Annotated in this window: 202 protein-coding genes, 1 tRNA gene, 1 other RNA gene, 1 pseudogene and 1 riboswitch (1 of these 206 cut by a window edge); of the genes and pseudogenes, 126 read left to right on the top strand and 79 right to left on the bottom strand. The window is 67.5% G+C overall.

The genetic code is table 11. The features are described 5' to 3' along the window. Window positions 1-445 carry the 5' portion of a hypothetical protein gene (locus KIP89_RS07130; RefSeq protein WP_213754715.1) on the bottom strand. It extends 143 nt beyond the left edge of the window, so 445 of the gene's 588 nt are visible here — the first part of the coding sequence; it begins with the start codon at window positions 443-445; its stop codon lies off the left edge, out of view. A gap of 455 nt (window positions 446-900) precedes the next feature. Between KIP89_RS07130 and KIP89_RS07125 the strand changes: the two genes are divergently transcribed. The 4 genes from KIP89_RS07125 to KIP89_RS07110 all read left to right on the top strand — a co-directional run bounded on the left by KIP89_RS07125 (window position 901) and on the right by KIP89_RS07110 (window position 6,976). Beyond that, on the top strand, window positions 901-2,253 hold the full coding sequence (locus KIP89_RS07125) for a site-specific DNA-methyltransferase (RefSeq protein ID WP_213755416.1): 1,353 nt from the start codon (window positions 901-903) through the stop codon (window positions 2,251-2,253). After that, entirely contained in the window at window positions 2,246-3,259 is a 1,014-nt protein-coding gene (locus KIP89_RS07120) for a DUF5681 domain-containing protein (protein ID WP_213754714.1), read from the top strand. Before KIP89_RS07125 ends, KIP89_RS07120 begins: the two co-directional genes overlap by 8 nt. A gap of 278 nt (window positions 3,260-3,537) precedes the next feature. Beyond that, window positions 3,538-3,828: a hypothetical protein gene (locus KIP89_RS07115; protein WP_213754713.1), complete on the top strand. Its 291-nt coding sequence runs from the start codon at window positions 3,538-3,540 to the stop codon at window positions 3,826-3,828. 286 nt (window positions 3,829-4,114) lie between these two features. Continuing rightward, window positions 4,115-6,976, top strand: coding sequence for a type I restriction enzyme HsdR N-terminal domain-containing protein (locus tag KIP89_RS07110; protein ID WP_213754712.1), 2,862 nt, complete (start codon window positions 4,115-4,117; stop codon window positions 6,974-6,976). Between the two features lie 131 nt (window positions 6,977-7,107). Here KIP89_RS07110 and eruA read toward each other — a convergent pair whose 3' ends face one another. From eruA to KIP89_RS19745, 4 genes and pseudogenes are all read right to left on the bottom strand, one after another. Then, window positions 7,108-11,139, bottom strand: coding sequence for an NACHT domain-containing antiphage protein EruA (gene eruA, locus KIP89_RS07105; protein WP_213754711.1), 4,032 nt, complete (start codon window positions 11,137-11,139; stop codon window positions 7,108-7,110). Between the two features lie 463 nt (window positions 11,140-11,602). Beyond that, complete coding sequence (locus tag KIP89_RS07100; protein ID WP_213754710.1) at window positions 11,603-14,362, bottom strand: NACHT domain-containing protein; 2,760 nt, start codon at window positions 14,360-14,362, stop codon at window positions 11,603-11,605. Further along, window positions 14,359-15,567: an SIR2 family protein gene (locus tag KIP89_RS07095; RefSeq protein WP_213754709.1), complete on the bottom strand. Its 1,209-nt coding sequence runs from the start codon at window positions 15,565-15,567 to the stop codon at window positions 14,359-14,361. Before KIP89_RS07095 ends, KIP89_RS07100 begins: the two co-directional genes overlap by 4 nt. Window positions 15,568-15,829: 262 nt before the next feature. Beyond that, window positions 15,830-16,033, bottom strand: a pseudogene (locus KIP89_RS19745) (site-specific integrase); the annotation flags it as partial. Between the two features lie 143 nt (window positions 16,034-16,176). On the opposite strand from KIP89_RS19745, the gene KIP89_RS07090 reads away from it, so the two are divergent. Genes KIP89_RS07090 through KIP89_RS07080 form a run of 3 tightly spaced genes read left to right on the top strand, consistent with a single transcriptional unit; the run spans window position 16,177 to window position 21,795 of the window. Continuing rightward, window positions 16,177-17,031: an ImuA family protein gene (locus KIP89_RS07090; protein ID WP_213754708.1), complete on the top strand. Its 855-nt coding sequence runs from the start codon at window positions 16,177-16,179 to the stop codon at window positions 17,029-17,031. Beyond that, window positions 17,003-18,475 carry a Y-family DNA polymerase gene (locus KIP89_RS07085; RefSeq protein WP_250152257.1) on the top strand — a complete coding sequence of 491 codons (1,473 nt, stop codon included), beginning with the start codon at window positions 17,003-17,005 and terminating at the stop codon, window positions 18,473-18,475. The genes KIP89_RS07090 and KIP89_RS07085 overlap by 29 nt, the downstream gene beginning before the upstream one ends. Continuing rightward, window positions 18,472-21,795 (top strand): error-prone DNA polymerase, encoded by a 3,324-nt coding sequence (locus tag KIP89_RS07080; protein WP_213754707.1) that lies wholly within the window; start codon window positions 18,472-18,474, stop codon window positions 21,793-21,795. Before KIP89_RS07085 ends, KIP89_RS07080 begins: the two co-directional genes overlap by 4 nt. Before the next feature lie 362 nt (window positions 21,796-22,157). On the opposite strand, the gene KIP89_RS07075 is transcribed toward KIP89_RS07080, so the two are convergent. After that, the gene (locus tag KIP89_RS07075) at window positions 22,158-22,769 is read right to left on the bottom strand and encodes an IMPACT family protein (RefSeq protein WP_213754706.1); all 612 of its coding nucleotides are present in this window, start codon (window positions 22,767-22,769) and stop codon (window positions 22,158-22,160) included. Window positions 22,770-22,870: 101 nt separating this feature from the next. After that, window positions 22,871-23,788: a LysR family transcriptional regulator gene (locus KIP89_RS07070; RefSeq protein ID WP_213754705.1), complete on the bottom strand. Its 918-nt coding sequence runs from the start codon at window positions 23,786-23,788 to the stop codon at window positions 22,871-22,873. 300 nt (window positions 23,789-24,088) lie between these two features. Here KIP89_RS07070 and KIP89_RS07065 point away from each other — a divergent pair, with 300 nt between their 5' ends. The 4 genes from KIP89_RS07065 (at window position 24,089) to KIP89_RS07050 (ending at window position 26,984) form a co-directional block, all read left to right on the top strand. Beyond that, entirely contained in the window at window positions 24,089-24,637 is a 549-nt protein-coding gene (locus KIP89_RS07065) for a hypothetical protein (protein ID WP_213754704.1), read from the top strand. A gap of 8 nt (window positions 24,638-24,645) precedes the next feature. After that, window positions 24,646-25,620 carry an NAD(P)H-quinone oxidoreductase gene (locus KIP89_RS07060; protein WP_369807067.1) on the top strand — a complete coding sequence of 325 codons (975 nt, stop codon included), beginning with the start codon at window positions 24,646-24,648 and terminating at the stop codon, window positions 25,618-25,620. Window positions 25,621-26,035: 415 nt separating this feature from the next. Next, window positions 26,036-26,449 carry a DUF3489 domain-containing protein gene (locus KIP89_RS07055; protein WP_250152256.1) on the top strand — a complete coding sequence of 138 codons (414 nt, stop codon included), beginning with the start codon at window positions 26,036-26,038 and terminating at the stop codon, window positions 26,447-26,449. A 298-nt stretch (window positions 26,450-26,747) separates the two neighbouring features. Further along, entirely contained in the window at window positions 26,748-26,984 is a 237-nt protein-coding gene (locus tag KIP89_RS07050; RefSeq protein WP_213754702.1) for an RNA-binding protein, read from the top strand. Here KIP89_RS07050 and KIP89_RS07045 read toward each other — a convergent pair. Then, the gene (locus tag KIP89_RS07045; protein WP_213754701.1) at window positions 26,981-28,015 is read right to left on the bottom strand and encodes a P63C domain-containing protein; all 1,035 of its coding nucleotides are present in this window, start codon (window positions 28,013-28,015) and stop codon (window positions 26,981-26,983) included. The two genes, KIP89_RS07050 and KIP89_RS07045, sit on opposite strands and share 4 nt — an antisense overlap. Before the next feature lie 123 nt (window positions 28,016-28,138). On the opposite strand from KIP89_RS07045, the gene KIP89_RS07040 reads away from it, so the two are divergent. After that, a complete protein-coding gene (locus tag KIP89_RS07040) occupies window positions 28,139-29,017 on the top strand; it encodes a DDE-type integrase/transposase/recombinase (protein WP_213755413.1) in 879 nt (292 codons plus the stop codon). A gap of 5 nt (window positions 29,018-29,022) precedes the next feature. Here the strand turns inward: KIP89_RS07040 and KIP89_RS07035 are convergent, their stop codons facing one another. Then, on the bottom strand, window positions 29,023-29,247 hold the full coding sequence (locus KIP89_RS07035) for a hypothetical protein (protein ID WP_213754700.1): 225 nt from the start codon (window positions 29,245-29,247) through the stop codon (window positions 29,023-29,025). Here KIP89_RS07035 and KIP89_RS07030 point away from each other — a divergent pair. From KIP89_RS07030 to KIP89_RS07020, 3 genes are read left to right on the top strand one after another with little or no spacing between them, the layout of a single operon-like run. Then, entirely contained in the window at window positions 29,246-29,974 is a 729-nt protein-coding gene (locus tag KIP89_RS07030; protein WP_213754699.1) for a hypothetical protein, read from the top strand. The genes KIP89_RS07035 and KIP89_RS07030 overlap by 2 nt on opposite strands. Window positions 29,975-30,015: 41 nt before the next feature. Next, window positions 30,016-30,426, top strand: a complete 411-nt coding sequence (locus KIP89_RS07025) for a DUF2924 domain-containing protein (protein WP_213754698.1) — start codon at window positions 30,016-30,018, stop codon at window positions 30,424-30,426. Further along, window positions 30,423-32,117, top strand: coding sequence for a recombinase family protein (locus tag KIP89_RS07020; RefSeq protein WP_213754697.1), 1,695 nt, complete (start codon window positions 30,423-30,425; stop codon window positions 32,115-32,117). Before KIP89_RS07025 ends, KIP89_RS07020 begins: the two co-directional genes overlap by 4 nt. A 177-nt stretch (window positions 32,118-32,294) precedes the next feature. Here the strand turns inward: KIP89_RS07020 and KIP89_RS07015 are convergent. Continuing rightward, window positions 32,295-32,384: transfer RNA gene (locus tag KIP89_RS07015), tRNA-Ser, on the bottom strand. A gap of 392 nt (window positions 32,385-32,776) precedes the next feature. Then, window positions 32,777-33,124, bottom strand: a complete 348-nt coding sequence (locus KIP89_RS07010; protein WP_250152255.1) for a hypothetical protein — start codon at window positions 33,122-33,124, stop codon at window positions 32,777-32,779. A gap of 620 nt (window positions 33,125-33,744) precedes the next feature. On the opposite strand from KIP89_RS07010, the gene KIP89_RS07005 reads away from it, so the two are divergent. The 6 genes from KIP89_RS07005 (at window position 33,745) to KIP89_RS06980 (ending at window position 46,836) form a co-directional block, all read left to right on the top strand. Further along, window positions 33,745-34,956, top strand: a complete 1,212-nt coding sequence (locus tag KIP89_RS07005) for an efflux RND transporter periplasmic adaptor subunit (RefSeq protein ID WP_213754695.1) — start codon at window positions 33,745-33,747, stop codon at window positions 34,954-34,956. A 51-nt stretch (window positions 34,957-35,007) separates the two neighbouring features. After that, the gene (locus tag KIP89_RS07000) at window positions 35,008-38,196 is read left to right on the top strand and encodes an efflux RND transporter permease subunit (protein ID WP_213754694.1); all 3,189 of its coding nucleotides are present in this window, start codon (window positions 35,008-35,010) and stop codon (window positions 38,194-38,196) included. Window positions 38,197-38,460: 264 nt separating this feature from the next. Continuing rightward, window positions 38,461-41,772: a transglutaminase family protein gene (locus KIP89_RS06995; RefSeq protein ID WP_213754693.1), complete on the top strand. Its 3,312-nt coding sequence runs from the start codon at window positions 38,461-38,463 to the stop codon at window positions 41,770-41,772. A 111-nt stretch (window positions 41,773-41,883) separates the two neighbouring features. After that, the gene (locus tag KIP89_RS06990) at window positions 41,884-44,391 is read left to right on the top strand and encodes a circularly permuted type 2 ATP-grasp protein (RefSeq protein WP_213754692.1); all 2,508 of its coding nucleotides are present in this window, start codon (window positions 41,884-41,886) and stop codon (window positions 44,389-44,391) included. A 10-nt stretch (window positions 44,392-44,401) separates the two neighbouring features. Continuing rightward, window positions 44,402-45,322, top strand: coding sequence for a transglutaminase family protein (locus tag KIP89_RS06985; RefSeq protein WP_213754691.1), 921 nt, complete (start codon window positions 44,402-44,404; stop codon window positions 45,320-45,322). 137 nt (window positions 45,323-45,459) lie between these two features. Beyond that, window positions 45,460-46,836 (top strand): AmpG family muropeptide MFS transporter, encoded by a 1,377-nt coding sequence (locus tag KIP89_RS06980; protein ID WP_213754690.1) that lies wholly within the window; start codon window positions 45,460-45,462, stop codon window positions 46,834-46,836. Here the strand turns inward: KIP89_RS06980 and recR are convergent. Further along, on the bottom strand, window positions 46,833-47,438 hold the full coding sequence (gene recR, locus KIP89_RS06975; protein ID WP_213754689.1) for a recombination mediator RecR: 606 nt from the start codon (window positions 47,436-47,438) through the stop codon (window positions 46,833-46,835). The genes KIP89_RS06980 and recR overlap by 4 nt on opposite strands. 241 nt (window positions 47,439-47,679) lie before the next feature. Between recR and KIP89_RS06970 the strand changes: the two genes are divergently transcribed. Continuing rightward, the gene (locus KIP89_RS06970; protein WP_213754688.1) at window positions 47,680-49,122 is read left to right on the top strand and encodes a sodium:proton antiporter; all 1,443 of its coding nucleotides are present in this window, start codon (window positions 47,680-47,682) and stop codon (window positions 49,120-49,122) included. 16 nt (window positions 49,123-49,138) lie between these two features. Here the strand turns inward: KIP89_RS06970 and KIP89_RS06965 are convergent, their stop codons facing one another. The 3 genes from KIP89_RS06965 to KIP89_RS06955 all read right to left on the bottom strand — a co-directional run bounded on the left by KIP89_RS06965 (window position 49,139) and on the right by KIP89_RS06955 (window position 52,178). Beyond that, the gene (locus KIP89_RS06965; RefSeq protein WP_213754687.1) at window positions 49,139-49,651 is read right to left on the bottom strand and encodes a DUF3016 domain-containing protein; all 513 of its coding nucleotides are present in this window, start codon (window positions 49,649-49,651) and stop codon (window positions 49,139-49,141) included. Between the two features lie 37 nt (window positions 49,652-49,688). After that, a complete protein-coding gene (locus KIP89_RS06960) occupies window positions 49,689-51,287 on the bottom strand; it encodes a phosphoenolpyruvate carboxykinase (ATP) (protein WP_213754686.1) in 1,599 nt (532 codons plus the stop codon). A gap of 141 nt (window positions 51,288-51,428) precedes the next feature. After that, complete coding sequence (locus KIP89_RS06955) at window positions 51,429-52,178, bottom strand: HugZ family pyridoxamine 5'-phosphate oxidase (protein WP_213754685.1); 750 nt, start codon at window positions 52,176-52,178, stop codon at window positions 51,429-51,431. 178 nt (window positions 52,179-52,356) lie between these two features. Here KIP89_RS06955 and KIP89_RS06950 point away from each other — a divergent pair, with 178 nt between their 5' ends. From KIP89_RS06950 to ahcY, 6 genes are all read left to right on the top strand, one after another. After that, a complete protein-coding gene (locus KIP89_RS06950; protein ID WP_213754684.1) occupies window positions 52,357-53,055 on the top strand; it encodes a response regulator transcription factor in 699 nt (232 codons plus the stop codon). Window positions 53,056-53,062: 7 nt separating this feature from the next. Then, window positions 53,063-54,937: a sensor histidine kinase gene (locus KIP89_RS06945; protein WP_369807066.1), complete on the top strand. Its 1,875-nt coding sequence runs from the start codon at window positions 53,063-53,065 to the stop codon at window positions 54,935-54,937. Further along, entirely contained in the window at window positions 54,937-55,389 is a 453-nt protein-coding gene (locus KIP89_RS06940) for an HPr kinase/phosphorylase (protein WP_213754683.1), read from the top strand. Before KIP89_RS06945 ends, KIP89_RS06940 begins: the two co-directional genes overlap by 1 nt. A gap of 165 nt (window positions 55,390-55,554) precedes the next feature. Next, on the top strand, window positions 55,555-55,956 hold the full coding sequence (locus KIP89_RS06935; protein ID WP_213754682.1) for a PTS sugar transporter subunit IIA: 402 nt from the start codon (window positions 55,555-55,557) through the stop codon (window positions 55,954-55,956). Next, window positions 55,953-56,240 carry an HPr family phosphocarrier protein gene (locus KIP89_RS06930; protein WP_213754681.1) on the top strand — a complete coding sequence of 96 codons (288 nt, stop codon included), beginning with the start codon at window positions 55,953-55,955 and terminating at the stop codon, window positions 56,238-56,240. The genes KIP89_RS06935 and KIP89_RS06930 overlap by 4 nt, the downstream gene beginning before the upstream one ends. A 237-nt stretch (window positions 56,241-56,477) precedes the next feature. Beyond that, the gene (gene ahcY, locus KIP89_RS06925; RefSeq protein ID WP_213754680.1) at window positions 56,478-57,884 is read left to right on the top strand and encodes an adenosylhomocysteinase; all 1,407 of its coding nucleotides are present in this window, start codon (window positions 56,478-56,480) and stop codon (window positions 57,882-57,884) included. A gap of 54 nt (window positions 57,885-57,938) precedes the next feature. Here ahcY and KIP89_RS06920 read toward each other — a convergent pair whose 3' ends face one another. Further along, the gene (locus tag KIP89_RS06920; RefSeq protein WP_213754679.1) at window positions 57,939-58,427 is read right to left on the bottom strand and encodes a GNAT family N-acetyltransferase; all 489 of its coding nucleotides are present in this window, start codon (window positions 58,425-58,427) and stop codon (window positions 57,939-57,941) included. Between the two features lie 164 nt (window positions 58,428-58,591). On the opposite strand from KIP89_RS06920, the gene KIP89_RS06915 reads away from it, so the two are divergent. Further along, complete coding sequence (locus tag KIP89_RS06915; protein WP_213754678.1) at window positions 58,592-58,900, top strand: hypothetical protein; 309 nt, start codon at window positions 58,592-58,594, stop codon at window positions 58,898-58,900. 19 nt (window positions 58,901-58,919) lie between these two features. On the opposite strand, the gene KIP89_RS06910 is transcribed toward KIP89_RS06915, so the two are convergent. Beyond that, on the bottom strand, window positions 58,920-59,693 hold the full coding sequence (locus KIP89_RS06910; protein ID WP_213754677.1) for a ferredoxin--NADP reductase: 774 nt from the start codon (window positions 59,691-59,693) through the stop codon (window positions 58,920-58,922). 191 nt (window positions 59,694-59,884) lie between these two features. Here KIP89_RS06910 and KIP89_RS06905 point away from each other — a divergent pair, with 191 nt between their 5' ends. Then, complete coding sequence (locus tag KIP89_RS06905; protein WP_213754676.1) at window positions 59,885-60,310, top strand: VOC family protein; 426 nt, start codon at window positions 59,885-59,887, stop codon at window positions 60,308-60,310. Window positions 60,311-60,319: 9 nt separating this feature from the next. Here the strand turns inward: KIP89_RS06905 and KIP89_RS06900 are convergent, their stop codons facing one another. Together KIP89_RS06900 and KIP89_RS06895 are read right to left on the bottom strand one after the other, a co-directional pair. Next, entirely contained in the window at window positions 60,320-61,765 is a 1,446-nt protein-coding gene (locus KIP89_RS06900) for a sensor domain-containing diguanylate cyclase (RefSeq protein ID WP_213755411.1), read from the bottom strand. A 215-nt stretch (window positions 61,766-61,980) separates the two neighbouring features. Further along, window positions 61,981-63,267 carry an Hsp70 family protein gene (locus KIP89_RS06895; RefSeq protein ID WP_213754675.1) on the bottom strand — a complete coding sequence of 429 codons (1,287 nt, stop codon included), beginning with the start codon at window positions 63,265-63,267 and terminating at the stop codon, window positions 61,981-61,983. A 324-nt stretch (window positions 63,268-63,591) separates the two neighbouring features. On the opposite strand from KIP89_RS06895, the gene KIP89_RS06890 reads away from it, so the two are divergent. Further along, complete coding sequence (locus tag KIP89_RS06890; RefSeq protein WP_213754674.1) at window positions 63,592-64,254, top strand: exopolysaccharide biosynthesis protein; 663 nt, start codon at window positions 63,592-63,594, stop codon at window positions 64,252-64,254. Window positions 64,255-64,257: 3 nt separating this feature from the next. On the opposite strand, the gene KIP89_RS06885 is transcribed toward KIP89_RS06890, so the two are convergent. Continuing rightward, entirely contained in the window at window positions 64,258-64,470 is a 213-nt protein-coding gene (locus KIP89_RS06885; protein ID WP_213754673.1) for a hypothetical protein, read from the bottom strand. A gap of 241 nt (window positions 64,471-64,711) precedes the next feature. Between KIP89_RS06885 and KIP89_RS06880 the strand changes: the two genes are divergently transcribed. After that, window positions 64,712-65,149, top strand: a complete 438-nt coding sequence (locus KIP89_RS06880) for a DUF983 domain-containing protein (RefSeq protein ID WP_213754672.1) — start codon at window positions 64,712-64,714, stop codon at window positions 65,147-65,149. A gap of 3 nt (window positions 65,150-65,152) precedes the next feature. On the opposite strand, the gene KIP89_RS06875 is transcribed toward KIP89_RS06880, so the two are convergent. Next, complete coding sequence (locus tag KIP89_RS06875) at window positions 65,153-65,968, bottom strand: ChbG/HpnK family deacetylase (protein ID WP_250152254.1); 816 nt, start codon at window positions 65,966-65,968, stop codon at window positions 65,153-65,155. A 199-nt stretch (window positions 65,969-66,167) separates the two neighbouring features. Between KIP89_RS06875 and KIP89_RS06870 the strand changes: the two genes are divergently transcribed. The 4 genes from KIP89_RS06870 to KIP89_RS06855 all read left to right on the top strand — a co-directional run bounded on the left by KIP89_RS06870 (window position 66,168) and on the right by KIP89_RS06855 (window position 69,836). Continuing rightward, window positions 66,168-67,205 carry a glycosyltransferase family 2 protein gene (locus KIP89_RS06870; RefSeq protein WP_250152253.1) on the top strand — a complete coding sequence of 346 codons (1,038 nt, stop codon included), beginning with the start codon at window positions 66,168-66,170 and terminating at the stop codon, window positions 67,203-67,205. Continuing rightward, window positions 67,202-68,989: a glycosyltransferase family 39 protein gene (locus KIP89_RS06865; protein ID WP_213754669.1), complete on the top strand. Its 1,788-nt coding sequence runs from the start codon at window positions 67,202-67,204 to the stop codon at window positions 68,987-68,989. The genes KIP89_RS06870 and KIP89_RS06865 overlap by 4 nt, the downstream gene beginning before the upstream one ends. Then, on the top strand, window positions 68,986-69,414 hold the full coding sequence (locus KIP89_RS06860; protein WP_213754668.1) for a GtrA family protein: 429 nt from the start codon (window positions 68,986-68,988) through the stop codon (window positions 69,412-69,414). Before KIP89_RS06865 ends, KIP89_RS06860 begins: the two co-directional genes overlap by 4 nt. 140 nt (window positions 69,415-69,554) lie before the next feature. Continuing rightward, a complete protein-coding gene (locus tag KIP89_RS06855) occupies window positions 69,555-69,836 on the top strand; it encodes a hypothetical protein (RefSeq protein ID WP_213754667.1) in 282 nt (93 codons plus the stop codon). Between the two features lie 36 nt (window positions 69,837-69,872). Here the strand turns inward: KIP89_RS06855 and KIP89_RS06850 are convergent, their stop codons facing one another. Further along, window positions 69,873-71,207, bottom strand: coding sequence for an NAD(P)H-dependent oxidoreductase (locus KIP89_RS06850; RefSeq protein WP_213754666.1), 1,335 nt, complete (start codon window positions 71,205-71,207; stop codon window positions 69,873-69,875). Between the two features lie 109 nt (window positions 71,208-71,316). Then, window positions 71,317-72,339 carry a sugar-binding transcriptional regulator gene (locus KIP89_RS06845; RefSeq protein WP_213754665.1) on the bottom strand — a complete coding sequence of 341 codons (1,023 nt, stop codon included), beginning with the start codon at window positions 72,337-72,339 and terminating at the stop codon, window positions 71,317-71,319. Between the two features lie 178 nt (window positions 72,340-72,517). On the opposite strand from KIP89_RS06845, the gene KIP89_RS06840 reads away from it, so the two are divergent. Next, window positions 72,518-72,964, top strand: coding sequence for a MarR family winged helix-turn-helix transcriptional regulator (locus tag KIP89_RS06840; RefSeq protein ID WP_213754664.1), 447 nt, complete (start codon window positions 72,518-72,520; stop codon window positions 72,962-72,964). Here the strand turns inward: KIP89_RS06840 and KIP89_RS06835 are convergent. Further along, the gene (locus KIP89_RS06835; RefSeq protein ID WP_213754663.1) at window positions 72,954-73,904 is read right to left on the bottom strand and encodes a LysR family transcriptional regulator; all 951 of its coding nucleotides are present in this window, start codon (window positions 73,902-73,904) and stop codon (window positions 72,954-72,956) included. The genes KIP89_RS06840 and KIP89_RS06835 overlap by 11 nt on opposite strands. 185 nt (window positions 73,905-74,089) lie before the next feature. Between KIP89_RS06835 and KIP89_RS06830 the strand changes: the two genes are divergently transcribed. From KIP89_RS06830 to moaB, 4 genes are all read left to right on the top strand, one after another. Beyond that, complete coding sequence (locus KIP89_RS06830) at window positions 74,090-75,022, top strand: ring-cleaving dioxygenase (protein ID WP_213754662.1); 933 nt, start codon at window positions 74,090-74,092, stop codon at window positions 75,020-75,022. Window positions 75,023-75,085: 63 nt separating this feature from the next. Next, entirely contained in the window at window positions 75,086-75,748 is a 663-nt protein-coding gene (locus tag KIP89_RS06825; RefSeq protein ID WP_213754661.1) for an alpha/beta hydrolase, read from the top strand. A 109-nt stretch (window positions 75,749-75,857) separates the two neighbouring features. Next, window positions 75,858-76,751 carry a KPN_02809 family neutral zinc metallopeptidase gene (gene ypfJ, locus KIP89_RS06820; protein ID WP_213754660.1) on the top strand — a complete coding sequence of 298 codons (894 nt, stop codon included), beginning with the start codon at window positions 75,858-75,860 and terminating at the stop codon, window positions 76,749-76,751. An 8-nt stretch (window positions 76,752-76,759) separates the two neighbouring features. Continuing rightward, window positions 76,760-77,335 (top strand): molybdenum cofactor biosynthesis protein B, encoded by a 576-nt coding sequence (gene moaB, locus KIP89_RS06815; protein WP_213754659.1) that lies wholly within the window; start codon window positions 76,760-76,762, stop codon window positions 77,333-77,335. 3 nt (window positions 77,336-77,338) lie between these two features. Here moaB and KIP89_RS06810 read toward each other — a convergent pair whose 3' ends face one another. Continuing rightward, complete coding sequence (locus KIP89_RS06810) at window positions 77,339-77,923, bottom strand: glycosyltransferase family protein (RefSeq protein ID WP_213754658.1); 585 nt, start codon at window positions 77,921-77,923, stop codon at window positions 77,339-77,341. 325 nt (window positions 77,924-78,248) lie between these two features. Between KIP89_RS06810 and KIP89_RS06805 the strand changes: the two genes are divergently transcribed. Both KIP89_RS06805 and KIP89_RS06800 read left to right on the top strand, forming a co-directional pair. Then, complete coding sequence (locus KIP89_RS06805) at window positions 78,249-79,499, top strand: PA0069 family radical SAM protein (protein ID WP_369807065.1); 1,251 nt, start codon at window positions 78,249-78,251, stop codon at window positions 79,497-79,499. After that, a complete protein-coding gene (locus KIP89_RS06800) occupies window positions 79,496-79,981 on the top strand; it encodes a VOC family protein (RefSeq protein ID WP_369807064.1) in 486 nt (161 codons plus the stop codon). The genes KIP89_RS06805 and KIP89_RS06800 overlap by 4 nt, the downstream gene beginning before the upstream one ends. 83 nt (window positions 79,982-80,064) lie before the next feature. Here the strand turns inward: KIP89_RS06800 and KIP89_RS06795 are convergent, their stop codons facing one another. Further along, window positions 80,065-80,748, bottom strand: coding sequence for a DsbA family protein (locus tag KIP89_RS06795; RefSeq protein ID WP_213754657.1), 684 nt, complete (start codon window positions 80,746-80,748; stop codon window positions 80,065-80,067). A gap of 102 nt (window positions 80,749-80,850) precedes the next feature. After that, a complete protein-coding gene (locus KIP89_RS06790; protein WP_213754656.1) occupies window positions 80,851-81,414 on the bottom strand; it encodes a DUF721 domain-containing protein in 564 nt (187 codons plus the stop codon). A 98-nt stretch (window positions 81,415-81,512) separates the two neighbouring features. Between KIP89_RS06790 and mutY the strand changes: the two genes are divergently transcribed. Further along, window positions 81,513-82,601 carry an A/G-specific adenine glycosylase gene (gene mutY / locus KIP89_RS06785; protein ID WP_213754655.1) on the top strand — a complete coding sequence of 363 codons (1,089 nt, stop codon included), beginning with the start codon at window positions 81,513-81,515 and terminating at the stop codon, window positions 82,599-82,601. 82 nt (window positions 82,602-82,683) lie between these two features. Then, window positions 82,684-82,872, top strand: coding sequence for a CsbD family protein (locus KIP89_RS06780; RefSeq protein WP_213754654.1), 189 nt, complete (start codon window positions 82,684-82,686; stop codon window positions 82,870-82,872). 52 nt (window positions 82,873-82,924) lie between these two features. Here the strand turns inward: KIP89_RS06780 and KIP89_RS06775 are convergent, their stop codons facing one another. Together KIP89_RS06775 and KIP89_RS06770 are read right to left on the bottom strand one after the other, a co-directional pair. Next, window positions 82,925-83,530, bottom strand: a complete 606-nt coding sequence (locus KIP89_RS06775; protein WP_213754653.1) for a glutathione S-transferase family protein — start codon at window positions 83,528-83,530, stop codon at window positions 82,925-82,927. A 5-nt stretch (window positions 83,531-83,535) separates the two neighbouring features. Further along, a complete protein-coding gene (locus KIP89_RS06770; protein WP_213754652.1) occupies window positions 83,536-84,723 on the bottom strand; it encodes a site-specific DNA-methyltransferase in 1,188 nt (395 codons plus the stop codon). Window positions 84,724-84,868: 145 nt separating this feature from the next. Between KIP89_RS06770 and KIP89_RS06765 the strand changes: the two genes are divergently transcribed. Next, window positions 84,869-85,927: an FUSC family protein gene (locus KIP89_RS06765; protein WP_369807063.1), complete on the top strand. Its 1,059-nt coding sequence runs from the start codon at window positions 84,869-84,871 to the stop codon at window positions 85,925-85,927. Between the two features lie 19 nt (window positions 85,928-85,946). Here the strand turns inward: KIP89_RS06765 and KIP89_RS06760 are convergent, their stop codons facing one another. The 3 genes from KIP89_RS06760 to KIP89_RS06750 form a co-directional block, all read right to left on the bottom strand. After that, the gene (locus KIP89_RS06760) at window positions 85,947-86,591 is read right to left on the bottom strand and encodes a methyltransferase family protein (RefSeq protein ID WP_213754651.1); all 645 of its coding nucleotides are present in this window, start codon (window positions 86,589-86,591) and stop codon (window positions 85,947-85,949) included. Between the two features lie 93 nt (window positions 86,592-86,684). Further along, on the bottom strand, window positions 86,685-87,680 hold the full coding sequence (locus tag KIP89_RS06755; RefSeq protein WP_213754650.1) for a DMT family transporter: 996 nt from the start codon (window positions 87,678-87,680) through the stop codon (window positions 86,685-86,687). Window positions 87,681-87,811: 131 nt separating this feature from the next. Further along, window positions 87,812-88,363, bottom strand: coding sequence for an Lrp/AsnC family transcriptional regulator (locus KIP89_RS06750; RefSeq protein WP_213754649.1), 552 nt, complete (start codon window positions 88,361-88,363; stop codon window positions 87,812-87,814). 299 nt (window positions 88,364-88,662) lie between these two features. Between KIP89_RS06750 and KIP89_RS06745 the strand changes: the two genes are divergently transcribed. From KIP89_RS06745 to KIP89_RS06720, 6 genes are all read left to right on the top strand, one after another. Continuing rightward, on the top strand, window positions 88,663-92,115 hold the full coding sequence (locus KIP89_RS06745) for a chromosome segregation SMC family protein (RefSeq protein WP_213754648.1): 3,453 nt from the start codon (window positions 88,663-88,665) through the stop codon (window positions 92,113-92,115). Between the two features lie 275 nt (window positions 92,116-92,390). Continuing rightward, complete coding sequence (locus tag KIP89_RS06740; protein ID WP_213754647.1) at window positions 92,391-92,774, top strand: AtpZ/AtpI family protein; 384 nt, start codon at window positions 92,391-92,393, stop codon at window positions 92,772-92,774. Window positions 92,775-92,914: 140 nt separating this feature from the next. Further along, a complete protein-coding gene (locus tag KIP89_RS06735) occupies window positions 92,915-93,664 on the top strand; it encodes a F0F1 ATP synthase subunit A (RefSeq protein ID WP_213755407.1) in 750 nt (249 codons plus the stop codon). A gap of 66 nt (window positions 93,665-93,730) precedes the next feature. Then, window positions 93,731-93,958 (top strand): F0F1 ATP synthase subunit C, encoded by a 228-nt coding sequence (locus KIP89_RS06730; protein ID WP_013169186.1) that lies wholly within the window; start codon window positions 93,731-93,733, stop codon window positions 93,956-93,958. A 66-nt stretch (window positions 93,959-94,024) separates the two neighbouring features. After that, a complete protein-coding gene (locus tag KIP89_RS06725) occupies window positions 94,025-94,642 on the top strand; it encodes a F0F1 ATP synthase subunit B (protein WP_213754646.1) in 618 nt (205 codons plus the stop codon). A gap of 10 nt (window positions 94,643-94,652) precedes the next feature. After that, on the top strand, window positions 94,653-95,135 hold the full coding sequence (locus tag KIP89_RS06720; protein WP_213754645.1) for a F0F1 ATP synthase subunit B family protein: 483 nt from the start codon (window positions 94,653-94,655) through the stop codon (window positions 95,133-95,135). A gap of 346 nt (window positions 95,136-95,481) precedes the next feature. On the opposite strand, the gene KIP89_RS06715 is transcribed toward KIP89_RS06720, so the two are convergent. Beyond that, window positions 95,482-96,777 carry a cell wall hydrolase gene (locus tag KIP89_RS06715; RefSeq protein WP_213754644.1) on the bottom strand — a complete coding sequence of 432 codons (1,296 nt, stop codon included), beginning with the start codon at window positions 96,775-96,777 and terminating at the stop codon, window positions 95,482-95,484. A gap of 163 nt (window positions 96,778-96,940) precedes the next feature. Then, complete coding sequence (locus KIP89_RS06710; RefSeq protein WP_213754643.1) at window positions 96,941-97,942, bottom strand: L-threonylcarbamoyladenylate synthase; 1,002 nt, start codon at window positions 97,940-97,942, stop codon at window positions 96,941-96,943. Window positions 97,943-98,220: 278 nt separating this feature from the next. Here KIP89_RS06710 and KIP89_RS06705 point away from each other — a divergent pair, with 278 nt between their 5' ends. The 3 genes from KIP89_RS06705 to KIP89_RS06695 all read left to right on the top strand — a co-directional run bounded on the left by KIP89_RS06705 (window position 98,221) and on the right by KIP89_RS06695 (window position 99,974). Then, window positions 98,221-99,150 carry a histone deacetylase family protein gene (locus tag KIP89_RS06705; protein WP_213754642.1) on the top strand — a complete coding sequence of 310 codons (930 nt, stop codon included), beginning with the start codon at window positions 98,221-98,223 and terminating at the stop codon, window positions 99,148-99,150. A 98-nt stretch (window positions 99,151-99,248) separates the two neighbouring features. Next, window positions 99,249-99,509, top strand: coding sequence for an exodeoxyribonuclease VII small subunit (locus KIP89_RS06700; protein ID WP_213754641.1), 261 nt, complete (start codon window positions 99,249-99,251; stop codon window positions 99,507-99,509). Between the two features lie 24 nt (window positions 99,510-99,533). Next, window positions 99,534-99,974 carry a DUF1284 domain-containing protein gene (locus tag KIP89_RS06695; protein ID WP_213754640.1) on the top strand — a complete coding sequence of 147 codons (441 nt, stop codon included), beginning with the start codon at window positions 99,534-99,536 and terminating at the stop codon, window positions 99,972-99,974. Here the strand turns inward: KIP89_RS06695 and KIP89_RS06690 are convergent. The 3 genes from KIP89_RS06690 to KIP89_RS06680 are packed head-to-tail and all read right to left on the bottom strand — an operon-like array spanning window position 99,971 to window position 102,100. Then, window positions 99,971-100,222, bottom strand: coding sequence for a DUF1272 domain-containing protein (locus KIP89_RS06690; protein ID WP_213754639.1), 252 nt, complete (start codon window positions 100,220-100,222; stop codon window positions 99,971-99,973). The genes KIP89_RS06695 and KIP89_RS06690 overlap by 4 nt on opposite strands. A 13-nt stretch (window positions 100,223-100,235) precedes the next feature. Continuing rightward, window positions 100,236-100,823 (bottom strand): protein-S-isoprenylcysteine O-methyltransferase, encoded by a 588-nt coding sequence (locus tag KIP89_RS06685; RefSeq protein ID WP_213754638.1) that lies wholly within the window; start codon window positions 100,821-100,823, stop codon window positions 100,236-100,238. 14 nt (window positions 100,824-100,837) lie between these two features. Then, a complete protein-coding gene (locus KIP89_RS06680) occupies window positions 100,838-102,100 on the bottom strand; it encodes a hypothetical protein (RefSeq protein ID WP_213754637.1) in 1,263 nt (420 codons plus the stop codon). 212 nt (window positions 102,101-102,312) lie between these two features. Here KIP89_RS06680 and dxs point away from each other — a divergent pair, with 212 nt between their 5' ends. Genes dxs through KIP89_RS06665 form a run of 3 tightly spaced genes read left to right on the top strand, consistent with a single transcriptional unit; the run spans window position 102,313 to window position 106,340 of the window. Then, window positions 102,313-104,253, top strand: coding sequence for a 1-deoxy-D-xylulose-5-phosphate synthase (dxs, locus tag KIP89_RS06675; protein WP_213754636.1), 1,941 nt, complete (start codon window positions 102,313-102,315; stop codon window positions 104,251-104,253). A 6-nt stretch (window positions 104,254-104,259) separates the two neighbouring features. Then, window positions 104,260-105,021, top strand: coding sequence for a TlyA family RNA methyltransferase (locus KIP89_RS06670; RefSeq protein WP_213754635.1), 762 nt, complete (start codon window positions 104,260-104,262; stop codon window positions 105,019-105,021). Between the two features lie 2 nt (window positions 105,022-105,023). After that, window positions 105,024-106,340 carry a class I SAM-dependent RNA methyltransferase gene (locus tag KIP89_RS06665; protein WP_213754634.1) on the top strand — a complete coding sequence of 439 codons (1,317 nt, stop codon included), beginning with the start codon at window positions 105,024-105,026 and terminating at the stop codon, window positions 106,338-106,340. Here the strand turns inward: KIP89_RS06665 and KIP89_RS06660 are convergent. From KIP89_RS06660 to aroC, 3 genes are all read right to left on the bottom strand, one after another. Further along, on the bottom strand, window positions 106,337-107,140 hold the full coding sequence (locus KIP89_RS06660) for a DUF1194 domain-containing protein (RefSeq protein ID WP_213754633.1): 804 nt from the start codon (window positions 107,138-107,140) through the stop codon (window positions 106,337-106,339). The two genes, KIP89_RS06665 and KIP89_RS06660, sit on opposite strands and share 4 nt — an antisense overlap. A 135-nt stretch (window positions 107,141-107,275) precedes the next feature. Next, window positions 107,276-108,583: a 3,4-dihydroxy-2-butanone-4-phosphate synthase gene (gene ribB, locus KIP89_RS06655; RefSeq protein ID WP_213754632.1), complete on the bottom strand. Its 1,308-nt coding sequence runs from the start codon at window positions 108,581-108,583 to the stop codon at window positions 107,276-107,278. 90 nt (window positions 108,584-108,673) lie between these two features. After that, entirely contained in the window at window positions 108,674-109,786 is a 1,113-nt protein-coding gene (aroC, locus tag KIP89_RS06650; protein ID WP_213754631.1) for a chorismate synthase, read from the bottom strand. Window positions 109,787-109,950: 164 nt separating this feature from the next. Between aroC and KIP89_RS06645 the strand changes: the two genes are divergently transcribed. Beyond that, the gene (locus tag KIP89_RS06645; protein ID WP_213754630.1) at window positions 109,951-111,270 is read left to right on the top strand and encodes a hemolysin family protein; all 1,320 of its coding nucleotides are present in this window, start codon (window positions 109,951-109,953) and stop codon (window positions 111,268-111,270) included. Between the two features lie 5 nt (window positions 111,271-111,275). On the opposite strand, the gene KIP89_RS06640 is transcribed toward KIP89_RS06645, so the two are convergent. From KIP89_RS06640 to KIP89_RS06625, 4 genes are all read right to left on the bottom strand, one after another. After that, window positions 111,276-111,500: a hypothetical protein gene (locus tag KIP89_RS06640; protein ID WP_213754629.1), complete on the bottom strand. Its 225-nt coding sequence runs from the start codon at window positions 111,498-111,500 to the stop codon at window positions 111,276-111,278. 201 nt (window positions 111,501-111,701) lie between these two features. Then, window positions 111,702-114,176 carry an ATP-dependent helicase HrpB gene (gene hrpB, locus KIP89_RS06635; protein WP_213754628.1) on the bottom strand — a complete coding sequence of 825 codons (2,475 nt, stop codon included), beginning with the start codon at window positions 114,174-114,176 and terminating at the stop codon, window positions 111,702-111,704. A 198-nt stretch (window positions 114,177-114,374) separates the two neighbouring features. Beyond that, window positions 114,375-115,721 carry an omega-aminotransferase AptA gene (gene aptA / locus KIP89_RS06630; protein ID WP_213754627.1) on the bottom strand — a complete coding sequence of 449 codons (1,347 nt, stop codon included), beginning with the start codon at window positions 115,719-115,721 and terminating at the stop codon, window positions 114,375-114,377. Between the two features lie 45 nt (window positions 115,722-115,766). Continuing rightward, window positions 115,767-115,916 carry a hypothetical protein gene (locus KIP89_RS06625; protein WP_213754626.1) on the bottom strand — a complete coding sequence of 50 codons (150 nt, stop codon included), beginning with the start codon at window positions 115,914-115,916 and terminating at the stop codon, window positions 115,767-115,769. 69 nt (window positions 115,917-115,985) lie between these two features. Between KIP89_RS06625 and KIP89_RS06620 the strand changes: the two genes are divergently transcribed. The 5 genes from KIP89_RS06620 (at window position 115,986) to KIP89_RS06600 (ending at window position 123,742) form a co-directional block, all read left to right on the top strand. Next, a complete protein-coding gene (locus KIP89_RS06620; RefSeq protein WP_250152251.1) occupies window positions 115,986-117,923 on the top strand; it encodes a tetratricopeptide repeat protein in 1,938 nt (645 codons plus the stop codon). Window positions 117,924-118,013: 90 nt separating this feature from the next. After that, window positions 118,014-119,129 (top strand): TIGR03364 family FAD-dependent oxidoreductase, encoded by a 1,116-nt coding sequence (locus tag KIP89_RS06615; RefSeq protein ID WP_213754625.1) that lies wholly within the window; start codon window positions 118,014-118,016, stop codon window positions 119,127-119,129. A 31-nt stretch (window positions 119,130-119,160) separates the two neighbouring features. After that, window positions 119,161-119,958 (top strand): phosphonoacetaldehyde hydrolase, encoded by a 798-nt coding sequence (phnX, locus tag KIP89_RS06610; RefSeq protein WP_213754624.1) that lies wholly within the window; start codon window positions 119,161-119,163, stop codon window positions 119,956-119,958. Between the two features lie 81 nt (window positions 119,959-120,039). After that, the gene (gene hisS / locus KIP89_RS06605; protein WP_213754623.1) at window positions 120,040-121,539 is read left to right on the top strand and encodes a histidine--tRNA ligase; all 1,500 of its coding nucleotides are present in this window, start codon (window positions 120,040-120,042) and stop codon (window positions 121,537-121,539) included. Between the two features lie 1,549 nt (window positions 121,540-123,088). After that, window positions 123,089-123,742: an invasion associated locus B family protein gene (locus tag KIP89_RS06600; protein ID WP_213754622.1), complete on the top strand. Its 654-nt coding sequence runs from the start codon at window positions 123,089-123,091 to the stop codon at window positions 123,740-123,742. Between the two features lie 182 nt (window positions 123,743-123,924). Here the strand turns inward: KIP89_RS06600 and katG are convergent, their stop codons facing one another. After that, window positions 123,925-126,099, bottom strand: a complete 2,175-nt coding sequence (gene katG, locus KIP89_RS06595) for a catalase/peroxidase HPI (RefSeq protein WP_213754621.1) — start codon at window positions 126,097-126,099, stop codon at window positions 123,925-123,927. Window positions 126,100-126,232: 133 nt separating this feature from the next. Between katG and KIP89_RS06590 the strand changes: the two genes are divergently transcribed. From KIP89_RS06590 to hisG, 3 genes are all read left to right on the top strand, one after another. Then, window positions 126,233-127,141, top strand: coding sequence for a hydrogen peroxide-inducible genes activator (locus KIP89_RS06590; RefSeq protein WP_213754620.1), 909 nt, complete (start codon window positions 126,233-126,235; stop codon window positions 127,139-127,141). Window positions 127,142-127,263: 122 nt separating this feature from the next. Further along, on the top strand, window positions 127,264-128,382 hold the full coding sequence (locus KIP89_RS06585; protein WP_213754619.1) for an ATP phosphoribosyltransferase regulatory subunit: 1,119 nt from the start codon (window positions 127,264-127,266) through the stop codon (window positions 128,380-128,382). Next, window positions 128,379-129,365, top strand: coding sequence for an ATP phosphoribosyltransferase (gene hisG / locus KIP89_RS06580; RefSeq protein WP_250152250.1), 987 nt, complete (start codon window positions 128,379-128,381; stop codon window positions 129,363-129,365). Before KIP89_RS06585 ends, hisG begins: the two co-directional genes overlap by 4 nt. A gap of 414 nt (window positions 129,366-129,779) precedes the next feature. On the opposite strand, the gene cysG is transcribed toward hisG, so the two are convergent. The 5 genes from cysG to KIP89_RS06555 form a co-directional block, all read right to left on the bottom strand. Next, window positions 129,780-131,279, bottom strand: a complete 1,500-nt coding sequence (cysG, locus tag KIP89_RS06575; protein ID WP_250152249.1) for a siroheme synthase CysG — start codon at window positions 131,277-131,279, stop codon at window positions 129,780-129,782. 92 nt (window positions 131,280-131,371) lie between these two features. Continuing rightward, entirely contained in the window at window positions 131,372-131,869 is a 498-nt protein-coding gene (locus KIP89_RS06570) for a TIGR00645 family protein (protein WP_213754618.1), read from the bottom strand. 135 nt (window positions 131,870-132,004) lie between these two features. Beyond that, entirely contained in the window at window positions 132,005-132,721 is a 717-nt protein-coding gene (locus KIP89_RS06565) for a hypothetical protein (RefSeq protein WP_369807062.1), read from the bottom strand. A gap of 142 nt (window positions 132,722-132,863) precedes the next feature. Next, complete coding sequence (gene msrA / locus KIP89_RS06560; protein ID WP_213754617.1) at window positions 132,864-133,517, bottom strand: peptide-methionine (S)-S-oxide reductase MsrA; 654 nt, start codon at window positions 133,515-133,517, stop codon at window positions 132,864-132,866. A gap of 83 nt (window positions 133,518-133,600) precedes the next feature. Then, a complete protein-coding gene (locus KIP89_RS06555) occupies window positions 133,601-133,909 on the bottom strand; it encodes a hypothetical protein (RefSeq protein ID WP_369807061.1) in 309 nt (102 codons plus the stop codon). Between the two features lie 388 nt (window positions 133,910-134,297). Here KIP89_RS06555 and ccoN point away from each other — a divergent pair, with 388 nt between their 5' ends. From ccoN to KIP89_RS06455, 20 genes are all read left to right on the top strand, one after another. Next, window positions 134,298-135,974, top strand: a complete 1,677-nt coding sequence (gene ccoN, locus KIP89_RS06550; protein ID WP_213754616.1) for a cytochrome-c oxidase, cbb3-type subunit I — start codon at window positions 134,298-134,300, stop codon at window positions 135,972-135,974. A 10-nt stretch (window positions 135,975-135,984) separates the two neighbouring features. Beyond that, the gene (gene ccoO / locus KIP89_RS06545) at window positions 135,985-136,746 is read left to right on the top strand and encodes a cytochrome-c oxidase, cbb3-type subunit II (protein ID WP_213754615.1); all 762 of its coding nucleotides are present in this window, start codon (window positions 135,985-135,987) and stop codon (window positions 136,744-136,746) included. Window positions 136,747-136,756: 10 nt separating this feature from the next. Further along, window positions 136,757-136,912, top strand: a complete 156-nt coding sequence (locus tag KIP89_RS06540) for a cbb3-type cytochrome c oxidase subunit 3 (RefSeq protein WP_213754614.1) — start codon at window positions 136,757-136,759, stop codon at window positions 136,910-136,912. Between the two features lie 4 nt (window positions 136,913-136,916). Continuing rightward, a complete protein-coding gene (gene ccoP, locus KIP89_RS06535) occupies window positions 136,917-137,801 on the top strand; it encodes a cytochrome-c oxidase, cbb3-type subunit III (protein WP_213754613.1) in 885 nt (294 codons plus the stop codon). 244 nt (window positions 137,802-138,045) lie between these two features. Beyond that, the gene (ccoG, locus tag KIP89_RS06530) at window positions 138,046-139,506 is read left to right on the top strand and encodes a cytochrome c oxidase accessory protein CcoG (protein ID WP_213755401.1); all 1,461 of its coding nucleotides are present in this window, start codon (window positions 138,046-138,048) and stop codon (window positions 139,504-139,506) included. Window positions 139,507-139,517: 11 nt separating this feature from the next. Next, window positions 139,518-140,018: a FixH family protein gene (locus KIP89_RS06525; RefSeq protein WP_213754612.1), complete on the top strand. Its 501-nt coding sequence runs from the start codon at window positions 139,518-139,520 to the stop codon at window positions 140,016-140,018. A gap of 23 nt (window positions 140,019-140,041) precedes the next feature. After that, complete coding sequence (locus tag KIP89_RS06520; protein ID WP_213754611.1) at window positions 140,042-142,348, top strand: heavy metal translocating P-type ATPase; 2,307 nt, start codon at window positions 140,042-140,044, stop codon at window positions 142,346-142,348. Then, entirely contained in the window at window positions 142,345-142,527 is a 183-nt protein-coding gene (gene ccoS, locus KIP89_RS06515; RefSeq protein WP_213754610.1) for a cbb3-type cytochrome oxidase assembly protein CcoS, read from the top strand. Before KIP89_RS06520 ends, ccoS begins: the two co-directional genes overlap by 4 nt. Next, complete coding sequence (locus KIP89_RS06510; protein ID WP_213754609.1) at window positions 142,524-143,699, top strand: MFS transporter; 1,176 nt, start codon at window positions 142,524-142,526, stop codon at window positions 143,697-143,699. Before ccoS ends, KIP89_RS06510 begins: the two co-directional genes overlap by 4 nt. 222 nt (window positions 143,700-143,921) lie before the next feature. Beyond that, window positions 143,922-147,350 (top strand): acyl-[ACP]--phospholipid O-acyltransferase, encoded by a 3,429-nt coding sequence (locus tag KIP89_RS06505; RefSeq protein WP_213754608.1) that lies wholly within the window; start codon window positions 143,922-143,924, stop codon window positions 147,348-147,350. Continuing rightward, window positions 147,347-147,973, top strand: a complete 627-nt coding sequence (locus KIP89_RS06500; RefSeq protein WP_369807060.1) for a TetR/AcrR family transcriptional regulator — start codon at window positions 147,347-147,349, stop codon at window positions 147,971-147,973. The genes KIP89_RS06505 and KIP89_RS06500 overlap by 4 nt, the downstream gene beginning before the upstream one ends. 267 nt (window positions 147,974-148,240) lie before the next feature. After that, window positions 148,241-149,398, top strand: a complete 1,158-nt coding sequence (locus tag KIP89_RS06495; protein ID WP_213754607.1) for a transporter substrate-binding domain-containing protein — start codon at window positions 148,241-148,243, stop codon at window positions 149,396-149,398. After that, the gene (locus tag KIP89_RS06490; protein ID WP_213755399.1) at window positions 149,398-150,057 is read left to right on the top strand and encodes an ANTAR domain-containing response regulator; all 660 of its coding nucleotides are present in this window, start codon (window positions 149,398-149,400) and stop codon (window positions 150,055-150,057) included. Before KIP89_RS06495 ends, KIP89_RS06490 begins: the two co-directional genes overlap by 1 nt. 21 nt (window positions 150,058-150,078) lie before the next feature. Next, window positions 150,079-151,317: an urea ABC transporter substrate-binding protein gene (locus tag KIP89_RS06485; protein ID WP_213754606.1), complete on the top strand. Its 1,239-nt coding sequence runs from the start codon at window positions 150,079-150,081 to the stop codon at window positions 151,315-151,317. 131 nt (window positions 151,318-151,448) lie between these two features. After that, window positions 151,449-152,321, top strand: a complete 873-nt coding sequence (locus KIP89_RS06480; protein WP_213754605.1) for an ABC transporter permease subunit — start codon at window positions 151,449-151,451, stop codon at window positions 152,319-152,321. 17 nt (window positions 152,322-152,338) lie between these two features. Then, complete coding sequence (locus KIP89_RS06475) at window positions 152,339-153,397, top strand: branched-chain amino acid ABC transporter permease (RefSeq protein ID WP_213754604.1); 1,059 nt, start codon at window positions 152,339-152,341, stop codon at window positions 153,395-153,397. Then, a complete protein-coding gene (locus tag KIP89_RS06470; protein ID WP_213754603.1) occupies window positions 153,397-154,143 on the top strand; it encodes an ABC transporter ATP-binding protein in 747 nt (248 codons plus the stop codon). The genes KIP89_RS06475 and KIP89_RS06470 overlap by 1 nt, the downstream gene beginning before the upstream one ends. Further along, complete coding sequence (locus tag KIP89_RS06465; RefSeq protein WP_213754602.1) at window positions 154,136-154,849, top strand: ABC transporter ATP-binding protein; 714 nt, start codon at window positions 154,136-154,138, stop codon at window positions 154,847-154,849. Before KIP89_RS06470 ends, KIP89_RS06465 begins: the two co-directional genes overlap by 8 nt. A 40-nt stretch (window positions 154,850-154,889) precedes the next feature. Further along, window positions 154,890-155,879, top strand: coding sequence for an acetamidase/formamidase family protein (locus KIP89_RS06460; protein WP_213754601.1), 990 nt, complete (start codon window positions 154,890-154,892; stop codon window positions 155,877-155,879). Window positions 155,880-156,062: 183 nt separating this feature from the next. Further along, window positions 156,063-157,799: a nitrilase-related carbon-nitrogen hydrolase gene (locus KIP89_RS06455; RefSeq protein ID WP_213754600.1), complete on the top strand. Its 1,737-nt coding sequence runs from the start codon at window positions 156,063-156,065 to the stop codon at window positions 157,797-157,799. Between the two features lie 161 nt (window positions 157,800-157,960). Here the strand turns inward: KIP89_RS06455 and KIP89_RS06450 are convergent, their stop codons facing one another. From KIP89_RS06450 to ffs, 4 genes are all read right to left on the bottom strand, one after another. Continuing rightward, window positions 157,961-158,281 (bottom strand): YbaB/EbfC family nucleoid-associated protein, encoded by a 321-nt coding sequence (locus tag KIP89_RS06450; RefSeq protein WP_213754599.1) that lies wholly within the window; start codon window positions 158,279-158,281, stop codon window positions 157,961-157,963. Window positions 158,282-158,293: 12 nt separating this feature from the next. Next, complete coding sequence (locus KIP89_RS06445) at window positions 158,294-160,261, bottom strand: DNA polymerase III subunit gamma/tau (protein WP_213754598.1); 1,968 nt, start codon at window positions 160,259-160,261, stop codon at window positions 158,294-158,296. Window positions 160,262-160,368: 107 nt separating this feature from the next. Continuing rightward, the gene (locus KIP89_RS06440) at window positions 160,369-160,584 is read right to left on the bottom strand and encodes a hypothetical protein (RefSeq protein WP_213754597.1); all 216 of its coding nucleotides are present in this window, start codon (window positions 160,582-160,584) and stop codon (window positions 160,369-160,371) included. Between the two features lie 26 nt (window positions 160,585-160,610). Continuing rightward, an RNA gene (ffs, locus tag KIP89_RS06435) (signal recognition particle sRNA small type) lies at window positions 160,611-160,709 on the bottom strand. Between the two features lie 160 nt (window positions 160,710-160,869). Between ffs and KIP89_RS06430 the strand changes: the two genes are divergently transcribed. Continuing rightward, complete coding sequence (locus KIP89_RS06430) at window positions 160,870-161,370, top strand: GNAT family N-acetyltransferase (protein ID WP_213754596.1); 501 nt, start codon at window positions 160,870-160,872, stop codon at window positions 161,368-161,370. A gap of 19 nt (window positions 161,371-161,389) precedes the next feature. On the opposite strand, the gene pip is transcribed toward KIP89_RS06430, so the two are convergent. After that, on the bottom strand, window positions 161,390-162,343 hold the full coding sequence (pip, locus tag KIP89_RS06425) for a prolyl aminopeptidase (RefSeq protein ID WP_213754595.1): 954 nt from the start codon (window positions 162,341-162,343) through the stop codon (window positions 161,390-161,392). A 202-nt stretch (window positions 162,344-162,545) separates the two neighbouring features. On the opposite strand from pip, the gene KIP89_RS06420 reads away from it, so the two are divergent. After that, entirely contained in the window at window positions 162,546-162,968 is a 423-nt protein-coding gene (locus tag KIP89_RS06420; protein WP_213754594.1) for an HIT domain-containing protein, read from the top strand. After that, window positions 162,968-163,927, top strand: a complete 960-nt coding sequence (gene nudC, locus KIP89_RS06415; RefSeq protein ID WP_213754593.1) for an NAD(+) diphosphatase — start codon at window positions 162,968-162,970, stop codon at window positions 163,925-163,927. Before KIP89_RS06420 ends, nudC begins: the two co-directional genes overlap by 1 nt. Before the next feature lie 21 nt (window positions 163,928-163,948). Here the strand turns inward: nudC and KIP89_RS06410 are convergent, their stop codons facing one another. Then, window positions 163,949-165,067 carry a 2'-deoxycytidine 5'-triphosphate deaminase gene (locus tag KIP89_RS06410; protein WP_213754592.1) on the bottom strand — a complete coding sequence of 373 codons (1,119 nt, stop codon included), beginning with the start codon at window positions 165,065-165,067 and terminating at the stop codon, window positions 163,949-163,951. A 103-nt stretch (window positions 165,068-165,170) separates the two neighbouring features. Further along, a riboswitch (SAM riboswitch) is annotated at window positions 165,171-165,251 on the top strand. 51 nt (window positions 165,252-165,302) lie between these two features. Here KIP89_RS06410 and KIP89_RS06405 point away from each other — a divergent pair. The 4 genes from KIP89_RS06405 (at window position 165,303) to argE (ending at window position 169,815) form a co-directional block, all read left to right on the top strand. Continuing rightward, a complete protein-coding gene (locus KIP89_RS06405; protein WP_213754591.1) occupies window positions 165,303-166,511 on the top strand; it encodes an O-succinylhomoserine sulfhydrylase in 1,209 nt (402 codons plus the stop codon). 130 nt (window positions 166,512-166,641) lie between these two features. Continuing rightward, window positions 166,642-167,034: a Co2+/Mg2+ efflux facilitator ApaG/CorD gene (apaG, locus tag KIP89_RS06400; protein WP_213754590.1), complete on the top strand. Its 393-nt coding sequence runs from the start codon at window positions 166,642-166,644 to the stop codon at window positions 167,032-167,034. 107 nt (window positions 167,035-167,141) lie between these two features. Next, complete coding sequence (locus tag KIP89_RS06395; protein WP_213754589.1) at window positions 167,142-168,593, top strand: TrkH family potassium uptake protein; 1,452 nt, start codon at window positions 167,142-167,144, stop codon at window positions 168,591-168,593. 58 nt (window positions 168,594-168,651) lie between these two features. Next, on the top strand, window positions 168,652-169,815 hold the full coding sequence (gene argE / locus KIP89_RS06390; protein ID WP_213754588.1) for an acetylornithine deacetylase: 1,164 nt from the start codon (window positions 168,652-168,654) through the stop codon (window positions 169,813-169,815). A gap of 458 nt (window positions 169,816-170,273) precedes the next feature. Here the strand turns inward: argE and KIP89_RS06385 are convergent, their stop codons facing one another. The 3 genes from KIP89_RS06385 to KIP89_RS06375 form a co-directional block, all read right to left on the bottom strand. Then, window positions 170,274-171,299 (bottom strand): Hsp33 family molecular chaperone, encoded by a 1,026-nt coding sequence (locus KIP89_RS06385; protein WP_213754587.1) that lies wholly within the window; start codon window positions 171,297-171,299, stop codon window positions 170,274-170,276. 172 nt (window positions 171,300-171,471) lie between these two features. After that, window positions 171,472-172,419, bottom strand: coding sequence for an ornithine carbamoyltransferase (gene argF / locus KIP89_RS06380; RefSeq protein ID WP_213754586.1), 948 nt, complete (start codon window positions 172,417-172,419; stop codon window positions 171,472-171,474). After that, entirely contained in the window at window positions 172,416-173,648 is a 1,233-nt protein-coding gene (locus KIP89_RS06375) for an aspartate aminotransferase family protein (RefSeq protein ID WP_213754585.1), read from the bottom strand. Before KIP89_RS06375 ends, argF begins: the two co-directional genes overlap by 4 nt. Window positions 173,649-174,280: 632 nt before the next feature. Here KIP89_RS06375 and KIP89_RS06370 point away from each other — a divergent pair. Beyond that, a complete protein-coding gene (locus KIP89_RS06370) occupies window positions 174,281-174,784 on the top strand; it encodes a GcrA family cell cycle regulator (RefSeq protein ID WP_213754584.1) in 504 nt (167 codons plus the stop codon). Between the two features lie 125 nt (window positions 174,785-174,909). After that, complete coding sequence (locus KIP89_RS06365) at window positions 174,910-175,668, top strand: M48 family metallopeptidase (RefSeq protein ID WP_213754583.1); 759 nt, start codon at window positions 174,910-174,912, stop codon at window positions 175,666-175,668. Between the two features lie 19 nt (window positions 175,669-175,687). Here KIP89_RS06365 and KIP89_RS06360 read toward each other — a convergent pair whose 3' ends face one another. Continuing rightward, window positions 175,688-177,847: a transglycosylase domain-containing protein gene (locus tag KIP89_RS06360; RefSeq protein WP_213754582.1), complete on the bottom strand. Its 2,160-nt coding sequence runs from the start codon at window positions 177,845-177,847 to the stop codon at window positions 175,688-175,690. 282 nt (window positions 177,848-178,129) lie between these two features. On the opposite strand from KIP89_RS06360, the gene KIP89_RS06355 reads away from it, so the two are divergent. Continuing rightward, the gene (locus KIP89_RS06355; RefSeq protein ID WP_213754581.1) at window positions 178,130-179,560 is read left to right on the top strand and encodes an FkbM family methyltransferase; all 1,431 of its coding nucleotides are present in this window, start codon (window positions 178,130-178,132) and stop codon (window positions 179,558-179,560) included. Window positions 179,561-179,579: 19 nt separating this feature from the next. Here KIP89_RS06355 and KIP89_RS06350 read toward each other — a convergent pair whose 3' ends face one another. From KIP89_RS06350 to KIP89_RS06325, 6 genes are all read right to left on the bottom strand, one after another. Further along, window positions 179,580-180,485, bottom strand: coding sequence for an AEC family transporter (locus KIP89_RS06350; RefSeq protein WP_213754580.1), 906 nt, complete (start codon window positions 180,483-180,485; stop codon window positions 179,580-179,582). Window positions 180,486-180,550: 65 nt separating this feature from the next. Continuing rightward, entirely contained in the window at window positions 180,551-183,346 is a 2,796-nt protein-coding gene (locus tag KIP89_RS06345) for a [protein-PII] uridylyltransferase (protein WP_213754579.1), read from the bottom strand. Window positions 183,347-183,563: 217 nt separating this feature from the next. Further along, on the bottom strand, window positions 183,564-184,136 hold the full coding sequence (locus KIP89_RS06340; protein WP_213754578.1) for a PRC-barrel domain-containing protein: 573 nt from the start codon (window positions 184,134-184,136) through the stop codon (window positions 183,564-183,566). A gap of 151 nt (window positions 184,137-184,287) precedes the next feature. After that, window positions 184,288-184,749 carry a hypothetical protein gene (locus KIP89_RS06335; protein WP_213754577.1) on the bottom strand — a complete coding sequence of 154 codons (462 nt, stop codon included), beginning with the start codon at window positions 184,747-184,749 and terminating at the stop codon, window positions 184,288-184,290. 252 nt (window positions 184,750-185,001) lie between these two features. Further along, window positions 185,002-186,321, bottom strand: coding sequence for a sensor histidine kinase (locus KIP89_RS06330; protein ID WP_213754576.1), 1,320 nt, complete (start codon window positions 186,319-186,321; stop codon window positions 185,002-185,004). Between the two features lie 12 nt (window positions 186,322-186,333). Beyond that, on the bottom strand, window positions 186,334-187,137 hold the full coding sequence (locus KIP89_RS06325; RefSeq protein WP_213754575.1) for a response regulator: 804 nt from the start codon (window positions 187,135-187,137) through the stop codon (window positions 186,334-186,336). A gap of 203 nt (window positions 187,138-187,340) precedes the next feature. Between KIP89_RS06325 and KIP89_RS06320 the strand changes: the two genes are divergently transcribed. Both KIP89_RS06320 and KIP89_RS06315 read left to right on the top strand, forming a co-directional pair. After that, the gene (locus KIP89_RS06320; RefSeq protein WP_213754574.1) at window positions 187,341-187,583 is read left to right on the top strand and encodes a NepR family anti-sigma factor; all 243 of its coding nucleotides are present in this window, start codon (window positions 187,341-187,343) and stop codon (window positions 187,581-187,583) included. Continuing rightward, window positions 187,580-188,134, top strand: coding sequence for a sigma-70 family RNA polymerase sigma factor (locus KIP89_RS06315; RefSeq protein WP_369807059.1), 555 nt, complete (start codon window positions 187,580-187,582; stop codon window positions 188,132-188,134). The genes KIP89_RS06320 and KIP89_RS06315 overlap by 4 nt, the downstream gene beginning before the upstream one ends. 162 nt (window positions 188,135-188,296) lie before the next feature. Here the strand turns inward: KIP89_RS06315 and KIP89_RS06310 are convergent, their stop codons facing one another. From KIP89_RS06310 to KIP89_RS06300, 3 genes are all read right to left on the bottom strand, one after another. Further along, window positions 188,297-188,473, bottom strand: coding sequence for a DUF1328 domain-containing protein (locus KIP89_RS06310; RefSeq protein ID WP_213754573.1), 177 nt, complete (start codon window positions 188,471-188,473; stop codon window positions 188,297-188,299). A gap of 110 nt (window positions 188,474-188,583) precedes the next feature. Continuing rightward, window positions 188,584-189,483, bottom strand: coding sequence for a LysR family transcriptional regulator (locus KIP89_RS06305; protein WP_213754572.1), 900 nt, complete (start codon window positions 189,481-189,483; stop codon window positions 188,584-188,586). 391 nt (window positions 189,484-189,874) lie between these two features. After that, window positions 189,875-191,068 (bottom strand): DNA recombination protein RmuC, encoded by a 1,194-nt coding sequence (locus tag KIP89_RS06300; RefSeq protein WP_213754571.1) that lies wholly within the window; start codon window positions 191,066-191,068, stop codon window positions 189,875-189,877. Between the two features lie 108 nt (window positions 191,069-191,176). Here KIP89_RS06300 and def point away from each other — a divergent pair, with 108 nt between their 5' ends. From def to KIP89_RS06285, 3 genes are read left to right on the top strand one after another with little or no spacing between them, the layout of a single operon-like run. Further along, window positions 191,177-191,719 (top strand): peptide deformylase, encoded by a 543-nt coding sequence (def, locus tag KIP89_RS06295; RefSeq protein ID WP_213754570.1) that lies wholly within the window; start codon window positions 191,177-191,179, stop codon window positions 191,717-191,719. 46 nt (window positions 191,720-191,765) lie between these two features. Continuing rightward, a complete protein-coding gene (gene fmt / locus KIP89_RS06290) occupies window positions 191,766-192,683 on the top strand; it encodes a methionyl-tRNA formyltransferase (RefSeq protein WP_213754569.1) in 918 nt (305 codons plus the stop codon). Then, complete coding sequence (locus tag KIP89_RS06285; protein ID WP_213754568.1) at window positions 192,680-193,135, top strand: GNAT family N-acetyltransferase; 456 nt, start codon at window positions 192,680-192,682, stop codon at window positions 193,133-193,135. The genes fmt and KIP89_RS06285 overlap by 4 nt, the downstream gene beginning before the upstream one ends. Window positions 193,136-193,180: 45 nt before the next feature. Here KIP89_RS06285 and KIP89_RS06280 read toward each other — a convergent pair whose 3' ends face one another. Continuing rightward, complete coding sequence (locus tag KIP89_RS06280; protein WP_213754567.1) at window positions 193,181-193,816, bottom strand: peroxiredoxin; 636 nt, start codon at window positions 193,814-193,816, stop codon at window positions 193,181-193,183. Between the two features lie 215 nt (window positions 193,817-194,031). Here KIP89_RS06280 and KIP89_RS06275 point away from each other — a divergent pair, with 215 nt between their 5' ends. Further along, complete coding sequence (locus tag KIP89_RS06275) at window positions 194,032-194,292, top strand: YMGG-like glycine zipper-containing protein (protein ID WP_213754566.1); 261 nt, start codon at window positions 194,032-194,034, stop codon at window positions 194,290-194,292. A gap of 66 nt (window positions 194,293-194,358) precedes the next feature. On the opposite strand, the gene KIP89_RS06270 is transcribed toward KIP89_RS06275, so the two are convergent. Then, the gene (locus KIP89_RS06270; RefSeq protein ID WP_213754565.1) at window positions 194,359-194,985 is read right to left on the bottom strand and encodes a S24 family peptidase; all 627 of its coding nucleotides are present in this window, start codon (window positions 194,983-194,985) and stop codon (window positions 194,359-194,361) included. A 144-nt stretch (window positions 194,986-195,129) separates the two neighbouring features. On the opposite strand from KIP89_RS06270, the gene KIP89_RS06265 reads away from it, so the two are divergent. Beyond that, window positions 195,130-195,489: a DUF952 domain-containing protein gene (locus KIP89_RS06265; protein ID WP_213754564.1), complete on the top strand. Its 360-nt coding sequence runs from the start codon at window positions 195,130-195,132 to the stop codon at window positions 195,487-195,489. Next, window positions 195,490-196,569 carry a quinone-dependent dihydroorotate dehydrogenase gene (locus KIP89_RS06260; protein ID WP_369807111.1) on the top strand — a complete coding sequence of 360 codons (1,080 nt, stop codon included), beginning with the start codon at window positions 195,490-195,492 and terminating at the stop codon, window positions 196,567-196,569. Between the two features lie 20 nt (window positions 196,570-196,589). Here KIP89_RS06260 and KIP89_RS06255 read toward each other — a convergent pair whose 3' ends face one another. Beyond that, window positions 196,590-197,111, bottom strand: coding sequence for a c-type cytochrome, methanol metabolism-related (locus tag KIP89_RS06255; RefSeq protein ID WP_213754562.1), 522 nt, complete (start codon window positions 197,109-197,111; stop codon window positions 196,590-196,592). 81 nt (window positions 197,112-197,192) lie between these two features. Beyond that, a complete protein-coding gene (locus KIP89_RS06250) occupies window positions 197,193-197,462 on the bottom strand; it encodes a DUF6460 domain-containing protein (RefSeq protein WP_213754561.1) in 270 nt (89 codons plus the stop codon). 178 nt (window positions 197,463-197,640) lie between these two features. Here KIP89_RS06250 and KIP89_RS06245 point away from each other — a divergent pair, with 178 nt between their 5' ends. Continuing rightward, window positions 197,641-199,194, top strand: coding sequence for a methyltransferase domain-containing protein (locus KIP89_RS06245; RefSeq protein WP_213754560.1), 1,554 nt, complete (start codon window positions 197,641-197,643; stop codon window positions 199,192-199,194). On the opposite strand, the gene KIP89_RS06240 is transcribed toward KIP89_RS06245, so the two are convergent. Then, complete coding sequence (locus KIP89_RS06240) at window positions 199,172-200,944, bottom strand: cisplatin damage response ATP-dependent DNA ligase (protein ID WP_213754559.1); 1,773 nt, start codon at window positions 200,942-200,944, stop codon at window positions 199,172-199,174. The two genes, KIP89_RS06245 and KIP89_RS06240, sit on opposite strands and share 23 nt — an antisense overlap. Continuing rightward, on the bottom strand, window positions 200,941-202,005 hold the full coding sequence (locus KIP89_RS06235; RefSeq protein ID WP_213754558.1) for a ligase-associated DNA damage response exonuclease: 1,065 nt from the start codon (window positions 202,003-202,005) through the stop codon (window positions 200,941-200,943). The genes KIP89_RS06240 and KIP89_RS06235 overlap by 4 nt, the downstream gene beginning before the upstream one ends. A 59-nt stretch (window positions 202,006-202,064) precedes the next feature. On the opposite strand from KIP89_RS06235, the gene KIP89_RS06230 reads away from it, so the two are divergent. The 5 genes from KIP89_RS06230 to pdeM all read left to right on the top strand — a co-directional run bounded on the left by KIP89_RS06230 (window position 202,065) and on the right by pdeM (window position 207,690). After that, the gene (locus KIP89_RS06230; RefSeq protein WP_213754557.1) at window positions 202,065-203,021 is read left to right on the top strand and encodes a methyltransferase domain-containing protein; all 957 of its coding nucleotides are present in this window, start codon (window positions 202,065-202,067) and stop codon (window positions 203,019-203,021) included. A 235-nt stretch (window positions 203,022-203,256) separates the two neighbouring features. After that, a complete protein-coding gene (locus KIP89_RS06225) occupies window positions 203,257-203,790 on the top strand; it encodes a DUF4339 domain-containing protein (RefSeq protein WP_250152247.1) in 534 nt (177 codons plus the stop codon). Then, on the top strand, window positions 203,787-204,254 hold the full coding sequence (locus KIP89_RS06220) for a hypothetical protein (protein ID WP_213754555.1): 468 nt from the start codon (window positions 203,787-203,789) through the stop codon (window positions 204,252-204,254). The genes KIP89_RS06225 and KIP89_RS06220 overlap by 4 nt, the downstream gene beginning before the upstream one ends. 216 nt (window positions 204,255-204,470) lie before the next feature. After that, a complete protein-coding gene (locus KIP89_RS06215) occupies window positions 204,471-206,999 on the top strand; it encodes a ligase-associated DNA damage response DEXH box helicase (RefSeq protein ID WP_213754554.1) in 2,529 nt (842 codons plus the stop codon). After that, window positions 206,974-207,690, top strand: a complete 717-nt coding sequence (gene pdeM, locus KIP89_RS06210) for a ligase-associated DNA damage response endonuclease PdeM (protein ID WP_213754553.1) — start codon at window positions 206,974-206,976, stop codon at window positions 207,688-207,690. The genes KIP89_RS06215 and pdeM overlap by 26 nt, the downstream gene beginning before the upstream one ends. 33 nt (window positions 207,691-207,723) lie before the next feature. On the opposite strand, the gene KIP89_RS06205 is transcribed toward pdeM, so the two are convergent. Continuing rightward, entirely contained in the window at window positions 207,724-211,035 is a 3,312-nt protein-coding gene (locus tag KIP89_RS06205) for a tetratricopeptide repeat protein (protein ID WP_213754552.1), read from the bottom strand. A 511-nt stretch (window positions 211,036-211,546) separates the two neighbouring features. Here KIP89_RS06205 and KIP89_RS06200 point away from each other — a divergent pair. The 3 genes from KIP89_RS06200 (at window position 211,547) to KIP89_RS06190 (ending at window position 213,380) form a co-directional block, all read left to right on the top strand. Further along, entirely contained in the window at window positions 211,547-211,981 is a 435-nt protein-coding gene (locus KIP89_RS06200) for a MerR family transcriptional regulator (RefSeq protein WP_213754551.1), read from the top strand. Window positions 211,982-212,166: 185 nt separating this feature from the next. Beyond that, complete coding sequence (locus KIP89_RS06195) at window positions 212,167-212,781, top strand: 2-hydroxychromene-2-carboxylate isomerase (RefSeq protein ID WP_213754550.1); 615 nt, start codon at window positions 212,167-212,169, stop codon at window positions 212,779-212,781. 38 nt (window positions 212,782-212,819) lie between these two features. Further along, a complete protein-coding gene (locus KIP89_RS06190; protein ID WP_250152246.1) occupies window positions 212,820-213,380 on the top strand; it encodes a hypothetical protein in 561 nt (186 codons plus the stop codon). A 25-nt stretch (window positions 213,381-213,405) separates the two neighbouring features. On the opposite strand, the gene KIP89_RS06185 is transcribed toward KIP89_RS06190, so the two are convergent. Then, complete coding sequence (locus tag KIP89_RS06185; protein WP_213754549.1) at window positions 213,406-214,398, bottom strand: alpha/beta hydrolase; 993 nt, start codon at window positions 214,396-214,398, stop codon at window positions 213,406-213,408. 118 nt (window positions 214,399-214,516) lie between these two features. On the opposite strand from KIP89_RS06185, the gene KIP89_RS06180 reads away from it, so the two are divergent. The 3 genes from KIP89_RS06180 to KIP89_RS06170 all read left to right on the top strand — a co-directional run bounded on the left by KIP89_RS06180 (window position 214,517) and on the right by KIP89_RS06170 (window position 216,164). After that, on the top strand, window positions 214,517-214,981 hold the full coding sequence (locus tag KIP89_RS06180; RefSeq protein WP_213754548.1) for a secondary thiamine-phosphate synthase enzyme YjbQ: 465 nt from the start codon (window positions 214,517-214,519) through the stop codon (window positions 214,979-214,981). A 128-nt stretch (window positions 214,982-215,109) separates the two neighbouring features. Beyond that, window positions 215,110-215,772 (top strand): response regulator transcription factor, encoded by a 663-nt coding sequence (locus KIP89_RS06175; protein WP_213754547.1) that lies wholly within the window; start codon window positions 215,110-215,112, stop codon window positions 215,770-215,772. 44 nt (window positions 215,773-215,816) lie between these two features. Further along, entirely contained in the window at window positions 215,817-216,164 is a 348-nt protein-coding gene (locus KIP89_RS06170; RefSeq protein ID WP_213754546.1) for a DUF3088 domain-containing protein, read from the top strand. Between the two features lie 15 nt (window positions 216,165-216,179). Here the strand turns inward: KIP89_RS06170 and KIP89_RS06165 are convergent, their stop codons facing one another. Continuing rightward, window positions 216,180-219,731, bottom strand: a complete 3,552-nt coding sequence (locus KIP89_RS06165) for a PAS domain-containing hybrid sensor histidine kinase/response regulator (protein WP_213754545.1) — start codon at window positions 219,729-219,731, stop codon at window positions 216,180-216,182. A gap of 231 nt (window positions 219,732-219,962) precedes the next feature. Here KIP89_RS06165 and KIP89_RS06160 point away from each other — a divergent pair, with 231 nt between their 5' ends. Both KIP89_RS06160 and KIP89_RS06155 read left to right on the top strand, forming a co-directional pair. Then, complete coding sequence (locus KIP89_RS06160; RefSeq protein ID WP_213754544.1) at window positions 219,963-220,145, top strand: hypothetical protein; 183 nt, start codon at window positions 219,963-219,965, stop codon at window positions 220,143-220,145. Between the two features lie 173 nt (window positions 220,146-220,318). Next, the gene (locus tag KIP89_RS06155; RefSeq protein WP_213754543.1) at window positions 220,319-220,690 is read left to right on the top strand and encodes a hypothetical protein; all 372 of its coding nucleotides are present in this window, start codon (window positions 220,319-220,321) and stop codon (window positions 220,688-220,690) included. Between the two features lie 148 nt (window positions 220,691-220,838). Here the strand turns inward: KIP89_RS06155 and KIP89_RS20110 are convergent, their stop codons facing one another. Then, window positions 220,839-220,994: an HNH endonuclease gene (locus KIP89_RS20110; protein ID WP_369807110.1), complete on the bottom strand. Its 156-nt coding sequence runs from the start codon at window positions 220,992-220,994 to the stop codon at window positions 220,839-220,841. 372 nt (window positions 220,995-221,366) lie between these two features. Between KIP89_RS20110 and mscL the strand changes: the two genes are divergently transcribed. The 7 genes from mscL to KIP89_RS06115 form a co-directional block, all read left to right on the top strand. Further along, a complete protein-coding gene (mscL, locus tag KIP89_RS06145; protein ID WP_213755396.1) occupies window positions 221,367-221,786 on the top strand; it encodes a large conductance mechanosensitive channel protein MscL in 420 nt (139 codons plus the stop codon). A gap of 324 nt (window positions 221,787-222,110) precedes the next feature. After that, window positions 222,111-223,067 (top strand): heme-dependent oxidative N-demethylase family protein, encoded by a 957-nt coding sequence (locus tag KIP89_RS06140; RefSeq protein WP_213754541.1) that lies wholly within the window; start codon window positions 222,111-222,113, stop codon window positions 223,065-223,067. A gap of 92 nt (window positions 223,068-223,159) precedes the next feature. Further along, entirely contained in the window at window positions 223,160-223,657 is a 498-nt protein-coding gene (locus KIP89_RS06135; protein WP_213754540.1) for a DUF6790 family protein, read from the top strand. 95 nt (window positions 223,658-223,752) lie between these two features. Continuing rightward, on the top strand, window positions 223,753-225,111 hold the full coding sequence (locus KIP89_RS06130; protein WP_369807109.1) for an ABC1 kinase family protein: 1,359 nt from the start codon (window positions 223,753-223,755) through the stop codon (window positions 225,109-225,111). Between the two features lie 82 nt (window positions 225,112-225,193). Continuing rightward, on the top strand, window positions 225,194-225,487 hold the full coding sequence (locus KIP89_RS06125) for an aa3-type cytochrome c oxidase subunit IV (RefSeq protein WP_213754538.1): 294 nt from the start codon (window positions 225,194-225,196) through the stop codon (window positions 225,485-225,487). A gap of 8 nt (window positions 225,488-225,495) precedes the next feature. Continuing rightward, on the top strand, window positions 225,496-226,653 hold the full coding sequence (locus KIP89_RS06120; protein ID WP_213754537.1) for a Re/Si-specific NAD(P)(+) transhydrogenase subunit alpha: 1,158 nt from the start codon (window positions 225,496-225,498) through the stop codon (window positions 226,651-226,653). 358 nt (window positions 226,654-227,011) lie between these two features. Then, the coding region (locus tag KIP89_RS06115) for a proton-translocating transhydrogenase family protein (RefSeq protein ID WP_213754536.1) at window positions 227,012-227,299 on the top strand (288 nt) is incomplete at its 3' end.

Here is a 227,299-nt window from a genome sequence, read left to right as displayed (position 1 = left end):
CCCCTTTAAAATTAAAGGCATCCACGAAGATCATCAGTTCGATGAAGTCTTCGGATGCGGCTCCCGCCGCGACAGCCACCGTCTGGTCGACTTCCATCGCGTCATCTGTGTCCTTAGGGATAAGACGCCAGTGGGATGGCAGAAATGGGAAATCCGAGCGGGGGTAGGCGGCGATAATGAGACTTAAATCCATGGTCTCGAAATAGTCGGCCTCATCCTCGTCGACGACTTTTCGCAGGAACGGAAGGAGCGCGCACGGCTCTCCGTTTAGGGCAGAAACCCACCCCAGCGGGTGCCCGACCCTGAATGCCTCTCGCTTCAATATATCGGTGTTGAGCACGGATTGGCCGTTCCACTGGAGACTGATCTCGTAGTGGATGTCTCCCCCATCAATGGCGGCATATATCACCTGGAGCGTGAGGCCTTCGACGTTAAGGGTCGCCATAGCATTGCTTCCGACGCTTCGTGGATAACGCGTAGGGCTAGCAATGCTCGATTTCCTGTTGAAGTCGATATCCGAAACTCTGGAGGTAAAAAGGTATTGGGCTGGCGACTCGTTTTCCGTGTGATGCGATTCCATGCGACCCGCATTTGGGAGCAGACCCGTTGGCGAAGCTGGGAGCAGGCATCACGCGTTCGTGATCGCTGCCGAAGGCGACGATTTGGAAGCCTGTTTGGTCCTAAGAGCTTTGAAGAGGTCTGTAAGAGGCCTTTAAGAGCCCTTTAAGAACTGGCGGAATTTGAAACCCGTTTTCGAAGGCTTTTTTCAGCCCTGTCATGGGTTTGCGGGCACTTGCAATCACCTCGCGTTCCCTCACTGTTCTCTTCGATTTCCCTTGGCACGATCGAAGCAGCAGCGCTGGAGCGACGTTTGTGAACACTTCTGCACCCACCATTGAGATGAGACCCATCGGGGCTTTGCGTCCCTACCCGGGCAATGCTCGTACCCATTCCAAGAAGCAAATCGCTCAGATTGCCGAGAGCATTCGGCGCTTCGGGTTCACCAATCCCGTGCTGGTCGGCGACGATGATGAGATCATTGCCGGACATGGACGCGTGCTTGCCGCCAGGCAGATTGGGCTTGGGACCGTACCGGTGGTGCGACTGTCGCATTTGTCCGCCGAGGAGCGCCGGGCCTACGTGCTGGCAGACAATAAACTCGCGCTGAATGCCGGGTGGGACGAGGAGATCCTCGCCATCGAACTGCAGGCGCTGATCGACCTTGAGTTCGACGTCACCGTCACCGGCTTCTCCCTGGCTGAGGTGGATTTCACACTCGACCGTGCGCGTGAATCCGCAACCGGTACTCCGGACGCGGCTGATGAAGTGCCGCCTGTAACGTCAGCGGCGGTTACAAGAACCGGTGATCTATGGTCCTTGGGCCGCCATCGTCTCCTGTGTGGCGACGCCCAGTCGCGACAGGATGTCGAGCGGCTCGTCGATGGTGCGAAGATCGACCTGATCTTCACCGATCCACCTTACAACGTCCCGATCGATGGTCACGTGAGTGGGCTCGGCACCGTGCGTCATCGCGAATTCGCTTTCGCGTCGGGAGAGATGACGGCGCCTGAGTTCACCGCTTTCCTGACGACGACGCTGGGGAATGCCGCCGCAGTGGCCAAGGATGGGGCAATCGCCTTCGTCTGCATGGATTGGCGCCACATGCGCGAGATGCTGAATGCCAGCGAGGTCGCTTTCTCGGAACTGAAGAATCTCTGCGTCTGGAACAAGACCAATGGCGGCATGGGCACCTTCTACCGTTCCAAGCACGAGCTGATCTTCGTCTTCAAGGTGGGTGGTCGTCCTCACACCAATAGCTTCGGGCTTGGGGAAACGGGCCGCTACCGCACCAATGTTTGGGATTATGCGGGCATCAGCAGTCTCGGCGGAAACAGGGCTGAGGAACTGGCGATGCACCCGACCGTGAAGCCAGTCGCACTCATCGCAGATGCAATACGAGACTGCTCGCGCCGTGGCGAAACGGTGCTCGATATCTTCGCCGGCTCCGGCTCGACGCTCATGGCCGCCGAGACTTGCGGCCGCTTTGCCCGTGTCCTGGAGTATGATCCAGCCTATTGCGACACCATAATCGCTCGCTGGGAAGCATTCACCGGGAAGAGAGCAACGCTTGAGGCTGACGGCCGTACCTTTGAGGAGGTGACCCTCCAGCGCCAATCGGCTGGCGCGCGTTTGGAAGGGGAAATGCCAAAGCGCCCTGTCCGGTCTTCGAGCCGGAGGTCCCATCATGGCTGACAGAGATGAGAGCGGGAAGAAAGCGAAGACCCTTTCCAACGAGGCCGTCGGCCGCATGAAGGCGGACGTCGCTTACGGAGTAGGTTATGGCAAGCCGCCTGAGCATAGCCGTTTCCAGAAGGGCACATCCGGCAATCCTAGCGGAGGTCCTCGCGCCAAGAGCACGGATCTTTCACCGGCGGATCTGCCGACCTATCGCGCAATCCTTGAAGGCATGCAGCGCACCGTCCGGATTCGCGAAGGCGATACGGTCAGTGAGATTTCAACGCCTCAGGCCTTGGTTCGGGCGCTTAATGCATCGGCCCTCAAAGGCGATCCACGCTCTCTACGCCTCGCGCTCCAGCTGGCGCAGGCGACCGAACGACAGGAGGCGATCTATCTCCGCGAAAAAATAGAATTGGCGAAAAATTATAAAGAGATGACGTCTAGCGCCATGCACACAGCGCTCGCCGCCGGCAAAGAGCCGCCGTTCTTCCTGCCGCATCCCGACGATGTGGTAATCGACGAACGCGTCGGTTTTCGTGTCGTTGGCCCCGTCGATGAGAATGAGCAGAAGAAGCTTGAGGAGCACCTACGTTTCCGCGATGTGCTCATCATGCAGGATGAACTTGATCGTCGGCTCGCGCCGACGGTTGGCCACCCCTCCGGCCAACCAGGCGGCGCCTTGCTCTTCGCCATCGCATTAGATCAGCTTGTGCCGAAGCGCTTCAGGCTTAGCGACACCGAATTTACCAATCGGATGCTGCGCTACGAGACATGCGCAAAACGCGCACTGCTCAAGGAGCTTTATCGCGCCTGGCAATCCCTTGGCTACAATCTGCCACGCGGATACCGATTCCATAACGTCGAGCGGGCCAGAGAGATCCTTGGCTTCGGGATCGATCTGGCAATGGCTTTCAACGATGGTCGGATCGACGTCGATAAAGTCAGTCGGGCTGAGCCTGACGGAGCGCTGGAGCACTTCGTCGACCATTGGATCGATCGGATTAATGCCGCGCCGCGATAGGGCTGATGGTACACACTTTTTATCTGTCCACAAAGACGTTGGGCAGACCCGAGCTTTGGATGGCCGCCTTCAATTTCTCTACCCGCAAGGCCTTGCATCGACTCGTGGCCGCCGAGGATACGCGCAGAGGTTAACCGCCGGGAGCGGTACCACCATTGGCTTCTTCTCCGGCGCACTTCAGACGGCAAGGCCTTCTACCAGCCTGTGCCGAGGGGCGAGCACCAGGGGATCATCTATCTGTTCCCCTTCGGTAGCCGTCGATTCGCAAGATGGAGTATATGATCCGGGACTTCGACTTCTTCCGCACCCACAGACCCGAGAGCATCCTGCGCCAGCACTGCGGACTGCCGTTGTTCGGTCCGCACGAGCGGAACACTGCCATTACGGACATCGATTGTATCATCAGCCTTTATCCGGACTTCCAGACCGACCGCTGCCCGACCCCTGAATACATGTTCCCCGGCGTGGCGGAGGATCCGTTCTACCGGAAACTGCTGGAATTGAAGTGGGACCGACCCGAAGTCCTGCGCAACGTCGTGAAGTATCGCTGGGCGCTTAACGGCGCCTAATGGGGAGAAGCAGAAGTTCGCTGCGACGACGACGAATGGCCGGTTCGGGGCCGGTGGCAGACTGTCCGCTATTAGGGACTTCAAACGAGAAGCGGACATTTCGTCGATGAATGACCGAGGCCGCAACGGACGCTAAGCTGCCTTTGGCAACGTCTGGTTTCAATCAGGTTGACCAACCCGAATTGTACGATCGAGATGGGTGGGGGCGGTCGGACTGTTTCCACCTAGACGCGCCGCCAAAGAGTTTGTTCAACTTAGTCGAGCGCACACATGTTGCGGAGGAAGCTTGTCAGAGGTAGTCGACGAATTCTGGACAACGGTTGCGCGTCGATCCGCCACGAATGAGGCGACCGTCGAAACGTGGTTCGTGTTGCCGTTCCTTGAAGCGCTCGGACACGATAGGCTCAACATTCTTGCCAAGGTGCCGGTTCTCTTTCAGCAAGGGCGCCAGCGCCGCCCTGGTCGGAAACCAGAGGCGGACTTCGTCGTCTACGCTGAGAGACCCTTCAGCCGTGCAACCTCTCTCATTGTAGTTGAGAGCAAACATCCCACCGAACCTCTTGATGGGGGCAAGGAGCAAGGAGAGTCTTACGCACTCCATCTTCGTGCACCCGTTCTACTCTTGACCAACGGTCATCATCTCGAAGTGTGGCAGCTTCAGCCAACGTCCGAGAGCGCGCGCGTACTGGCATGCGACATTACAGACCTTCCTCAGCACCGCGGTGCGATAGAGGGAATCCTGTCAATTGAAGCGCTCCGGGATCATTGTAGAGGCTTGGCGTACAAGCAGTTTGATCTACTGGCTCGCGACCTCAGTGCCTACGAGCAGGCGGCGCATCAACGCGCAAGGCCATCGGCGACCAGTGCTGTCCCCCGACGCCTGCGCGAACGAGATACCCTGTACGAATGGAACAGTCGTGAGTTGCTGGACCTCCCGGGGCGCGGCGCGCTGATAACCGCTGCCTCCGGGTTCGGAAAGACGCTACTCGCTCGATCGCTCATGTATGACTCGATCGAGCGACGGTGGGAGGGATCTACGGAAGTTCTACCGATCGATGTATTCCTTCCAGATCTCACCCAATCGGGGCATGAACTCGAAGCATTCCTTGCTGAACGGGTGGCCGCGCAAAAACCCGGGTTCTCGGTCGCCAGGCTGAGAGATATCGCACGAGATGCAGGGTTACTGCTAATTGCCGATGGCTTCGAACGAATCGAGTCTGCGAGGCGATCTTGGGTAGAGGGGCAACTGCGCACGTTCTTGACGGACTATCCTCACACGCGGATTTTCGTCATGTCGCGCGCACAGGCGGCGCCGACGGAGTTGAACCTCACTACGCTGGAACTCCAGGGCTTCCTGCCAGACGAATTGCGCGATCTAGCCGAGCTGCATTCTCAGGCCAATCCTGATGCGCGCTTCGCCTTCAGCGGTGCTCCGGACTTTGTCTATCGCTTAGGCGAAGTTCCTCTGCTCGCAGACCAAGTACTAAAGTATTATACGTCGAATCATTCTTACCCAAGCAATCTCTCGACACTCTTTGAAGGATGGCTCGGACGCATCTTTGCTGTCTCAGGCACGATCGACCGGGCACTTTATCGGAAATTGCTTGAAAGAATCGCTGTCGAAACAGAGGCTCGACCTCTTGACGTTGGTCGGGCCTGCGAACTCTTTACCCATCGGGCCGATCCTGAAAACACGCTACAGCGCTTAGCCGAACACGACGCGATAACGGTACGCGGCACCACCATCGAACTGCAGCATGGAGCGTTGGCGGATTATCTACGGGCAGCACATTTTTGGACTATCAACCCGTCACCGGATCGAGCCCGCTTGGACGCCCTCATGTTCGATCCGTCATCCCAGTTCGCGTTTCTTCTCGTGTCAACCGCCCCAACGGAAGATGCGAGAAGCGCGGCGTGGAAAGCGATAGCTCAGAAGGACATGCGGTTAGCCATCCGAAGTCTACGCTTCGCGGGCTTCGACAACCCGTTCACAGGCGAGATCACTGAAGCAGATGGGCTGCGGTTGGCGCGTGATCTTCAAAGTACGGTCGAGACGTTGGTTAGCTCTCATTTCGACCCTATAAGCGGGCCGTTGCGAGAAGAAATCGCTGGTCAGCCGGTTGAGAAGTTGGGCGTCGTTGCCAATATCGGAGAAGACGATATAGCCTATGTCTTCTTCGATGCGACAGATGCCGATGAACCGGTGGCACTCGTCGGCGCCAACCAGTTGGAACGCGCACCCCGAATGTACGGTCATGCGCTTCGTCGGATGGGTTTCGGCCCGGAGGCGGGGCGCGTTCTCGCCGTCGGATGCGTCAAGCAGGCGATCGATAAGCTAATTAAGCACCGCAGTTTTTTGGGTGGGCGCGTCTGGACTGAGGAACGCGCGTTCGGGCGCCTCCGGCATCTCGTCCGTCGATATGATATCCCGCTGGAGCCGACCGAGTTTGGCCAAGCACTCAAGCACATCGAGCCGCACGCTGGCGAGTGGGTGAGTGGTAGCAACTTCTCTCGCGAACAGTGCTTCGCGATCGACGAACTCCTCGCAGACCTACGCTGGTTGCGCGACCAAGGTATCGACCGGCTGGACCGATGGTGGGAAGACCTTGACCAACTGAACCTACGAGAGCCTAGCGACCAACAGCGCTTTGTTGGAACGCTCGACGCCTACTACCGCCGCAGGCAATTGGCCTATAACGAAATTGTGGAACGCAGTTTGCCTGCTCTACGACCATACCTGCGGACGCTCCGTCTCATGCCTTTGCGTTTGGATATTGTCGCCGAGTTCCATACCCGACGGGGCTACGAGAATGTTACGCTAAACAAATTGCGCTGGCCCGTTCGGACCTATGACGACGCGGGCGCGGACGTGACGTTCGCTGACGAGGGCCCCAATCACCACAGCGAAGAATTCATTCAGCGATATGCAAAGCAGACGGACCAGCTATTGGCAAAGTTTGGACGAGCCTTTCCTGATCGCGTGGTGCAGTGGAGTGGAGGCGGTGTACCTGACTTCAAAGGACGGGACACCACGTTCGGCAAGCTTCCTGACGAGAGCGCGGTCGTGTCTGGAGCAATGGCGTGGTTGCAGGACGACCTGAAGTATATGTTCTCCGAAGTGCCGACCGGGCGTTGGAAAATCGGGTAGGCTCGGGTCCGGACGACTGATCGACGCCTCGAAAAACGAACTGGTCAGGCGGTAACGTGATTGAGAACGCGTGAAGCAAACAATCACGACGTCAGCCGTGCATATTCCGCAATATGCATCAGAGCGCCACGTCAAGATTTTCCAGCGGTGAGATCGAATATCACCACATCAATCAGCGCGCGGCGCGCCTCGGGGATACGAGCGGTCAGCATCGAGCACATCTCCTCTGCAGTCGCAGGCGCGGGAAGCCCGTCGGGATGAACCTTCAGCCGCCGGCCACTCGCTGATGGCACATCGCCGAACCACAACACGCAGTAAATGCCGCGCTGTTCGGAGCGCCAGTCGGCAAGATATTGGACGTCGAGCTGACTGGCCGCAGCGTCCCACACATCGGGGTGCCACTGGCCTTTGACCTCGACTGGCAATTGCATCGCCCCATGAGCGAAAGCGAGATCTGCCCGCTTAGTCATCGGCATGTCAGCCTCAGTGATACGCTGTATACCGTAGCGCGCGAGTTCGGGACCGATCATCGCCGCCAACTTATCGCGGCAGCGATTCTCATTTCGAGGAATGCCGGCATCAGTCCAAAAATCGAAGACCAAGTCCAGATCGTCGCCAATGAGCTTGCGCCGAGCAACGTCCATCTCTTCGAGCACCAGCGCCTTCAGATCTTCGATATTGCCCGGCGCCCCGTCTTCAAGCAGCGTGGCGAGGTCGCCTGGCGCGACCGGCGAAAAATCCTCTTCGGCACGCTTCTGCCGCTGTTCGGCCGCCATATGGCGGATTAGCTTGGTGTAGCTGTCACTGGGTCCCGCAATAAGGCGCTGGAGCGCTGCGCTCGCCTCGACGCTAGTGTCGTTGGCTAGCCGATTGATCAACGACCGCAGGAAGTCGGTCGCGTCATAATCGTTTGTGCTGCCCGATCCGCTGCCCACTAACACAGCATAAGGCCATTGCTCGCGAAACTCGGCGAGGATCCATTCGGCTTGCGCGACCGTTAGCGGTAGCGTCCCGCCGCGGCGCTCGAACTGCAGCCGGTCGCGCAGAAACCAGAGGAATTCGGGATGGCGTGCGCCGATCCCGCTGAGATCGGGCAATACTGCCTCGAACCGGACCAGCACGTCGATCGCCAGCCATGAGAGCATATGTTCGAAATTGCGGAACACCGTTGTGGCGCGCTCTTCGGCCACATCACGCAGCGCGTCGAGCGCGCCGCTATAGGTGAGGCAATCGATCAAGTCCGACTCGACGGATTGGGGAACATTGGTGAACTCGGTCAGCCAGTGGGCCCCGAGCGCAGCGCCAGTCGTCCGCCATTCCGGATCATGCACGAGCTTATAAAGACCGGCGATATTCTCTTTGCCCGCCGCCAGCGCAGGCTTGATCCAGAGACTTGCAAAGGTTTGCCGGGTCTCTGGAGTCGGAATGACCTCCGCCTCCAGGACCGCCCGTACCGCCTGCTCTTCGTCATTGACATTCCAGCCATGATCGTCGTGGCTGAGTAACAAAGCGGCCAGCTTGAGCGGTTCGGACAAGTCGGTCACGCTTTTGCCGCTTCGCACCCGCTCATAAAGCCCGGCCATCATCGGATAGCTGTAGTGATAGACCGTACCTCGCGCAAAACCGTCGGCGAATTCGGCCGCGGTCGGCAGATCGGTGCGGTGCAGGACGGCCTCGAACCCAACCAGTGCGTCATCGCGCAGGGCCGGTCCGATCCACTCCGCCAACCGCTCGCGCGGTGGGGACTCCCTCGACAAGCCGGAGACAAGGGCGAAATAAGCTTGTGCGGGCTGGACGATCGCCTCGATATTGCCCGCGCGCAGCTTATCGCGGACCTCCTCGAAATGGCGCAGCCTCTTCTGGAAAGAGACCTTTCGCTTGTGTGAGCGCTCGGCCGCTCTCTTTTCCTGCTGGGCCTGCCAGTCCGGCTTCTCGGGGTTTGCAAGCTTGCTCAAGAAACCTGCGAGTTCGGTGTCTCCGGGACGGAACGTTTCCGCTGCGGCGCGCACATCGGGATCCAGCCCATCAGATCGCCAACCGATGCTCACCAAATCCTTCCAGTCCTGGCAAAGCACCGGGTCTTCGGTGTCGCCTTCAGCCAGGCGATGGAATGCGGAAATTAGATCACCGGCCTTTGTCGATAAGGGGACCAGCCGACGCTGCAGATAAATCTCGGTGACCCACAGGCTGTCCTTCCGTCGATCACTCACGAGGACATGCGCCTGGATCGCACGCCGCAATGTGTCGTGCTCCGTCAGACGCTGTGCTAGCTTTTGGCTGGTGTCACGGTGGCTAAGGTGTGCCTGCTCTATGATCCAGAGCCAACGCCACACGGCCGGTGCTTGGGTCGGATCGACTCCGCCTTCGTCGATCGTACGAGTGAGCAAGCGGGCAACGATGTCGTTTACATCGCCATCCTGATCCCAATCGTCTACGCAAAGAAGTTGGGCATAATCAACAATCAGATCGAGCACGCCGGTTCGGCGTTCCAACGGGATCGCGTCAAGGAGCCGATCATAGAGCCGCACGGTATGGATTCGTCGCTCCTTGCTGCGGGGCAGCGGGCAACTGGTTAGCCCCATCTCAGCGAACAGGGTCGCAACCAGCAGCGCGTCCGAAACGTCGGCACGGATATGCTCGATCAACTGCCGCGCGAGGCGCGGCGCGTCGTCACCGCCTTGATCGGTCAGGGCCGCGATAGTTTTTTGCCACCAAGTGCGATCACGATGCGGCAATAAGGCGTCCGCTGCGTCATCGCGCTCGCGAAAGAAGCGTTCCGGCGACAGCACGATATCCTCAAGCGTATCGGCCAGCTCGGCAGCAAGCGACGTAGCCTGCAGACCTTCAATGAGCAACGAACGGAGATGCTCATTGCTGTCTGCCGATGCGATGACCGCCTTGATCTTGGGCTTGAGCGCGGGGATCATAAGTCCCGCGGCGGTCTTGCTGTCCCAATCGGCCGCGCGGAAATAAGGATCTTTGTCGGCGAGGACGCAGAGCGCCTCTAACAGGCGATCCGCAAGATGAGTGGTCAGGGCGGCAGTTTCGCCGTAACGCAGTACGCCATAAGGGTCATTGACGATGACCCGCTCAGCCATTGCCGGGCTATGATAAGCAAGCCATGCATGCAGGCCCCGCAAGCTCGCCGGTACGCCGCCGCTACCTTGCAGTTGCGCAAGAACGCGCCGCTGTGTCCGTGACGTTGTGGCCTGTCGCGCCAACCAGCGAGCGCCAAGAAATTCGGCGACGACGCGATGAAGTGGCTTGGCACGCAACGGGCCGACGCTGTGGAATAGCTTGGAGGAAAAGACTGCCCTCGCAGCGCCTGCGGTGGGCAGGTTCTCCAAGTCGGCAAGCCGCAGATCACCTTGCTGGACCTGCGCCGCCCCCGCCACGCTGGCGGCTTCAGCTCCCGCGAACAAGAGGCCAGCGGCTATCGCGCCGGCCGCATCGAGCGCTTGGTTTTCCGTGAGCTGCGCCAACCCTTCCTCCTGCCGATCGGGATCGTGCTCCGGCCAGATCAGGGTGCAGACGCGCTCGAATAATGCCGCTCGCGTCTCGGGCAATTGTGGGTCGCTCTCGGCCACCCGTCCCATCAGCCCGAGCGTCAATGGGTTGCTATATAACTCTTCTAGGCTGTGACGCGAGAGATGGTCGAGTACACGATCGGCATCCACGTTCAAATGCCGCGCATCAAGATAGGCATGCGCCTCGACACGATCGAAAGGTTCGAGTGTCAGGACTCTGGGTTCAGTGCCATAGAGCTGTCGCAGGTTCGAGACACCGCGCGCCTGCCACTCACGCGAGCGGCAGGAAAGGATGAACAGCGGTGAATCCGCTTCTTCGAGTTGGGCGAGGATCGCATCGATCGCATCGCCTTCGCGCCGCGACATTGCCTCGTCAAGGCCGTCGATAAGCAACGGCTTACCTAACGGAATGAGATTCGCCGGCCTCTTAGCGTTGATAAACCGGACAGCGGTGACGGGTTCGACGCCGAGCCGCTGACCGAGTTCGCGCATCAGCTCGCTCTTACCCATACCGGGTTCGCCGAGGACGACCTTGTTGCCGGTAAGCGCAAGGAGCCCGGCCTCATCAACGCGGTTATCAAGGAGCGACGCGTCGGTAAGCGTGAGCCACCGGGGGAAATAGACCGCCTCCGACACTAAGATTGTATCTTCATTCTTCGTTCCAGGAGATGCTGGAGAAAGGCCGCTTGTCATTTGAAACGTCAGTCTACCCCAACCCTCCGTCGGACTGTAGGCATACGCTGCCAGTTTCCAAGATCGCCGTGTCGAGCAAGAATGGCGCACTAGGGACGCAAAAATGCCGACGTGCCACCTCGCTGATGTCCGCTCTTGGGCTGTGGCCGTTGCCAGATCAATGGCCGAGATGGGGGCGCACAGTGGGAATCACTTCCCCAAAGGGGCCGACTGCAGACTGTCTGCTTCTAGCGTCAGGCCAATCAAAGCGGACGTATTGGTCAACCGACGCGGCATCCTGAAGTGACGCATAACTGCCCCTCGAATGCCCTTTCAGCGACGGCTGCTTCGCGCCTCATAACCGCCCTTGGCACGCAATTCAGAACTGCTGGTAGCAGATATCAATTTCCTATCTGTCCGGTGTTTTCTAGCGCCTGGCCGCAGTCGCTAGGCGACGGAAGATTGCGGTTGTAGAAAGTGCAGGATCAACTGACAAAATTTGATCCAATGCATCGGTAAGATCGTGAGGAATAACTGAACCTTCTGACTTGCCGACTGTGAGATCAAGTAGCTTCAGCAGAGCCCGCGCCTTCGTTTCGTCATTGATGACCGTAAGCTTCTTTGATTCACCTGCATCGCCATAAAGCCCATAGTTGACCATCGACCAGCACTCGAACGGCACGAGAAAGCGGGCAATCGTGTCCACGGCTTCGGCGAAGGCCTCGCCTGAGGTCGCCGGAAGGTCAGCAAGCGCGCTGCTGACCCCAGGCGTCGCCAGCGACCGCTCCTGCGGCCAAACCTCGCGAAGGAACGGCGCGGCGGCATTTCGGAAGAGAGCCGCCGCGGATTCTGGGTCTTCTTGCCCTTCGCCATCCTCTGGCGTGTTGTTTGCAGTCTTCGCGGAGAGTTCACGAACGAATTGCTGGATCGCATCCGCCGCTGATGCGCGCACTTCATCATCCAGCGTCCGCAACATCTGCTGAACGCGCTGGTTAGGCACTGCAGGCGGACGGCCCTCGCGGAAAGCGTGAAGGGATTCGATCACGAGGCTGAAGACAAGCCGACGGCGCGTTTCCCGGCCCAGTCTGTGATCATTGGCGCGTTCGGTCATCGCAGGGCCGATGATTTTCAAGACTTCGGTGAACTGGGTGCGCCTTGCTACGGCTCGCCAGAGCGCTAACGCGGCGCCATCATCCTTGCGCAATGGCGCGATGAGATGTTCTTGTGCCCAATTGCGATCAGCGCGCAGAAAGTAGGGTAACTCCTCGATCATCCGGTGTCTGGCGATCAGCCCACTGCGGCCTTCCACTGCAATGACGATGTCGCGCATCCGCCTTTCCATCGAATCTGCGGGAAAGGCTTGCGCCCCGGGCGGCAGGCTTGGGCATGCAGCCAGAAACACGCCTACGAGCTTGCCAGCGGGCGTATTGAGCGTGTCGAGGTCCATCGGCTCGCGGTCATCATCAGCGCGCGCGGTAACGCTCAGGTCCTCTTCTTCGACACTTTCGGGTCTTCGGTTAGTAACTTCAACAGCGATTGGCCAGAGGCGAAGCCAGATCGGCAAGGCCAGCGGTAGCTTGACGGCGTGCTTCTCCCAAGCATCTAGCCAGGCACAAATTCCTTCGATCGCAGTCGAAAACGTTGTGCCGGATAGCTGGTTCAGCAGGCCGAGAACCCTCCCAGCCTCTCCGCCCAGCTTCACATCTTGAGCCCCATCGCCATCCTGCTGGCGCGGCCTATGCGCCCAGCCAAAGCGGTTCCAGACCTTCGGGAAGTCGTCGCCACCGTTTTTCGTGGTCTCGAAGTCAGCAAGCACCTTGTCGGGATTTTCCTGCTGATTGATCCAGTCGTTGGCGCGTTCCGCCGGGTCATCATCCCAGCCACGACGCCCGGTTCCCAAGGCCGCTTCGAGCGCCTTCAGCCGTTCGACGCCTGAAACCGTGTCGAATTTCGCATCCGGTTTCGCTTCACGACGAGTGACGGTAATCCCTCCGGAAAAACCTTCATCGATCGTCATCTGCACGAGTTCAGCGAATTGCGCCGTCCGAGCATCAAGCCAAGTCTTGGCCCAATTCGGTAAGGCACCTCCGCCGACTTCGATGCGCCGTAGTTCCCGCAAGGACCAAAACAGCCGCGCATTCTTTACCTGCGCGGCATCGACATTCTTCGGCCAATGATCTCGCGGAGGGCCTTTCTGAATCCGAGCGACGATCGTGCCTTGCGCTCCTGCGTTCAAGTCGCGGAAGCGGATGGCGCGAAGCTCTGCGATTTCCGGGAAGCCGTGCACATCCCAAAACCTGTCCTGATCAAGCGCCGTGAGGAAGGCTGACACCTCATCGGTAGGCGTAATCTGTTCGTTCCGAGATATCGCAGCCCACAAGCGAAGATGCACTGGCGAGCTATCTAACCTCCAGCGCCAAGCAAAACTCCGCGCAGCAGCAGGATCAAGTTCCGAAATCCTAGCGACGACGGCATGCAGCAGCTTCACTGACGGCGCGATGCCATGATGGTAGGCGTCTGGGTCGCCATCCTCGCGCGCTCTTGGAGCGTCAGCCACGTAGTACGCGCGTCTCAAGTCGCCAAGTTGCCATAGGCGCTTTTGTCCATCCCAGCCGAGCCTGCGAGCAATATCGAGGCCGTGATTGATAGCGGCCTCCAGCGCATTGGCCAGCGATGTCAGAAAAGCGAGATCATTGAGGTTTGCCAGTTCGAGTACATTCAGATCAATCAGATCTCCGCTCGTCAGGTTGGCTGACAGGACGTGCTCGACGTTTCTCGGTTTGCGTGGCTTCTTGATGTAGTTCCATCGCCACCCTTTAAGTGGCTCGACCTTGAGTCGAGGCGCGACGAGTTCAACAATGGCGGCGACCGCCGCACCGGACCTATCACCTACCCGTAGCCGCCGCTGAATGCCGTAAATCGCAATTCCGTTGCGTTCTTCCGGTTGAGGCGCTGACCAGCTTTCTTCGATCAACCGCCATGCCGAGGCCCATGGTTCTGCAAGGTCGCGCGCGCCTGGGCCTGTCAATAAATCTTCAATCGCGATGCGTTCGATCCGCTGCCCAAGTTTGAGTTTCAGCGCCCAGTCGATCGTTCCTTGCTCAGCAAGGCGCTTGTTCAGAAAGGCGATTACCGTTCGGAACGTCTCGCGGTCTTGCGGATCAAAATAAGCCCAGGGCCGGATCATGGCTTCCGTCCCCGTTCGGCTTCAGCGCAAATCGTTACGATCGCATCAAGCCACTCAATTTCGGCCTTCGCGTCCGCAACTAACGCTGACAGACGTACACGTTCACTTGCGTTGCTTCTCCGGAAGAAATGGTCGAAGAGATCGCGGTCAAATTCATTGGCCGAAGACCGCGGTTTTTTTACAATTCTTCGCACTTCGGCATCGACTATTGCTTTCTTTCCATTGATCGCGGACAAGGCCGCCCATCGTCCGAGGGTTGCCCTTAGCGCGTCGTGACCGTTCGTTGAGTCGTAGTGGATCGGCGTGATGCCGCGCCCGTTCCAGTCTGCAAGTGCGACTGCATCGGGCGAGTTCGTGCCGAAAAAAGTGAAGCGCTCTTTCAAGTCGTCGAAACGCTTGCCGTCAGCCGCGACCGCGTTCAACAGGTAGCGCATCGGCGGATCGTTGGCGCTGTAGCCGACGAGCACCAGATGATACAGGCGTGCAGCATCGTAGATGAAATCCGGAACAACGCGGCGACGCAGGTAGAACTCACCAAAATCCTGATCTGACAGAACAAGTTCAGAATTTCTCGCCGGGTTTTTGTCGAGCGCGCCATGGATATGAAGCACGCCCGAAAATTCCGAATGCCGCGATGGCCTTGGGATCGAACCGAGGGAATAGGTCTCAACGGGCGAGCGAAGGCGTTTTGCAGCGACTTGAAGCAGGAGATCGAAGTTTGTTGTCACGATGGCATTGGCACCGCCGCGATCGGCAAGGGCTATGAGCGCCTTGTGGATCGCGGTCGGGCTTGTTGCACCTGCACGCAAGATCGCCGCGACTGTCCGTCTAACCTGGCTATCGCCACGTGTTTGATCGTCGAGTCGGCGCTCAAGCATGCCGAGGACAACATCATAGTCGCCACCGATGAACCGCTTCACTTCGGCAGTCTGCCGATCGGTCAGGCCTGCACAATTGGCCTGCCACTGGTTGCAAACTCCCGGCGGCAATCCCGCTAAGGCGCCATGCGTCGAAGTATCGAGTGTGGCATAGACGTCGAGAACAAGTTGACGAAAATCCGGAAGCCCTGCTGGCCGGGAAATGCCTGCACCACAAATGAACAGCACCTCCCCGCGCGCATGAGCAAGAAGGAGCCGCTCGGGGATTGGCGAGAGCCCATGCCCCAATTGTATAACTCTATCCTCAATAGCGGTGTTGGCAGCCACAGCATTGAAGCCCTAAATTCGCAGAATCGTTTGCTTCATCCTATTGTCCGTTTTCCTGGCTGAACAGCTGACGGCGGCCCATCCCCTTCCGCCCCAAAACGGTCATTCGTGATGCCCGCCGCGAACTTCAGCTTATGGCGCAACCAGGACCTCCCGAACCGCAAACGGCAACGTCTGCTTTCAGGAAATCGCCAACCCGATCTCTATGGCCGAGATCGCGGCGCAAAGGTGCCGTTCGCAACGGCGTACCGATAAATACACTCAATGCGTCGTCGACTTCGATTCCGAGATGCCGGACGGTGCTTTCGAGCTTTGTATGGCCGAGCAGGAGTTGGCAGGCGCGCAGATTTCCAGTCCACTTGTAGAGGATAGAGACCTTGGTCCGCCGACAGCTGTGGGTGCCGTAGTCCGCCGGGTTTAGGCCGATCAGGCTTACGCATTGGTCGACGAGACGTCCATATTGCCTCGCATTGACGTACTGTCGGGGCGATCGAGTGGCTGCCGGTGCCTCTGATCATGGCGCTCGTTCGCCGGCGTCCTCCCACCGGATCGTGCGCTTGACTCTCGTTCCGGATTGAGTCGTTTTAAACGAACAAAACAGGAACAAATATGCGCGCGACACATGACGTTTCCGCGCTGAGGCAGATGCTCGCCGGGCTGGAGGCAGAGCGTCTGCCCGGCGCTTCATCGGCCTTCAGCCTGGGCGCTGCGGGGCCTGACGGCGTGCCGGCCGAGACGCTCGCACGCGGGGCGCTGCATGAGATCTATGCGGCGGAGGGCGCCGACATGCCGGCCGCCTCCGGCTTCTCCCTGGCGCTGGCGCTGCGGGCGGCGCAGAGGCCGGGCGAGGAGCGGCCTCAGAGGAAGCTCCCGATGCGCCCCATCGTCTGGGTGCGGCAGGACTTTATCGATTCAGAGGCGGGCCGCCTCGACGCGCATGGGCTGAGAGGCCTGGGCCTCGACCCGTCGCGGCTTATCCTGGTGCGGGCGCGGGACCCGGAACAGGCGCTGCGCGCGGCCGGCGACGCGGTGCGCTGCGCCGGGCTCGGGGCGGTGCTGCTGGAGCCCTGGGGCGAGCCGAAGGCGCTGGACCTCACCGCCACGCGGCGGCTGGCGCTTCGGGCGGGCGTTTCCGGCGTCACCTTCTTCCTGCTGCGCATGGCCGAGAAACCCTCGGCCAGTGTTGCCGTCACCCGCTGGCTGGTGCGCCCGATCCTCTCCACCCCGCTGGCGGCGGACGCGCCGGGCGCCCCCGCCTTTGCCGTCACGCTGCTGCGCCATCGCGGCGGCCTCAACGGCCATGCCTGGAATCTGGAGTGGGACCATGAGAGCTGTTCCTTCCGCGACATCGCCCCGCTATCTCGCGCTGTGGTTCCCGTTCCTGCCGGCAAACCGGCTCGACAGGGCACGGTGGCACAGGGCGAGGCGACCGGGGATGTCCGGCCCTTCCAGCGCGCCGGATGAATCGGTGCCGCTGGTCTTCGTCGAGCGGGTGAAAGGCGCGCTGCGCCTGTCCGCCATCTCCGCGCAGGCGCGGGCCGTGGGTCTGGCGCCCGGCCTGACGCTGGCGGATGCCCGCGCGCGCATTCCCGCCCTCGCGGTCGCCGACCATGACCCACGCGCCGATGCCGGCTTTCTCGAGCGGATCGCCGATGATTGCGACCGCTGGACCCCGCTGGTGGCGCTGGACGGTGTGGATGGGCTGGTGCTCGACATCACCGGCTGCACGCATCTGTTCGGCGGCGAGGCAACGATGCGCCGGCATGTCATGGAGCATCTCCAGCGTCACGGGCTGACGCTCCACGCCGTGGTGGCCGGCACACCGGAGGCGGCGCGCGCCCTCGCGCGGTGCGGCAAGGGCGGCGTGGTGCCGGTCGGGCGCGAGGCGGACTGCGTCGCGCCGCTCCCCATTTTCGCGCTGGACTTGCCCGGAGAGACGGTGACCGGGCTGTCCCGCGCCGGGCTGAAGACCATTGGCGATCTGGCGTCGCGTCCCGGCACGCCGCTCGCCGCGCGCTTCGGCGAGGAATTGCTGACGCGGCTGCGGCGCACGCTGGGCCATGAGGATGTGCGTATCGTGCCGCGCCGCCCGCTGCCGGCCTGCATCGCCGAGCGGCGCTTTGCCGAACCGATCGCCCGGGCCGAGGATGTCGGGGGCGCGCTGGGCCTGCTGATCGACGATCTCGCGCTGATGCTGGAGGCGCGGGGCGAGGGCGGGCGGGCCTTCGAGGCCTCCTTCTTCCGCGCCGACGGGGCGGTGCGGCGCATCGCGGTGGAGACCGCCCGGTCCTCGCGCGATCCCGCATCGCTTGGCTGGCTGTTTCACGAAAAGCTCGACGCGCTCGCCGACCCGCTCGATCCCGGCTTCGGCTTCGATCTGGTGCGCCTCGCCGTGCTACGCGCGGAGGCGCTGGCGCCGGCGCAGGTGAGCCTCGACGGTCGGGCCATCGAGGAGGAAGAGGTGAGCGCGCTGGTCGACCGGCTGGCGGCGCGGCTCGGCCGGGACCGGGTGCTGCGCTTCATGATGCGCGACACCCATGATCCTGCCCGCGCCGCCAGCCTGGTGCCGGCGGCCGATCCACCGCCGCCCGCGTGCCCGATGCCGGAGGACGGGCTGGCCCGTCCCCTGATGATGTTCGACCCGCCGCAACCGATCGAGGCGCTAGCCGAGGTGCCGGATGGCCCGCCCTTGCGCTTCCGCTGGCGCCGCGTGCTGCACGAGGTGGTGCACGCCGAGGGGCCGGAGCGCATCGCGGCCGAGTGGTGGCGGCGGGAGCACGACGCGCCGACACGGGATTATTACCGGGTGGAAAATAGTCAGGGACGCCGCTTCTGGCTATTCCGCGTCGGGCTGTACGACCGCGAACCCGGCCCGCCGCGCTGGTTCGTCCATGGGCTGTTCCCATGAACGCGGTTTTCTATGCCGAGCTGGCGGTCACGACGAACTTCTCCTTCCTTCGCGGGGCATCCCACGCCAGCGATCTGGTGGCGCAGGCACTCCAGCTTGGCCATGCCGGCATCGGCATCGCCGACCGCAACACCGTGTCGGGCGTGGTGCGGGCTTATGCCGCGTTGAAGGAGGCGGCGGAGGTGTGGCGCGAGGAGATCGGCGCGCCGGAGGCCATCTTCCCCTTCCAGCTCGCGGTGGGCGCGCGGCTCGTCTTCGCGGACGGTACGCCGGATGTCATCGCCTATGCGCAGGACCGTGCCGGCTGGGGCCGGCTGTGCCAGCTCCTCACCGCCGGCAATATGCGCGCCGAGAAGGGAAGCTGCCTCCTCACCCTCGACGACCTGCTGACTGACGCGGGGGGCCTCTCGCTTATCCTCATGCCTCCCCGCCGGCTGGAGGAACTGGCGCGGTATCTCGTCCCGCTGGCGGAGGCCGCGCCCGGCTGGCTCTGGCTCGGCGCCGACATGCCGCGGCGTGGCGATGATCGCCGCCGGCTGGCGGGGCTGAAGGCGCTGGCTGCGGACGCCAAGGTGCCGCTGCTGGCGATGAACGATGTGCTCTATCACCACCCCTCCCAGCGCGATTTGCAGGATGTGCTCACCTGCATCCGCGAGGGCACGACGATCGAGGTCGTCGGCCGGAAGCTGGAGGCCAATGCCGAGCGCCATCTCAAGCCGCCCGCCGAAATGGTCCGCCTGTTCCGCGACGCGCCGGAGGCGGTGGAGGAGACGCGCCACTTCCTCGCCCGGCTCGATTTCTCGCTCAGTGAACTGAAATATGAATACCCGAAGGAGCCCGTTCCCCCCGGCTACACGGCGGAAGCCTGGCTGGAGCATATGACGTGGCAGCGGGCCGCCATCCGCTATCCCGACGGTGTGCCGCCCAAGGTGGAAAAGCAGCTCCGGGAGGAGCTGGCGCTGATCGCCGAGCTGAAATACGCGCCCTATTTCCTCACCATCCGCGATATCGTCAGCTTCGCCGAGAAGGAGGGCATCCTCTGCCAGGGGCGCGGCTCGGCGGCCAATTCCGCCGTCTGCTACGTGCTCGGCATCACCGCGGTGGACCCGGCCGAGAGCGACCTGCTGTTCGCCCGCTTCATCTCCCGCGAGCGCCGCGAGCCGCCCGACATCGACGTCGATTTCGAGCATGAGCGGCGCGAGGAAGTGATCCAGTACATCTATGAGCGCTATGGCCGCATGCGGGCGGGCATCGCCGCGACCGTCATCTCCTATCGCCCGCGCAGTGCCATCCGCGATGTCGGCAGGGCGCTTGGCCTCACCGAGGATGTCACCGCGCGGCTCTCCAGCCTGGTCTGGGGGAGCTGGGGCGACATGGTGGCGAAAGGTCAGATCGGCCAGGCCGGGCTCGATGCCGACAACCCGACGATCCGCCGCGCGGTGGAACTCGCCGGCCGGCTGCTCGGCTTTCCGCGCCACCTCTCGCAGCATGTCGGCGGCTTCGTGCTGACCCAAGGCCGGCTTGATGAGATGGTGCCGATCGGCAAGGCGGCGATGGAGGACCGCACCTTCATCGAGTGGAACAAGGACGACATCGACACGCTCGCCTTGATGAAGGTCGATGTGCTGGCGCTGGGCATGCTCACCTGCATCCGCAAGGCGTTCGACCTGATGCACGAGCATGAAGGCGTCGATTACGCGCTGGCCGACGTGCCGAGAGAGCAGAGCGATGTCTACGACATGCTGTGCAGGGGGGATTCCATCGGGGTGTTCCAGGTGGAAAGCCGGGCCCAGATCAACATGCTGCCGCGCATGAGGCCGAGCTGCCTGTACGACCTCGTCATCCAGGTCGCCATCGTCCGGCCGGGGCCGATCCAGGGCAACATGGTGCATCCCTATCTGCGCCGGCGCGAGGGGAGCGAGAAAGTGACCTACCCCTCGCCCAAGCCGCCGCATGATCCCGATGAACTCCGGGAGGTACTCGCGCGCACCAAAGGCGTGCCGCTGTTCCAGGAACAGGCGATGAAGCTCGCCATGGTCGCCGCCGAATTTACCGAAGTCGAAGCCAACAAGCTGCGCCGGGCCATGGCGACCTTCCGCAATATGGGCACGATCGGGCAGTTCCAGACCCTGCTGATCGAGCGCATGAGCGCGCGCGGCTATGACCCGGCCTTCGCGGCGCGCTGCTTCGAGCAGATCAAGGGGTTCGGCGAATATGGCTTCCCGGAAAGCCACGCCGCCTCCTTTGCCAAGCTGGTCTACATCTCCGCCTTCATCAAATGCCGCTACCCGGCCGTGTTCGCGGCGGCGCTGCTGAACTCCCAGCCCATGGGCTTCTACGCCCCGGCGCAGATCGTGCGCGATGCGCGCGAGCATGGCGTGGAAATCCGCCCCGCCGACATCAATCACAGCTTCTGGGACAACACGCTGGAGAGCCGTCCCGATGGCGCGCTGGCGCTGCGCTTCGGCCTGCGGCAGATCGACGGCTTCAGCGAAAGATGGGCGGAACAGCTCGCCGCCGCGCGGGGGGCCGGCTATCGCGATATCGAAACGCTCTCCATGCGCACACGCCTGCCCGCCGGGGCATTGCGCAAATTGGCCGATGCCGATGCGTTCGGCTCGCTGGGGCTCGACCGGCGCGCGGCGGCGTGGATCGTCCGGCGCCTGCCCGATGATGCGCCGCTGCCTTTGTTCGCGGCGGCGCAGGCGCGCGAACTCGGCGCCGAGCCGGATGCGCTTCTCCCCCTCATGCCGCTGCCCGAGCAGATCGCGGTGGACTACCAGACCACAAGGCTCTCGCTGAAGGGCCACCCCATGGGCATGCTCCGTTCCATTTTCCAAGCGGAGGGCATCGCCAGCAGCAGCGAAGCGGCGGCACGGCGCGATGGCAGCTTCATCCGCACCGCCGGCATCGTGCTGGTGCGCCAGCGGCCGGGAAAGGGCAACGCCATCTTCATGACGCTGGAAGACGAGACCGGCATCGTCAATGTGCTGATCTGGGCCCGGCTGTTCGAGCGTTTCCGCGCGCAGGTGATGGGCGCGCGCCTCGTCGTAGTGGAAGGCAGGGTGCAGAAGAGCAAGGAAGGCGTCCTCCATGTGATGGCCGAGCGGGTGATCGACCGCACCAGTGAACTCGCCCGCCTGTTCGACGGTCCCCGCCAGAAGGGCGCCTACCCTCTCCCCCGTCCGCAGGTCGATCCCGGCATCGACGAGCGGGCGACGTCCGCCTCCCGTGAGGGCCACCTGCTGGCGGGCCGCCGCTCTACGCAAGGCCACCCGCGCCAGGTCCGCGTCCTGCCGAAATCACGGGATTTTCATTGAGCATCGCGCGGCACAATGCCGGCGTGGCTTATGGTGGTGGCCGGTAAAATGAGCGCGCGGCGACAGCGCCGGCACGTAAAGTTGCGCAGAGGCAAACTCGACGAGCAGCCAGTGAACGGTTGTGTTGGTGGCAACGACGAACGTCTGGAATGGGACGAGCTTCCAGCGACGGCTCCTGGCGCTCCGGCAGGCCGATGGCGCTGTGCTCATCGTCCCAAGCTGCCAACGAGCCGCCAGTACCAGCACCGATGCTCGTAGGGGCATCATGACCAGAGATCGAAGGCAGTGCCGTGCCATGAGCCGTCCAGGCCCCTTCTGCTGCATCACTCGCGCAGCCCTTGGGCAAGGTCGTGAAGCCATAGCTATTCAGTCCATCGGATTACCGAACGTCCGTTGGTCAGATCCGTCAGCAGCCGGTCCACCCCACCGACTTCCGGTTTCGGCGCTGACACCGACAGAATCGCGCCGCTGTCCGTGAAAGCGTGAACGCTCATTTGCACGCCCGGGACGGCGGTCAACCTCGCCTGGGCCAGCGCCAGATCACTGAACCCGCACGTGACGGTTCCGGAGACGGTCTCGATGAGCGCCGCCTTCTTGGCTTCTCGCAGGCAGAGGGCCGCCGTTCCGCCATAGGCACGGATCAGGCCGCCGCTGCCCAGAAGGATGCCGCCGAACCAGCGCGTGACGACGACGGCGACGCGATCGAGGCCTTGCCCGTCGACGGTGGCCAGAATCGGCTTGCCCGCGGTTCCAGTGGGCTCGCCATCGTCGTTGAAGCGGTAGTTCTGCCCCACGCGCCATGCCCAGCAATTGTGGTTGGCGGCCGGATCCGACCGTGTCGCGATGAAGTCCTTCGCCGCCGCCTCGTCCGCGACGGGGCCGGCGATTGCGATGAATCGGCTCTTCTTGATCTCCTGGCGGCGGATCGCGAGTTCAACGAGGGTAAGGCGCTCGACCATGCGCTCGTCTGTCATAAACTCGGTTCCCAATCGTCCCTGGCCTGAGGGAATGTCTGCTTCCAGGCAAAGAGCTTACATTAGCTAATAGCGCTCTTCGCCGATCAGCTCCCCATCAATCACGGCTCCCAACGCGGCGGACTTCCGATAGACGTCCGCAATGCCTCGGTGAAGGCGCGCACCTTCGCGCTCGGCTGCGGCAGGGCGCGAAGGAGGTAGATGCCTGACAACTCGTCGTTCCACGGCTCGTCACCGAGCCGCAAGCGCACCAGCTTGCCGGCCCTCACGTCCGGTCCAACAACCCAGCTCGCCAGAAACGCGATCCCCAGACCCGCTTCGGCCGCCGCCCGCAGGGCCTCGAAATCATCCGAGCGGAGGGTCACTGTTCCCTTCCCGACATGGCCCGCCGGACAGCCGAGCACATCGCGCCAGCCAAGGAGATCGGCGCCATGGAGCTTGTCGAGCAGCCGATGCGATGACAGATCCGCCGCGCTGTCAGGCGTGCCCGCCCGCGCCAGATAGACCGGGCTCGCGACCAGCAGCCGCGTGAGCGGCGCCAGTCTTGTCGCGATCAGCGTACTGTCGGCAAGCGCGCCCATGCGGATGACGGCATCAAGCCGCTCGGCTACCGGATCGGCGAGCCGCTCCGTCAGGTCGAGCTCGACATGCAGGGCGGGATGCTCGGACTGCAGGGCTGCGACGACCGGCAGGACGTAGCGTTTGCCGAAGGTCGGGAAGCAGGCGATCCGCAGCGTGCCCGAAACGGAACCGTCGAAGGCGGCGACCTCCGCATGGGTATCGGCGAGTTCATCGAGATGCCGCAGGGCCCGCTCATGCAGCCGCTGGCCGGCATCGGTGAGCGTGAGTGCCCGCGTCGAACGGACGAGCAGGGCGACGCCTAGATCCGCCTCCAGTGCATCGATCTGGCGGACGATCGCCGAAGGCGTCACCGCGCGCCGGCGAGCGGCGCCGGAGAAGCTCCCCGCCCGTACGACATCGACAAAGGTGGCGAGGAATTCGGCGAAATGGGGTCTCATCTTTGCGATCCAGGCAAAGCCGTTTGCAGCAGGCTCCGGCTTATCGCCGGTCCCGGACACTCGCATATTCGCGGCGTTCACACAGCGGCGAAACCCCGTCGCCGGCACGCAATACTCACGGCACAGTGGGCAGTCGTTCCATCTCGCAAGCAAGATCAGCGATCGTGGAGATATCGAAATACGTCCGGCCGAGACGTCGCGCATAACCGGTTCCGCATCAATCTTCACCGTATTGGCGTTCGGCCTCTGTGAGGGTGGGTACGGTTATCTAATACAAACGTATATCGATAAGGCAAAAACATGAAAGTCCTCACTGAAAAGATCCTATCGCAATCCGCCTATACCGCGGACATCGACGTTCCCCTTGAAAAGATCGATATCGCGGACTGGCTGTTCACACTGCCGGAAGCGGAATATCTCCGCTGCTGCCCGCCGGATCATATCGGTTCCGGCGTCACCATGACCGATGATGGTCGTCGTATGGTGATCAATGTCGAGATGATCGGCACCGGGCTGGTGATCCAGCACTATGTCGCCGAGGAAGCCACGGCGAGCTATTGCCGTATGAATTCGATCTCCGACGTGTTCACGCCAGTGGGACGCACGCAGGTCAACGTGATCTGGGAGCTGATCGCCGAGTCGCTCGAGGGCGGGCGCACCCGTTATACGAACCGCGTCACCTCGCACCCGACTGACGTGTTCATGGACTTCCTCGCCGAGCACGGCCAGACCTTCGAGCAGGCAGCCATGGCCCGGCAGGAAGCCGGTGGCGATCACAACCGCCGCGAGACGCCGCTCTTCGCCGCCAGCATCGCCCGCCGCGCGATCGCCAAGGCCGCGGCAAAATGAAAGCTATCGTGTTCGACGATTTCGGTGAGGCGGACGCCCTCCGCCTCACCGAAGTGCCTATGCCCGAGGTCCGCCCCGGCGACCTTCTGGTCAAGGTCCGCGCGGCCGGCGTCAACCGCGCCGATCTTCTGCAGCGGCAGGGCTATTATGGCCGGCAGACCTATGGCGAGAGCGACCTGCTCGGGCTGGAAGTGGCCGGCGAGGTGATTGCGGTCGGCACCGACGTCACCGACATCCGGCCGGGCGAGCGGGTGATGGGAATCGTCGGCGGCGGCGCCTATGCCGAGTTTGCCCGTGTCGACCGCAGCATGGCGGTGCCTATTCCCGAGCATCTCGATTATGTCGGGGCGGCGGCGGTGATGGAATCCTTCGTCACCGCCTGGGAAGCCGCCGTGCATCTGGGCGGGACAACCAAGGGGACGGCCGTGCTCATCCACGCGGCTGCGGGCGGGGTGGGTTCCGCCGCCGTCGAGATCGCCCACGCGCTTGGTGCCCGGGCTTTCGCGACCGCCAATGCCGAGCGGCGCGCCGAGGTGCTGGCGCTGGGTGCCGAGGCGGTGTTCGATTATCGATCCGAGGACTTCGAGCAGGGCGTGCGCGATGCCACCGGTGGGCGCGGCGTGGACGTGATCGTCGATTTCGTCGGCGGTGATTATCTCGCGCGCAATTTGCGCAGCCTCGCCCCTGGCGGGCGCCTCGTCCAGGTCGGTCTGCTCGGCGGGCAGGACACTACCAACATTCCGCTCTCGGTCCTGCTGCACAATCACCTGCGCCTCATCGGCACGGTGATGAAATCGCGGAGGGCGGACGAGAAGCGCGCCATGGTGCGGCGCTTCGCCGAAGGCGCGCTGCCAATGTTCGCGGACGGCCGGCTGAAACCGCTGGTCGGTAAGGTCTTTCCGCTCGCACGGGCCGCCGAGGCGCACCGCACCATGGAAGCCGGCGGCGGGTTCGGGAAGATCGTGCTGAAGGTGACTGCGTGAGGCACGGCGGCACGCTCCGCCTCGCGCCGCGGCCGGCCATGACCGCAGGATAAGTTGCTGCCCTCGGCATTCAACCGACCGTCCGCAACTGGCGCAAAGGTGCCGACCTGCCCCACCTCGCTGATGTCTGCTTTCGGGCCGCGGCCGTTGCCAGATCAATCACCGAGAAGGCGACGCAAAGCGGACTTTCGCACCGGCGTGTCGGGAAGGTCGCTTTGGCTCATGATGGGACATGGCATAGCGCCTAACTACTCACTATCCACTCGACTTCGCCGGCACACAGAGCGACAGCTTGCAGGGGCGCCGGCGCTGGATCGTGACCGGCCGCCTGCCGCCGAACTCCCGGCCCGCCAAGCGCGGGCTCGCCTCAGTACAGCCGCCGGATCGACCGCGGCGTGTTCTGAGGAGAACTGGAATGACCAACGCTGCCATCCGCCGTCCGGATCGAGTGCGTTTTCGCTCCGCGGCACTGGGCACCAAGCCCAGCCGGACCCGCCGTCGACATGAGAAGTACACCGAGCCCGCTTTAGGCGATCCGTCTATGATCGAGGCCGTAGCAACCGGGTCGCCGGATCCGGTCGAAGCATCGGTGAGCCAGGCTCCTGAACAGTCCGCGCCATCGAGCCGATGCACCAAGGCAGATATCGTCCTCTCGCTGCTCCAGACGGAGCAGGGCGCCAGCATCGCTAGATTGATGGAGGCAACTGGCTGGCAGGCGCACTCGGTGCGTGGCTTCCTCTCCGCGGAGGTGCTTAAGAAGCGTGGGCTGAACCTGGTTTCCGCTGTCGGCTCAAATGGCGAGCGCCGCTACCGCATCGATGCACGGTAGTGTCTCAGTTTGAAATCTCGCACCGTTGACGTGCCTGTCGCCAGCCTGGCCCCGCTCCTATATGCTTAGCGGGAAGCATGGGAGGCTCGCATGCCGTTAGACATTGGCGATCGAATTGATGATGACCTTTCCGATGCGCGGTGGCGCGCTAAGGATTCGCTCACGAGCCGCCCGGTCGGCGTCCGAGTTTCCCATGAGGCCCTTCAAGATATGGGCGAGTCCGCCTGCCTCCAGAAGGCTGTAGAGAAGTATGACGGGTCGACCGACTCCGTTCGAGTGACCACGGGTGATTTCTGACATGCCGCGCGGACCCAAAGGCGAGAAGCGCCCCGCTGACGTGATCGGCAACGCCGTCCACGTCATGCGCATTGCTACGGGCGAGGTAGACGAGGCCGCGCCCGTCGATGACGGGAAGGACCCGGCCGCGAAGGCGCTCGGCAAAAAAGGCGGGGCGGCACGGGCCGCGTCCATGACTCCGGAGCGTAGGGCCGAGATCGCCAAGGCGGCGGCGGCGAAACGGTGGGGAAAAACCTAAAGGTCCGTGCCGTGGTCCTTTTCTGGCTGGTATTCGAGTGGCAGAAGCATCTGATCACCGTATCGAGCATGGCGCTGATCAAGTTTTTGCATAAAATCTTTCCAATCCCGGCTAAAGGACATGATCGTAACAACCGATCCAAGCAACTCTCGAAGTTTCGGATATCCCTTATTTGACGTTAGGCGCTGAAATAATTTGTCCTTGTGGCGACCAGTGTCGCTTCGTGGTGTAACTTTCTTTAGTTCATCAAGAACTCCAGGCGCAAGACGCTTATATATTATATCATTAGTGAGCATCCCAAAATATTGAGGGCGCTTCACAGAGCCGGTTGGGTAATCTAATCCCCTGAGACGGAATATTTGCTCGTAGTATTCATTCGGAAACGTCGGAACGTAGGGCTGCAATTCTTTAGCGATGAAGGCCTCCAGGATGCGGGACAGTGCATCGTGTGCTCGATCACGCTGATATCCGGTAGCTTCATCGACCAGCGCGATAATTCCGACACGGGCTAACCCGCGAACGAGAATTTCGCATTGTTTGGCGATGTGAAGCTGGTCAGCACGCAGTGCGTCATCCTCTCTCGCGGCCAAAACAGCTTCGCAAAGATCCGGAAGTATAGTTGCCTCATACCCAGTGGCAGGTGTTCCGCCCGTCGGGGCCTGAAACCGGATGGGGTTATCCATCCTGCTCAGCAAGTCCTTGGGAAGATAGGCAATCAGGCTTTTTTGAGTGGCAAATTGGTAGAGACGATCACCCTGCCTCCGACCGGCTCCGCCAATCGACATTCCAAGAGCGCGAACCATCCCACCAAGGGAAAGAACCCGCCTGCCATCCTCCAGAACATAGCAGGGGATTTCGATTTCTCCGATTTTCAGCGGATGGTCGGATGACCCGTGGGTCGCCTTTTCGACACTCCGACCTTCATGCCTGGCTGCTGCTGCTTGCCGTGCAATTTCGCTGCGGCGCTCGGGTGTGAGCTTTTCCGCTCGGGCGTGACCGCCACGGGCGCGGCCGATAGGTTCGTCGTCCATGCAGGCTCCTTTCGGGGGTTGTGCTTGCAATATCCAGATTTTCAAGCACTATGCAAGCACGCCTTGCGGTTTCTGCTTGCATAGTGCTTGACGCTAAGCATGAAAGTTCATATCATGTTTGGCATGAACAAGCTGCCCCTCGCCAAGCGCGTCCAAATCCTCTCCATGCTCTGCGAGGGATCGTCCATGCGGTCGATCTCTCGCGTGGCCGACGTGAGCATCAACACGGTTTCGAAGCTGCTGGTTGACGCAGGCAGGGCTTGCGCGACGTTCCATGACGACACGGTGCGCGGAGTCACCTCCAAGCGCATCCAGTGCGATGAAATCTGGTCCTTCACCTACGCGAAGGCGAAGAATGTCGCTGCCGCCAAGGCCGCGCCGGAAGAAGCTGGCGACACGTGGACGTGGACGGCGCTGGATGCCGATAGCAAGCTCATCGTGTCGTGGCTGGTCGGTGGCCGCGACAGCGAATATGCGATGGCGTTCATGGGCGATCTGCGCTCGCGCCTCGCGAACCGCGTGCAGCTCACCACGGACGGGCACCGCGCATATCTTGAGGCGGTCGAGGGTGCGTTCGGCGGCGATATTGATTACGCGATGCTGGTGAAGCTGTACGGCGCCGCTGCTGAGAGCTTCAAGGGCCGCTACAGCCCGGCGGAATGCATCGGCGCCCGCAAGGATCGGGTTGAAGGCAACCCCGACAAGGCGCACGTCAGCACGTCCTATGTCGAGCGTCAGAACCTCACGATGCGGATGCACATGCGCCGCTTCACCCGCCTAACGAACGCGTTCTCGAAGAAGTTCGAGAACCACGTTCACATGGTCGCGCTCTATACCGTCTGGTACAACTTCGTGAAGATGCACAAGACGCTGCGCATGACGCCCGCAATGGCCGCTGGCGTTACCGACCGCCTTTGGTCGATGGAAGACGTGGCCGCGCTGGTCGAGGCGGCTGCACCGAAGGCTGGAAAGCGTGGGCCCTACAAGAAGACGCCCATTTAGGCGTGCTACTTAACGCTAAGCATATCCAGAATGCGGTAAGCCGCATCGGAATTTGGGACGGAAGCGAGCACGCGGATACCAACAGAACCCGGATTTTCGCTGGCCTCATAAAGATAGAGGCCGGAGCGATCACCCTCTAAGCCGTTGTCTTTCAGCGTCTGCGACGACAACTCAGACATGTATACTGGTGTTCCAAGTTGAGTCGTTCCGACAAAAAGGAACTCGTCCATGGCTCTTTCTCCTGTACGCGCTACGCCGAAATTGTCGGCTTCTCAACTTGCCGACTATCTCGTTGCGCCGACCCCTGTAGGCCAGATGGGGATTCTGCGGCAAGCTAAGAATCCTGGCCAGAGCAGGCCTCTTATCATTCAATACCAGCATGCTCGTCGGTGCATTTCCGCGTGCCTGCAATCGCCAGCAAGCATGAACCGCCTCGTGGCGAGCGCCGTTGTCGCGCTCGAACAGCGGCGAGATGACCCGTCAAGCTCCCCTTTGGTCCGGGATGATGCGATTCGTTCAATAGACGTGATCCAAACTTTTCAACGGGCGGTTAATTCTCTCGACATTGGCAACGCGGTTTACGAGCCGGGTCCAAATCCGAGCAACCCGCTCTCGATATCGGGAGTTGATGTCACCGTCTGGCCAGATGCCGTTGCGAAGGTTTCCGCGCGGAATGGCGAAACCCGCGTCGGAGAGGTTTTTATCCGCTGCACGATAGGAGCGGCGGGCGATGGCGCGGAAAACCGTCGTTCAGAGGCGAATGGGCATTTGGCGACGATTGCCCACATGCACGCGGCGGCCAATCTTACGCACCTAGGCACCCCATATTCACCGGCATCAATGGTGATAGATGTGTCTCGCGGTGCTGTAGTGCGTGGCCCATCGAACATAACCCGGAGGGTGGCCAACATTGAGGCCGCGTGCGCCATGATCGCCGCTATCTGGCCAACCGTATAATTTCAAAATGAGACACTACCCGATGCACCGGCGACTTGACGATGAATGTCGAGCAGCATGTGACCGCGCTGGCGGATCTTGATGGTTCTCAGCTCCGCCAGCGCTGGGAGCAGGAGATGGGAGGTCCCGCACCTAGCGTCAGTCCGAAGATGCTGCGGCTGGCGCTGGGCTATCAGCTGCAGGCCAAGGCCTTCGGCGACCTGCCCGGTCCCGCGCGGCGCAAACTGGCGCAGCTCGCCAATGGCAAAAGCCGTAGCCGGCCTATCAGTGCCGGGATGCGGCTGGTGCGCGAGTGGCACGGCATCACCCATGTCGTCACCATTGATGACCATGGAGCGGTCCACTGGAACGGCCGGGAGTGGAAATCGCTGAGCGCGGTCGCCTGTGCCATTACCGGCCAGCACTGGTCGGGACCGGCCTTCTTCGGTCTGCGTAAGACGGTGCCATCATGAAGTCGGTGCGGTGCGCCATCTATACCCGGAAGTCGAGCGAGGAGGGCTTGGAGCAGGACTTCAACTCGTTGGATGCCCAGTATCTGGCCTGCTCGGCCTATGTGGCGAGCCAAGCCAGCGAAGGCTGGACGCTGCTCAGCCAGCGCTATGATGATGGTGGCATCTCGGGTGGAACGCTGGAGCGCCCCGCACTCCAGCGTCTTCTGTCTGACATTGCGGCCGGACGCATCGACATCGTCGTGGTCTATAAGGTCGATCGCCTCACCCGCTCGCTGCTCGACTTCTCCAAGCTGGTCGAGGCGCTGGACAAGGCTGGCACCTCATTCGTGTCGATCACCCAGTCCTTCAATACCACCACCAGCATGGGCCGGCTGACGCTGAACATGCTGCTGTCGTTTGCCCAATTCGAGCGCGAGGTCACCGCCGAGCGTATCCGGGACAAGGTGGCGGCGTCCAAGGCGCGCGGCATGTGGATGGGCGGAACACCGCCATTAGGCTACGCGCCGAACGGTCGGACGCTCGCCATCGTCGCGGAGCATGCCGATCTCGTCCGGCACATTTTCCAGCGCACCCTCGAACTGGGCACGGTGAAGGCACTGTGTGACGAGTTGAAAGACCAGCGCATCATCAAACCCGAACGTGTCTCGCAATCTGGCAGGTCGCGCGGCGGTTCGCCATTCGGCCGCGGCGAGCTCTACGCGCTGCTGGCCAACCCGATCTATATCGGCCGTATCCGGCACAAGGAGGCACTCCACAAAGGTCTCCATCCGGCGATCATCGATCAGCAGGTGTGGGAGGCCGTCCAAGCGCAGCTGGCCGAGAACCGCACCGGCACGCGGCACATCCGCTTAGCCAATCATCGCAGCATTCTTGCGGGAAAACTGTTCGACGACCGCGGCCAGCCGCTGGTCGCCTCGCATGCCAGCAAGGGAGCGCAACGCTATCGCTACTATGTCAGCCGGGACCTGCAGCACGGTGAGACAAACAAGGAAGCCCAAGCTGGCCTTCGCATCCCGGCCATCGAGATTGAGCGATTGGTTACGTCCCGCCTCGCCACGATGCTCGATGACCCAATGGCGCTGATGGAGAAGCTATCGATCCAAGCTCTGTCTCCCGACAAGACGCAGAAGATAGTCTCCGCCTGCCGCGCCGCTGCTCGCGATCTGCGCGGCGCAGATCAATCCGCCATTTCTGGACTGATCGGCACGGCCATCAGCAAGATCGACCTCACCCCGGACAGCGTCACCATAGTGCTGGACCAGAAGGGCCTCGCGGCAAAACTGCAGATCGACGCTCCGACGAGGGACGCGCCTCCTCCGAGCATCACCATCCCGGTTGCCCTGAAGCGTTCGGGGTCTGCCCTGCGGATGGTTCTGCCCAGCGGGGAAAATGCATCGCCTCAAGTCGACGACAAGCTCCTCACCACCATCGCCACCGCCAAGCAATGGTGGCAGCAGATGCTGAGCAACCCGCGACTTCGGGTCACCGATCTGGCCGCCATGCATCAAGTCACCGAATCCTGGGTCACCCGCGTGCTGCGGCTTGCCTTTCTGGACCCAACCATCATCACGCAACTGATGGCCGGCACCGCTCCGGTCGCTCTCGATTTCGATGCTCTACGTGGCACCGACTCCATCCCCGCGCTCTGGTCCGCGCAGCGCGACCTGCATCGGGTCGGCCTTCCGCGCTGAACCAGCGCGATGCTACGGCCATTCCGTACTGAAAAATATGCCACTGAGAGAAGGGCCGAAATCCGCGCCGAAATCTACCCATTCCGTACCAGAGAGAAAATCCAGCCCGCGGGAAACCCGCAGAAACGCGCGGTTTGCGGGGTGGTCGGGCAAAATGGCTGAGCAGGGACGACTAGTTGGCGGAGGGAGCGGGATTCGAACCCGCGATACGGTTTCCCGTATACACACTTTCCAGGCGTGCGCCTTCAACCACTCGGCCACCCCTCCGTCGGCGGGCGTGTCGCCCGGCCGTCCTTGTGGGTGCGTTGCCGCCGCCCGCTCAGGAAGGCGCGGAATATAGCGAAGAGTGCCGCTCTGGCAAGCGGGGGTGCGTGGAAAGCGTGAACGGGGCCGGCCTTGTCCGCAACTTAACCGCGCCGCAGGGGCGTGGCTCACTATGACGGCGACATGGGCGGGCGTGCCGGACGCCGTTCCGCGCCCTGTCGGGCGTCCCAATCCGTCGCGCCGCAGCGCGCCGGGGCTAAGGCCAAGGCCTTGCGCCGGGTGCGCGACCCGCCGGGGCCGAGGCCAAGACTAAGCCAAAGCCAAAGCGGGGGGACAAGGACGCGCGCGGCTCGCCGGCCACGCGCTGCCCTTGCCCGTCGCCGTGCAGGCTCGGTTCAGTTGGTTGCCGGCGTGGTCGCGGTGATGGTGCAACTGGCGGCGTCGGCGCTCGCGCCCATCAGATGCACCTGGTCCTCGCCCTTGGCGCCGGCCACGATGTTGAAAATGGTCGTGCTCGCCGAGCCCGCCGCCTTGCCCTTGGCGGTGAAGGCGCAGGTGACCACGGCCGAGCCGATGGTGGCGGCGGTGCCATTGGTGATCGACACCTGCATCACCGAGCCGACCGGGTCGGTGAAGATGTCGCCCTGATGCAGCTTCAGCGCCGGATCGGCGGCGAGGGCGGGCAGGGCAGCGAGGACAAGCAGAAGGGTCGCGGGGGCGAGGGCGGAGGCGGGGGACGTCATGCGGGCTCCCATGCGTTGCGACAGTTCGGCGACGGTTCGGCGGCAGCGCGGCGGTGTTCCACCCCGAATGATCCGCGCGAACGGCCGGCGCTTACCAGTACATGCCGGCTGCGCCGTCGCCTAGAGTGCGCGCCGACCTATGTGGCGACCCATCTGCCGCCCCCTGTGCCGGGCCGGCTCGCCGCGCGCGCGATCGGGCCATTGATGGATGTGTCCAAAAACACACGGCAAAGGCCCGTGCCGCCCGGCTCGGCCGGCCGGCACGGGCGTGCCGCTCCGGCCGCCGGGGTGGTGGCGCCGGCCGGCCGGGCAACCTGCCCAGCGCGTGAAGTTGGCCAGCGGTTTACCGCGCGGCCGGTCGAGTCTGAGCCCTTCGGGTTCCGGCGGCGCGCAGCGCGCGGCTAGATGCGCGGCGGTAAAGCCACCGAGCTTGACCGGGCGAGAACCATGCCGCCGGCGTAGCGGTTCCCCGCCTGACGCTGTGGTCGCCGCGGCTGCCGGTGTGTGACGTGAATGTTATTGCAACTATACTTAACTGTGCTGGAATAGACGGATGAGTAGACAAGCCTAACCCGGCCGGTATATTTGTGCCGTCCAATCTGGGTGGCGAGGGGAACAGTATGATCTCGGCTACGCGTCTGTCGGTGCCAGCGGGCAGGCTGGCCGGCATCATCGGCCTCTCGGCCCTGGCGGGGCTGCTGGCCGCGTGCTCCGAGGAGAACAAATATGTTCCCCCGCCGCCGGCCGCGGTCACGGTCGTCCAGCCGCTGAAGCAGGAGGTGACCAACTACCTCGAATTCACCGGCAACACCGCCGCCATCAACAGCGTCGATCTGGTCGCCCGCGTCGAGGGCTTCCTGATGTCGATCGACTATCAGGACGGCAAGGTGGTGAAGAAGGGCGACCGGCTGTTCCTCATCCAGCAGGACACCTACAAGGCCGATCTCGATCAGGCCAATGCGCAGCTTGCCTCGGCCAATGCGCAGCTCATCAATGCCAAGGCGGAATTCAGCCGCCAGTCGACGCTCGGCCAGCAGGATTTCGCCTCGCAGGCGGTGGTCGACAAGGCCCGCGCGGCGATGGACCAGGCGCAGGCCTCGGTCGATGCGGCCAAGGCCAATATCGAGATCGCCCAGATCAATCTGGGCTACACCACGGTGCTGGCGCCGTTCGACGGCATCGTCACCCGCCACCTTGCCGATGTCGGGCAGCTGGTCGGCCATGGCGAGCCGACCACGCTGGCCACCATCGTGCAGATGGACCCGATCTACGCCTACTTCAACATCGGCGAGAATCAGGTCCTGCGCATCAAGGAGGCGCTGGCCGCGCAGGGGCGCACCATCGAGCAGGTGAAGGAGGTCGAGGTCGACATCGGCCTGCAGAACGAGGGCGATACCTACCCGCATAAGGGTCGGCTGGATTATGTCTCGCCGCAGATCGACCCCTCCACCGGCACGCTGCTGGTGCGCGGCCTGTTCGAGAACAAGGATCTCAGCCTTCTGCCGGGCCTGTTCGTGCGGGTCCGTGTGCCCGCCCGGAAGGTGCCGGATGCGCTGCTGGTCGATGATACGGCGGTCGGCACGGCGCAGCAGGGCAGCTATGTCCTCGTGGTCAACAAGGACAATGTGGTCGAGCAGAAGGTGGTCACGGTCGGCCAGCAGCAGGGCCAGTACCGGGTGATCGAATCCGGGCTGGCGCCGGATGACCGGGTGGTGGTCGGCGGCATCCAGCGCGCCGTTCCCGGCGCCAAGGTCAACCCGCAAATGGCGCCCGCGCCCACGGCGGGCGCGTCGGCGCCGGCCGCTGCTACGCCCGCCAAGCCCGCGCCCTGACGCGTTCCCCGGTCCCGTCGCTCCGTTCCGCTCGAACCGAAAGCCCGCGCCATGATCTCTCGCTTCTTCATCGAACGGCCGGTCCTCGCCAATGTGCTGGCGCTGGTCTTCGTGCTGATCGGCGGCGTGGCGCTGCTGACACTGCCGGTGGCGCAATATCCCAATGTCGTGCCGCCGACAGTGCAGGTGACGACGCTCTATCCCGGCGCCAGCGCGCGCACCCTGATCGACACGGTGGCGCTGCCGATCGAGCAACAGGTCAACGGCGTCGAAGGCATGCTCTACATGCAGTCGACCAGCGCCTCGGACGGCACCTATACGCTGACCGTGACCTTCGCCATCGGCACGGACCCGGATTTCGCGCAGGTGCTGGTGCAGAACCGCGTCGCCATCGCCATGTCCTCGCTGCCGCAGGCGGTGCAGCTGCAGGGCGTGACCACGCAGAAGAAATCGACGGCGATCCTGCAATTCGTCACGCTCTATTCGCCGAAGAACAGTTTTGACAGCCTGTTCCTGGCCAATTTCGGCATCATCAACCTGCAGGACGAGATCGCCCGCCTCAATGGCGTCGGCAATGTCAGCGTGTTCGGCGCCGGCCAGTACGCCATGCGCATGTGGCTCGATCCGAACCAGCTGCAGGCGCGCGGCCTGACCCCGCAGGACGTGATCGACGCCGTCCAGCAGCAGAGCCAGGAGGTCGCCTCCGGCGTCGTCGGCATGCCGCCGGTGCCCAGGGGCCAGAACTTCCAGTACACGATGAACATCGCCGGCCGGCTCAATGACGCCGCCGATTACGAGAACATCATCGTCAAGGTCAGCAATGCCGATGGCGGGCGCATCACCCGCCTGCGCGATGTCGCCCGCGTCGAGCTGGGCGCCCAGACCTACAGCCAGACCTTCACCTTCAACGGACAGCCGGCGGCGGCGCTCGGCATCTATCAGCTGCCCGAGGCGAATTCGCTGCAGGTGGCGACGGAAGTGCGCGCCAAGATGGCGGAGCTGTCCAAGACCTTCCCGCCCGATCTCGCCTATCAGGTGCCGTTCGACACCACGGTGTTCGTCAACGCCTCGGTGAGCGAGGTCTACAAGACCCTGTTCGAGGCGGGCATCCTCGTGCTCATCGTCATCCTGATCTTCCTGCAGGACTGGCGCGCGACGCTGGTGCCGGCGACCACCGTGCCGGTCACCATCATCGGCACCTTCGCCGCCATGGCGGCGATGGGCTTCACGGTGAACCTGTCGACCCTGTTCGCCATCGTGCTGGCCATTGGCATCGTGGTGGACGACGCCATCGTCATCGTCGAAGGCGTGGCGCGGCATATCGAGAAGGGGCTGCCGGGACGGCTCGCCGCCGAGAAGGCGATGGACGAGCTGTTCGGCCCGATCATCGGCATCACGCTGGTGCTGATGTCGGTGTTCATCCCGGCCGCCTTCATGCCGGGCCTCACCGGCCAGCTCTACCAGCAATTCGCCCTCGTCATTGCCGCCACCGCCTTCATCTCGGCGATCAACGCGATGACGCTGAAGCCGACCCAGTGCGCGCTCTGGCTGCGCGCGCCGGTGCCGCCGGAAAAGCGCAACGCCTTCTATCGCGGCTTCAACGCGGTCTATGACAAGTGCGAGCATTGGTATGCCGGCCTGATCCGCCGGATGGTCAAGGTGAGCTATGTCACCACCGCCGTCGCCCTCGTGCTGATCGGCGTCGCCATATGGGGCCTCACCCGCGTGCCGACCGGCTTCCTGCCGACCGAGGACCAGGGTTATGTGCTGATCGGCGCGCAGCTTCCCGATGCCGCCTCGCTCCAGCGCACCGATGCAGTGATGAAGAAGATCTCCGACATCGCCGGCAAGACGCCGGGCGTCGAGAACGTCATCGCCATCTCCGGCGTCTCGGTGCTGGACAACAACGCCACCCTGCCCAATGCCGGCGTCGCCTATGTGATGCTCAAGGACTGGGACGTGCGCGACAAGGCCGGCGAGGGGCTGCTCTACATCTATGAGACGCTGAGCCGCGAGCTGCAGCAGATCGACGAGGCGGCGACCTTCGTGCTGGTGCCGCCGCCCATCCAGGGCATCGGCAATGCCAGCGGCTTCACCATGATGGTGGAATCGAAGAATGGCAGCTTCGACTTCATGGAGCTGCAGAGCCTGACGCAGGCGATCGTGCAGAACGGCTCGTCGCAATCCTCGCTGCAGCGGCTCAGCACCTCGTTCCGCGCCAACGTGCCCCAGCTTTTCCTGCAGATCGACCGCGTGAAGGCCGAGACGCTCGGCGTCACCGTCGGGCAGGTGTTCTCCACCGTGCAGGGCTATGTCGGCTCGACCTATGTCACCCAGTTCAACCAGTTCGGCCAGACCTTCCAGGCCTATATCCAGGCGGAAGCCGATTTCCGCCGCACCCCGGAAGAGATCCTGAACCTCAAGATCCGCACCCCCTCCGGCGAGATGGTGCCGCTCGGCACGCTGGCCAAGGTCGAGCCGGCCTTCGGCCCGCCGCTGATCACGCTCTATAATCTCTACCCGGCCGCCACCATTGTCGGCGCCGCCGCCACCGGCTTCAGCTCCGGCCAGGCGCTCGACGTGATGGGGCAGGCGGCCAGCACCACGCTGCCGCCGGGCATGGGCTATGAGTGGAGCGCGATGTCCTATCAGGAGGAAGTGGTCGGCAACGAGGTCTATTACGTCTTCGGCCTCGCCATCCTGCTCGTCTACTTCGTGCTCGCCGGCCAGTATGAAAGCTGGATCCTGCCGCTCTCGGTGCTGCTCGCCGTGCCGCTGGCGCTGCTCGGCACGGTCGGCGCGCTCACCGGGCTTGGCGTCGCCAATAATCTGTACACCCAGATCGGCCTCATCCTGCTGATCGCCCTCTCGGCCAAGAACGCGATCCTGATCGTCGAATTCGCCCGCGAGAAACGGGCGGAGGGCATGGAGATCATGGACGCGGCGGTGGAGGCGGCACGGCTGCGTTTCCGGCCGATCCTGATGACCTCCTTCGCCTTCATCCTCGGCGTGCTGCCGCTGGTGCTGGCGACGGGCGCGGGCGCCAATTCGCGCAAGTCCATCGGCATCGCCGTGTTCTCCGGCATGCTCGCCTCGACCTGCCTCGCCGTGCTGTTCGTGCCGTCCTTCTACGCCGTGCTGCAGCGTTTCGAGGAGCGCGGCAAGCGCAAGAAGACCGCCACGGCGGGCACCGAGCCGCCGTCGGGCGAGCCGCCGGTGGCGGCCCAGCCGGCGCCCTGACATGGCGCCCGCCTCAATAAGCGGCACATTGCTGACGCTTTCTGAGGCGGCTGCCGGCGCCGGTGGCGGGCCGGCGCATTTCCCGCTTCGGCCACGGGCGCGGGCGGCGTATCATCGCGGCGCGGCGCGCATAGGGGCGGCGCATCATCGCCGGTTGCCGCGCGCACGGCACGATTCCTGCGTTCCTGTAGACCGACAATCTCGCTCCGGCGCCTGCGCGCCGGTCAAGCGCCGTGTGCGGGTCCGCTGTCCAATTGGGTGCCTATGACAATCTTCGCCAGCCTGCATCACGTCACGGCCTACAAATATGACCGGCCGGTCCAGCTCGGCCCCCAGATCATCCGGCTGCGCCCGGCACCCCATTGCCGGACCCCGGTAAAGAGCTATTCGCTCAAGGTCACGCCCTCCAATCATTTCGTGAACTGGCAGCAGGACCCGTTCGGGAACTGGATGGCCCGCTTCGTCTTCCCGGAACCGGCCACCGAGTTCCGCGTCGAGGTCGACCTGATCGCGGACATGACGGTCTATAATCCGTTCGACTTCTTCGTCGAGGAATTCGCCGACAAGCTGCCCTTCGCCTATCCGCCGGCGCTCGCCAAGGAACTCATCCCCTATCTCGAACTGGAAGAGGGCGGGGCGCTGCTGGACGACTATGTCGCGCAGGTGCGTCCCAAGGGCGGGGAGCCGACGGTCGATTTCCTGGTCGAGCTGAACCGCCAGCTCCAGCAGCGCGTCGGCTATCTCATCCGCATGGAGCCGGGCGTCCAGACGCCGGACGAGACGCTGGCGCTCGCCGCCGGCTCGTGCCGCGATTCCGGCTGGCTTCTGGTGCAGATCCTGCGCCGGCTCGGCCTCGCCGCCCGTTTCGTCTCCGGCTATCTGATCCAGCTCCGCCCCGATGTGAAGGCGCTGGACGGGCCCACCGGCACCGACGTCGATTTCACCGATCTTCATGCCTGGTGCGAGGTCTATCTGCCCGGCGCCGGCTGGATCGGCCTCGATCCCACCTCCGGCCTGCTGTGCGGCGAGAGCCATCTGCCGCTCTGCGCCACGCCGAACTACGTCTCCGCCGCCGCCATCACCGGCGGCTACACGGCGCCGGAGGGCACCCAGACCAGCTTCGAGTTCGACATGCGCGTGACGCGCGTCGCCGAGAAGCCGCGCGTCACGCTGCCCTTCTCGGACGAGGCCTGGACGGCGCTCGACGCGCTCGGCGACCGGGTGGATGCGGATCTGGCGGCGCAGGATGTGCGCCTGACCATGGGCGGCGAGCCGACCTTCATCTCGATCGATGATTATCAGGGCGCCGAGTGGAACACCTCGGCCGTCGGCCCCACCAAGCGGATGCGCGCCGACGACCTGATCCGGCGCCTGCGCAAGCGTTTCGCGCCCGGCGGCATGCTGCATTACGGCCAGGGCAAGTGGTATCCCGGCGAGAGCCTGCCGCGCTGGACCTTCTCGCTCTACTGGCGCAAGGACGGCAAGCCGATCTGGCGCGATCCGACCCTCGTCGCCACCGAGAACGTCACCGGCGCCACCGTCGATCAGGCGCATGGCTTCACCGAGAACCTCGCCACCCGGCTGGGCCTCGATCCGGTCTATGTCGAGCCCGCCTATGAGGATCCCGGCCACTGGATCCTGAAAGAGGGCGACCTGCCGGAGAATGTCACCACGCAGGAGTCGAGGCTCGACGACCCGGAGGAGCGCTCGCGCATCGCCCGCATCTTCGAGCGCGGCCTCGGCCGTCCCACCGGCTATGTGCTGCCCGTGCAACGCTGGCAGGCCCGCTCCGTGCGCGGCTGGGTCAGCGAGAAGTGGAGCTTCCGCAGGGGTAAGCTGTTCCTCGTGCCGGGGGACAGCCCGGTCGGTTTCCGCCTGCCGCTCGCCAGCCTGCCCTGGGTGCCGCCGGCGGCTTACCCTTACGTTCATCCCGCCGACCCGATGGCGATCTCCGGCGATCTGCCGGATGCCGAGACGCTGCACCAGCTCTACCGCCGCACCGCGACCGATGAGGGCCAGCAGGACAAGATCCATCAGGTGCTCACCGGCACCGGCTCGGTGCGCACCGCCATATCGATCGAGCCGCGCGACGGGCGGCTGTGCGTGTTCATGCCGCCGACCGAGCGGCTGGAGGATTATCTGGAGCTTCTCGCCGCCGTCGAGGTGACGGCGACCGAGCTCAAGATGCCCGTGCATATCGAGGGCTACACGCCCCCGGTCGACCCGCGCCTCAACGTCATCCGCGTCGCGCCCGATCCGGGCGTGATCGAGGTGAACGTCCATCCGGCCGCCAACTGGAAGACCTGCGTCGAGATCACCCGCGATCTCTATGAGGAGGCCCGGCTCTCGCGCCTCGGCACCGAGAAGTTCATGGTCGACGGGCGCCACACCGGCACCGGCGGCGGCAACCATGTGGTGGTCGGCGGCGCCACCCCGGCGGACAGCCCGTTCCTGCGCCGGCCGGACCTGCTCAAGAGCCTCGTCACCTACTGGCAGCGCCACCCCTCGCTGTCCTACATGTTCTCCGGCCTGTTCATCGGCCCGACCAGCCAGGCGCCGCGCATCGACGAGGCGCGCCACGATTCGCTCTATGAGCTGGAAATCGCCATGTCCCAGGTGCCCAATCCGGGCAAGGGACCGACCCCGCCGCCCTGGCTGGTCGACCGGCTGTTCCGCAACCTGCTGACCGATGTGACGGGCAACACCCATCGCTCGGAAATCTGCATCGACAAGCTGTTCTCCCCGGACGGGCCGACCGGGCGCCTCGGCCTTGTCGAGTTCCGCTCCTTCGAGATGCCGCCGGACTGGCGCATGAGTCTGGCCCAGCAGCTTCTGCTGCGCGCGCTCATCGCCTGGTTCTGGCGCGAGCCGCAGGAAGGCCCGCTGGTGCGCTGGGGCACGGCGCTGGCCGACCGCTTCATGCTGCCGCACTTCGTCTGGGCCGATTTCATGGACGTGCTGCACGACCTCGGCCGCGCCGGCTATCGCATCGACCCGATGTGGTTCGAGGCGCAGCGCGAGTTCCGCTTCCCCTATTTCGGGCAGGTCGAGCATGGCGGCGTGTCGCTCGAGCTGCGGCAGGCGCTGGAGCCCTGGCATGTGCTGGGCGAGGAGGGGGCGGTCGGCGGCACGGTGCGGTTCGTCGATTCCTCGGTCGAGCGCCTGCAGGCCCGGATGGAGGGGCTGAACCCGGTCCGCCACATCGTGACCTGCAATGGCCGCCGCCTGCCGCTGATGCCGACCGGACGGTTCGGCGAATATGTCGCGGGCGTGCGCTTCAAGGCCTGGCAGCCGGCCTCCGGCCTGCACCCGACCATTCCGGTCCATGCCCCACTGACCTTCGACATCGTCGATCTGTGGTCGAACCGCTCGCTCGGCGGCTGCGTCTATCATGTGGCGCATCCGGGCGGACGCAATTACGATACGTTCCCGGTCAATTCCTATGAGGCGCAGGCCCGCCGGCTCGCGCGTTTCCAGGATTTCGGCCACACGCCCGGCTATATGTTCGTGCCGCCGGAGGAGCCGTCGGGCGAATTCCCGACCACGCTCGATCTGCGGCGCCCACCCCGGCAGTGAGGGCGGGGGAGATCCCCGCCGGCCTGCCGGCCCGTCTTTCTGTGGTGAAGCGGTGCGCCATCAGCGCCGCCGGCTTGCCTCAAGCAAGCTTGCGCGCGCATAGAGGAGCCCATGCCCAGACGCAGTGACCCGCAGGCGCTCACGCGCCGCTTCCAGGAGGAGGCGGTCGACGCGCTGCTGGCGGGATACCAGCCGCTTCCCGGCGTCCACGACGAGCTCGTCGATGCCGAGGGGCACCCGCGCGCGCATTGGCACGCGCTGCTGGCGGCGCTGGCGGAGATGGGCGTCGAAGAGGTCAATCGCCGCTTTCAGGCCGCCGACCGCCATCTCTACCGCTCCGGCGTGTTCTACCGCGTCTATGACGATCCCAATGGCGGCGAGCGGCCCTGGCCGATCTCGCATCTGCCGCTGGTCATCGACGCGACCGAATGGCGGGCCATCGAGCGCGGCATCATCCAGCGCGCGCAGCTTCTGGAGGGCGTGCTCAGCGACATCTACGGTCCCGGCAATCTGGTGCGCGCCGGCGCGCTGCCGGCGGCGGCCATTGCCGGCAGCCCCGATTTCCTGCGCCCGCTGGTCGGCGTCGATCCCCATGGCGGCAGCTTCCTGCGCATCTATGCCGTCGACATCGGCCGCGGGCCGGACGGGCGCTGGTGGGTGATCTCCGACCGTACCCAGTCGCCCTCGGGCGCGGGCTATGCGCTGGAGAACCGCATCGCCATCTCGCGCGCTTTGCCGGACCTGTCCCGCTCGCTCAACGTCGTCAGGCTCGCCGGCTATTTCCAGGCGATGCGGGCGGGGCTGACCCGGCTCGACCGCTCCGGCGAGGGCCGGGTGGGGCTGCTCACCCCCGGCCCGCTCAACGAGACCTATTTCGAACACGCCTATCTCGCCCGCTATCTCGGCTTCGTGCTGCTGGAGGGCGAGGATCTGACGGTGCGCGACAACCTCGTCTATGTCCGCACCGTGGCCGGGCTGAAGCGCGTCGACGTGCTGCTGCGCCGGCTCGATTCCGACTATACCGACCCGCTGGAGCTCAACCCGCGCTCGCGGCTCGGCATTCCCGGCCTCGTCCAGGCGATCCGTTCGGGCGGCGTGGCGGTGGCCAATGCGGTGGGCGCCGGCGTGCTGGAAGCGCCCGCGCTGATGGGCTTCCTGCCGCGCCTCGGCCCGCGCGTGCTGGGCGAGAACCTGCTGATGCCCAATGTCGCCACCTGGTGGTGCGGGCAGGAGGCCGAGCGCCGCCGGGTCATCGCTGGGCTCGACGATCTCGTCCTCTCGCCGGCCTTCCAGCGCACCCTGCCGGGCCTGCTCGACAAGGGCTCGGTGATCGGCGCCGATCTCAACCGGGAGGCCCGCGCGGCGCTGGAGGCGGCCATCCGCACCCGCGGCGTCGACTTTGTCGGGCAGGAGGCGGCGCGCCTGTCCACCATGCCGGTCTGGCACAATGGCAAGCTGGAGCCGCGCCCCTTCATCCTGCGCATCTTCGCGGCGGCGACGGAGAATGGCTGGAAGGTGATGCCGGGCGGCTTCTGCCGTGTCTCGGACAGCCTCGATGCCCGCGCCGTCACCATGCAGGGCGGCGGGCGCTCGGCCGATGTCTGGGTGCTCGACGACAGCCCGGTCGAGCAGACCACGCTGCTGCCGATGGTCGACCGGGTGGAGATCAAGCGCCAGACCGGGCCGCTGCCCAGCCGGGCGGCGGATAATTTCTTCTGGCTCGGGCGCTATGTGGAGCGCGCCGAGATGACGCTGCGCCTGCTGCGCACGCTGGTCGGGCGCCTGTCCTCCTCCGCCGAGGGCGGCGGCTCGTCGGTCGCCAAGCTGATGGGGCTGCTGCAATATTGGGGCGCGGTGCCGGCCGATCTGGCCCGCATCCGCCCGGCGCGCCACGCGCTGGCCGCGCTCACCCGGCGCGATCTGCCCGGCGCCGTGCCGAACCTCATCGAATCCGCCCGTCAGGCGGCCTCGGTCATCCGCGACCGCCTCTCCCCGGATGCGTGGCGCACCCTGGCCGATCTGTCCCTGATGATGACTGAGCCGGTCTCCACCGCCGAGCCGGACACCTATGAGCGCACCGACCGGGCGCTGCGCGCGCTCGCCGCCTTCTCCGGCCTTGCCTCGGAGAACATGAACCGGCTGGCCGGCTGGCGTTTTCTCGATCTCGGCCGCCGCATCGAGCGCGCCATCGCCACCTGCCGCTTTGCCCGCGCGCTGGTCGGCGAGGCGCCGACCGCCGGCACGCTCGACGTGCTGCTGGAGCTCTGCGACAGCCAGATCACCTATCGCTCGCGCTATGTGATGGTGGAAAGCCGCGCGCCGGTGCTCGATCTGGTGCTGCTGGAGCCGGTCAATCCGCGCTCGCTGGCCTATCAGATCGACGCCATCATGGCCCATCTCGACCAGCTGCCCGGCCATATCGGCGACGAGCCGCCCCCGCCCGAGGAGCGCCTGGCCGCGCGCCTTGCCGCCTCGATGAAGGCGTTCGACGCCATCGAGTTCGACGATGAGCGGCTGCGCGAGGTCGAGGCCCATCTGATGGAGCTGTCCGACGAGGTGGCCGAGCGGTATTTCATTCACCGCCTGCCGGTCGAGACACCCTGGGACCTGTTGGCGTAAGGGGGCGGGCATGTTCTACGACATCCACCAGACCACCGCCTATTCCTACGCCTTCGCGGTGCCGGTGGCGCGCCATGTGGTGCGCATGGTGCCGGTCGACCGTCCCGGCCAGCGCGTCGTGGCCAGTCATTTCAGCGTCGAGCCCGAACCGGTGGAATGGACCGAGACGCGCGACTTCTTCGGCAATCAGGTGGTGCATATCCGCATCGAGACGCCGCACACCGAATTCCGGGTGCGCACCCGTGCGCGGGTCGAGGTGCAGCCTTCCCCGGACTGGGACGCCGACACCGCGCCGGGCTGGGAGGCGGTTCGCGAGGCGGTCGCGGCGACGCTCGACATGTCGCCCGCCTCGCCGGTGCATTATGTCTTTCCCAGCCACATCGTGCCGCTCAGCGCGCCGATCACCGACTGGGCGGCGGCGAGTTTCCCGGCCGGCCGGGCGATGATCGCCGGCGCCATCGACCTGATGCACCGGCTGCATGAGGAATTCACCTACGATTCCCGCGCCACCGAGGTGACCACCCCGGCGCTGGAGGCCTTCACCATCCGGCGCGGCGTCTGTCAGGACTTCGCCCATATCATGATCGCCGGCCTGCGCGGGCTTGGCCTGCCGGCGGCCTATGTCTCCGGCTTCCTGCGCACCGAGCCGCCGCCGGGCAAGGAGCGCCTGCAGGGCGCGGATGCCACCCATGCCTGGGTCGCGGTGTGGTGCGGGGCGGCCATTGGCTGGGTCGGGCTCGATCCGACCAACGCGCTGCGCGTTTCCACCGATCATGTCGTGCTGGCGGTGGGGCGCGATTATTCCGACGTGGCGCCGATCGGCGGCGTGCTGCTCGGCTCCGGCCGGCAGAAGCTCTCCGTCGCGGTCGACGTCATCCCGGTGACGGCCAAGGGCGAGACACCGTCCCCATCCACCCCGACGGGCGTCTGATTCGGGCGCTTGTTTCTGGCATCGCGCCCGGCGCCTGAGCGCGCCCCCTGTTCCCGCCGTCCGCGACAGGTTTTCGCGTCCGCGCTAGACATTTGCTGCCCGAGGCGAATCGGGCTGTTCGACGGATGCGCCCCGCCATGACCGACGCTGCCCGCCAACAGGCCGGCCCTCCCCTGGCCGCCGACCCGCGTGAGAAGGGCTTCCTCGCCGGCCTCGCCGTCTATCTGCGCCCGCGCGTCATCGCCATCCTGCTGCTGGGTTTCTCCTCCGGCCTGCCGCTGGCGCTGTCGGGCTCGACGCTGCTGATCTGGATGCGCGAGGCGGGGGTCGATCTCACCACCATCGGCCTGTTCGCGCTGGTCGGCACGCCCTACGCGATCAAGTTCCTCTGGGCCCCCGTGGTCGACGCGCTGCCCGTTCCGCTGCTGTCGCGCTGGCTCGGGCGCCGCCGGGGCTGGATGGTGTTCGCCCAGTTGCTGCTCGCCGGCGCCATCTGCCTGCTGGCGAGCGTCGATCCGCGCACCGCGCCATGGCTGGTCGCGCTCGCCGCGCTGCTGGTTGCCGCCGCCTCGGCGACGCAGGACATCGTGATCGACGCCTACCGCGTCGAGCGCCTCGACCTGTCCGAACAGGCTGCCGGCATGGCCGCCTATGTCTTCGCCTACCGGGTCGGCATGCTGGTCTCGACCGCCGGGGCGCTGTTCCTTGTCACCTTCATCCAGGACGGGTTCGGCCTCGACGCGGCGGCCGCCTGGCGCTGGGGCTATCTCGCCATGGCCGGCTGCGTCGGCATCGGCCTCATCACCACGCTCTGTTCGGGCGAGCCCACCCCGCCGGCCGGGCGCGAGACGGCGGCGCAGGCGGCGGAATCCCCGGTGAAGCGGGTGCTGCGCGCGGCGATCAGCGCCTTCACCGAGTTTCTCGGCCAGCCGCTCGCCATCGCCATCCTCGCCTTCGTGGTGCTCTACAAATTCTGCGACGCCTTTGCCGGCGCCATGACCGCGCCCTTCGTCATTGATCTCGGCTTCACCCGCACGGATTACGCGACCATTGTGAAGGGCCTCGGCCTCGGCGCGACGCTGGTCGGCGGCATTGTCGGCGGCATGGCGGCGCGGACCCTGCCGCTTCCCACCATGCTGTGGATCGGCGCCATCCTGCAGAGCGGCTCGAACCTGTCCTTCGCCTGGCTGGCGACGCAGGGGCACGACTACACCGCCCTGTCCATCGCCATCGTGGCGGAGAATTTCACCGGCGCCATCGGCACGGTGATCTTCGTCGCCTATCTCTCGGGCCTGTGCCGCAACCCGCTGCACACCGCGACGCAATACGCGCTGCTGACCGCGCTGGCGGCGACCGGGCGGACCTATCTCGCCGCCTCGGCCGGCTATGTCGCGACCGAACTCGGCTGGTTCTGGTTCTTCGCCGGCTCGCTGATCGCCGCCGTGCCGAGCCTCGTCCTGCTGGCCTATCTCCAGGCGCGCGGGCATTTCCGCACGCTGGCCGCGACCGGTTAAAGGCTGGTGCGCGAGCGGATCGCCGCCGACAGCGTGCCCTCGTCGAGATAGTCCAGCTCGCCGCCCACCGGCACGCCATGGGCGAGGCGGGTCACCTTCACCCCGCTCTCGCGCAGCAATTCGGTGATGTAATGGGCGGTGGTCTGGCCATCCACCGTCGCCCCCAGCGCCAGCAGCACCTCGCCGACGGCCTCGTCCTGGGCGCGCGCGATGAGCGCGGGGATGTTCAGATCGTCCGGGCCGATGCCGTCGAGCGGGGAGAGCGTGCCGCCCAGCACATGGTAGCGGGCATTGAGCGCGCCGGCCCGCTCCAGCGCCCACAGATCCGCCACGTCGGCGACGACGATCAGCAGCGTCGGGTCGCGCGTCGCGTCGGTGCAGACCGAGCAGGGATCGCGCACATCGAGATTGCCGCAGACCCGGCAGGTGCTGATCTTGCCGAGCACCTCCTGCATCGCCCCGGCGAGCGGGCTCATCAACTGCTCGCGCTTCTTGATGAGCTGGAGCGCGGCGCGCCGGGCCGAGCGCGGGCCGAGGCCGGGCACGCGGGCGAGCAGCTGGATCAGGCGTTCGATCTCGGGACCGGCAACGGCGCGGGACATGCAAACCTCACGGCCGTGCGGCGGCACGGCGACCGCCCTGTCTAGCGCAGCGCGGCCATCGGCGCCAAGCCCGCGCCAAACCCGCACCACGTGCGTGCGAGTCCGGCGCGGAACCCGCGCCACGGCTCAGTGGGAGCCCCAATCGCGATCACATCGGCAGCAGGCAAATCCGGTTTTGCTCGACACCGGGGGAGGGGGTTGCTAACCGGGGGGCCACCTCATCGAGCCGTAGGGAACACCGATGCCGACGACGAAAGCCGCCGCCACCGCCGCCTTGTTCGCCTCCGCGCTGCTCTTGTGCTGCGCCGCCATTCCCGCCCAGGCCGCGCCGGGCGCCGGGATCGAGGGGGCGACCCTGCCGCTGCTCTGGGGCATTCCGTTTCTCGGCATGCTGCTCTCCATCGCCATCATGCCGCTGCTGGCCGGCCATTTCTGGCACCATCATTACGGCAAGGTGGCGCTGTTCTGGGCGCTTGCTTTCCTCGTGCCCTTCGTCGCGGTCTATGGCGCCGGGCTGACGATCTACGAGGTCGTGCACGCGGCGACGCTCGAATACATCCCCTTCATCACCCTGCTGTTCTCGCTGTTCACCATTTCCGGCGGCATCCTGCTCACCGGCAATCTGCGCGGCAGCCCGGGGGTGAACACCAGCCTGCTGGCCATCGGCACGCTGCTGGCGAGCGTCATCGGCACCACCGGCGCCTCCATGGTGCTGATCCGCCCGCTGCTGCGCGCCAATGACGACCGGCGCTACAATGTGCACACGGTGGTGTTCTTCATCTTCCTGGTGTCGAACATTGGCGGTTCGCTCACCCCGCTCGGCGATCCGCCGCTGTTCCTCGGCTTCCTCAAGGGCGTCGACTTCTTCTGGACCACCAAGCACCTGTTCCACGACACGGCGGTGATCGGGGCGATCCTGCTGGTCGTGTTCTATCTGCTCGACCGCTATTTCTATTCGCGCGAGGACAGGCTGCCGCCCAAGGCCGACCCGACCCCGGAGACGGAGAGCCTCGGCCTGCGCGGCAAGCGCAACATCCCGCTGCTCGGCGGCGTGATCGCGGCCATTCTGATGAGCGCGCTGTGGAAGCCCGGCATCGAGTTCGACGTGTTCGGCACCCATGTGCCGCTGCCCTCGGTGGTGCGCGACATCTCGCTTCTCGTGCTGGCCGGCGTGTCGATCTGGATCACGCCCGCCTTCATCCGCGAGCGCAACGGCTTCGACTGGGAGCCGATCCGCGAAGTGGCCAAGCTGTTCGCCGCCATCTTCCTCACCATCATCCCGGTGATCGCGATCCTCAAGGCCGGCTCGAACGGCGCGCTGGCCCCGCTGGTCGCCCTCGTCACCGATTCGGCGGGCGAGCCGGTCAATGCCGGCTATTTCTGGATGACCGGCCTGCTGTCCGGCTTCCTCGACAACGCGCCGACCTATCTGGTGTTCTTCAATCTCGCCGGTGGCGACCCGCAGTCCCTCATGACGAAATACGCGGTGACGCTGGAGGCGATCTCGGCCGGCGCGGTGTTCATGGGCGCGCTCACCTATATCGGCAACGCGCCGAACTTCATGGTGCTGGCCATCGCCAAGAGTCGAGGCGTCGCGATGCCGAGCTTCTTCGGCTACATGGCCTGGTCGGGCATCTTCCTGCTGCCCTGCTTCGCCCTGCTGACCTGGCTCTATTTCCTCTGAGCCGGTCGGCCGGCCCTCAGCCCTGCGCCTGTGTCGCCAGATAGGGGCGCAGGGTGGTCGTCAGCCATTTGCTCAGCAGCGCCGTCTCGAAACGCAGCGGCTCGACCGAGCGGACCGCCACCGGGTCCATCAGATAATTCATCGCCCGCACGGTCTCTTCACCGCGCGCCATCACCCGCCCGTTCCGGCGCAGCGTGTAGGTGAGCGTGATCGAGGGCCAGGTGTCCTGCCGCATCACCCGCAGCGTGCCGGTGCGGGAGGCGAGCGGGTTGATGGCGCCCGCGAGGTCGATGTCGCGGACCGACACCTCCAGCGTGTCGCCGGCCGGCAGGCGGGCGGCGGCGAGGCGCTGGAGGATGCGGGTGAGGCCCTCCAGCGTGAGGCGCTGGTCCACCGGCCCCCAGCCGAGATTGCCGTCCCTGTAGGTTTCGGGCGCGACGAAGGTCACCGTCGCCGTCCCCGCCTCGGCTGTGGCCGGCAGGATGCCGAAAAGGGCGGTCAGGACGAGAGCGGTTCCGGCACGGCGCATGACAGGGCCTCCGTCGCTTGGAGGCCCCATGCTGCCACTACTCGGCGGCGATCGCCAGACTGGGCTGGGCGCCGCGCACCTCGTCATCGACCAGGCTCTCGAACCGCGCGAAATGGCGGCTGAAATGGGAGACGAGCTGCCGGGCGGTCTTGGCGTAGTCCATCCGGCTCGCCCAGCTCCGCGCCGGGTCGAGCAGGCGGGCATCGACGCCCTCCACCGCCTTGGGTACCTCGACGCCGAAATGCGGGTCGGTGCGCCATTCGCCCGCGTCCAGCGTGCCGTCGAGCGCGGCGCCGACCAGCGCGCGCGTCGTCTCCACCGGCACCCGCCGGCCCGTGCCGGCCTTGCCGCCGATCCAGCCGCTATTGACCAGCCAGCAGGTGACCTCCTGGCGGGCGATGAGGTCGCGCAGCATGCCGCTGGCGGCCGCCGGGGCGCCGGACAGGAAGGGGGCGCCGAAGCCGGGGGCGAAGGCGATCTGCGCCTCCTCGATTCCCGCCTCGGTGCCGGGCAGGGTGGCGCTGTAGCCGGAGAGGAAATGATAGATCGCCTGCGCCGGGGTCAGCCGGGCGATCGGCGGCAGCACACCGAGCGTGTCGCAGCTCAGCAGGAACAGCGCCTTCGGATGGACACCGCTTCCCTCCGGCCGCGCCGTGGCCGGTGCGGGGAGCGCGAAGGCGGCGCGGGCGCTCTCGGCCGGGGTCTCGCCCTCGATCAGAGGCTGGCGGGTCTCGGCATCGAGGGGGACATTCTCCAGCACCGTACCGAAGCGCGAGAGCGCGGCGAACAGCACCGGCGTGCCGGCGGCGGTCACATGTTCGGCGCGGGCGTAGCAACCCGCTTCCAGCGCGCGGATGCCGTCCGCGCTCCAGCCAAGAACACCGTCGGCGACCAGCGCCCGCTCCGGCGTGTCGGCGAGGGCGGTCTTGCCGGTGCCGGGCAGGCCGAGGAACAGGGCGGTATTGCCGTCGACCCCGGTCGTGGCGGCGGCGTTCAGCGCCAGCGTCCCGCGCGCCGCCAGGGCGTGGCCGAGATAGGTGTGCACCGCGCCGCGAATCTCGCCCGCCAGCGCCGTGCCGCCGATCAACACCAGCCCTTCGGCGAGGTCGCAGGCGATGACGGTCGCGGAGCGCACGCCGTGTTTCTCCGGCTCGGCCTTGAAGCTCGGCACGCAGATCACGGTGAGGCGGGGGGCAAAGGTTGCAATCGCTGCCGCATCCGGCCGGCCGAGCAGATTGCGCATCACCAGCGCGTGCCAGGCATGCTCGGTCAGCACCCGCACCGGGATGTCGCCGGCGTCGAGATCCTGCGCGAACAGGGTGCGCGCGCCGGCATAAGCGAGGAAATCGGTCTTGAGAGCGTCGAAATGGTCGCGGGTGAGGGCGTTCGCCTTGTCCCAATCGACGCTGTCCTGCGTGCGCTCCTCGCGCAGGATGAAGCGGTCGGCCGGGTTCGGGCTGCGATGCGCGCCGGTTTCGGCGGCCAGCGCCCCGGCGGCGGACAGGCGCGCCTCGCCGCGGGCGATGGATCGCTCGCACAGGGCGGCGTCGCCAAGGTTCCAGAACAGCTTTCCGCTGCCGTCGAGGCCAATGGCCTCAAGGCCATGCTGTTCGTTACGCGTGCCAGACTGTTGCAAGGTCGGCTCCTCCTGACGCGGGACAGACAGGGGGCACCGGGTGCTCCCACGCGCGGTTTTGGCCGATCTTCCGGGTCGATTGTGTGACGAAACCGGGCCGAACCGATGGTCATAGGTTAAGGGCCGACCCGATCCCCCTACCTATTGCGGCGAATCCACCGGGGCTCCACGGGCTTTTGCGGCCAGTTCCACCAGAATTTCCCGCATGATCCGCGCATTGGTCGCCCGGCGCGGAAAATCCAGCCGGCGGACCTCGGTGCCGGACATCAGGTCGCAGCCGGCCGGATCGATGCCGATCAGCCGCCAGTCGCCCGGCCCCGTGCCGATGAGCTGCATCGCGTAAAGCTCGATCGCGTCGCGGTGGTCCTCATTCATGTGGGCGACCGTGCTCTCCTCCGCCGCCAGCACCTCGCCGGCGTCCGAGATGTCGAGGATGAGGTCGTCCCGCGTCACATCGGTGATGCGGCCGAAGCCGGCGACGAGGTGGGCGCTCGACACCTCCACCCGGTAGAAGGCGAAATCGGCGAACCCGGCGAAGCCGGCGGCGTCGGGGTGGCGGGCCAGGAAACGGCGGCGCGCGATCTCAACCTCATCGGCCTGACTTAACCTGACTGTCCACCCGATCAAACCGGCGCGCGCGCCCTGAAGCTCGTCGCCGGTGCGCCGCTCATCGACCAGCAGGGAGACCCGGCGGTCTCGCGCGACATTGCGCGTATGCCGCGCCAGATCGGAAAGCAGGAGAATGGGCGTGCCGTCCGGCAATGTCGCCACCTGTACCAGCGAGGCATAGGGACCGCCATCGGCGTCGAGCGTGGCGAGCGCGCCGAAGCGGGCCTCGCGCATCAGCCGGCGTGTCGCCGCGGGGGCGTCGAACGTCGTGCTGGGGGGCATGGGGGGCTTGCTGGCAGGTTGCAGGGCGGGCATGAGGATCCTTCCTCGCAGGGGCGATTGGCTATGTGCCTTGAAACGCGCTATTTCTGTTGAATCAGTTTGCCTGTCACATTATGGCCACGGCGGCACGGTTGACCCGCAGGCTGCCCTTACCGCCGCCGAACAGGAAAGTGTCCAGATGCCGACCATCGCTCTCGTCGACGACGATCGCAACATTCTCACATCCGTGTCGATCGCCCTGGAATCCGAGGGTTATCGCATCCAGACCTACACGGATGGGGCGACGGCGCTTGACGGTTTCAAGACCAGCCCGCCGGACCTCGCCATCTTCGACATCAAGATGCCGCGCATGGACGGCATGGAACTGCTGCGTCGCCTGCGCCAGAAAAGCGACATGCCGGTGATCTTCCTCACCTCCAAGGATGATGAAATCGACGAGTTGTTCGGCCTGAAAATGGGCGCCGACGACTTCATCAAGAAGCCCTTCTCGCAGCGCCTGCTGGTCGAGCGGGTGAAGGCGGTGCTGCGCCGTGTTGCGCCCAAGGACGGCACGATGCCGCGCGAGACCGACAGCGCCAAAGTGCTGGAACGCGGCCTGCTGCGCATGGATCCCGAGCGCCATACCTGCACCTGGAAGGGCGAGAACGTCACCCTCACCGTCACCGAATTTCTGATCTTGCAAGCACTTGCGACCCGTCCGGGCGTGGTCAAGAGCCGCAACGCGCTGATGGATGCGGCCTATGACGACCAGGTCTATGTCGACGACCGCACCATTGACAGCCACATCAAGCGGCTTCGCAAGAAGTTCAAGGTGACGGACGACAATTTCGAGATGATCGAGACGCTGTACGGCGTTGGCTACCGCTTCAAGGAGTAGCGGCTTCTTGCTCGACCCAGCATCCGCCCGGCCGGTGACCGAGGACGAGGATCCGCGCGACGCGGCCGATGCACCGGAGGAGGGAGCGCCCAAGCTGGGCCGCCTGACCCGGCTGCTCGGTGCGTTCGGGCGGCTGCGAAATTTTGTCGCCTTCAAGAGCTTTTCGAGCCTCACGCGCCGCATCGTCCTGCTCAACCTCGCCGGCATGGGCGTGCTGGTGTCGGGTATCCTGTATCTGTCCGAGTTCCGCGCCGGCCTCATCGACGCGCGCGTCCAAAGCCTTCTCGTGCAAGGCGAAATTATCGCCAGCGCGATCGCCGCCTCGGCGCAGGTCGAGACCAACGCCATCAGCATCGACCCCGAGCGCCTGCTGGAACTTCAGGCCGGCGAGAGCTACGGCCCGGGTGAAGAGGGCTTCGCGCCGCTGGAATTTCCGATCAATCCCGAGCGCGTGGCTCCGGTGCTGAAGCGCCTCGTCGAGCCGACCGGCACGCGCGCACGGATTTATGATCGCGACGGCTCGCTGCTCGTTGATTCGCGCTCGCTCTATTCGCGGGGCGAGATCCTGCGCTTCGAGATGTCGGCCCCCAACGCGCCGAAGCCGAACTGGATGGAGCGCGGCTGGAACAGCCTGAAGATGTGGTTCGAGCGGGGCGACCTGCCGCTCTACAAGGAGCTTGGGCCGAACAATGGCAAGGGCTACCCTGCTGTTGTGGCGGCGCTTCAGGGGCAGAAGTCGAGCGCCGTTCAGGTCAATGACCGCGGTCAGGTGATCGTCTCCGTCGCGGTGCCGGTGCAACGCTTCCGCGCCATTCTCGGGGTGCTGCTGCTCTCCACCCAGGGCGGCGAGATCGACGAGGCGGTGGCGGCCGAGCGCCTCGTCATCGTGCGCGTCTTCCTCGTCGCCATGGCGGTGATGGTGGTGCTCTCGCTGCTGCTCGCCAGCACCATCGCCGGCCCCGTGCGCAAGCTCGCCGATGCCGCCGAAAGAGTGCGGCGGCGCACCCGCTCGCGTGTCGAGATTCCCGATTTCACCCGCCGCTCGGACGAGATCGGGCATTTGTCCGGCGCGCTGCGCGACATGACGGATGCGCTGTATTCCCGCATCGAGGCGATCGAGAGCTTCGCCGCCGATGTGTCGCATGAGCTGAAGAACCCGCTCACCTCGCTGCGCTCGGCGGTCGAGACCCTGCCGCTGGCCAAGTCCGACAGTTCGCGCGCCCGGCTGCTGGAGGTCATCCAGCATGATGTGAGACGGCTCGATCGCCTCATCACCGACATTTCCGATGCCTCGCGCCTCGACGCCGAACTCCAGCGTCAGGAGGCCGAGCCGGTGGACCTGACGCGGCTGCTCAACACCGTGACCGGCGTGCACAATGATGTCGTGCGCAGCGATGGGGTGAGCGTGAAGCTGGGATTCGAGCACGCGGCCGGAGCAAGCGGCGGCTTTGTCGTGCCGGGTCATGATTCCCGCCTCGGCCAGGTCATCAACAATCTGATCGACAATGCCCGCTCCTTCTCGCCGCAGGGCGGGGAGGTGCGGGTCACCTGCCGCCGGCTGAAGGATGCGGTGGAGGTCATTGTCGACGATGATGGGCCGGGTATTCCCCCGCATGCGCTCTCCCGCATCTTCGAGCGTTTCTATACCGACCGGCCGGAGGAGCAGGGCTTTGGCCAGAATTCCGGTCTCGGCCTGTCCATCTCCCAGCAGATCGTCGAGGCCCATGGCGGTCGCATCTGGGCCGAGAACCGGCTGGCGGCCAAAGCGGCGGCCAAGCCCAAATCGCGCGCCCGCAAGCCGGTCGCCCAAGTCCCCGATGAGGCGGCGCCGGTGCCCAAGTCGGCCGGCGCCCGCTTCATCGTGCGCCTGCCGGCCGTGTGATGGGGGCGGCGGCGACCATCCACGCCTCCTGCGTCAGCGTCGGCGGGCGCGGCGTTCTCATCCGGGGGCCGTCGGGAGCGGGGAAGTCGCATCTGGCCTTTGCCCTGATCCTCCTCGGCGGTTCGGGAATCGTGCCGCCGACGCTTCTGGTCGCCGATGACCGGGTGAGCCTGACACCGAACGGCGGCGACCTGTTCGCGACCGCGCCGCACACGCTCGCGGGGCTGATCGAGGTCCGCGGCGCGGGCGTGCGCCGGTTGCCCCATGCCGAGGCGGTTCCGGTGCGGCTCGTGGTCGACCTCGCCGCCGCCGACGCCGCCCGGCTTCCCGAGCCGGAGGCCTGCCGCTGCATGATTTCCGGTGTGGAACTGGCCCGGCTGCCGGTGCTGGCGCCGGGCGATGCGGTGCAGCAGGTGCTGGCCCGGCTGTTGACGCAGCCCGGTGTCGACTAGGCCCATCACCCGAATATGCTTCGAGTTATGCCCTTACGCACTTGCCATTCGTGTGCGCTGCAACGATGATGGGCGCCCCACGAAAGAGGTGCATCCGAATTCATCATTCGGGTGCCCTCTGCGCAGACATGCACTCGTGCCGTAATGCGGGCGCGGCGGAGCAGAATGATAGGTCTCGTACTCGTAACGCACGGACGCCTGGCCAGCGAGTTCCGTTCGGCTCTGGAACATGTCATGGGACCCCAGTCCCAGCTTGAAGCCATTACCATTGGTCCCGACGATGACATCGAGCAGCGTCGCAAGGATATCGTCGATGCGGTCGCTGTGGTGAACAGTGGCGGCGGCGTGGTGATTCTCACCGACATGTTCGGCGGCACGCCGTCCAATCTCGCCATCTCGGTCATGACGTCGCCCGAGATCGAAGTGGTGGCCGGGATCAACCTGCCCATGCTGGTCAAGCTCGCCACGGTGCGCGGCGAACTGCCGATGGCCGAGGCCGTGGTCCAGGCGCAGGACGCCGGGCGCAAATACATCAACATCGCCAGCCGGGTGCTTGCCGGGAAATGATGGACACCTCGGTCGCCCTCACGCGCGAACTGCCCATCGTCAACCGTCGCGGCCTGCATGCGCGCGCCTCCGCCAAATTCGTGCAGACCGTGGAGCGTTTCGACGCCGATGTCCGGGTGACGCGCTGCGGCGAGACCGTTGGCGGCACCTCCATCATGGGCCTGATGATGCTGGCGGCGGCCCCCGGCACAACGATCCAGGTTGTGGCCTCCGGCCGCGAGGCGGTCGCCGTGCTGGAGGCGCTGACGAGCCTCATCGCCGACCGGTTCGGCGAAGAAGAATAAGCCGCGCTCACGCGCCCGCCCGTCCGTCCCGGCAATCCGCTGCGCCTCGCTTTCCGAAACCTCTACCGAAGTGGAACCGTCTCTCATGGCGGTCGCCGTGGCGCGCCCTTAAGCTCGCGGCCCGTCACAGCGACGCGATCAGCAGCGACATAAAGACATCTTTATGTCGTTATTGCTATGCCAGGCTGTAGCTGGTAAACCGCATTGCTAAACCCGTTACCCGTCAGGAAGAGTTTCATGGCCCTCGCCAGCGACTACATCGTCAAGGACATCGGTCTCGCCGATTTCGGCCGCAAGGAAATCGAACTCGCGGAGACCGAGATGCCCGGTCTGATGGCCATCCGCGCCGAGTACGGCCCCGCGCAGCCGCTCAAGGGCGCGCGCATCGCCGGTTCGCTGCACATGACCATCCAGACCGCCGTGCTGATCGAGACGCTGAAGGCGCTCGGCGCGGATGTGCGCTGGGTCTCCTGCAACATCTTCTCGACGCAGGACCACGCCGCCGCCGCCATCGCCGCGGGCGGCACGCCGGTGTTCGCCTTCAAGGGCGAGACGCTGCAGGAATATTGGGACTTCACCGCCAAGCTGTTCGACTGGCATGACGGCGGCGTGCCGAACATGATCCTCGACGATGGCGGTGATGCCACCATGCTCGTCCATTACGGCCTGCGCGCCGAGCAGGGCGATGTCGCCTTCCTCGAAACGCCCGGTTCGGAAGAAGAGGAAATCTTCTTCGCGCTGATCAAGAAGCTGCTGGCCGAAAAGCCGAAGGGCTGGTTCGCGCAGGTGGCGAAGTCGATCAAGGGCGTGTCGGAAGAGACCACCACGGGCGTTCACCGCCTCTACAAGCTGGCCGAACAGGGCAAGCTGCTGTTCCCGGCGATCAACGTCAACGACTCGGTCACCAAGTCGAAGTTCGACAATCTCTATGGCTGCCGCGAATCGCTGGTCGACGCCATCCGCCGTGGCACCGACGTGATGCTGGCCGGCAAGGTCGCCTTCGTCGCCGGCTTCGGCGATGTCGGCAAGGGCTCGGCCGCCTCGCTGCGCCAGGCCGGCGCCCGCGTCATCGTCTCCGAAGTCGATCCGATCTGCGCCCTTCAGGCGTCGATGGAAGGCTATGAGGTGGCGACCATCGAGGACGCCTTCTCGCGCGCCGACATCTATGTCACCGCGACCGGCAACAAGGACATCATCACCGTCGAGCACATGCGGCAGATGAAGGACCGGGCCATCGTCTGCAACATCGGCCATTTCGACAACGAGATTCAGGTCGCCGGCCTGAAGAACTTCAAGTGGAACAACATCAAGCCGCAGGTCGACGAGATCGAGTTCCCGAGCGGAAACCGCATCATCCTGCTGTCGGAAGGCCGTCTGGTGAACCTCGGCAACGCCATGGGTCACCCGTCCTTCGTGATGTCGTCCTCCTTCTCCAATCAGACGCTGGCGCAGATCGACCTCTGGGCCAACCCCGGCAAGTATGACAACAAGGTCTATACCCTGCCGAAGGTGTTGGACGAGAAGGTTGCCGCCCTCCACCTCGACAAGCTCGGCGTGAAGCTCACCAAGCTGCGCCCGGAGCAGGCCGATTACATCGGCGTGCCGGTCGAGGGGCCGTTCAAGCCGGATCACTACCGCTACTGAGCCCTGCGGGCTGCCGATCGTTCAAAGGGGCGCCCTGTGGCGCCCCTTTTTCGTTCACAGATCCTTCTGCATGAATACCAGGTCGAGCCGCTGCCCGAACTTGGTGCCGATGCCGGGCATGCGCGCGGTCTCGACGAAGCCGAGCCGGGCGTGGAGGGCGAGCGAGGGCGCGTTGCCGCCGGTGATGCCGCCGATCATCACCTTCTTGCCGATGGCGCGGGCCGGCTCGAACAGCGCCTCGACCAGACGCCCGCCAATGCCGTGCCCGCGGGCGGCCTCGGCCACATAGACCGAATGCTCGACGCTGATGCGAAAGCCGTCAAAGGGGCGGAAATCGCCGAAGCTGGCATAGCCGAGCACCGTCTCGCCCTCGGTGGCGACGATCACGGGGTAGGATTTCGCCCGGCGGTCGGCGAGCCAGGCGCTGCGGTTGGCGAGATCGGCCGGCGTGTCGTTCCAGATCGCGGTGGAGTGGAGCACCGCATGGTTGTAGATGTCGAGAATGCCGGGCAGGTCGTCGGCCGTTGCGTCGCGCAGGATCATGTCGTTGTCTCCGGCGGGGTGGCGAGCCCTGCCGCAAGGTCATCGCGGTGGCGCCCGATTCCGGCCCCGGTGTGAATCTATACCCTGTCTTCTGGAATGTCGGCGGCCCGTCCCCCATATCGGTGGAAAGCGGGCCGACCCGCTCAGGAGGAAAGACCAAAAGGATGAACCCGACCGATTCGTTCGACCGCATGCGCTTCACGGTCCGCCGCATCAGCTGGTGGCAGGTCGCGGTGGTCGTCGCCGTGGCGCTGGCTGTCGGCATTGCGCTGGCGCTGGTGGCGGCGAGCGTCTTCCTCGTGGTCTTTCCCGTCATCGCCATTGCGGGGCTGGCCTATCGCCTGTTCGGCGGCCGCAAGCGCCCCGGTGCCGGTGGCCCGACCGTGATCGATGCCGAATACCGCATCCTCTCGCCGGAAGAAGCCGCCCGCGCGCGGGAATCCGCCTGGGACCCGGACCGGCGCCTGCGCTGAACGCGGCGCCGGCTTCCCGTCACTTCTCGACGAAGGCCTTTTCGATCACGAAGTCGCCCGGCTCCGTGGTCGAGCCTTCCTCGAAGCCACGCTCCTTGAGGATCACGCGCATGTCGTCCAGCAGCTGCGGGCTGCCGCACAGCATGACGCGGTCATCCTGCTTGTCGAGCGGCGGCAGGTCGAGGTCCTCGAACAGCTTGCCCGAGGTGATGAGGTCGGTGATGCGGCCCTGGTTGCGATAGGGCTCGCGCGTCACGGTCGGGTAATAGACCAGCTTCTCGCGCACCAACTCGCCGAAATACTCGTTGTCCGGCAGCTCGTTCTCGATGAAGTCCTGGTAGGCCAGCTCCGCCACGCTGCGCACGCCGTGGACCAGGATCACCTTCTCGTAATTCTCGTAGGTCTCCGGGTCCTTGATGAGGCTCATGAAGGGCGCGAGGCCGGTGCCGGTCGCGAGCAGATAGAGCCGGCGGCCGGGCACCAGATAGTCCACCAGCAGCGTGCCGGTTGGCTTGCGGCCGACGATCACCTCGTCACCGACCTTCAGGTGCTGGAGCCGCGAGGTGAGCGGGCCATTCGCCACCTTGATCGAGAAGAACTCCAGCGTCTCCTCGTAATTGGCGCTGGCGATGGAATAGGCGCGCAGCAGCGGCTTGCCATCCACCGGGAGGCCGATCATCACGAACTGCCCGTTCTTGAAGCGCAGTGCCGGGTCGCGGGTGGTGGTGAAGGTGAAGAGGTTGTCGGTCCAGTGATGCACCGACAGGACGCGCTCGTGATGCAGGTTGCTCATTTACAAACCGTCTAAGTGAAAACTTCCAAACCAACGGAAGTCTATGTAATTCGCTGGCGCACCGTTTACTGCGCAAATCGCGCGCTGTCGACCCTCGCTTGCGCGGGTGGGCCTTGTCGGCTCACCATGGCGGTTCACGTCGTCCGGCCCACAGTCTCGGGCCCACATCCTCCGGTCCATGAGCAAGGTCAATGTTCAGTCACATCATCCTCGGCGCCCGCGACCTCGCTCTGCTCACGGGCTTTTATGACAAGGTGCTCGCCCCGCTCGGTCTCACACGGCTGGACGAGCCGTCCGATGGCGGGCCCGCCGGCTCCATGTGGGTGATGCCCGGCAGTTATTTCCCCCAGTTCTTCGTCCAGCTCCCGTTCAATGGTCTGCCGGCGACCTGGGGCAACGGGACACAGGTGAGCTTTGCCGCGCCGTCCCCCGCCGCGGTCGATGCGGCCTGGCAGGCGGCGATGGAGGCGGGCGGCGTCGACGAGGGAAAGCCGGGCCTGCGCCCGAACTACGGGGCGGATTATTACGGCGCCTATTTCCGCGATCCCGAGGGCAACAAGCTCTGCGTGGTGCATCTGGCCGCGCTGGAACACCTCACCCTGCGCGGCGGTGCGTGACGGCGACGCTCAGGCCAGCGTCCGCTCGGACGGCTCCTGGTTGCGCTTGTCCTGATACATGGCGAAGTCGGCCCGCTTGACCACCTGTTCCAGCCGCTCGCCGGTCAGGCTGGTCGCCATGCCGATGGAGACGGAGAGCGCGGTGGCCGAATAGAACTGGTTGTTCAGTTCGATCAGCTTGCCGATGTTCTCCATCACCGCCTGCCCGCCGGCCGCGTCGATGCCGGGCAGCAGGATAGCGAATTCGTCGCCGCCGATCCGCGCGGCGCAGCTCGGCCGGTCCACCGCCTTGGACAGCACCTCGCCCGCCCGCCGCAGCAGCGTGTCGCCGGCGGCATGGCCGAGCTGGTCGTTGACCAGCTTCAGATTGTTCAGATCGATCATGATGATGGTGACGGGGAAGGGGCCCTTGCGCTCCAGCCGGTTCAGCTCGTCGGCATAGAAGGAGCGGTTGTAGAGCTGCGTCAGCACATCGTGCTTGCCGAGATATTCGAGATAGGCTTCGGCCTTCTTGCGGGCGGTGATGTCGGTGAGCGCGACCTGCACCAGCGACCAGTCATGCTCATGGCCCGGCAGCACCGAGAATTGCAGGTGGACGTGCAGTTCCTCGCCGGCGAGCGTGTAATTCACCACTTCGCGCTGGTGGAACAGTTTGCCGTTCCAGAGTTCGATCAGTTGCTCGCGAAAATGCCGGTGCATCTCGTCGCGAAACACCGATCCGATATTGGCGATCAGATCCGCCTTGCTCGATGCCCCGAACATGTCGAGCGTGTGCTGGTTCACGTCGATGACCCGAACCTCGCTGATGCAACGCTCGACGAATTCGGGATGCACATCGGTGAACACGCGCAGATCGACAATACCGCGCAGGCGCACATCGTCGATCAGCCGCTTGATGCTGGAGAAGTCCTCCACCCACAGGGAAACGGGCGAGTGCTGGAACAGGCCGCGCGCATAAAGCTCGGCCTGCGCCGTCTGGCGGCGGGCGGTCTCGCGCTCGGTAATGTCCTCGATCGAGAGGAGAACCCGGTCGAGGCTCTCCTCATGACCCGGCAGCACGGTGCCTTTGAGCAATATGTCGAGGCGCTGGCCGGAGAGGGTGTAATTCACCGTCTGGCTGGCGAAGTTGAGCTTGCCGTCCCAGAGCTGCGTCAGTTCCTCGATATGGGTCTTCAGCATGTCGTTGCGGAAGACCTGGGCGAGATTGGCGACCAGATGCTCCTGGCTCGTCGCCTCGAACAGCTCCAGCGTGCGGCGGTTGACCGTGATGACCCGGATGCGCCGCGAGCATTCCGCCACCCGGTCGGGCCGCCCGCGCAGGTGTTCGCGCAGCGATGTCACCCCTTCGGCCCGCCATTGCGCGAATAACTGCCCGACCGCGCTGAAGTCTTCGAGCCAGAGCGACACCGGCGCGAGGTCGAACATCTGTGCACTGTCGCGTGGGGCGATCATCATCGCGGCCGCCGCATCGTCTTGGAACTTGAGCATCGAGTAACCACTCGTAGCACCGGCGCGGCGCGTCGGACAATCGGCGATAGTTAAACTGTATATCCAATGTCGAGGCGATTCCGGCACTACTCCGGCACCTCAGGGCGCAACTTGATGGCATGAGCCTCCCGGCCCAGTGCCGGCGCGCGGCGCCGCGCGCTCACGCATCGGCTGCGAGAAACTCACCCGGCGGAAATCCTTTCATCGGCGGCACGGCTGAGCGCGCCATAGCGCCGCGCCGCCTCAAGGGCGAGCCCCGTGCCGACGGAGCCGAACGTGTCGCCCTCCACCACCCGCGCGCCGGGCAGGGCGCCGATGATGGCACCGCGCACATGGGCGAGCCGCGTCGAGCCACCGGTCAGGAACAGCGCATCGATGTCGGCGGCGGCCAGTCCCGCCTGTTCGAGGCAGAGGCCGACACGGCGGGCAACCTTTTCGGCAAGCGACTGGGTATGCGCCACCAGTTCCTCCGGCGTGATGCCGACCGACAGCCCGGCTTCCAGCCAGGCGAGGGTGATCTCGGTGCGCGTCGCCTCGGCAAGCGCGATCTTCGCCTCTTCCGCCGCCATGGCCAGCGTATGGCCGCGCTGCTCCTCGATGACATGGATCAGCCGCTCCACGAGGTGCGGCCGCGCCGCCTCGCGCCGCACCTCGATCAATTCGCGCAGCGTCTTGGAGGTGTAGAGCCGGTTGATGCTCGACCAGGTAGCGAGTTCGTGGAAATAGCCGCTCGGCACATCCCGCCCGGCCCGCTTCATCGGGCTGCGGAAGCCCAGCAGCGGCATGATCGTGCCGAGCGAGAGCTGCCGGTCGAAATCCGTGCCGCCGATGCGCACGCCGTCATTGGCGAGAATGTCGTCGGCGCGGTCGGCGCGGCCCGCCCGTCCCGGTCCCAGCCGGACGATGGAGAAATCCGACGTGCCGCCGCCGATATCGGCGATCAGCGCAATCTCCTCGGCCCGCACCTGCTGCTCGTAGTCGAGAGCGGCGGCGATGGGCTCATACTGCGTGGAAATGGTGCGGAAGCCGACCGAGGCGGCAATCGCGCGCAGCGCCTCGTCCGCGCGGCGGTTGGCGGCCTCGTCGTCATCGACGAAGAATACCGGACGGCCGAGCACCACCGCGTCCAGCGGCGCGCCGGTGCTCGCCTCGCCCCGCGCCTTCACCGCGCCGATGAAATCGCCGATGACATCGCTAAAGCCGATAGCGCGCCGGCCGATCTGCGTCTTTTCCTCGATCAGCGGGCTACCCAGCACGGCCTTGAGGCTGCGCATCAGCCGCCCGTCCTCGCCGGCGACATAGCGGGCCATGGCGGCGCGGCCGATGGTGAGCGTGCCGGCGGGGTCGTAGAAAACGGCGCTCGGCACGGTCGTCTTGCCATCCTCCAGAGGGGCCAGCACGGGCGCGCCGGCCACGCGGATGCCGAGCGTGGTGTTGGAGGTGCCGAAATCGAGGCCGCAAAACGCCATGGGGGTCTCCTGGAGGCGCGTGCGCGCAAAGGGGGCACTCGCTAGCCGCTTCGTCGCGATTGATCAATTGACGTGCGGTTGAGGAGCCGTCAAACCGGACAGGAAACAGGAGACGCCACCATGACGATGCACGACTGGACGATGAAGCACTCGATCGCGGCGGTGGTGATATTGCTGGTGGCGGTGGGCGCTTTCCTGTTCAGCTGGACCTGATCTGCCGGCAAAATCGTGCGCCGTGCTGGCTAATGTCACATTCGGCTCCTATCTGAGACCCAACGTGCCGCCCGGATCGTGGCCGGGTATCCACGAGGAGTTTCATCCGCCGTGCCAAGCGACTTTTCGTCCGACGACAGCACCGGCCGCGCCCAGGCAGACGGACCGGAGGAGGCGTCACGGCTCTCGGACGTGCTCAGCCGCATCGCCGGCGACACGTCGCGTGAACGCATCGCCATTGGCGATCTTCTGGGGGCCATGGAGGAGCGCGCTTTCGGGCCGCTGATGCTGATCTTCGCGCTGCCGAATGTTCTACCGACCCCGCCCGGCACCTCCACCATTCTCGGGGCGCCGCTGATCTTCCTGACCGCCCAGCTCGCCCTGGGCATGCAGCCCTGGTTGCCGGGGCTGATCGCCGGCCGTTCCATCCCGCGTCAGGATTTCGCGAACTTCATCACCAAGGCGTCACCCTGGCTGTCAAAGGCCGAGCGCCTGCTTCAGCCGCGTTTCGGGATGCTGGCACATCCGCCGGCGGAATATGTCGTCGGCATCATGTGCTTCGTGCTGGCGGTGATACTGGTGCTGCCGATTCCGCTCGGCAACATGCTGCCGGCGCTGGCGATCTGCATCCTCGGGCTCGGCATTTTGGAGCGCGACGGCATCTGGATTGTCGCCGGCATGGCACTGGCCGTCGGATCGCTCGGCGTGGTGTCCGGCGTGATCTGGGCCTTCGTCCAGACCGGGCTCTATCTGCTGCACAGTTTTCTGGGCTGAGCCTCAGCCGGGAACGCGCGCCTGTTCGAGGGCGCGGGCGAGCATCGCCATGCATTCGCGCGCCTGCTCATGGCCGGTCTCGTCGCCGCGCAGCCGCTGGGCGAGATCGTACAGGTCGCGAATGGCGACATCCACGGCCGTGAACAGGTCGATGTCGAGATCGTCCTCGAACGCGGGCTCGGGGAGGCGGGCAGGGAAGGGAATGACGTTACTCATCACAAAACTCATGCGCGGCGAATCGACAAATCAGGGCTGAGACGAGCTTCGCCTTAATTGGTTAACGTCATCCTCCCCTACCGCCATGCCGGCTGTCCGGGTTGCAGCTGATGCTCAAATGTATGGATAATGACTGCATTAATGTTTGCAGTCATTTATTGACTTCATCCATTCGCGCGCGCATTTCCAAGGGGAAGTCCAAACTGCCCCCGGAGGGTCGTTACCGATGGAGAATCCAGCCATGTCCGCACGCGAATGGTCGAGGCTCACGCCTTTTGAGACGGGTGTGCGGGGGCGTTGCCCGCGCTGCGGGCAGGGCCATCTGTTCAACGGCTTCCTGGCGCTCGCGCCGCGCTGCGAGGTCTGCGAGCTGGATTACTCCTTCGCCGACCCCGCCGACGGCCCGGCCTTCTTCGTCATCTGCTTCGTCTGCATTCCGGCGGTGCTGTTTGGCCTGTGGCTGGAAGTGGCCTTTCAGGCGCCCTATTGGGTTCACCTGTTCACCACCCTGCCGGTGCTGCTGATCACCTGCATTCCACCCTTGCGCCCGCTCAAGGGCTGGCTGGTGGCGAGCCAGTACTACTACAAGGCCGAGGAGGGGCGCCTGTCCCCCGCCGAGCGCCCCGAGGCGGCACCCCAAGCGGTTGCCGAAGCGGTTGGTGACGGGACGCGCGGCTGAGCGTCAGCGCGGGCGGCCCGTCTCGCGAAAACGGGCCGGCCGCACCCGCGCGGCATGCAGATCCTCCCCGCAGGCCGCCGAGGCGAGATAGGCGAGTTCGTGCTCGCGCGGCTCCAGCAGCGGGTCGAGCCGACGCAGTTCCTCGTCCACATGGCCTGGATGGCAATGGACCAGCACCCGCTCGCCCGGCCCGTCGAGAGCCGCCCGGAAGATCGTGCGGTAGCCCGGCTCCGGCCCGAAATCATAGAGGCCGCGAAAGCTGTCATTGGTGGCGAGGCCCGCCGCCTGCGCGCGCGGCGCCGCTCCGGCGCTGAGCGTGCCGATCAGCACCGCCTTGCGCCAGCCGAGTCGCCGGCGCCGCACCCAGGCGAGCGGCTCGCGGCAATTGCGCAGCCAGGGAGGCGTCGCAGCATAACGGCGGACGAGTTCCTCAACCACGATGTCGCGAATGCCGGGCAGCGCATGGGCGTGCTGGTGCCCGTCGAGAAAATCCGGGGGCGCGCCCCATTCATCCTCGAAGGCATCAAGCTGGGCGCGCAGTTCGTCGCGAATGGCGTCGCGCGGCAGCGCCCCGGTCAGCGCGCGCCGCACCAGCACCCCGATGTCCGGCAGCCGGCCGTCCTGCGCCAGATCCCGCGCGGCGGTGAGCGGGCGCTGGCCGGTAAGGGTGAAGTGCAGGCCGACATCGGCGGGATGCGCACGCACGAGGCAGCGGAAATCGCCCGCCCGGCGGCGCCAGCCCGCCATGCCGGTCATCGCGCCGGTCGCGGAAAGCCGCCTCTGCTCGATCAGGCGCTCGATTGCATCGCAAACGCCCATGCTCAATCCATAGTCATCAGCACAAATTACTATGGGTCTGACGCCATCATCCATCGGTTTTGTCACGCCAAAGAAATTTCACAATCTGAATATACGTGTCCGCAAGCTTCAGGACAGCCAAAACTGTCTTAAAGATTTGACAGGTGGCCTTCCCTGACGGTAGGCGTCAAGTAAAACCAGTGACGAAAACATGCCGCACATGGACCCAAGGGAAGCTCGCCTGATTTCGATCGTGGTGCCCGTCTATAATGAGGCGGCATGCCTGCGCGCGCTCCACGCCCGACTCTGCGCCGTGCTCGATGCCGAGCCGGATATGCGCCGCGAGTTCATCTTCGTCGACGACGGCAGCCGCGATGCCAGCTTCGAGACGCTGGCCGAGATCGGCCGGGCCGATCCGACGGTGAAGGCGCTGCGCTTCGCCCGGAACTTCGGCAAGGAGGCCGCCATGGCGGCGGGTCTGCGTGCCGCGGTGGGCGACATCGTGGTGCTGATGGATTCCGATCTCCAGCACCCGCCGGAGGTGATCCCGCAGATGATCGCGCGCTGGCGCGACGGCGCCCAGATGGTGATCGCGGTGCGCCGCTCGCGCGCGACCGATCCCTTCTCCCGCCGGCTGCTGACGCGCGGCTTCTACCATTTCTTCCACGCCCTCTCCGAGGTCGATATTCCCGAGGGAGCCGGCGATTTCCGCCTGTTCGACCGCCGCGTGGTGGACGCCATCAATGCCCTGCCGGAGCGCAACCGTTTCATGAAGGGCATCACGAGCTGGGTCGGCTTCCGTCAGGAAGAGATCGCGTTCGAGGTGGCCGAACGCGCCGGCGGCGTCAGTTCCTTCAACATGCTGCGCCTGCTGCGCTACGCCTTTGACGGGCTGTCCTCCTTCTCCATGGTGCCGCTGCGCGTCTGGTCCTTTATCGGCGTGTTGCTGGCGGGCCTGTCGGGGCTGTACGGGCTTTATCTCATCGCCGAGGCGCTGGTGTTCGGCGTGCGCACGCCGGGCTTCCCCACCATCATGGTCAGCATGCTGTTCGTCTCCGGCGTCCAGCTCATCAGCCTTGGCGTGATGGGTGAGTATATCGGGCGTATCTTCACCGAGGTGAAGCGCCGGCCGCTCTACCTCGTCGCCGACGAGATCGGCTTCACCCCGGCCGCGCTCGGCCTGACACGGCCGGCTTATGCCGCTGCCGATCGCGCCGCGCATCTCCCCTCGCTCGTGCCGGATGGTCAGGTTTCGTGAGCTTTCCTCCGTCGGACGTCGCGGTTGCCGCCCCCGAACAGCCGCGCCTGTCGCTGGCGCGCCTCTGGCGCTCAGTGGCGCTCACCCGCGCGGCGAGCCTGCTGGCCTTCGCCGGCATCGCCGTCTTCATTCTGCTGACCTTCCGCGACTATGGCATCAGCAATGACGAGCCGGTGCAGCACACCTATGGCCAGCTTCTGCTGAACTGGTACGCCAGCGGCTTCTCCGACGAGAGCGCGTTCCACTACATCAACCTCTATCTTTATGGCGGCCTGTTCGATCTCATCGCCGCCGGCTTCCAGCCCTATGTGCCGCTGCCGCTTTATGAATGGCGGCACCTGCTCTCGGCCGGCTTCGGCTTTGTCGGGCTGATCGGCGTCTGGCGCCTCGGCACGCTGCTGGGCGGGGAGAAGGCCGGCATCCTTGCTGTGCTGATGCTCGCGGTTACCGGCATGTATGGCGGGGCGATGTTCACCCACACCAAGGACGTGCCCTTCGCCGCGGCCATGCTGTGGAGCCTGTACTGTGTCGCCGCGCTGGCCGCACGCTTGCCGGAGCGCCCGAGCTGGCGGCTGGTGGTGGGCCTCGGCCTGTCGGTCGGCTGCGCCCTCGGCCTGCGCGTGGGTGGCGTCTTCGCCGTCTTCTACCTGCTGGTCACGCTCGCCGCCGGTACGCTGCTGCTGCGCGATCTGTGGCTGCCGGTGCGCCTGCTGCCGCGCCTCATGGTGGCCGGGCTGATCGCCCTCGCGGTGATGGCGGCGGCCTGGCCATGGTCGGTGCTGCCGCCCAGCAATTTCCTCAAGGCGATGGGCGCCTTCAACAATTTCGCCTTCGACCTGAAGACCCTGATCAATGGCGAGGCGCTGCCGATCGACCGGCTGCCGCCGACCTATATGTCGGAATATCTGCTGATCAAGCTGCCGGAGATCACCCTGCTCGGCCTCGTCGCGGCGCTGGCGATGGTGGGGTTGAGCTTGGTGCGCCTGCTGCGTGAACTGCGCCGGGATGGCGTGGCCAGCCTGCTGGCGCATCACCCGCGCCGGCTGCTGGCCCTGCTGCCGGTTCTGCTGGCGGTCGCCGTGCCGGTGGTCTTCACCCTTCTCGACAATCCCCCGCTCTATAATGGCATCCGCCATTTCCTCTTTGTCCTGCCGCCGGTGACGGTGCTGGCCGCGCTTGGCCTGATGGCCGCCGGGCGGGCGCTGATGGCGGTGAGCCCGCTGCCGGCCACCGCCTTCGCCGGGATCGCGGTTGCGGTGTTCGGCATCAATGCCGATACGTTCGCGCGCCTGCACCCCTATCAATATGTCGCCTATAACCAGCTGGTCGGCGGCACCGCCGGCGCCTGGGGACGCTTTGAGGGCGATTACTGGGGCGCCAGCCTGCGCGAGGCCTCGCTCACTTTGCTGCACGGCCTTCAGCAGGAAGCTGCCCTCGCGCCCGGCCGCGCGCCGCTGCATTACAAGGTGGCGGTCTGTGCCGAGGACGTGCAGGTCTCGACCCATCTCGGCCCGGAATTCGAGATGGTGGAAGATTGGGACGACGCCGATTTCGTGCTCTCCGCCCGCAATGTCGGCTGCGACAACGTGCCGGGCCTCACCTATGCCACGGTAAGCCGGATGGGCATTCCCATGGCCAGCGTGTTCGACGTGCGCGGCCAGCACCCGCCGATCGAACTGCCGGTGCAGATACCCGATGAGGATGGCTGGGGGCTCGACTTCAACGCACCCGCCGTCTCCCTGCAGGAGGCGACCGGCCCGCTGGTGGCCAAGGCCCGGCCATGACCGGGCCGCTGCCGCCGGGTTTTGCCTCCCGCGCGGCGCTGCTGGCGCGGGCGCGGCATATCCTGCTTTTCGCCGCGCTTGGCGCGCTCGGCACGCTCGCTCATTACGCGGTGCTGATCGGGCTTGTTCAAAGCGGGTTCGCCGGCCCCGTGGCCGGCTCCACCGCCGGCTTTCTGGTCGGCGGCCTCGTCAACTACCAGCTCAGCCGGCGCATCGTCTTCCGCTCGGACAAGCGCCATGTCGAGGCGGCCGGCAAGTTCTTCACGGTGGCCGCCCTCGGGCTGGTCTTCAATGCCGCGCTGATGGCGCTGTTGACCGGGCCGCTCGGTGCCCCTTATCTGCCGGCGCAGATCCTCGTCACCGGCCTTCTCGTGCTCTGGCATTATGCGGGCAACGCGGTGTGGACCTTCCGGCAGAGCCGCTAACCGCTCCCGCCCGCCGCTGCGCTCTCCCGGAACGGCCTTGCGGCACAGGCGCGCTCGGGGGCCCTGTCGCGCCCCCGCGCATTGATGCTAGACCGGGGGCAACCGGCGCCCGAGCGCCCGATCACAGGCGAGGAGACATCATGGCCGGCCGTTTCGACGATTGGGACAAAGACGACAACGGACATCTCAAGGTGTGGCCGATGCAGGCCTTCACCACCGCGCTGTTCGGCACGGAGAAAGTCGGCCTGCGCATCGAGATCGGCATCAGCGCGCCCAAGCCCGGCGAGCCGGTGCCCGCGCTCCAGCTCGTGCTCGATCCCGCACAGGTGCGCCAGCTCGCGGAAGCCCTGGCGGAGGCGGAAGCGCGCCTCGCCGACGCGCATTTCACCGCGCTCGCCACCTCGGGTCCGGGCAATGCGTGACGGCTGACGGGCCGGCGGGCGAGTCCCGCCCGCCCCTCACGCCGCCAGATATTGCGCGTCGGCCTGGTCGAGCCGGCGGCGGATCTGGGTGACGATCAACTGGTCGTCCGGCACGCAATTGTCATAGGTCAGCCGCTCGCCCTTGCGCACCGGCTTCACCACGCGGGCCTGCTCGGCAAGGCCCAGCGGCAGGGCGACACTGTCACGCGCGTCGCGCCAGCTCATCGTGTAGCCGCGATAATCATACTCGCCGATACGCCCGAGCACGTCGCCCGGCTTGAGGTCGCGCTTGGCGAGCGCGGTGCATTCGGCGACGGGATGGTCCAGCACCTCCATGTCGGGCGTGCCGTGCATCACTGCCCGCACCGCCGAGAGCGGCACTTCGAGGCTGGTCAGGTGATAGGGGCGGATCAGCGCGAAGCACGGGCCGGGACCGACCTTGAGGTCGGCCATGCGCTCGATCACGCGCGGATGGCGCGGGCGCACGATGCAGAACACGCCGGGCGCCACGCCCTTGCCGAGGGTGAAGTCGACCACGCCCGACCGCGAGAGGATGCCGCCATCCTCCTTGGTGCAGAGCACCTGCGCCAGCACGTCGCGATCCGCCGCCGGGCCGTGCATGCCCGGCACGTCCGGCACCAGGCCGGTGGCGTTGGCGAGGGCGGTCATCTCCACCATGGTCTTGGAGCCGTCGACGAACTCGACCAGCATGCGCGGGTTCATATTCCGCGCCTTCGCCTCCTCGATGAATTCATCGGGGATGGCGTCCGGCTTGAAGGCATTGTTCTTGGCCTTGCCGGCGCAGACGATCTCGAAGCCGAGCGACTGGGCGAAGCCGATCAGCTCGATGGTCGCGGCCGGCTCGTCGCCCGCCGCGCCGGTCAGCACCACGCCGGCCTTGCGCGCTTCCTGCTTGAGGAAGCGGCCAATGGTGATGTCGGCCTCGACGCTCAGCAGCACCACATGCTTGCCGTTGCGGATCGCCTCCAGCGACACCAGCGTGCCGATGTTCGGGCTACCGGTGGCGTCGATCACCACGTCGATATGCCCGGCCGCGCACATGGCGCGGTAGTCGTCGGTGATGGCGAAATGGCCGGTCTCGATGGCGCGGTCGATCTGGCTGCTGGACGAGACGGACACGATGTCCTCGCGCCGGTGGCCGGCCATCAGCGCGGCGTCGATCGCGGTCTGCGCGTTCAGCTCCACCACGGCGCCGATACGCACGCCCGGCATCAGCGCGGCCTGCACGATGAGATCGGTGCCCATCTGTCCGGCGCCGGCAAGGCCGATCGTCACCGGACCATGCTTGGCGGTCCACTGTTCCAGTTCGGCGGCGAAGCCCGACCGCACGATGCCGCTAGCCCCGAGCATACGCTCAACCCTTCCTTAAGGCCCTGGCGCCTGCCGTGAGGCCGGCGCACTCCGTTCTTTCGGTACTCGACAATTCGCCGGAGGCAAAGTGGGCCGAGGTGAGTTGCCGTCAGTAATCCGCGCCGACCGCGTTCAGCACGGCGGCGGCCGTCACCTCGTCGGTGATGAAGACGGTCGGGCGCAGCATGCGCAGCGCGCCGAGCACCGCCGCCGTCTTGCCCGGCCCGCCGGAGGTGAGGATGCGTTCGGGTGTCGCCTGCAGCGTCTCGATCGGGATCGACATGACGCGGCTATTGACCGGGTGGTCGACCGGCCGGCCCTCGACATCGATGAAATTGTAAACGACGTCGCCCACCGCGCCGGCGGCGATCAGCGAGGCCCAGTCGGCCTGCGAGAAGAAGCCGAAGCGCAGCGAGGTGCTTTCCGCCTCCATCTCGCCGACGCTGAGCACCACCGCGTCCATCTCGCGGGCGAGGGCGTAGACGGTGCCGAGACCGCAACGCTCGATCAGCGCCTTCTTGGTCTCCACGCTGTCGACGATGGCGGGGGCGGCGATCAGGTGGCAGTCGGCCTGGAAGATGCGCGAGAGCTGCCAGGCGAATTCCGACGGGTTGTACTGGCGCGCCTTGGTGATGCCGCCAAGCAGCGAGATCACCGAGACATTGGCGACCGCCTTCTCGTCGATGAAACCGAGCGCGCGCATCAGCGTGCGGCCCCAGCCGAAGCCGATCTTCATGTCCGGCCGGATCAGATCGGAGATGAACTGCCCGGTGGCGGCGCCGATGGCGCTGGTCGGGTCGGCCAGCGGCCCGGAGAGCGGCGCGACAATCGCCTCGCGCAGGCCGAAGGCCTTTTGCAGGCCCATTTCCAGCCGGGGCAGCTCGGCGATTTCGCGGCTGAGCGAGATTTTCACCTCGTTGAGCTGGCGGGCATCGGCCAGCAGGCGCACCACGGTGACACGGCCGATGTCCAGCGCCTCGGCGATGGCGCTCTGCGTCATGCCCTCGACATAGTACATCCAGGCCGCCCGCAGCCGCAGGCGCGCGGAGCGTCGGCCCGTGGCGCTGATGTCGCCGCCGGGTGCCGGTTCGGCCATGCCGCTCGGCTTCGTCGTGGCGGCTCCTCCCGACATTCGCATTCCCCCGGAGACATGAGTTCACCCTGCTATAGATGACGCAGCGATCTTCATCAAATCACGCGGGCAGTGGCGGGGAGCGGCGGTTACGCAAAATCCCGCTTGTCGTTGCATCGCGCGCGGGGCACGCTGATCGAACGTCCCGCCCTCCGGGGAAGCAGGTTTCCGATCGCCGATGTCCAAAGACGAACCATTGAAGCTCGATCAGTTCCTCTGCTTTGCGGTCTATTCGGCGAACCATGCGTTCAACCGGGTCTACAAGCCGATCCTCGACCGTCTGGGCCTCACCTATCCGCAGTTCATCGCCATGGTGACGCTGTGGGCCGAGGATGGGCCCACCGTCGGGCAGATCGGCGAGCGGGTGCTGCTGGAGACCAACACGCTGACGCCGCTGCTCAAGCGGCTGGAAAGCGCCGGCCTCGTGCGCCGGGTGCGCGACGCGGCGGATGAGCGGCAGGTGCGCATTTTCCTCACCGAGAAGGGCCGGGCGCTGCGCTGCGAGGCCGAGGGCGTGCCGGCCGAGATCAGTCTGTGCCTCGACCGCGATGCCGCCGCCATCGCCGAGCTGACCGGCGAACTGACGCGGATGCGCAACACGCTGCTGGCCCGCGTCAAGCCGTAGGCGGCGCTTCCGGCGGCTCCGCCTGATGGCCGGCCTCGCCCTCGATGAAGCGGCGGTGGCGGGCAATCTCCACCGCCAGAAAATCGAGGAAGGCCCGCACGCGCGGGGAATGGCGCAGATCGGGGTGCGTGAGCAGCCAGAGATCGGCGGCATAGTCCTCATTGGGCGGAGCAAGCCGCACCAGCGAGGGGCGGGCATCGCCGATCACGCAGGGCAGATGGCCGATGCCGATGCCCGCCTCCACCGCCTCGGCAAGACCGAGCACGCTGTTGATCTTGTAGGCGACCCTGTCCGGGGTGACGTTCTCCTGCACGAATTTGACCGCTTTCAGCGTGCCGAGCGTGTCGCCCAGCGACACCCAGTTGCGGGCCTCTAGTTCCTCCGGCGTCGCTGCCGCCGGATCGGGGAAGTCGATGGCCCGGCCATACAGCGCCCAGGCGATGCGGGCGACACGGCGGCCGACGAGGTTTTCCGGCGGATGGTCGGTGGCGCGTACCGCGACATCCGCGTCGCGCTTGGAGAGATTGAGCGGCTGGTTGCTCAGCACGATGTCGAGCCGCACCTCGGGATAGCGTTCGCGAAAGGTGGCGAGCATCGGCATCAGCAGATGGATCAGCAGCGAATCGGGCGTGGTGACCCGGAGTTCGCCGGAGGGCGCCGGCTCGCGGCCGGCGAGCTTGCGCCCGACCGAGGTGATCTCCTCGTCGAGCCGGTTGGCCAGCGCCACCAGTTCCTCGCCGGCGGGGGTGAGAGCGTAGCCGGTGCGGTGACGCTCGAACAGCAGCGCGCCGAGTTGCTCCTCGACCTGCTTCAGCCGGCGGAACACCGTGGAATGGTTGACGCCGATGGCCGCCGCCGCCGCCGGAAGGCCCTTGGCATCGGCCACGGCCTTGATCAGCCGGAAGTCGTCCCAGGCCAGATTCTTGAACGGCTCCGCCATACGGCTCTCCACCCATCCTGCAAGGCATTGCAATTAAAAGGATATGTTCGATCGAGCAGGTGATCGCACCATAGCAGCCATAACGTCATTGCGTCAATGCAATTGATAGTGGATGGCATTGCGCCAATGCCGGGTTATCTATGTTCCCAACAGAGCGCGGTTGGCGCTCGGATGAGGGCACGATCATGAACCGCAATGGCATCCATCATGTTACGGCAATCGCCGGCAATGCGCGTCGCAATGTCGAATTCTATACCCGCACGCTCGGCCTGCGCCTGGTGAAGAAGACCGTCAATTTCGACGATCCCGGCACCTATCACTTCTATTATGGCGATGAGGTCGGCGCGCCCGGCACCATCCTCACCTTCTTCCCGTGGGATCATGTGGCGCCGGGCCGGCTCGGCGTCGGCGAGACGCAGGAGACCGCGTTCCGCGTGCCGGAGGGCTCGATCGGTTACTGGACGCAGCGTTTCGTCGAGAAGGGCGTCGCCCATAGCGCCCCGGTGAAGCGTTTCGGCGAGACCGTGCTGTCCTTCAAGGACCCGCACGGCATGCGCCTCGCGCTGGTCGGTGTCGCCGGCATCGAGAACAGCCCGGCCTGGATCGGCACGGATGTGCCGGCCGAGCACGCCATTCGCGGCTTCCATTCGGTGAACCTGCTGCTGGCCGAGGCCGCGCCGACCGGCGCCATCCTCACCGACATCTTCGGTTTCACCGAGATCGGCCGCGAGGGGTCGCTGGTGCGTTTCAAGGCCGAGGGCACGGAGATCGGCGGCATCGTCGATATTCATGAGGCCGGCGGCTTCCTCCCCGCCCGCATGGGCGGCGGCTCGGTGCATCACATCGCGTTCCGCGCGGCGGACGATGCGGCCGAGTTCGCCATGGTGAAGAAGCTGCAGGAGAACCACGGCATCCGCACCACGGAGCAGAAGGATCGCAACTACTTCCGGTCCGTCTATTTCCGCGAGCCCGGCCATGTGCTGTTCGAGATCGCGACCGACGTTCCCGGCTTCGCCGCGGACGAGCCGGCCGCCCAGCTCGGGCAGGCGCTGAAGCTCCCCGATTTCCTGGAGAGCCGCCGCGCCCAGATCGAGGCCGTGCTGCCCGAAATCGCCTGAACCCAATCTCTACCCGCCCGCCACTTCCGGCGGGCGGGATATTTTTCCCGCCAGGAGGCCGTCATGAGCGTCAACGCTCCGCTGTCCCGCGCATCCGCCAATGCCGAACTCTCCTTCCTCCATCGCTTCGAGCCGGGCCGCGATCCGGCTGCCGCGCCGCTCTTGCTGCTGCACGGCACCGGCGGCGACGAGAACGACCTGATCCAGCTCGGCCGCATGATCGCGCCGGACGCGCCGCTGCTCTCGCCGCGCGGCAAGGTGATGGAAGGCGGCATGCCGCGCTTCTTCCGCCGCCTGCGCGAAGGGGTGTTCGATGAGGCGGATGTTCGCCTGCGTGCCGCCGAACTTGCGGATTTCGTCCGCGAGGCCCGCGAAGCCTATGGTCTCGCCGCGCCGGTGGCGGTCGGCTTCTCCAATGGCGCGAACATCGCCGCCGCCCTGCTGCTCACCCGGCCGGGCGTGCTTGCCGGCGCGGTTCTGCTGCGGGCCATGGTACCTCTGGCCGAACCGCCCAAGGCGGACCTCGCTGGCACGCCGGTGCTGCTGCTCTCGGGCGGCATGGACCCGATCGTGCCGGAGGAGAACGCGGCGCGGCTTGCCGGTCAGCTCCGCAATGCCGGGGCGCGGCTCGATCATCGCACGCTCTCTGTCGGTCACGGCCTGTCGCAGGCCGACCTGACGCTGGCGCGCGATTGGCTCGCCACCGTTCCCACCAGCGCCGCCTGACGTTTCCTGCGTTTCCTGACGGAACCGCCGGGCTCCCCACGCATTGCCGCCACGGTGCGGGTGCATCACCATCGCACCGCGGCGGCAGGATACGGGACGGAGAACGGGCATGAGGTGGGGGGATTTCCGGCGCAGCAGCAATGTGGAGGACCGGCGCGGCAGCGGTGGTTCTGGCGGCGGCGGCCTGCCCGGCGGCCGTGGCGGCCTCGGCATAGGCGGGCTGATCATTGTCGGCCTCATCGCCTGGGCCACCGGCATCAACCCGGCGGTGCTGATCGGCGGCGCGGAAATATTGATGGGTGGCGGCGACAGCAGCACCAGCCAGCCGGCGCCTTCCCAGACCGCCCGCGGCACCCCGCCGAAGGACGAGATGGGCCAGTTCGCCAGCGTCGTGCTCGCCCAGACCGAGGATGTCTGGACGCCGATCTTCAAGGCGCAAGGCGCGACCTACCGCCCGCCCGGCCTCGTCCTGTTCACCGGTGGCACGCGCTCGGGCTGCGGCGCGGCGCAGTCGGCGATGGGCCCGTTCTACTGCCCGACCGACCAGAAAGTGTATCTCGACCTCACCTTCTTCGACGAGATGAAGCGCCGTTTCCGCGCGCCGGGCGACTTCGCCGCCGCCTATGTCATCGCCCATGAGGTCGGCCATCACGTCGAGAACCAGATCGGCATTCTCGCGCAGGTGCAGGAGCGCCAGCGTCAGTCCTCGCGCGCCGAGGCCAACGCGCTTTCCGTGCGCGTCGAGCTGATGGCCGACTGCCTCGCCGGGGTCTGGGCGCATCACGCCGACGCGAAGTGGCGCATTCTCGAGGAAGGCGATATCGAGGAGGCGATGAACGCGGCGTCCGCGATCGGCGACGACCGGCTGCAGAAGCAGGCGCAGGGCTATACGGTGCCGGACAGCTTTACCCACGGCACCTCGGCCCAGCGCGTGAGCTGGTTCCGCAAGGGGCTCGACACCGGTTCGATGAAGCAGTGCAACGCCTTCCAGGGCCGCATCTGAGGAACATCATGAGCGCCGACGCCAACACGCCCGCCGAAAAGCCCTTCGTGCCGCTCGCCATCGCGGTGCTGACCATCTCCGACACCCGCACACCGGCCGATGACCGTTCTGGCAACACGCTGGTGGAGCGGCTGGAGGGCGCGGGCCACCGCCTTGCCGCCCGCGCCATCGTACCCGATGATGTCGACACCATTCGCGCGCAGGCGGCGGGCTGGATCGCCGACCCGGCGGTCGATGTGGTCATCACCACCGGCGGCACCGGCTTCACCGGCCGCGATGTGACGCCGGAGGCGGTGGAGCCTCTGTTCGAGAAGCGCATGGAAGGCTTCTCGACCGTGTTCCACATGATCTCCTTCCAGAAGATCGGCACCTCGACGCTACAAAGCAGGGCCACGGCGGGCGTCGCCAATTCCACCTACATCTTCTGCCTGCCCGGCTCGCCCGGCGCCTGCCGCGATGGCTGGGACGGCATCCTCGCCCATCAGCTCGACGTCCGGCACAAGCCCTGCAATTTTGTGGAAATCCTTCCCCGGCTCGACGAGCATCTCAAGCGCGGCAAGCTGAAGGCGCCGGCGCCGGTCTGAGGGTCAGGCGGCGGGCAGCAGGATCTGCGAGCGCAGCAGCACCAGCCCGCCCCGTCCGATGCGGGCGGTGAGCCGGCGAGGGGCCTGAGCGCCGGCCTCATGGCCGCCGAGCGCGTCATAGAAGCGGCGGTGGATCAGCAGCCCCTGTTCGGGCCGCGCGCGCCCGGTGAGCGCATGGCGCGCCACGGCGGCAGCTTCCCGCAGACGCGGGGTGACGCCGAAGCCATCCAGCGCGAGACGGAAGGTGGCCGCCTGCCGGTCGTTTGCGCCCATGCGCTCCATCTGGTCGATGAAGCCGCGCACCTCCCGCGTCCAGCCTTCCTGCAACAGCCCGACGGGCTCCAGGAACAACACCCAGGACATGCGCGCTGCCGCCGCGCCGAGGCGCAGCCGGGCACCGATCTCGGCCGGGCCCTGCAGATAGTCGCAGCCGGCGGCATCGGCGATCTCCGCGACATCCGACGATTCGCTCCCGTCCACCAGCAGCACCTCGCGCACCAGCCCGGCGGCGGCGCCGGGTACCAGCGCGGCGAGTGTGGGGATCAGCAAATTGGGGCTCGCCCCCGTGGGAATGACCACTGAAATCACGCGTCCAGCCACCTCGATCTGAAGGTTATGGATTGGTGCAAAAGGACTTTAGGAGAACGTCGTTCTGCCTATAGCACCATGCCCGGGGCGTATAGCGTCCCCCTTGGTTTTTCGACATATGTTCTTGATATGTTCTCATAAGGCGCCTAGAAATGGGCCCATGCAACGCCATCCCACAGCCCCCCTCCCGGAATGGCCGGCGCCCGCCCCGCCTGCGTCGCCCCATCCTGTTCACGGATCACAGCCTGTTCGCGCCCCCCAGCCCGACCGCCCGCCGCGGGCGGACAAGGCGATGGGCAAGCCGGCGGGTAAACCGGCGGACAAGTTGGCGGACAGGCCGGCGGGACCGAAAAAGGCTCCGCGCGCCGGCCGGCATCTCGGCCGGTTGCCGGAGGAGCGCCGCGCCGCCGAGGAGGAGGCGGCCCGCGCCGCCGCCCGCGACCTCACCGGCCTGTCGGAGATCGACATCGTACCGGAGCCGCCGCCGCAGGCGCGCTTTATCGAGGGCGAGCGCCGGCGTGGGCGCGGCGCGCTCTCCAATGCCGCCGGCCGCTTCGAGCCGACGGCGCGCGAGGCCTTCGACGATGGCTGGCAGAGCCTCGACGAGCTGCCGCCCTTCCGCACCAGCGTGACGGTGGAGAAGGCGCGCACCATCATCACCCGCAACGATTCCCCCGATGTCGGCTTCGACCGCTCGATCAACCCCTATCGCGGCTGCGAGCATGGCTGCGTCTACTGCTTCGCCCGCCCGACCCACGCCTATCAGGGCCTGTCCGCCGGGCTCGATTTCGAAACCAAGCTGTTCGCCAAGCCGGATGCGCCGGAGCTTCTGGCCAAGGAACTGGCCAAGCCCGGCTACGAGCCGCGCACCATCGCGCTCGGCATCAACACCGATGGCTACCAGCCGATCGAGAAGGAATGGCGGCTGACCCGCCGCATCCTCGAAGTGCTCAGCGATTTCGGCCATCCGGTCGGCATCGTCACCAAATCGGCGCTGGTGCTGCGCGATCTCGACATTCTCGCGCCAATGGCCGCGCGCGGTCTCGTCAAGGTCGCGCTCTCCGTCACCACGCTCGACCACAAGCTCGCCCGCACCATGGAGCCGCGCGCCGCCACGCCGCAGCGCCGTCTTGAGACGATCCGCCGCCTGAGCGAGGCGGGCGTGCCCACCGCCGTCCTGGTCGCCCCGGTCGTGCCGGCGGTGACGGATGCGGAGCTGGAGCGTATTCTCGATGCCGCCGTGGCGGCCGGCGCGTCGGAGGCCGGCTATGTCATGCTGCGCGTGCCGCTGGAGATCCGCGACCTGTTCAAGGAATGGCTGCTCGCCCATTTCCCGGATCGCTACCGCCACGTCCTGTCGCTGCTGAAGGAACTTCATGGCGGCAAGGAATATGATTCCGCTTTCGGCCAGCGCATGACCGGCAGCGGCCCCTATGCCTGGACGCTGGCCCGCCGCTTCGAGATCGCGAGCGAGCGCCTTGGCCTCAACCGGCGCCATCTGCGGCTGACCACGCGCCATTTCCGCCGCCCCCCGCAGAGGGGCGAGCAATTGTCGCTGTTCGGGGAAGGCGCATGATGGAAAGCTCAATCAACGCAGCTGGCGCAGCGGTGCCGGCAACGCCGCGCATGGCGCCGCTCCATGTCTCGCTGATCACGCTGGGCGTGGCGGACCTGCCGCGTGCGGTTGCCTTCTATGAAGCACTTGGCCTGGTGCGGCGCGACAAGGCGGCCAAGGGCGCGGCCTTCTTCCAGGCCGGCGCGGTTGTGCTGTCACTCTACCCGCGCCACGATCTCGCCGCTGATGCCGGCGTGGTCGATGGTCGGACCGGCGTGTTCGGCGGCATCGCGCTGGCGTGCAACCGGCCCAGCCGGGCCGAGGTCGACACCACGCTGATCCGCGCGGTGGCGGCCGGCGGGCGCGGCCTTCGCCCCGCGCAGCCGACCTTCTGGGGCGGCTATTCCGGCTATGTCGCCGATCTCGACGGCCATGCCTGGGAGGTCGCCTACAACCCGTTCTTCCCGGTAGATCCAGAAGGGCGGCTCACTTTGCCAGAGTGAGGGCGAGGGCGATGCAAAAAGCCCGGCGCTAAGGCCGGGCTTCACGCCGCGTCGGAAGGCGGGGGCGTCGCAGCCCCCATGCCTCACTGCGCGAGCAGCGGCGCCAGTTCCTTGTCGAGTTCCTCGGGGCTCAGCGCGCCGGAAACCTTCTTGCCGTTGATGAAGAAGGTCGGCGTCGAATCGATGCCGAAATCCTTCGCCCCGCGCTGGGCGGTCGCGTCGATGTCGCCGGCCAGCTTCTGGTCGTTGAGGCAGGTGTTGAACTGCTGCTCGGTCATGCCGCTCTGCTTGGCAATGGCGAGCAGGGCCTGCGCCGGATTATTGGTGAAGGCCCAGTTCTTCTGCGTCTCGAACAGCGTGTCCGTCATCGGGTAATATTTGCCGTCCCCGGCGCAGCGCGCCAGCATGAAGGCGGCCTTGGCGACGATGTCGAGCGGGAATTCGCGCAGGATGAACTTCACCTTGCCGGTGTCGATGTACTTTTCCTTGAGCACCGGAAAAGTGGTCTCGTGGAAATGCGCGCAGTGGCCGCAGGTCAGCGAGGCATATTCGACGATGGTGACCGGCGCGTCCGCCTTGCCCAGCACATTGTCCGGCAGCGCGCCGGGCGCCATGAGCTGCGTCATGTCCACCGTCTGGGCTTCGGCCCGGCCGATGAAGGAGAAACGCTCCGCGCCGAGGCTCTCCGGGCTCGCCAGCGCGACCAGCGCGGCGGTGGTGAGGGCGGCGGCTCCCAGCCCTTCGAGAAGGCGGCGACGGTCGATCATGGATGGTCTCCGAAGGGAAAGCCGGCCGCGCGGCCGGCGTTGACGTCTAGCGCCTACAGGCAGCGCGCGAACATGGCAACGGTACGGCAGGCATGGCCCCTGTCACCGCTGCGTGAAGATTTGCCGCGGAGCGGCGGGTTGGGCCGTGCCGGCCACGCCGGCGCGCGTCGTCGTGGCGTCCGCTCCCGCCGGGCCGCGCTCGCGTTCCACCAGCGCGCCGAGCCGGGCCAGCGCGGCGGCAAGGCCGGGGTCGTCGAAAGGGCCGAGCCGGCTGGCGATGGCCGCGCATTCGGCCTCGCCCGGCTCGATGAAGCGCCGGCGCGGCGGGCGCAGAACCGGCACCGGCCCCTGGCGCAGGGCCAGCCGGCCGATGCAGCGCCAGCCGAAATAGCGGTTGACCCGCTCGATGACGACCGGCGCGTCGTGCTGGAGTTCGATCGCGTAGCCGCCCTCCACCCGCACATGCAGCACGCCCGGCTCCGGGCTGTCCTGCCGGCTCGGCCAGGCGAGTTTGATCGGCACCGCGCGCGCCGCCAGCGCCTCGCCCACAATATCTGCCCAGCGCGTGACGATCTCCACCGAGGCGAGGCCGCGCTGGCGGCAGCTCTCGGCGATGGTGGCGTCGATCAGGTCGGCAAGGGGCTTGGGGCCGCGACGGGGGGGCATGAAGGCGGGTTCCGGCATCAATTCACAGGAGCGTATCGCGGCGGGCTTGCCGACCGCGCCGGGCCGGCCCACCTTGGCGCACCGAGACAGAAGATCGCATGCCTGCCCGCTCCGATAAAGCCACCCTCCGAAATCCCGCCATCCCCGGCCTGCCGGCGCCCGATCCCGCGCGCCTTCTGGAGTGGTATGACCGCCATCGGCGGCATCTGCCCTGGCGCGCGCCGCCCGGCGAGCGGCAGGACCCGTACCGCGTGTTCCTTTCCGAGATCATGCTCCAGCAGACCACGGTGGTGACGGTGCGGCCCTATTATGAGGGCTTCCTCGCCCGCTGGCCGCGCGTGAGCGACCTTGCCGCCGCGCCGCTGGAGGAGGTGCTCTCCGCCTGGGCGGGGCTCGGCTATTATGCCCGCGCCCGCAACCTGCATGCCTGCGCCCGCGCCGTGGTGGAGCGTCATGACGGCCATTTCCCGCCGGATGAAGCGAGCCTGCTCGCGCTGCCCGGCATTGGCCCCTATACCGCCGCCGCCATCGCCTCGATCGCCTTCGAGCAGCGCGCCGCCCCGGTGGACGGCAATTGGGAGCGCGTCATCGCCCGCCTGTTCGCCGTCGAGGAACCGCTGCCGAAGGCCAAGGCGGGGCTGCGCGCGCGCGGGCTGGCGCTGCTGCCGTCCGCCCGCTTCGGCGATTTTGCGCAGGCGATGATGGATCTCGGCGCCACCCTCTGCACCCCGCGCAAGCCCGCCTGTGCGCTCTGCCCCTGGCAGGCGCCCTGCGCCGCCCGCGCCGCCGGCGAGCCGGAACGTTATCCGCTGAAAGCCGCCAAGGCGGCACGGCCCACCCGGCACGGCATTGCCTTCCTCGCCGTGCGGGCGGATGGCGCGGTTCTGGTGCGCTCGCGCCCGCCCACGGGGTTGCTCGGCGGCATGAGCGAGGTTCCCTCCACCCCGTGGGAGACGGAAAGCGCGGGCGATCCCGCCCGGTATTCCCCGCTGAAGGCGCCGTGGCGCGCGCTCAATGCGCCGGTCACCCATGTGTTCAGCCATTTCGCGCTGGAACTCACAATCTGGCGGGCGGATCTGCCCGCCGGCACGCCCGCTCCGGCGGGCCATCGCTGGGTCGCCCCGGCCGGCTTTGACGCCGAGGCGTTTCCCAGCGTGATGCGCAAGGTGCTCGCCCGGATCGATTAAATCGGCGTGATCGGCGAACCCTCAGCGACCTCGAACGTTGTCCCTGCGAGCCGCACGAACGCGGAAAAACAGGAGACACATCATGGGTAGCACCGCTGACAAGGCGAAGGGCATGGCCAATGAGGCCATCGGCAATGTGAAGCAGGGCGTCGGCAAGGCCACGGGCAATGATCGCCTGCGCGTCGAAGGCGCGGTCCAGGAGCTCAAGGGCGAGGGCCAGCAGGCCAAGGGCGAGATCAAGGATGCGGTCAAGAAGGCCGGCAATCTCTGAGCCGCCCCACGAAAACGACGAGGCCGCCCCACCGGGCGGCCTTTTTGTTGGGTCAGTCCATCAGCCCGATATGGTCGGGCAGGGCCACGACACGGGCGAGCCAGGCCTGCACGCCGGGGAAGCCGGCGAGGTCATAGCCACCCTCTTCCGCCGTGTGGGTGTAGGCATAGAGCGCGATGTCGGCGACGCTGAAGGCGTTGCCCGCCAGCCAGTCGGCGCCGGCGAGCCGGGTTTCCATCACGCCCAGCGCGCGGTTGCCGGCGTCCAGAAGCTGCGCCAGCCGCTCCGGCGTCGCCAGATGCGCCCGCTCCTCATAGATGAACAGCGCCCGTCGCACCGCCAGCGCCGGCTCGTGGCTGTACTGCTCGAAGAACATCCATTCATACATCTTGGCGCGCTCATAGCGGTCCGCCGGCACGAGGGGGCTGCCCTCGGCCAGATAGAGCATGATCGCGTTCGATTCGGCCAGGAAGCGGCCATCCTCCAGTTCCACGGTCGGCAGCTTGCCGATCGGGTTCTTGGCGAGGAAGTCCGGCCGGCCGGCGGAGCCGTCGCGCGCGGACATGGTGACGCGGTTCAGCGTCACGCCCAGATGCGCGGCGGCGAGCCGGACCTTGTAGCTGTTGCCGGAGTCCGGCACGTCATAGAGGGTGATCATGCCGCTCATTCCGCCGCCATCGCCATTTCCGAGCGCACGGCGGCGCGCAGCGAATCGATCGGGCGCAGGCCCTCGCGGGTCTGGATGTGCCAGTAGGTCCAGCCATTGCAGGCTTCCAGCCCCTGCGCGATGGCGCCGGCGCGGTGGATCGAGCCGACCTGGCCGAGGCCGGGCGCGGTTTCCAGCGACAGCATGCCATCGGCCCGCACCAGCGCCCGGACCCGGTGCTTGGCATCGGTCAGCAGCGTGCCGGGCTCCAGCATGCCGCGCTCGATCAGCGCGTTGAAGGCGATGCGCGGCGCCTCGCGGGCGGAAGGGGCGAGGGCCAGCGCCGCCTCCGGCAGCGGTTCCACCGCGTCGATGCGCGCCTGCGCGGCATCGGCATAGGTGGCGTCGCGCTCGATGCCGATGAAGTGCCGGCCGAGCCGCTTGGCGACCGCCGCCGTGGTGCCGGAACCGAGGAACGGGTCGAGGATCACATCGCCGGGCTTGGAGGCGGAGAGAATCACCCGCGCCAGCAGCGCCTCGGGCTTCTGCGTCGGGTGGACCTTGTGGCCGGCCTCGTCCTTCAGCCGCTCATGGCCCGAGCAGATCGGGAACAGCCAGTCGGAGCGCATCTGCACATCCTCATTGGCCGCCTTGAGCGCCTCGTAATTGAAGGTGTAGCCCTTGCCGGCCGGATCGCGCGAGGCCCAGATCAGCGTCTCATGCGCGTTGGTGAAGCGCCGGCCGCGGAAATTCGGCATCGGGTTGGTCTTGCGCCAGATGATGTCGTTGAGGATCCAGAAATCGAGATCCTGCAGCATCGTGCCGACGCGGAAAATGTTGTGATAGGAGCCGATCACCCAGAGCGTGCCGGTCGGCTTCAATACCCGGCGCACCGCCAGCAGCCAGGCGCGGGTGAAGGCGTCATAGGCCTCGAAGCTCTCGAACTTGTCCCAGTCGTCATCCACCGCGTCGACGCGGCTCTCATCCGGGCGCTTCAGCTCGCCGCCGAGCTGGAGATTATAGGGCGGGTCGGCGAACACCATGTCGACCGAGCGGGCCGGCAGCTTGGCCAGCTCGGCGATGCAGTCGCCGCGCAGGATGGTGTCGAGCGGCAATGTGCCGGCGGGATAGCCTCCCCGCGACGGGGAGGGGACGAGACTGACGCGGGGGGCCTTTCGGGCCTCCCCAGTACGAACCACCTTCATGGACGGCTACCCGACGCTCGATGACGCAACAGAACTGATTTCCACAATCTCCGCTGCTCAGGGTAAAGACGGGGTAAAGCGTCACCCCTACTTTGTCGCCAAGTCACGATCAAAGCGTCAACCACGCTGTTCAGGAGCCGCCCGCGTGGCCGAGACTGCCGCCCTCCGCCCGGCCGCCCCGCCGCCGCCATCGCTCCCGCCCGGCCGCTGGCATGGCGACGGGTTGATCGCCCGCTCGGTGCGCTTTGCCCTTACCCTGATGGCGCCGATCGGGCTGGCGCTGCTGGTCGGGATCGATTTCTGGCTGATCTACGCCATGGTCACCTGCATCCTCGCCTTCACGCTGGACACGGGCGGGCGGGCCGGGCAGCGCCTCGCGGCGATGGCGGCGGCGGGTATCGTGGTTCTGCTCGGCACCGCGCTCGGCACGCTGGTGGCCGGCCATATGGCGCTCACCGTGCTCGCCTTCGCCGGGATCGGCGTGCTCTACGCGCTGGTGGAGAGCCTGCATCAGAGCGCGGCAATGGCGGCGCGCTTCGCCTGCCTGACAGTGGCCATCGGCGCGCTCTACGCCCCGCTCCAGCCGGTCGATGTCGCGGCGGTCGGCCTCTTCGTTCTCTATGCCTGGGGCGTCTCGCTCGGCTGGGATGTCGCCGTGGGCGTTTGGCGGCCCTCGACCGCGCCGCAGCTGCGGGACCTGCTGGCACGGCTGCGCGCCACCGAGCGGGAACGCTGGATCTTCGCCGGCGCGGTGGCGGTGGCGATTCCGGCGGCGTTTCTCACCAGTCTCGCGCTGGGCCTGCACCGGCCCTACTGGGCGCTGATCGGCGTCGTCCTGGTGCTGCGCGCCGATTCGCTGGCGAGCCGCACGCTGATGGGGCAGATGCTGCTCGGCACGGCGCTCGGCGTCGCGGTCGCGCTGGCCTTTGGCTGGCTGTTTCCCGCGCACCAGGCGGCGCTGGCGGGGATGATGCTGGCGGCGCTGCTGCGCTGGCCGGCGCAGCAATACAACAATGCGCTCGGCACCGCCGCGCTCACCGTCTTCATCATGCTGCTGCTGGAATTTGTGGCCGGCGGCGTCGCGGGGGCGGCCCACGACATCATGGAGCGCCTGATCGACATGGGCGTCGGCTGCGCCTTCGCCATGGTGGCGCTGGGGATCGACCGGCTCGGCCAGCGTGTGTTCGCGCGGCGGGGGGCGTGAGCGGGCCGCGCGCCGCCCGTCAGGGCACCAGCCAGAGCACCGGCAGCAGGCCCTGACCCTGCGCCATCTCGATCCCTTCCGCCAGCGGAATGGCGGCCAGGAACACGCAGGCGTCGAGGAAGGTGCGCATGACCAGCTGGGTGCGGATTTCCAGCGCGTCGACATTCTCCCACAGCCGGAAATTCGGGATGAAACGCGGCACCCGCGCCTTATAGGCGAGATAGGCCTCGCCGAATTTCTGAGTGAGGAAACGCTCCTCCTTACGCACCACGATGGTGAAGACCAGCACGGTGAGAAGCGTGGCGGCCAGCGCCGCCGTGATGCTGCCGAACTGCGCCCCGGCGCCGGCCGCGCCGATGAAGGAGAAGACATAGAGCGGGTTGCGGCAGATCGAGTAGGGGCCGAGCGCCACCACCTCGTTCTTCTTGCGCCCGCCAATATAGAGCGAGCACCAGGTGCGCCCGACAATGGCAAGCAGCATCAGCCCGAGGCCGACGATCTCGATCGTCTCATGCAGCCCGTGCTCGGTCGTGTCGGCCCAGAGCGAATGGCTGAACAGCAGCACGCCGACCGCGAGGCCGCCCAGCCCGAACAGCACCAGCTTGCGGATATGCTGGACCGCACCGATGTCGAGGGCGGGCGTGGCGTTGGGGGCGTTACTCATGGCTGTGACCGTGCAGGGGCTGACCAATTTAGAAGTATTCTACTCCTAAGAGGCCCGTGCAGCGGCTTTTTTTGGGCAGCCGGCAAAAGAAAATCAGTCGAGGGTGGGGACGGGCCGGTTGCGCGGCGCGCGCCCGCCAAACCTCAGCCCGGAAAGCCCCAGCCCGCCGAGCACGAGGGCAAAACCCAGCGCGTGATAGAGGTGCAGCGTCTCGCCGAGCACGCTCACCGCCAGCCCTGCGCCGAATACCGGCATGAGCTGGAGGAACTGGCCGGCCCGCGTCGGGCCGAGCACCGCCACCCCCTTCGCCCACAGCACAAAGCCGAGCGTCGGCAGGCTCGCCACATAAAGCACCAGCAGCCCCGCCGTCCCGGCTTCCCGCGCGTCGAAGGCGAGCGGCGTGGTGGCCAGTTCCCATAGCGCCAGCGGCGCCAGCGCCACGAGGCCGAAGGGAATGCTCACCGTGAGGGCGGCAGCGGCCGAGAGCCGGCAGGGAAAGCGTTTCAGCAGCACCGCATAGAGCGCGAAGGCGCTGATGCCGAGAAACAGCACGAGGTCGCCGCCGTGGAAATCGAGCCGGGCCAGCGTGCCGAGGTCGCCGCGCAGCACGATGAAGGCGACACCGGCGGTGGAGACGGCCAGCGCCAGCCGCGCGCGGGCGCTGGTGCGCTCGGACAGGATCAGCCAGCCGAGCAGCCCGACCACGATCGGCGCGGCCGAGCCGATGATCGAGCCGTTGACCAGGCTGGTATGGGCGAGGCCGGCATAGATCAGCACGGTGAAGATGGCGATGTTGAGCACCCCCGCCGCCGCCCAGAGCCACCAGCGATGGATGATCTCATCCCGGTGCGCGGCGATCTCGCGGAAGGTGAAGGGGGCGAGCAGGGCGAAGGCCAGCAGCCATCGTGCGGCCGAGAAGGTGGCGGGCGGCAGCAGATCGGCGGCGAGCCGCCCGGCGAGGAAATTGCCGGACCACAGCAAGGCCGCACCGGCCAGCGCCAGCGCCGCAAGGCCGGCGGAGAGGGGAACCTGCACCGGGCGGGCGGTGCGCGATACCAGCGGAGTAAGCGTGTCTGCCACGAATGCCATGACGCGTCTCCCGAGTGCGTGCCGACCCCGCGACGGGACATCAGCCGATATAGGTCAGTGTAGTTGACCTAGCGCGGCATGTCCTTGCGTTGTGGAGGGCTGGAGCCGGGCGCGCGCGGCAGATTCTGCCGTCAGAGGCGCTTTTTTGCGCTCGCGCTTTCGCTGCCTGTTTTGTCGGCAGGGTTCTCCGGCGTGGCGGGAAGAGGGCGCAGATGATCGAGCGGCAGGCGCGAGCGTTCCTTCACCCGCTTCAGCGCCAGCGAGGAGCGCACGCCGCGCACGCCGGGCAGGCCCATCAATATGTCGTGGGCGAAACGGGCGAAGCCTTCCAGATCCTCGCACACCACATGCAGCATGTAGTCGCTGTCGCCGGTCACGCTGTAGCAGGCGACCACCTGCGGCAGGGCGATCACCGAGGCTTCGAAGTCGCGCGCGGCCTCCTCGACCTGCCGCTCCAGATGGACATGGATGAAGGCCATCACGCCGAGCCCGAGTCTTGAGGCATCGAGCCGCGCCTCATAGCCGGCGATCAGCCCTTCCTCCTCCAGCCGCCTTGTGCGCCGTAGGCAGGGCGAGGGCGAGAGGCCGATGCGGTCGGACAGGTCCTGATTGGTCAGACGCCCATCCTCCTGCAATTCCCGGAGAATGCGCAGATCGAACATATCGAGGCTGGGAACGCGCATTTTCTGCCTCCCCTAGGGTCATGCGCGGCAGGCTGTGCCGCTTATGGTCAGAATGGCGGCAGGGCGTGGCGTCCCGCAACTCAACTTTGGTCAAGCAAGCTGACCTGATGGGCGGCCGTCCGTTCGACCGTCATGGCCGGGCTTGGCCCGGCCATCCACGTCTTGGCGCGTGCGGTCGAAGGCGTGGATCCCCGGGCCGAGCCCGGGGATGACGAATCGGGCGGCAAAATCCCAACATGTCGTGGATCGCGCCCCGCGAAACACTTGAACTTGTGGGTCCCGCGCGGCACGCTAGGGCCATGAAATTCACCCGGCTGCGCGTTACCGGCTTCAAGACCTTCGTCGAGCCGACGGAAATGCTCATCGAGCCCGGCCTGACCGGCGTGGTGGGCCCGAATGGCTGCGGCAAGTCGAACCTGGTCGAGGCGCTGCGCTGGGTGATGGGCGAAAGCTCCTACAAGGCGATGCGCGCGGAAGGGATGGACGACGTCATCTTCGGCGGCTCCACCACCCGGCCGGCGCGCAACACCGCCGAGGTCGTGCTCACCGTCGACAATGCCGACCGGTCCGCTCCCGCCATCTTCAACGATGCCGACGGGCTGGAAATCTCCCGCCGCATCGAGCGCGAATCCGGCTCGGCCTACCGCATCAATGGCCGCGAGGTGCGCGCCCGCGACGTGCAGATCCTGTTCGCCGACGCGTCCTCCGGCTCGCGCTCGCCCTCCATGGTGCGGCAGGGGCAGATCGGCGAGATCGTCGGCGCCAAGCCGTCCGCTCGCCGGCGCCTGCTGGAGGAAGCGGCCGGCGTCGCCGGGCTTCATGCCCGCCGCCATGAGGCGGAGATGCGGCTGCGCGCGGCCGAGACCAACCTGACCCGGCTCGACGACGTGATCGGCCAGATCACCGGCCAGCTCGACGCGCTGCGCCGCCAGTCGCGGCAGGCGGCGCGCTACCGCGTCGTCTCCGGCGACATCCGCAAGGCGGAAGCCGCGCTGCTCTGGCTGCGCTGGTGCGAGGCCGCCGGGGCGCTGGAGGAAGCCGCCCGCGCCCATGATCTCGCGGTGCGCGCGGTTGCCGATGGCACGCTGCAGCAGGGCGAGGCGGTCCGTGCCGCCGCCATCGCCGCCCATGAGCTTCCCCCCTTGCGCGAGGCCGACGCGGTGGCCGCCGCCACGCTCCAGCGCCTCACCCTGGCGCGCGGCGAGCTGGAGCGCGAGGAAGCTCGCGCCGGCCAGCGCCGCGAGGAGCTGGACCGCCGCCTCGCCCAGCTGGCCGGCGATATGGAGCGCGAACGCGCGCTCGCCACTGACGCGCAGGGCGTGCTCGCCCGCCTCGCCACCGAGGCCGAGGAACTGGAAGCCGCTCTGGAGGAATCGGGCGACGAGGATGCGCAGGCGCTGGCCGAGCGCGATGACGCCGCGGTGGCACTCACCGAATCCGAGCGCGCCTTCGCCGACGCGACCGCCGCCCATGCCGAGCAGGCCGCCCGGCGCGGCGCGCTGGAGCGGGCGCTGCGCGAATCGGGCGAGCGGCTGGCCCGGCTGGAGCGCGAGGTCGCCCAGTTCACCGAGCAGCATCGCCAGGCGGAAGGCCTTGCCGGGGCCGGCCGGCTGGAGGCGTGCCGCGCCGCCGCCGAGGCCGCGCAGGACGCTTTCGCCGAGGCCGAGAGCGTGGCGCAGGAGGTCGAGGCCGCCCATGCCGAGGCCCGCGCCGCGCTCGACCATACCCGCCGCCCGCTGTCCGAGGCCGAGCGCACCGCCCAGCGGCTCGACACCGAGGCCCGCACGTTGGCCAAGCTGCTCGATGTCGGCACGCCGCGCCGCTGGGCGCCGGTGCTGGATTCGATCCGTGCCGCGCGCGGCTTCGAGGCGGCGCTGGGTGCCGCGCTGGGCGACGATCTCGACGCCCCGGCCGATCCGTCCTCGCCTGTCCATTGGGCGCTGGTGCCGGCGGAAGGCGATGCGCCGCTGCCCGAGGGCGTGTCCCCGCTCGCCGCCCATGTCGAGGCCCCCGCCGTGCTCGCCCGCCGCCTCGCGCAGATCGGCGTGGTTGCCCGCGCGGACGGCGCGGCCCTCGCTTTGCGGCTGAAGCCCGGCCAGCGGCTGGTCTCCCGCGAGGGCGATCTGTGGCGCTGGGACGGTCTCAGCGCCGCCGCCGATGCGCCGACCGCCGCCGCCCGGCGCCTCGCCGAGCGCAACCGCCTTGCCGACATCCAGGCCGAACTGGTCGGCGCCCGCGCGCAGGTCGCCACCCATCGCAAGGCGCTGGAAGCCGCCGAGGCGGCGCTGCGCGCGGCCGGCTCGCGCGAGAACGCCGCCCGCGAGGCCCGCCGCGCCGCCTTGCGCGCCATGGAAACGGCCCGCGAGGAACTCGCCCGCACCGAACGGCAGGCCGCCGAGCAGGCCGCCCGCCTCTCGGCGCTGGCCGCCAATCTCGCCCGCGCCGAAGACGAGCGCGAGAGCGCGGCGATCGCGCTGGAGGAAGCCCGCGCGCAGGTCGCAGCCCTCGCCCCGGCGCTGGAGAGCGAGGCGGTGCTGGCCGAGGTGCGCGCCCGCGTGGCGCAGGACCGGGCCCGGCTGGCGGAACTGCGCGCCCGCGCCGACGGCCTGTCGCGCGAGCGCGAGCAGCGCCGCCGCCGGCTGCTCGCCATTGCCGAGGAACACCGATCCTGGCGCGCCCGCGCCGAGGGCACCGGCGAGCGCGTCGCCGCGCTGGAGGCGCGCATCGAGGAAGTGGCGATCGAGCGCGAGGAGCTGGACGAGGCGCCCGCGCGCTTTGCCGCCCGCCGTCGGGCCCTGCTCGACGAGACCGCCTGTGCGGATGCCGCGCGGCGCGAATCGGCCGACCGCCTCGCCGCTGCCGAGACCGCGCTGGCCGAGACCGAGCGCGCCGCCCGCGCCGCGCTCGAATCGCTGTCCGCCGCCCGCGAGACCAGCGCCCGCGCCGAGGCGCGGGTCGAGGCCGCCCGCCAGCGCCGCGAGGATCTGGTGCGCGACGTCTCGGACATGCTGGACGGCCCGCCCGAGAGCGCCCGCGAGATCGCCGGCTTCGCCGCCGATTCGCCGCTGCCGGAGGCCGCCGCGGTGGAGGCCGATCTCGACCGGCTGAAGCGCGAGCGCGAGCGGCTCGGCGCGGTCAATCTGCGCGCCGAGGAAGAACTCACCGAGGTCGAGACCCGCCAGCACGGCCTCACCGCCGAGCGCGACGACCTGACCGAGGCGATCAAGCGGCTGCGGCAGGGCATTCACAGCCTCAACCGCGAGGCCCGCGAGCGGCTTCAGGCCAGCTTCATCGTGGTCGACGGTCATTTCCGCCAGCTGTTCGGCACGCTGTTCGGCGGCGGCGAGGCGCAACTGATTCTCACCGATTCGGACGATCCGCTGGAAGCCGGGCTCGACATCATCGCCAAACCGCCGGGCAAGAAGCCGCAATCGCTCTCGCTGCTCTCCGGCGGCGAGCAGGCGCTGACCGCGATGGCGCTGATCTTCGCCGTGTTCCTCACCAACCCGGCGCCGATTTGCGTGCTGGATGAGGTGGATGCGCCGCTCGACGACGCCAATGTCGAGCGATTCTGCAACCTGCTGGACGAGATGCAGCGCCTCACCGAGACGCGCTTCCTCACCATCACCCACAACCCGATCACCATGAGCCGGATGAACCGTCTGTTCGGCGTCACCATGGCCGAACGGGGCATTTCCAAGCTGGTGTCGGTCGATCTGGCCACCGCCGAGAGCTTCCGCGAGGCCAGTTGAGACCCGCGCGGCGGGCATGGCGCGTCCTCGCGATGGGGCGTTTGCCGTATTTCGTTGCCGGCGCTGGCATGCCAAACACCACGCTGTCAGCTTCCCTTGGTGCGGCGCGGCATCGCGACCCCTGCGACAGAGCGTCCACCTTTCAATTTTTCACAGGTTTTACAGTCACTTAAAAGATGACTTCACATCCTTGACACCCCTAGGGCCGAACACTATGGTGCGCCCGGTTTCGGGGTTGGGAAAACCTTCTCCGGCAAAGCCCGAGCGCAGATTAAATGGACGACCGAAACAAAACGGACGGCCAGGCAAACTCGGGAAAGCCGGATCTTTCCGACGCCGAGCTCTCCGGCAGGCTGAGCGGGCTGGGCAGCGCCATCGACAAGGTGCGCGCCGAACGCAGGGCCGAGGAGAAGCAGTCCGCCGTCCCGGATCGGACGTCGGCAACCGCGGGCATGACGCTGGCTTTCCGGTTGGGGAGCGAGTTCGTGGCCGGAGTTCTGGTCGGTGCCGGCCTCGGCTGGGGCGTCGACCGTCTCTTCGGCACCGCGCCGTGGGGCATGATCATCTTGCTGCTGCTCGGCTTTGGCGCCGGCATCATCAACATGATGCGCGCTTCCGGCGAGCTGGGCCGCAAGAAGCCGCCACAGGGCGGTGCGTGACAGGAATTGGGCGGTCGGCCTTCGGGCGGATCGCGGCATATCAACGGTGCGGTCCTTCGGGGTCGTGTCTTTAGGCGGGGGCTGGCGCTTCTTCGGAGCGCCGCGTGTTGAGGGCAGCGACCGGCATGGCCAGTGGCAGCGTGATCGATCCGATCCATCAGTTCCAGATCATCAAGATCGTGGATCTGGGGGCGCCGGGCGGCGTACAGCTCGCCTTCACCAATTCCGCGGCCTTCATGTTCGGCATCGTGGCGCTGGTGTTCTTCTTCCTCACCTTCGCCACCCGCGGGCGCACTCTGGTGCCCGGCCGGCTGCAGTCGCTGGCGGAAGTCTCCTACGAATTCGTCGCCTCGATGGTCCGGTCCACGGCCGGCAATGAGGGGATGAAATTCTTCCCGCTGGTGTTCTCGCTGTTCATCTTCGTGCTGGTCGCCAACTTCGTTGGCATGATCCCGTACACCTTCACGGTCACCAGCCATCTCGTGGTCACCGCCGGGCTGGCGCTGGTCGTCATCCTGACGGTCATCATCTACGGCTTCGTGCGCCACGGCACCCACTTCCTCGGCCTGTTCGTGCCGTCGGGCGTGCCGGCCTTCCTGCTGCCCTTCATGGTCGTGATCGAGGTCATCTCCTTCCTCTCGCGCCCGATCAGCCTCTCGCTGCGTCTGTTCGCCAACATGCTGGCGGGCCACATCGCCATGAAGGTGTTCGCCGGCTTCATCGTCATGATGAGCGCCACGGGCGTCGCCGGCATCCTCGGTGCGACCCTGCCGCTCGCCATGGTGGTGGCGCTGACCGCGCTCGAGTTCCTAGTCGCTTTCCTGCAGGCCTACGTCTTCGCGGTGTTGACCTGCATCTATCTCAACGACGCGCTTCATCCCGGTCACTGACCGGGCGCGTCGCGGGACACTCATCCAGCCTTCAACTCAATCTTGCGAATTCAATAGGAGAAGACCATGGATCCGATCGCCGCCAAGTTCCTCGGTGCCGGTCTCGCCTGTCTCGGCATGGGCCTCGCCGCTATCGGCGTCGGTAACATCTTCGGCAACTTCCTGTCGGGCGCCCTGCGCAACCCGTCGGCGGCCGATGGCCAGTTCGCTCGCGCCTTCATCGGCGCGGCCCTCGCGGAAGGTCTCGGCATCTTCGCGCTGGTCGTTGCCCTCGTCCTGCTCTTCGTGGTCTGACGTCCTGCGGTTACGGGCGCGCCTTCATGGCGCGTCCCTTCCGTTTTGATCGAGGAAGCCTGAACCATGTCCGAGAACCCGGGTCCGTCCGGCACGTTCGTCATCGCCCAGGCGGAAACGCCGGCGGCGCATGGCGCAACGCCCAGCCATGGCGGCGTTGAAATCCAGGTCCCGCCGGGCGAGGCGCACGGCGCGGGCTTCCCGCCCTTCGACGCGCAGACCTTTCCCTCGCAGCTCATCTGGCTGGCGATCGCCTTCGGCGCTCTCTACCTGCTGATGAGCCGCGTCGCGCTGCCGCGCATCGCCACTATCCTCGAGGAACGCCACGACCGTGTGGCCGACGATCTCGAAGAGGCCGGCAAGCTGAAGGCGGAGAGCGAGGCCGCGCAGGCGTCCTATGAGCAGGCGCTTGCCAGCGCCCGCAACAAGGCGCACGGCATCGCCACCGAAACCCGCGACACGCTGGCAGCGGAAGCCGAGACGCGCCGCAAGGCGGTCGAGGCCGAACTGTCCGCCAAGCTGGTGACGGCCGAGGCGCAGATCACCGCCACCAAGACGGCGGCGATGGCCAATGTCCACGGCATCGCGGTCGATGCGGCCGGCGCCATCGTCCACCAGCTGATCGGCTCCACCCCCGCCCCGCAGGCGGTTGAGGCGGCAGTCGATCAGGCCACCAAGAGCTGAGGGCGCGACAATGGGTACAGCCGAACTCTGGGTCGCCGTCGCCTTCGTGATCTTCATGGGGATCGTGATCAAGGCCGGCGCCTTTTCCGGCATGGCGGCCAAGCTCGACGCCCGCGGCGAGCGCATCCGCCAGGAGCTGGAGGAAGCCCGCCGGCTGAAGGAAGAGGCGCAGAAGCTCGTCGCCGAGTATAAGCGCCGCCAGCGCGAGGCCGAGGCGGAAGCCGACGCCATCATCACCACCGCGCGCGCCGAGGCCGAGCGCCTCGCTTCCGAGACCAAGCAGAAGCTTGAGGACCTGATCGCCCGCCGCACCCGGATGGCCGAGCAGAAGATCGCTCAGGCCGAGGCGCAGGCGCTGGCCGATGTGCGGGCCGCCGCGGCAGAGGCGGCGGTAAAGGCGGCGGAGCTGCTGCTCGCCGCCAATGTCGTCGGCGACACCGCCGAGCGTGTCACCGCCGAGGCGGTGAGCGAGGTCAAGGCCAAGCTCAACTGAGCCGTACGCTCAACTGAGCTGATTTCATCCTACGAATTTCCAGACGCCCGGCCGCAAGGTCGGGCGTTTTGGTTTGCAGAGCGGCCCGGCGGCGCTGGCCTGCCGGCCTCCCGGCCGCCGCTCCCGTACGCGGTCATCCCGGACGGCCAACGGCCGATCCGGGATCGCGGCCTCCCGGCCTTCCAGCTTCCCGTTCTCACGCCGTCATCCCCGGGCTTGACCCGGGGATCCCTGACGTCGTCGACGCCGGGGGACCGGCCGAAGGCGTGGATGGCCGGGTCAAGCCCGGCCATGACGGCCATTGGAGTGACGCGCCGCGCCGCCTCCCCAATGCCGTGCCGGCCCGTCAGCTGGTCCAGCGGCGGGGGCGGTAGAAGGTGTGCTCGCCGATCCGGTCGAGCTTGCGCATCTCGCGGATCCAGTTCGGCCGCACCGAGCGCGCGTGGTAATGGGTGGCGCGGGCGACCTTCTCGTCCCACACCAGCCCGTCCAGCATGTCCGCCGCGATCTCCTGCGCCTGTTTCCACAGGCGCGGCTCGGTCACCACGTCCTTGATGTTGTCGCAGGCGAAGGTGAACTGGCAGGCCAGCCGGCGATGCGCGTTCTGGTAGACGGCGCGGCAGATGTCGGCGGGGTAATAGCCGGAGAACACCCGGTTGATCACCACCTGCGCCACCGCGACCTGCCCCCGGCGCGGCTCGCCCCGGCTTTCGAAATACACCGCTTCGGCGAGGCACTTCTCCGAGCGTTCGCGCCGCTTGCCGGTGAGGCCGAGCCGTTCGGCCGGGCTCGGGCCGCTGGCGAGGCGGGCGCCGTCGGTCCCGTCCGCGCTTTTGGCGGCGGTCGTGGTGCCGCCGGGCGGGGAGGGCGGCAAAGGCGGCCCGTCGCGCTCCTCGCGGTGCAGGAAGGGCTGCGGCGGCAGCAGCGCCGTGTCATAGCCGAACACGAAGGCCGCCTGCCGGTAGAGCGGCCGGGTCTCGTCGAATTCAAGCGCCGCCGTGTCCGGCGGGGCGGGGCCGTCATCGCCCGTGCCCTCGCGCCCGGCCAACTGGGCTTCCAGCTGGGCGGGGTCGCCGGTCGGGTCGCCGGCGGAAAGCGAATCGACGCCCGCCCGGTCGAGCGCGGCGCGGTCGCGCGATTCGGGGCCATCCTCGGCTTCCGCCGGGTCCGTGCTGATGCCGGCGAGAACCGTGGCGCCGGTCCCGGTGCCCGTCCCGATGCCGGTGCTGAGATCGAGGCTGGTGCCGCTCCCGGTTCCCGTGCCGGCGCCCGCCAGGCTCGGACCGGTCGGCTGGCCGGCGGCGGCCAGCGGGTCCGCCTCGATGGCGTCGGCGCTCTCCACCGGCAGCCGGTCGCCCTTCTGGCTGCGGTCGATGTCCACCGCGAGGGCAAGGCCGGGCGGCTCGGGAATGGCGGAACCGGAAATCAGCGCCGAGCGCGTCGGCCAGGCGAAGGCGGCGGCCTTCAGCGTGTGGACGGGGCCGGAGAGAATGGAGAGGCGGGCGCGCTCGGCGACGCCGGGCTGATGCGCGAGCCGCCCGGTAATGTCCTGTAGCCCGATGCTGCTGCTCCAGCCGCTCGCGACCAGCAGCGCCAGCGCACCGCACCGTATCCGGCGGCCAAAGCCTCTCGAACCCCACATGGGCAACGCCTACGCAAGAACACGGTTCGGGGCGCGTGACCTGCGGGAGACAGGCAAGGCCGCGCGAACCAACCCTTATGGTTGTCGCGCATTAACCTTGCTCGACGGTTAACCCGGCGGCTTTTCCCGGCAGGCAGGGCAAAACAGGCAGGGGGAAGGGGCGTCAGCGCGGGGCGGAGGCGCGGCGCAGCCGATCGGCGATCGCCTCGCCCAGCCCGTGGCCGGGCAGCGGCACCACGGCGATGCCGGCGGCGCCGCTGGCATCGAGCGCCCGCAGCAGCGCGAACAGGTTTGCCGCCGCCTCGGTGAGGTCGCCGGCCGGGCTGAGGTCGGCCACCGCCACGGCGGACTCGCTGCCGGGCGGGTGGGCGCCGGCGAAGGTCAGCAGCGCCTCGCCGGGGTGCAATTCGAGGGCGTCGAGCCGCACGCGGGCGTTCGGCGCGTAATGCGAGGCGAGCATGCCGGGCGCCAGCGGCGCCTCGTCGTCCTCGGTCTGCGCATGCACCTCCCGCGCGGCGAGCGGGGCCCCGAGCGCGGCTTCGATGGTCTCCCGCGCCAGCCCGCCCGGCCGCAGCATCACCGGCACCTCGCCGGTGCAGTCGAGAATGGTCGATTCCACGCCCACGCGGCTCACCCCGCCATCCAGCACCAGGTCGATGCGGCCCTGAAGGTCCGCCAGCACATGGGCGGCGGAGGTGGGGGAGACATGGCCGGAGCGGTTGGCGCTCGGCGCGGCGATGGGGCGTCCGGCGGCGCGCAGCACCGCCAGAGCCACCGGATGAGCGGGCACGCGGATGGCGACGCTGGTAAGCCCAGCGCGGGCCAGCTCGCTGGTCGCATCCAGATGGGCCGGCACGACCAGCGTCAGCGGCCCCGGCCAGAACCGGGCGGCGAGCCGCTCGGCGGCGTGGGTGAGCTGGCCGACGCGGCGGGCGGCCGCGATATCCGGCACATGGGCGATCAGCGGGTTGAAGGACGGCCGGCCCTTGGCGGCATAGAGGCTGGCCACGGCGCGCGGGTCGGTGGCGTCGCAAGCAAGGCCATAGACCGTCTCGGTCGGCAGCGCCACCAGCCCCCCGGCGACGAGCAGGCGTGCCGCCTCGGCGATACCGGCCTCATCGGCCGCCACATGTCGGGTGGTGCGTTGCTGCGACGTCGCGCTCATAAGTCCTCTCGTTCCGGCCGGCTCGATAGGCCCTCGCCCGGCGCGGGTCAACGCTGCCGGCAGGGCAGGAGTAGGGTAGGGCAGGCTCGCCCGGCGCGAAAAAACCGCGCCCCACCCCTTGCCCGGCTGGTGGCGCGTGCCGACGTGGCATATCGTCCACCATTGGCCGCTGCCGGAGCCGTTCCGGGGCCGGCCAGGGGAGACGGACGGACCCGCCGGCACCACGCCGCTGCCCGACGGCAAAAAACCACCGAACGCCAAACGACCCAAGGAATTCCATGAGCACGCTGCTGATCGCGCACGACGCCTGCCTCGACCACCTCACCCCCGCCGGCCATCCCGAGCGGCCGGACCGTGTGCGGGTGCTGAACCGCGTCTTCGAGGCCGAGGCCTTCGCCACGCTGGCGCGCGAGCAGGCGCCGATGGCCGCGCGCGAGGACATCATCCGCGTGCACCCTGAGGATTTCGTCGAGGCGCTGGAAGCCGCCATTCCGACCGAGGGGCTGGTGCGGATCGACGGCGATACGGTCATGTCGCCCGGCACCTTTGAGGCGATCTCGCGCGGCGTCGGCGGTTCGGTGCTGGCGGTCGACGAGGTGCTCTCCGGCCGCGCGGCCAACGCCTTCGTCTCCATGCGCCCGCCCGGCCACCATGCCGAGACGCGCACGCCGATGGGCTTCTGCCTGTTCAACAATGTCGCCATCGCCGCCCGTCACGCGCAGAAGGTGCACGGCCTCGGGCGCGTCGCCATCGTCGATTTCGACGTGCATCACGGCAATGGCACGCAGGAAATCTTCTTCTCGGACCCGAGCGTGATGTACGCCTCGACCCACCAGATGCCGCTGTTCCCCGGCACCGGCGCGGTCGGCGAGCGCGGCACCACGGATAACATCGTCAACGCGCCGCTGCGCTCGGGCGATGGCGGCGAGCAGTTCCGCGAGGCGTTCGAGAGCCGCATCCTGCCGCGCCTCACCGCCTTCGGGCCGGAACTGATCATCATCTCCGCCGGTTTCGACGCCCATACGCGCGACCCGCTGGCCAATCTCAACCTGCTGGAAGACGATTTCAGCTGGGTCACCAAGAAGCTGATGGAGCTCGCCGACAAGCAGTGCGGCGGCAAGCTAGTCTCGGTGCTGGAAGGCGGCTACGATCTCGAAGGCCTCGCCCGCTCCGCTTCGGCCCATGTGATGGCGCTGATGCGCGGCTGACGGTGCGTGAGGGCACGGATGCGCGGCCGGCATGCCTTCGGGGGTGAGTTGCCGCGCCCGAGCCTGTATAAGGGCGCGAGTCACAGCGGGAGGCAGCGATGAGCGCGGCGACGACCACCGATCTGGCGGAAGTGAACGCCCTGAGCTTCGAGCGGGCGCTGGCCGAGCTTGAGGCCATTGTCGGCAAGCTCGAAGGCGGCAATGTCCCGCTGGAGGAATCCATCGCCCTCTATGCGCGCGGCGAGGCGCTGAAGGCCCGCTGCGACGCGCTGCTGAAGGACGCCGAGGCGCGGGTCGAGAAGATCACGCAGGGCTCCGACGGCCGCCCCACCGGCACCGTGCCGCTCGACGGCGAGTGAGCCCTGCCGGCCCCTGAGCCACGCATGATAAGGCTGCGCGCCCATCATCTGCTCTGCCTGCTCACCTATGTCGGGCGGGGCTACAGCCCCGCCTTCGTCGCCCAGTACAGCGCCATCGTCGCCCGGCTGAACGCAGGCGAGAGCGCAGTGCTGGTCGAGGGGCCGGACGACATCTGCGCGCCCATGCTCGGCGCAACCGATCTTGTGGCTCCCCATCATTGCCATGAGCCGCGCATCACGGCGCGGGACGCCCTCGCACTGGAGGCGGTCGCCGCCGCGCTCGGGCAGGCCTTCGCGCCGGGCGACGCGATCCCGCTCGACGCCCCAACCGTCGCCCGCCTGCGGAAAAACTTCGCCGCCGGGACGATTCGCGCGGCCTGCGCCGCCTGTCAGTGGGACGGGCTGTGTTCAAACATCGCGGCCGGCGGCTCTGCCCGCACGCGGCTGACCGGGTCACCGCTCTAGCTGGCCTTCGCCGCCCGGCAATCCGGGTTGAACACCCGCACGGTCGAGGCCGGGTTGCGCGCCAGCGGGCCCGGCGGGCGCACCGGGCGGCGCACCAGCTCGCCGCCGCAATTGGGGCAGACCCCGCCCAGTAGATTGCCCGCGCACTCCGCGCAGAAGGTGCATTCGAAGGTGCAGATCATCGCCTCGCGCGTATCGGGCGCCAGATCGCGGTCGCAGCACTCGCAGTTCGGACGCAGCTCCAGCACGGTTCTCTCCCGATCAGTAGACGCCCGGCAGCAGCCGCGCGGTGCGTGCGCTATAGGCGCGGTATTCCTCGCCGAACGTGTCCAGCATCATCTTCTCTTCGCGGCCGATGCGGAAGAGGTAGAGAATGCCGAAGCCGATCACCCCGGCCGGGCCGGCGATGAAGTTCGGGATCAGGATCAGCTGGGCGATCGCCCACAGAAAGAAGGCCGAATACATCGGGTGGCGCACATAGCGGTAGACGCCGCCGGTGATCAGCTTGTGGCTGTCCTTGATCTCCAGCGTCACCGACCAGTTCTTGCCGAGGTCCTTGTGGGTGCGGCGGAACAGCCAGAGCGCGGCGATGAAGGTGAGCGTGCCCAGCGCGAACTGCACGGGCGTGTAGGGATAATCCGCCGCGTCGAACAGATGCGAGGTGGCCCAGAACAGCGGGATGATGCCGAGCCCCAGCGTCGAGCAGGAGAGCAGTATCAGCTCGCGCAGCCGGTCGCGCGCATCCACCACGCGCTCGCGCTTCACCTTGCGCTCGAACGGCAGGCGGATGACGTACCAGCCGATCACACCGATGGCCCAGACGATCTTGGCGGCGAGGATGAGGTTCATGGAGTTCCCGTCATTCAGGCGATCAGCGCGCCGTCGATTAGCGTACCGTCTTGGGCGAAGCGGCCCAGCGGTCCTTCGGCGCGCGCGGTGAGGTCGGCAAAGGCCAGCGGGCCCAGCGCGACCATGAAATAATCGTAGGAAGCCTGCCGCTCATTGGCCAGCAGGAACTGGTAATGCACCCGCATCGGCCGTCGGCGCACGCGCTTGAGCTTTTCCGGGCTGAGCATGTGCTTGATGTTGGCGTTGCGCAGCAAGGGCTGGCTGCCCTCGATGGCGTCGAATCCCGCCTGACGCAGCGTCACCGGGTGAAACTTGTAGAAATTGATCGCGTCGTGCCGGCCCTGATACTCGACCCAGGTGAGGCCGGGCGTGCCGGCGACGCGCGCGGCCTGCCGGCGCACCTTCTGCCCGCGCGCGTGCAAAGCGAGCTTGGGGATGGTCGCCCCGCAGGTCATCAGGCACAGCCGCGCCGGGCCGTCGGCAAGGCCGGGGTGGCGGTCGAGCGCGCGGTCGAGCACGCCGAGCATCAGCGTCGCCCCGAGGCTGTGGCCGACCAGCACGATTTCGTCATAAGCGCCGGTCTGTGCCGCCGCCACCAGCACGCCGGCGAACTCGTCGAGCCGCGCATCGACGCTGGGCGTCGCGTCATGCAGATAGTTGCGGGCAAGGTCCCAATCATCGAGCGCCTGATGCAGCCGCCAGTAGCGGCCCGGCCAGCGGAACAGGCCGAAAAACGTTGCCACTCCTGCCGCCAGTCCGGCCAGCACCGCCCCCAGCGTGCCGGCCAGCAGCCAATAGGCGAGGCCCCCGGCGACGAGCCCGCCTAAGGCGAACAGCCAGACCATCACATAGGGAAAGAAGAAGAAGAAGCCGTAGCGCGGGCTGGCGCGGAAATAGCCCCGCGCGGCGCCGCCGAACAGGAAATCGGTCAGCCCGCCAAGGCCGCGCCACAGCCGCACCGGGTCGGGCCGGTCGTCCAGCTCGCGCACGATGTCGTCCCAGGAGAGGATGCGGTAATCGGTCCGCGTGTTCCAGTTCGGGCCGGAGGTGTCGACGTCCCAGCGGGCGAAGGGCAGGGCGCCGTCGTCGCGGCGCGGCGAGACCGCGACCCTGAACGACCACAGCCGCGCGAAGCGCCCGGCCTGGTTGGCGAAGCGACCATGGTGATAGTCCATGCCGGTCGGGTCATGGCCCGGCAGGAACAGCACGAGACGGCGCGTGCCGGCGGCCTGCGCCGTGCCCTCTGCGGTCCTCGCCTGAGATGCCACCTCGTTCATGCCGCTCGGTTCTAAACGAACCGGACGGTTCAATCCAATATTTGTGACATGGCGCCGCGCCGTCTCCACACTCTTGCTCGGCTTTGCTGCGTATCAGTTGCGGAGCGGGCGCCGGTGGGCGCGCGTTGCGCCTGCTGGGGGCATTGTGTATGCCCTTGAACTTCGTCCACTGCATCGCATCTGCCGTGGATGAGCCGTTACCGGAGACGTCCTTGACCCGTCCTTCCACGCCGCTTCTCGATACTGTGCAGGTGCCGGCGGATCTGCGCCGCCTGTCCGACGACAAGCTCCCGCAACTGGCGGCGGAGCTGCGCGCGGAGATGATCGACGCGGTATCCGTCACCGGCGGGCATCTGGGCGCCGGCCTGGGCGTGGTGGAACTCACGGTCGCCCTGCATCACGTGTTCGACACGCCCAATGACCGGCTGATCTGGGATGTCGGCCACCAGTGCTACCCGCACAAGATCCTGACCGGCCGGCGCGAGCGCATCCGCACGCTGCGCCAGGGCGGCGGCCTGTCCGGCTTCACCAATCGCACCGAGAGCATCTACGACCCGTTCGGCGCCGGCCATTCCTCCACCTCGATCTCCGCCGGCCTCGGCATGGCTGTGGCGCGCGATCTGGAGGCGGCCAAGGCCGCCGGCACCAGCCCGCGCAATGTGGTCGCGGTCATCGGCGACGGCGCCATGTCGGCGGGCATGGCCTATGAGGCGATGAACAATGCCGGCGCCATGGATTCGCGCCTCATCGTCATCCTCAACGACAATGACATGTCGATCGCGCCCCCGGTCGGCGCCATGTCGGCCTATCTCGCCCGGCTGATTTCCGGGCGCACCTACCGGTCGCTGCGCGAGACCGCCAAGCAGCTCGCCGGCAATCTGCCGAAGTTCTTCGGCCGTCAGGCGGCGCGGGCGGAGGAGTTCGCGCGCGGCTTCTGGACCGGCGGCACGCTGTTCGAGGAACTCGGCTTCTACTATGTCGGGCCGATCGACGGGCACAATCTCGACCATCTGCTGCCGGTGCTGCGCAATGCGCGCGACAGCGAGACCGGGCCGATCCTGGTCCATGTCGTCACCCAGAAGGGCAAGGGCTACGCCCCCGCCGAGGCCTCGGCCGATAAATATCACGGCGTGCAGCGTTTCGATGTCGCCACCGGCACGCAGCGCAAGGCGGTGTCGAACGCGCCGACCTATACCAGCGTGTTCGCCGAGAGCCTGATCAGCGAGGCGCAGCGCGACGACCGGATCGTTGCCATCAATGCCGCCATGCCCGCGGGCACCGGACTCGATCTGTTCGGTCAGGCCTTTCCCGAGCGCAGCTTCGATGTCGGCATCGCCGAACAGCACGCCGTCACCTTCGCTGCGGGCCTCGCCACCGAGGGCTACAAGCCGTTCTGCGCGATCTACTCCTCCTTCCTCCAGCGCGCCTATGACCAGATCGTGCATGACGTGGCGATCCAGCGCCTGCCGGTGCGCTTCGCCATCGACCGCGCCGGGCTGGTCGGCGCGGATGGCGCCACCCATGTCGGCGCCTTCGACGTGCCGATGCTCGCCTGCCTGCCGGGCATGGTGGTGATGGCCGCCGCCGACGAGGCGGAACTGGTGCACATGGTCGCCACCGCCGCCGCCTATGACGAGGGCCCCATCGCCTTCCGCTACCCGCGCGGCGAGGGCGTCGGCGTCGAGCGGCCCGCGCGCGGCATTCCATTGGAGATCGGTCGCGGCCGCGTGCTGCGCGAGGGCTCGAAGATCGCGCTGCTCTCGCTCGGCACCCGGCTGGCCGCCTGCCTCAACGCCGCCGAGCATCTTGCCGGCTTCGGCCTGTCGGCCACGGTGGCGGATGCCCGCTTCGCCAAGCCGATCGACCGCGATCTGGTGCTGCGTCTTGCCCGCGAGCATGAGGTGCTGATGGTGGTCGAGGAAGGCGCCACGGGCGGCTTCGGCAGCCATGTGCTCACCCTTCTGGCCGAGGCCGGGGCGCTGGATCGCGGCCTCAAGGTGCGCACCCTGGCGCTGCCCGATCTGTTCATCGACCATGATTCGCCGGCCGCGCAGATGAAGCAGGCCGGGCTCGACGCGGATGGCATTGTGCGCGGCGTGTTCGCGGCGCTGGGTCGCGACGAGGAAGCCCGCCTCACCTTGCTGCGCGGCTGAACCGGGATGTCCACGCAGGAGACGCCCGCCGCGCCCACCCGCGACCGGGCCGACCGGGTGCTGGTGGCGCGCGGCCTGTTCGACAGCCGCGCCCGCGCCCAGGCCGCCATCGCCGCCGGTCTGGTCCGGGTCGGCGGGCGCGTCATCGCCAAGCCCTCCGAGACCATTGCCAGTGACGCCGCCATCGAGGCGCAGGAAGCCTATGAATGGGTCTCCCGTGCCGGCCTCAAGCTCGTCGCCGCGCTCGACGCCGCCGGGCTCGACGTGGCCGGGCGGGAGGCGCTCGATGTCGGCGCGTCCACCGGCGGCTTTACCGAGGTGCTGCTGGCGCGCGGTGCCGCCCGCGTCCACGCTATCGATGTCGGCCGCGACCAGCTCCATGCCCGGCTGCGGGACGATCCCCGTATCGTCTCGCGCGAGGCGACCGACATACGCGACCTCGCCCCCGGCGACCTGCCGACCATGGACATCGTCACCATCGACGTCAGCTTCATCTCGCTGGAGGCCGTGCTGCCGGCGGCGCTCGCCCATGCCCGCGCCGGTGCCCATTTCGTCGCGCTGGTGAAGCCGCAATTCGAGGTCGGGCGCGACAAGCTCGCCAAGGGCGGCATCGTCAAGGATGCGGAGGCCCGGCAGGCGGCGGCGGAGCGGATCGAGGCGCGGCTCGCCGCGATGGGGTGGCGCGTGACTCACCGTCTCACCTCGCCCATCCTCGGGGGAGATGGCAATGAGGAGTTCCTCCTCGTCGCCCGGCAGGGGGAAATATGACCATGACACGCGGCGCACGGCCCTCGCCGGCCTCCCCCTTGAGCGAACCGGTCCACACTGCACCGATCGTCCACCCGACTGCACTGACCATCCACCATCTCGGCCAGCGCGGCGACGGGGTGGCGGAGACGGCGGAGGGGCCGGTCTATGTGCCGCTCACCTTGCCCGGTGAAATCGTGGAGGCCGAGCTAAGTCACGACCGTGGCAAGCTTATTTCGATTCTCCAGCCCAGCGCGGAGCGGATCGAGCCGATCTGCCGCCATGTCGGCCAGTGCGGCGGCTGCTCGCTCCAGCACTGGGAGGCATCAAAATACCACGCATGGAAGCGCGAGCTGGTGGCCGACGCCTTGGCCCGCGTCGGATTGTCGCCTGAGATCAAGGACTTGATCCCCGCCCATGGCGAGGGCCGGCGCCGCGCCGTGTTCCATGCCCGCTCCACCGGCGGCAGCGCCGGGCGCGGTAACGACATACTGGCGGTCGGCTTTGCCGGGCGGCGCAGCCACGCCATCGTCGCCATCGATTCCTGCCCCATCCTCGCCCCCGGCCTCGACGGCGCCTTGCCGGCGGCCTGGGCGGTGGCGCAACTCCTTGCCCCGCTTGCGAAACCTCTGGATATCCAGGTCACCGCCACCGATACCGGCCTCGACATGGATGTGCGTGGCAGCGGCCCGCTGCGGCCCGCTCTGGTGGCGCGCCTCGCCGATCTCGCCGAGCGGCACGGCCTCGCCCGCCTGACCCGCCATGGCGAACTCGTGCTCCAGCGCGAACCTCCTGTGATTACAATGGGTTCCGCCCGCGTGCCGTTGCCGCCCGGCTCCTTCCTTCAGGCCACCGCGGCCGGCGAGGAGACGCTGGCCGGGCTGGTTCTGGAGGCGACCAAGGGTGCCGCGCGGGTGGCCGACCTGTTCAGTGGCGTCGGCACCTTCGCCCTGCGCCTCGCCCGCAAGGCGCGGGTAAGTGCTTATGAATCCTCCGATTTGGCGGTGGATGCGCTGACCCGCGCGACGCGCGGCGTGTCCGGCCTGAAGCCGGTCAGCGCCGAGGTGCGCGACCTGTTCCGCCGCCCGCTCTATCCCTTGGAACTCAAGAACTTCGACGCCGTGGTGTTCGATCCGCCCCGCCAGGGCGCGGAGGCGCAGGCCCAGCAACTGGCGCTCAGCAAGGTGCCGCTGGTGGTCGGCGTGTCCTGCGATCCGGCGAGCTTCGCCCGCGATGCCAAGATATTGACCGATAAGGGGTATCGGCTGGACAGCGTGACACCGGTCGACCAGTTTCTCTATTCCGCGCATGTGGAGCTGGTGGGCGTCTTCCGGCGCTAATTGCCCCAGCGTTCCATCCACATGCGCTCGCCAATGGTGCAGGAAATGCGTGGCTCGCCCGCTGCGCGGTGCAATAACACCTCTTTCGGCGGCGTCACCCCGGCGATTTCCAGCACCAGCTTGGTTTTGATCGCGTCGGCAAACTGGTGCGCGCCCCGCACGGGGATGACGAAGGCGCCGGGACCGCCGACCACGCAATCCTCATAATAGATGTCGAGCTGGCCGATATCGAGCATCGAGCCGGCCGGCTCCTTGAGCATCAGCGGCAGGCCGTTAATGGTAATCCCGCGCGCCACAAGGGCATCGCGCGTCGGCTCAACCATCGGCCCCTGATTGTTGGTGCCGTCGCCGGAAATGTCGATGACACGGCGCAAGCCTTTGTAATTGTTGCTCTCCAGCAGATCCGCGCCGAAGTCCATGGCGCCGGATATGGAGGTTCGGTAGACCCGCCGCAGCGGCGCCGCGCGGATCGCCTGCGCGAAGCGTTCCGCATCCGCGCGCCCGCCGACCAGCATCCAGTCGACCACCAGCTTCTGTTCCTCCGCGCCCGCCCATTCGACATAGGCCAGCGCGACGCGGCCATGCGGGCCGAGCTTCAGGGCGTTGAGAAATTCCTGCGAGGTGACGGCACCAATATACCCCTCACGCTGGAGCGCCAGTTCGTCGAGGTCCATCGAATAGGAAATGTCGACCGCCAGCACCAGCTCGACATCGACAGGCTCCTGCGCGCGCAAGGGCGAGGCTGCCAGCAGCCCCAACGCCAGCGTTGATATCGCCGCCCAGAACCTCACGCACGCCATCGCGAACCTCCGTCCATGACGGGACCACGACGTGTCAGAGACGCGTCACATTCGATGGTGACACGGTCGGGCGACGCTCAGAAGCCGAAACTTCACGCCGTCCTGGCTTCGCAATGCCATTCGCGTGAGCGGGGTTCAGGCGTCCAGTGTCTCGGTACCGGTGATCTCGATCCCAAAGCCGGCGACGCCGACATAGGTGCGGGCGCGCGAGGCGAGCAGCCGGATCGAGGAAATACCGAGATCGCGCAGGATCTGCGCCCCCAGGCCCACTTCGCGCCAGCTTTCATCGCGCAGCCGCGCGCTTTCCGCCGGCGTGCCTTCGGAACCGACCGAATTGACCGGAACGCCCGTCGTGCCGTCGCGCAGATAGACCAGCACGCCGCGCCCCTCCGCCTTGATCCGCTCCAGGGAGGCGTGAATCGCCTTGCCGCCGGTGAAGACGTCGCCAATGGGATCGGCGCGGTGCAATCGTACCAGTACGTCGCGCCCGTCGCCGATCTTGCCGTGGATCAGAGCGATATGGTTCACCGGCTCGAAGGGCGTCACATAGGAGATGCCGTGCATGTCGCCCACCGCCGTCGGCGCGGTGAACTCCGCGGTGCGGCTCACCAGCTTCTCGCGCAACTGCCGGTAGGCGATGAGGTCGGCGACGGAGATGCGGGTGAGATTATGGGCGGCGGCGAAATCCGCCACCTTCGGGCCGCGCATGACGCTGCCGTCATCATTCACCAGCTCGCAGATGACGCCCACGGGTTCGAGATCGGCCAGCTTGCACAGGTCCACCGCCGCTTCGGTATGGCCGGAGCGCATCAGCACCCCGCCTTCCTTGGCGATCAGCGGGAAGATATGGCCCGGGCGCACGAAATCCGAGGCGCCGGCATTGGGGTTGGCGAGCCCCCGCACGGTCGCGGTGCGGTCCTCGGCGGAAATGCCGGTGGTCGTGCCGTGCTTGTAGTCGACCGATATGGTGAAGGCCGTGGCGTGCGGCGCGTCGTTGTCCGTCACCATCGGGTTGAGCCGCAGCCGCTTGGCATATTCGGCCGGCAGCGGGGTGCAGACGATGCCGGAGGTGTGCCGCACGATGAAAGCCAGCTTCTCCGGTGTTGCGTGAACCGCGGCGACGATGAGATCGCCCTCATTCTCGCGGTCATCGTCATCCGTGACGACCAGCATCTCGCCACGCGCGAAGGCCTCGATCGCCGCTTGCACGCGGGCCTGCAGATTATCGCTCATCATTGCCACCTCGACGCTATCGATCCCGAGAAAGTCGTTCGGCGTCACCGCCCCCGCCGTGGCTGCGGCGATGCGGCTGCCCGCTTCCCGGGAGACCCAGGCTTGCTGGTCGTTGCACAGCGCGGTGATGCTGGCCGGCGACAGGCCGACACTGCGCGCGAAGGCGCTGCGTGTCGTTCCTGTCAGGGCGAGCCAATCCGCGAGCTTCATGCAGAGAGCATAAGCGCGGGAAAATTCACTCGCAATGAAAAACGGACAGGCTTTCAGTATTACTGAAATGCACGCCTTGATTGCAGAAAGTCAGCGTGGGAACGGCCAAGCCGGGGGCGTGCCGACCTGCGCGCGATGGCGCAGCAAATGGTCCGCCAGCACGCAGGCGACCATCGCCTCGCCAACCGGGACGGCGCGGATGCCGACACAAGGGTCGTGCCGGCCCTTGGTCATGATTTCCGCGTCGTCGCCGTATCTTGTTACCGTACGACGCGGCGTCAGGATCGACGACGTCGGCTTCACCGCGAACCGCACGACCACCGGCTGTCCGGTCGAGATGCCGCCAAGGATGCCGCCGGCATGGTTCGCGAGGAACACGGGCTTGCCGTCATTGCCCATGCGCATCTCGTCCGCATTGTCCTCGCCGGTGAGGGTGGCCGAGGCGAAACCCTCGCCGATCTCCACGCCCTTCACCGCATTAATGCTCATCAGCGCCCCGGCCAGATCGGCGTCCAGCTTGGCGTAAAGCGGGGCACCGAGCCCGGCGGGCACACCCTCGGCTACCACTTCGATCACGGCGCCGACCGAGGAGCCGTTCTTTCGAATGCCGTCGAGATAATCCGCCATGCGCGCCGCCGCCTGCGCATCCGGGCAGAAGAACGGGTTGCGGCCGATCTCGGCACTGTCCCAGTTCGCGCGGTCGATCACGATCTCGCCCATCTGGACGAGGGCGCCGGTGATGGCGACACCCTCCAGCACCTTGGCGGCGATCGCCCCGGCGGCCACGCGCACCGCGGTCTCACGCGCCGAGGAGCGCCCACCGCCACGATGATCGCGCAGGCCGTATTTCACGTCATAGGCGTAATCGGCATGGCCGGGCCGGTAGCTCTCGGCGATCTGCGAATAGTCCTTGGAACGCTGGTCGACATTCTCGATCACCAGGGCGATAGGCGTGCCGGTGGTAATATGAGACCCGTCTTCCTGCGGCAGCGTGCCGGAGAGGATCTTCACCTCATCCGGTTCGCGGCGCTGGGTGGTGAAGCGCGACTGGCCCGGCCGGCGACGGTCCAGCGCCTCCTGCACCTCTTCCAGGCGAAAGCGCAGACCCGGAGGGCAGCCGTCGATGACACCGCCGATCGCCGGTCCATGGCTCTCGCCGAAAGTCGTCACGCGGAACAATTGGCCGAAGGTGTTGAACGACATGAACGGCGCCCGGGCAGGGAAGGGATGGTCGGGCTTCTAGGCCCGCCGGCGCCGGGCGTCAAACCACGCTTGGTTCGGTGCCGTCGTTCGAAATGGGATCGCGGCCATGGTCAAGGCGGCTGCCGTGCTCCATAATAAGGCGAAACCCTGAAATCACGGACCCAATGCCTGTTTTTGAAATCGCCGTCGTTGTTCTGCTCGTGCTGATCAACGGCGTTCTCGCCATGGCCGAGCTGTCCGTTGTCTCGGCTCGCCCGGCCCGCTTGCGATCCATGGCGGATAATGGATCGAGCGGCGCACGCATCGCTCTCTCGCTCGCCGCCGATCCCGGCCGCTTTCTGTCCACGGTGCAGATCGGCATCACGCTGATTGGTATTCTCGCCGGCGCCTTTTCGGGCGCCACGCTTGGTGGCCGGCTCGGGGAATGGCTTCGGGACATGGGCGTCTCGCCCGGTCTGGCGGACGGCCTCGGCTACTCACTGGTGGTGGCGGCCATCACCTATATCTCGCTGATCATCGGCGAACTGATCCCCAAGCGCCTGGCGCTCCAGAGTCCCGAGAGACTCGCCAGCCTCGTCGCTCCCGGTATGATGTTGCTCTCGCGCGTCGCCGCGCCGGCGGTGTGGCTGCTGGACATTTCCTCGCGCGGCATTCTTCGCCTGCTCGGCGAGAGCGGCAAGGGCGACGACAGCAACGTTACCGACGAGGAGATCCGCGCCATTGTCGCCGAAGCCGAGACGGCTGGCGTGATCGACCCGGAGGAGCGGCGCATGATCGCCGGCGTGATGCGCCTCGCTGACCGGCCCGTCCGGGCGGTCATGACGCCGCGCACCGATGTGGACTGGATCGACCTCACCGACGACCCGGACGCGGTGCGCCAGACGATCCGCGAGACCCACCATACCCGCATGCCCGCCTGCGAAGGCACACCGGAGGAGAGCGTCGGCGTCATCGACATTCGCGATCTTCTCGAGGCCTATCTCGACGGTGAGACGCCGGACCCGCGCCAGTTCGTCAAGCAGGCGCCGGTACTGGTCGAGACGGCCGGTGCGCTGGACGCGATGAAGGTGTTGCGCCATGCCGAGACGCCGCTGGCGCTGGTGGTCGACGAGTATGGGTCGATGGTAGGCATTCTCACCCCGGCCGACCTCCTCGATACGATCGCCGGCACGGTGGTATTCGACGAGGGTGGGCAGGTGAAGCCCGACGTGGTGGAGCGCGCGGACGGCAGCTATCTCGTGGCGGGCTCTACGCCGATCGACGAACTGGCGGATGTGCTGGCCATCCGGCTGCCGCAGGATTCGAGTTTCCATACGGCCGCAGGATTCATGCTGCATGAGCTCAAGAGGCTGCCGCAGGAAGGCGCCGCGTTCGAGGCGATGGGCTGGCGCTTCGAGGTCGTCGATATGGATGGGCGACGTGTCGACAAGATCCTCGTTGCGCGGGCGGTGACGCCACGCCGCCGCGCACCGCTGATGGGGTAAGGCGATCAGCGCACCACGCGCTCGATCGCTCCCATGGGCGAGGCTGCATTGGCCTGCACGCCGCCATACCTGGCGCCGAGCCCCGCCACGACGGTGACGATGGCGACGGCGAGGGCGGCGGCGATCAGGCCGTATTCGAGACCGGTGCCGTGATTGCGCCGGGCAACCGCCGTGCGGCGCCGTTGCGCCACAGTGCGACCGACCAGATCCCTGTCAACAAGCTCTCTCATGGGCTTACTCTGCTTGCGCCTGTCTGTGACGATTTCTGTCTTGGGACAGATTTTCTTGTGCCGTCAGACTGAGCCCCAGATGTTGATCGCGCGTTAAATCACGGCTTCACGCGGTTTCTGCGCGGCGGTTACTTCCCCTGTGGTTAATGTTTTACAGCCGCAAGACGTCCGCCAAGACGCGCGTCGCGGTGACCAACGCGCTTAGCCGCGCGGCTTGGCGCGGCGCGTGGGCTCGGCATTGGCCGGGTCGTCCGGCCAGGAATGCCGGGGATAGCGTCCGCGCATATCGGCGCGCACATCGCGCCACGAGCCGCCCCAGAAGGCCGGCAGGTCGCGCGTCAGCTGGATCGGCCGGTGGGCGGGGGAGAGGAGGGCGAGGGTCAGCGGCACGCGACCCTGCGCGATCGAGGGGTGGGTCTTCAGCCCGAACAGTTCCTGCACGCGCACGCTCAGCACCGGCCCGCCCTCGGCGGCGTAATCGATCGGCAGGCGGGAGCCGGTCGGCACCTCGACATGGGTCGGGGCCTCCTCATCGAGGCGGCGGGCGAGTTCCCAGGGCAGGAGGGCGTGCAGCGCCTGACCGAGCCGGCTGGCGTCGAGGCCATTCAGGCCGGTCAGGCCGTCGAGGTGAGGGGCGAGCCAGTCCTCTGCCGTGGCGGCGAGGGTGTCCCAGGAGAGGTCGGGCCAGGTCTCCGGCAGGCGGGCGTGCAGGAAGCGCACGCGGTCGAGCCATTGACGCTGATGATCCGACCAGGGCAGGCGGTCCAGCCCGCGCGCGCGCGCCGCCTGCGCGAGGGCGCGCGAGGTTTCCGGTCCCGGCTTTACCGAGGCGGGGCGTTCGGACAGGACCAGCCCGCCGAGCCGGCGAATGTCGCGCGCACGCAGGGCGCCGGATGCGGCGTCGAAACCGGTCTCCACGGCTTGGGTGATCGCCGGGCCGAACTCGGCCTCAAGCTCCGCTTCGGTGAGCTCGGTAGCCAGCAGGATACGCGCCTCATCCGCTGTGCCCGTCAGTTCGGCGATGGCGAGATAGGGAGCGCGGGCGAGGGCGCTGGCAGGGTCGAGCGCGGCGCCCCGGCCATTGGCCAGCACAACGCGGCGCCCGTCGCCACGCGCGCGGGCGATACGGTCGGGAAAGGCCAGTGCCAGCAGCACGGCCGGCGAGGGGACGGCGCCGCGTGTGCAAGGCGCCAGCCCCTCGGCTTCGCGGGCCCAGCGTTCGGCGAGGCGACGCGCATCTTCCACCCGGCGCCCGCTCTCGCGCTGGAAGCCATCGAGGCGGTGGGCAAGGTCAAGGCTGTCGCCGCCGAGCCCCCGCTCGGAGACGATGGCGGCGATGCGCGCCGCCGTGGGACCGGCCCCGCGCCGGGCACCGTCGATCACCATGCGGGCCAGACGCGGCTCCAGCGGCAGGCGCGCCATGGCGCGTCCGCGCTCGCTCGCCTGCCCGTCCGCGTCGAGCGCGCCGAGGCTCTGAAGCAGGGTCCGCGCTTCCCGCCATGCGGCCTCAGGCGGCGGATCGAGGAAGGCCAGCGCGCCGGGCTCGCGCACGCCCCAGACGGCGAGGTCGAGCACGAGGCGGGAGAGGTCGGCGGCGAGGATTTCCGGCGCCGCGAAGGCCGGAAGGCTCGCCGTTTCCGGCTCGTGCCAGAGGCGCAGGCACACGCCCGGCGCGGTGCGGCCGGCGCGGCCCCGGCGCTGGTCGGCGGCGGCACGGGAGACGCGTACGGTCTCAAGCCGCGTCAGCCCGACGCCGGGCTCGAAACGCGGCACGCGGGCGAGGCCGCTGTCGATGACGAGGCGCACGCCCTCGATGGTCAGGCTGGTCTCGGCGATGGAGGTCGCCAGCACCACCTTGCGCCGCCCCGGCGGGGACGGGGCGATGGCGAGATCCTGCTCGCGCGGGTCGAGCGCGCCATAAAGCGGGGCGATGTCGACCGAACTATCGCGTACGCTCTCCCGCAGCAGGCGCTCGGTGCGCCGGATCTCGCCGGCGCCGGGCAGGAAGGTGAGGACGGAGCCGGCCTCAGTGGCGAGCGCGCGCTGCACCGCCTCCGCCATCTGCCGGTCGATCGGCGCGCGCGGGTCGCGGCCGAGATAGCGGGTCTCGACGGGAAAGGCGCGTCCCTGACTCTCGATCACCGGGGCGTCCGGTCCGAGCAGCCGCGCCACGCGGGCGCCGTCGAGCGTCGCGGACATGACGAGGAGGCGCAGATCCTCGCGCAGCGCGCCCTGAGCATCGAGAGCGAGGGCGAGGCCCAGATCGGCGTCGAGGCTGCGCTCGTGGAATTCGTCGAACAGCACGGCGGCGACGCCGGACAGTTCCGGGTCGTCGAGCATCATGCGGGTGAAGATGCCTTCGGTGATGACCTCGATGCGGGTGGTGCGGCCGATTTTCGAGCCGAAGCGGGCGCGATAGCCGACCGTCTGGCCCGCGCTCTCGCCCAGCGTCGCCGCCATGCGCTCGGCGGCGGCACGGGCGGCGATACGGCGCGGCTCCAGCACGAGGATGCGGCGGCCGGCGACCCAAGGCTCGTCCAGCAAAGCGAGCGGCACGCGGGTGGTCTTGCCGGCGCCGGGCGGGGCGACGAGCACGGCGGCATTGCCGGCGCGCAGGGCCGCTGTCAGGCCGGGCAGGGCCTCGTCGATGGGGAGGGGCTGGTCGAACGCGCGCATCGCGCCCGCTCATAGCAGAATTGTGCGCCGGCCGTCGCTGCGTCGTTAACAAGGATCGTCATCCCCGAATGGCCGTCAGGCCATATCCGGGATCGTACGAGGTAAATGCTGTTCTGGACGCGATCCCGGCTCTGCGCTTCGCTGCGGCCGGGATGACGTCTTCAAAGAGAGGCGGGATGCCCTGGAGGCAACCCGACCTCACATCACCGCGTCGATGGTCCTGCCGACCTTCTCGACCAGTTCGCCGATCTGCGATTCGTTGATGATGAGCGGCGGGCTCACGGCGATGGTGTCGCCGGTGGCCCGGAACATCAGCCCCTCATCGTGGAAGGCATGCTCCATCGCCTCATAACCGCGCTTGCCGGGGGTCTCGGGCTTGGGCGCCATGTCGAAGGCGGCGACGAGACCGACGGTGCGGATGTCCAGCAGGCCGGGCTTGCCCTTCAGCGTCATCACCGCATCGGCGAAGATCGGCTCCATGGCGCGGGCGCGCTCGAACAGGGCTTCGTCGCGATAGAGGTCCAGCGTCGCCAGCGAGGCGGCGCAGGCCAGCGGATGGCCGGAATAGGTGTAGCCGTGGAACAGCTCGATCACGTGGTCCGGGCCGTTCATGAAGGCGTCGTAGATGTGCTTGCGCACGATCACGCCACCCATCGGCACGGAACCGGAGGTCACGCCCTTGGCGAAGGTGATCATGTCCGGCACCACGCCGTACCGCTCGGCGGCGAAGGGGAAGCCGAGGCGACCGAAGCCGGTGATGACCTCGTCGAAGATCAGCAGGATGCCGTATTTGTCGCAGATCTCGCGCAGGCGCTTGAGATAGCCCTTGGGCGCCGGGAGGCCACCCGTGGAGCCGGCCATCGGCTCGACGATGACGGCGGCGATGGTCTGCGCGTCATGCAGGGCGACGATGCCCTCCAGCGCGTCGGCGCGCTCGGCGCCCCATTCCGGTTCGCCCTTGGAGAAGGCCTGCTTCTCGCGGTCATAGGTGTGCGGCAGATGGTCGGCGCCCGCCAGCAGGCTGCCGAAGAAGCGGCGGTTGGGCGAGATGCCGCCGACGGTGATGCCGCCGAAGCCGACGCCGTGATAGCCGCGCTCGCGGCCGATCAGGCGGGTGCGGGTGCCCTTGCCGGTCACGGCGTGGAAAGCGAGGGCGATCTTCAGCGCGGTATCGCCGGCTTCCGAACCGGAATTGCAGAAGAACACATGGTCGAGATCGCCCGGCGCCAGCTCGGCAATGCGCGAGGCCGCCTTGAACGCCAGCGGGTGGCCGAACTGGAAGGTGGGGGCGAAATCCATCTCCGCCGCCTGCTTCTGGATGGCGGCGACGATGCTGTCGCGGTTGTGGCCGGCATTCGAGCACCACAGGCCGGCGGAGCCGTCCAGGATCGCCCGGCCTTCCGGCGTGTAATAGTGCATGTCCTTCGCCTTGGACACCATGCGCGGGCGGCGCTTGAAGGCGCGGTTCGCGGTGAAGCCCATCCAGAACGCCTCAAGGTCGTTCGGCGTGGTGGCGGTGACGTCGTAGTCATAGGCAACGGACATGATCAGCTCCGAGTGACGGGCCATAGGTAAGGGCCGCGCTTTTGATCATGTATAATGCTTGAGCATCGGCATGCTCACGAGAAAAAATGATGATGTGATCACTTTCCCTTCTGCCGTGCCGTCCACGCTGCGGAACGGCCCCCGATCGATCGTCATGAACTCGCCGCACAGCGGGCTACAGTCACCCTGCGTCACGTTATTTCATCGACAAGCGCCCCCGCCTGGCCTACCGGGAGCGTGAACCCCGTTCACAGGACGGCGCCGTTGCCCGACAGCACCAGACCCGAGATGGAGGCCGTACCGCCGGTATCCGCCGCCGGCCCGCCCGATGCGGCGGCGGCCGAGGTGGTACGCCGGGCGCTGGCTCAGGTGCTCGAGTCGGAGGAGCTGCGTTCGTCTCCCCAGCTCTCCAACATTCTGCGCTTCATCGTCGAGGCGACCCTGCAAGGGCGGGCCGACGCCATCAAGGGCTACACCATCGCGGTTGAGGCGCTGGGCCGGGATGCGTCCTTCGACCCGCAGGCTGACCCGATCGTGCGGGTGGAGGCGACGCGGCTGCGCCGGGCGCTGGAGCGTTATTATGCCGGTGCCGGCGCGGGCGACGAAATCGAGATCGTGGTGCCGCGCGGCAGCTATGTGCCGCAATTCCTGCCGCGGGGCGGCGGCAACGCGGTGGCGGCGCTTCCGCCGGATGGCGAGCCGGCGACGGGCGCGGACGAGGTTCCTTCTGTTGTAAACAAGCCGTCGCCCACCGATGCGGACGACCGGGAGCCACGTGGCCAGCGCGCGGGGCGGGGGCTGCCGCGCATCGCCGTGCTGGCCGCAGCGGCTTTCGCGCTCGTCTTCATCGTCGCCATTGCCGTCGACATGGTCGATCCAAGGGGCTGGCGGGCCCTTGTCTCGGACGCCGCGCTGCGGCCGGTGGAACGGGCCAATCGCCTGGGCATTCCGATGATCGAGGTGCGCGCTTTCGATACCACGGGCGGCAAGCCCTTGCCGCCGAGCGAGATCGCCGGCACCTCCGGGGCGATCACCAGCGGCGATTTCACCGCGCGGGCTCTTGAGGTGCGGGTGCGTGATGCGCTTGCCCGGTTCGATCTGCTTGACGTGCTGGCCAGCCCTGATGTGCGGCCTTCGCTCAATTGCGGGGCCGGCAGCAACTCGCCGCATTCGGTCTTCGCGCTGGGTGGCCTCGTGGAGAATCACGATGATGGCGCCATATCCCTGCTGCTGCGGCTCTCCGATCTGTGTGACGGCACCATTGTCTGGTCGCGCGAATTCGACAGTCTGAAGCGGGGATCCGATGCGACGGCCTCGGAAGTTGCGCTGGTGCGCGACATCATGGCCGCCATCGCCGAACCCTATGGCGTGATCCAGGCCCGCGCCCGCGCCCAGGTCACGGCGGCGGGCGGCCCTGCCAATGCGGGCTCCTATGGCTGCGTGCTGATGGCGTTCTCCTATTGGCGCTCCTATCGGCCGGAGGAGCACGAGCAAGCGCGGACCTGCCTTGAGCGCGCGGTGGCTTCTGACCCGACCTTCGCGCTCGGTTACGCCCTGCTGGCCGAACTCTATCTCGACGAAATTCGCAACGGGGCGCCGTCCTCCTCGCTCAAGCCGGCGATCAATCGCGCGCTGGCCGCCGCCGAGCAGGCGGTCGAACTGGCGCCGACCAGCTCCACCGCCCAGCGCGTGCTGATGCATGTGCATTTCTTCCGCGGCGAGCGCGGCGGGGTAATCGCCGCCGGGGAAGCGGCGCTGGCGTTGAACCCCTATGATGTCGAGGTGCTCGCCGATTTCGGGGGCCAGCTCATCCTGCTCGGCGATGCGGCGCGGGGCGAGGCGATGCTGGCGAGCGCGGCGCAGATCGCGCCGGGCATGCCGCCCTGGGTCGACTATTACCGGGTCATGGCGGCCTATCTGCGGGGCGACGCACCGGCCGCGGCGGCGGCGGCCGATCAATTGATGGGCGAGGGCTTTGCTCCCGGCCTGCTGGCCCGCGCACTCGCGGCCCATCTCGCCGGCGAGACCGATGCCGCGCGGGCGGATGTGCGCCGCCTGACCGAGGTCGCGCCGATCTGGGCGGCGGAGCCCGAGGCGATGGTGGCGCGCTTCTTCCCGAGCCCGGAGATCGCCAAGCGCGTCAAGGCGGACCTCGCCGCGCTCGGCCTGCCCATGCGCAAGACCTCGGCGGCGGCGAACTGACGCGCCGGTAATCGACCCTTGGTCGCGTGGCGCTCCACGGGCGAACGCGCTATGAGGCGTCTCCCACCTTCTGGCCGCCGGAACACGCTCATGTCGCACAGTTTCGATCTCGCCATTGTCGGCGCGGGCGTCGTCGGTCTCGGCCATGCCATTGCCGGTCTGCGGCGCGGGCTGAAGGTCGTGGTGATCGACCGCGACGCGCAGGCCAACGGCGCCTCGATCCGCAATTTCGGCTTTGTCACCGTGACCGGCCAGCAGCGCGGCGAATGCTGGCGCCGGGCCATGCGCTCCCGCGACATCTGGGCCGAGATCGCCCCGCAGGCGGGCATTGAGGTGATTCATCGCGGCCTGCTCGTTGCCGGGCGCCGACCCGAGGCGATGCCGGTGCTCGAAGCGTTTCTCGCTACCGAGATGGGCGAGGGGTGCGAATTGCTGACCCCCGACGAGGCCCGCGCCCGCCTGCCGGCGCTCTCCGGCGAGCTCTCCGGCGCGCTGTGGAGCCCGCACGACATGCGGGTTGAATCGCGGGACGCGATTCCCAAGCTCGCCGCCTTCCTCGCGGCACGCGGCGTCACCTTCCGCCGCGAGACGGCGGTGACCGGCGTCGAGCCCGGCAAGGTGCACACCTCCGGCGGCACCGTCACCGCCGCCCGCATCGTGGTGGCGCCGGGCGATGATTTCCACACCCTGTTCGAGGACCGCTTCACCGCCTATGGCGTCACCCGCTGCAAGCTGCACATGCTGCGCGTCAGCGATCCCGCGCTGGGCCGGCTTCCCGGCTCGGTGATGACCGACCTCTCGCTCGGGCGCTATCTCGGCTATGCCGAGCTTCCCGAGGCCGAGCCGCTGAAGCGCCGCCTTGCCGTGGAGCAGGCCGAGCACTTGAAGCATGGCGTTCATCTCATCGTCGTGCAGTCGGCCGATGGTTCGCTGGTGGTGGGCGACAGCCATCATTACGGCGCCACCCCGGATCCCTTCGCGCCCGATTTCGTCGATGAGCTGATCCTCGACGAATACGCCGCGCTGTTCGGTCGCCGCCCGCAGGTCACCGAACGCTGGCTCGGCACCTATGCCTCGGCCTCCGACCGGCTCGCCTTTATCGACCGGCCGCATGACGACATCCGCCTCGTGGTGGTGACCAGCGGCACCGGCGCTTCCACCGGCTTTGCCATCGCCGAGGAAGCGGTGGCGGAGCTGTTCGGCTGATCGTCACCAACCCCTCGCGAAGGAGTGGACCATGCTCAAGGCGCTGATTCTGGACTGGGCCGGCACGGCCGTCGACTTCGGCTCGCGGGCGCCGATGGGGGCCTTTGTCGAGGCCTTCGGGCAGTTCGGGGTGATGCTCTCCATCGAGGAGGCGCGCGGGCCGATGGGGCTGCCCAAGCGCGACCATGTGGCGAGCCTGATCTATAGCCCGGCCATCGCCACCCGCTGGCAGCAGGCGCAGGGCGCCGCCCCGACCGAGGCCGATGTCGACCGCGTGCTCGCCGTGTTCGAACCGCTCAATGTCGAGGTCATTCCGCGCCATGCCGACCTCATTCCGGGCCTTCTGGAAGTGGTCGCCGAGGCGCGTCGGCGCGGCATGAAGATCGGCTCCACCACCGGCTATACCCGGCCGATCATGGAAAAGCTGATGCCGCTCGCCGCCAGCGCCGGCTATGCGCCGGACAATGTGGTGTGTGCCGGCGACCTCGTGGCGGGGCGGCCGAGCCCCTTGATGATGTACCGCACCTTCGCCGATATCGGCGTGTGGCCGCCCGGCGCCTGCGTCAAGCTCGACGATACCGAGCCGGGCATCGCCGAGGGGCTGGCCGCCGGTACCTGGACCGTGGGCCTCGCGCTCTCCGGCAATGCGGCGGGCCTGTCCAAGGCAGAACTCGACCGGCTCGCGCCCGATGAGCGCGCCGCTTTGCGCAAGCGCGCCAGCGACAAGCTCGCGCGGGCCGGGGCGCATTTCGTCATCGACACGGTGGCAGACCTGCTGCCGGTGCTCGACGCCATCGAGGCGCGCCTCGCCGCCGGGCTGCGGCCCTAGGCGCGTCCGGGCGCCCCCTCCCGTCTTGCCGCCCGCGCCTGCGTCCTCTAAACCGCGCCGAGACTCTTGAAGGACGGTGCCATGGCCACGGACAAGCCCAGCAAACTGAAGGCGAGCAAACCCAAGGCCCGCCTGCCGCGCGGCTTTGCCGATCGCGGGCCGGGCGAACTGGGCGCCACGCGTGCCATGCTGGAGACCATCCGCAAGGTCTATGAGCTCTACGGCTTCGAGGCGCTGGAGACCCCGTTCATCGAGTACACCGACGCGCTGGGAAAATTCCTGCCCGATCAGGACCGGCCGAATGAGGGCGTGTTCTCCTTCCAGGACGATGACGAGCAGTGGCTCTCGCTGCGCTACGACTTGACCGCCCCGCTCGCCCGCCATGTGGCGGAGCATTTCGACAAGCTGCCCAAGCCCTTCCGCTCCTACCGGGCGGGCTGGGTGTTTCGCAACGAGAAGCCTGGACCGGGGCGCTTCCGCCAGTTCATGCAGTTCGACGCCGACACGGTGGGCGCCCCCACCGTCGCGGCGGACGCCGAGATCTGCATGATGATGGCCGACACGCTGGAGGCGCTCGGGCTGGCCGGCAAGTTCGTCATCAAGGTCAATAACCGCAAGGTGCTCGATGGCGTCTTGGAGGCCATCGGCCTCGGCGGCGACGAGAATGCCGGGCGCCGGCTCACCGTGCTGCGCGCCATCGACAAGTTCGACAAGGTGGGCATTGACGGCGTGCGCGACCTGCTCGGTCCCGGACGCTGGGAGAACCCCGAGGCCAAGAGCGGGGATTTTACGAAGGGTGCCGGGCTCGATGAAGGGCAGACGCAGGTTGTCCTGTCCATGCTCACCCCCGGCGGCGGCGAATTCTTTCCGGCCAGCGCAACCTATCTCGATGGGCGTCGCGAGCTCGACGAGATCGAGGCGCTGGTGAACGGAGCCGGCTATCAAGAGCGCATCCGCATCGACCCCTCCGTCGTGCGCGGCCTCGAATATTACACCGGCCCGGTCTTCGAGGCCGAGCTGACCTTTACCGTCTCGGACGAGAAGGGCCGCCCGGTGCGTTTCGGTTCGGTCGGCGGCGGCGGGCGGTATGATGGGCTGGTCGGCCGCTTCCGCGGCGAGGCGGTGCCGGCGACCGGCTTCTCGATCGGCGTCTCGCGCCTGGCTTCCGCGCTCTCCTATCTGAAAACCGAAGCCAAACCCGAGTTCGGCCCGGTCGTGGTGGTGGTCATGGATCGCGACCAGACGGCCCATTATATGGGCCTCGTGGCGCAGTTGCGTAAAGAAGGCATCCGCGCCGAGATGTATCTCGGCAACCCGAAGAATCTCGGCAACCAGTTCAAATATGCCGACCGGCGCAACAGCCCGTGCGTGGTCATCCAGGGCTCGGATGAGCGCGCCGCCGGCACCGTGCAGATCAAGGATCTGATCGAGGGCGCCAAGGCCGCCGCCGCCATCACCGACAATGCGGAATGGCGCGAGAGCCGCCCGGCGCAGTTCTCCTGTGCCGAGGCCGAGTTGGTCGCGAAGGTCATCGAGGTGCTCGACCATCACGGCGTGCCGCACGGCGACAAGCTGGGCTGACGCGACGGGCGGCCGATGGCCGAACTGACGGTTTGAGGGTGGAAGTGCGGGGGGGCATCGCGCACCCCCATGTGCATCGTCATCCCGTCCCGTCCTCACACCGTCATCCCCGGGCTTGACCCGGGGATCTACGACTGAGGCCGGGCACGGCGGGAGGAAGTCGTGGATGGCCGGATCAAGTCCGGCCATGACGGTGTGAGGTGATGGCGACGCTGAAGGGTCCCCACACCAAAAGCCCCGCACCGCCTCGCGGCCGGGGTTCTGCGCCATTTCCCATCCGCCCTGTGAAGGGCGCGCGGGGCACCGGGGCGGACGCCATCAGCGGCCGCCTGCACCTTTGTTTTAAAAGGTGGTGCAAGCCTTCACTCAGCCAACCGACACGCCGTCCCCGGCGCCCCGCACGCGGTGTTTTATGGCTTGCTCCGAATGGCCCCTGGAGGAGACAGACTTGCTATCCTCCACTGAAGGCGGCGCCCACGCGCACCAAGGCGCGTAGCATCCCGCCCGTGAACGGCGCTCCGCCGCACGGGAACATCCGACTTGGGCCGCGACGCCACCGGGTGCGTTAAGCCCGCCGACGCCGCCACCGCCCCCATCCCCCACGCCGGCCGCTCCGGACGCACCCCTCGGTGAGGACAGGTGGGGGTAGGATGGCGCAGTTCGGGGATCGTGTCTAGGGAAATATTCCTAGATAACTCTTTCGCCGCGCCTGTGCATCGGCGTTCCGTCCCCGCGCGTCCCGCCTTCCCACCGTCATCCCCGGGCTTGACCCGGGGATCCACGACTTGGGGCCGGGCGCGATGGGAGAAGGCGTGGATGGCCGGATCAAGTCCGGCCATGACAGTGTGCGGAGATGGCGACGCCGTGCCGGGGGTGGATGGCCGGGTTGATCCCCGGATCAAGTCCGGGGACGGCCATGACGGCGTAAGGGGATGGCTGCCGGGATGACGGTGAACTGCCTGCGTGCTTCGAGGCCCGGCGTTGCCGGGCACCTCAGCATGACGGAGGGCAGATTGGGCGCGCCGTCATCCTGAGGTGCGAGCGCAGCGAGCCTCGAAGGAGGGTTGAAAGAACGGCATCCTATCATCCCGGACGGCCGAAGGCCGAGCCGGGATCGCGTCCCGCCCCGCAGAACGCCGTCATCCCCGGGCTTGACCCGGGGATCCACGACTTGGGTTCGGGCGCATCGGGGGGAAGGCGTGGATGGCCGGGTTGATCCCCGGATCACGTCCGGGGACGGCCATGACGGCGCAAGGGGATGGCGGCCGGGATGACGGCGAAGTGCCCTGCGTGCTTCGAGGCCCGGCGTTGCCGGGCGCCTCAGCATGACGAGGCCTATTTGCTGCCAACGTCTCCTGCAGCACGCGACGTCCTCCCGAGGGGATGAGCGAAGCGAGCTGAGGGATGGGCGGGCCCCAACATCCCGCTTCAGGCCGTTGCTTATGTGGGCTATGCAGGGCGTGCGGAAGGTAAGGCTGTGCGGTGCCCGCCGCGTCCCGGTGCCGCGCGCGGCACCCGAGCTTTTCGCCTGTTCCAGAGGAAGAACCCGATGCTCCGTCTGCCGTCTCGCCCCACCCTCGCTTTTCTGGGAAGCGCCGCGCTTATGGCGGCGCTGATGCCGGCCGTGCTTGGCCTGTCCGCCGCGCCCGCTTGGGCGCAGACGGCGCCCAAGCCCGCTGCCGCCGTGCCCGCCGCCGCTCCTGCGGCCCCCAAAGCCGACGCCGCCAAGACCGATGCCCCCAAGCCGGATGCGAGCCTGCCGGGCGGGGCGACGTCGCTGCAGGAGAGCTTCGACGACTGGACGGTGAATTGCGCCCTGCCCGGCGGGCGGCGGGTCTGCGTGCTGGCGCAGGTGCAGGTGGACCAGCAGAGCAAGCAGCGCGCGCTGGCCATCGAGGTCGGCGCCACAGATACCAAGAGCGTGACCGGCATCATGGCGCTGCCCTTTGGCATCGCGCTGGCGAGCGGGGCGATCGTGCAGATCGACGATGCCGCGCCGCTGCCGCCGCTGCCGTTCCAGGTCTGCCTGCCGGCGGGCTGCATCGTGCAGTTCCGCTTCGACGGCGACACGCTGGCGCGGATGAAGGCCGGCCAGCAGATGAAGATCACCGCCCGCGCCTTCGAGGGCGGCAAGAGCGTCGTGCTCACCGTCTCGCTCAAGGGCTTCGCCGCCGGCCTCACCCGGCTGCAATCGCTGCTCTGAAAGCGGTAGCCCGTTAGAGCATTTTCGAGCGAAGTGGATTCCGGTTCGCGTGAAGAAAATGCGTCAGAACAAAAAGCTCTAACCCGCGCCAGCAAAAACCCCGCCCACCGTGAGGTGAGCGGGGTTTTTCCGTGCCGTGGAGCGTGAAGGACGGTGCGGCAGCGCCCGGCTGCCGCGCGGCCTCACACCAGATCGAAGCGGTCGGCGTTCATCACCTTGGTCCAGGCGGCGACGAAGTCTTTCACGAACTTCTCGCCGGCATCGTCCTGCGCATAGAGCTCGGCATAGGCGCGCAGGATGGAGTTGGAACCGAAGACCAGATCGACGCGGCTCGCCGTCCACTTCAGCGCGCCGCTCTTGCGGTCGCGCAGCTCATAGACGCCATTGCCGGCATTCTTCCACGCCAGGCCCATATCGGTCAGGTTGACGAAGAAGTCGTTGGTCAGCGCGCCCTCGCGGTCGGTGAACACGCCGTGCTTGGAGCCGGCATGGTTGGTGCCGAGCACGCGCAGGCCGCCGACCAGCACGGTCATTTCCGGGGCGGTGAGGCCCATCAGCTGGGCGCGGTCGAGCAGCAGTTCCTCGGCCGCGACGGCATAGTCCTTCTTCAGCCAGTTGCGGAAACCGTCATGGATCGGCTCCAGCACGCTGAAGGAGTCGGCGTCGGTCTGCGCGTCGGTGGCATCGCCCCGGCCGGGCGCGAAGGGCACGGAGACATCCACCCCCGCCGCCTTGGCGGCCAGCTCGATGCCGACATTGCCGGCCAGCACGATGACGTCGGCGAGGCTGGCGCCGGTCTGCGTCGCGATCGGCTCCAGCACCGCCAGCACCTTGGCGAGGCGGGCCGGCTCATTGCCTTCCCAGTCCTTCTGCGGGGCGAGGCGGATGCGCGCGCCATTGGCGCCGCCGCGCTTGTCCGAGCCGCGATAGGTGCGGGCGCTGTCCCAGGCGGTGGCGACCAGTTCCGGGATCGACAGGCCGGCATTGATGATCTTCGCCTTCACGGCGGTGACATCATAGTTGGTGGCGCCGGCGGGGACGGGGTCCTGCCAGACCAGATCCTCGGCGGGCACGTCCGGGCCGACATAGCGGACCTTCGGGCCCATGTCGCGATGGGTCAGCTTGAACCAGGCGCGGGCGAAGGTGTCCTGGAAATAGGCGGGGTCCGCCATGAACTTCCGGCAGATCGCGTTGTAGATGGGATCGACCTTCATCGCCATGTCGGCGTCGGTCATCATCGGGTTGTGGCGGATCGAGGGATCGCTGGCGTCGACCGGCTTGTCCTCTTCCTTGATGTTGATCGGCTCCCACTGCCAGGCGCCGGCCGGGCTCTTGCGCAGCTCCCATTCATGGCCGAACAGCATGTCGAAGAAGCCCATGTCGAACTTCGTCGGATGGGTGGTCCAGGCGCCTTCGAGGCCGGAGGTGACGGCGCGGCTGGCAAGGCCGTTCTGGTTCGGGTTGGCCCAGCCGAAGCCCTGCTCGGTGATATCCGCGGCTTCCGGGTTGGCGCCGAGCAGCTTGGCGTCGCCATTGCCGTGGGTCTTGCCGACGGTGTGGCCACCGGCGGTCAGCGCGGCGGTTTCCTCGTCATTCATCGCCATGCGGGCGAAGGTCTCGCGCACCTGGGCGGCGGTCTTCATCGGGTCCGGCTTGCCGTTGACGCCTTCCGGATTGACGTAGATGAGACCCATCTGCACGGCGGCGAGCGGGTTCTCCATGGTCGAGGGCTCGTCGACATTGCCGTAGCGTTCGTCGCTCGGGGCCAGCCATTCCTTCTCGGCGCCCCAGTAGACGTCCTTTTCCGGATGCCAGATGTCCTCGCGGCCGAAGCCGAAGCCGAAGGTCTTCAGACCCATCGACTCATAGGCGATGGTGCCGGCATAGGCGAGCAGGTCGGCCCAGCTCACCTTGTTGCCGTACTTCTTCTTGATCGGCCAGAGCAGGCGGCGGGCCTTGTCGAGGCTCACATTGTCCGGCCAGGAATTGAGCGGGGCGAAACGCTGATTGCCGGTGCCGGCGCCGCCGCGGCCATCGGCGAGGCGGTAGGAGCCGGCCGCGTGCCAGGACATGCGGATCATCAGGCCGCCATAATGGCCCCAATCGGCCGGCCACCACTCCTGACTGTCGGTCATCAGGGCGTGCATGTCCTGCTTCAGCGCCTCGAAATCGAGCGACTTCAGCTCCTCGCGGTAGTCGAAGCCCTTGCCGAGCGGATCGGTCTTGGTGTCGTGCTGCGACAGGATGTCGAGGTTGAGGGCGTTCGGCCACCAATTGGTATTGGACGTGCCGGCCTCGGTGATCGCACCGTGCATGACCGGGCACTTGCCCGCCGGCCGCTTCGTGATGTCGTCCATTCTCGCCTCCGAATCCCGATCTTCGCGCCGCATGTCCTGGAATTAGACCAATGCGTGCCTGATGGCAGGGTCTTACCGCGTCTCTGTGATAATGAAAATTTGCATTTTCTAATTGGCACGATATGTACAGCTTATGGGTAATATCTCCATGAAGCATCTGCGCTATTTCGAGGCTCTGGCCCATCACGGCCATTTCGGCCGGGCCGCCGAAGCCTGCGCCATCTCCCAGCCGGCGCTGTCGCTGCAGATCAAGGAGCTGGAGGAAATCCTCGGCGCGCCGCTGGTCGAGCGCGGCATGCGGCAGATCCGCCTCACCAGCCTGGGCGAGCAGTTCGCCGAGCGGGCGCGGGTCATCCTGCGGGCGGTGGACGAGCTGGACGATCTCGCCCGCGCCTCGCACAGCCCGCTGGCCGGGCGGCTGCGCATCGGCGTCATCCCCACCGTGGCGCCGTATCTTTTGCCGGCTATTCTTACCCGGATTTCCGGTCGCTTTCCCGGCCTCGACCTGCGCCCGCGCGAGGCGGTGACACAGAGGCTGGTGGAGGATCTGCTGGAAGGCCGGCTCGACACCGCGATCGTCGCCCTGCCGGTCTCCGAGCCCTCGCTGGTGGAGGTCGCGCTGATCGAGGAAGAGTTCGTGCTGGTGCGCCCGGCGGCGGATGCGATGAAGCCGGTGCCCAATTCCGAGATGCTGCGCGAGATGCAGCTTCTGCTGCTGGAGGAGGGACATTGCTTCCGCGAGCAGGCGCTGTCCTATTGCAACCTCTCCTCCAGCCGGCCGCGCGAGCTGATGGAGGGAAGCTCGCTGACCACGCTGGTGCAGATGGTCGGGGCCGGCATCGGGGTGACGCTGATCCCGCAAATGGCGGTGCGGATCGAGACCGCGCAGGCGCAGGTCGCCGTCGCCCGGCTCGCCCCGCCGCGTCCGGCCCGGAGCATCGGCATGGTCTGGCGCCGCAGCAACCCGCTCTCCGGGCAGTTCGAGCTGCTGGCGCAGATCGTGCGCGAGGCGGCGCAGCTGCGCGCGGGCGCGCCGGGGTGAGCGCGGCGTACGGAAACCATGTCATCGCCCATGCATGGACCGGGCCCGCCCCCTTTGCTAGAAGCGCGCTGCCCAGCTGCTGGGCACGCTGAGACCTCACCGACCGTACCGGACAGGATTCCATGCCCGCCGAAATGAGCCATGCCGAGGAACTGCTCGCGCTCTATGCGCGCGCCGGCTTCGGCCGCGTCGAACCGCCGGTGCTGCAACCGGCCGACGCCTTTCTCGACCTGTCGGGCGAGGAGATGCGGCGGACCATGTTCATCACCACCGACCCGGACGGGCGCGAACTGTGCCTGCGCCCGGACCTGACCCTGCCGGTGTGCCGCCATTACATTGCCGACGGCGCCGTGCAGCCGCGCGACTTCGCCTATCTCGGCCCGGTGTTCCGCTCCGACGTGACGGCCGGCGAACTGCTTCAGGCGGGCGTCGAATCCTTCGGCCGGGCCGACCGCGAGGCGGCCGATGCCGAGGTGCTGGCGCTCGGGCTGGAGACGGCGGCGCTGTGGGGCGTGATCGAGCCGACCGTGCGCCTCGGCGATGCCGGGCTGTTCGCGCGCCTGCTCGACGCGCTCGACCTGCCGCCCGGCTGGCGGCGGCGGCTGATCAAGGATTTCGCCCGCTCCGGCGATCTCGGCGCCGATCTCGCGGCGCTCAAGCAGCGCCCGGAAGCCGGTGGCGTGGCCGCCCATGCCGGCGTGCTCTCGGCGCTGGCCGGCTCCGATCCGGCGGCGGCGCGCGCGCTGGTGGCGGACCTGCTGTCGATTGCCGGCATCACGACGGTGGCCGGCCGCACCGTGCCGGAAATCGCCGAACGCTTCCTCGAACAGGCGGCGCCGGGCGACGCGGAGGGGCTGTCGCCTGAAAAGGTCGCGGTGCTGGAACGCTATCTCGCCATTCAGGGCAACCCGGACACGGCGGCCGCCGCTTTGCGCGCGCTGGCCGACGATGCCCGGCTCGATCTTGGGCAGGCGCTCGACGCCTTTGAGGGGCGCACCCATTTCATCGCCGCGCAGGGCATCGAGCCCGACCGGCTGGCCTTCGCCGCCGCCTTCGGGCGCCCGCTCGACTATTATTCCGGCATGGTGTTCGAACTGCACGAGAATGGCAACGGCGCCCCGCTGGTGGCCGGCGGGCGCTATGACGGGCTGCTCGCCCGGCTCGGCGCGCCCGCGCCGATTCCGGCGGTCGGCTTCGCCGTCTGGCTCGGCCGTCTCGACGCCGTGGAGGCGCGCTCATGAGTTCTCCCGTGACCTCTCCCCTCATCGTCGCCGTGCCCTCCAAGGGCCGGTTGCAGGAAAACGCCACCGCCTTCTTCGCCCGTGCCGGCATGACGCTGAACCAGTCGCGCGGGGCGCGCGACTATCGCGGCACGCTGTCGGGCGTGGAGGGGGTGGAGGTCGCCTATCTCTCCGCCTCCGAAATCGCCAGCCAGCTCGCCGCCGGCGCCGTGCATCTGGGCGTCACCGGCGAGGATCTGGTGCGCGAGAGCATCCCGGACGCCGATTCCAAGGTGCTGCTGGTGGAAGGTCTCGGCTTCGGCCACGCCAATGTGGTGGTGGCGGTGCCGCAGGCCTGGATCGACGTGCGTACCATGCGCGACCTCGACGATGTGGCGACGCATTTCCACGCCAGCCGCGGCCGGCGCATGCGGGTGGCGACGAAATATCTCAACCTCACCCGCGGCTTCTTCGCCCGCCATGGCATCGTCGATTACCGCATCGTCGAGAGCCTCGGCGCCACCGAGGGCACGCCGGCGGCGGGCACGGCGGAGCTGATCGTCGACATCACCACCACCGGCTCGACGCTGGCGGCCAACGCGCTGAAAGTGGTCGATGACGGGGTGATGCTGCGCTCGGAGGCCAATCTCGTCGCCTCGCTCTCGGCCGACTGGAACGCGGGCGCGCGGGCGGCGGCGCGGGCGCTGCTCGACCGGGTGACGGCGGCCAAGCGCGCGGCGACCATGCGCGAGGTGAAGACGCGCTTTGCCGCCTGCGACAGCGTCACCGTGGCCGAGGCGGTGCGCCGCTTCCGCTGCACCGCGCCGTTCGGCGCGCCGACCTCGTCGGGCATGGTGACACTGCATTGCCCGCCCGACACGCTGCACGGCCTCGCCGTGTTCCTGCGCGAGAAGGGCGCCGCTACCGTCTCGGTCGGCGCGCTCGATTATGTGTTCGCGGCCGAGAACCCGCTATTCGAGAAGCTGGAAGCCAAGATCGGCTGAGCGCCCGGCGGGAGCACATATTCCGCCTACCGAGGGCTTCCTCACGGCGTCATGGCCGGGCTTGGCCCGGCCATCCACGACTTCTCAACCGTCGCGCCCAGCCAAAGTCGTGGATCCCCGGGCCAAGCCCGGGGATGACGTCGCTCATGACAGTGCTCACGCGGCACGCGATCCCGGCTCGAGCCCCGGCCGTCCGGGATGACGGCGAAGGGGGCTACCTCTCCGCGGCCTGCGCGTCTGCGTGCTTCGAGGCTCGCTGTGCTCGCGCCTCAGCATGACGGAGATCTGCGCAACGCCGTCATCCTGAGGTGCCCGGGCAAGGCCCGGGCCTCGAAGGACGCAGACGGATGACAGTGCTCACGCGGCACGCGATCCCGGATCGGCCTGCGGCCGTCCGGGATGACGGCGTAGCTATTACCCCTGCGCGGCCTGCGCATCCCTGTCGGCGTCCAGCGCGGCGAAGGCGGGGGCTTCGCCGAGCGCATGGCCGAACAGGACGAGGCAGGGGCCGCTCGCGCCGTCCGCGACCGCCTGCGCCAGCGCCTCGCCGAGCGTGCCGACGGTGGCCGGCACCTGCCGTTCCTGCGGGCGGGTGGCGGAGAAGATGGCGATGGCGGGCGTCGCGGGATCGAGCCCGGCGGCCATCGCCTTCCCGGCCAGTTCGGCCCAGGTGCGCTGCGGCATGTAGACCACCGTGGTCGCCGCCGGATCGGCCAGCGCGCCCCAGTCGAGATCGCGCGGCAGCTTGCCGTCTCTCGCATGGGCGGTGATGAACTGCAGCCGGCGGGCATGGTCGCGATGGGTGAGCGAGGTGGCGAGCCGGCTCGCGGCGCCCTGCGCGGCGGTGATGCCCGGCACCACCTCGACCGGCAGCCCGGCGAGGCGGGCGGCGGCGATCTCCTCGCCGGCGCGGCCGAACACCATCGGGTCGCCGCCCTTGAGCCGCACCACGCGCTTGCCCTGCCTGGCCAGCGAGACCATCAGCGCGTTGATGTCGTCCTGCTTGCAGGAGGGCTTGTAGCCGGTCTTGCCGACCAGCATCTTCCTCGCCTCGCGGCGGGCGACATCGAGCACCGCCGGGGCGACGAGATCGTCATAGAGCACCACATCGGCGGACTGGAGCACGCGCACGGCCTTGAGCGTCAGCAGTTCTGGGTCGCCCGGCCCGGCGCCGACCAGCGCCACCGAGCCGCGCGGCGTGTCGCTGCGCGCGCCGCGCGCATCCGCCAGCAACTCGGCCTTGAGCGCCTCGGAAGGCTCCTCCTCGGGCGTCTCCAGCGCGGCGCCGGTGAAACGCTCCCAGAAGCGGCGGCGGCCCTGATAGGACAGTTCCAGCGCCTGCACCGCCGGGCGCCATTGCCGCGCCGCCTCGGCCCACCGCTTGAAGCCCTGCGGGATTACCGCCTCGATCTTGGCCCGCACCGCCTGCCCGAACACCGGGGCGGCACCGTCGGTGGAGATGCCCACCACCAGCGGCGAGCGGTTGACGATGGCGCCAAAGGCGAAGTCGCAATAAGCGGGCTTGTCGACCACATTGACCGGCACGCCGGCGTCTTGCGCGGCGGCGCGGAAGCGGGCGCAGTCCTCTTCCTCTTCCAGCGCCCCGATGGCCAGTGCAGCCCCATGCAGATCCTCCGGCGTCCACTCGCGGACGATGAGGGTGATCGCACCGGCGGGCGGGGCGGCGGCGAGAGCGAGTAGATCCTCGCAGAACTCGGCGGCATAGACGATGAGGTCGGCGCCGGCGGCGGCGAGCAGCTCGGCCTTCCAGGCGGCGGCTTCCGAGCCGCCGGCCAGCACCACGCGCCGTCCCTCCAGCGTGAAGAACACCGGCAGGCGCGCCAGCGGCGCCATGCGCGCCCCGTTCGGGGCGGCGCGGCGGGAGGGGGCGGGCGTCGGCGTCTCAGTGCTCATATCGGATCGGGTCGCGCTGGCGGAAAGGATCGTTTATTTATTACACAAAAATTACGTTCATTGAAGTCAATAAACGTCATTCAACCGGTAAATCAGTGGCTCTTTTCCGACAGCCGGTCGGTCCAGGCCAGCACCACGCCGGAGACGACGAACACCATGTGGATGATGACGAGCCACATGAGCTGCTTCTCATCCACGCCCTTGTCGAGATTCATGAAGGCCTTGAGCAGGGCGATGGCGGAAATGGCGACGATCGAGGCGAGCAGCTTCTGCTTGAGGCCGGCGAAATCGACCTTGGTCATCCATTCCGGCCAGTTTTCATGGCCCTCGGCGTCGATGCGCGAGACGAAATTCTCATAGCCGGAGAAGATCACGATGATCACCAGGCTGCCGGTGAAGGTGAGGTCGATCAGCGCGAGCAGGCCGAGGATGATGTCGCTCTCGTCCGAGTCATAGGCATGGGTGACGAAGTGGAGCAGCTCATGGCCGAACTTGAACAGCAGCACGAGCAGCGCGATGACGAGGCCGAGATAGAACGGCGCCATGATCCAGCGGCTGATGAAGATGACGCGTTCGATGATCTTCTGCATGGGGGTCCGTTCCCTTTCGCGACTGCGAGAGGGGTGCCACGGCGCCGGGCCGGCGGCAAGAGGTGCGGCAAGAAGAGGCGCGGCACAGGCGCGGCAAAGCTCCGGGGCGTTCGGGCGCCCGTTGCCGGATGGCCCTCAGTTCTGCGGCACCATCTTCTGATAGGTGTTCTTGAGGTCGTCCTGAACCACCGTCGCCGTGCCGGTGGCGGTGAGCAGCAGGTCCTTGTCCGGCGTGCGCGTGCCATAAGTCCAGCCCGCCGGCAGTGTCAGCTTGGCGCCGAGGCTGGGCAGGTCGGCATAGGCGAGCGCGGGGTCGACGATCTGAGCGTAGGACTGCATCACATAGACCGCCCCGTCGGGTGCGGTGAGGGTGAAGACCGGCTTGCCGGCGTCGAAACGATAGGTCGTGTCGCGCTCTATGGTCTGCTCGGTGAAGGCGGGCCCCATGGCCTGGTGCAGCGACAGCCCGACCTCGGCGCGCTTGGCCAGCGTTATGCCGCCAATGGTGATGACCTCGCCGGTCTTGGTGGCGCCGCTGGCGATGATGTCGTCCATGAGGAAATGGCGCGGCCCGTTCATCACCACGGCGAGGGTGTCGAACTGGCGAAGCAGCTCCAGCCGGCTGAGGGCGTCCCACTTGTCGGCCGGACAGTCGTCGAAGCCGAGCGTGTTGTAGACCGAGGCGCGCAGCCCCACCCGCGTCACATGAATGGGCACGATCTCGCAATAGCGGGCATCGCGCAGAACCACCGGCAGCTTCGGCGCGGGTTGCTGTGCCTGTGCGCAGAGCGGCAGCAGCAGGGCGAGGAGCGCGGGCAGGCAGAAGCGGATCGACAGGCGGGCGGTGGTCACGGCGGTCCCTCGTTCAGCTCAAGGTGCCGCAGATTACCGCCGCAGGCCCACCCGGCGGAAGGCGCCCGACGCGATCCGACCAATAATCGACATCCCCGGAAAGGGGGAGGGTCGGCGGCGGGCGAACCCGCCGCCGCTCGTCCTACGCGCTCACGCCGGTGCCGATCGGGCAGGACACGCCGGTGCCGGCGAGGGCGCAATAGCCGTTCGGGTTCTTGGCGAGATATTGCTGGTGATAGGTCTCGGCGAAATAGAACACCGGGGCGTCGACGATCTCGGTGGTGATCGGCGGGTAGCCCTTGGCCTTCAGCGCGGCCTCATAGGAGGCCCTGGCCGCCTGCGCCGCCGCGTGCTGGGCGGGTGAGGTGGGGTAGATGCCGGAACGGTAGGTGGTGCCGACATCATTGCCCTGGCGCATGCCCTGCGTCGGGTCGTGGTTCTCGAAGAACAGCTTGAGAAGCTGCGCGTAGCTGATCACGGCCGGGTCGAACACCACCAGCACCGCCTCGGCATGGCCGGTGAGGCCGGTGCAGGTTTCCTCATAGGTCGGGTTCGGGGTGATGCCGTTGATGTAGCCGACCGCCGTCACCCAGACGCCCGGCGTCTGCCAGAACTTGCGCTCGGCGCCCCAGAAGCAGCCCAGAGCGAAGATCGCGGTCTCGAAGCCCTCGGGATAGGGCCCCTTGAGCGGATTGTGGTTGACCGCGTGATGGCTGGCGGTGGGCAAAGGCTGCGCCCGGCCGGGCAGGGCATTGGCCGCGGTCGGCAGGTCGTCACTCTTCTTGAAGAAGAACATGGTCCGTCCTCGCTATGTGTGCCGCCAATGTAGGAAGCGGCGGCGGGTTTTGCGAGGGTCGCGCCGGCAGGTGGGCGGGGCGCTCAGGCCGGGCGCGGGCGGCCGAGCAGCATGAGCACGAGGCCGATCACGGCGAGCACGATGAACAGCGGCGTTTGCAGCACCGGGGCGACGAGAAGGTCCCAGGTCCCGCCGGGCAGCGTGTCGCTTACCCATCGCTGGAAGGCGGCGAGGCTGTCCTCATGGCTGGCGAGCCAGGTGACGCCCAGCGGCGTGGCGACCACTTCCGAGGAGGCGATCGAGCGCACCCCGTCCAGCACCAGCGCGACAAAGCCGCCGGCGAGCAGCCAGATACCGAGAAAGCGCAGCAGAAACCGGATCGCGCGCAGCACGTTGCCCTCTTCGCCAAATCCCGCGCGGCGGCTGGCCGGCGGGACGGTGTTTCTCTTAGACGCCCGCGCCCGCGCCGGGCAAGTGGCCGGGCAATGCGCGGGGGCGAAGGACACCCGGCATGGGGCGGGGATGAGGGGCGCTCCGTCGGCGCGACGGGTTCGGGAGCGTGGGGCCGTCGCGGGCCGCCGCCGGCCGGCCCCACGCTTGCGCCGCGTCATTGCGCCGCCGGGCTCGCGCGTCCGTGAAGACACCTAGGCTTGATCTGCATCAACGCTGCGCACCTTCCGCAGCGCGAAAGCTCCACCCGGAAAAATGGAGTCGTTCCAGGTCCAGAGTGGACATGTCCCGTGCGGGCATGTCCGGCCTGAACCGGGCGAGGAGGGTCGCATGTCGCAGCAGAGCAGCGCCGTCGGTGGCGTACGGAAGAGTCTGACATTCGGCGAGGGGGGCCTTGCCGTCGTCTTCGCGCTTCTGGCGCTATCCAGCATCACCGTGGCGGCCAAGGCACAGGACAGCGCCTATGCCTTCCACGCCTATCTGTCGGCCTTTGCGAGCCTGGCGACGGTGTTCGTCATTCTCAACCGCTATATGGACCGGCCGGCCGCGCTGCCGCCGCTGATGATCGACGGCAAGCCGAACTACAATTTCGGCCCGGTGAAGTTCGCTACCCTCGCCTCCGTGTTCTGGGGCCTCGCCGGCTTCCTCGTCGGCGTCATCATCGCCTTCCAGCTCGCCTTCCCGGCGCTGAATTTCGACCTGCCCTGGATCGCCTTCGGCCGGCTGCGCCCGCTGCACACCTCGGCGGTGATCTTCGCCTTTGGCGGCAACGTGCTGATCGCGACCTCCTTCTATGTGGTGCAGCGCACCTCGCGCGCCCGGCTCGCCGGTTATCTGGCGCCGTGGTTCGTCGTGCTCGGCTACAATTTCTTCATCGTCATTGCCGGCACCGGCTATCTGCTGGGCATCACCCAGGGCAAGGAATACGCCGAGCCGGAATGGTATGCCGATCTGTGGCTGACGGTTGTGTGGGTGACGTATCTGCTGGTCTTCCTCGCCACGCTGTGGCGCCGGCAGGAGCCGCACATCTATGTGGCGAACTGGTTCTATCTCGCCTTCATCGTCACCATTGCCGTGCTGCATCTCGGCAATAACGCGACCATCCCGATCTCGGTGTTCTCGCCCAAATCCTACATCGTCTGGTCGGGCGTGCAGGATGCCATGGTGCAGTGGTGGTACGGCCACAACGCGGTCGGCTTCTTCCTGACCGCCGGCTTCCTCGCCATCATGTACTACTTCATTCCCAAGCGCGCCGACCGGCCGGTCTATTCCTACCGGCTCTCGATCATCCACTTCTGGGCGCTGATCTTCCTCTACATCTGGGCCGGCCCGCATCACCTGCACTACACGGCGCTGCCGGACTGGGCGCAGACGCTGGGCATGACCTTCTCGATCATGCTGTGGATGCCCTCCTGGGGCGGCATGATCAACGGCCTGATGACGCTCTCGGGCGCCTGGGACAAGCTGCGCACCGACCCGGTGCTGCGCATGATGGTCGTCTCCGTCGCCTTCTACGGCATGTCGACCTTCGAAGGCCCGCTGATGTCGGTGAAGGCGGTGAACTCGCTGTCCCACTACACCGACTGGACCATCGGCCATGTGCATTCCGGCGCGCTCGGCTGGGTCGCCTACATCTCCTTCGGCGCGATCTACTGCCTGGTGCCCTGGCTCTGGCAGAAGCGCGAACTGTACTCGCTGCGCCTCGTCAACTGGCACTTCTGGATCTCCACCATCGGCATCGTCTTCTACATCTCGTCGATGTGGGTGGCGGGCATCCTTCAGGGCCTGATGTGGCGCGCCTACACCTCGCTCGGCTTCCTCGAATATTCCTTCATCGAGACCGTCGAGGCGATGCACCCCTTCTACATCATCCGCGCCCTGGGCGGCGTGCTGTTCCTGATCGGCGGGCTGCTGATGGCCTTCAACATCTTCATGACCATCCGCCAGCCGAGCACCGTCGAGGCAGATACTGGCGTGCACACCCCGTCCCTCGTGCCGGCTGAGTGAGGACACAAAAATGGCTGAACTGGCCGCAACCCCCAAGAAGTCGTCGCTCTGGGCCAAGCATGCCTTCTTCGAGAAGAACTCGATCTGGCTGATCATCGGCATCCTGCTGGTGATCTCGGTCGGCGGGCTCGTCGAGATCGTGCCGCTGTTCTACCTCAAGAGCACCATCGAGAAGGTCTCCGGCGTGCGTCCCTGGACGCCGCTGGAACTCGCCGGCCGCAACATCTATGTCCGCGAAGGCTGCTACAACTGCCACTCGCAGATGGTGCGCCCGCTGCGCGACGAGGTGGAACGCTACGGCCACTACTCGCTGGCGGCCGAGAGCATGTATGACCGCCCGTTCCAGTGGGGCTCCAAGCGCACCGGGCCGGACCTTGCCCGCGTCGGCAACAAATATTCCGACGAATGGCAGCGCCAGCATCTGGCCGATCCGCGTTCGGTCGTGCCGGGCTCGATCATGCCGGGCTACCCGTTCCTGGAAAAGACGCCGCTGAAATTCGCCAATATCGGCGAGGACATCACGGTCAACGCGATACTCGGCGTGCCCTACACGGAGGAGATGCAGGCATCGGCGATCGCCGATCTGCGCCTCCAGGCCTCGCCCGACGGCGACGTGGATGATCTGCAGAAGCGGTATCCCGGCGCGCAGGTCCGCGATTTCGACGGCAACCCCGGGGCCCTCACCGAAGCCGACGCGCTGATCGCCTATCTCCAGGCGCTCGGCACCATGGTCGACTTCAAGCTCTATGACGACAAGGCGAACATCCGCTGAGGAGGCATCCATGAACGAGACCTATCGCGCCCTCGCGGAATTCGCCCAGACCTGGGGGCTCCTCTACTTCGTGGGCATTTTCCTCTGCGTGCTGATCTACGCGCTCTCGCCCTCGCGCAAGGCGCAGTTCGACCACGCCGCCCGCCTGCCTCTGAGCGAGGACTGACATCATGGCCGACATTCACAAGAACGATGTGGACGCCATCACCGGCGTCTCGACCACCGGCCACGAGTGGGACGGCATTCGCGAGCTGAACAACCCGCTGCCGCGCTGGTGGCTGTGGGTCTTCTACCTCTGCATCGTCTGGTCGGTGGCCTATTGGGTGGTCTACCCGGCCTGGCCGCTGGTCAGCTCCTATACGAGCGGCGTGTTCGGCTGGAAGTCGCGCGACGCGGTGCAGGTCCAGCTCGCCGATCTGCGGGCCCAGCGCGCGGCCTTCGCCGACAAGCTGGACGCGGCCTCGCTGGAGCAGATCGAGAGCACGCCGGCGCTGCTGTCCTTCGCCCGCGCGCAGGGCCGCGCCGCCTTCGGCGACAATTGCGCGCCCTGCCATGGCGCGGGTGCGGGCGGCTCCAAAGGCTACCCGAACCTGAACGATGACGACTGGATGTGGGGCGGTTCGCTGGAGCAGATCCAGCAGACCCTGCTGCACGGCATCCGCTCGGCCGATCCCGACGCGCATGTCGGCGACATGCCGGCCTTTGGCCGCGACGGCATCCTGACGCGTCCCGAGGTCGTCGTGGTGGCCGATTATGTGCGCTCGCTCGGCAACCTGCCGGTGCCGGCCGGGGTCACGCCCGACCTCACCAAGGGCAAGGAACTGTTCGAGGCCAATTGCGCCGCCTGCCACGGCGCCGACGGCAAGGGCAATATCGAGCTTGGCGCGCCGAACCTCACCGACGGCATCTGGCTCTATGGTTCCGACCGCGACAGCGTGATCGCCACCATCACCAATGGCCGCGCCGGCATCATGCCGGCCTGGTCGGGCCGCCTCGACCCGACGACGATCAAGGCGCTGACCGTGTATGTCCACTCGCTGGGCGGCGGCAGCTAAAGCCCTTTCCGATCAGGTGGAATCGCCTGATCGGATCCCGGCCGCGCCAGCCCCGACAATGATCCCGGATCGGTCCAATGGACCTGTCCGGGATGACGGCGTGAGGGCCGAGGCAGGGGCGAGGTGAGGGCCTCGGCGAGCCCGTGGCGTGCCGCCGCATAAGCATTTTCCCGCCCGGCATCGCCCGGATCAAAGGCGTAGCTTCGAAAGCCTACAAGAAGCTGTCGCCGTGCCGGGGAAGATGATGAACGTGGCAAGCAAACCTGAAACCGTGGAAACCGAGATCGACGGCCCGCTCTATGAGTCGCGGCGCAAGATCTACCCGATCGCCGTCCACGGCACGTTCCGCCGCATCAAGTGGACGCTGCTGATCATCACGCTCGGCATCTATTATCTGCTGCCCTTCGTCCGCTGGGATCGCGGGCCGAACGCGCCCTCGCAGGCGGTGCTGGTCGACCTCGCCAATGGCCGCTTCTACTTCTTCTTCATCGAGATCTGGCCGCAGGAAATCTACTACGTCACCGGCCTGCTGATCCTCGCCGCGCTGGTGCTGTTCCTGATGAACGCCGTCGCCGGCCGGCTCTGGTGCGGCTATCTGTGCCCGCAGACCGTGTGGACGGACCTGTTCCAGGTGATCGAGCGCATGGTCGAGGGCGATCCGCGCCAGCGCCGCGAGAAGCTGAAGACCGCCTCGCGCGCCCAGCGCGCCTTCGAGGCCGCCGCCAAGCATTTCCTCTGGATCATGGTCGCCTGGTGGACCGGCGGCGCCTGGGTGCTCTATTTCGCCGACGCGCCGACGCTGACCATGCAGCTTCTCAAGGGCGAGGGGCCCGCTGTCGCCTATCTGTGGATCGGCATCCTCACCTTCACCACCTATGTGCTGGCCGGCCACATGCGCGAGCAGGTGTGCACCTATATGTGCCCCTGGCCGCGCATTCAGGCCGCGCTTACCGACGAATACGCGCTGAACGTCACCTATCGCTATGATCGCGGCGAGCCGCGCGGCTCGCTGAAGAAGACCGAGGCGCTGAAGCGCGAGGGGCTGCCGGCGGGCGATTGCGTCGATTGCCATCAATGCGTCGCCGCCTGCCCGACCGGCGTGGATATCCGCCTCGGCAGCCAGCTCGCCTGCATCCAGTGCGGCCTGTGCATCGACGCCTGCGACACGGTGATGAAGAAGGTCGGCCGGCCGACCGCGCTGATCGCCTACGACACCGAGATGAATGTCGAGCGCCGCAGCAAGGGGCTGGCGCCGATCACCAAGATATTGCGCGCCCGCACCGTGCTCTATGCCGCGCTGATCGCCGTGATCGGCGGGATCATGGTCTACAGCCTCGCCGCGCGCGGCACCGAGAGCGTGTCCGTCCTGCATGACCGCAACCCGCTATTCGTGCAGCTCTCGGACGGCTCGATCCGCAACGCCTACACGATGCGCATCGTCAACAAGCAGCCCATGCCGCGCCGCTTCGCCGTCGCCGTCGAGGGCGTGCCGCAGGCCCGGCTGGAGGTTGCCGGCGGGGTGAGCGCGGTCGAGAACGGCCATCCGGTGATCGAGGTCGGCCCGGACCAGACCTATGAGCTGCGCGTCCTGCTCTCGACCCACGCGAAGCTTCCGGCGGAAGCCTCGCTCGGCATCACCTTCTCCATCACCGATGTCGCGGGTGGCCAGACCAGCACCGTGTTCGACCACTTCAAGGGCCCCTGAGGAGCACCGCCATGGCTTTCCATGCCACCGATCTTACGCCGCCGCCGGGCGGGCGGCCCCTCACCGGGCGTACCGTGCTCGCCTGCTTTCTCGGCTTTTTCGCCATCGTCTTCGCGGCCAATTTCTTCCTCGTGCGGGCAGCGGTGACGAGCTTCGGCGGGGTGGAGACGGAAAGCTCCTACAAGGCCGGGCTTGATTTCCGCAGGGAAAGCGAAGCCGCGGCGGCGCAGGCGCAGCGGCACTGGCAGGTCGACGCCCATGTCGAGCCGACCCGGCTGGTGGTGAGCGGGCGCGACGACCACGGGCTGCCGCTGTCCGGTGTCGACCTCACGGCCGAGCTGCATCATCCGACCAACCGCCGGCTGGATATCGTGCTGCAACCGCATGAAATTTCCGACGGCCTGTGGAATGCGCGCGGGGAGATTCCGCCCGGCCAGTGGGAGCTGGTGATCGACTTCTCCCGCGACGGCGAGCGGCTCTACCGCTCGATGAACCGCGTCATCGTCAAATAGCTGCCGGGCGGAAGGTCGTCGTCATGGGTGCGCAGGTCATCGACTTTTCCGCGTCCCCCGGCCCGGTGGAGCGTAGGACCCCTGCCGGGACGGCGGGGGCCGAGCCGGCGGCGCGGGATTTCTCCCTGTTTCTGCGGGAGGATGCCAGCGGGCAGGCGGAGATGGCCTTCGCCATCGAGGGCATCGACTGCGCCGCCTGCATCGACGAGATCGAGGATGCGGCCGAGGCGCTGGACGGGGTCGCCCGGGCGCGGCTGAATTACACCGCCCACCGCCTCACCGTCGGCTGGACCGCGCGGCCGCTGGCCCGGCCCGAGGCGGTGCTCGACGCGCTCGCCCGGATCGGCTACCGCGCCTACCCGTTCGAGGCCGACCGGCTGGAGGCGATCGAGCACGCCAATGCGCGCCATCTGTTGCGCTGCCTCGCCGTGGCGGGCTTCGCGGCGATGAACATCATGCTGCTCTCGGTGTCGGTGTGGTCGGGCAATGCCACCGACATCACGCCGGAGACGCGCGACCTGTTCCACTGGCTCTCGGCGCTGATCGCGCTGCCGGCCGCCGCCTATGCCGGCCAGCCGTTCTTTCACAGCGCCCTGCGGGCACTGAAAGCGCGCTCGCTCAACATGGACGTGCCGATCACGCTCGGCGTGATTCTGGCGCTCGGCGTCTCCGTCTTCGAGACACTGAACCATGCCGAGCACGCCTATTTCGATTCCGCGGTGATGCTGCTCTTTTTCCTGCTCACCGGGCGCTATCTCGACCACGCCATGCGCCGCAAGACGCGGGCCGAGGCCGGCAATCTCGCCGCGCTGAAAGCGGTCAGCGCGCGCCGCTTCGCGCCCGATGGCAGCCTCGTCACCGTGCCCGCCGCCGCCGTGACGGCCGGCGACGAGGTGCTGGTGAGCGCGGGCGAGCGGGCGCCGGTGGACGGTATCGTGGTCGAGGGCTTCGGCGCCGTGGATGAAAGCCTCGTCACCGGCGAGACCCTGCCGCGCCCGGTCTCGGCCGGTGCCAGCGTGCATGCCGGCAGCCTGGTGCAGGACGGCGCGCTGCGCCTGCGCACCACGGCGGCGGGCGAGGACACGTTTCTGGAGGAAATCGAGCGCCTGCTCGACAAGGCGGCAACCGCGCGTGGGCGTTATGTACGGCTCGCCGACCGGGCGGCCCGGCTCTACGCGCCGGTGGTCCACGCGACCGCGCTGCTGTCGCTGATCGGCTGGCTGATCGCCGGCGCCTCGCTGCATCAGGCGGTGCTGATCGCCGTCGCCGTGCTCATCATCACCTGCCCCTGCGCGCTGGCGCTGGCCGTGCCGGCCGTGCAGGTGGTGGCCGCCGGCACGCTGATGCGCCACGGCATCCTGCTCAATTCCGGCGATGCCTTCGAGCGGCTGGCCGAGATCGACACGGTGGCCTTCGACAAGACCGGCACGCTGACCCTGCCGGAGCCGGCGGTCGCCAATGCCGCGGCGGTGCCGCCCGATTTGCTGCTGGCGGCGGCCCGGCTGGCGCTGGCCAGTACCCACCCGCTCGCCCGCGCCATCGCCGCCACCCATCCCGACGCGGAGCCGGTGCGCGAGGCGCGCGAGACCTCCGGCGCGGGCATCGAGGCGATGATCGACGGGCGCGCGGCACGGCTCGGCAGCCCGGCCTTCTGCGGCTGTGCCGACCTCGTGCGGCACGCGCCCGATGCCTCGCTGGTGGCGGTGCGGCTCGGCGAGACCTGCGCGGTGCTGGAAATCCGCCAGACGCTGCGGCCGGACGCGGCGCAGGTCATAAGTCGGCTGAAGAACTTTGGCGGGCGCCGGGGCGAGGGGCTGCGCATTGTCGTCCTTTCCGGCGACCGGACGGAAGCGGTGGCCCCCGTCGCCGCGACTCTGGGCGTCGAGGACTGGTGGTCGCAGGCGCGCCCGGCCGACAAGATCGCCGTGCTCGACAGCCTCGCCGCCGAAGGGCACCGCGTGCTGATGGTCGGCGACGGCATCAATGACGCGCCCTCTCTGGCCAGCGCCCATGTCTCGCTCTCGCCCATCACCGCCGCCGACGTGACCCGCGCGCAGGCCGACGCGGTGTTCCTCGGCGACCGTCTCGCCCCGGTCGAGGCCGCGCTGGCGGTGGCCGCGCGGGCGCGCCGGCTGATGCGCGAGAACCTGATGATCGCCATCGTCTACAATCTGATCGCCGTGCCGCTCGCCATTGCCGGGCTGGTGACGCCGCTGATCGCCGCGCTCGCCATGTCCGGTTCGTCGGTGATCGTCACGCTCAACGCGCTGCGCGCGCGCGGCGGCCCCACTGCTGCGCCCGCTCCGGCACACATCCGGGAGGCCAAATGACCGTTCTTCTCTATCTCGTGCCGGCCGCGCTCTGCCTTGGCCTGCTCGGTCTTCTCGCCTTCATGTGGTCGCTGCGTGCCGGCCAGTATGACGACATGGAAGGCGCGGCGCTGCGCGTGCTGAAGGATGACGACCTTGAGGACGGCCGCCATGGCGCGCCCGGAGGTGAGCGGCCATGAGTGCCGGCGACCTGTTCGGCGTGGAGACGGAGGGCGCGCGCGCCGGCCGGCTCGGCTGTGCCTGCCCGGAAGACAGCGCGCTCGGCCTGCGCCGGGGAGCGGGCGAAGCCCGCCTTGCCGCCGGCTTCGCGCTGGTGGTGCTGGCGCAGGCGCTGACGCTGGGCGTGCTGCCGCTGGCCGGTGACATGCTGGCGCCGCCGGGCGACCGGCTCGGCCTGCTGCCCGTCTCCGGCCTGCCGCTCGCCGCCTTTCTCGGCGGCGCGGCGCTGGCCAGCCTGCCGGCCAGCCTGCTGCTCGACGCTTTCGGCCGGCGGGCCGGCTTCGCGCTCGGGGCGAGCCTCGGTGTCGCGGGCGGTCTCGTCTGCGCCTATGCGCTGGTGACGGCGCTGTTCGCGCCGCTGGTGCTGGGCGCCTTCTGGCTCGGCGCGGCACAGGGCTTCGGCATGTTTTACCGCCACGCCGCCGCCTTCGGCGCGGAATCCGCCGGCCGGCCCGGCGCGGTGGCCCGGCTCATCGGTGCCGGCGCGCTGGCCGGCCTTGCCGGGCCGCTGCTCGCCGGGCAGGCCGAGGCGCTCGCCGTGCCCTACACCTTCGCCGGGACGCTGGTGCTCGCCGCACTGGCCCAGCTTGGCGCGCTCGGCTTTGCGGTGACGCTGCCCGAGGCGCGCTTTTCCCATGCCGATTTCACCGTCGAGGCGGCGCAGGCGGCCCGCCAGACGGGGGCCCACCCCGCTCTCGCCTGGCGGGCGCTGGCGCTGCCGACGCTGATCGGCGCGCTCGCCTGGGGCGCCATGACCTCCGCCATGGCCGGGGCGCCGCTGGCGCTGATCGGCTGCGGCGTCAGCGTGCCGCTGGTGTCCGGCATCGTCGCCTGGCATGTGGTGGCGATGTACGGGCCGGCGCTGGCCGGCGGCGTGCTCGCCCGCCGGATCGGCGCGCCGGCTCTCGCGGTGGGCGCGGTGATGCTCTGCGCGGTCGCGGCGGCGCTGGTCCGCCTGCTGCCGGACGCGCTTAGTATCGGCACCGCCTTCCTCGCGGTCGGCGCCGGCTGGTCGCTCGCCATGTGCGGCGCCACGTTGATGGTGCATGAGAGGGGCCGGCCCTCGCGGCTGCAACTCGCCGCCCATGACGGCACGCTGCTCGCCGCCGCGTTGGCGGGCGTGTTCGTGTGACCGTGCGCGCTCGGCAGGAAGCCGTGCCAAACGCCGCTCACCCGCCCTCAACCTTGCCGACCTTGACAGACCGATCCCGACAGAAGCCCGAGGCGTTGCCGGCATCCGGCCGCGTCCGGCGCCTCATGGGGGCTTTCACGTGTGGCCCAAGGGCCGGCCCCTTGACCTTGCGTCCTCCTTATGTAAGTGATCGCTCACTAACATAACGCGGGAGGCTCCGCCTTGTTCACCCGGCTGATGACGTCACGGCGCTTTGCGCCGCTTTTCTGGTGCCAGTTCTTCTCCGCCTTCAACGACAATTTCGTGAAGAACGCGATGGCGCTGCTCATCCTCTACGGCCTCGCCGCGACGGCGGAGACCGGCGGGGCGCTGGTGACGCTGGCGGGCGGCGTGTTCATCCTGCCCTTCTTTCTGTTCTCCAGCCTCGGCGGGCAACTGGCCGACCGCTACGACAAGTCGCTGATCGCCCGCCGGCTGAAATTCGCCGAGATCTGGATCGTGCTCGTCGCCTCCTCCGGCTTCGTGCTCGGCTCGCTGCCGCTGCTGTTCATCGGCCTGTTCCTGATGGGTACGCTGAGCGCGCTGTTCGGGCCGGTGAAATACGGCATCCTGCCCGACCATCTCGCCCGCGAGGAACTGGTCTCCGGCAATGCGCTGGTGGAGATGGCGACCTTCGCCGCCATCCTCGCCGGCACGGTGGGCGGCGCCATCGCCATCACCCATACCCATGACTGGGCGGTGGCCGGCTTCACCTTCGTCTTCGCGGTGATCTGCTGGCTGAGCGCGCGGGCCATCCCGCCGACACTGGAGGGCGCGCCCGACCTGAAGATCGACCGCAACATCTGGCGCAGCACGGTGGCGCTGATCTCCGAGCTGCGCACGACGCCCGCCATCTGGCGCGGCACGCTGATCGTCTCCTGGTTCTGGCTGGTCGGCGCGGTCGTGCTGGCCCTGCTGCCGACGCTGGTGAAGGAGGATATCGGCGGCACGGAAGGCGTCGTCACGCTGTTCCTGATGCTGTTCACCGTCGGTGTCGCGATCGGCTCGACGCTGGCCGCCAAGCTCTCGGAAGGGCGCATATTGCTGGCGCTGGTGCCCTTCGCCGGCTTCGTCATGGCGGGTTTCGCGCTGTTCCTCGGCGCCCATTTCGCCGCGCTGACCCCGACGGTGGAGCCGATCGGCTGGTATGATTTCCTCACCTCGAAAGAGGGGCTGCTCGCCGGTTTCGGGCTGATCGGCCTTGCCGCGGCGGGCGGTGCCTTCGTCGTGCCGACCTTCGCCTTCGTGCAGGCGGAAGCGGGCGAGGATCGCCGCGCCCGCGTCATCGCCGGCAACAATGTGCTGAACGCCGCCTTCATGACGGCCGGGGCGGTGGTGGTCGCCGGGTTGCAAGCGGCGGGAGTCGGCGCTCCCGCTTTGCTGGCGCTGATCGGCGCCACGACGCTGATCGCCGCCTTCCTCACGGCGCGGGCCTTTCGCGGCCATGTGCTGCGCGACCTGATCCGCCTCGTCTTCCGCGTCGCCTTCCGCGTCGAGGTGAAGGGCGCCGAGCATCTGAAGGCCGCCGGGCCCGGCTCGGTGATCGCCATCAACCATGTGAGCTTCCTCGACGCGCCGCTGATCATGGCGCTGCTCGACCATGACCCGATCTTCGCCGTCGATGCCAGCATCGCCGAGCGGTGGTGGATCAAGCCCTTCCTCTCGCTGGTGCGGGCCTTCCCGCTCGATCCGACCCGGCCGCTGGCGACGCGCGACCTGATCCGCCTCGTCCAGCAAGGCGAGCAATTGGTGATCTTCCCGGAGGGACGGATCACCGTCACCGGCTCCATCATGAAGATCTATGACGGCTCGGCGCTGGTGGCGGACAAGGCGCAGGCGCCCGTCGTGCCGGTGCGCATCGAGGGGCTGGAGCAGACCTATTTCTCCCGCCTCACCCCGGACCAGACGCGCAAGCGCCTCTTCCCCAAGGTGCGCGTCACCATTCTCCCGCCCCGGCGCATCCAGATCGACCCGGAACTGTTCGGCCGCAAGCGGCGGCGCGCGGCGGGGGCGGCGCTCTACGACATCATGTCCGATCTCGTCTTCGAGACCTCGCACACCAACCAGACCGTCTATCAGGCGGTGAAGGAGGCCGGCGAGCGGCTCGGCACGGGGCGGCTGGTGGTGGAGGACCCGCTCGGCACCGCGCTCACCTATCGCAAGCTCATTCTCGGCGCGCGCATCCTCGGCGACAAGCTGGCGGCGGTGACGGAGCGCGGCGAGAAGGTCGGCGTGCTGCTGCCCAATGCGGCCGGCATCGCCGTGGTGCTGATGGGCCTGTCCCGCCATGGCCGCGTGCCGGTGATGCTGAACTACACCGCCGGCGCCGTGAACCTCGTCGCGGCCTGCAAGGCGGCGCAGGTGAAGATCGTCGTCGCCTCGCAGGCCTTCATCGACAAGGCGCGGCTGGAGGCGGAAGTCGCGGAGCTTGCCAAGCATGTGCGCGTGCTGCTGACCGAAGAGGTGCGCGCGAGCGTGACCAGCGCGGACAAGCTCAAGGCGCTGCTGCCGCTGCCCGACCCGAAGCCTGCCCATCCCGACGAGCCGGCCTTCATCCTGTTCACCTCGGGCTCGGAGGGCAGCCCCAAGGGCGTCGTGCTCTCCCACCGCAACGTGCTGACCAATGTCGCGCAGGTGGCGGCGCGGATCGACTTTTCGCCGGCCGACATCATGTTCAACGTGCTGCCGGTGTTCCACTCCTTCGGCCTCACCGGCGGGCTGATCCTGCCCATGGTGTCCGGCCTCAAGACCTATCTCTACCCCTCGCCGCTGCACTACCGGATCATCCCGGAACTGGTCTACGCCACCAACGCCACCGCCATCGTCGGCACCGACACCTTCCTCATGGGCTATGCCCGCACCGCCAACCCCTACGACTTCCGCTCGCTGCGCTTCGTCGTGGCCGGCGCCGAGCCGGTGAAGGCGGAAACCCGGCGGATGTGGATGGAGAAGTTCGGCCACCGCATTCTGGAAGGGTATGGCGTCACCGAATGCGCGCCGGTGCTCGCGGTGAACACACCGATGTTCAACCGCGCCGGTACCGTCGGCCGGATGCTGCCGGGCATCGACCATGTGCTGGAGCCGATGGCCGGCATCGAGGAGGGCGGGCGGCTGCGCGTGCGCGGGCCGAACATCATGCTCGGCTATATCCGCCCCGAGGCGCCGGGCGTGCTGGAGCCGCCGGAACAGGGCTGGTACGACACCGGCGACATCGTGGCGCTGGACGAGGAAGGCTTCGTCGCCATTCGCGGCCGCGTCAAACGCTTCGCCAAGATCGCCGGCGAGATGATCTCGCTCGCCGCCATCGACGCCATGGTCGCCACGCTGCGGCCGGATGCCGAGCATGTCGCCGTCGCCATTCCCGATGCCAAGCGCGGCGAGCGCATCCTCCTGCTCACCACCGCGACCGATCTCACCCGCGCGGCGTTGCAGGCCCATGGCCGCGAGATCGGCGTGACCGAGCTGATGATCCCGGCCGAGATCCTGCTCATGGACTCCCTGCCGCTGCTCGGCACCGGCAAGGTGGACTTCACCCGCGCGCGGGTGATGGCGCTGGAGATGATCGCGGCGCGCAACGCGGCGTCGGGGAGTGCCTCGGGGGCGGTCTCGTGAGGGCGCCCTCCCATCGTCCGCCGGCCCGTGCCGTGCCGCCCGCCGCCCGGCGCGGGCGCGACGGCACGGTGACGCGCGCGCGGATCGAGGCGGAGGCGCTGACCCTGTTCGCCCAGAAGGGGGTCGACGGCACCTCGGTGCGCGACATCGCACAGGCCACCGGGCTCTCGGAAGGCGCGCTCTACCGGCATTTCCCCTCCAAGGAGGAACTGGCGCGCGAGCTGTTTCTCTCCCGCTATGCCGCGCTGGCCGGTGAGATCGGCGCGGTGGATGCGGGCGGGGGCACGCTCGCGGAGAAGATCAGTGCCGTGGTCGGTCTTGCCTGCCGGCTGTTCGATGCCGAGCCGGCTCTGTTCGCCTATCTGCTGATCCACCAGCACGACCATCTCACCTATGTGCCGGAAACGCCGGAGGCGAATGTGGTCGAGGCGGTGGCGCGGCTGATGCGCGGCGCCGGGCTGGAGGCCGAGCGCGCGACGCTCGCCGCCGCCATGGCGCTCGGCTGCGTGGTGCAGCCGGCGGTGTTCGCGCTCTATGGCCGGCTGCCCGGCCCGCTCACGGCCCGCGCCGAGGCGATCGCCGGGGCGGTGCTGGGCATCGTCGAGGGCGCGCGGCGCGGGTGAGGGCGGCGCGGCGCCGGCGCAGAAGTCGCTTTCAAGGACGCGATCCGCAGGAGCGCAAGGCGGCGCGTTGCGGTGGCGACTTAGTGCTTGACAAGTCCCGCGTTCCGCGCGAGCCTATTTTTACGGCGCCGGGCAAAGTTGCCCACTAACGCGCCATTCAACGCATTATTTCCAGCGAGCATGTGCGATCGAGCACCTGTCAGGCTGGCGGCAGCGACGCCCACGGCATATCGGCCGGCGGGCGTTTTTTTATTTTGGGCTTGAACAATGTCGTCGACGCATCATCGCATCGGAGTGATGTTCTCAACCACCGGGCCCTATGCCGTGGTGGCGCGCTCGATGCTGAACGGTGCGCTGCTGGCGTGCCGCGAAAGTGCGGCTCTGGGCGCGGATTTCACCATCGAGCCGGTCGTGGTCAATCCGGGCGGCGATCTCAACCGCTATGCCGAGCTGAGCCAGGAACTGATCGCGTCGGGCATCCGCCATGTGGTCGGCTGCTATACCTCGTCGAGCCGCAAGGAAGTCATTCCGTGCTTCGAGAAGCACGACGCGCTGCTTTGGTATCCCTCGCATTATGAAGGCTTCGAAAGCTCCAACAACGTCATCTATACCGGTGCCTCGCCGAACCAGCATGTCCTGCCGCTGGTCGCTCATATGCTCGCCAATGTCGGTCCCCGCGCCTTCTGCGTCGGCTCCAATTACATCTGGGCGTGGGAGAACAACCGTATCTTCCGCGAGGCGATGACCGCGCAGGGCGGGCAGGTGCTGGCCGAACGCTATGCCGCCATCGGCGACACCGAGCTTCAGCAGGTTGTCGAGGCGATATTGGAGGCGCGGCCGAATTTCGTCTTCAACAATCTGATCGGCACCAGCGCCTATGCCTTCTTCCGGCTGTTCCGTGCCGCCTGCAAGGAGCGGGGCATCGACCAGGCCAAGTCTATCCCGGTGGCCAGTTGCACGCTGTCCGAGCCGGAACTGGAGGAGATCGGCGAGGAGGCCGTCGACGGGCATTTGTCGTCCAGCGTCTATTTCTCGACGCTCGACAACCCCGCCAATGCCGTCTTCACCGGCACCTATGACGCCGCTTTCCCGGAGGGGCCCTCGACCTCGGCCGACGCCGAAGCCTCCTATATTGCCGTGAAGCTGCTGCTGCGGGCGCTGCACGATGCGGGCACGGACGAAGTGGCCGCGGTGAAGCAGGCGGTGACGCGACAGCGCCTCCAGGCTCCCCAGGGCGATGTGTGGATCGACCCGCAGACGCTGCATGCATGGCTGACGCCGCGCATCGGCCGCTCCACGGAAAAAGCGCGCTTCGACATCATTGTCGAAGAACCGGCCCCCGTGCGGCCCGACCCTTACCTCGTCACCTCGTCTCCGCGCTACGCAGTCTCTTCCCGAACTCCAAATCTGAGAGTGGTAAGATGATGGCTCCTCGCCTGCTTCAGAACTTCAATGGCGGCCGGGCGCTTATTGTCACGGCCAATCGCAGCGCGGTGGTGTCCCTCGATATGACGCTCGCCAAGCTTGGCGTTACGGCGGAATATCCTGAAATTGTGGATGCGCGGGCGGAGATCGACTTCAGCCCCCTCAATGCCGAGCGCGACATCGTCTTCATCGATGGCGATCTCGACGTCACGGGAACGCCGGAGCCCGATGAAGTCTCCCGGCTGCCGCGCGTGCCGGTCATCGGGCTGGTCGGTGTCGAGGCGCCGAGCCGGCTGAGGAACCTGATCAATCTCGGGGCGACCGCGTTCCTGCGCAAGCCCGTGCATGGCGCCGCCGTCTACACGGCGCTGTTCCTCGGCATCAACCAGTTCCTGCTGCGCAGCGACATGCATGGCCGGCTGGAGGATATGGAACGTCGCCGCCGCGGCCGTCGCTCGGTGGTCAAGGCGATCATAGCCCTGATGACGGATGCGGGGGTCGATGACGACGAAGCCTACAACCGGCTGCGGCGCGAGAGCATGCGCGCGCGGCTGAACCTCGAAGATTACTGCGAGCAGTATCTGCGCAGCAGGGCGACAACGCCCGACCCGACGGCGCACGAACAGGCCCTACCCCTGCCGCGCGCCGACCGGAAATAAACCCACAGAGGAGAAGACCATATGTCTGGGAAGATCATGCGGGGGCTGCGTGCCGCAGCCCTCTCGGGGACGCTTGTGCTCGGCAGCGGGGTGGCCTTTGCGGCCGACCCGATCAAGCTCGGCGTTCTGGAAGACCAGTCCGGCGACTTCGCCGCCGCCACCATCGGCAAGGTCCACGCGATCCAGCTGGCGGCGGAAGAAATCAACAAGGCTGGCGGCATCGATGGCCGCCCGCTCGAACTGGTGATCTACGACACCCAGTCCGACAACACCCGCTACCAGGAGTTCATGCGCCGCGTGCTCCAGCGCGACAAGGTCGACGCGGTGTTCGCCGGCTTTTCCTCCGCCTCGCGCGAGGCCTACCGGCCGATCGTCAACCAGTTCGACGGCCTCGCCTTCTACAACAACCAGTATGAAGGCGGCGTCTGCGACGCCAACATGATCGTCACCGGCGCGGTGCCCGAGCAGCAGTTCTCCACCCTCATCCCGTGGATGATGGAGAAGTACGGCAAGAAGGTCTACACGCTCGCCGCCGACTATAATTTCGGCCAGATCTCGGCCGAATGGGTGCGCAACATCGTCAAGGAGAATGGCGGCGAAATGGTCGGCGAGGATTTCATCCCGCTCGGCGTGTCGCAGTTCTCGCAGAACATCCAGAACATCCAGAAGGCCAAGCCCGATTTCGTGGTGACGCTGCTCGTCGGCACCGCGCAGGCCTCCTATTACGAGCAGGCGGCTGCCGCGAGCGTGAACCTGCCGATGGCCTCCTCGGTGAATGTCGGCCAGGGCTATGAGCACAAGCGTTTCAAGCCGCCATCGCTCAAGGACATGTACGTCACCACCAATTACATCGAGGAAATCGACACGCCGGCCTCCAAGGCGTTCTTCGCCAAGTTCAAGGCGAAGTTCCCGGACGAGCCCTATGTGAACCAGGAGGCCGAGAACTCGTATCTCGCCGTCTATCTCTACAAGCAGATGGTCGAGCGCGCGAAGTCGACCAAGCGCGACGACCTGCGCAAGGAGATCGCCAAGGGCGATGTCTGCATGGACGCGCCCGAGGGCAAGGTCTGCCTCGACCCCAAGAGCCAACACATGTCGCACACCATCTATCTGGCGAAGGTGGGCGCGGATCACTCCATCACCTTCCCGAAGGTGTGGGAGGACATCAAGCCCTACTGGCTGGGCGAAGCCGGTTGCGACCTGACCAAGAGCGACCCGAGCGCGCAGTACACGCCCTCGAATCCGCCGCCCAAGCCCTGATCGCGGGCTGACCTTTCGCGGATGCCGCTTCCCCTTCGGCGGCATCCGCCAACATCGCCCCGGCTATGACCCCCTCTGCGCCGGGGCGATCCCCTTCCTTTTCGTCGTCGAGCTAATGGGCCCCACCGCACATGGATGTCGGGACACTCGCCTTTTCCGCCCTGTACCAATTCGGCGATGCCTTCGCCTTTCTCGTGCTGTCCGCCTGCGGGCTCGCCGTGATCTTCGGCATGATGGGCGTCATCAACCTCGCCCATGGCGAATTCATCATGTGCGGGGCCTATGTGACGGTCTCGGTCGCCCATACCGGGCTGCCGCTGCCGCTCGCCATCGCCTGCGGTGCCATCGTTTCCGCGATGGTCGGCGCGCTGGTGGAGCTCATCGTCATCCGGCATCTGTATGAGCGCCCGCTCGACACCATCGTCGCCACCTGGGGCCTCAGCCTGATCGCCACCCAGGGCACGCTGATCCTGCTCGGCTCCACCATGGCCGGGGTCGGCACGCCGTTCGGCAGCTTCCAGATGGGCGGCTATTCCTACTCGCTCTACCGCCTCGTGCTGTTCTTCATGGCGCTGGCGGTGCTGGCCGGGCTTTACGCGCTGTTCAACTGGACCCGCTTCGGCGTGATGGCGCGCGCCACCATCCAGGTACCGCATATGGCCGCCGCGCTCGGCGTCGACACCCGCCTCGTCTACAGCCTGACCTTCGCTCTCGGCGCGGGACTGGCGGGGCTCACGGGCGGGCTCTACGCACCGACCATGACGCTGGTGCCGACCATGGGCACGACCTTCATCATGGAAGCCTTCGTCACCGTCGTCGTCGGCGGGGCGGACGTCTTCCTCGGCACCGCGCCGGCCGCCGCCGTGCTGGCGGTGGTGAAATCGGTGATGACCTCCTGGCAGGGGCAGTTGTTCGGCCAGATCGGCCTGCTGGTCACGGTCATCATCGTCATCCGGGTTCTGCCCAAGGGCATTTCCGGCTTCCTGCTGCGCGAACGCGCCTGAGCCGGGGACAGGAATCAATGAACGCTCTCACTCGCTTTTTCGCTCGGCTGGAAGGCCCGCAGACCATCGGCCGCGGACCGGGCTTCTGGATCGGCTTCCTCGTCGTGCTCACGGGGGCCTGCCTCTACCCGCAGTTCAGCGATGGCTACACGGTGGGCAACACGGTGTACTTCTTCACCTGGGTGTTCATGGCGCTCGGGCTGAGCCTGATCTGGGGTTATGGCGGCGCGCTCTCCTTCGGCCAGACGGCGTTCTTCGGCATCGCCGGCTACAGCTACGGCATCCTCACCATCAATTTCGGCGCCGCCTATGGCTTCACGTTGGTCGCGGTGGTGCTGGCGGTGGCCATCGCCGCGCTGTTCGCGGTGCTGCTCGGCTATTTCCTGTTCTTCGGGCGCATATCGGGCGTGTTCCTCGGCATTGTCACGCTGTCGGTGACGCTGGTGCTGGAACGCTTCATGGCGCAGACGGCGGGGCCGGAATGGCGCATCGGCAGCGCCCGGCTGAACGGCTTCAACGGCATGAGCAACATGCCGCCCCTGACCATTCCGTGGCCCGGCGGCGACATCGTGCTGTTCCCGGATGTGCAGCTCTATTACGTCGTGCTCGGCCTGCTCGTGCTAGTCTATCTGCTGCTGCGCATTCTGGTGAACTCGTCCTTCGGCAATGTGCTGGTCGCCATCCGCGAGAACCCGGAGCGCGCCGAGATGCTCGGCTACGACATCCGCAAATATCAGCTCGGCGCCTTCGTCATTGGCGCGGCCCTCGCCGGGCTGTCGGGCGTGCTCTACACCACCTGGGGCCAGTACATCACGCCCTCCAGCATGGGCATGACGGCGGCGGCGCTGCCGATCGTCTGGGTCGCGGTCGGCGGCCGGTCGGACATCACCTCGACGCTGATCGGCACGCTGGTCGTGCTCTCCGCCTTCCAGGCGCTGACCATCCATGGCAGCCAGTATGCGCTGGTGGTGATGGGCATCCTGCTGGTGCTCACCGTGCTGATCGCCCCGCGCGGGCTGATCCTGTCCGGCGCAAGCCGCATCGGCCGCCTGTTCGGCAAGCGGGGAGACGCGTGATGGCCCTTCTCGAAGCGCGCGCGCTCAACAAGCATTTCGGCGGCCTGCACGTCACCAACAATGTCGACCTCGCGCTGGAGCCGGGCGAGATCCACTGCCTCATCGGCCCCAACGGCGCCGGCAAGAGCACGCTGTTCCGTCTCATCCTCGGCGAGCACCAGCCGAGCAGCGGACAGATTCTGTTCGGCGGCGAGGACATCACCGCGCTGAAATCCTACAAGCGCATCCGGCGCGGCATGAGTGTGAAGTTCCAGGTGCCCGGCATCTTCAAGGCGCTGAGCGTGCGGCAGAATCTGGAAATCGCGATGCAGCAGCACTACCCGCCGGCGGCGCTCCATGCCGAGATCGACCGGCTGCTCGACTTCCTCAAGCTCGAAGGCGAAGCAAAGCAGCTTGCCGGCAATCTCAGTCACGGCCAGAAGCAGTGGCTGGAGATCGGCATGGCGGTCAGCCTCAAGCCGCGCCTGCTGCTGCTCGACGAGCCGACCGCCGGCATGTCGCCCGATGAGACCCGTGCCACGGGGGATATGATCCAGCGGCTGAATGCCGACGGGATGACGGTTCTCGCCGTGGAGCACGACATGGCCTTCGTCCGGCAGGTCGCCCACAAGGTCACGGTGCTGCATCTCGGCCAGGTGTTCGCGCAGGGCACCATCGACGAGATCGTCGCCGATGAGCGCGTCGCCGCCATCTACCTCGGTCAAAGCACCCCGTCGACGGATGCGCCGGAGGCTGCACATGCGTAAGGAAGTCCTGCTCTCCACACTCGGACTGCGCGCCGGCTATGGCGGCAAGCCGGTCCTTCAGGGCCTCGACCTCACCGTGCGCGAGGGCGAGATCGTCGCCGTGATCGGGCGCAACGGCGTCGGCAAGTCGACGCTGATGAAAAGCCTGATCGGCCTCGTCCCGGTCATGGACGGGTCGGTCATTTATCGCGGCGAGGCGGTCGAGCATCTGCCCGCCCACAAGCGCGCCCGGCTCGGTGTCGGCTATGTGCCGCAGGGCCGCGACGTGTTTCCGCGCCTGACGGTGGCCGAGAACATCGCGGTCGGCGCCATGCTGAAGCGCGCGGTGACGCAAGCCGACCGCGACCGCGTGCTCGACTATTTCCCGATCCTGCGCGAGCGTTGGGGCCAGCGCGCCGGCACCATGTCCGGCGGCCAGCAGCAGCAGCTCGCCATTGGCCGCGTGCTGATCGCCGACCCCGCGCTGATCCTGCTGGATGAGCCGTCCGAAGGTATCCAGCCCAACATTGTGCAGGACATCGCCCGCATCATGGTCGAGCTGAACCGCACCACCGGCGTCACCATCGTGCTGGTCGAGCAGAACATCGACATGATCCGCGCCATGGCCCAGCGTTGCTACGTCATGGACAAGGGTCGCATCGTCGCCGAGCTGGACCGCGACGGGCTCGCCGACGGCGCCGCCATGCGCCGCCATCTCGCGGTCTGAGCACCGCCGTCCTACCGAGACAGCCAAAAGGAGAAACCGAATGTCCTGGCTCGAAAATTCCATCATGTCCCGCAAAGGCCTCGCCAAGGGCCAGGCGGGGGAGACCTACGCCATCACCGAGGCGTCGCAGGGCAAGTATCATTACGTCTACGGCCCCTATGTCGACCCGGTGCTCACCGTCGACCCCGGCGCGGTGGTCTCGGCCGAGACGCATGACGCTTTCGAGGGCCAGATCAAGTCCGAGACCGACAAGCCGAGCGAGATCCTGAACTTCCCCTATCTCAACCCGCAGAACGGGCCGATCTTCGTCAATGGCGCGGAGAAGGGCGATACGCTCGCGGTCTATATCAAGAGCATCGTGCCCCGTGGCCCGCAGCCGCGCGGCACCACGGTGATCATGCCGGAATTCGGCGGGCTCGTTCCCACCCACGACACCGCCATGATCAGCCCGGCTTTGCCCGAGCGGGTCAAGAAGCTCCACATCGACGAGAACGGCACGAAGTGGAACGACAAGATCACGCTGCCCTATGAGCCGTTCATCGGCACCATCGGTACGTCGCCGGAGATCGAGGCCATCACCGCTCTGCAGCCGGACTATTTCGGCGGCAACATGGACCTGCCGGATGTCGGCGTCGGCGCGGTGATCTATCTCCCGGTGAACATCAAGGGCGGCCTGCTCTATCTCGGCGACTGCCACGCCGCGCAGGGCGACGGCGAACTGTGCGGCGTCGCCATCGAGCATCCGACCGTCACCACCCTGCAGATCGACCTGATCAAGGGCTGGTCGGTGAAGATCCCGCGACTGGAGACCAAGGATTTCATCATGTCGATCGGTGCCTCGCGCCCGCTGGAGGACGCCGCCCGCATGGCCTATCGCGACCTGATCCGCTGGATGGCGGCCGATTACGGCTTCGAGGAGATCGACGCCTACATGCTGCTGACCCAGTGCGGCCGGGTGCGGCTCGGCAACATGGTCGACCCGAAATACACGATGGGCGCCTCGATCAAGAAGTCGTTCCTGACACCCTGACGTAGGCCCAACCCTCATGCCCGGCCGAAGGGCCGGGCTTCCACGCCTTCCTCCCCGCGCGAAGACGTGGATGGCCGGGACAAGTCCGGCCATGACGGGCCTACCCAAGTCCCCTGTTCGTTCCCTCACGGCGTTCCGCACCAGCCGGGCGCCGGACGCTCACTCTTTGCCCGGAGACCAGCGATGACCACGCCGCTGAAGGTCGCAACCGTTCAGTTCGAACCGACGATGTTCGAGAAGGAGCGCAATATCGGCCGCCTGCTGGACATGGCGGTGGAGGCCGCGCAGGCCGGCGCGCGGCTGATCGTGACGCCGGAAATGGGCACGACCGGCTATTGCTGGTTCGACCGTGCCGAGGTGGCGCCCTATGTCGAGACCATTCCCGGCCCGACCACGGAACGCTTCGGCCAGGTGGCGAAGGCCCATGACTGCTACATCGTCATTGGCATGCCCGAGGTCGATGCGGCCACCGGGCTCTATTATAATGCGGCGGTGCTGATCGGCCCTGACGGGGTGATCGGCACCCACCGCAAGACCCATCCCTATATTTCCGAACCAAAATGGTCGGCGCCGGGCGATCTCGGCCATCAGGTGTTCGACACCCCGGTCGGGCGCATCGCGCTGCTGGTCTGCATGGACATCCATTTCATCGAGACCGCCCGCCTTGCCGCGCTGGGCGGGGCGGATGTCATCTGCCACATCTCCAACTGGCTGGCCGAGCGCACCCCCGCGCCCTACTGGATCAGCCGCGCCGTCGAGAATGGCTGCTATCTGATCGAGAGCAACCGCTGGGGGCTGGAGCGTACCGTGCAGTTCTCCGGCGGCAGCTGCGTGATCGAGCCGGATGGCTCCATCGCCGCCGTCATCGATTCAGGGGACGGCATCGCCTATGCGCAGATCGACCTTGAGCGCGCCCGCGCGCGCCGGGTGTTCGACGAGCCGGTGTTCGAGCAGCGCCGGCCCGAGCTTTACATGGAATTGCCGACCACCACTTTCGCCTGGAACCCGCTCGATTTCTTCGGCCTGTACGGCCATCGCCCGCTGCCGCCCGGCCGGCGCTCGCGCGTCGCCGTCGCGCAGTTCGCGCCCTCCGGCGACATCGAGGCCAATCTCGCGCGGATCGAGCAACTCACGATCGAGGCCAGGACCGACGGCGCCGACCTCGTCGTGTTCCCCGAGCGCGCCATCACCGGTTTCGAGTCACTGGGGGCGCAGAGCGTGCCGGGGCCGGCTACCGACCGGCTCGTGGCGCTCGCCGCCCGGCATGGCCTGTACATCGTCGCCGGCCTCGCCGAGCAGGACGGCGCCGCGCTCTACAACAGCGCCGTGCTGGTCGGGCCGGAAGGGCTGATCGGCACCCATCGCAAGCTCCACCTCGACGCCAGGGACGGCAACTGGGCCAGCGCCGGGGATGCGTGGAGCGTGTTCGACACCCGCCTCGGCCGTATCGGCCTGCTGGTCGGCCATGATGCGGTATTTCCCGAATCCGGGCGTGTGCTGGCGCTGCGCGGCTGCGACCTGATCGCCTGTCCCGCGGCGATAGGCGGGCGCTTCACCGCCCCGCATGCCGGCACCAAAGTCGCGCAGAACTACCCGATCCCGACGGGAGCGGATCCGCACCACTGGCACCATTTCCGCGCCCGTGCCGGCGAGAACAATGTGTTTCTCGCCTTCGCGAACGTCCTCGACCCGCTGCGCGGCTATGAGGGCAAGAGCGGCGTGTTCGGGCCGGATACGTTCGAGTTTCCCCGCCGGGAAGCCATCGTCGCGGCGGGGGAGGGTGTCGCGTCAGCCGAGATCGACACCACCAATCTCGACAGCCGCTACCCCACCAATGTGGTGCGCCGCAAGGATCTGATGGTGATGCGACTGCCGCACCACTACCAGGACCTCATCCTAGGCGCGCCGGGGCGCACCTAGAGCTTTTCCGGTGAACTCCAGGTCACCGGAAAAGCTCTAAATTATTGTTCTGACGCATTTTCTTCACGCGAACCGGAATCCACTTCGCTCGAAAATGCGCTCGGAGAGGGCGGCGGCAGCCATTCTCTCCGTTTGATGATGGCCGCGGGTCGCGGCCCCGCTCAGAACAGCTTCATGCCCGGCGGGATCGGCAGGCCGGCGGTGAGGGCCTGCGTCTTCTCCTGGATCAGCCGCTCGCCCTTGGCGCGGGCTTCCGCATGGGCGGCGACGATCAGGTCTTCGAGGATCTCGGCCTCGTCGGGGTTGAGCAGGCTCGGGTCGATGCGGATGGCTTTGAGCGCGCCCTTGGCGGTGAGGCGCACTGCGACCATGCCGCCGCCGGAGGCGCCGTCCACCTCGATGCTCTCCAGCTCGGCCTGCATCTGTTCCATGCGGGCCTGCATCTCCTTCACCTTGGACATCATGCCGAGAAGGTCTTTCATGCGAGGCTCCCTTTAAAAATCGAGGTCGTCATCGGGCCCGGCATCATCGCGCGCGGCCATCATTTCATACTCGTCGAGCGAACCGGCGGGCGGGCCTTCATCGGCGACCTGAGTGCGCACATCCACCACCGAGGCGCCGGGAAAGCGGGCGAGCACGGCCGCCACCAGCGGATTGGCGCGCACATCGGTGAGCAGGCTCTCGCGGGCGGATTTCGCCTGCTCGGCCAACGTCGAATCGCCCTCTTCGCGCGAGACGGCCACGAGCCAGCGTTTGCCGGTCCAGGCGGAAATCTTGGTCTGAAGCTCCTGCACCAGCGCCATCGAGGCGCCCGGCGCGAGGGAGAATTCCAGCTTGCCGTCCTCGAAGGAGACCGGCCGTATCTGATTCTCCAGCGCGAACTTGGCCTTAAGGTCGCGCTTCTGGGCGGCCAGCGCCACCAGTTCGGCGAGGGTGCCGACCGCGACGCCCGGCTGTTCCTGCGCCGGGGCGGCGGGCTGGGGCGTGCCGCGGGCGGCGAGCGAGAGATGGCTGGAGGCCGATGGGGTGGATGATGGGGCCGATGAGGGTAGTGCGCGCGGGGCGGCAAAGCGCGGCGCCATCGCCATCGCCGCCGATCCACCGCCGCCGCCGCCCGAGTTTCCCCCACCCGCGCTTCCGCCCCCCGATGGCGCACCGCCGCCGGCCGGCGGGCGGGCGGGCGCGTCCTCCGCCCCGTCGCGCAGCCGGCGCAGCGCCTCGTCCGGGGTCGGCAGGTCGCTGGCATAGGCGAGGCGCACCAGCACCATTTCCGCCGCCTGCATGGGCTTGGCCGCCTGCTGCACTTCGGCGAGGCCGCGATTGAGCATCTGCCACGCCCGCGAGAGCACGCGCATCGACAGGGCGTTGGCGAAGTCCCGCCCGCGCGTGCGCTCGGCCTCGATCAGCGCCGGGTCGTCCGCCGTCTGCGGCAGGATCTTCAGCTTGGTGACGAGATGGGTGAATTCGGCGAGATCGGTGAGCACCACCGCCGGATCGGCCCCGCTGTCATATTGCTCGCGCAGCTCGGCCAGCGCCTGGCCGATATCGCCCTTCATCAGCGCCTCGAACAAATCGATGACGCGGCCGCGGTCGGCGAGGCCGAGCAGCGCGCGCACCTGTTCGCCATGCACGGTGCCGCCCGCATGGGCGATCGCCTGATCGAGCAGCGAGAGCGCGTCGCGCACCGAGCCTTCGGCGGCGCGGGCGACGAGGCTCAGCGCCTCGACATCAATGCCGACACCTTCCGCGTCGCAGATGCCGCGCAGATGCCGGGCCAGCGTGCCGGCATCGACGCGGCGCAGGTCGAAACGCTGCGTGCGCGAGAGCACGGTGACCGGCACCTTGCGGATTTCGGTGGTGGCGAAGATGAACTTCACATGCTCGGGCGGCTCCTCCAGCGTCTTCAACAGACCGTTGAAGGCGGCGGTCGAGAGCATGTGCACTTCGTCGATGATGAAGACCTTGTAGCGCGCCAGCACCGGCTTGTAGCGGGCGGCCTCGATGATCTCGCGGATATCGCCGATGCCGGTGTTGGACGCGGCATCCATCTCCTGCACGTCGACATGCCGGCTCTCGATGATGTCGCGGCAGTGCCGGCCGAGCACGGGCATGTCGAGCGTCGGCGCGCCGCCGCCCGCCGGGCCGTCCATCGGCTCGTAATTGAGCGCGCGGGCGAGGATGCGGGCGGTGGTGGTCTTGCCGACGCCGCGCACGCCGGTGAGGATATAGGCCTGCGCGATGCGGCCGGAGCTGAAGGCGTTCTTCAGCGTGCGGACCATCGCCTCCTGGCCGATCAGGTCGGTGAAGGTCTGCGGCCGGTATTTGCGGGCGAGCACGCGATAGGGCGTCACCGCGCCGCGCAGGCTCTGCGGCGCCTTGCCGAGATCGAAGCCCGGAGATGCGTCCACATCCGAGGCGTCGATATCTTCGGTCGCCGGAAGATCGGGGCTGTCCGCGCTCATGGTCCCTCGCTGCTGGCCCCTTCATATCATCGCGGGGAGCGGATAGGGCAACCCGCGCCGGGAGCCGGGTGGGGAAAAATCGGCGCAGGCTGGCGACAGGGGTTCGTTCAGCCGCCGACGGCCTGCCGGCGCGTCAGCCGCCACAGCGCGAACGCGCCACTGAGCGACAGGGCGGCGATGGCGGTCACGATGACGCCGTCAAGGAAGGTCTCATGCGGCAGCCGCGTCACGGCGGCGAGGCCGGTGAACAGCACCACGGCGATGCCGCCGCGCGCCGCGCCGAGATGGCCGCTGCGCTCCGAGGTACGCTCGCCGCTGGCCATGGCCGTTCATCCGTCATGCGGGAAAGGGTGGGAGGCTGGACAGAGACCCGAGACCGGGCTCGTTGGGGCTGCTTCCTTCCGGACCTGACCCGGTTGGCGAGTGGCTCGTCCACCGCCAACCTCCCGGCGCCTATATCGGGCAGATGCGGGCGCGATGCAAGGGGGAGGGGAGGTTCAACCCGCGCGACGCGCGCTCTGTCCATGGCGCTACCTTGAGTGGCTTGCCGCACCCGTCGGCCCCTCATAATGTGATCACATTATCACTGCGGCTTGAGAGGTGTCGGGATGGCAGGTACTGGCGATATCCTGTTGGGCGATATCCTCTTGCGTCCCGCGCGGGCGGGCGATGGGCCGGCGGTGTTTGCCGTCACGCATCAATCGGTGCGCGGGCTGGCCACCGGGGCTTATTCGTCGGCGCAGATCGAGGGCTGGATGGGGGCGCGCACGCCGGCCTTCTACGAGGCGCTGATCACCGGCGGGCGCATGGTGGTGGCGGAGCGCGATGGGGTGGTGGTCGGTTTTGTCGACGCCGATCCCGGCGAGGTGACGCGGCTGTTCATCCTGCCCGAAGTGGCCGGCGCGGGGCTTGGCCGGCGTCTTCTGGAGGTCGGCATCGCCGCGGCGCGGGCCGGGCATGACGGGCCGATCCGGCTGGAATCGACCCGCAACGCCGAGGGCTTCTATCGCCGCCACGGCTTCGAGCCGGTCGGCATCGGCCATTTCTCGCACGGTCTCGGCGGCGAGCCGATCGAGATCGTGCAGATGGAGCTGCGCGCGGCCGGCTGACGACCGCGCGCCCTGCGGCTCAGCCGGCGAACTGGTCCGTCGCCCTTATCAGCCGGTCGAGGATGCCCGGTTCGCGATAGGCGTGGCCGGCGCCTTCGATGAGGTGGAACTCGGCCTGCGGCCACGCCTTGTGCAGTTCCCAGGCGTAGCGCGCGGGGCAGGGCATGTCGTAGCGGCCATGCACGATGACGCCGGGAATGCCGGTGAGCCTGTGCGCGTTGTTCAGCAACTGGCGGTCTTCCAGCCAGGCATCATGGAAGAAATAGTGGTTCTCGATGCGCGCGAAGGCGAGCGCGAAATGGCCGTCCAGCCAGGGGGCGGTGAATTCCGGCGCGGGCAGCAGGGTGATGGTCTCTCCCTCCCAGATCGACCACGCCTTGGCGGCCTCGATCTTCACCGCCTCATTCTCCCCGGTGAGCAAGGCGCGATAGGCGCGGACCGGGTCGGTGCGCTCGGCGTCGGTTTTCAGGGGGGCGAGGAACCGCTCCCATTTGTCGGGGAACATCTCGGAGACGCCGAAGCGGTAATACCAGTCGAGTTCCGGGCGGGTGACGGTGTAGATGCCGCGCAGGATCAGCTCGGACACACGCTCGGGGTGGGTTTCGGCGTAAGCCAGCGCCAGCGTCGAGCCCCAGGAGCCGCCGAACACCTGCCATGTGGCGAAGCCGAATTTCTCCCGCAGACGCTCGATATCGGCGACGAGGTGCCAGGTCGTGTTGCTGGTGAGATCGGCATAGGGAATGGAGCGTCCGCAGCCGCGCTGGTCGAACAGCACCACCTCGTAGCGGGCGGGGTCGAACAGCCGGCGGTAATCCGGGGCGATGCCCGCGCCCGGCCCGCCATGCAGGAACACGGCGGGCTTGCCGCCCTTGGTGCCGACGCGCTCGTAATAGATGGAATGGCCGTCGCCGACATCGAGCATGCCGGTCTCGAAGGGCTCGATGGCGGGGTAGAGGCTGCGCAATTCGCTCATGGGGGGCCTTTGAGGGGTGGTGGGGCGGCAAAGCCGATTCGCCGCCATTCTAGCGAGCCGCCGGGAGGTGCGTTAAATTACTATAATACCAACAAATTCAATCTTTCGGCGTGGCGTTCGTGCACAGCCGCGGCTATAGCTCCCCGGCCGGTGGGCGTGCGCCGGCATCACCCGTCAGTGCGGGGAGCGGCGAGGTGAGGACATGAGCGACGCAGCCGATTTCCAGCTCGATTCCCGGCTGGAGGCCGACACGTTCCCGGTCGGCGATCTCGCCCTTTGCACTATCCGGCTGATGAATGATGCGCGCTTTCCCTGGCTGATCCTGGTGCCGTGCCGTCCCGGCCTCGCCGAGCTGATCGAGCTGGAAGGCGAGGCCCGCGCGCAGCTGACCGCCGAGATCGACGCGGCCAGCCGGGCGCTGAAGGCGGTGGCGCCGTGCGACAAGCTCAATGTCGCCGCGCTCGGCAATATGGTGCGCCAGCTGCACATCCATGTCATCGCCCGGCTCACCAGCGATGCCGCCTGGCCTGGCCCGGTCTGGGGTGTCGGCGAGCGGCGGGACTACGCGGCGCCGCAGGCGATGCTGCTGGCGGGCAAGCTGCGCCGCGAACTGGGGTGTGCCTGATGGCGACGCACAGTCTCGGGCTCTGGCCCCATCTCGGCTATGTCGGCAACCGGCTGAACCGCGCCAGCGAGCGCCGCTCCCAGGCGCCGGACATGCTGCGCGACGAGCGTGCCCGCGCCTGTCTGGTCTCGGGTGAGAGCATCGTGCTGCAGCGTCGCCCGACGGGCGCGGGAGCGGAGGGGTTCGACGCGCTGTTCGAGCTGGGCCGCGCCGTCTCGCTCGGCGGCCGGCTCAGCGAGGCGTGCCTGCTCGGCCTTGCCGACGACGTGCCGCATTTCGTGCTGCCGATGCACCCGGCCGCGCTCGGTCAGCTCACCGAGCGCGAGGACCTGCTGATCACCGATCTGCGCCGCATCGCGGTGGAGGGGCTGGTCTCGCCCGAGCAGCTCGGCGAACTGGCCTGCGCCAAGTCGATGCTGGCCTGGCATGACCGGCGGACCTATTGCTCCAATTGCGCGCAGCCGCTCACGGCGGTCGAGGGCGGCTGGCGGCGGGAATGCGCCCATTGCGGCGCGCAGCATTTCCCACGCACCGATCCGGTGGTCATCATGCTGGTGGTGGATGGCGACGAGTGCCTGCTCGGCCGCTCCGCCCGCTTCGCGCCGGGCATGTGGTCGTGCCTGGCCGGCTTCGTCGAGCCGGGCGAGACCTTCGAACAGGCGGTGCAGCGCGAGACGCTGGAAGAGGCGGGCATTCTCACCCGCGCGGTGCGCTATCTCGCCTCGCAGCCCTGGCCGTTCCCCATGTCGGTGATGATCGGCATGCATGCGCAGGCGATCACCCGCGAGATCACCATCGACCCGAACGAGCTGGAAGCCGCGCGCTGGTTCCACCGCGACGAAGCGGCGCTGCTGCTCACCCGCACGCACCCCGACGGGCTGACCGCCCCGCCGGCGATGGCGATCGCCCATCATCTGATCCGCGCCTTCGTGGAAGGGCGCGACCCGCCGGTGGGGTGAGAGGCCTCTGGACGTGCGCGCTCAGTCCCGCGTCCAGGGCAGGAAGTGCTTGGACAGCTTCAGCCCCTGCGCCTGATAGTTCGAGCCGAGGCCCTCGCCATAGAGGGTGCGGGGGCGCTCGATCATGCGCTCATAGACCAGACGCCCGACGATCTGGCCGTCCTCCAGAATGAATGGCACCTCGCGCGAGCGTACCTCCAGCACGGCGCGCGCGCCCGTTCCCCCGGCGGCGTCATGGCCGAAGCCGGGGTCGAAGAAGCCGGCATAGTGCACGCGGAATTCGCCGACCAGCGGGTCGAACGGCACCATCTCGGCGGCATGGCTCGGCGGCACATGCACGGCTTCCTTGGAGGCGAGGATGTAGAAGGCGTCGGGGTCGAGCACCAGTTCGCGCCGGCCGCGCGTCACCAGCGGCTCCCAGAAATCCTCGACCTCGCAGGCGGCGCGCTTGTCGACGTCGATCACCGCCGTGTGGCGCTTGGCGCGGAAGCCGAGCAGCCCGCCAAAGCCTTCCCCGGACAGGTCGACGCTGACCGCGATGCCGCCGCCCACCGTGTCGGGCGTCGCGCTGTCGACCAGCCGGTCGCTCGCATTGAGGGCGGCCAGCGCCGCCTCGTCGAGCCGCGCGTCGCCACGCCGGAAGCGGATCTGCGACAGGCGCGAGCCCTGCCGCACCAGGATCGGGAAGGTGCGCGGGCTGATTTCGAGATACAGCCGGCCCTCATAGCCCGCCGGCACGATGTCGAAGGCGCGCGAGCGGTCGGCGATGACGCGGGTGAACACGTCGAGCCGGCCGGTGGAGCTTTTCGGGTTGGCCGAGGCGGCGATGTCGGAGGGCAGAGCGAGCGCCTCCTCCAGCTCGACGAGATAGACGCAGCCGGTCTCCAGCACCTCGCCCGCGGTGAGGTCGAGCTTGTGCAAAGCGAGCCGGGCCAGCCGGTCGGCCACTGTCTCGTTCGGGCCGGGCAGGAAGCTCGCGCGGATGCGCCAGGCGGTCGGGCCGAGGCGCAAATCGAGGCTCGCGGGCTGGATCTGGTCGGCATCGAAGGGGCGGCCGATGCGGATTTGCCCGCGCTCGGCCAGCGCCTCGATGGCATGGCCCGGCAGGATACCCTCGCCGCTAAGACCCGAAATAGCCACGCCGTTCGCTCCGCTTCTCGCCGCGCGCGGTCCCGCCTCGCGCAAGTTCCGTTCGGTTTAACGGACGCGCCCCTTGACGCCAAGCCGGGTGCGGGAGTAATCCCGCCGGGAACGTGGTCATTTGAGCCGGCCGGCTTGCCGCCACGCTAAATAAGGTTGCTAAAAAGGTCGGGGCCGCGCAGCGCATGCGCGTGGGCGTTCCCGGTCTGTCTGTGCAGGATAGCGGAGCCGCCCGATGAGCCAGAACGACAAGCTTTCCCCCGCCGAGATTGCCCAGCTTCGCCCCGATACCCGCCTCGTCCATGGCGGTATCCTGCGCTCGCCTTTCGGCGAGACGGCCGAGGCGCTCTACCTCACCCAGGGCTATGTCTATGACACGGCCGAGCAGGCGGAAGCCCGCTTCAAGGGCGAGGATCCCGGCTTCATCTATACCCGCTATTCCAACCCGACCGCGGCGATGTTCGAGACCCGCATTGCGCTGCTGGAAGGGGCCGAAGTGGCGCGTGCCACGGCGTCCGGTATGGCGGCGGTGACCGCCTCGCTGCTCTGCCAGCTGAAAAGCGGTGACCATGTGGTGGCGGCGCGCGCGCTGTTCGGCTCCTGCCGCTATGTGATCGAGGAATTGCTGCCGCGCTTCGGCGTCGCCACCACGCTGGTGGATGGCACCGACCTGTCCGCCTGGCAGGCGGCGGTGCGGCCGGAAACCAAGGTGTTCTTCCTGGAGAGCCCGACCAACCCGACGCTGGAACTGGTCGACATCGCCGCTGTGGCGGACATCTCCAAGGCGGCGGGCGCCTGCCTCATCGTCGACAATGTGTTCGCCACGCCCATGCTGCAGAGCCCGCTGGCGCTCGGCGCCGATGTGGTCGTCTATTCCGCCACCAAGCACATTGACGGGCAGGGCCGCTGCCTTGCCGGCGTCGTGCTGTGTTCGGAGAAGTTCCTCACCGACCATTTGCAGACCTTTCTGCGCCAGACCGGCCCTTCCGTCTCGCCCTTCAATGCCTGGGTGATGCTCAAGGGGCTGGAGACGCTGCCGCTGCGCGTCGAACGCTCGCAGGCGACGGCGACCGCGCTGGCCGATCGGCTGGCCGGCGAGGGCAAGGTCGGCAAGGTGATCTATCCTTACCGCGCCGACCATCCCCAGCATGAACTGGCCAAGCGCCAGATGCGCGGGGGCGGCACGCTGGTGACCTTCGAGGTCGCGGGTGGCAAGGCCGGCGCCTTCCGCTTCCTCAACCAGCTCAAGGTGGTGCGCATCTCCAACAATCTCGGCGATGCCAAGAGCCTGGTCACCCATCCCGCGACCACGACGCATCAGCGTTTCACGCCCGAGGCGCGGGCGGAGATGGGGATTTCCGAGGGCATGGTGCGGCTGTCGGTCGGCCTCGAACATGTGGACGACCTGACCGACGATATCGTCCGGGCGCTGGCGGCGGTGTGAGCGCCCGCGCCGCATGGCGGGCGGCGGCGCGCGAAACGATCGCGTGAACGCCGCCGCCTTGCCCTCGCCAATGCCTTGTCTTGTGAAGCAAACGCCTTTCATAAGAGGCCGGATGAATGGAGGGACGCGCATGTATCGGGCGACGACAAGGGGTGTGCAGGTGACCGTGACGCCGCGCTTCGCCCCCGAACGTTCCGACCCCGAGCGCGGCCAGTATTTCTGGGCCTATACGGTCGAGATCGTGAATCTCGGCATCGACACGGTGCAGTTGCGGGCGCGCCACTGGATTATCACCGACGCGCTCGGCCGGGTGCAGGAAGTGCGCGGGGCCGGCGTGGTGGGCGAGCAGCCGGTGCTGCCGCCGGGCGCTCATTTCGAGTACACCAGCGGCGTGCCGCTGCCGACCACGACCGGCATCATGGAAGGCAGCTACCATCTGGTGACGCAGGCCGGCGAGATGTTCGACGCGGTCGTGCCGGCCTTCTCGCTCGACCTGCCGGGTCTCGCGCGCACGCTGAACTGAACGGCGCGCCGCGCTTCCGGCGGCGGGGCGAAGCAGCTATGCTGCACGCAGCCTGACGCCTTCTCTCCTGCCGAGCCATCCGCCTTGAGCAACAGTCTGCCCCAACCGTGATCGACCTGCGCCCGATCGCCGCCATTCTGGGCGTGCTGCTCGCCGTTCTCGGTACGACGATGATGATCCCCGCCTTGGTGGATCTCATCGCCGGCAAGCCTGACTTCGTCGCCTATGCCGCCGCTGCCGCCATCACCGTCTTCGTCGGCCTGTCGCTCTGGCTGGCGGGCCGCTCCAGCGAGGTCGAACGGCTCGGCATCCGCCAGGCCTTCGTGCTGACCGCCGCGAGCTGGGTGCTGCTCTCGGCCTTCGCCGCCATTCCCTTCATGTGGGCGGAAAGCGACCTCAGCTTCACCGATGCCTATTTCGAGGCGATGAGCGGGCTGACCACGACCGGCGCCACGGTGATCTCGGGGTTGGACACGCGCCCGCCGGGCCTGCTGATCTGGCGCGCCTTCCTGCACTGGTATGGCGGCATCGGCATCATCGTCATGGCGATGGCGCTGCTGCCCATGCTGCGCATCGGCGGGATGCAGCTTTTCCGCGCCGAATCCTCGGATAAATCCGAAAAGGTGCTGCCGCGCGCGGCGCAGATGGCCAAGGGCATTCTCGGCAGCTATCTGCTGCTCACCTTCGCCTGCGCGCTCACCTATGCCTTTCTCGGCATGAGCGTGTTCGACGCGGTGGCGCATGCCATGGCGACCATCTCGACCGGCGGCTTCTCCACCCACGACGCCTCGATCGGCTTCTTCAAGAGCCCGGCCATCGACTATGCGGCGATCTTCTTCATGATCTCCGGCTCGCTGCCCTTCGTGCTCTATGTGCGGGTGCTGGCGGGCGATTTCAGCCGGCTGTTCGCCAATACCGAGGTGCGCCTGTTTCTCGCGCTGGTCGCGACCTTCACGCTGATCTCGACCTTTCAGCAGGTGCGCGCCGGCATCGCTCTCGGCGAGACGGCGCTGCGTCAGGCGCTGTTCAATGTGGTGACGCTGATGTCGACCACCGGCTTCGTGACGGTGGACTACACGAACTGGGGCCCGCCGAGCGACGCGCTGTTCTTCGTCGTGATGTTCCTCGGCGCTTGCACCGGATCGACCGCCGGTGGCATGAAGACCTTCCGCATCGCCATTCTCGGCTCGGCGTTGTCGCAGCATCTGCGGCGCATCATCTACCCGAACGGGGTGTTCCCCGTGCGCTATGGCGGCCAGCCGATCGGCGACGATGTGGTCGCCTCGGTGCTCTCCTTCGCCTTCCTCTATCTGGCGAGCTTTCTCATCATCGCCATCGCCATCAACGCGCTGGGTTTCGATCTCATCACGGCGCTGTCGGCGACCATTACGTCGCTGGCCAATGTCGGCCCCGGCCTTGGCCCGATCGTGGGCCCCGCCATGAACTTCGCCGGCCTGCCGGACAGCGTGATCTGGCTGCTCTCCTTCGCCATGCTGCTGGGCCGGCTCGAATTGTTCACCGTTCTCGTGCTGATCCTGCCGAGTTTCTGGCGGCGCTAGTTGGGCGCTGCAGCAAACCCCTTTATGCTGGTAGTCTGACCGCGACGGGGATCCCTTCATGCTTGCCGGACGAACGACGACCGAGGAACTGCTCGCCTATCTGGTCGCCTTCGACACCACCAGTCGCAATTCCAATCTCGATCTCATCGCCTTCGTGCGCGACTACCTCGCCGCCTATGGCGTGGAGAGCGTGACGATCCCGAGCGAGAGCGGGGAAAAGGCGAGCCTGTTCGCCACGATCGGCCCGAAGGGCATGGGCGGGGTGTGCCTGTCCGGCCATTCCGACGTGGTGCCGGTCGACGGCCAGCCCTGGACCAGCGACCCCTTCACCCTGACGCCCAAGGACGATCGCGTCTATGGGCGCGGCGCCTGCGACATGAAGGGCTTCATCGCCACCTGCCTCGCCATGGTGCCGCAGATGGCGGCGGCGACGCTTGCGACGCCGATTCATCTTCTGGTCTCCTATGACGAGGAGATCGGCTGCACCGGCGTCGTCCCGGCGGTGCGCCGGCTCGGCGTCGACCTGCCGCTTCCCCGCGCGTGCATCGTCGGCGAACCGACCTCGATGCGGGTGGTGGACGCGCATAAATCCGGCATCGCCTATATGACGACGGTGACCGGGCGCGAGGCGCATTCCTCCATGCCGCAGCTCGGCGCCAACGCCATCTTCGCGGCCGCCGAGCTGATCGGCGAGCTGGACCGTATGCGCGCCGAGCTGATCGCGACCGGCGATCCCAGCGGGCGTTTCGATCCGCCCAACACCACGCTTCAGGTGACGGTGATCGAGGGCGGCACGGCCGGCAACATCGTGCCGCGCCAATGCGCGCTGCGCTGGAACCTGCGCGGCCTGCCCGATTTCGACGAAGAGGCGCTGCTGGCGCGCTTCATGGCCTTCGCCGAGGGCACCGTGCTGCCGAAGCTGCGGGCCAGCGCGCCGGAAGCCGCCATCACCACCGATTTCATCTACAAGGTCCCCCCGCTGGCGCCGCAGACCGGCTCGCCGGCCGAGCTTCTGGCGCTGCGCCTCGCCGGGCAGAACCGCACCCACACCGTCGCCTATGGCACGGAGGGCGGGCATTTTCAGGCGCAGGGCATCCCGACCGTGATCTGCGGGCCGGGCTCGATCGACCAGGCGCACAAGCCCGATGAGTTCATCGAGGTGAGCCAGCTGCGCGCCTGCGAGCGGTTCCTCACCGGGCTGATCGCGGAGTGCGCGGGGTAGGGGCTTTGCGTTGAAAACGTGTCATCCCGGACGGCCAAAGGCCGATCCGGGATCGCATGCCGCCTTCGCTCACGCGGTTCCCGCCCTTACGCCGTCATCCCCGGGCTCGGCCCGGGGATCCACGACTTGGGCCGGGCGCGACGAGGAAGTCGTGGATGGCCGGACCAAGCCCGGCCATGACGGTGTGCGGGGATGGCGGCCGGGATGACGGTGACGTGCCTGCGTGCTTCGAGGCCCGGCTGCCGCCGGGCACCTCAGCATGACGGGACGTTTTGGCTTCCAAGAACAACGTCATCCTGAGGTGCGAGCGCAGCGAGCCTCGAAGGACGGCTGTCATGCCCTGCACATCTCAGAACGCCGTCATCCCCGGGCTCGGCCCGGGGATCCACGACTTGGACCGGGCGCGACGAGAGGGAAGTCGTGGATGGCCGGGCCAAGCCCGGCCATGACGTCGCCCGTCAGTTCGCGGCGGAGGCCTCGTCGGCCTCGTCCGCGCCCATCACCTCTTCCGCCCGGAAGCCGTAGTTCCGGCCGCAGAATTCGCAGGTGACGGTGATCCGGCCATCCTCGACCAGCGTGTCGCGCTCCTCGCGCGAGAAGCTGGAGAGCACGTTCATCACCCGCTCCTGCGAGCAGGAGCAGCGGGCGACCACGTTCTCGGCCTCGAACACCCGCACGCCGCGCTCGTGGAACAGGCGGTAGAGCAGCCTTTCGCTGGACAGGTCGCTGTCCACCAGCTCGATATCCTCCAGCGTCGCCACCAGCGACTGCGCCTCCATCCAGGCGTCTTCTTCTTCCGCCTGCGGCAGCGCGGTGCCTTCCGGCGCGTCGCCGGGGTGCAGGTCGACCGGGCGCAGATGCCCGCCCTCGGTGGGCAGGAACTGCACCATCAGCCCGCCGGCGCGCCAGGAGGAGGCGGCGCCGCCGGGATGCATCTCCTCGGCGACGGCGAGGCGCACGCGGGTCGGGATCTGCTCGGACTGGGTGAAATACTGGTGCGCGGCGGCTTCCAGCCCGGCCCCTTCCAGCGCCACCACGCCCTGATAGCGGTTGACGCTGAGCCCCTGGTCGATGGTCATCGCCAGATGGCCATGGCCGAGCAGCGCGGCGCTGTCGCCGCCCCGTCCGGCGGCCTGCATGGCGGCCAGCCGCTCGGCATTGAAGCGGGCATAGGCGCGCACATCCTGCGGGGCGGTGAAATCCACCACCAGCAGGTCGACCGGCCCGTCCGTGCGGGTCTGCAGGATGAAGCGGCCGGTGATCTTCAGCGTCGAGCCGAGCAGGACGGTGAGCGCCACCGCCTCGCCGAGCAGGCGCTTGACCGCCGGGGGATAGTCATGATGGGCGAGCACGGCATCGAGCGCCGTGCCGAGGCGCACCACGCGCCCGCGCACGTCGAGCCCGTCGACGTGAAAGGGGGTGACGCGGTCGTCCACCGCTTCAGCGGCGGGCGGGCGGGTATGGGGTTCGGTATGTGCTGTCATGTCGCCGGCCCATATGGGTGCGAGGGTGGAGTTTCGCGAGGGGGCGCCCCGCCAAGGGGTGCGCCACGACGCTGCGTCACCCCGGACCCGCGAGCCGGTCCGGGCTCGCCAGCCACAGGCTGAGCGATCCCGGTCGCGCGTTGGCGCCGGGATGACGCTCGAATGAGTAGCCTCAGGCCGCCGCGCCCTCGAGGCACCAGGCGAGGATGCCCTTCTGCGCGTGCAGCCGGTTCTCCGCCTCGTCGAACACCACCGATTGCGGGCCGTCCATCACCTCGTCGGTGACTTCCTCGCCGCGATGGGCCGGCAGGCAATGCATGAAGATGGCGTCGCTGGCGGCGCGCCGCATCAGCCCGCCATTGACCTGATAGGGCTGGAGCAGATTGTGCCGGCGCTCGGTCTCGGCATCGCCCATCGACACCCAGGTATCGGTGACGACGCAATCCGCGCCCTCCACCGCTTCCTCGGCGCTGTGGCCGAATCGGACCTTGGCGCCGGTGCTGCGCGCCCAGTCGATCAGGGCGGGGCGCGGCGCGAGTTCCGGCGGGGTGGCCACGTTCAGCGCGAAGTCGAAACGCTGCGCCGCGTGGACCCAGGAGGTGAGCACATTGTTGGCGTCGCCGGTCCAGGCCACGGTGCGCCCGGCGATCGGGCCCTTGTGCTCCTCGAAGGTCATCACATCCGCCATGATCTGGCAGGGATGGGACTCGCGGGTCAGCCCGTTGATCACCGGCACGCTGGCATAGGCGGCGAGTTCTTCGAGCGCCTCATGGTCGAGGATGCGGATCATGATCGCGTCGACATAGCGCGAGAGCACCTTGGCCGTGTCGGCGATGGTCTCGCCGCGGCCGAGCTGCATCTCCGCGCCGGTCAGCATGATCGTCTCGCCGCCGAGCTGGCGCATCGCGACATCGAAGGAAATGCGCGTGCGCGTCGAGGGCTGGTCGAACACCATTGCCAGCACCTTGCCGGCAAACGGCTTTTCGGCGGCAACCTCGCGGCGGCGGCTCTTGAGATCGTGCGAGAAGCGCATCAAGGCGCGCAGCTCGTCCGCGCTGAGCACATCGAGGTCGAGGAAATGCTTCACGGTGCTGCCCGTGGCTCCGTTGTTCGCGCTCATGCGGCCGCTCCCTTCACGGCAGCGACCTTGAGGCCGCTCTCGATTTTCGTGCAGGCGGCGTCGAGCCGGGTGAAGGCCGCCTCGATCTCCTCGTCGCCAATGGTCAGCGGCGGCAGGAGACGGACCACATTGTCGCTGGCGCCGGGCACGAGCATGCCTTCCTCGCGCAGGGCGGCGATGAGGTCGGTATTGGGCACATGGGTGCGCAGGCCGAGCAGCAGGCCCTCGCCGCGAATTTCGGCGATCACCTGCGGGTGGCTGTCCTTCAGCTCGGCCAGCTTCTGGCGCAGCCGGCCCGCGGTGGCCTGCACCTGCTCCATGAAGCCGTCGGCCAGCACCACGTCGAGCACCGCATTGGCGACGCTCATGGCGAGCGGGTTGCCGCCATAGGTGGAACCATGCGTGCCGGCGGTCATGCCCTTGGCGGCCTCTTCCGTGGCCAGGCACGCGCCGACCGGGAAGCCGCCGCCAATGCCCTTGGCCACCGCCATGATGTCCGGCGTGATGCCGGCCCATTCATGGGCGAAGAACCGGCCGGTGCGCCCGACGCCGCACTGTACCTCGTCCAGCATCAGCAGGATGCCATGGGCGTCGCACAAGTCGCGCAGCTCGCGCAGGAAGGACCAGGAGGCCGAGCGCACGCCGCCCTCGCCCTGCACCGGCTCGATCAGGATGCCGGCGGTCTCCGGCGTGATGGCGGCCTTCACCGCCTCAAGATCGCCGAACGGCACATGGTCGAAGCCCGGCATGTCCGGGCCGAAGCCTTCGAGATATTTCGCGTTGCCGGCGGCGGCGATGGTCGCCAGCGTACGGCCATGGAAAGCGCCGTTGAAGGCGATGATGCGGTTGCGCTCGGGATGGCCGCTGGCGAAGTGGTATCTGCGCGCCATCTTGATCGCGCATTCAAGGGCTTCCGCACCCGAATTGGTGAAGAACATGGTGTCGGCGAAAGTCGCCTCGATGAGGCGATTGGCCAGCCGCTCGCCGCCTTCGATGCGGAACACGTTCGAGATGTGCCAGAGCTTGCCGGCCTGCTCGGTGAGCGCGGCGACGAGGTGCGGATGGGCGTGGCCCAGCACGTTCACGGCAATGCCGGCGGTGAAGTCGAGATATCGCTGCCCGTCGCGCGTGAACAGCCAGGCGCCTTCGCCCCGCTCGAATACGAGGTTCACACGGTTATAGGTCGGCAGGACGGGGTCGATCACCACTCCCCTCCATCTCTTCTTCATGCACCCACGCGATCAGACATGGGCAGGTCCAAAAACGAAACGTGCCGCCCTTGCGGGGGCGGCACCCGAGATCGCGGATTTTATAGAAGAACCCTTGAGGGTCAATATTGCGCACCGGCTGCAAATGCAGAAGCGGCGGCCGGTGCGCCGTATTTCGCTCCGGCTCGGCCTCGAACACCGGCCGGGGCGCCGAGGGGCGGCACCATCACGGCGCTGTCCAGGAGCGGATCGGGCCGGGCCGCGTGGCTCTATGGCCTCGCCCCGCTTGCGCGGCCCCAAAGGACAGGGAGCGTGGGGCTGGCATTTCACGGCGCATCCAGAGCGGATTACCGCTCGCTGTGGACGAGGCCCGGCGAGGCTGTTCGGCGCGCGCGACTCAAGTTATTGATCCGACTCATATCCTTTCCCAAGTGTTGCGGCGCGGACTCTCAACTGGGGAAAACAATCGTTTCGGACGTGAACCTACTGTCCGTGAGTCCGCGCATATTGTAGCCTTCTCCTCGTCAGATACGACATCTCGTGCGGCGGCCTTCCCTAGTGGCGTTAGCGGCGTTCCATCTCGGCCAAGCCCGCTTGGCCGGAATGCTGCGGGATTCCGCCTGTGGAACGACGAGCGCGAAGGAGGCACAGCGATGAACTGGACGGACGAGCGCGTCGAGCTGCTCAAGAAACTCTGGTCCGAAGGGCTCTCGGCCAGCCAGATCGCCGCGGAGCTGGGTGGCGTCACCCGCAACGCCGTGATCGGCAAGGTTCACCGGCTCGGCCTGTCGGGCCGTGCCAAGGCCGTTGCCGCCGCCGCGCCCCGTCCGCGCAAGCCGCGCCCGGTGGCGCCCGGCGCGGCCCCCCGTCCCATGGTGCAGGGCAACACGGCGCTGGCGCCGGTGTACCACCCGGTGGTGGAGCCGGAGCCCATGGAGATGCCCGATCCGGTCTCCAATGTGGTGCCGATGGCGGACCGCTGCTCCATCCTCAACCTGACCGAGTTCACCTGCCGCTGGCCGGTGGGCGATCCCGGCAAGGCCGATTTCTTCTATTGCGGCAGCCGCACCAAGACGGGCCTGCCCTATTGCGCCTATCACGCCCGCATCGCCTATCAGCCGGTGCAGGACCGCAACCGCCGCCGTCTGGCGCGCTGAAGCGACGCGGCGGCACAGGGCGCCGGCTATCCGGCGCCTTCCGCTGAGCCGCGCGGCAATCTGCGTCTGGCGCGAGGCCCGCGAGGCGTCATAATGGCGCCCGGATTCCCCGGCCCGGTGGACTGATGCTTTTCCGCCCCGCGCAGCCTTCACCTGCCACCGCGACCGAACCCGCGACCTTTCGCGTGCGGGTTGGCGTGGAGGAAATTCTCGTCACCCTGCGCCGCAACCTCCGCGCCCGCCGCTATACGCTGCGTGTGCGCGCGGCCACGCGCGATGTGGTGCTGACCCTGCCGGCGCGCGGCACCGTCAACGAAGCCTATGATTTTGCCCGCCGCCACGCCGGCTGGATCAAGCTGCGGCTGGACCGGCTGCCGCAGGCGGTGGCGTTTCTGCCCGGCGCGGTGATCCCGCTGCGCGGCATTCCCCATCCCATCCTCCATGTTCCCGAGGCGCGCGGCACGGTCTGGGTTGGGCAGGTCGAGGGCGGGCCGGCGCTGTGCGTCGCCGGCGAGGTCGCCCATGTCGGCCGCCGCGTCACCGATTTTCTCAAGCGCGAGGCCAGGCGCGATCTGCTGGAAGCCTCGCGCCGCCATGCCGCCGCGCTCGGGGTGAGCATCACCCGCGTCACCCTGCGCGACACGGCGAGCCGCTGGGGCTCCTGCTCGGCCAAGGGGGCGCTGTCCTATTCCTGGCGGCTGATCTTCGCGCCCGCCTTCGTGCTCGACTATCTCGCCGCCCATGAGGTGGCGCATCGCCGGGAGATGAACCACGGCCCGCGCTTCTGGGCGACGGTGGACCGGCTGTTCCCCGCCCGCGCGCAGGCCGAGGCATGGCTGAAGACGCGCGGCGCCGAGCTGCACCGCTACGGCGCGGACGACTAAAACGTCGCTTTCCCGTGGCTCAGCTGCGGCCGAACAGCTTGTCGATCAGCCAGTTGTCCAGCCCCGGCCGGGGCGCTGCGGGCACGGGGCGCTGCGGGCCGCCGGTGACGACGGGCTCCTCCGGCGCCTCGCCCGGCGGCAGGCCGCCCGGCTGGTAGGTGCCCGCGCCGGGCAGGGTGACGGGCGGCACGTCCTTGTGCGCGGCCTTCATCACCTGGCTCCATATATCCACCGGCAGGCCGGAGCCGCCGGCCTTCTTGGTCGGCGAGGCATCGTCATTGCCCAGCCACACCCCGGCGATGAAGCGGCCAGTATAGCCGATGAACCAGGCGTCGCGGTAATCCTGGCTGGTGCCGGTCTTGCCCGCCGCCGGCCAGCCCGGCAGATCGGCGCGCCGCGCCGTGCCGACCAGCAGCACGTCCTGCATCATCCGGTTCATCATGGCGACGTGCGGGGGCGCCATCACCATGCCCCGGCTCGGCTGGGCATAGGCGTAGAGCACCTTGCCGGTCTTGTCGCGCACCCGCTCGATCACATGCGGGGTGACGCCGACGCCGCCATTGGCGAAGGGCGCATAGGCGTCGACCATCTCCATCAGCGAGACTTCCGAGGTGCCGAGCGCGATCGAGGCATTGGGCTCCAGCTTTGAGGCGATGCCGAGCCGGTGCGCGGTCTTGATCACCGCCTCCGGCCCGACCTCCAGGGCGAGGCGCACCGCCACCGTGTTAAGCGACAGCGCCAGCGCGGTCTTCAGGTCCACCGGGCCGCGATACTCCTTGGAGAAGTTCTCCGGCCGCCAACCCTTGATCTGGATCGGCGCATCCTCGCGCAGGCTCTCCGGGGTCAGGCCGCGCTCCATCGCGGTGAGATAGACGAAGGGCTTGAACGAGGAACCGGGCTGGCGTTTGGCGGTGATGGCACGGTTGAACTGGCTCTCCTCATAGGAGCGCCCGCCGACCAGCGCCCGCACGCCGCCATCGGTATCCATCAGCACGATGGCGCCCTGTTCGACGCCGAGCTTCTTGCCGCTCTTGCCGAGCGCATCCTTCAGCGCCTTGTCGGCGGCGGCCTGGAGGGCGGGATCGACCGTGGTCTGGACGATGATGTCGCCCTCGATCGGGCCGATGATGGATTTGAGCTGCTCCATCACCCAGTCGGCGACATAGCCGGTGGAGTCCGGCACCTGCGTCTTGGCCAGCGTCGCCGGGCGGGCGAGCGCCGCCTGCTGCATCTCCGCCGAGATGAAGCCGGCCTCGCGCATGGCGCCCAGCACCACTTCGGCGCGGGCCTGCGCGCCATCGAGATTGCGGGTCGGCGCGAGGAAGGAGGGCGACTTGACGAGGCCGGCGAGCATCGCCGCTTCCGACAGCGTGACCTGCCGCGCCGACTTGCCGAAATAACGCTGCGCCGCCGCCTCGACGCCATAGGCGCCCGCGCCGAAATAGACGCGGTTCATATAGAGTTCGAGGATCTCGTTCTTGGAGTACTTCGTCTCCAGCCAGATCGACAGAATCAGCTCCTGCACCTTGCGCGAGAGGGTGCGCTCCTGCGTCAGGAACAGGTTCTTGGCGAGCTGCTGGGTCAGCGTCGAGCCGCCCTCGCGCAGCCGCCCGGCGGTGAGGTTGACGACCACCGCGCGGGCTAGGCCGAGCGGGTCGAGCCCGAAATGCGCATAGAAGCGCCGGTCCTCGATGGCGACGAAGGCCTGCGGCAGATAGGGCGGCAGGGCACGCAGCGGCACGTTCGCCCCGCCCATCTCGCCGCGCGTGGCGATTGCCTTGCCGTCGGAGCCCTGAATGATGACGGTCGGCGGACGCTCGGGAATGGCGATGTTCTGGATCGGCGGAAGCTGGCTCGCCTCATAGAAGATGAGGCCGCCAAGCGCGATCACGCCCCAGAGGCCGAGCACCGCGCCCCAATAGAACAGCCGGCCGAGCAGGCCGCGCCGCGGCCGCCGTCGCCCGCCGCCACCGGAGCCGCGCGTGGCGCCCTTCGCCGCGCCGGAGGAGGCATTGGCGGCGCCCTTGCGCGCCTTGTTTCCGCTGGAACTGCGCTCGCGCGCCATGGAATTGCTGCCGAGCGTCGGGCGGTCGTCGGCGGTCAGGCGCAGGTCGCCATCGAAGCCGGGCGTGCCCAGCACCGGCTCGCGCCGCTCGATCTCGCCTCGCCGTCCGAACATGAAACGCATTACCCCCAGCCCTGCCGGTAAACGAACCCTAAATGACGGCGTTTAAAGGGGGGTTAAGCGGAGAGAATGGGGCGGGGAGGGCGTCATGCGCCCGCCGATCTGGCGGCGCAGGCATAGGGCGGGTCTTGTTGCCTACAGGAAGGTTGTAAATTGAAAGTATTATATAACCATAAATGGTTATTAAATACCGTGAAGGGAATAGATTTATTACATTTGACTTCCGAAAGTCAGTAACGCACTCTTATTTACGTTGGGAAAAGCTGGGAGTTCGTCATGAACATCGAAGCGGTTCAGGGTGCGTTCGGCGTTTTCGAAATATTTGGCCATGATGCGGGGATCCGGCTGAAGCTCAAGGAATATGGCGCCTATCAGGGCTCCAACCTCGCCATGCTGATGGATGCGCTCGGGCCCGGCGATCATGTGCTCGATCTGGGCGCCCATGTCGGCACGTTCGCGATACCGCTTGCCACCCGGGTCGGTCCCACCGGGCGGCTGGTGGCGGTTGAGGGAACAGCCGAGACCCATGCGCTGCTCAGCCGCAACATGGAGGCCAATGGCGTGAGCTGGGCTAGCGCCCTGCATCGCGTGGTTTCCGCGACGCCCGGCTTTTATGCGGTGAATTTCGGCGGCGAGGACCGGATGTACAACACCGGTGCAGCCCGCCACGAGCCCGCCGCACAGGGTGTGGCATCCATCTCTTTCGAGGAACTGGTCGAGCGGCATCTCGACGGCCGGCTGGACGCGATAAAAATCGACGTCGAGGGCATGGATTACGCGGTCCTTTCCGCCGGTGCCGACCTGATCCGGGATTCACTGCCGACCGTGGCGTTCGAGGCAACCCTCACCCCCGCTCGCGCCGCCGAGTATGACGCGCTTTTTGGTTCCAACTTTGCCTTCTACGAGAACCTCGAATTCCGCAACGGGTGCATTGACGGCTATCTGGCGCATCCGCTCGAGACTCTCGCGGGCACCTATGCGCGGGGCCAGCACAATCTCTTCGCGGTAGCGCGCGGCAGCGCGATCCATCGGCGCTGGCAGGAGCAGATGGAGGACGAGCAGGAGGCCCTGCTGCGCACCGCGCTTCATCTGCGTCGACGCGGCGACGAGGCCGCGAGTGATGAACTGGTCATGGACCGGCTCGATGGCGGCACGGCTCTGCGGGCGATCGTGCGGGCGGAAGTGCTCAGCCGCTACCACCGGAATGACGAGGCGGCCGCGACCGCCGGGCGCGCGGTCGAGATGGCCCCGTCGGATTGCGAAATCCTCTACCGCGCGGCGCGGGTTCACCATCGCGTCGGCGATCGAGGTGCCTGGCTCGAACTCACCGGCCTTGCGGCGCAGGCCAATCCCCGGTCCTCATCGGCGGTTCTGGCCCATGCCCGCGCCCTTCAGGCGGATCGTCGCCGCGACGAGGCGGCCCAGGTCATCGGCGGCTATCTCGAGCGGTTCGGCGATCACCCGCAGGCGCTGATGGCGGAAGCGCGCCTCCGGGAGCGGGCGGATCCCCGGCAGGCGATCGAGATCGCGCGGCGCGCGACGCGCATTCGCCCCACCGATGTCGGTCTGCGCCTCGCCCTTGTCGACATGCTCAAGGCGGCCGGGGAGCGGCGCGCCGCCATCGACGAACTCGTCGCCATGAGCCGGGCCAACCGGCATCATCCCAAGATCCGTCAGGCGCTGGACGACCTGCGCGCGGCGAACTAGTCGGCGCGGCGGGCGAGGCTCACAGTGCGGCGATCAGCGTCCACCAGCCCAAGGCTGTGAGCATGGAGAGCGGCACGCCGAGGCCGATCAGCGCGGCGATGAGGTCGGGTTCCAGATCATTGTCCATGGCGATGACGCTGGCGCCGAGCATGGGCGGCATGGCCATTTCCAGCATGGCCACCTTTGCCACCGGGTCCGCCGTGTCGCCGAGCGCGGCATACATCGCGATCAGCAGCGCCGGGGCGAGGAGCAGCCGGTGCGTGAGCCCCACGCCGAGCGGCGCGAGATGCTGCTTCAGCCGGTCGATGCGCAGCGCGTAGCCGACCGCCGCCAGCGCCAGCGGGGTGAGCGTCGCGGCGAGCGCGGTGACGATCTCATCGAGCCAGTCGGGCCGGTCGAGATGGTTGGTGGCGAAGGCGATGAGGATGGCGATGAAGGGCGGGAAGGTGATGATGCGCTTGCCCACGGCCTTCAGGTCCAGCCGCCCCTCGCTCGCCACGGCGGCGATGGCAAGGCCCAGCGTCGACAGCGCGAGATAGGAGCCGAACAGGTCGATGACGATGCCGAGGCCGAGCCATTGGCTGCCGGCGAAGGCGGCGATCATCGGCAGGCCGACAAAGGAGGTGTTGCCCCAGCCGGCGCCGAGGATCAGCGCCCCGGTGCGCCCGCGCGACCAGCCGAGCGCCCGGCACAGCGGCACCAGAACGAGGATGGCGACGAAGGCGCCGAGCCAGGGCGTGGCCGCCGCCAGCCACCAGTCGGGATGGACCGTGAGCTTGTGGAAGCTCTCCAGCGCCGCCGCCGGCAGCGCGACATTGATCACCCAGCCCGCCAGCACCTTGCCGGCATTGTCCGGCAGCCGCCCGCTCCAGCGCAGCACCACGCCCAAAGCGAGGCACACCAATATCAGCGCGATTTCATGCACGGGGCAGCTCCCGCAAGGCTCGACGGAATTTGGATACCGCGCCGGGCGCGTCCTTGCCAGCCGCCCTACGCCGCGTTGGCCTCGTCGTCCGCGTCGAGCACGGCGAGCAGGGCGCGGCGGATGGCGGAGTGGCGGGCGGCGCCCATGATCTTCGCGCCCATCAGATCGGTGACATAGAACACGTCCACCGCCCGCTCGCCGAAGGTCGCGACATGTGCCGAGGCGATGTTGAGGTTGAGGCGCGAGAGGGTCTGGGTGAGGCCGTAGAGCAGGCCCGGCCGGTCGAGGCCGGAGACTTCCACCACCGTGTGCTTGTTCGACCAGCTATTGTTCAGCGTCACCTCGGGCTCGACGGTGAAGGCGCGCGGGCGCTTGGTGAGCTTTCGCGCCACCACCTCGGGCAGGCGGATGTCGCCGGCCAGCGCCTTCTCGATCGCCCCGGCAATGCGGTCGGCGCGGCGCAGTTCGTCATCGTCCAGCTCGAAGGCGCGGGTGAGCGAGATGGTGTCGAGCGCGCGCCCGTCCGTCGTGGTGCTGATCTGCGCGTCGACGATATGCGCCCCGGCGCTGGCGCAGGCGCCGGCGATGACGGCGAGCAGCTTGGGATGGTCGGGCGCGAACACGGTGAGCTCGGTGATGCCGCGCGCGGGATCGGTCTTGGTGGTGGTGGCGAGGGCTCGCCCGGCCGCCTCCGCCTCCAGGATGAAGCGGGCATGGGCGATCTGCTGGTCGCGGTCGGTCTGCAACCAGTAGGAAGGGTAATGCCGGCCGAGATAGGCGTCGCGCGCCGCCGCGTCCCAATCGGGCAGGGCGGCGCGGAACTCGGACTGGGCGCGGGCGACGCGCTGGGTGCGGTTGCTCTCGGAGAAACCGCCGGTGACCACCGGCTCGGTCTCGTAATAGAGCGTGCGCAGGAGCTGGGATTTCCAGTTGTTCCACACGCCCGGCCCCACGGCGGCGATGTCGGCGGTGGTGAGGATTTCCAGCAGCCGCATCCGCTCAAGGCTCTGCACCACGGCGGCGAAGTTCTCGATTGTCTTGCGGTCGGACAGGTCGCGCGACTGCGCGATGGTCGACATGGTCAGGTGCTGTTCGATCAGCCAGGCCACGGTGTCCGTGTCGCTGGGCGAGAGGCCGAAGCGCGGGCACAGCTTGCGCGCGACGCGGGCGCCGGCGATCGAATGGTCTTCCGGCCGGCCCTTGGCGATGTCGTGCAGGAAGGTCGCGACATAGAGCAATTGCCGGTTCTTGATCTGCTGCATCAGCTCGTTGGCGAGGCCGAAATCCGGCCGGTCGCCCTTCTCGATGCGCGTGAGCACGCCGATCGAGCGGATGAGATGCTCGTCCACCGTGTAGGAGTGGTACATGTTGAACTGCATCATCGCGACCACGCGGCCGAATTCCGGCACGAAGCGGCCGAGCACGCCGGTCTCGTTCATCCGCCGCAGCACGATCTCGGCGCTGTCCCGCGAGCACAGGATCTCCAGAAACAGCCGGTTGGCTTCCGCGTGCTCGCGTACCCGCGTGTCGATCAGCTTGAGCGAGCGCGTGGCGAGGCGCATCGCGTCCGGGTGGAAGGCGAGGCCGTGCTTGCCGGCGAGATGGAAGATGCGGATCAGGTTGACCGGGTCGCGGCCGAAGGCGCTGGCGTCGGCGACATTGATGCGGTCATTGTCGACGATGAAGTCGGCGCTTTCCTTGAAGGTGCGGCGCGGCGAGCGGCGCAGGCGGGCGATCATCCGGTTGAGCCGGGGCACCGGCTTGTCGTGCCGCTCCTCCAGCGCCGCCGAGACGATGGCGGTGAGGTCGCCGACATCCTTGGCGACCAGGAAATAGTGCTTCATGAAGCGTTCGACGTCGCGCATGCCGGGATGGGAGACATAGCCGAGCCGCTCGGCCATTTCGCGCTGGAGGTCGAAGGACAGGCGCTCCTCGGCCTTGCCGGCGACGAAATGCAGATGGCAGCGCACCGACCAGAGGAAATCCTCGCAGCGCCGGAACAGCCGCGCTTCCTCGTCGTTGAACACGCCCTTGGCGACCAGCTGGCGCGTCTCGTGCACGCGGTAGACGTATTTCGCGATCCAGAACAGCGTGTGCAGATCGCGCAGGCCGCCCTTGCCGTCCTTCACATTGGGCTCGACCACGTAGCGGGACTGGCCGCCGCGCTTCAGCCGGTCCTCGCGCTCGGTGAGCTTGGCGGCGACGAATTCGGCCGCCGTGCCCTGCACGATCTCGGTATCGAAGCGGGTGGCCAGCTCCTCGAACAGAGCGCGCTCGCCGAGCAGCAGCCGGGCTTCCAGAATCCCGGTGCGGATGGTCATGTCGGCACGGGCCTGACGGATGCACTCATCCACCGAGCGCGTCGCATGGCCGACCTTCAGGCCCATGTCCCAGAGCACATAAAGCATCGCCTCGGCGACGCTTTCGCCCCAGGCGGTCTGCTTGTAGGGCAGCAGGAAAAGAATGTCGGTGTCGGAGCCCGGCGCCATCAGGCCGCGGCCATAGCCGCCGACCGCGATGATCGCCATGCGCTCCGAGGTCGAGGGATTGTCGGACGGGTAGAGAAAGCGCACCACCAGCTCATGCACCAGCTGGATGATCTCGTCCTGCAGGCGCGACAGCCGCTCGGCGCAGCGCCGGCCGGAGCCTTCCTCCATCAGCCAGCGTTCGGCGGTGGCGTGCCCCTGCTGATAGGCGAGCTTCAGCCGCCGCGCGAGCTGGCCGCGAAGTTCGATCTCGCGCCCCGAAGTGGTGCTCGTCACTACCGTCTCGGCGAGGGCGGTGAGTTCCACCCGCAGGGCTTCGAGGTCGAAGAGTTCCTTGAAGGGATGGTCGGCGCGGCGGCGGCGGGTGTCGGTCATGTGGGGGTCCGGCTGATCACCCCCCGCTTTACCTGATCCGGGCCGCCGCGTCATCGTGCGCCGCGTCCTATCGGCACTCCCAAACGAGACGGTATCCCAAACGAGACATGCCCGGCACCGCGGGAGCGGGCCGGGCATGTCCGTCCTGACGGGGCGCGTGGCGCGCGGCCGTCGCTAGGCGGAACCGCGCGAGGCGGTCACGGTCGGGTCAGGCGTGTCAGTTAGTGGTCGCCGGAGCGGTGGTGCTGGTATTGGAGGTCGTGCTGCGGGTGTCTTCCAGCGACTTGAACTCGGGCGCCGCGTTCAGCTCCTCCTTGGTCAGCGCCACCACGATCTTCTGACCGTCATCGGTCGGGGTCGGGGTCAGCGATTCGAAGGAGACGGCGACGGGCTTGGCGCCGATGCCGAGGAAGCCGCCGACATCGATCACCGCCGCGACGATGGAACCGTCACGCTCGATCACCACGTCGCTGATCGAGCCGAGGGCCTCGTCATTGGAGGTCACGACCTCGCTGCCCATCAGGTCGGAGCCGAGCCACTGGCCGCTCGACTGGGCGCTGACGAATTTCGGGGTGGCCGGCACGGTCGTGGTGGCCGCGCTGTTGTTCATGGTGCCGGACGGGGAGTTCGGCATTTCCGACGCGGGAGCCTGCGGGGTGCCGGCATCCGGCACGACCGGGCTGGCGGCCGGCGGGGTGGTGGTCGAGGGGGACGAGCTCTGCGCAAAGGCCACCGCCGGGGCGAGAGACAGGGCGGCGACGGCCGTGAGCGTCACGATCTTGTTGGTCATCGTCTTTCTCCTGTGCGTATACTTTTGATGTGAGCGCGACCATGTGGGCCGCTTGCAAAGTAAACGTCTCAAGAGTTGGCTGGTTCCCCGATTAATTGTCCCGCACTCTGGAATTTCCCGAATATGCTGCGCGGGCATAGACTAAAATGCACTATCCGAGGGAGGCGACGCAGATAGTGAGGTCTTCCGTGGCGAGGCTGGAGCGGGTCGGACCGAGAGCGGAGACGCATCCCTTGGGCGGGCGTGTCGCACGGGCCGGGCGCATGTCCGGCGTGTTCTGCGCGGTCGGCGCGCCATCCGCGCCAACGTGCGTGGCGGCGGTCTGGGCAGTGCCGGCGGGGAGCACGTTCTTGGCCATCATCGAGCTGCCCATCGGGTTCTGCGGCAGCCGCAGATCGAGCCGCGCGCCCTTGGCCGTGCGGTTGACCTGGTGGGCCTGCGTCGCGGCCTGCGGGGCCGGCGTCTGCGGGCCATAAACGCCGGCAGGGGCGATCCGGGGGCTCGTGCCGGCGCCCAGCGCCACCGCGGCGAGCGGAATGGCAATGGCGAAGCCCGACACGGCGCCGATCATGTAGGCTGAGGTTTTTCCGGCAAGACTGGCAAAGGCGTTCATGGTCCTCTCCACCCGGCAGCCGCGTGACGCAGGCACAGCCTGCCGTCCGGGCGCGGGCCGCAGCCCCGCCGGATGGTTCGTCCGCGAGCGATATTGGTCGAAAATGGGAGGGGAGGTGGCCGGACGGCCGCCATCCCCGCGATCGCATGGTTAACGTCGTGCAAACCCACTGGTTCCCGTCCACCGGCAACGAGGGGCGTGGCTCAACAATGTTTGATCGCGGGTGCGGGGCGTCGGGTCGCGCCGGCCGGTTCAGCGGCCGGCGGTCAGGTGCTGCTCGGGAACGGAGACGTGGCAGCTAAAGCCGGTGGGGGCGAAATCAAGCTCGACCGTGCCGTCGAGCGCGCGGGCCAGATTGCGCTCGATCACCAGCGAGCCGAAGCCACGCCCGCGCGGCGGCTCCACCGGCGGGCCGCCGCTTTCCGCCCAGGACAACTCGAAGCCACCGCCGGCCTCGGCCAGGCGGCGTGACCAGTTGATGGTGACATGCCCGCCCGGCACCGACAGCGCGCCATATTTGGCCGCGTTGGTCGAGAGTTCGTGCAAGGCAAGGCCAATATTCTGCGCCGCCTCGGGCTTGAGGAAGATGTCCGGGCCCTCGGCCGAGACCTGGCTGTTCTCGCGGTCGATATGATGGCCGAGCTGCGAGCGGACCATGTCGGTCAGCGAGGCGCCGTGCCAGCCTTCCTGCACCAACAGATCATGCGAGCGGGCCAGGGCCTGAAGACGGGCGCTGAAGATTTCGACGAAATCGTCGATCGAGCCGGCATGGCGGGCCGTCTGGCGCGCCATCGCCTGAATGACGGCGAGCAGGTTCTTCGAGCGGTGCGTCAGCTCGCGCATCAGGAGCCGCAGATGCTGCTCGTTCTCCTTGCGGTCGGTCACATCGACCACCGCGCCGGTCAGGCCGACAGTGAGGCCCGACAGGTCGCGCAGCGGCTCGACATGCACGTCGTACCAGCATTTGCGGCCGTTCTCGTCGACCTCGACCTCGCCCTTTCGCGGCTCCGTCGCATTGAGAGCCTCGCGCTTGAGCAGCGTGATCGCCTGCGCCGGCATTTCGCCCAGCAGGTCGGCATCGCTCGCGCCGACGGCGGCATCCACGGGATGGCCGAACAGCGGCTTGCTCACCGAGGTGTAACGCTGGTCCCTGTCCTGGGTGAAAATCGCCACATTGGAGCCGCGCAGCGCCATCTCGTAGCGTTGCAGAACGGTGGCCAGTTCAAGCGTCAGACGCCGCTGCTCCTGCGCCACCCGTGCGGGGGTGGGCAGGTTGGCGAGGGCGCGCAGGTTGCTCCACAGGGCGATGGCGCCGATGAAGTTGATGATGGCGAGGCCGGTGCGCACGGCCGTCGGCATCCAGGGCGCGATCTGCACATTCGAGGCCACGACCAGCGAGAGCAGGCCGAGCATCAACAGCAGCGAGCCCAGAAGGCAGCCGAGCAGCTTCATCTGCCCGGAGAGGTCGCGACGCAGGATCATCAGATAGAAGATGCCGGCGGACATCGCCCAGCACGCAACGATCGTCGTCCATCGCGCGGCGCTGTCGATGAAGCTCAGGTCGATCGACATTTAACTACCGGGTCAGGCCGTGGCGCGCTGCTCTCGCGGACGGGCCTTGCGCTCGAAGAACAGAGCCTGGCTGATCACGGCGGCGACGGTGGACGGCTGGAAGGGCTTGGCGATGAGGAAGGCCGGCTCCGGGCGAATGCCGGTGAGGAAACGCTCGGGATAGGCGGTGATGAAGATCACCGGAACCTCGACCCCTTCGATCAGCTCATTCACCGCGTCGAGCCCCGAGGAGCCGTCGGCGAGCTGGATGTCGGCCAGGATCATGCCCGGCGGCTTGCGGCGCGCGAGGCTGACCGCCTCGGAATGGGTGCGGGCAATACCGCTCACGCGGTGGCCGAGGCCTTCGACCAGCCCCTCCAGATCGAGGGCGATGAACGGCTCGTCTTCGATGATGAGCACCTCGGTGGCGATCTCGGCGGCGAGTTCGCGACCGGCATCCTCCACGAGGTTGCGCAGGGTCGGCACGTCGATGTCGAGCACCGAAGCGGCGTCTTCCTCGCCGAAGCCTTCCAGCGACACGAGGAGGAACGCCTGCCGGACGATCGGCGTTATATGGCTGAGACGGCGTTCGCCCTGAACCTCGATCGAGGCGGGGTCGATCTCGGCATTGATCGCCACCGAATTCCACAACCGGGTGAGCAGCCGGTACAGCGCCACGCGCGGCTCAACCTCGCGGTCGAGCGTGGAAGGGTCGGCGATCAGCGTTTCAAGGAGGGCCGTGACATAGGCGTCGCCGGCGGACTGGCTACCGCTCAGCGCGCGGGCATAGCGGCGCAGGAACGGCAGATGCTGTGCGACAAGTTGCGAGGTGCTCACACGCGTCTCCCCAAAGTGCGAAAAGGCAAGCAACCATTAACGCCATATGAAGGGCATGGTTCCCGGTTGCCGCCAAAATAAACTTAAAATCTCGAATGGTCCCGGAACCGCCGTGCCACTCGCTCGTTATGGAGGGGCAACATGCGACGGGGCCGTCCTTTTCTTTTACCCGTTTCGGGGGCTCGATGTCGGGAAAACATACGATGAATGATGAGCGGTCCGGGGGACAGGCGGGCAGCGCGGAGGCGTTGACCAGCACTCCCCTGCCGGGACATGCGGGTACCGCACTCGGCAACGACATTCAGGCCAAGATCGGCCAGCATCTGCGCGCCATGTATGATGACGTGGTGCGTCAGGGCGTGCCTGATCGTTTCCTCGATCTTCTCTCCCAACTCGACAAGCCGGCTACGAAGGCTCAGTCGGGCGAGGACGGAGGCGAGAAGTGAGCCAGTTCGACCCTGTGCTGCGCGATGAAATCATCGCGGCCATTCCGAATCTGCGCGCGTTCGCCATCTCGCTCAGCGGCAATGTCGATCGCGCGGATGATCTCGTGCAGGAGACGCTGCTGCGCGCCTTCGCCAACATCAACAGCTTCCGCACCGGGACCAACCTTCCCGCGTGGCTGTTCACCATCCTGCGCAATCTCTTCCGGTCCGAGTACCGCAAGCGGCGCCGCGAGGTGCCCGATTCCGATGGCGCCTTCGCCGCGACGCTGACGACAAATCCCGACCAGAACACGCATCTGGACTTCGAGGATTTCCGCACCGCGCTCGACAAGCTGCCGTCCGACCAGCGCGAAGCCCTTGTGCTCGTCGGCGCGTCCGGCTTCTCCTATGAGGAGGCTGCCGAGATCTGCCAATGCGCGGTGGGCACCATCAAGAGCCGCGTGAACCGGGCGCGCAAGCGTCTGGGCGAATTGCTGGCGATTGAAGATGCCGGGGATTTCGGTCCCGACAAGACCACCCAGGCCATCATGACGGCCAGCGACCGGCTCTGAGCCGGAACCTTCTCCTTATCGCCGCTCTCTTCGACATGACGCCGGCCGTCCGCGCGGGCGGGCGATGATGCGCGCGTGTCAGCGCCTCTGGTCGATGCCCGACGCACAGGAAAAAGCCCCGGTCCATGGCCGGGGCTTTTTGCGGTCGCGCTGTTGCCGGGCTCAGGGAGCCCGGCTGCGGCCCCGGAACATGCCGATGACGGCGGAGACCAGAAACAGGATGATCGCCACGAAGAAGATGATCTTGGCGATTTCGATGGCCGTGCCGGCGATGCCGCCAAAGCCCAGCACCGCCGCGATCAGCGCGACGACGAGAAAGGTAAGTGCCCAACCCAGCATGGGATGCCTCCGAAGATGAGGCGGCGGGTGGCCGCCTTGCAAAAGCGGCCTGCGCCGCGTCGCGGGGACAACGAGCGTAGCCGGCACAGGTTCCCGCACTGCGAGGTCTGTCAGATACGGGTCGCCAGCACCGGCGCAATGGCGCGGGCTTCCGCCACCAAAGCGGTGACGGTCGGCGTCATCGGCTCGCGGTCCAGCACCACGAGGCCCATCTGGTGCGAGACCTCCGGTTCGACGATCGGGATCGAGCGGATGCTGGGCGGGAAGGCGAACACATCGGCCAGCGTCTTGGCTACCACGCTCGCCCATTTGCCGGTGCGCACATGGGAGAGCAGGGCGATGGTGGAATTGGCCTCCAGCATCGGCGTCACCCGGTGCCCGGCCTCGGCGAGCTGCTTGTCGACGATGCGGCGGTTCTGCATGTCCGGGGTGAGCAGGCAGAGCGGCACCTGGCCGATTTCCTGCCAGGTCACCTGCGCCCGGTCGCCGAGCGGGGAATCGACCGAGGTGAGGAAGCGGTAGCCTTCCTTGTAGAGCGGAAAGGTCTTCAGCCGCCCGACCGGGTCATTGTCGAGATAGGTGACGCCGGCATCGGCTTCGAGATTCTCGATCAGCCGCAGCACCTCGTTCGAGCTGGCCGACATCAGCGTGAAGCGCACATCGGCGTGCTTCTCGCGGAACGGCGTGGTCAGTTCCGAGAGCATGGGCATGGCGGTGGGAATGGCGGCGATGCGCAGATGGCCGGACAGGCCCTTGCGCATGCCGGCGATTTCCTGGCGCATGGCGCGCACGTCGCCGATGACCCGGCGGGCCCAGTCCAGCGCCCGCTCGCCCTCCGGCGTGAAGCCGATGAAGCGCGAGCCGCGCTCGACCAGACGGACGCCGAGCTGCTCCTCAAGCTGCTTCAGGCCGGCGGAAAGGGTGGGCTGGGTCACGCCGCAGGCCTCGGCGGCGCGGCCGAAATGGCGCTCCTTGGCGAGGGCGAGCAGAAGTTCGAACCGGTCGATCACGCAATACTTCCTGACACGTACGATAGAACGTTTCTATCAGACTATCAGCTTTCACATCAGATACGAGTTGGACCGATTCAAGTTCGCACGATGCCGCACAGGAAGCGGGCAGGGGGCGGGGCGCGTGTTCGGCCGGGTGCGTCGGGAGGAAAGACGTGGATGGCCGGGTCAAGTCCGGTCCTGACGGCGGGCGGGGATGGTCGCGCGAGGATACCCAATCCTCCCCCACACCAAAAGTCCCGTCCCACAGGAACGCCGTCATCCCCGGGCTTGACCCGGGGATCCATGACTTCGGCCCGGTTCATGCGCGGCAATGCATGGATGGCCGGGCTGATCCCCGGATCAAGTCCGGGGACGGTCCTGACGTTCGAGGGGGTGTCGGGGGCCCCGCCTACTCCGCCGCGCCGCGCATCTGGCGCAGCCCGTCGCCCATGGGCAGCGTGTCGGTGGGGGGGATCGGCTCGCCGTCGAATTCCAGTTGCTCGATGCGCGCGCCGCGCCGGGCGATCTTGTCGGCGGAGGTGAGGGCCTGCGCCACGTCGTCATTCACCTGCACGAAATGCTTCTGCAGATTGCCCACCCGGTCGCGCAGCCGCATCACATCGGCAACCAGCTTGCCGCATTCGGCGCGGATGAGGTCGGCCTGCTCGCGCATCCGCGCATCCTTGCAGATCGCCTGCACCACCTGCACCGCCAGCATCAGCAGCGAGGGCGAGACGAGGATGACGCGGGCGCGGAAGGCCTGCTGGATCAATTCGTCGAAATGCTCGTGCAACTCGCCATAGACGGACTCGGACGGCACGAACATCATGGCGATGTCCTGCGTCTCGCCGCTGATGAGGTAACGCTCGGCAATGTCCTTCACATGCTTGCCGACATCGCCCTTCAGCCGCGTCTCGGCCTGCTTGCGGGCCTCGGGCGTCGGCGCCTCGCGATAGGCGGTGATGGCCTCCAGCGGGAATTTGGAGTCGACCAGCAGCGGGCGCTTGTCGCCGGGCAGGAAAATCGCGCAGTCGGCCCGGCGTCCATTGGCCAGCGTGTGCTGGAAGGCGAAGCTGTCGCGCGGCAGGCCGTCGGCGATGATCGCCTGCAGCCGCCCCTCGCCGAAGGCGCCGCGCGCCTGCTTGTTTGACAATGTCTCGCGCAGGCTCATCACCTGGCCGGAGAGTTCGCCAAGGCTGGCGCGGGCCTGATCGACCAGCGCGAGGCGCTCATTGAGCCGGGTGAGATTCTCATGCGTCGCCTCGGCGGAGCGGGCGAGACTTTCACCCACCCGGTGCGAGGAGGCGTCGAGCCGCTCGGCCACCGCGCGGGCCAGTTCGCCCTGGCGATGCGCCAGCACCTCGGCCATGGACTGCACGCGCCCGACGGTCTCCGCCTGGGTCCGCGCCAGCTCGATCAGCCGGGCCTCTAGGTCCTCCGCCCGGCGGGCCTGCTCGTCGGCCTCCTCCGCGCTGTGCCGTGCCGCGCGCGCCACCGCCCGCAGCACGGCGAGCAGCATGAGAAAGCCCAGCGCGGCGCCGGCGATCAGCGCGTGCGCCAGCGTCACCGGCTGGCTGCCGAGGAGGAAGAGAACCTGATCCATCAGGCCTTCTAGCAGATTTTCCGCGCCGCGCGAACAGAGAGTGAACATCGGTACGGCGCCCGCGCGGGCGCCGTTGACCGGCCATCGGCCAGCGATTATCTGGACGGCATGTCGATACGCCCGCTCGTCATCCTCCCCGATTCCCGGCTCCGGCTGATCTCCGATCCCGTCGCGCGCGTGGATGCGCGCGTGCGCGCCATCGTCGAGGACATGTTCGAGACCATGTATGACGCGCCGGGCATCGGCCTTGCCGCGATCCAGCTCGGCATTCCCGAACGCATCGTCACCGTCGATGTCGGTCGCCGCGAGAGCGAGGATGACAGCGACGAGGCGAAGAACCCGATCGTGCTGATCAATCCCGAAATCGTCGGCGCCTCGCAGGAGCTTTCCGTCTATCAGGAAGGCTGCCTGTCGATCCCGGAATATTATGCCGATGTCGAGCGCCCGGCGCAGGTCAAGGTGCGCTACATGGATCTCAACGGCGAGACCCGCGAGATCGACGCCGACGGCCTGCTCGCCACCTGCGTCCAGCACGAGATCGACCATCTCAACGGCGTGCTGTTCATCGACCACATCTCCAAGCTGAAGCGTGACCGGGTGACGGCCAAATTCACCAAGCTCGCCAAGCAGAAGGAGCGCGACGGGGCCTGAGCCCGCCGCGCCTCCCGCCCCTCAACGCCTCCCGGAAGGGCTCCTCATGCGCATCGTCTTCATGGGCACGCCCGATTTCGCGGTCTCCACGCTCGCGGAAATCGTCGGCACCGGCCATGAGGTGGTCGCCTGCTACACCCGCGCCCCGGCGGCGGGCGGGCGCCGCGGGCTCGATCTCGTGCCCTCGCCGGTGCACCGCGCGGCGGAAAAGCTCGGCGTGCCCGTGCTGACTCCCGCGAGCCTGCGCACACCCGAGGCGGCGGAGACCTTCGCCGCCCATGAGGCCGATGTCGCCGTGGTGGTCGCCTATGGCCGCATCCTGCCGCAGAACATCCTCGACCTGCCGGCGCTCGGCTGCCTCAATCTGCACGCCTCGCTGCTGCCGCGCTGGCGCGGTGCCGCCCCGATCCAGCGCGCCATTATGGCCGGCGATGCCGAGAGCGGCGTTGCGGTGATGAAGATGGAAGCCGGGCTCGACACCGGTCCGGTCGGCCTTGTCGAGCGCGTCGCCATCGGGCCGGACATGACGGCGGGCGAGTTGCATGACCGGCTGATGATCGTCGGCGCCGATCTGATGGGCCGGGCGCTGGCGGCGCTGGAGCGCGGCGGTCTGAATTTCACGCCGCAGCCGGAAGACGGCGTGACTTACGCCGCCAAGATCGACAAGGCCGAGACCCGCATCGACTGGAGCCGCCCGGCCACGGCGGTGCACGATCATATTCGCGGCCTCTCGCCCTTTCCCGGCGCGTGGTTCGAGCTTGAGGGCGCGCGGGTGAAGGTGCTGCGCTCGACGCTGGCGACGGGTTCCGGCGCGCCGGGCACGGTGCTGGCCGATGATCTGACCATTGCTTGCGGTGAGGGCGCGGTGCGCCTCACCGAGGTTCAGAAGGCCGGCAGCCGCGCCATGCCCTCCGGGGAATTTCTGCGCGGCGCGGCGTTGGAAAAGGGCAGGGTACTCGCATGAGCGACGCAGGCATCACCATCCGGCCGCTGGCGGCGGAGGACTACGCCGTGTGGGCGCCGCTCTGGCAGGGCTATCTGACCTTCTACGAGGCCAGCCTGCCAGAGGCGACCAGCCGCACCACCTTCGCCCGCCTGACCGATCCGGCGGAGCCGATGTGGGGGGCGCTGGCTTTTGCGGGCGAGACGCCGCTCGGCCTCGTTCACGCGCTGTCCCACCGCTCGACCTGGAGCGTGCAGGATTATTGCTATCTGAACGATCTGTTCGTCACCGATGCCGCGCGCGGCAAGGGCGCCGGCCGGGCGCTGATCGAGCATGTCTATGCCGAGGCGGCCCGGCGCGGCTGCGCCAGGGTGTACTGGCTGACCCACGAGACCAACACCACCGCGCAGCGGCTCTACAACACGCTGGCCGATCGGCCGGGCTTCATCGAATACTGCAAGAATCTGGACTGAGGGGCGGGCGGTGACAAACCGCTGCCGCCCCACGCGAGCGCCCGCCTACTTGCCCGGCTGGGGCACCATGCGCAGATAGGGCTTCAGCGTCTTCCAGCCGCCAGGAAACTTCTCCTTGGCCGCCTCGTCGCTGACCGAGGGGACGATGATCACGTCCTCGCCATCCTTCCAGTTGGCCGGGGTGGCGACGGCGTGCTGGGCGGTGAGCTGGAGCGAATCGATCACCCGCAGGATCTCGTCGAAGTTGCGGCCCGCGCTCGCCGGATAGGTGAGGGAGAGCTTCAGCTTCTTGTCGGGGCCGACGACGAACACCGAGCGCACCGTCATCGTGTCGGAGGCGTTGGGGTGGATCATGTCATAGAGCCCGGACACCGTGCGGTCCGGGTCGGCGATCAGCGGGAAGTTCGGCGCATAGCCCTGCGTCTCGGCGATGTCGTCGGCCCATTTGGCGTGGGCGTCGAGCGGGTCGACCGAGAGGCCGATCACCTTGACATTGCGGCGGTCGAATTCCGGCTTCAGCCGGGCCACCTGGCCAAGCTCGGTGGTGCAGACCGGGGTGAAGTTCTTCGGGTGGGAGAACAGCACGCCCCAGGAATCCCCCAGCCAGTCGTGGAAGCGGATCGGGCCTTCGGTGGTCTCGGCTTCGAAATCGGGAACCACGTCCCCAAGGCGGATGGTCATGCGTCTCTCCTGCGCTGGCGGGCACGATGCGTCACGTATTACCGTGAAAACTATGTATATATTATGATAATCCGCATCATTTCCGTAGGTAAGGCCCGATCTTATACGTAGGGGTACGGAGGAACCTAGTCCCTCCTTGTGCGTTTAATCGGCGGACTTCGGCGGTCGCATATGCGCGGCCGGACAAGACAGGGCCCAGTCTGGAGAGGAAGAACATGCTCAAGATCATTGCCATCTGCGCCGTCGCGCTCAGCGCCGCGGCCTGCACCACCACCGAGCGTCGCACGGCGGGTGGCGCACTCATCGGCGGCGGCACGGGCGCCATTATCGGCGGCATCGCCGGCGGCGGCACGGGTGCGGCGATCGGTGGCGCCATCGGCGCGGGCACCGGCGCGGTTATCGGCGCGGCGACCTCTCCGGGCGACTGCTATACCCGCGACTCGTATGGCCGCACGGTGAGCGTGCCCTGCCGCTGATCGGCTCGGTCCTTGGCAAGGGAAGCGGCCCCGCAAGGGGCCGTTTTCGTAGGTGAGCTTTGGTCGCTACTGGCTCGCCCACAGCACGCGGGCGACCCAGGCGATCTCGCCTTCCGTGAAGCTGCGGTCGGGATGCTCCGGGTTGAGCGAGCGCAGTTCCAGCGTGCGCGCGGTGCGGCGCTTCAGCTCCTTGGCCAGCACCTCGCCCTCGCGCGTCTTGACGATCACCCGGTCGCCCCGGCGCACGGGCGCCGCTGGCGAGACCACCACGACATCGCCGTCGCGGTAGAGCGGCAGCATGGAATCGCCGGCGATCTCCAGCGCATAGGCATGCTCGTCGGCGACATTGGGAAAGGCGATCTCGTCCCAGGCGCCGCCGACCGGAAAACCGGCATCGTCGAAAAAGCCGCCGGCGCCCGCCTGCGCGAAGCCGATCAGCGGGATCGCGCGCCGCCCCGTCGCGCCGCCCTCGATCAGCCCCATGAAATCGTCGAGGCTGGTCGCGGTGGCCGCGAGGATCTTGGCGATGCTCTCGGTGGAGGGCCAGCGCAGATGCCCGTCCGCCGTGGTGCGCTTGGAGCGGTTGAAAGTGGTGGCGTCGAGCCCCGCCCGCTTGGCCAGCGCCGAGGCGCTGAGGCCCTGGCGCTCGGCCAGCCGGTCGACGGCGCGCCAGATCTGGGCATGGGTTAGCATGGTCGGAGCCGCCGGATTTTTATCAGGTAAATAGGAATTATACCCTATTGTCGCCAAAGTCCAGCCGCCTTGCGCGCGCGGGCGTTGCCAGCGTGGCCCGGCGCGGCTAGAGCGGGCGCGCCGCCGCAACATGATGGGAAGCCCGTGAGCCCGCACCCCACTCTGATCTACAAGATCGTGCCGCGCGCGCTGTGGCAGCAGGCGCAGGAAGCCGGGCGCTTTGATGGCGCGCCGGTGGACCTCGCCGACGGCTTCATCCATTTCTCGACCAGCGCGCAGGTCGCCGAGACCGCCGCCCGCCACTTCGCCGGGCAGGATGATCTCCTGCTGGTGGCGGTGCGCACCGAACATCTGCCGGTCGAGGCGCTGCGCTTCGAGGCCTCGCGCGGCGGCGACCTGTTCCCGCATCTTTATGCGCCGCTGGACCTCGCGGCCGTCGCCTGGGTGCGCGACCTGCCGCTCGGCGACCATGGGCGCCATCTCTTTCCCGCCTTCGAGGGCTGAATCATGCGCGCTCTGCTCGATCTCGCGCTTCCCTTCGCCCGGCTGCTCGACCCCGAGACCGCCCATGGCCTCGCCATCGGCGCGCTGTCCCGTCTGCCGGCCGCTCCCGCTCCGGCGGATGATCCGCGCCTCGCGGTGGACGCCTTCGGCCTGCGCTTCCCGAACCCGGTGGGTCTTGCCGCCGGCTTCGACAAGGAGGCCGAGGTGCCGGACGCCCTGCTCGGCGCTGGCTTCGGTTTCGTCGAGGTGGGCACCATCACGCCGCGCCCGCAGCCCGGCAATCCGCGCCCGCGCAATTTCCGCCTGGTCGAGGACCGCGCGGTGATCAACCGCTACGGCTTCAACAGCGGCGGCCATGGTCCGGCCAAAGCCCGGCTCACCGCGCGGCGTGGCCGGCCAGGTCTGGTCGGCGTCAATGTCGGGTCCAACAAGGACAGCACCGACCGCGCCGCCGATTATGTCGCCGGCATCCGCGCCTTTGCCGGCCTCGCCAGCTATTTCACCGCGAACGTCTCTTCTCCCAACACGCCGGGCCTGCGCGATCTACAGGAGGAGAGCGCGCTCGACGATCTGCTCGCCCGGGTCATCGCCGCGCGCGACGAGGCGGCGCCCGGCATCCCGCTGCTGCTGAAGATCGCGCCTGATCTCGCGCTGCCCCATCTCGACGGTGTGGTCGAAGTGGCCAGGCGCCGGCGCATTGACGGGCTGATCGTCTCCAACACCACGATTTCCCGCCCGCTCACGCTGCGCGCGGCCGCGAAAAGCGAGACCGGCGGCCTGTCCGGGCGCCCGCTCTTTGCGCTCTCCACCCGCATGCTGGCGGAAACCTTCCTGCGCGTCGACGGCGGCTTCCCGCTGATCGGCGTCGGCGGCATCGACAGCCCGCAGACCGCGCTCGCCAAGATCGAGGCCGGGGCGAGCCTGATCCAGCTCTATTCGAGCCTGGTCTATGAGGGGCTGGGGCTGGCCGAGCGGATCAAGGCGGGGCTGGTCACGCGGCTTTCCCGCGACAAGACCACGCTCGCCGCGCTCACCGGCCGCAACGCCGCCGCGCTGGCGCGCGAGCCGTTCCCCGGCTGAGGTTGGCGAGGCTCAACGCGCTACCCCATGCAGGCATTCTCGGTGGCGCTGTAGCCTTCGGGGCGCGGGGCGTTCTTTTGTGGCTGGCCCCGGCCCAGCGCGCCATCCGAGCGGGCGCGCAGATAGACGAAGATGGCGTCGATGAAGCACATGACGTTCGGGTTGTTACCGAAGGCCGGCATCACCAGATCCTGGCTGGCGCTGACATTCTTCTTGCCGTTGGTCACCGTGTCCATGAAGCCCGCATAGTCGAGCGTCTGCAACGCATCGACCAGCGAGGGCGCGAAGGTCGAGCCGAGCCCGTCCGGCCCGTGGCACTGCATGCAATTGGCGGTGTAGCGGATGTAGCCGACCGATGTGTACCAGTCGACCGTGCCGTCCTGGTCGATCTTGAAGGTCGGGTTGCCGGCCTTGTCGCTATATTCCCCGTCGGACGAACTCGCCGCCGCCGGGTCTCCCGACCCGTCCGCCGCGAGCGGGGAGATCGTGAAAAGGTACAGCGCGGCAGCGGCCCACAGGGCCGGCCCTCTTGGCGTGATCATGCATTGCTCCCTCACCCCGGCTTCTGATGTCCGGGGAGGGGGAGCCTCCCGCCACAGCGGCGGGCCGTCAAGCCGGGCGGCTCAGCGCCCGCGGCTGGCGAGGCGCATGATGATCCAGAGCGGAATGACGATCACCGCGCCGAGCACGAAATAGCGCCACAGCCGCTCCACCGCCTCGAAGCTGAAGGAGAACAGATGGCGGACAAGGCTTTCCAGGCTGGCAAAGATGTTCATCGGGTCGAGCCCGAGGGCGGACAGGATCACGCCCACCACCAGCGAGAGCAGCAGCAGCCGGATAAGCACCCAAGCGGGCGAGCCGCCCATCCAGCGGGTGAGCTGATTATCGGCCATGATTCACGCTCCTTCGGCAGTCGATATCCGCTTCCCTAGCACGCCGGGGGGCCGGCGGGGAGCGCGGGCGTACGTCGCCGCCTTCTGGCGGCGCGAAAGCAGGCTGGTGCCGCTTCGCTTCCTAAGGGTAAGTTGGTATTTTGTTATGTAGCGATTCCGTCGGCTATCGAGAGTTTCCATGTTGATTTCATGCTCTGTCTGTGGCGGCTCCGATGTCACCAAGGCTGACGTGCTCTGGCCCGAACTGGTCGCGGCCTGGGAGCTTTCGCCTCACGAAGTCGGCTATGTGAACCACCAGCAGGGCACCAAATGCCGCGACTGCGGTACCCAGATCCGCGGCATGGCGCTGGCACGGGCGATCCTCGCCTGGATGGGTGAAACCGCGCCGTTGCGGAGCGTGCTCGCCGGGGAGCGGTGGCGCGACCTGCGCGTGGCGGACATGAATGGCTGTGCGGGCGTGTCGGAGAGCTTTGCCGGGCTGCCGGGCTACCAGCGGGCCGATTTTCCCGATTTCGACATGCAGAACCTGTCGATTGCCGACGGCACCTTCGATCTGGTGTTCCACTCCGACACGCTTGAGCACATCCCCGATCCGGCGGCGGCGCTGCGCGAATGCCTGCGCGTGCTAAAGCCCGGTGGCCGGATGTGCTTCACCGCCCCCGTGATCGTCGGCCGCCTGACCCGCCGGCGCGATGGCCTGCCGCCCAGCTATCACGGCTCGCCGGACACGCAGCCGGAGGACTATATCGTCCATAGCGAGTTCGGCGCGGACATCTGGACCCTTCTCGCGGAAGCGGGAGCCACGTCTATCCAGTTGGAGGTCGTCGACTATCCGTCGGGCCTCGCCTGGTCGGTCGCCCGGCCCGGTGACGCCCCGATTTTTCAAGTGATTGCAGAACCCGTTCCTTGTCCGATCGAAGAGGCGCCTCCGATGTCTGCTCCTCCCATTTCCGACGAGCCAGCGGAAGTCTCGCCGCTCGACCTGTACGATCAGGACGCCCTGACGACGCGGCACAATCATGAATTTATGAACGATCCGGCGTTCCGGCGCGCTTATGCGCGCGGCGTCAAAGCGGCAGAAACCGATTACCGGTGGCATTGGCGCGTTCATGTAGGTCTGTGGGCCGCCCATACGGCCAGCAAGCTGCCGGGAGACTTCGTCGAGTGCGGCGTCAATAAGGGGTTTCTCAGTTCGGCCATCATGGAGTTGCTGGACTGGGACCGTACCGGGAGGACCTTCTACCTGCTCGATACGTTTAATGGCATCGACCCGCGCTATATTTCCGACGAGGAGCGGGCGGAAGGCATATTGGACAAGAACAAGAAAACTATTGAGAGCGGCTTCTACCTGACCTCCGCCGAGGCGGCGATCGCGAACTTCGCGGAATGGAAGAACCACAAGATCATCGTCGGCGCCGTGCCGGAGACGCTCGACCAGATCAAGGCGCGGCAGATCGCCTTTCTGAGCATCGACATGAACTGCATGCCGCCGGAGGTCGCGGCGCTGGAATATCTCTGGGACCGGCTGTCGGACGGTGCCGTCGTGCTGCTCGACGACTACGCCTATGTCGGATACCGACAGCAAAAGCTGGGCATGGATGCGTGCGTCAAGAAATTCGGCGTTGGCGTCCTGTCCCTGCCGACGGGGCAGGGACTCATCATCAAGCCGCCGCGCCGGCCATCGGCGGGGTCGGGACCGCTCGCGGCTCTCAAACGGTTGCTGCGCGCCTGAGGCCGCCCTCAATCATCGCTTCCAGCGTCTCCAGCCGGTCGGCCTCTCCCGGCGGCTTGTCCCAGCGCAGGCGGGCGATGCGGGGAAAGCGCATGGCGAGGCCCGAGCGGTGGCGGGTCGAGCGCGCCAGCCCCTCAAAGGCGACTTCCAGCACCAGCCCTTCGGTTGGCGTGTGCACCACCTCGCGCACCGGGCCGAAGCGGTTCACCGTGTGGCGGCGCACGAAGCGGTCGATCTCGATCAGCTCGGCATCGGTGAAGCCGAAATAGGCCTTGCCGACCGGCACCAGTTCGCCCTCGCCGGAACGCTCGCCGGTCCAGACGCCGAACGTGTAGTCGGAATAATAGGAGGAGCGCTTGCCGTGGCCGCGCTGGGCGTACATCAGCACGGCATCGACGCTGTGCGGGTCGCGCTTCCATTTCCACCATGGGCCCTTGGGGCGACCGGGCAGATAGGGCGTGTCGGCGCGCTTCAGCATCACGCCCTCCACCGCTTCCGCATCCTCCCCCGCGCCATGCGCGGCCGGGTCGGCGCGGGCGCTCGCCAGCTCGTCCCATGTGGCGAATGGCACGAGCGGGGAGAGGTCGAGCCGCCCTTCGGTGGGATGCGCGGCGATGAGTGCGGCGAGCCGGGCGCGGCGCGCGTCAAAGGGCAGGTCGCGCAGATCCTCGCCGACCTCGACCAGCAGATCATAGGCGCGGATATGGGCGGGGAACTCGGCGATCAGCTTGGCTGAGACCACTTTCCGGTTCAGCCGCTGCTGCAGCACGTTGAAGGATTGCACGCGCCCCTCGCGCAGAATCAGCAATTCGCCGTCCACCGCGCCGTCAAAGGCGAGAGCCTCGGCAAGATCGGGGAAGGCGCCGGAAATGTCCTCACCGGTGCGGCTGTAGAGCCGGGTGACGTGCCGGCCATCCGGCCCGGCGGCCCGCACCGCCTGCACGCGGATGCCGTCCCATTTCCACTCGGCGCGGAAATCGGCGGGGTCGAGCGTCGCGAAATCGGCATCTTCGATCGGGTGGGAGAGCATCACCGGGCGGAACGGGGCCGGGTCTTCGGTCTCGGGCTTCTCGCCATGCCCCTCGGCCCAGGCGAACAGCGCCTCATAGGGCGGGGCGAGGCCGGGCCAGACCAGCTCGATCTCATCCGGCGTGCGCGCGCCCAGCGCCGCCACCGCCGTCTTGGCAAGGCGCGCCGACACGCCGATGCGCAGCCCGCCGGTGATGAGCTTCAACAGCGCCCAGCGCCCGGTCTCGTCCAGCCGGTCGAGCAGGCTTGCCAGCACAGCGGGCATTTCCGCCCGGCCCATATGGGTGAAGGCGTGGACGATGGCGGACAGGGGGACGTCGGAGGTGGGGGAGGCGGGCTCCCCCTCACCCCAACCCTCTCCCCGAGGGGGAGAGGGGGCTCGGTCGGTCGCTTCCAAAGCCCTCTCCCCGTGGGGGAGAGGGTGGGGTGAGGGGCCCTCCCCCCGCGGCGGCGCCGGCCACATCAGCGCGACGGTCTCGGAGAGGTCGCCGACATAGTCATAGGACAGCGCGAACAGCACCGGGTCGGTGCGCTCCATGATGAGCTGGCGGATCAGCCCCGGCTTGGCGTTGCGGAAGGACAGAGCCTCGGTGAGCGCGGCCAGCGCCCATCCGCGCTCGGGGTCTGGGGTGTGGCGGAAATAATCGGCGATCAGCCGGATCTTGCCGTTACGGCGCGGCTCATAGGCGAGGCGGTCGAGCAGCGCGGCGAAGCGGTTCATGCCGACGTCTCCCCTGCTGTCTCCTCCGCGATCGCGGTGGCCTCGGCGGCGGCGTTTTCCGCCTCCTCTTCCCCATAGCCGACCATGTGCAGCGGGCGGGCGCGCAGCCCGGCGAGCCCAGCCCAATGCACCAGCGCATCCTCCTGGCCATGGGTGACCCAGAGTTCCTCGCAGCCGGTGGCGAGGATGGAGGCCTGAAGGTCGTCCCAGTCGGCATGGTCGGAGATGATGAGCGGCAGCTCGACGCCGTTCTGACGGGCGCGGGCGCGGATGCGCATCCAGCCGGAGGCAAAGGCGGTGACGGGATCGGGAAAGCGTCGCGACCACACATCGGTGAGCGAACTTGGCGGGCACAGCACCACCGCGCCGGCGAGTTCCGCCCCTTTGAGCCCGCGCGCGGGGCTGACCTCGCCGAGGTCGATACCTTCGGATTGATAATAGGCGGTGAGCTTTTCCATCGCCCCATGCAGCAGGATCGGCCGCTCATGACCGGCGGCACGCAGCAGCGCCATCACCCGCTGCGCCTTGCCCAGCGCATAGGCGCCGACCAGATGCGCCCGCTCCGGGAACAGCGCGAGCGATTGCATCAGCTTGGCGATCTCGTCGGCCGGCTCGGGGTGTCGGAATACCGGCAGGCCGAAGGTCGCCTCGGAGATGAAGACATGACAGCGCACCGGCGCGAAGGGCGCGGCGGTTGGGTCCTCCCCCGGCTTGTAATCGCCGGAGGCGACGATGCGGCAGCCGTCCTTCTCCAGCAGGATCTGCGCGCTGCCCAGAATATGCCCGGCGGGGTGAAAGGTGACGGCCACACCGTTCACGCTGACGCTCTCGCCATAGGCGCTCGCCTGCGTCGTGCCGGCGAAGGCCGCGCCATAGCGGATCGCCATGATGTCGAGCGTCTGCCGCGTCGCCAGCACGGCGCCGTGGCCGGCGCGGGCATGGTCGGAATGGCCATGGGTGATGAGCGCCCGCGGCACGGGGCGCGTCGGGTCGATGAAGAAATCGCCGGCCGGCGAATAAAGGCCTTGGGGCGTGGAGTGGAGAAGCTCTTCCGGGCGCATCGTCCACGATATATAGGGCGGCGCCGCGACTTTCCGCGAGCCCCCTGAAAGAACCTCTCATGAGCCCCGCCCGGCTGATCCTCTCGTCCGGTAACCCGACCGTGGACCGCCGGATGGACTGGGCGCGCGCCCTGATGGCGGAGGGCAACGCGGCCGATGCCGCCGCGCTGCTCGACGAGGCGGTGGCACGCACGGCCGATTACGCCCCCGGCTGGTTCCTGCTCGGGCAGGCCCGCGAGGCGCTGGGCGAGGGGGAGACCGCCCGCGCCGCCTATGAGAGGGTGCTCGATCTCGATCCGGCCGACACGCTGGGCGCCGGCCTGCACGTTGTGCGCCTCGGCGGCACGCTGCCGGAAGCGGGCGGCGCCGCCAGCACAAGCTTCGGCATGAGCGAAGCCTATGTGCGGACCCTGTTCGATCAATATGCCGATCGCTTCGACGCGGCGCTCGCCCGGCTCGGCTATCGCGGGCCGGAGCTTATCCACGCGGCCCTGTCCGACGCCTGCGCCGCGCTCGCCCGCCCCTATGCCTTCGGGCGCGGGCTGGATCTGGGCTGCGGCACCGGGCTGGTGGCGGCGCGCCTCGCCGATCATGTCGGGGCGCTGGAGGGCGTCGATCTCTCGCCCAACATGATCGCACTGGCCCGGCGGCGCGGCGTCTATGAGCGGGCGGTGGCGGGCGAGATGGTGGCCTTCCTGAAAGAGCGCCCGGCGGAGGATACCGATCTGATCTTCGCCGGCGACGCCTTCTGCTATCTCGACGACCTCGGCCCCATCCTCGCCGAGAGCGCCCGCGTGCTGGAACGGGGCGGGCTGCTGGCTTTCACCGTCGAGACGCATGACGGCGCCGGCATCCTCCTGCGCGACACGCTGCGCTTCGCCCATGCCGAGAACTATGTCCGCGCCACGCTCGCCGCCGCCGGCCTCACCCTCATCTCCTGCGCCGCGCAATCGACGCGGACGGAGAAGGATCAGCCGGTGCCGGGGCTGGTGGTGGTGGCGCAGCGGGAGGGGTGAGGGGGCCGAGTTTTCCGCGCGCAACATGCGCAGCCTCAGGCTGCGGGCTGCGTTCTTGGGGTGCTTCTGGTTGACGAAGGTCAAATGTTACCGAATGATGCCAGCAAGAACGGGGGCACGTATGAGCAGCAACGATTTTTCTGCCAACCCACCGGTGACACCCACCGGTCCTAATGTCAGCTCTGCCGTTTCCCAGCCCCCGCCGCATCCTCTGGACGGTCAATGGTACACCCATATGGACGGGCAGGTGTTTGGCCCCTTCACCGGCCACCAATTGCGCGATTTCGTCCGCGAGGGGCGTCTGGCGGCCGATACCGAGGTGGTGCGGCTCGGCTCTGAAGTGTGGGTGAAGGCCGCAGATGATGGCGCGCTGAAAGGGTTGTTCGCTCCGCGCGCGGCGCCGTCCTCGCCCCCGCCTCCGTCCGGGCCGATCAACGCCGCACCGGGCTCGACCGTGGTGCAGGTCACCAACCAGATTTCGGAGCCGCGCCCGAGTTCCGTCGTTATTCTCGATCCCGGCGCGGCCGGGGCGAAGTCGGCGGGCGTCGCTCTTCTGCTGTCCATCGTCATTGTCGGGGCGGGGCAGCTTTACAATGGGCAGATCGGCAAGGGCATTTTCATGTTCTTCGCCTGCATCCTGCTTTGGTTCGTGTTTCTCGGCTGGATCATCAACATCTGGTCGTGGATCGATGCCTACCAGACCGCCAAGGCGATGAATGAGCGTTACCTCCGCAATCTGGCGGCGGCGGCCGCAGGGGGCTATCGTTGAATCGCGAGCGTCTGCCCGCGATGCTGCGGTGCCCGCATTGCGGCTTTCCCATCTCCGCGCAGACGACCACCTGCGAGAATTGCCGCAGCTTCATTCCCATGGCCGACGTCGCCGCCAACAGTAGCGTCAACCGACTGATGTCGCTGCTGTTCGGCCGCCAGCTCGCCAGCCTCAGCCTGCCCGACGTGGCGCGGGTGCTGGCCTGGATTCCGCTGGTCATCGGACCGCCGGTGGCGTCTCTTGCGATCGTCAGCATCAAGGTCGCGCAGGATCCGGCCCGGCTGCATCAGCGGGAGTGGCAGGGACCGGCGCTGATCGCCGCCCTTAACATCGCTCTCAGCCTCGTCGTCTGGCACTACGCCGCGCAGGAGCTGGGCGACCTCGCGCGCAGCATCGGCACGGGGCTCGCCGATTTCATCCACGGCGTTCGCCCAGGCACGACGCGTCGCGATTTCAGCATTTGAACCGCCCCCTTCCCACGCGGCCCGCGGTGGAAAGGGACTCTCGCCGTTGGGAGGAGTTGGGCGGGTCATCGCATGGCCCGGCCATCCTCGTCTTCGTCCCCTCCGCGCTCGCGGATAGTCGTGGATCCCCGGGCCAAGCCCGGGGATGACGTAGGCATGACGGCCCTTGCGCTCACCGCCCCTCGCAATTCCGCCCCGAGCCATTAGCTTTGCCCGGTGCCCCCACGCGATTCCGAACGCCCTGACGATCTCCTGCCCGACATCTTCCGCCGCTGGTTCGCCGGGCGGGGCTGGGCGCCGCGTGCGCATCAGCTGGAACTCTTGGAGAAGGCGCGCGACGGCCGCTCCACCCTGCTGATCGCTCCCACCGGCGCAGGGAAGACGCTGGCCGGCTTTCTGCCGAGCCTCGTCGAGCTGGCCGAGCGCCCCACCGCGCGCAACAGCGTGCGCCCGACCGGCGTCCACACGCTCTACATCTCCCCGCTCAAGGCGCTGGCGGTCGATGTGGCGCGCAATCTGGAGCGCCCGGCGGAGGAAATGCGCCTGCCGATCCGCATCGAGACCCGCACCGGCGACACGCCGGCCTCGCGCCGCCAGCGCCAGCGCCGTGATCCGCCGGATATCCTGCTGACCACGCCCGAGCAGATCGCGCTGCTGCTCGCCTCCGCCGACGCCGAGCCGCTGTTCGGCGATCTCCGGCGCATCGTGCTGGATGAACTCCACGCGCTGGCCGGCTCCAAGCGCGGCGACCTGCTCAGCCTCGGCCTCGCTCGGCTGCGGGCCATCGCCCCGCTGGCGCAGACGGTCGGGCTGTCGGCCACGGTGGCCGACCCGGACACGCTGCGCCGCTGGCTGGTGCCGCAGAGGGGGGCTCATGAGATGGGCGATGTGGTGGTGGCGGAAGCGGGCGCCGCGCCCAGCCTGTCCATGCTGGACAGCGCCGCCCATGTGCCCTGGGCCGGCCATACGGCGCGCCATGCGCTCAAGGAAATCTACCGTCTCATCACCGCCAACACGACGACGCTGGTCTTCGTCAACACGCGGATGCAGGCCGAGCTGCTGTTTCAGGAGCTCTGGCACGTCAACGAGGCCAATCTGCCGATCGCCCTGCATCACGGCTCGCTCGATGTCGGGCAGCGCCGCAAGGTCGAGGCGGCGATGGGCGAGGGCCGGCTGAAAGCGGTGGTCTGCACCTCCTCGCTCGATCTCGGCATCGACTGGGGCGCGGTCGATCTGGTCATCAATGTCGGCGCGCCCAAGGGCTCCTCGCGCCTCATGCAGCGCATCGGCCGGGCCAATCACCGGCTGGATGAGCCCTCGCGCGCCGTGCTGGTGCCGGCCAACCGGTTCGAGGTTCTGGAATGCCGCGCCGCGCTGGAGGCGGTGCGCGCGGGGGCGCAGGACAGCACGGTGGTGCGCTCCGGCGCGCTCGATGTGCTCGCCCAGCATGTGCTCGGCATGACCTGCGCCGGCCCGGTGGCGGCCGATGATCTTTATGCCGAAGTCGCCTCCGCCGAGCCCTATGCGGAGCTTACCCGCCAGGATTTCGACGACGTGCTCGATTTCGTCGCCACGGGGGGCTACGCGCTGCGCGCCTATGAGCGTTTCGCCCGCATCCGGCAGATGAAGGATGGCCGCTGGCGGGTCGCCAACCCGCAGATGGCGCAGCAATACCGGCTGAATGTCGGCACCATCGTCGAGGCGAGCATGCTCAAGGTGCGCCTCGCCGGGGCCAAGGCGCGCTATGGCGGGCGGGTGCTGGGCGAGGTGGAGGAATATTTCGCCGAGCAGCTCAGCCCCGGCGATACCTTCGTCTTCGCCGGCGAGGTGCTGGCCTTTCTGTCGATCGTCGAGAACGAGATGCGCGTCGCCCGCACCCATGCGACCGATCCGCGTGTGCCCTCCTATGCCGGGGGCAAGTTCCCGCTCTCCACCTTCCTCGCCGCCGGGGTGCGCGCGCTGCTGGCGGACCCGCAACGCTGGGCCAGCCTGCCCGGCCAGGTGCGGGAGTGGCTGGAGCTGCAGAAATGGCGCTCGCGCCTGCCCGGCCGCGACGATCTGCTGGTCGAGACGTTTCCGCGCGGCGGGCGGCATTATCTCGTCGCCTACCCGTTCGAGGGCCGGCTCGCCCACCAGACGCTCGGCATGCTGCTGACCCGCCGGCTCGACCGGGCGCGGCTGAACCCGCTCGGCTTCATGGCCAATGACTACGCCATCGCCATTTACGGCATGTCCGATCTCTCGCTGGCGCTGGCGCAGGGTCGGCTCTCGCTCGACGGGCTGTTCGACGCCGACATGCTGGGCGACGATCTGGAGGACTGGCTGGCGGAATCCTCGCTGATGAAGCGCACCTTCCGCCAGTGCGCCATCATCAGCGGGCTGATCGAGCGGCGCTTTCCCGGCAAGGAGAAGAATGCGCGGCAGGTGACGATGTCCACCGATCTCATTTACGACGTGCTGCGCCGGCATGAGCCCGGCCATGTGCTGCTGCGCGCGGCGCGGGCGGATGCGGCGACGGGGCTGTTGGACATTCGCCGGCTGTCCGACATGCTGATGCGCATCCGCGGGCGAATCGAACATGTGCCGCTGGCGCGCGTCTCCCCGCTCGCCGTGCCGGTCATGCTGGAGATCGGCCGCGAGCGGGTGGCGGGCGAGGCGTCGGAAGCCCTGCTGGCCGAGGCCGAGGACGAACTGATACGGGAGGCGATGGGTGGAGCCGATGCGGGCCGCGACGGCGCTGGATGAACGGGATGAGGAAGCCGACGGCTTTCTCCTGGCCGGCGCGCGCCTCGTGCTCGATCCTGCCGGCGCGCTGTGGTGGCCAGCCGAGCGCATGCTGATCGCCGCCGATTTGCATCTGGAAAAGGGCTCCTCCTTCGCCGCGCGCGGCGTGCCGCTGCCGCCCTATGACACCCGCGCCACGCTGGCACTGCTCACCGAGATCGTCGCGCGCTGGAACCCCCGCACCCTGGTCATGCTCGGAGACAGTTTCCACGACCGGCGCGGTGCCGCCCGGCTCGGCGCGCTGGAGCGCGACATGCTGGCCGGCCTGAGCGCAGGGCGGGAGATGGTCTGGGTCGCCGGCAACCACGATCCCGACCCGATGCCGGGCCTTGGCGGCGTCCATGTCGAGGAATTGCGCGTCGGCCCGCTCACCCTGCGCCATGAACCCTCCGCCGGCGCGGCGACGGGCGAGATCGCCGGCCATCTGCACCCGGTGGCGCGCCTCCTGCTGCGCGGGCGCAGCCTGCGCCGGCGCTGCTTTGCCAGCGATGGGGCGCGGCTCGTCATGCCGGCGCTGGGCGCCTATGCGGGCGGGCTGAACATTCGCGATGCCGCGCTGGCCGGGCTGTTTGGCGGGCCCTATATCGCGCATCTGGTCGGCGGGGCGCGCATCTACCGCTTCGCCTATCATGCCTGCCTGCCGGACCGCTGAGGCGGGGCAGGGCGTCGCGTCAGCGTGAACCCGTCAGCGCGACGCGGTCTTCTTCGGCACCGAGCCGTCGGTGTTCCAGTCGGAGCCGTTCGCCTTGGCGTCGACCACGATCGGCGTCCATTTGGCGATCGCCGCCCGGGCGGTGGCGAGCGCCTTGGCGTCGAGCTTGGCGGCGATCTCGTCGCGCTTCACGCCCGCCTCGCCATCGCCGGCGGCGGCCGCCAGCGAGAACCAGCGCCAGGCCTGGCCGAGATCGACCGCCACGCCGAAGCCGCGCGCATAGAGCACCGCGAGATTGTACTGGCTGTCGCGCACGCCGCGTTCCGCCGCCCGGGCGAACCACTGCGCCGCCGTGCGGTAATCGGGCTGGCCGTCGATCCCGGCGGCGAGCAGCACGCCGAGATTGTGCATGGCGCGGACATTGCCGGCCTTGGCCGCCTGCTCATAGAGCACGCGGGCGCGGGCGACGTCGCGGGTGACGCCGTCGAGACCCTTCTCATAGATCGCGCCGAGCCGGTAGGCGGCGGGCACCGAGCCATTGGCGGCGGCGAATTCGAACCATTCGGCGGCGCGCGCGGCGCTGGCGGCGACGCCGACGCCGTCCATGAAGCGGTGGCCGATCTCATAGGCGGCGACCGGATCGCCGGCCAGCGCGGCCGAGCGCAGGCCCTGGCTGCCGATCGCGCCGGGCAGATCGGTCGGTGCCGACAGGCTGGAGGGGCCCGGCGGGGTGTCGGGCACAAGATCGGGCGCCGGTTCCGGCAGGGCCGGGGGCGCGGCCGGCAGCGCCGGGGCCGAGCGCGGCGCGCCGACCGAGCCGGTGATGTCGTCGGGCGAGGGCAGCGAGCCCGGCGCGGCGGTGGGTGCCGCCGGGCGGGCGACATTGCGCGGGGGAATGCCGGCGGCGGCCGGCGCCTTGGCGCGCAGCTGCGCCTCGCGCATCGTCGTCAGCAGGTGCCAGGAGCCATAGGCCATGGCCGAGCCGCACATGCCGATCAGCAGCATGGCGCGGATGCGCGCCAGCCAGCGCCGGCCGGGCGATACCGGCTTGGCGCGCTGCTGGCGGTCGCCGATGCGGCTGTGCATTTCCGGCAGAACCACCGAGGCCGGCTGCGTGGCGCGGCGGGCCTGGGCGATGAATTGCGTGCGGCTCGGCGCGCCGGCCAGCAGCGCCGCGTCATCATCATTCTCGGCCGCCGGGGCGAGCGGGCGCGCCGGCGCGCGGGCGGCGCGCGGCGGCGTGGTGTTCTCATAGAGATAGTCGTCGCCCAGCGCGCCGATCAGCGCGCCTTCATCGGGCTCGAAGGCCGGGCCGGGCACGGCCGGGGACGCCGGGACAGCGGCGGGTGCCACATAAGCGGGCGCCATCTGGGCCGGCGCGGGCGCCGGCTCCGGCGCGGCGAAGGCGGCGACCACCTCCGGCGAGCGGGAGAGTTCCTCCAGCGCGGCGCGCATCAATTGCGGCTCGAACGGCTTGGGGATCGAGGCCGGCGGCGGGGCGACGCTGGGCTGCGGCTCCGTGGCCTGCGAAACGGGCGCGGCCGGTTGTGCCACGTTCTCCGGCGCCGTGCGTTCCGGCGCGGGGGGCGCCATCGCGGGCGGCGCGGCGGGCGCGGCAGCGGTTGCCCGGTTCGCCTCGATGGCGGCGATCTCGCGCTTCAGCAGGGCGGAACCGGACGCGGCACCGGCGCGCGGGCGATGGCCGGCATTGGCGAGGATGGTGGCGCGGGTCTCTTCCATCTGGATGAAGAGATCGTTCACCGCGCGTTCGATGGTGGCGAGCTGCCCGCCGATCTTCGCCGCCGGATCGCCGGCCGCGTCGAGCTTCTCGGCGATCGCCGCCACCTGCCGGCTCAGCGCGTCGAAGCGTGGGCCGTGGTCGGGAATGTCGATCGGGCGCTCGATCCGCTCGATGCGGTCGGCAAGCCCGCGGATCAGCGGCTCGACACCGGCCGGCACGTCGCGGCGCACGCTGGCGAGGCCGTTCTGGATCGAGTCGAGACGGCTGAAGATGTCGCCGAGCGGAATCGTCGGCGCCGGCTGGTTGCCGATCGTGTCGGCGAGATGGTCGATCCGCCGCTCCAGATTGCCGACCACGGAGCGGATCATCGCCTCGTCTACGGCCGGCATCTGGCTGACCTTGGCGGCGAGCATCGCCACCTGTTCGGCCAGCAGGCGCAGCGCGTCGGTCGACAGGGCGCGCCCGAGCAGGTCGCGGATTTCATTGGCCTGCGCCTGTAACCGGGCGATGGCGGCGCCGTCGACGCTCTTGGCGTTGACGATGTCGATCTTGCGCTCCAGCGTCTCGATGCGGCCCATCAGCACCGCCGGGTGCTCGGGCAGCTTGAGGGCGCCGATCATCTCGCGCATCGAGCCGAGCGTGGCGCGCAGCTCGTCATCGCCCACCTGCGCCCGCTCGGCGCGGTCGGCAAGGCGGGCCACGGTGCGCTGCAATTCGTCGACCGCGCGGCGCGGGGCGAGGGCGGCGATGCTCTCGCGCATCTCGCCGAGGTCGCGCTGCAGCGCGCCGATCTGCTCATTGATCAGCAGGCTGCGGGAGGCCGGCGGCGCGCCCGTGCTGCCGAGCGGCGGCACCGTGGGGGAAACCGGCACGGAAGGCGGGGAGGGGATGCGCCGCTCGCGCGGGGCGTCGAGTTCGCTCTGGCGCGCGGCGATCTCCGCCACCGCCGCCTCGATCGCGTCGGGGCCGGGCGCGCTCTCCATGAAGCGGCCGGCAAGAGGCTGGCCGGCGCGGCCCAGCGTTTCCGCCGTGCGCACGATCTCGTTCACCCGCCGGTCGAAATAATGGTTGGCGGGGCTCGCCGCAGCGGTTGCCGTGGTGGCGGCACTCGCGCTCGGGGCACTCGCGGGCCGCTGGCGCGGCGTGTTGATCGAATCGAGCCGCTCATTGATCTGGCGCAGCGCCGCGTCGAGCCGGCTCTCGGAGGAGGCCGGCGCGGCCGGGACGACGGGAGAGGGCGAGCGGGCCATACCCGCCGCCGCATAGGCATCGGTGCGATAGGCCGGCTCGGCCATGCGCGGCGGCTCGCTGGCGCGGACCGGCTCGCTGAAGCGGCGCTCGGCATCGCGGCTCTGCGAACGGCCGGACTCGGCGAGGCCAAGAGATGGCGTCATGGAAGGCGCCGCAGACGGCGTCACGCCCGCCGGGGCGGCGCTGACCAGCCGGTCGATGACGCCGGAGAGTTCCTGCACGCGGCGCTGGAGATCCTCCACCGTGCCGCCAGGGGCGCCGGCGGTCTGCATCGCCCCGGCATTGGAGGCGAGAAGCTGATCCTTCAGCCATTGGTCGAGCGGCTGGCCGGCCAGACGTGCGGCCTCGCTCATCGCTCGCCATGCTTCGGGCGCGATCTGTCCCGTTGTCGAAGGGGCGGCTTGCCTCACCTGGGGTCTCCGTCGCATCGGGCGCCGGAGCGGCGAGAATCGCCACGTCCAACGCTGGAGCTCATGGGACCGACTGTTCAATTTCTTGGTAAATGTCGCGTTAATGCGCTACCGCCGATTAACCATCCTCCGTGCTGCGCTGCACGTCGGGCAGGGTTGGGAGCCGCGAATCGAGCGGTCCCGCCCGGTAGACCCCTGACGCGCCCGGTTTCCGCTCATTGCCCCCATGTCCGAACGTAAACCGAGGCCGGAAAACCGGCCTTGCGTCGCCGCGCGCCGGTTAGCGCGAACATTGGCGGTTATCAAAAAGATCAAGTTTAATCAGTGGGTTGATCCGTCATTTAACAGTAAGTTGCCCTAACGTCGGGTGCGACTTTCTCCCCTTGGGGAAGCGGGTCTGCGACACTGCGTCAACCTTCCTGACGTGTCCCCGTCAAAACCCGGAGTAGCCGACATGGATTTCTCCTCTTTCGAAGCCGATCGCGCCGCCGCCCCGCACGCCGCCACCACCGCCACCGAGACGCAATATTTCACCATTGGCGATCTCGCCCGCGAATTCGACGTCACGCTGCGCGCCCTGCGCTTCTATGAGGACAAGGGCCTGCTCTCCCCGCGCCGCGAGGGCCTGACCCGCCTCTACACCGCCGCCGAGCGCGCCCGCCTCGCCATCATCCTCAAGGGCAAGAAGCTCGGCTTCACCCTTGCCGAGATCAAGGCGATGGTCGCCCTGCGCGAAGGTTCGGCCATGCCGGCCGGCGGTCTTGCCCTGACTCGCGAGAAATGCGCCGAGCAGCTTGCGCTGCTGGAACAGCAGAAGGTCGAGATCGAAGAGGCCATCGACGAACTCCGCCAGATGGTCGCCGCCTTCCCGGCCCGCGCCGCGGCCTGACTTTTTCGTCTTTCTCCTCGATTGTCCGTTTGGCGGCGCCCCCTCGCGGGCGCCGTCGGCGTTTCAGGGGGAGCTTTTCTTCAGGCGCTTTTCCCGGGGCGGCGCGTGCTCTAGCGTGGCGGGCGAATCCGGCCCGGCGGCCGCAAGGTGCCGCAAAGAGCCGGGAAGGCCCGAGGAGCCCTCTCATGTCCCGTTCCGTCGATTATTATTTTTCCGTCCAGAGCCCCTGGGCGTTTATCGGCTTTCCCACCTTCCTCGCCGCCGCCGGCCGCCACGGCGCGCGCATCAACTACAAGCCGGTGCTGCTGGGCGAGCTGTTCGCGGAAACCGGCGGCATGCCGCTGGCCAAGCGCCACCCGGTGCGCCAGCGTTACCGGCTGGTGGAGCTGAAGCGGTGGCGCGAGGCGCGCGGGCTCGATTTCCATCTCGCTCCCGCCCATTGGCCGTTCGATCCCGGCCTTGTCGACCGCATGATCATCGCCGCCCAGCTCGATGGCGACGATCCCGCGCCGCTGGTGGCGCGTCTGGGTGCCGGGGTGTGGCAGCGCCAGGAAAACCTCGCCGATCCCACCGTGCTCGCCGCCATCCTCGCCGAGCTGGGCCTGCCCGCCAGCCTGCTGGAGGCCGCCGACAGCGACCGTGCCCGCTGCATCTATCAGGGCAATCACGATGCGGCACTGGAAGCTGACGTGTTTGGGTCACCTTCCTATGTTCTCGATGGGGAAGTGTTCTGGGGTCAGGACCGGCTCGACTTCCTCGAATCGGCGCTGGCCAGCGGTCGCCCGCCCGTGACGCCCTGAACCGGGCGCCGCGCGGGGGCCGGACGCGCGAAAGGACGATGATGATGCCGTTTTCCACCCGCCGGTTTCCCGCCCGCCCGTTTCCCCGCCTTGCCGCCGCCGCCCTCGTGCTGGCGCTGCCGGGCGGGGCTCTGGCGCAGGCCGGTTCCGCCACCGCGCCGGCCGTCATCGCGCCCGGCGAGTCCCCTGCGGCCATGTCTCCTGCGGCAACGCCTCCTGTGGCCACGTCCGGCTTCATCATGCAGCCGGTCGAGGGCGGGCTGATGAAGCTCGATACCCGCTCGGGGAACATGTCGTTCTGCTCGCTGCGCGGCGCCGCCTGGGTGTGCGAGGCGGTGCCCGAGGACCGCACCGCGCTGGAGGCGGAGATCGTCCGGCTTCAGGCCCGCATCGCCGAGCTTGAGAAAGGCCGCGCCGGCGTGCCCGACATCATGGCGCCGCCCGCCGACAAGGATGCGGGGCCCGATGCGCCGATGACCGAGGAGGCCCGCAAGCGGCTCGACGAGGCGCTCGATGTCGCCGAGCACGCCTTCCGCCGCTTCATGGAGATGGTCAACCGCCTGCGCGGCGAGGAGGCTGGGCAGGGCGAAAAGCTCTGAGCCGAAAAGCTCCGGGCTTCCCGGCTCAGCAATTCGCCACGAAGGCGTGGCTGCGCGCCAGTGCCTGATCGGCCAGCGTGCCGGGAAAGCCGATGAAGACGTGGCAGCCGCCGGGATAGACGGCGAGCTGCGCGCCATTGCCCGCCGCCAGCCAGCGCGGCGCCATGAACAGCGTGTCGTCGAGCAGCGCGTCGCGCGTGCCGACCGTGAACAGCGCCGGTGGCAGGCCGGAAAGGTCGGCGTGGAGCGGGGAAATGTCCGCCAGCGCGACATCGCCGCCCTCGCGCAGATAATGGCCGACGAAGACATGGACATCGCGGGTGTTGAGCACCAGCGGCTCGTCGCCCCATTGCCGGGCGCTCGGGGTGAGGCCGAGATCATAGCAGCCGGCCGTCAGATTGGCCGCGCGGAAGGGGGTGAGCCCGTGCCGGTCGCGCAGCCGCAGCAGCGTCGCCACCGCGAGATTGCCGCCGGCCGATTCCCCGCCAATGGCGAAGCGGTCGGTGCCGAAGCGGGCCGCTCCCTCGCGCATCAGCCAGAGCGCGGCGGCCTCGCAATCATCGGGCGCCGCCGGCCAGGGCTGTTCGGGCGCGAGGCCGTAATCGACCGAGACCACGGCAAAGCCGGTGCGCTCGACGAAGCGGTGGTTGAGGCCGTCATTCTCGCGCGCCGAGCCGAGGCACCAGCCGCCGCCATGAATGTGCAGATAGACGCCCTTGGGCGGCGTCGGCGGGGTGAGGATGCGCAGCGATACCGGGCCGCGCGTCCCCTCAATCTCGATCACCTCAGCATAGGGACTTTCCGGCGCCAGCGGAAACGGCCCCTTGCCCTCCAGCCGCAGCTTGCGCAGCACCGCCATGGGAAACACCCAGCGGTCCGGCACGGCGCCCAGCGCCTTGACGACGGCGGCATTGAGCGCGCGCGTATCCGGCGCGATCGCGGCCGGGTCGAACACGGCCGGGTCGAGCGTCAGCTCGGACGCGTGGGTGGCGGAGAGGGGCGCGGGGGCAGACGACATGAACGGGCACGCTCCGTGCAACGGGGTGGGGTGGGTCTGTCATCGGGGGCTGAACCGGCCTATCCAAACCCAGCCGGGCGCATTCGTCCAGTTCACCTAACGACAGGGAGCCCCGCCCATGAGCCGCATCCGACAGGGCGACATCCGCGAAACCCTTGTGACGCGCCGCGTCTCGACCGTGCTCGCGGTCGACACCAAAGGGCGCAGCTTCACCGAGGTGACGCAGGCCGTGCGCCACTTCCTCGCCACGATCAAGGCCGGGGAGGGCGAGGTCAGCCTGTTCTGCCGGCACACCTCCGCCTCGCTCACCATTCAGGAGAATGCCAGCCCGGAGGTGCAGGTCGACCTGCTCACCGCGCTCGACCGGCTGGCCCCCGAACATGCCGGCTGGGTGCATGATCTGGAAGGCTCGGACGACATGCCGGCCCATGTAAAGAGCGTGCTCACCGGCATCCATCTCGCGATTCCCGTCATGGATGGGCGCCTGGCGCTGGGCACCTGGCAGGGAATCTACCTCATCGAGCACCGCGCCCGCCCGCATCGGCGCGAATTGGTGGTGGCGTTTGTCGGCGATGCTGACTAAAGGTCGTTGAATTGGCCAGATCAACGCAACCTGCGTAAGACAGGGGCGCCGGCCATGAACCATGATCGCGGCGCGGCCGGCCGAGAGGGCAGGTTCGCGCGGGTGGAAGGGGCCTCTGCGAAGTGGATATGACGACGAGTTTCCGGCTGATCATCGCCGACGACCATCCGCTGTTTCGAGGCGCCCTGCGCGAGGCGGTGACACGCCAGTTCCCCACCGTCGAGCTGTTCGAGGCCGGCGGCTTCGAGGATCTCCAGGGGTTGCTGGAACGCGAGAGCGACATCGACCTCGTGCTGCTCGATCTGAGCATGCCGGGCGTGCGCGGCTTTTCCGGCCTGATGTATTTACGCGCGCAATATCCCGGCGTGCCGGTGGTGGTGGTCTCGGCCCATGAGGAGGCCGGCGTCATCCGCTCCTGCATGGAGTTCGGCGCTTCCGGCTTCATCCCCAAGACCGCGCCGGTCGACACGATGCGCGTGGCAGTCGCCGCCGTGCTGGAGGGCCGCACCTGGACCCCGCCGGACATCGACCTGTCGGGCGGCGCCGACAAGGAGGGCCAGGCACTCGTCGCCCGCCTCGCCACCCTCACGCCGCAGCAGGTGCGGGTGCTGATGATGCTGTCCGAGGGGCTGCTCAACAAGCAGATCGCCTATGAGCTGGGCGTCTCCGAGGCCACGGTGAAAGCCCATGTCTCGGCCATCCTGCAGAAGCTCGGCGTCGAGAGCCGGACCCAGGCGGTGATCGCCGCCGCCAAGATCGAAGGCGGCAACTGGGCGCAGGCGACCGGCTGAGGCGGGGCGCCGGCTGAGAGATGGCGCCGGGAATGGGGGCGGCGATGGAACGCGACACGCTTTTCCTGCTCGCGCCCGGCTTTGCCGATCCGGCCTTTCCCGGCCAGACCTTCTATTGCTGGCACTGTGCCCTGATGGAGGGCGTGCTGGCCTCATTCCCCCACCTCACTGAGCGCCTCGATGTGGTGCGGATCGCCTGGCCGCGTCCGCGCGCGGCGGTGATCGACCTTGTCGGCGCGGCGAACCAGGCCCTGCCGCTGCTCGTTCTGGCCGCGGGCACGTCCTCCCGCCACCAGACCGGCATGCATGAGGGGCGCGGCTTCATCAACGACAAGGACGCCATCCTCACGGCCCTGTCGGAGCGCCACGGCTTCCCCGCCCCGCATCCCTGAGCGGGGGAGGGGGCGCTATTCCGCCGCCGCCCGCGTCGCCCGCCACTGCGCCAGCAAGGCGCGCAGGGCGGCCGGGCGCACCGGCTTGTTCAGCACTTCCATTTCGGTCTCGCGCGCCGTGTCGCGCACCTTCTTGGAGCGGTCGGCGGTGATCAGCACGGCTGGCAGGCTCTGGTCGAGCTTCCAGCGCAATTGCTTGGTCGCCTCGATGCCGTCGCCCTCGTCGAGATGATAGTCGACCAGAAGCACGTCCGGGGCGATCTTCAGCTCGCGCAGCGTGGCCAGCGCCTCGGTGATGTCGGCCGCCTTCACCACCCGGCAGCCCCAGCCGGTGAGCAGCGTCTCCATGCCGTCGAGAATGGTCGGCTCATTGTCGATGCACAGCACGGTGAGCGCGTCGAGCGAGGCGGCGGGAACGGCGGGCGGGCGCGAGCGCGGCAGTTCGGCCGGGATCGGCGGGGCCGACGGCACCTCGACCGAGAACGAGCTGCCGCGCCCGGAGGCGGAGATCAGCTCGATCGGGTGGTCGAGCACGCGGGCGATGCGCTCGACGATGGAGAGGCCGAGCCCGAGCCCGCGCGCCGCCTTGGCGCCCTGGTCGAGCCGCTGGAACTCCTTGAAGATCAGCTTCTGCTTGGCCTGCGGTATGCCGAGCCCGGTGTCGAGCACCTGAATGCGCAACCTTCCGCGCCGGCGGCGCACGCCGATCAGCACCCGGCCGCGCGGGGTATATTTGATCGCGTTGGAGACGAGGTTCTGCAACAGCCGGCGCAGCAGCCGCCGGTCCGAGCGCACCGCCGCCGTGCTCGCCACGAAGGTGAGGCGCAGGTTCTTTTCCTGCGCCAGCGGGGCGTATTCGAGTTCGAGCTGGCGGAAGATGTCGTCGAGCCGGAAGGCGCCGATTTCCGGCTTCAGCGCCCCCGCATCGAGCCGTGAAATGTCCAGGAGCGCGCCGAGGATCTCCTCCACCGCTTCCAGCGAGGCGTCGACATTGCGCGCCAGCCGCCCGTCCTCGCCGGTCTGCGCCTGCTCGACCAGGCTGGTGGCGTAGAGCCGCGCCGCGTTGAGCGGTTGCAGGATGTCGTGGCTGGCGGCGGCGAGGAAGCGGGTCTTGGAGATGTTGGCCTCGTCCGCCGCGGATTTCGCCTGGGCGAGCTGGGCGTTGAGGTTCTCCAGCGCCTTGGTGCGCTCGCGCACGCGCCGCTCCAGCGTCTCATTGGCGCGCTCCAGCGCCTCGGCGGCCTCGACGGTGGGGGTGATGTCGTTGAAGGTCACCACCACGCCGCCATCGGGCATGGTGTTGACGCGCACCTCCATCACCACCCCGCGCGGGGCGAGGCGCTCCTGAAAGGTGATGTTGCGCCGGGCGTAGCGGCCGAGCTTCTCGCGCACGATCTCCTCGACCGGGCCGGGGCCGAACACCCCGCTCGCCGCGTTGAAGCGGATCATCGCGTCCATGCCGACGCCGATCCGCACGATCTCCGGCGGCAGGTCGAGCATCTCGCCGAACTGGCGGTTCCAGCAGATCAGCCGCAGATCGCGGTCGAACACGGCGATGCCCTGGCGCACATGGTCGAGCGCGGTCTGCAGGATCTCGCGATTGTACTGGATGGCGGCCGAGGCATCGTCGAGCAGCTTCAGCGCCGCCTTGGTGGAGACGGTGCGCTTCCTCAGCATCAGCGACAGCACGAGCCGCGAGGAAGCCGCGCCGATGGCCGAGGCGAGCAGGTGCTCGGCATAGCGGATGAGCTGGAAATCCGCCTCGCGGGCCGGCTCCAGCGTCACCCCGCGCATCGCCGAGACGCTCTCGAACGAGGCGCGGGTGCGTTCCTCGCCGAGATAGCGGGCGACCGTGCCGACCAGCTCGCCCACCGTCACCGGCGAGCGCCAGAGCCGGAAGCTCGGCGCGGAGGGGGCGCGGTCGGCCTCCACGAAGACGCTCGCCTGCAACCGCTCGATCGGTTGGGGATGGCGCAGCAGCGAGAAGGCGAAGAAGCAGATGACGTTGACCGTGAGGCTCCACATCACGCCATGGGCGAGCGGCCCGGCGCTCACCCCGAGCAGCGCCTGCGGGCGCAGCCAGTCGAGGCCGAACGGGCCCTGCGTCAGCAAGGCGTGGCTGAACAGGCCGGAATCGATCAGGCTCGGCAGCAGCAGCGTATAGGCCCACAGCGCGATGCCGGCGGCGATGCCGGCAATGGCGCCGAGCGCCGTGCCGCGCCGCCAGATCAGCCCGAGCAGCAGCGCCGGGCCGAACTGCGCCACGGCGGCGAAGGACAGCAGGCCGATCTGCGCCAGCTGCGCGTCGCCGGTGAGCCGGTAATAGAGATAGGCCAGCAGCAAGATGGCGAAGATGGCGATGCGCCGCACCGTGAGCAGGCGCAGCCCCATGTCGACATGGGCCGGGCCGGCCTCGCCCGGCGCGAGGGCGCGCCCGCTCTCCTCCGCCCCGCGCCGGCCGCGCACCATCAGCGGCATGAAGATGTCGTTGGACACCATCACCGCCAGCGCCACCGTCTCGACGATCACCATCGCGGTCGCCGCCGACAGCCCGCCGACAAAGGCCACCAGCGCCATCAGCTTGGAGCCGGCCGAGAGCGGCAGGGTCAGCACATACATGTCGCCGTCGATGAAGCCGGGCGGGAAGGAGACCAGCCCGGCCACCGCGATGGGAATGACGAACAGGTTGATCAGCACGAGATAGAGCGGGAACAGCCAGGACGCGGTGCGGATTTCCTGCTCCGAGGTATTCTCGACCACCGCGACATGGAACTGGCGCGGCAGCAGCAGGATGGCGAGCGCCGAGAGCATCGTCATCACCGCCCAGTTGCTGGCCGAGAAGCCTTCCATCAGCACCGGCAGCACGCCCTTGTCCGCCGCCTGCGCGAACAGGTCGAACGGGCCGGAAAACATGACGAAGGTGACGAACAGGCCGACCGCGAGGAAGCTCACCAGCTTGACGATGGATTCGGTCGCCACCGCCAGCATCAGCCCTTCCTGATGTTCGGTGGCGTCGATATGGCGGGTGCCGAACAGCACCGCGAACACCGCCATGGTGACGGCGATCATCAGCGCGAGGTCGCCGACCAGCGGGTAATGCAGGCCGAGCCCGTCGAAATCGCCGAGCAGCGCCACCAGCGAGGCCGACACCGCCTTCAGCTGCAGGGCGATGTAGGGCAGCGAGCCGACGATCGCGACCAGCGCCACCAGCGCCGCGACACCCTGGCTCTTGCCATAGCGGGCGGCGATGAAGTCGGCGATGGAGGTGATGTTCTGCGCCTTGGCGAGCCGCACCAGCCGCAGCAGGAAGGGCGCGCCGAGCGCGAACACGAGCATCGGCCCGACATAGATGGTGAGGAAGTTCACCCCCTGCGTGGTGGCCAGCCCGACCGAGCCGAAGAAGGTCCAGGAGGTGCAGTAGACCGCGAGCGACAGCGCGTAGATGTAGGGCCGCCCCTTGCGCCCCCGCGGCACGCGCGCCACCCGCCGGTCGCCATAGCTCGCCACCGCGAACAGGAAGCCGACATAGACAAGGGCGACGGCGATGATGACCCAGGCCTGAAGCATGGGGTCTCCGGCAAGAAGCGCGGCCGATGAGGCGCGGGGAACCTAAGCGCGATCTTTATGCGCCGGAGGGGAAGGGCGGGCAAGTTGGGGGGCGGGGCGGCTACGGTTCGGAGATCTGCCCTAGGCGGACGATTCGATTTAGCTGCCGATGAATTGAGGTTCTTATCGGTTACATTTTGATGCACCGGGGAATTCTGAATGGTAGCTTTGACCGCAGTCTGGGAGCGAGCCATGACCCACGAAGAGCGCAATCAGGAAATTCTCAAGGCGATCAAGGAAGTAACCGAGCGCGTCAACGTGTCGAAGAAGGCCGCGCGTGATTTCCTGATCCAGGGTGGCATCTACACCAAGAAGGGCAAGCTCCGGGCCGAGTTCGGCGGAGTGAGGCCGAAGAAAAATCCTGAATCTGCCTGAGTAAATTTGCCGATGATATTACCCGTCGACATGCGACTTATAGTTGTGTCACATGGCTCAGCGGTAGGTCGTTTTCTCCGGCAATGGTTAGGGCAACAAGCATGTGGCGAACAGTGCAAGCCCTCTCGATCAGCACATTGGTTGGGCTAACCGGTTGCGTAAGCACGTCCGAAATGCAGGTTGCGCCGAATGCTTATCAGATAGAGACGAATGCAGGTGGCTTGATCTTCATGGGGCAGGCCGGTCCCCAGGCGCTGAAGCGTGCTGCAGAGTTGACCATAGCCAAAGGATATACGCACTTCCGTCTGGCCGGCGCTGGCATCGAGACAGGATCTCAGGTGACGGGGATCATTCCGGGCCAGACACGCGCTCAGGCCACGGTAGTTGGCAACACCGTTTACGGCTCAGCCTACACCGCCCCAGCAACAGTTGTGCGCGGACCGACCGAGCGGGTAACCGCAACCGTCCTTATGTTCCACTCGACCGATCCAGAGGCCGAGGGAGCTTTTGACGCGGCCCAAGTTCTCAAAGGCGACGCGGGTTAGCCGCAACGCAATTGCAAGTTGGTTCGTGTTTGCCGGCCCTCTCGCATTCCTCATGTAACGACGCGCACTATCCGTCTCGGTTTCGGCAAGGAGTTTGCGGAGATCGAGATGCTGGGTGGTGAGGTGCATGTTTCGTTCGCATGAATGCTTACTGATTATTATTTTTCTTGTAGTTACAAGAATAACAGATCGCACGGACATTTCCAGATTCTGTTTTACCGCCACGCGTAATTGGTACGGTGTGATCAAAATCCCACCGTGTTTTCCGATGCTTGGGAAGTGGGATTTCCGCCCAGTCTCGCATGCATACAGGGCATCTGTCGGGTGCGTTTGCCAAAGCCGCTCGCTTCATGGCAGCAGAGATCCGGCCGCCAGCAGCTTTCAATCTTTCCGTGTAAACTTTCGCACGAGCGTTCCTGCAGTCCATGCAGCTTTGTCGACCGCTGGCCTGTAAGTTGAATCTCGAACTGCCGCATTTCGTGCAGACAAGCATCGCCGCCCTTCACCCAGTAACGTTTGTTGCCATCTCCTACACTGAAATTTAGCCGTCAGCTTTAAAGCCTGAGGCACCTTGGATATCCCAGCTTCCCTTTCCCCCCCCCACCCTTGCCGCCGCCCCCATCCCGCCCCACAATCGCGCGGGGAACCGTCGCGACGGAGGGTGCGCATGAGCAAGGTGTTGAAGGAATTCCGCGAATTCGCGGTGAAGGGCAATGTTGTCGATCTTGCCATCGGCGTCATCATCGGCGCGGCCTTCGGGCGGATCGTCGAGTCCATCGTCTCCGACATCTTCATGCCGGTGATCGGCGCGGTGATTGGTGGGCTCGATTTCTCCAATTATTTCGTCGGCCTGTCCTCCGGCGTCACCGCGCCCTCGCTCGCCGCCGCGCGCGAGCAGGGGGCGGTTTTGGCCTATGGCCATTTCCTCACCGTGGTCATCAATTTCCTGATCATCGCCTGGATCCTGTTCCTGGTGGTGAAGGGCATCAACCGGCTGCGCCGCAACGCCGCCCAGGAGCCGCCGTTGCCGGCCCCGCCGACCAAGGAAGAGGTCCTGCTGACCGAGATCCGCGATATTCTCGCTCGTAAGCCGTAGGCACACGAGCCGCGCGCAAGCCGTAAGGCGGGCTCACCACGACCATCCTTCGAGGCGCGCTGGCGCGCGCACCTCAGGATGACGGTGTGCGGGGTGGGGCGACGCCGTGTGGTTAGTCTCACCTCCCACCTCCCGACCCTCCGTCATGCTGAGGTGCCGCCCTAAAGGGGCGGCCTCGAAGCACGCAGGGCCGTGCAGCCCTCGACACGTAATCAACAGACGCGCCGATGCCGTCAAAATGGGCTGTCATCGCGCCTGCACAGCTTCTAATCTGAAGGGGATCGGGACCGCGTGCCGGCCCGCCCCCTTTGAGACCTGTGCCCGATGAACCTCGCCAGCCCCGCCGCCGATCTCGTGCCGGAAACCGCGCCTTATCTGCACGAGCCCTTCCCGCACACGCCGTTTGACGGCACGCGCAAGCCCTTCTCCATCGCGCTCGCCCCGCTCGACCTCGCCGAGTGGATCGAGCCCGATGCGAAGCTCAGCGAGACGCTGGCGGAGCGCGCCGCGCTGATGCGTGACAAGCGCGACGTGGTGTTTCGCGCGGAAGAGGGGACGGAAGACGCGCAGCGCGAGGTGCTGGAGCTGCTGGTGGAGCACCTCACCGCCCGCTTCCCCGAGCAGTACCGGCTGGAGGGGCGCCGGCTCGAATTGCTGGCGACGGGGGAGAGCGTCGATCTCGACGACCCCGCGCGGCTCCCGCTCGACATCGCCAGCCACATCGTCTCGGACGATCTCATCCTGCTCGCCCCGAGCGAGGGCGGCTACCGGCTGGTGGCGGCGGCGCTGTGCTTCCCCTCGGCCTGGTCGCTGGCGGAAAAGTTCGGCCTGACCATGGACGGCGTGCATGAGAAGGTGCCGGGCTATCCGACCAAGCTCGCGCGGGTGATGAACCGCATCTTCGAGAATCTGAAGGTCGACCAGCCGGTATGGCGGGTGAACTGGTCGATCTACCCCGACGCGGCGCTGCACCACCCCGAATCCAAGGAGCGCCCGCGCGCCTGGTTCGACGATCCCGCCAATCTGGCGCCGGAAGCCTTCGTGCGGGTCGAGCGCCAGACGCTGCGCCGCCTGCCGCAGACCGGGGCGCTGCTGTTCACCATCCGCATCCATGTCGATCCATTCGACGCCTTCCGCCGCCACCCGGAAGGGCGCGCGCTCGCCGCCTCGCTGCGCGAGCAGATCCTCGGCCTCGATCCCGACCAGCTCGCCTATAAGGGGCTGACAGAGCATCGCGACGCGGTGGCGCGGGCACTGGAGATGATCGCCACCGCCGGCTAGAGCTTTGCTCTGACGCATTTTCTTCACGCGAACCGGAATCCACTTCGCTCGAAAATGCTCTAAGCTTGCCCCTTCCTGTAGGGGAGGGGCGCATGGTCTTCTGGTTTCCGCTGCTGTTCTGGCTGGCCGCTCTGGTGGTCGCCATTCTCATGCTCGCGCGCGGCCCGCGCCCGATCACGCTGGCCGCCATCGTCGCGCAATTACTACGCTGGATCCTCGTCTTCCCCGCCGGCCTCATGGGGCTGTGGGCGTTTTCCGGCCATGTGTTCGTGCCCGACCAGGTGGCCGCCTCCATCGGCTGGGCGCCGAGCCCGTTCCAGTTCGAGGTCGGCATGGCCAATCTCGGCATCGGCATGGCCGCACTGATCGGCGCCTTCCTCGGCTCGCCCGGCTTTCGCGCGGCGGTGGGGGTGATGATGCTCGGCTTTCTCGGCGGGGCGGGCGTCGGCCACCTCATCCAGATCGGCGAGACCGGCAATATGGCCGCCGGCAATGCCGGGCCGATCCTCTACACCGATTTCGCCACGCCGCTGGCCGTGCTCGGCCTGTTGCTGATCCAGCGCCTCCTCGGCCCCGTACCGAAGGCGTGATCCGCGCTTGCGCCGCGCCCGTCGCGCCTTATGTGCAAGGGCGTGGCGAGGCCGCGTGACGCGAGGCCGCAACAGGCGAGGCCCTTTTGTCCGATATCCCCGATACTCCCGACCGGGAAGGCAACCGCCTCGCCGCCCGCGCCGCCCGCTATGCCCGCGTCGGCACCCGTGTCGGCGGGGTCGCCGCCCGCATCGCCGGCACCCGCCTGTTCGGCCTCGACGACAAGACCGGCAACGCCGCCGCGCTGGCCGCCGCGCTGGGCGGGCTGAAAGGCCCGATCATGAAGGTCGCCCAGCTGATGGCGACCATTCCCGACGCCCTGCCGCCCGAATACGCCACCGAACTCGCCACTTTGCAGAGCGAGGCCCCGCCGATGGGCTGGGCCTTCGTCAAGCGCCGCATGATGGCCGAACTCGGCCCGGACTGGATGGCGCGCTTTGCCGCCTTCGAGAAGGAGCCGGCAGCGGCCGCCTCGCTCGGCCAGGTGCACCGCGCCACCAGCCTTGAGGGCACGCGCCTTGCCTGCAAGCTGCAATACCCGGACATGCAGTCCGCCGTGGAGGCCGATCTGCGCCAGCTCGGCGTGGTGCTCGCCATCCATCGCCGCATGGACCCGGCGATCGACACCAGCGAGATCGCGCAGGAAATCGGCGCCCGGGTGCGCGAGGAGCTCGACTACAAGCGCGAGGCCGCCCATGCGCGCCTTTACGCCGCGATCCTCACGGACGAGCCCGGCGTGCGCGTGCCGCGCGTGCATCCCGATCTCTCCACCGGCCGCCTGCTGACGATGGACTGGCTGGACGGCCGGCGCATGCTCGATTTCGTCAATCACAGCCTGGAGGAACGCAACCGTCTGGCGCGGGCCATGTTCGCGGCCTGGTGGCTGCCCTTCGCCCGCTTCGGCGTCATCCATGGCGATCCCCATCTCGGCAATTACACCGTGTTCGAGGAAGAGGGCGCGCCTTCCGGCATCAACCTGCTCGATTATGGCTGCATCCGCATCTTCCCGCCCGCCTTCGTCGGCGGCGTGGTCGATCTCTATCGCGGCCTGCAGGAGGGCGACGAGGCCCGCATCGTCCATGCCTATGAGACCTGGGGCTTTCGCGGCCTCAAGCGCGAACTGATCGACGTGCTCAACATCTGGGCCCGCTTCATCTATGGCCCGCTGCTGGATGACCGCGTGCGCACCATCGCCGATGGCGTGGCGCCGGGCGAATATGGGCGGCGCGAGGCGTTCCGGGTGCATCAGGCGCTCAAGCAGCAGGGCCCGGTGCGGGTGCCGCGCGAATTCGTCTTCATGGACCGCGCCGCCATCGGCCTGGGCGGGGTGTTCCTGCATCTCAAGGCGGAGATGAATTTCCATGCTCTGTTCGAGGCGGCGATCGCCGGCTTTGACGTCGCGACGGTGACGGCGCGTCAAGGCGCCGCGCTCACTGCCGCCGGTCTGCGGTAAGCCGCACCCGCACATCCCGTTGCCGCTGCCCCCGTCTTCCGCTAAAGCGGAGGACCACATCATTCTTTGGGAGGGGGTCGACATGGCCGATCACGGAGCGCCCGAATACGCCACGGCGGACGGCAACGACTATGCCGCGCACAAGGGCACCTACCAGTTTTTCGTCAAGAGCACCCTGGTCAGCACGGTCTCGCTCTGCTGCTTCATGATCGCCTTCGCCATTGGCGGCGTGAACGGCCATTGGGGCCTGTTCACCCTCGGCACTCTGGCCTCGGTCGCGGTCGCGGCGGTCGGCCTCGCCTCCGACACCGGCAAGCCCAGCCTGCTGTTCGGCCTGCTCGGCCTGCTGCTGCTGACGCTGATCGTCACATCCTGAGCTGAATCATGCGGATCACCATTGTCAAAGAGAGCTCTGCTTCGGAGCCACGGGTTTCGGCGTCTGTTGAGACGGTGAAGCGTTTTGTTGGTTTGGGTGCGGAGGTTGTTGTGGCGTCGGGGGCGGGTCTCGCTTCGGGCGTGAGCGACGCGGATTTTGCCGGCGCGGGCGCGTCGATCGCGGCGGATAATGCGGCGGCGGTGGCGGGCGCGGATGTGGTGCTGGCGGTGCGCCGGCCGGAGGCGTCGGCGCTCACCGGCATCAAGCCCGGCGCGCTGGTGATCGCCATCGCCGACCCCTATGGGAATGAGGCGGCGCTCAGCGAGATCGCGGCGACGGGCGCCAGCCTGTTCGCCATGGAGCTGATGCCGCGCATCACCCGCGCGCAGGTGATGGACGTGCTGTCCTCCCAGGCGAATCTCGCCGGCTACCGCGCGGTGATCGACGCCTCCGCCGAGTTCGGCCGGGCCTTCCCGATGATGATGACGGCGGCCGGCACGGTGCCGGCGGCGCGGGTGTTCATCATGGGCGCGGGCGTGGCCGGTCTGCAGGCGATCGCCACGGCGCGGCGCCTCGGCGCGGTGGTCTCGGCGACCGATGTGCGCCCGGCGGCCAAGGAACAGGTCGAGAGCCTCGGGGCGAAGTTCATCGCCGTCGAGGACGAGGAGTTCAAGCAGGCCGAGACGGCCGGCGGCTATGCCAAGCAGATGTCGGCGGAGTACCAGGCCAAGCAGGCCGAGCTGACGGCCAGCCACATCGCCAAGCAGGACATCGTCATCACCACGGCGCTGATCCCCGGCCGGCCGGCGCCCAAGCTGGTCTCGGCGGCGATGGTCGCGGCGATGAAGGCGGGCTCGGTGATCATCGACCTCGCGGTCGAGCGCGGCGGCAATGTCGAGGGCGCGGTGCCCGGCGAGATCGTCGTCACGGCGAACGGGGCGAAGATCGTCGGTCATCTCAACGTGCCCGGCCGTCTCGCCGCCACCGCCTCGCAGCTTTACGCCAAGAACCTCTACGCCTTCGTCGAGACGCTGATCGACAAGGGCACGAAGGCACTTAGCGTGAAGTGGGACGACGAGCTGGTGAAGGCGACGCTGCTGACCAAGGACGGGGCGGTGGTGCACCCGAACTTCAAGCCGGCGGACGCGGCGGCGAGCGCGGCCTGACCGCGCCGGCCTCTCGCGTCCTCCCGGACGGCCGCAGGGCCGGACCGGAATCGTCCGGCCGCCATCCCACGTCATCCCCGCCCCCGGACTTGATCCGGGGGGTGACCCGGGGATCCAGCGGAGCCGCTGGAAGGACGATACAGGGCGGAGCGCCCGGTCGTGGATCCCCGGGTCAAGCCCGAGGATGACGGCTGGGAGGGTTGCAAGACCGCGTCGTGGCACGACACGACCACCGGGCGCGTGGCGCCGGACATGACACAACATCCGGGCGCGTGGCGCCCGGCAGCTTCAGGGGAATAGCCGGTCGCGGCGCGGCAGATGCTGGCGGCACGGCGTCGAGGCTTCAGGGGAACAGGACATGGCCAATCCGGTAGCGGGCGATCCGGTCGCCCAGAACGCAGCCGAGGGCGCGCGGGTCGCGGCGGAGGTCGCCCGGCAGGCGGCGGACGCGGCGCAGGCCTATGCGGACGCGGCGGCGCAGCATTATGCGGAGATCGCCGGGAACGCGGCGCACGCGCTCTCGGGCGGGGCGATCGACCCGTTCGTGTTCCGCCTCGCCATCTTCGTGCTGGCGGTGTTCGTCGGCTATTACGTGGTGTGGTCGGTGACCCCGGCGCTGCACACGCCGCTGATGAGCGTGACCAAC

The organism is Ancylobacter radicis, assembly GCF_018449475.1.
Lineage (GTDB): Bacteria > Pseudomonadota > Alphaproteobacteria > Rhizobiales > Xanthobacteraceae > Ancylobacter > Ancylobacter radicis.
The sequence above is the reverse complement of the archived record's forward strand: the minus strand, read 5'-3'. Positions and strand labels throughout refer to the sequence as shown.

Bases quoted from the DNA above. Each gene is read 5' to 3' on its own strand.
- KIP89_RS07125 (WP_213755416.1), top strand. From the start codon at position 901: ATGAGACCCATCGGGGCTTTGCGTCCCTACCCGGGCAATGCTCGTACC.
- KIP89_RS07120 (WP_213754714.1), top strand. From the start codon at position 2,246: ATGGCTGACAGAGATGAGAGCGGGAAGAAAGCGAAGACCCTTTCCAAC.
- KIP89_RS07115 (WP_213754713.1), top strand. From the start codon at position 3,538: ATGATCCGGGACTTCGACTTCTTCCGCACCCACAGACCCGAGAGCATC.
- KIP89_RS07100 (WP_213754710.1), bottom strand. From the start codon at position 14,362: ATGATCCGGCCCTGGGCTTATTTTGATCCGCAAGACCGCGAGACGTTC.
- KIP89_RS07090 (WP_213754708.1), top strand. From the start codon at position 16,177: ATGCGCGCGACACATGACGTTTCCGCGCTGAGGCAGATGCTCGCCGGG.
- KIP89_RS07085 (WP_250152257.1), top strand. From the start codon at position 17,003: ATGTCCGGCCCTTCCAGCGCGCCGGATGAATCGGTGCCGCTGGTCTTC.
- KIP89_RS07080 (WP_213754707.1), top strand. From the start codon at position 18,472: ATGAACGCGGTTTTCTATGCCGAGCTGGCGGTCACGACGAACTTCTCC.
- KIP89_RS07075 (WP_213754706.1), bottom strand. From the start codon at position 22,769: ATGACAGACGAGCGCATGGTCGAGCGCCTTACCCTCGTTGAACTCGCG.
- KIP89_RS07070 (WP_213754705.1), bottom strand. From the start codon at position 23,788: ATGAGACCCCATTTCGCCGAATTCCTCGCCACCTTTGTCGATGTCGTA.
- KIP89_RS07065 (WP_213754704.1), top strand. From the start codon at position 24,089: ATGAAAGTCCTCACTGAAAAGATCCTATCGCAATCCGCCTATACCGCG.
- KIP89_RS07055 (WP_250152256.1), top strand. From the start codon at position 26,036: ATGACCAACGCTGCCATCCGCCGTCCGGATCGAGTGCGTTTTCGCTCC.
- KIP89_RS07050 (WP_213754702.1), top strand. From the start codon at position 26,748: ATGCCGCGCGGACCCAAAGGCGAGAAGCGCCCCGCTGACGTGATCGGC.
- KIP89_RS07045 (WP_213754701.1), bottom strand. From the start codon at position 28,015: ATGGACGACGAACCTATCGGCCGCGCCCGTGGCGGTCACGCCCGAGCG.
- KIP89_RS07040 (WP_213755413.1), top strand. From the start codon at position 28,139: ATGAACAAGCTGCCCCTCGCCAAGCGCGTCCAAATCCTCTCCATGCTC.
- KIP89_RS07030 (WP_213754699.1), top strand. From the start codon at position 29,246: ATGGCTCTTTCTCCTGTACGCGCTACGCCGAAATTGTCGGCTTCTCAA.
- KIP89_RS07035 (WP_213754700.1), bottom strand. From the start codon at position 29,247: ATGGACGAGTTCCTTTTTGTCGGAACGACTCAACTTGGAACACCAGTA.
- KIP89_RS07025 (WP_213754698.1), top strand. From the start codon at position 30,016: ATGAATGTCGAGCAGCATGTGACCGCGCTGGCGGATCTTGATGGTTCT.
- KIP89_RS07020 (WP_213754697.1), top strand. From the start codon at position 30,423: ATGAAGTCGGTGCGGTGCGCCATCTATACCCGGAAGTCGAGCGAGGAG.
- KIP89_RS07010 (WP_250152255.1), bottom strand. From the start codon at position 33,124: ATGACGTCCCCCGCCTCCGCCCTCGCCCCCGCGACCCTTCTGCTTGTC.
- KIP89_RS07005 (WP_213754695.1), top strand. From the start codon at position 33,745: ATGATCTCGGCTACGCGTCTGTCGGTGCCAGCGGGCAGGCTGGCCGGC.
- KIP89_RS07000 (WP_213754694.1), top strand. From the start codon at position 35,008: ATGATCTCTCGCTTCTTCATCGAACGGCCGGTCCTCGCCAATGTGCTG.
- KIP89_RS06995 (WP_213754693.1), top strand. From the start codon at position 38,461: ATGACAATCTTCGCCAGCCTGCATCACGTCACGGCCTACAAATATGAC.
- KIP89_RS06990 (WP_213754692.1), top strand. From the start codon at position 41,884: ATGCCCAGACGCAGTGACCCGCAGGCGCTCACGCGCCGCTTCCAGGAG.
- KIP89_RS06985 (WP_213754691.1), top strand. From the start codon at position 44,402: ATGTTCTACGACATCCACCAGACCACCGCCTATTCCTACGCCTTCGCG.
- KIP89_RS06980 (WP_213754690.1), top strand. From the start codon at position 45,460: ATGACCGACGCTGCCCGCCAACAGGCCGGCCCTCCCCTGGCCGCCGAC.
- recR (WP_213754689.1), bottom strand. From the start codon at position 47,438: ATGTCCCGCGCCGTTGCCGGTCCCGAGATCGAACGCCTGATCCAGCTG.
- KIP89_RS06970 (WP_213754688.1), top strand. From the start codon at position 47,680: ATGCCGACGACGAAAGCCGCCGCCACCGCCGCCTTGTTCGCCTCCGCG.
- KIP89_RS06965 (WP_213754687.1), bottom strand. From the start codon at position 49,651: ATGCGCCGTGCCGGAACCGCTCTCGTCCTGACCGCCCTTTTCGGCATC.
- KIP89_RS06955 (WP_213754685.1), bottom strand. From the start codon at position 52,178: ATGCCCCCCAGCACGACGTTCGACGCCCCCGCGGCGACACGCCGGCTG.
- KIP89_RS06950 (WP_213754684.1), top strand. From the start codon at position 52,357: ATGCCGACCATCGCTCTCGTCGACGACGATCGCAACATTCTCACATCC.
- KIP89_RS06940 (WP_213754683.1), top strand. From the start codon at position 54,937: ATGGGGGCGGCGGCGACCATCCACGCCTCCTGCGTCAGCGTCGGCGGG.
- KIP89_RS06935 (WP_213754682.1), top strand. From the start codon at position 55,555: ATGATAGGTCTCGTACTCGTAACGCACGGACGCCTGGCCAGCGAGTTC.
- KIP89_RS06930 (WP_213754681.1), top strand. From the start codon at position 55,953: ATGATGGACACCTCGGTCGCCCTCACGCGCGAACTGCCCATCGTCAAC.
- ahcY (WP_213754680.1), top strand. From the start codon at position 56,478: ATGGCCCTCGCCAGCGACTACATCGTCAAGGACATCGGTCTCGCCGAT.
- KIP89_RS06920 (WP_213754679.1), bottom strand. From the start codon at position 58,427: ATGATCCTGCGCGACGCAACGGCCGACGACCTGCCCGGCATTCTCGAC.
- KIP89_RS06915 (WP_213754678.1), top strand. From the start codon at position 58,592: ATGAACCCGACCGATTCGTTCGACCGCATGCGCTTCACGGTCCGCCGC.
- KIP89_RS06910 (WP_213754677.1), bottom strand. From the start codon at position 59,693: ATGAGCAACCTGCATCACGAGCGCGTCCTGTCGGTGCATCACTGGACC.
- KIP89_RS06905 (WP_213754676.1), top strand. From the start codon at position 59,885: ATGTTCAGTCACATCATCCTCGGCGCCCGCGACCTCGCTCTGCTCACG.
- KIP89_RS06900 (WP_213755411.1), bottom strand. From the start codon at position 61,765: ATGATGATCGCCCCACGCGACAGTGCACAGATGTTCGACCTCGCGCCG.
- KIP89_RS06895 (WP_213754675.1), bottom strand. From the start codon at position 63,267: ATGGCGTTTTGCGGCCTCGATTTCGGCACCTCCAACACCACGCTCGGC.
- KIP89_RS06885 (WP_213754673.1), bottom strand. From the start codon at position 64,470: ATGAGTAACGTCATTCCCTTCCCTGCCCGCCTCCCCGAGCCCGCGTTC.
- KIP89_RS06880 (WP_213754672.1), top strand. From the start codon at position 64,712: ATGTCCGCACGCGAATGGTCGAGGCTCACGCCTTTTGAGACGGGTGTG.
- KIP89_RS06875 (WP_250152254.1), bottom strand. From the start codon at position 65,968: ATGGGCGTTTGCGATGCAATCGAGCGCCTGATCGAGCAGAGGCGGCTT.
- KIP89_RS06870 (WP_250152253.1), top strand. From the start codon at position 66,168: ATGGACCCAAGGGAAGCTCGCCTGATTTCGATCGTGGTGCCCGTCTAT.
- KIP89_RS06860 (WP_213754668.1), top strand. From the start codon at position 68,986: ATGACCGGGCCGCTGCCGCCGGGTTTTGCCTCCCGCGCGGCGCTGCTG.
- KIP89_RS06855 (WP_213754667.1), top strand. From the start codon at position 69,555: ATGGCCGGCCGTTTCGACGATTGGGACAAAGACGACAACGGACATCTC.
- KIP89_RS06850 (WP_213754666.1), bottom strand. From the start codon at position 71,207: ATGCTCGGGGCTAGCGGCATCGTGCGGTCGGGCTTCGCCGCCGAACTG.
- KIP89_RS06845 (WP_213754665.1), bottom strand. From the start codon at position 72,339: ATGTCGGGAGGAGCCGCCACGACGAAGCCGAGCGGCATGGCCGAACCG.
- KIP89_RS06840 (WP_213754664.1), top strand. From the start codon at position 72,518: ATGTCCAAAGACGAACCATTGAAGCTCGATCAGTTCCTCTGCTTTGCG.
- KIP89_RS06835 (WP_213754663.1), bottom strand. From the start codon at position 73,904: ATGGCGGAGCCGTTCAAGAATCTGGCCTGGGACGACTTCCGGCTGATC.
- KIP89_RS06830 (WP_213754662.1), top strand. From the start codon at position 74,090: ATGAACCGCAATGGCATCCATCATGTTACGGCAATCGCCGGCAATGCG.
- KIP89_RS06825 (WP_213754661.1), top strand. From the start codon at position 75,086: ATGAGCGTCAACGCTCCGCTGTCCCGCGCATCCGCCAATGCCGAACTC.
- ypfJ (WP_213754660.1), top strand. From the start codon at position 75,858: ATGAGGTGGGGGGATTTCCGGCGCAGCAGCAATGTGGAGGACCGGCGC.
- moaB (WP_213754659.1), top strand. From the start codon at position 76,760: ATGAGCGCCGACGCCAACACGCCCGCCGAAAAGCCCTTCGTGCCGCTC.
- KIP89_RS06800 (WP_369807064.1), top strand. From the start codon at position 79,496: ATGATGGAAAGCTCAATCAACGCAGCTGGCGCAGCGGTGCCGGCAACG.
- KIP89_RS06795 (WP_213754657.1), bottom strand. From the start codon at position 80,748: ATGATCGACCGTCGCCGCCTTCTCGAAGGGCTGGGAGCCGCCGCCCTC.
- KIP89_RS06790 (WP_213754656.1), bottom strand. From the start codon at position 81,414: ATGCCCCCCCGTCGCGGCCCCAAGCCCCTTGCCGACCTGATCGACGCC.
- mutY (WP_213754655.1), top strand. From the start codon at position 81,513: ATGCCTGCCCGCTCCGATAAAGCCACCCTCCGAAATCCCGCCATCCCC.
- KIP89_RS06780 (WP_213754654.1), top strand. From the start codon at position 82,684: ATGGGTAGCACCGCTGACAAGGCGAAGGGCATGGCCAATGAGGCCATC.
- KIP89_RS06775 (WP_213754653.1), bottom strand. From the start codon at position 83,530: ATGATCACCCTCTATGACGTGCCGGACTCCGGCAACAGCTACAAGGTC.
- KIP89_RS06770 (WP_213754652.1), bottom strand. From the start codon at position 84,723: ATGAAGGTGGTTCGTACTGGGGAGGCCCGAAAGGCCCCCCGCGTCAGT.
- KIP89_RS06760 (WP_213754651.1), bottom strand. From the start codon at position 86,591: ATGAGTAACGCCCCCAACGCCACGCCCGCCCTCGACATCGGTGCGGTC.
- KIP89_RS06755 (WP_213754650.1), bottom strand. From the start codon at position 87,680: ATGGCATTCGTGGCAGACACGCTTACTCCGCTGGTATCGCGCACCGCC.
- KIP89_RS06750 (WP_213754649.1), bottom strand. From the start codon at position 88,363: ATGCGCGTTCCCAGCCTCGATATGTTCGATCTGCGCATTCTCCGGGAA.
- KIP89_RS06745 (WP_213754648.1), top strand. From the start codon at position 88,663: ATGAAATTCACCCGGCTGCGCGTTACCGGCTTCAAGACCTTCGTCGAG.
- KIP89_RS06740 (WP_213754647.1), top strand. From the start codon at position 92,391: ATGGACGACCGAAACAAAACGGACGGCCAGGCAAACTCGGGAAAGCCG.
- KIP89_RS06730 (WP_013169186.1), top strand. From the start codon at position 93,731: ATGGATCCGATCGCCGCCAAGTTCCTCGGTGCCGGTCTCGCCTGTCTC.
- KIP89_RS06725 (WP_213754646.1), top strand. From the start codon at position 94,025: ATGTCCGAGAACCCGGGTCCGTCCGGCACGTTCGTCATCGCCCAGGCG.
- KIP89_RS06720 (WP_213754645.1), top strand. From the start codon at position 94,653: ATGGGTACAGCCGAACTCTGGGTCGCCGTCGCCTTCGTGATCTTCATG.
- KIP89_RS06715 (WP_213754644.1), bottom strand. From the start codon at position 96,777: ATGTGGGGTTCGAGAGGCTTTGGCCGCCGGATACGGTGCGGTGCGCTG.
- KIP89_RS06710 (WP_213754643.1), bottom strand. From the start codon at position 97,942: ATGAGCGCGACGTCGCAGCAACGCACCACCCGACATGTGGCGGCCGAT.
- KIP89_RS06705 (WP_213754642.1), top strand. From the start codon at position 98,221: ATGAGCACGCTGCTGATCGCGCACGACGCCTGCCTCGACCACCTCACC.
- KIP89_RS06700 (WP_213754641.1), top strand. From the start codon at position 99,249: ATGAGCGCGGCGACGACCACCGATCTGGCGGAAGTGAACGCCCTGAGC.
- KIP89_RS06695 (WP_213754640.1), top strand. From the start codon at position 99,534: ATGATAAGGCTGCGCGCCCATCATCTGCTCTGCCTGCTCACCTATGTC.
- KIP89_RS06685 (WP_213754638.1), bottom strand. From the start codon at position 100,823: ATGAACCTCATCCTCGCCGCCAAGATCGTCTGGGCCATCGGTGTGATC.
- KIP89_RS06680 (WP_213754637.1), bottom strand. From the start codon at position 102,100: ATGAACGAGGTGGCATCTCAGGCGAGGACCGCAGAGGGCACGGCGCAG.
- KIP89_RS06670 (WP_213754635.1), top strand. From the start codon at position 104,260: ATGTCCACGCAGGAGACGCCCGCCGCGCCCACCCGCGACCGGGCCGAC.
- KIP89_RS06665 (WP_213754634.1), top strand. From the start codon at position 105,024: ATGACACGCGGCGCACGGCCCTCGCCGGCCTCCCCCTTGAGCGAACCG.
- KIP89_RS06660 (WP_213754633.1), bottom strand. From the start codon at position 107,140: ATGGCGTGCGTGAGGTTCTGGGCGGCGATATCAACGCTGGCGTTGGGG.
- ribB (WP_213754632.1), bottom strand. From the start codon at position 108,583: ATGAAGCTCGCGGATTGGCTCGCCCTGACAGGAACGACACGCAGCGCC.
- aroC (WP_213754631.1), bottom strand. From the start codon at position 109,786: ATGTCGTTCAACACCTTCGGCCAATTGTTCCGCGTGACGACTTTCGGC.
- KIP89_RS06645 (WP_213754630.1), top strand. From the start codon at position 109,951: ATGCCTGTTTTTGAAATCGCCGTCGTTGTTCTGCTCGTGCTGATCAAC.
- KIP89_RS06640 (WP_213754629.1), bottom strand. From the start codon at position 111,500: ATGAGAGAGCTTGTTGACAGGGATCTGGTCGGTCGCACTGTGGCGCAA.
- hrpB (WP_213754628.1), bottom strand. From the start codon at position 114,176: ATGCGCGCGTTCGACCAGCCCCTCCCCATCGACGAGGCCCTGCCCGGC.
- aptA (WP_213754627.1), bottom strand. From the start codon at position 115,721: ATGTCCGTTGCCTATGACTACGACGTCACCGCCACCACGCCGAACGAC.
- KIP89_RS06615 (WP_213754625.1), top strand. From the start codon at position 118,014: ATGTCGCACAGTTTCGATCTCGCCATTGTCGGCGCGGGCGTCGTCGGT.
- phnX (WP_213754624.1), top strand. From the start codon at position 119,161: ATGCTCAAGGCGCTGATTCTGGACTGGGCCGGCACGGCCGTCGACTTC.
- hisS (WP_213754623.1), top strand. From the start codon at position 120,040: ATGGCCACGGACAAGCCCAGCAAACTGAAGGCGAGCAAACCCAAGGCC.
- KIP89_RS06600 (WP_213754622.1), top strand. From the start codon at position 123,089: ATGCTCCGTCTGCCGTCTCGCCCCACCCTCGCTTTTCTGGGAAGCGCC.
- katG (WP_213754621.1), bottom strand. From the start codon at position 126,099: ATGGACGACATCACGAAGCGGCCGGCGGGCAAGTGCCCGGTCATGCAC.
- KIP89_RS06590 (WP_213754620.1), top strand. From the start codon at position 126,233: ATGGGTAATATCTCCATGAAGCATCTGCGCTATTTCGAGGCTCTGGCC.
- KIP89_RS06585 (WP_213754619.1), top strand. From the start codon at position 127,264: ATGCCCGCCGAAATGAGCCATGCCGAGGAACTGCTCGCGCTCTATGCG.
- hisG (WP_250152250.1), top strand. From the start codon at position 128,379: ATGAGTTCTCCCGTGACCTCTCCCCTCATCGTCGCCGTGCCCTCCAAG.
- cysG (WP_250152249.1), bottom strand. From the start codon at position 131,279: ATGAGCACTGAGACGCCGACGCCCGCCCCCTCCCGCCGCGCCGCCCCG.
- KIP89_RS06570 (WP_213754618.1), bottom strand. From the start codon at position 131,869: ATGCAGAAGATCATCGAACGCGTCATCTTCATCAGCCGCTGGATCATG.
- msrA (WP_213754617.1), bottom strand. From the start codon at position 133,517: ATGTTCTTCTTCAAGAAGAGTGACGACCTGCCGACCGCGGCCAATGCC.
- ccoN (WP_213754616.1), top strand. From the start codon at position 134,298: ATGTCGCAGCAGAGCAGCGCCGTCGGTGGCGTACGGAAGAGTCTGACA.
- ccoO (WP_213754615.1), top strand. From the start codon at position 135,985: ATGGCTGAACTGGCCGCAACCCCCAAGAAGTCGTCGCTCTGGGCCAAG.
- KIP89_RS06540 (WP_213754614.1), top strand. From the start codon at position 136,757: ATGAACGAGACCTATCGCGCCCTCGCGGAATTCGCCCAGACCTGGGGG.
- ccoP (WP_213754613.1), top strand. From the start codon at position 136,917: ATGGCCGACATTCACAAGAACGATGTGGACGCCATCACCGGCGTCTCG.
- ccoG (WP_213755401.1), top strand. From the start codon at position 138,046: ATGAACGTGGCAAGCAAACCTGAAACCGTGGAAACCGAGATCGACGGC.
- KIP89_RS06525 (WP_213754612.1), top strand. From the start codon at position 139,518: ATGGCTTTCCATGCCACCGATCTTACGCCGCCGCCGGGCGGGCGGCCC.
- KIP89_RS06520 (WP_213754611.1), top strand. From the start codon at position 140,042: ATGGGTGCGCAGGTCATCGACTTTTCCGCGTCCCCCGGCCCGGTGGAG.
- ccoS (WP_213754610.1), top strand. From the start codon at position 142,345: ATGACCGTTCTTCTCTATCTCGTGCCGGCCGCGCTCTGCCTTGGCCTG.
- KIP89_RS06510 (WP_213754609.1), top strand. From the start codon at position 142,524: ATGAGTGCCGGCGACCTGTTCGGCGTGGAGACGGAGGGCGCGCGCGCC.
- KIP89_RS06495 (WP_213754607.1), top strand. From the start codon at position 148,241: ATGTCGTCGACGCATCATCGCATCGGAGTGATGTTCTCAACCACCGGG.
- KIP89_RS06490 (WP_213755399.1), top strand. From the start codon at position 149,398: ATGGCTCCTCGCCTGCTTCAGAACTTCAATGGCGGCCGGGCGCTTATT.
- KIP89_RS06485 (WP_213754606.1), top strand. From the start codon at position 150,079: ATGTCTGGGAAGATCATGCGGGGGCTGCGTGCCGCAGCCCTCTCGGGG.
- KIP89_RS06480 (WP_213754605.1), top strand. From the start codon at position 151,449: ATGGATGTCGGGACACTCGCCTTTTCCGCCCTGTACCAATTCGGCGAT.
- KIP89_RS06475 (WP_213754604.1), top strand. From the start codon at position 152,339: ATGAACGCTCTCACTCGCTTTTTCGCTCGGCTGGAAGGCCCGCAGACC.
- KIP89_RS06470 (WP_213754603.1), top strand. From the start codon at position 153,397: ATGGCCCTTCTCGAAGCGCGCGCGCTCAACAAGCATTTCGGCGGCCTG.
- KIP89_RS06465 (WP_213754602.1), top strand. From the start codon at position 154,136: ATGCGTAAGGAAGTCCTGCTCTCCACACTCGGACTGCGCGCCGGCTAT.
- KIP89_RS06460 (WP_213754601.1), top strand. From the start codon at position 154,890: ATGTCCTGGCTCGAAAATTCCATCATGTCCCGCAAAGGCCTCGCCAAG.
- KIP89_RS06455 (WP_213754600.1), top strand. From the start codon at position 156,063: ATGACCACGCCGCTGAAGGTCGCAACCGTTCAGTTCGAACCGACGATG.
- KIP89_RS06450 (WP_213754599.1), bottom strand. From the start codon at position 158,281: ATGAAAGACCTTCTCGGCATGATGTCCAAGGTGAAGGAGATGCAGGCC.
- KIP89_RS06445 (WP_213754598.1), bottom strand. From the start codon at position 160,261: ATGAGCGCGGACAGCCCCGATCTTCCGGCGACCGAAGATATCGACGCC.
- KIP89_RS06440 (WP_213754597.1), bottom strand. From the start codon at position 160,584: ATGGCCAGCGGCGAGCGTACCTCGGAGCGCAGCGGCCATCTCGGCGCG.
- KIP89_RS06430 (WP_213754596.1), top strand. From the start codon at position 160,870: ATGGCAGGTACTGGCGATATCCTGTTGGGCGATATCCTCTTGCGTCCC.
- pip (WP_213754595.1), bottom strand. From the start codon at position 162,343: ATGAGCGAATTGCGCAGCCTCTACCCCGCCATCGAGCCCTTCGAGACC.
- KIP89_RS06420 (WP_213754594.1), top strand. From the start codon at position 162,546: ATGAGCGACGCAGCCGATTTCCAGCTCGATTCCCGGCTGGAGGCCGAC.
- nudC (WP_213754593.1), top strand. From the start codon at position 162,968: ATGGCGACGCACAGTCTCGGGCTCTGGCCCCATCTCGGCTATGTCGGC.
- KIP89_RS06405 (WP_213754591.1), top strand. From the start codon at position 165,303: ATGAGCCAGAACGACAAGCTTTCCCCCGCCGAGATTGCCCAGCTTCGC.
- apaG (WP_213754590.1), top strand. From the start codon at position 166,642: ATGTATCGGGCGACGACAAGGGGTGTGCAGGTGACCGTGACGCCGCGC.
- argE (WP_213754588.1), top strand. From the start codon at position 168,652: ATGCTTGCCGGACGAACGACGACCGAGGAACTGCTCGCCTATCTGGTC.
- KIP89_RS06385 (WP_213754587.1), bottom strand. From the start codon at position 171,299: ATGACAGCACATACCGAACCCCATACCCGCCCGCCCGCCGCTGAAGCG.
- argF (WP_213754586.1), bottom strand. From the start codon at position 172,419: ATGAGCGCGAACAACGGAGCCACGGGCAGCACCGTGAAGCATTTCCTC.
- KIP89_RS06375 (WP_213754585.1), bottom strand. From the start codon at position 173,648: ATGAAGAAGAGATGGAGGGGAGTGGTGATCGACCCCGTCCTGCCGACC.
- KIP89_RS06370 (WP_213754584.1), top strand. From the start codon at position 174,281: ATGAACTGGACGGACGAGCGCGTCGAGCTGCTCAAGAAACTCTGGTCC.
- KIP89_RS06365 (WP_213754583.1), top strand. From the start codon at position 174,910: ATGCTTTTCCGCCCCGCGCAGCCTTCACCTGCCACCGCGACCGAACCC.
- KIP89_RS06360 (WP_213754582.1), bottom strand. From the start codon at position 177,847: ATGTTCGGACGGCGAGGCGAGATCGAGCGGCGCGAGCCGGTGCTGGGC.
- KIP89_RS06355 (WP_213754581.1), top strand. From the start codon at position 178,130: ATGAACATCGAAGCGGTTCAGGGTGCGTTCGGCGTTTTCGAAATATTT.
- KIP89_RS06345 (WP_213754579.1), bottom strand. From the start codon at position 183,346: ATGACCGACACCCGCCGCCGCCGCGCCGACCATCCCTTCAAGGAACTC.
- KIP89_RS06340 (WP_213754578.1), bottom strand. From the start codon at position 184,136: ATGACCAACAAGATCGTGACGCTCACGGCCGTCGCCGCCCTGTCTCTC.
- KIP89_RS06335 (WP_213754577.1), bottom strand. From the start codon at position 184,749: ATGAACGCCTTTGCCAGTCTTGCCGGAAAAACCTCAGCCTACATGATC.
- KIP89_RS06330 (WP_213754576.1), bottom strand. From the start codon at position 186,321: ATGTCGATCGACCTGAGCTTCATCGACAGCGCCGCGCGATGGACGACG.
- KIP89_RS06320 (WP_213754574.1), top strand. From the start codon at position 187,341: ATGAATGATGAGCGGTCCGGGGGACAGGCGGGCAGCGCGGAGGCGTTG.
- KIP89_RS06310 (WP_213754573.1), bottom strand. From the start codon at position 188,473: ATGCTGGGTTGGGCACTTACCTTTCTCGTCGTCGCGCTGATCGCGGCG.
- KIP89_RS06300 (WP_213754571.1), bottom strand. From the start codon at position 191,068: ATGGATCAGGTTCTCTTCCTCCTCGGCAGCCAGCCGGTGACGCTGGCG.
- def (WP_213754570.1), top strand. From the start codon at position 191,177: ATGTCGATACGCCCGCTCGTCATCCTCCCCGATTCCCGGCTCCGGCTG.
- fmt (WP_213754569.1), top strand. From the start codon at position 191,766: ATGCGCATCGTCTTCATGGGCACGCCCGATTTCGCGGTCTCCACGCTC.
- KIP89_RS06285 (WP_213754568.1), top strand. From the start codon at position 192,680: ATGAGCGACGCAGGCATCACCATCCGGCCGCTGGCGGCGGAGGACTAC.
- KIP89_RS06280 (WP_213754567.1), bottom strand. From the start codon at position 193,816: ATGACCATCCGCCTTGGGGACGTGGTTCCCGATTTCGAAGCCGAGACC.
- KIP89_RS06275 (WP_213754566.1), top strand. From the start codon at position 194,032: ATGCTCAAGATCATTGCCATCTGCGCCGTCGCGCTCAGCGCCGCGGCC.
- KIP89_RS06270 (WP_213754565.1), bottom strand. From the start codon at position 194,985: ATGCTAACCCATGCCCAGATCTGGCGCGCCGTCGACCGGCTGGCCGAG.
- KIP89_RS06255 (WP_213754562.1), bottom strand. From the start codon at position 197,111: ATGATCACGCCAAGAGGGCCGGCCCTGTGGGCCGCTGCCGCGCTGTAC.
- KIP89_RS06250 (WP_213754561.1), bottom strand. From the start codon at position 197,462: ATGGCCGATAATCAGCTCACCCGCTGGATGGGCGGCTCGCCCGCTTGG.
- KIP89_RS06245 (WP_213754560.1), top strand. From the start codon at position 197,641: ATGTTGATTTCATGCTCTGTCTGTGGCGGCTCCGATGTCACCAAGGCT.
- KIP89_RS06240 (WP_213754559.1), bottom strand. From the start codon at position 200,944: ATGAACCGCTTCGCCGCGCTGCTCGACCGCCTCGCCTATGAGCCGCGC.
- KIP89_RS06235 (WP_213754558.1), bottom strand. From the start codon at position 202,005: ATGCGCCCGGAAGAGCTTCTCCACTCCACGCCCCAAGGCCTTTATTCG.
- KIP89_RS06230 (WP_213754557.1), top strand. From the start codon at position 202,065: ATGAGCCCCGCCCGGCTGATCCTCTCGTCCGGTAACCCGACCGTGGAC.
- KIP89_RS06225 (WP_250152247.1), top strand. From the start codon at position 203,257: ATGGACGGGCAGGTGTTTGGCCCCTTCACCGGCCACCAATTGCGCGAT.
- pdeM (WP_213754553.1), top strand. From the start codon at position 206,974: ATGCGGGCCGCGACGGCGCTGGATGAACGGGATGAGGAAGCCGACGGC.
- KIP89_RS06205 (WP_213754552.1), bottom strand. From the start codon at position 211,035: ATGAGCGAGGCCGCACGTCTGGCCGGCCAGCCGCTCGACCAATGGCTG.
- KIP89_RS06200 (WP_213754551.1), top strand. From the start codon at position 211,547: ATGGATTTCTCCTCTTTCGAAGCCGATCGCGCCGCCGCCCCGCACGCC.
- KIP89_RS06195 (WP_213754550.1), top strand. From the start codon at position 212,167: ATGTCCCGTTCCGTCGATTATTATTTTTCCGTCCAGAGCCCCTGGGCG.
- KIP89_RS06190 (WP_250152246.1), top strand. From the start codon at position 212,820: ATGATGATGCCGTTTTCCACCCGCCGGTTTCCCGCCCGCCCGTTTCCC.
- KIP89_RS06185 (WP_213754549.1), bottom strand. From the start codon at position 214,398: ATGTCGTCTGCCCCCGCGCCCCTCTCCGCCACCCACGCGTCCGAGCTG.
- KIP89_RS06180 (WP_213754548.1), top strand. From the start codon at position 214,517: ATGAGCCGCATCCGACAGGGCGACATCCGCGAAACCCTTGTGACGCGC.
- KIP89_RS06175 (WP_213754547.1), top strand. From the start codon at position 215,110: ATGACGACGAGTTTCCGGCTGATCATCGCCGACGACCATCCGCTGTTT.
- KIP89_RS06170 (WP_213754546.1), top strand. From the start codon at position 215,817: ATGGAACGCGACACGCTTTTCCTGCTCGCGCCCGGCTTTGCCGATCCG.
- KIP89_RS06165 (WP_213754545.1), bottom strand. From the start codon at position 219,731: ATGCTTCAGGCCTGGGTCATCATCGCCGTCGCCCTTGTCTATGTCGGC.
- KIP89_RS06160 (WP_213754544.1), top strand. From the start codon at position 219,963: ATGACCCACGAAGAGCGCAATCAGGAAATTCTCAAGGCGATCAAGGAA.
- KIP89_RS06155 (WP_213754543.1), top strand. From the start codon at position 220,319: ATGCAGGTTGCGCCGAATGCTTATCAGATAGAGACGAATGCAGGTGGC.
- KIP89_RS20110 (WP_369807110.1), bottom strand. From the start codon at position 220,994: ATGCGAGACTGGGCGGAAATCCCACTTCCCAAGCATCGGAAAACACGG.
- KIP89_RS06140 (WP_213754541.1), top strand. From the start codon at position 222,111: ATGAACCTCGCCAGCCCCGCCGCCGATCTCGTGCCGGAAACCGCGCCT.
- KIP89_RS06135 (WP_213754540.1), top strand. From the start codon at position 223,160: ATGGTCTTCTGGTTTCCGCTGCTGTTCTGGCTGGCCGCTCTGGTGGTC.
- KIP89_RS06125 (WP_213754538.1), top strand. From the start codon at position 225,194: ATGGCCGATCACGGAGCGCCCGAATACGCCACGGCGGACGGCAACGAC.
- KIP89_RS06120 (WP_213754537.1), top strand. From the start codon at position 225,496: ATGCGGATCACCATTGTCAAAGAGAGCTCTGCTTCGGAGCCACGGGTT.